Here is a 230,686-nt window from a genome sequence, read left to right as displayed (position 1 = left end):
AGGGATCAATAATGCATTTGACGCGTACATAGCATTCCACACCAAAGGATCAACGTGTGGTCCAGTGTCAATCATGATAATGTCGAATTCATCGGCAATTTTATCAATCAACTTCTCTTTCAATAAACGAACAATGTCTAACGATTGATTTTTAGACAGTGATTGCCAAGCTTCAGCGTTAAACATGGCGTCTTCAGGGAAGGCTGAGATGGTTTTTAAATTCGGGTATTGGGTGGGCAGCAACACATTTTTTTTCAAAAATGCCGTATCTATCTCGGTCCCTTCGGGAAAATTATCGAGCATAATATCAACGGCAGAATAGATATTACTGTGTTCTGCCAAACTAATTTGAGGATTCAAAAATAGACGTAAAGACCCTTGCGGATCTAAGTCAATCAAACAAATGCGATAACGTTTATCCAAATTTAGTGCTAAGCAAGCCGCTAAATGCACCGCCGTCATCGACTTACCTGTTCCGCCTTTTTGGTTTTGAACATTAATGATCCAAGGCTTATTCTCAGTATTTTTTTTACGCTGGTGAAACTTCAATACACCAGCAGCATCCATAAGCATGTGTGCTTCAGCCAATGAAATCGAGTAATGGTTAGCATTATTTTTAGTGAATTGATGACCAGCGGCTTCTAGTTTAGCAATCGCTTCATCAAGTTTACGTCGTGTTAAGCCCGAACGTGTTTCCATCAATGCTTTTGACATCGGAGGGAAGTGCTCATCGCGACGTTCTTCTAATACAATCTCTATTCGATCTGCTTGCACTTGCTGAGTTTGCTCGGCGAGCCTGTAGAGATTTTCTATCGTTTGTTCTCTTTTCATAGCCATTCTCATCATCCGTTACTGACCACAATTGTACAGCAATAAACATACAATACAATAAAAAGGTGAACATACAATTTAGGACAGAAATCACAATAAATAGATTTTATAACACCAATAGAGAAACATATGACAAAATGCTGACAGTTTTTTTGATTAATTTCTACGGATAACCCAGGCAACAAAAGCAAAACTATAAAAGTGTCACAGCGTCACTTATTTACAATGTAAACTCTGCTATCCATTATTATCCAATCAATAGCCAAAAGAAGAAGGAACGTCATCAACAAAAATATCACAAAAGAAACCATCCTAATCAGGTAATAAAACCACACATTTTTCTAACCACCCACGAGGGGAGGGATATAAACCATTAAAAATCCCTTTAAAATAATCAAGATAGACTTATCACAATAATAAAACCTCTCTTTCGTATAAAACTTGACCTAAAAATTGAAGATTAGTAATCATCGGAACGATTATCCATCATCGATAAATTACGGTTGGTGTCATTTCAATCATAACCTGAAATAGTGAAACAACGCGTCAATGTGGTCATCAGCATGATTCTACCAACCTTACAAGGCTATTTGCAGATCTATACTCTCAATATTTCGGTTTATATTCACCAAAAACCACTGAGTAAGGTTATCGAGACTCAAATCCATCTTAAATACTGTGTACGATCTTAAGAATGGAGGAGGGAGAAAATAGGAAGCATGATCATGGCTTGAATGATGATCATGCTTCCTAGGTAAAACCCCTATGATGGAAACATGATCAAGGAAGAAAATCGACGAATCACGTTTATTCGGATCCGTTAATCGCAGGATCCAAGATCGGAAAGATGATCAAGTGAAGAAAAATCACCGGAAGCATGATAAATACCAGATAATTTACGGAAGACGTCAGTTGCAATCAGGCTTTATCGATTATCTCTCTTTCACGATGACCAATAAAATCAGCAACAGAAACCGTGCAAAATCATCATAATCAACATGATCATGCTTTCGTAACACAGGAAAATAGACAAATAAACACTGACCGTTAAAATGATGGACCCAAAAGGTAAAACCGAATCGAAAATAGATACGCGCTTTAATCAAAGATCTCAAAATACCGATTTGGTGATCATGCTTCCTGTCATGTTTACGTATCAATGAGCCATCAATTTGAGAAAATAGGCTTCAACGATAAGCTGCCTGTGGATAACCTGTAGAGAAACCGTGATCATTGATCCGAAATCATAATGATCATTGATTCGTCTATCACATGATCACGCTTCAGTGATCGTTTGATCATGCTTTCTAATAACCATTGATCATCGTTGCGAATAAGTCATGATCATGCTTCTTGCTGAACTATTTTTTTATCAATTAAATACAATAAGTTAGCCGTAAAAATCCTGCCAGATCATATGATCATACTAATCAATATAGATCAGAATAATCAAAAAGATCAGTTATTTAAAAAACAGAAATTTTCCTTTATTTATGATCTTTTTTTGATTATGATCTTGGAACTATGGCGATATTACGGCTTGTGTGATACGGAAATAATCATGGCATCAGAAGAAAAATTGTTAATCAAAGCACCACGAAGCCACAAAGATGGGCATCTTTTTGTCGTCTCAGAAACCGCGGTAGACTGGATCGAACAGTATCAACATTTCAAGGGTGTCACTAAAAGTATCATTGAATTGTTAAACTTAATCTCGCTTAGAGGCTTTCGCAGCAAAGATGGTTTAGTGTCTACAACAGAATTGATCGAAGCAACGGATGGTCAGTTGACCAGAGCGGCCATTCAACAAAGGTTACGTGCCGCTGTCGCCATTGGACTATTTAAACAGATCCCAGTTCGTTTTGAAGAAGGTCTGGCAGGCAAAACCATGCTTCATCAGTTTGTTAATCCTAATCAGCTGATCTCCGTATTAGGTTCAACCAGTCTCATCACCGAATCCGTAAAACAAAGTGAAAAACGTAAACGTTCAAAGGCACTAGCACAAACACAAGTTAACCAACGTTTGTTACATGAGCATGGTCTTAATACGCCTCCAGCAATGAAAGACGAAGCTGAGCAATTTGTTGTCTCTCCAACCAACTGGGCAGGGATCATTGATCAAGCATTAGCACCACCACGCACACGCAAAAGTTATCAAAAATCGATGGTATCTATCTCAGGAACTCGTGCTGTGATTGAAACGCGATCGTCTAAAAACATCATGACGGTCGATGATCTTATGACCCTGTTTGCTCTGTTTACCTTAACAGTACAATATCACGATCATCATCAAGAAGATTATCAGCTCAATGCGAAATACGTTCCTAATAAAACTCCGTTGTATATCACAGATATTTTGTCGTTGAGAGGTAAAAAAGACAGTGGTCCAGCGCGAGACTCGATTCGTGATAGTATTGATCGTATTGAATTTACCGATTTTCAGTTACACGAATTAACCGGTCGCTGGCTGAGTGAGAACATGCCTGAAGGCTTTAAAAGTGATCGTTTTCGTTTTCTAGCACGCACGATCACCGCGTCTGAAGAAGCACCCACAGAAGGCAGCGATGGTGAAATTCGCATTAAACCCAATCTGTATATTTTGGTATGGGAGCCCTCATTTTTTGAAGAATTGATGACCAAAGACTATTTCTTCTTGTTTCCACCTGAAATTCTTAAACAACATACATTAGTCTTCCAACTCTATTCGTATTTTCGTAGCAGAATGTCACGTCGCCATACCGATACCATGATGTTGAGTGAGCTTAATCAGAAATTAGCTCGCAATATCGAATGGCGACGTTTTTCGATGGATCTGATCCGCGAGTTAAGACGATTGTCTAACGATCAAAATAAAACCGGTGATTTTACGGTTAATTTATGGGGTTACCATTTAACGATCAGTGAGCTGGTTGAACAAAGTAAAGTGGTTGATTATCAAGTTGCCATAAAATGTGATGTAGAAGAGGTACTGCGTTATTCTCGCGCCAAGACCACTAATGCAGGTAAGCGTAATATGGCGCCAACGTTACCGAACCCATTGCGAAATGAAATGGTTTCAAAACAAAGGCTCCAAGAGTTATCCGAAATTATTGATGGTGAATTTGAACCGATACAACGTAAACCGTCGACGCCTCGTGGTCGATTAGGGCGACGAGTAAAGTTACGTAAGCATCTGGTTGAGATCAACGCAGATGAAATCACCATAACCTTATCCAAATATACCTCAGCAGAGGCGCTAGAACGAAGCATAACGGCTTTAGCCGCCATGACTGGGCATGCCCCTTCATCCATTCGTGAAGAGTGTCAGGAATTGATTGATAAGCTCGATTGGCTAAAAGTAGATGATTGCGTCGTACCTTACAGCACGTTGAGTAAGGTGATCGAGCTGTATAATACTCAGCACCGCAATAAACACCTTTCAATCGAGCGATTAATCTCTGGCTTAGCGGTTCGTCGTAAAGTCTGTAAGTTAGTTTATGAAGAGCATATCGACGACACGGTGTTCCGTGCCTTAGACGAAGTGGCTATCGGCGTTTAATCCGCTGTTATTCTCTATCCAATCACGTCCCCTAAACCATCTCTCGTTACCGCTTCTGGGCGATAACGGGAAATGGTTTCGTAAAGTGAATAGAATTCACCGATGAGCACGAAGACCTTCAAACAACTGAGAACAACAGCAATCCGCCTTGATCATGCTTTCATTACTTATCAATGATTGAATTATCGATGACCGACTATTTAACGAACTGATCAATAAAATATTTTTCCGCACTAGTTGATTTAGTGAATTTTTTACCGATAATCCGCTCGATGTACTTCTATACTCAGGGTGAGCAGAAAATAATTGAGTCATTTATCGATTATGATAAATGAACCATTGCTTAAGTCACACTCTCGCTAAAATCTGCTTAACAAGGTTTTGGCCTTTTGTTACAGATAACTGGTTCCTAGCATGGTTTGTTCGGAGGTTGCAATGTCTATAAATTCAATTGACCATGATGAAATGACTAACATCGCCAATAAATGGGATGTTGAGGTTACGGAAGAAGCAGAAATGCAGCGTCCTAGTAAAACGCTGAAGTCTGCGCAGGCTCGTCGTCGTATTGAAATGCTACGCGATATTCGTGAAAGTGGTTTAACGATTGAAGAAGCCAAAGAGTTAGGTCTTCTTCACTAAATCACGAAAGATGATTGCGTTTGAAGAGTGACGAATGATCCTCTTCAAGTGGTTTTACGGTTAAAGTGCATGAAACCGTTAATAAAGCAGGGTGGCTAAGGCCGCCCTTTATTTTTGATGATTTCTTGGCTTAAAGCAGCCCAAAGCGCGATTTTGACTCTTAATTTTTACCATTCCTATGCTATATTTCGCATCACGTTTTTACTGATTGTGGGTTTACTAATGTCTTTTAACCTTGCGTTGCTGGATGCGGAGCAGAAAAACAAGATAGAGCTTGATAAACAGGCCTCTTTTTTAGTTTGGCAGATCAAGCAGGCTAAATGTGGACCGGAAGCGATCACTAAGCAGCTAGCCAAACTGAACTCTGAACAAGAGAAAGCTTGGTTTCAACAGTCAGTAGATAAGTACAAACGAGTAATGGGCGTAGCGTAGCGTTCATGATTAAACAGCCAAGATCACTCTTGATTGCTGTAACCATCGTATTTAATTGAATAAGAGAGAAGATCCCGATGGGAAGAAGTTTTGAAGTGCGCAAAGCCTCTATGGCGAAAACTCAAGGCGCAAAAATTAAAGTTTATTCCAAGTACGGTAAAGAAATTTACATGTGTGCAAAAAATGGTGGCACAGATCCAGATATGAACTTATCTCTTCGCCACCTGATCTCTAAAGCGAAAAGAGATCAAGTTCCTGGCCATGTTATTGATAAAGCGTTGGATAAAGCAACAGGCGGTGGTGGTGAAGATTATCAACCTGCCCGCTATGAAGGTTTTGGCCCAGGCGGCGCAAGCGTGATCGTTGATTGTTTAACCGATAACGGTAACCGTACTTATCAAGACGTTCGTCAATGCTTTGTGAAAACTGGAGCGAAAATTGGAACTCCAGGCGTTGTTGCACACATGTTTGATCATCAAGCGGTCTTTCAATTCAAAGGCAGTGACGAAGAGGCGATCCTTGAAGCGCTGATGATGGAAGACGCCGATGTGACGGATATTGAGTTAGACAACGATGTGATTACCGTGTTTGCACCTCATACCGAGTTTTTCAAAGTAAAAACGGCATTGGCTAATGCTTTTCCTGATTTAGTCTTAGATGTTGAAGAAATCACCTTCGTACCACAAAATCGTACCGCTGTGACGGGTGAAGATGCTGAAAAATTCCAGAAATTCCTCGATTTACTGGATGACTGTGATGATGTTCAGCAGGTTTACCATAACGCTGACGTCGAGTAATGATTAATAGCCGAGCTTGTCTCGGCTTTTTTACGTCTTTAGCATGTCAATCTTATTCAATATAGGGAAATTATCATGAAAGTCAGTTTTCTCGGTTTAGGTGTGATGGGTTATCCGATGGCTGGGCATTTAGCCAATGCGGGTTTTGAGGTGAGTGTTTTTAACCGTAATCAGCAAAAAGCCATTGCTTGGTCTCAGCGATTCTCTGGCCGCGCGGCAATGACCATCGCTGAATGTGTCGCTGATGCTGATGTCGTGCTGATGTGTGTCGGTAATGACGATGATGTCCGTAGCATTACGCTTGGCCAGCATGGCGCGCTATCAGCAATGAAGCCAAATGCTATGTTAGTCGATCACACTACGACGTCCGCTGAGCTTGCCCGAGAGCTTGCACAAGCGGCCAAAGAGCAGGGAATAAGCTTTATGGATGCTCCGGTCTCTGGTGGACAAGCTGGCGCTGAGAATGGGCAATTGACCATTATGTGTGGCGGAGAGCAAACGCTATTTGAAAAGCTACAACCTGTTTTTGCCGCTTATGGTCGTTCTGCAATACGGATGGGGGAGGTTGGTCAAGGGCAAAGTGCTAAGATGGTCAATCAAATTTGTATCGCTGGCATCTTAAATGGACTGTCTGAAGGCTTGTTATTAGCTGAAAAAGCAGGCTTGGATGTTCCAACCATGATCGCTTGTTTAAAAAATGGCGCCGCAGGCTCTTGGCAAATGGAGAATCGTGCAATCAGTATGGCTGAGAACCGCTTTGATTTTGGTTTTGCTATTGATTGGATGATCAAAGATCTGCAGTTTTGTCTGGATGAGGCTGAGCGTCATGGCTTGTCTTTACCGATGACGGAAGCAACGGCGCAACATTATCGTGATTTGTCTGCTCAGGGGCTTGGCCGGATGGATACCTCGGTTTTAATCAAAGCTCTTAGGGACTGATTTTTACCGCTAACGACTCTCAGCCATCATCGATGATGGGAGGACAACACAAAACAATCGAAAGCCCAGCATCATGCCCAAACAAAATATTCTACAAGTTTGATTTGGGCATTGATGTATTTATTGTTGGTTGATAGATCATTGGCTTCTTCTTTTGATCAGCAAAGCTATTCGCTCTAACTCATAAACTGAACTATATTTTTATGCATAGGGTTTGTTACTCTTGCGATGTTCTTGGCTCATTTTTATCGATAGAGCCGATGAAATAGCTAAGGCTAACAGGCCTTAATCGTCTAAAAATGAATAACACGCACAGTCAGTGAGGCCGAGTATGAGAGTGTTGATCATCGATGATCATGCGACCAACCGAGAATTGTGCCGTATTATGTTGAGTCATATTACGCCGCATGTTGATCTTTTTGCCGATGGTCAGGAAGTGGTCGCGGCAATGAAAAAGATGGATCCTTTACCCGACATTATTCTTCTCGATGTGATCATGCCAGTAAAAGATGGCTTTACTACCGCAAAAGAGATCCGTACGGCTTTTCCTGATCAGCATATTCCTATTTTGTTTCTCACGGCATTGGATGATCAAGACTCTTTTTCTCGCTGCCTTGCTCTCGGTGATGATTTTATTCCTAAACCAATCGAAAAAAGTGTCTTATTAGCCAAAATACAGGCGCACTATCGGATTGTCAAAATGCATCAGCAACTGATCTTGCAGCGTGATCAGTTACAAATATTCCAAGATCAAGTCCAGCATGATTACTCGGTAGCAGAGTCGATTTTCAGTAATTTGGTCGAAGAGATGAGTGCACAAATCGAACCGATTTATGGTATTCATTACATCTCTACGCCTTCAACGATTTTTAACGGTAATTTGATCTTGGTGGCTCGGCGTCGTTATGGTGGAATTTATGTGATGATCGCCGATTCTAGTGTCGATGGGTTGCCTGCTGCGATTGCTAATATTCCTGCGACTCGCGCTTTTTTTGCATTGGCGGAACGAGGTTGTGCATTAAGCGAAATGGTTGTCGAGCTTAATCAAGAATTGGCAACGTTTTTGCCCCCAAGTATTCATGTTGCGGCTCATTTATTTGAAATACACTCCAACGGTTTTGAAATCTCTTGGTGGGGGGGAGGAATGCCTGACGGTTATATATTATCGCCGAATCGTCAGTTGGTGAAACGCTTGGCATCGACACATCAGCCCTTAGGTGTTCTACCGAGTGAAATGTTTCGTTGTGATATCAAACACTTTAAACTCTCACCAGGGCAGAGTATTGTCTGCTGCACGAAAGGGGTTATTGAAACTCGTCATCAAAACGGCGAAGTGTTTGGTCGAAAACGGCTGGAAACATTATTGACACAAGCATCGACTCAATCGTTCATCAGCCTGATTGATTCGGCGGTGCACGCTTTTTCACCAGCAGGGCAAGATGAAGATCTCTCTATCCTTGCCATGTCTTTTCCGATCATTAATGCCCAAAATACTCAGCCGACGCTCGGTTCTTCTCCCAGTTTAATTCCTTGTAAAAGTGAACTCTATTTTTCCGCTTCGGTATTAAAGCAGATCATCGTCATGAATGAAGTTCGTTTATTTTTAAAAGGGATTATTCAAGTTGGCGATCATCTGGATTTTATCTGTTCAATTTTATCGGAACTGTTTACGAAGATTATTGAACAAGGCTTACTTGGTTTATCGACGGCTCTCAAAAGTCATCCTGACGGTTTTGTACTTTACCACCAACAGCGAGAGCAGTTGCTTGAGGAATTAGCTGACGATTACTGGATCCGTTTTCAGGTCGATTATCAACCTCAGCAGCAAAGGGTGTTGTTTATTCTCGAACATAATGGGCGACCGTTGACAGACGTTAATACTGAGCAAACGGAGTTGACGCATGATGATCAAGATTTACTATTTGCAACCGAGTTATGTGAATCGATTCGTTATATAAACCACGGTCAGCAAATTCAAGCCGTATATCGTTTTGATACTCGGTACGCTTTTCCAGACGTCTCTGTGGTCATTGAGGATTACGAGCATTAAACGAATGTCGAGGTTAGGTCTTTAATATGGCCTTTTTTTAACTTAAAGCCGATATCCAGTGATGGGGGCCTTAATTTGAACATCGAATTATTTAGTGATTCAGACATTTTTTATACACTGCTCTTTAACCCAAAGAGATGCAGTAAGGTTGAGTATTATGTGGAAGGATCTGATTACTCTCTCGGAAGACAAGAGTCGCGTTATTGCGCGCTTACCGAGCGATAGCAATGCAAACCCTGAATTAGCTCAAACGGGATTGAGTGAGTCTTTAGCTCGATTAGGAGCAGGGAAATTCCATTTGCTCGAAGAGGCGGTGAATCGTTTTATCAATTGTGTCAAAGAAGGTAAAAAAGAGGCTCGTGAAGGCATCATCATTGCTGAAAAAAGAAATGCGGCTGTTGAAGTCGTCTTGAGTGAGCAAGATATGCTGGCCAGTATGGTGGTCACAGGCGCTTATGGGGGGCGTGGTCTTTATGGCAGTGAGTTAGTGCATGCTTTAGCGCAAGCTTATGTAATTAAAGGCATAAATAAACAAGCTTTAAAAAAAGTCTTACTGGTGAGTAAAACCTTAAAGCCCGGAGAAACCTTTACTCAACCGATTGCTCAGGGTAAAGCGCCGATTCAAGGTCAAGACGTGCAATTTGTCCCTTTAGTGGATGATGTGACAACCCGCATTTTAGCTCCGCAAAAAACGGCCGATCCGCATAAAGTCGATATGAGAAATCTGGGAGAAACAATCACCGTCGAAGAAAACGATCCAGTGATGCGTCGTAAGCCTGCAACTCAGGGTGAGCCGGGTTTTACCGTGTTGGGGAAAGTCATTCCTGCTAAACCGGGTAACGAAGGGGTACTGGTTGCGGGTAAAGGGACACACATCTCTCCTGATGATCCTAATTTGTTGTTATCCAGTCTATCTGGAATGCCGATCATTAAGAATAAAACGGTCGATGTAGAAAGCGCCTTGTGTCTAAATAACGTCAGTGTCGCAACTGGTCACGTGAAATTTAAAGGCAGTGTGGTTATTGCCGGAGATGTTGAGCCGGGAATGATTGTCCGCGCGACGGGGTCTATTGTGATCGGCGGATTTGTTGAATCGGCAGATGTACAAGCTCAAGGTGATATCGAGATCGGTAAAGGAATTATTGGCCATACGGTTTATGATGATGAAGCGAAAACCTGTGTGGTCAAATCGGGAGGCAGTATTAAGGCCAATTATGCCCAGTTTTCTGAGTTACAAGCCGCGGAAAATATCCAGCTTTCTGTGCATAGCCTGAGCAATGATATTCGCTGTGGGGGCGATCTAACCGTTTTAGATAAAGCGGAAAAACAAGGCACACTCAGCGGCGGTAGTGCGAAAGTTGGCGGAAAAGTCGTGTGCTTTAATCTAGGAGTAGAAGGCGATGCGGCCACAACGCTTGAAGCATTTGCTCGCTATGGATGGTACCGTGACCGAATCGCTAAACATAAAGAGTATTATAAACAAGCTCAAGAGAGCACGATGGAAGTCATTCGCCGGGAATTAGAGTTTAAAAAGCGTCCTAAAGCCGAGCGTAATGAGGAAGAAGCGTCACAGATTGATCAGCATAAGGCGCAATCAAGTGAACGGATGGAAAAAGTGAAGGTGGCGGTAGACTTATTAAATGAAGAGTTTGAACAGATGTTGGAAATCAATACCATTGAAGTTAAAGGCAAGGTCTTCACTCACGTGACGATTCAATATGGTGATGAAAAAGTGGTCACAAAGCGAGTTCATGGGCCTTCGATGATTATTTTTAATCAACATGAGATTAAGTTTTCCTCCAAATTGGATCAAGAGGATATTGGAATTTAAGCCAGAGACTCTGCACGGTGAGAGTTCGACGGGCGAAATCAATCCGTTCTACTTGAGATCGTGAGGCTATCGGCGCACAATCATAGCCAAAAAAGAGGAGTAGACATGGATCTTTCAGATATTCGTCGTGAGTACACACAAGGTGGATTACGCCGTAAGGACTTATTGCTCGATCCTATCGAGCAATTCAATTTTTGGCTAGAGCAAGCGATTAATGCCGGACTCGCTGATCCGACGGCGATGACGGTTGCGACCGTAGATGAACATGGTCAACCTTTTCAACGAATTGTTTTACTAAAAAATATTGATCAGCAAGGCTTGGTTTTCTACACCAACCTAGCCAGTCGTAAAGCGCAGCATATTGAACATAATCATCGAGTCAGTTTGCACTTTCCTTGGCATCCTTTAGAGCGTCAAGTGCACATTACTGGCGTCGCGGAAAAACTGACTGCCTTTGAGAACATGAAATATTTCACCTCTCGACCTAAAGAGAGCCAGCTTGCCGCATTGGCGAGTAAGCAAAGTAGCCGCATTTCTGCTCGTGGTGTATTAGAAGGTAAGTATCTCGAACTGAAACAAAAATTTGCTAAAGGAGAAATTCCTGTGCCTAAATTTTGGGGAGGCTATCGAATCAAACCGCAAAGTATTGAGTTTTGGCAAGGTGGTGAGCATCGTCTACATGATCGTTTTCTATACAGCAAATCTGATCAGCAGTGGCAGATAGAGCGTTTAGCGCCATAAAACGGGTTAGAGATGATAAAGGGGGATAAGTGACTTATCCCCCTTTATTGTATTTAATGCTTACGCTATAGCTCGCGTAGGATGCGAAATCCGAGATAGTTGGCCGCCGTAGACGGCGAGACAAAGAGTTGATGGTAGGCTTTAGCCATTTCAGGTGAAAAACTCCATGCTCCACCTTTAGCGATACCGGGATTGTCTGATGTCCATTGCCAAACGTTACCAACCATATCGTAAAAGCCTAATGGGTTTGGTGAAAATGCCATGACGGGTGATGTACGGTTATTTGACCATGGCGTACCACTCCATCCAGTATTGGCTTGACCAGCGCCAAAATCATTCCCCCACCAGTAATCAGTTCTCCGCCCAGCGCGAGCGGCGATCTCCCACTCATCTTCACTCGGTAAGCGATAACGAAACCCAGTTTGTTGAGTTAACCAATTGGTATAAGCTCTTGCGTCGCTACGACTGATACAGACGGCAGGTGATTGAGCTGTTTGCTGAAAGCCGGGATTTTTCCAATCGCTTCCTGATACAGGAGCAACCGTTGTTCCTTGTACTGCCAGACAAATATTTTTCAGTTCAGCATCGGTTTTATAACCCGTTTGTTGAATAAATTGCTTAAATTGCCCTACGGTGACTGGCGTTGCGCTAATAGCGAAAGCATGATCAAGGCGAACTTGACGAGATGTGTTCTCCCCTAATAAGTACTCTCCTGCGAGTAGAGTGATCATTTGCGGGGCTTGCTGAGTATTTTTCAGAGTATCGGCGAACTTATCACCGGCTTTTACTTCATTGACGATTTCACGTAATACGGCACGTAAGGTGTGATCGTTACTGATATTGACTTGTTGATCAAAGGGATGGAAGCCTTCCTTTTTTATCACAACATGGTGCTGACCCGTGGGAAGCATAATTTCAACCGGAGTACTACCATAACGCACGCTATTAATCGTGACCTGATCATTATGTTGATTCGAGCGAATCATGACATTGACCCAAGCCACTTCTTTTTGTTGACTAGGGTGACTACCATCACCAGGGGCGAAGCAGTATTGGCTATCAATATTGAGTAATGTACAAGGCACATTTTCTGCTGGTCTTGCATCTAATTGCGCTTCGAGCACAGTTTTAAAGCGATTACCGTCGTAAAAGCCAGAATCAACGGTTTTATGTCTGAGTAAATGAATGTTGAGCGAAACGGAAGCCAGATGCTGTTTGATTAATGGCGCTTCGGTGGTTTCTTCTATTAGCCAAGTTTGAAATTGATTAACCGCTTTTTGCTGAGCTAAATCAGTCGTTTGCTGGCTACATTGTGCCAAGGTCATCGCCGCATTACACACATTGGTAAAGCTAACTTTTTGTTCTCCGACACGACTCAATTCTGTTCGTAATCGCTCAGCTCTTGCTCGGAGTTTATCTTGATCCAGTTGAGTGATTTTTTGTTGGATAGCGTCTTGGCTAGCTTGTAATTGAACGAGCTGATTGTGCATTTCTTGCAAGGTTTGTTCAGCAAGTAAAGTGTCTTGCTGATTCTTCTTAACTTCAGACCAAGCTGTTTGGTAAGCGTTTTGTGAACCGCTAATGTCTAATTGCGGTTCATCAATCATTTTCAAATAATCACGTTCAAGGGCTGTTTTCGCTGAATTAAACGCGGTATTGAGTTGTTTCGCTAAGGCAGTTAAACGAGCGAGTTCAGCTTGCTGAGTGTCCACCACCGTTTGCTGATGTTGAGTTGCTTTCTTCGCTTCTTGCCACTGGGTATGATGCGTAAATAATGCGTCATCAATCGCCATGACTGAGGAAGGTGTGCCTTCAGCTAACGTGGGTGCTGTCACTAAGCAAGGTAAAAGTGCTAATAACAGAACGGGTAAACCTGGTCGCATTGTTGCCTACTTCAGTTAAGTTTTTTAAAAATTATTGTCGCTATTCTAAACGAAAACGCCGTTTTGTCAGAAGTCATCTTTCAATAACTTAGGACCAAAACGGCGTTTAAACGACAGCTTTGTGAAATCAGACCAGAAAACGGGTCGATTTACAGGAATTAATCGTTTCTACTGGGGCGAAGTCTTACCCAAATAGTGTCATTTCCGTTGATTGTCACGGTTTGATTATAGGTCTCAAATCCGTCCTTCGTCACAGAAATTTGATGACGTCCTGCGGGTAAAACAACTTCCACAGGCGTACTACCGTATTGTATACCATTAATGGTGACAGAATCATGATACTGATCTGAGCGAATAGTCACATTGGCCCACTGTTTTTCATTCTTGCTATTGACAGCTTCGGTGGCGTTTTTTAAGCAATAGCGACTGGATAGGTTTAACAGCTTACAGGCGGCGACGGCTTCTGGACGAGCTTGTAGCTGAGCCTGAATATGAGTGAAATACTCGTTGTTACCTTCAAACCCGCTGCGAATCACCTGGCTTTCTTGGACGTGAATGTTGAGTTCTACACCACGAAGATTTTGCTTAGCGATGACCGATTCAGTCAAATTATCAAGCAGTTGCTCTCTAAAGGTATTCACGGCACGCTGACGAGTCAACTGCTGACCTTGATTGGCACATTCGCCCAGAGTCATACTGGTGGAACATGTGGTGCGGAAGCTGGCTTCCAAGACGCGGCTTTGACGAAGCTCGGCTTCGAGACGTTTAACTCGAGCATCCATTTTGCTCTCTTGCAAGTTCGTAAACTCAGTTTTCAAACGCGCATGACGCTGCTTCATTTGCGATAAACGCATATCACTTTCAGTTATCGCTTGCTGATTGGTAAGTTGTTCCGATTGGTTTTGTTTTACATCGGCCCAAGCCTGCTGATAACGTTGTTGGAAGGTGACTAAATCAGTGTCTGGATCTTCAAGAAGGCGATTATACTGTTTGTCCAGAGCCGATTTTGCCCGGTTTTGCCGTGCATTAAGCTCATCACTTTCACGTTTTAAACGTGCCTGTTCGTTTTTAAGTTGTTGAAGTTGAGCTCCTTCTGCTTCAAATTCCGCAGCGATAGTGTCAATTTCACTTTGTTTAATGGTTATTTTTTCATCGATAGCGGCCACAGGATCAACCTGTGTAACTTCTTCCGCGAACACCGATGCCGATACCCACAGAGGGCTTAGCGCAAGCAGTAGCGCTGGGAGGTGATATTTGATCATTAGGTCCCTGCAACAATTAACATAGCCACATTATAGTGGAGAAAGACAAACTTTTGACAGCGTTATCAATACGCTGGCTCATCGCAAAAATTCTCATCCTGAAGGCACAATTGTATACAAAATCTAGTGAGTAGGTCACTGATTTTGTATCTTTTATAAATGTACTTACTCCATTTTGAGCAGATTCTTGAAATATGCAAGCTCCGATTTCCGATCTGCTTTAACGTTTTTTAATTGGATACTCATTGACCGTAATTTATGTGCACTTGATCATTGTTCCGAAGCCTCGGATCAGGAGCTATTGCTCTCAGTGAGCGCTAATTTTGCTTGTTGTTGGCGGTATTGATAGTGAGATGAGACTTATTTCACTATCAAGCTTGGTTTCTGATAAAAATGTTATAACATGCAAAGAGGTCATCCCATGGTGCAGTGCTCATGAGTCAATATTTAGTGAATAACCCAGAAAGAGCCAAACTTTTGTCGCCTCGTCCGGCGGAATTAATTACTTTACCGGCTTATATGGATTGCCATGATCATAGTTACACACAAATTGTGATTGGCTTGAAAGGACAAGCGGATTTTGAGGTATCGGGCATCGGTAATATTGTTGGCCCTGGACAAGGATGTGTCGTAACTTCAAGTACAGGGCATGCTTTCGGCGCGACGGTAGGACAGTCGGACATTTTGGTGTTGAACTTGCCCTTACCACAAGGGGATGATCCTTTAACGTTACAGAGAATCAATGAACTAGCGCGTAGCGACATTTATTTTCAACTCGATAAGCAGATCCAAAAACTCATTCAGATGTTAGTGCTGGAGATGCATGCCAGTCCGGACGATTTATTACTGAGTCGAGCGTGCAGTGATACCGTGCTAGCCTTGTTATTGCGTCATATTTCGGCGTTTGAAGTCCATCGTAAAGAGGCTCGTTTTGATTTAGACGCGATCGATCGCTATATCGAGCAGCATTTAAGTCGTCGGATATCAGTTGCTCAATTAGCCGGCAGCGTTTATTTAGGTGAGAGTCAGTTTCACCAATTATTCAAAGAGCAATTGGGGATTACTCCACACCAATATGTCTTGAGTAAACGTGTGGATATGGCGAAACAACTCCTTGAGCAATCTCGTTTTACCTTGGGCCAAGTTGCTGAATTGGCAGGGTTTTCAAATCAAAGTGCTTTCACTCATACCTTTTCTCGTTTACAAGGTATTTCCCCTTCTCAATACAAAAAGCAGTGTAGTCGATAAATGGTTTACTGCGCTTTGCGGACTCTTTGTCCGCAAGCCTATTACCAGTGATCCTCAGCGCTGGTCTCGCTGAATTCTGTGTTGTCCATCTGATATTGTATGGTGATTGTTTTTCTTGGCATCGATGGCTGTGTTCTTGACGACATAGTGACGTTGTTTTTTTGAAAAATTATCAGTGGTTTTGCTTTTTCTTATGACCTTAATTGCTGTGATTTTGTTTTTGTTTTGTTAAAAAGACGAGATTTTCACAAAAACTCCGGAGTTTTTGACAAGTATTGTGCTTGCGCTCAAAATACACTGCTTGCCATTGACTGAAATCCGAGTCACATCCCTCGGATAGGAGATTGAGGAAAACGCATGTTTACAGCAATAGATGTGTTGAACCCCAAGTTTATTGAGCAACCGCTTAGTACGCTTTGGGCACAGATCTCGCCACTTTATATGGTGGACGAATCTCAATGGCTAATGCAATTACTGCCTTTGGCAGCGCCTAGCGATGAAGAAAAAGTGTTGATTGCGACCAAAACGACACAATTGATCGCGGCGATTCGCCAAGACAAGAAATCGGTGCAGATGATCGATGCTCTGCTTTTAGAGTACAGCTTGGACACTCAAGAGGGTATTTTATTGATGTGTCTTGCAGAAGCTCTGATGCGTATCCCTGATGCACCAACAGCGGATGCGTTTATTAAAGACCGATTATCGGTCGCCGATTGGAAATCACACCTGAAAAATTCGGATTCTGTGTTTGTCAATGCTTCGACCTGGGGATTGATGCTGACTGGTAAAGTCATTGGCTTGGGTGACAACCAAGCGCAAAGTCCGGCTCAAGCCTTAAACCGTTTGGTCAATAAACTTTCTGAGCCAGTCATTCGTAAGGCGATGCATCAAGCGATGAAAATCATGGGTCATCAGTTTGTATTGGGTCGCACGATCAGCGAAGCGCAAAAAAATGGCCGGGTAATGCGTGATAAAGGTTACACCTATTCGTTTGATATGTTGGGTGAAGCGGCGTTAACCACCAGCGATGCCAATAAATATTTAAAAGATTATTTAATGGCGATTGAGGCGGTTGGTCGTGACCAATATGGTTTGGATACCAGCCCAGCCCCATCGGTATCCATTAAGCTATCAGCCTTACATCCTCGCTATGAAGTGGCTAATCAAGCCCGTGTCATGGATGAGTTGTACCAGACTTTGCTGCAATTATTAGAACGAGCGATGGAATTGGATGTGGCGATCACCATTGATGCCGAAGAAGCGGATCGCCTAGAGCTGTCGTTACAACTATTTGAAAAATTGTATTGCAGTGAACAAATTCAAGGTTGGGGAAAGTTTGGCTTAGTCGTGCAGGCATATTCTAAGCGGGCGTTACCGACTTTAGTGTGGTTGACTGCGCTGGCTAAGCAGTACAGTTGTTGTATCCCCGTACGTCTCGTTAAGGGCGCTTATTGGGATAGCGAGATTAAATGGTCACAGCAGCGAGGCTATCAACGCTACCCCGTTTTTACCCGCAAAGAAGCGACCGATGTGTCCTATTTAGCCTGTGCTCGTTTTTTACTGAGTGATGGGGTTCGCGGACATCTTTTTCCTCAATTTGCGACTCATAACGCTCACACTGTATCGGCGATTGCGGTCATGGCAAGCCATAAAGAATTTGAGTTTCAGCGTTTACACGGGATGGGTGACGGCTTATATCATCATGCCATGAAAGCGTACCAGCAATCGGTACGTATTTACGCCCCCGTTGGTAGCCATAAGGATCTGTTGCCTTATTTAGTCCGCCGTTTATTAGAAAATGGCGCGAATAGCTCCTTTGTCCATCGTTTAGTCGATGCGCGCTGTCCGGTTGAGAGCTTAACTCAGCATCCGGTTGATGCGTTATTGGCGTTTGAGACGTTACACAACACTAACATTCCTCTGCCGCCACAGATTTTCCCTGAACGCAAAAACTCAGATGGGATCAATATTGATATTCAAAGTGAAGCGCAACCATTCGAAGATCAAGTGCATGGTTATTTGAGTCAACAATGGCAAGCAGGACCGATACTCAATGGTCAGTCACAGATCGAAAGCATGATCAAGGAACGCACTTCTCCGGTTGCAGTCACGGCTCCCTATGATCGCCGTGTTGACGTTGGGCAAGTTTATCATGCAACCCATGATCATGTTTCCGAAGCCATTGCGATTGCTCAGGCTGGATTTTCAAAATGGCAGCAGACTCCTGATCAGCAACGTGCTGAAAAACTTCTGAAATTAGCCGATTTGCTGGAATCGCATTTGGCTGAGCTTTGTGCGCTTTGTCATCAGGAAGCCGGAAAAACGATTCATGATGCAATAGATGAAGTTCGTGAAGCCGTGGATTTTTGTCGTTATTACGCAAATCAAGTCGAAGGGTTAGCTCCGTTCAGCATCAGCAGTTTTGATGGCATAACACGTCAAGTTTCACGTCAAGGACGAGGCGTATTTGTGTGTATTAGCCCGTGGAATTTCCCATTAGCGATTTTCCTTGGACAAATTACGGCAGCTTTAGTCGCTGGTAATACCGTGGTGGCTAAACCCGCCGAGCAGACCAGCTTGATCGCCGCGCGTGCCGTTGAACTGATGCTTGAAGCGGGCTTCCCTGACTATGCAATTCAATTTTTACCTGGTCGCGGCTCGGAGATAGGCCATGCGTTGACTTCACATCCTGCGATTGCTGGTGTGGTGTTTACGGGATCGACGGCTACCGCTCAGCGGATTAATCAAACATTGGCTGAGCGAGAGTCGACGCCTGTGCCCTTGATTGCTGAAACGGGAGGGCAAAATGCGATGATCGTCGATAGTACGGCTCTGCCCGAGCAAGTGGTGCGCGATGTGTTACGTTCTGCCTTTGCTTCGGCGGGTCAACGCTGCTCAGCACTGCGGGTATTGTTTGTGCAGCAAGATATCGCTGATCGCGTGATTAGCTTGATCCAAGGTGCGATGCAGGAGCTGTCGGTCGGGATGCCTTATTTGCACAGTACCGATGTCGGCCCAGTGATTGATGCGAAGGCAAAGCAAGGTTTAGAGAAACACATCGCTCACATGAGCCAGACTCAGAAAAAAATTGCGCAATTAACGTTAGCTGATGACTGTCAATATGGCGATTTCATAGCACCGACGGCGTTTGAAATCTCAGGAATTGATTGTTTAAGTGAGGAGCAGTTTGGACCTATTTTGCATATTGTTCGCTACCAAGCCAACGAGTTGGCTCAGGTGGTGCAGCAGATCAATGCTACCGGTTACGGCTTGACAATGGGTATCCATAGCCGCAATGAAACCACTTACCGTTGGATAGAGAAGCATGCGCGAGTCGGTAATTGCTATATCAATCGCGATCAGGTTGGTGCAGTGGTTGGAGTGCAGCCATTTGGTGGGCAAGGGCTATCTGGCACCGGCCCGAAAGCGGGTGGGCCGCATTATTTATATCGTTTTACCCAAGTGCAATACGGTTAATCTAACCAGCGAAGGAGTAGTTTATGGTACATCAAGTCACCCGTTTTACCGACGCCTGCTCGGCTTGGGAAAACTGGAACTTAACCGATTTTGATTTTAAATGTGAGTGCTTACTGTCATTGAAATCATCTTTAAAAGAAAGTATGCCGGGATTAGCTGATGTGGTGTCTTTTCACCTTGAGCAGGCCAGCGCATTATTGGCGAGTTCACACTCATTGATTGGTCCTACGGGCGAAACCAATGAACTGTATACCGCGGGGCGAGGGGTTGCTCTACTTATCCAAAATGACGCGAGTGTAACGGCCAAGCAAGCATTGGTGGCCCAGTTATGCTGTGCGTTGGTGGCGGGCAATAGTGTGATTATCTGCAGTGATGATCGCGAGCTGGTTGCCGCTTTAACGGCGGCTAACCAGCAGTCATCTTTACCGGTTAATTTACTGCAGTTTAGTGCCTTGGATGCGTATCAGGCATTAATCGAATCAGACATCCGCAGTGTTGGTTATGTGGGTAATGTATCGCTTGAGCACAGTCTTAATCGACAACTTGCCCAGCGTTCCGGCGCAATTATTAATCTTGTTTCAGAAACCGATCTCACCACCCTTCCCGTGGCACACGATCCGCACTTATCGCTACGTTTTATTACCGAACGTACGCGCACTATAAATATAACAGCAGTGGGTGGTAACGCGACGCTCTTAGAGCTAGGCAACGAAACCCATTAATCCTGACCCTCCTGCTCATTAAATTAATGAGCAGGAGGGAAAGCGATCTTAGTAAATAGAGGAAATATCAATGGACAATAGCTTTGCTATTACGACCACCTTCATTATCTATCTGATTTTGATGTTGGCGATCGGTGTGTTTGCTTACCAGCGAACCAAAAACTCATCAGACTACTTCCTAGGGGGCCGTTCCCTTGGGCCATGGCCTGCTGCGTTGTCAGCGGGAGCATCGGATATGAGTGGTTGGTTACTGTTAGGTTTACCCGGCTACGCTTATGCGGCAGGGATTGAAGCCTTTTGGCTTGCGGGTGGCTTACTCATCGGTACATGGGCTAACTGGTTAATTACCGCAAAGCGGTTGCGTACTTACAGTATTACCACCGATGCTCTGACTTTACCTGAGTTTTTATCGCGGCGCTTTAATGATAAATCGAAACTGATTCAAACCATCTCGGCCTTTTTCATTTTGTTATTTTTCCTTTTCTATACCAGTTCAGGTTTAGTCGCGGGTGGTAAATTATTTGAAACCGTCTTTGGGATTGATTACACCACCGCGGTGATCATTGGCACGATTTGTGTGGTGTCCTATACCTTATTTGGTGGTTTTCTGGCTGTATCTTGGACCGATTTGGTGCAAGGTTTATTGATGGCTGCCGCGTTGCTGATTGTCCCGATCACCGCAATGAATGGTGGTTTTAGTCAATTAAGTTCAGATTTGAGCGCGATTAACCCGCAATTATTGACTCTATGGGATGATATTCAAGGTAAGCCTCTTTCTAGTATTGCCATTCTCTCTCTCGTCGCGTGGGGCTTTGGCTATTTTGGTCAACCGCATATTTTGGCGCGTTTTAAGGCGGCGCGTTCGAATAAAGATCTAACTACTGCCCGTTGGATTGCGGTGCTGTGGACGGCGTTGTCAATGTTTGGAGCCATGTTAGTGGGTTTAGTTGGCCTAGTTTACGTTACGCAAAATGGCTCGATTCAGCTTGATGATGGTGAGCGGATATTTATGCTACTGGTTAACGCTGTGTTTCATCCAGTCATCGCTGGTATTCTCTTGGCGGCGATTTTAGCGGCCATCATGAGTACCGCAGATTCACAGCTGTTGGTCTCTTCGTCTGCCCTAGCGGAAGATTTTTATAAGCAAGTTTTCAAACAAGAGGCGACTTCAGAAGAGATCGTTAAAGTAGGACGTTTTTCCGTTGTGCTGATATCAATCGTCGCGTTAGTGTTGGCCATGACACCGGATAGCTCAGTGCTTGGCTTAGTCTCTTATGCCTGGGCGGGTTTTGGTGCTGCTTTTGGTCCTGCATTAGTGCTCAGTCTGTACTGGTCGCGTATGAATCGTAATGGCGTTTTAGCGGGGATCATCGTTGGTGGTGTGACAATTGTGGTTTGGAAACAGCTGACTGGCGGTTGGTTTGATGTATATGAAATCGTTCCTGGGATACTCTTTTCAACCCTAGCGATTGTGGCTGTTAGTTTGCTAACCGGTGAACCAGAAGATGCGGTTAAAGCGCAGCACAAAACCTTTCAAAAGAATTTAGTTGAATTAGAGTAATGTGGTACAGGTAAATTCTATCAAGCCTCATGTCGATCATGGGGCTTTTTTATTGTGTCTGCATGTCTCAAATCTGTCCGCTTGTGGCTTTGCAAACGAGGCGTGAAGTATTACCATAATAGGCGTCAAGTTAAAGGAGGCCTTTAGCTTGACCTTAACTCATTACATTAAAATTCTCAGGGCGGGGCGAAATTCCCCACCGGTGGTATGTCCATTAGGGCCAGCCCACGAGCGCTCGATTCGTCGAGGTCAGCAGATCTGGTGAGAAGCCAGAGCCGACGGTTATAGTCCGGATGAGAGAGAATGACAAATACGCCAATAGTGTCTAGCGAGGATTTACTCAGCTTACCATTATGGTGCCTTTCGTTTTGCCTCATAAAACTGCCCTGATTCTGGTCATTATTAGGAGTAAACCATGAATCAGTTGTCACTACTTGCCGAATTTGGCGATGCAATCACTCGAGTAGAAAACGCGTTACACGCTTTACGTGAAGGGCGTGGTGTTTTATTGCTTGATGATGAAGATCGTGAAAATGAAGGCGATATTATCTATTCTGCAGAAAAGTTGACCGACCAACAAATGGCGTTGATGATCCGCGAATGCAGCGGGATTGTTTGTCTATGTTTAACCGATGAGCAGGCCAATAAACTCGAACTGCCACCGATGGTGCCCGTCAACGACAGCAAAAACCAAACCGCGTTTACGGTATCGATAGAAGCTCGTCATGGTGTGACCACTGGAGTGTCCGCTCAAGATCGTGTGACCACGATTAAAACCGCGATTAATCCGCAAGCGAAACCCGACGATTTAGCCCGCCCAGGTCATGTCTTTCCGCTACGTGCCCGTAAAGGCGGTGTTATGACACGACGTGGTCATACTGAAGGTACGGTAGATTTAATGCAAATGGCAGGGTTATTGCCCGCTGGTGTGTTATGTGAGGTAACCAATCCGGACGGTACGATGGCTAAAACGCCAGAGATTGTTGCTTTTGGTCGCTTACACAATATGCCCGTACTGACCATCGAAGACATCGTCCAGTATCGTTTGATAGCGCAGCAAAAATTGGCGTGATCACATGCGACATCATGTCTGACTTAAATGAGGTATGAAGCAAGTAAAGCGTTCATACCGAGGTGCTGTTGAACGGTTTTTAAATCACTAATCTCGAAAGATCAACAGCACCGCATTCTTCATGTTAGAATGAACGATATTGTCGAGCGTTTTTGCTCTACGCCATTTTATTTAGAGTCTGCTATGTCATTTACACAACTTGGACTAAACGAAGCACTGATCAAATCAGTCGCTGAGCTTGGTTATCAAACTCCGACCACTATTCAAACGCAAGCGATCCCGGTTATTTTAAAAGGCCAAGATCTGATTGCTGCCGCGCAAACTGGGACCGGTAAAACAGCCGGCTTTGTGCTACCGATTTTAGATAGATTGATGCAAGGACAAACTCAGCGCAAAAAACGTATTCGCGCGCTGATTTTAGTGCCGACTCGTGAGCTTGCCATCCAAGTTGCGGATAATGTCAAACAGTATGCTCAATACACGGAGTTAACCAGTTTAGCGATGTATGGCGGTGTTGATGAGCAGGCACAAAAACAGCAACTGATTGACGGTGTGGATGTGTTGGTTGCCACCCCCGGACGACTGCTTGATATGTACGCTCAACGAGCGGTACATTTTGATGAAATTGAAGTGGTTGTGCTGGATGAAGCGGATCGCATGCTCGATATGGGCTTTATTGAAGCGATTAACAAAATCATTCAACGTTTGCCAACGGAAGCGCAATTTTTACTCTTTTCCGCGACGTTATCGAATAAGGTTCGTGAGCTGGCTAAAACTGCGGTGGGTGAAGCTCATGAGATCAGCATTGCAGCGAACCAAGCCTCGAAGTCCAACATTACCCAGTGGCTTATTACGGTCGATAAAGATCAAAAGTCAGCATTGTTGAGTCATTTAATCCATGAATATCAATGGGACCAAGCGCTGATCTTTATCGAGACCAAACACGGCGCTGCCAAATTGGCTGCGCAATTAGAAAAAAGAGGCATTGCCGCTGAAGCGTTTCATAGCGGTCGTAGCCAAGCAGTACGCGAGCAACTGTTAGCAGATTTTAAAGCCGGAAAGATCAAATATTTGATTGCGACCGGTGTCGCAGCGCGTGGTATCGATATCGATGAGTTATCTCGAGTGGTCAATTATGATCTGCCGTTTCCCGCCGATGAATATGTCCATCGTATCGGACGGACAGGTCGAGCTGAGGCACAAGGCGAAGCGATCTCTTTGGTATCGAAAGACAACTTCAAAAACTTATGCATGATAGAGAGCCGTTTAGGGCATTTGATTGAACGGCGAGAAATCGCAGGATTTGAGCCTAAACATCCAGTGCCAATATCAATTCTAAATTACGTGCCGAAGCACAAACGCACTCAATAAAAAAATGCGGCTGGTGGGTTATTTCTACCAGCCGCATTTTACTCATATCCGATCTCTGTTTTTTTAATGCCTTAGACGCAGGTCCATTGACAGATTAATCCAGAGCAATCCCATACTTAAGCAGTATCTTGTCAAAAGTACCATTAGCTTTGATTTGTGCTAACCCTCGATTAAAGGCTTCGATGTACTCGAGAGCATTGGGATTGGCTAGCCCAGAGGTAACATGAAGTGAGTTAGCGGATAAACCACTCGTGGTAAATCGATAGTTATTGGCATCCAAACCATTGTCACTCATTAAAGAGCGAGCGACTAATTCATCTTCTAAAGTGACGTCGATCCGGCCTGCTTCTAAACGGCGTAAATTAGAAATTAAATCATTGGCTTCTGAGCGATTAAATAGCGTTGAATTTAAAAAATCGTCGCCATATCCATAACCTCGAACCGTACCTACGCGTTTACCTGCGAGACTATCAAGACCGCTATATTCAAAGGCATTCGTGGGTAGGGTAATAAACTTTATTTGGTTGTAGAGATAATGATCGCTATAAGCCAGAACGCTGGTTCGCTGTTCGGTAAACCACGTTGCAGGTAGCAAATCAATATTGCCAGCTTGAACCTCTGCCAGTGCCCTTGCCCAAGGCATAATTTGAAACTCTAGTTGATAGCCTTGCGTTTCTAGAGCGGCGCTGACTAATTCAATAGAAAGTCCATGAGGAGCCTCTGAGGTAACAAACGGTGGCCATGGATCTTGCGCTGCTGTGAGAGTTTTCGCCCAGCTTGTCCAGCTCAGAAAAGTAAGTAATACGGTTAAACAAAGTGATGTGACTTTCATACGAAGACCTCATTATCCTAATAAAACACTGGTGTCGTTTGAGTAGGGAAAACGCCACTTTGTATCAAAGGTGATCACTTGAAGAGATTGAAGAAGTATTCTCTTCAAGTGATGAAGTGCGGATTGATAGTATTAACGGTAACCGGCAATGATTTCATCGAGCTTACCGCTCTCTTTGATGAGATTAATTCCGTTCTGCAGTTTTTCAACATATTGATCGTTAGTACTGTTATGGAACGCGAAATAGGTTTGCGATTCATGTAGTACGTAGACGATTTCGTACAGACTGGGATCGATATTTTGTTCACGCATAATAAATACACCGACATTATCGCCATAAGCCCACAGATCGATCCGATTAGCATCCAATTGCCTTGCGACCATTTCCGGTGATGCTGAAGGTCTTAACGCATTAGGATTGACCGCGAGATTACGCAGCAGTTGCTCACCGATATCTTCTCTCACCACACCCACGCGATAATTATTGAGATCGCTCGGTGTGGAAATTTTGATGCCTTTGGCTTTTGGTGCCCAGAGCACGACTCGACTTTCGACAATCGGCCCCGCCCATTTAAAGAGGTTGTCTCGAGCTTCAGTACGTGTCATGGAAAATAGAACTGTATTTGGCGTTTCTAACGCCGCAGCGTAACCTCTCGCCCATGGTTGAAGTTGTACGCTTTCGCGTTTGACAGGGTCATTGACGGCTTCTGAGGCTGATTCAAGCACATCAATAGCGATTCCCGTTAATCTCCCTTGTTCTTCATAATTAAAGGGCGGATAGATTTCAGTAATAAAATTTAGATCGTTTAAGCTTGATGCAAAACTGTAAGAAGATACGGCCAATAAACTGGCGGTGATAATTGACTTCATGGTGTTCCCTCTTGATGACGATTGAAGTGGTATCCCTAGAGGAGGTAATGAACGATTACCTCCTCTCACCGGAAATTAATGGGTTTTAAATTTAGCGACTTGTTGTTTGATTTCTTCTCCAATATTGATCACCTCTACTGACATACCTAAGTTGGTTTGAGCACCATCAGCCACGGCTTTGGATGCGTCAACGACGTCAAGTAATGAGCGGCTAATCGAGGCAATCGATACATTTTGACTTTTGGCAAGATCGGCCACGTGTTGATTTTTCTCTTTGATGGTTTTTGCCATCAGGTTCATTTTTTCGATAACGGAGTGAGACTCTCCAAAGCGTTCAGAGGTTTTTTCTAGAGTCAGTGCGATGTCATGTAACTCTTTTTCAACCATTGAGGTGGCTTCATTGAGGGCATTGATATTGGTTTTAATTTGCTCAGTAGAATGGCTAGTTTTCACGGCTAGGTTACGGACCTCATCGGCGACCACCGCGAATCCTCGGCCTTGTTCACCAGCTCGAGCGGCTTCGATGGCAGCGTTGAGTGCCAGTAGGTTGGTTTGTTCTGAAATGTCATTAATCACATTTAAAATGGTGTTAATTTTTTCACCTTCTTGAGAAAGGGTGGTCATTTTGCTGTTAAGCTGTAGCATTTTCTCCTGCATTTTTTTCATTTCGTGCGAGGTGGTTTCAATCGTACTGTGCATCGAGTCGGTTAACGTGCTGGATGAACTGGCGTGCTGTGCGCTGTCTAACGCTGATTCATTAACTTGTTGAATTGAATGTTGAATATCAACGGCAGCGTGTGAGATAGAATCTAACGTGTGTTGTTGTTGATTGAGTTTTACGGCATTGTCGCTCGCGATCTCTTTACTGGCGAGCGAGGATTGATGCAGGTGTTCCGTTGACTGGATGATTTTTTGAACAATGGTTTCTAAAGACTCGGTAAATCGATTGATCCCTAAGGTAATATCTTTAAATTCGTTGAGTTTGGCAGGCTCAATCCGTTGTGTGAGATCGCCATCTCCAGAAGCAAGATCCATTACCCTATCGGTAAGGTTAGCAAGAGGTTTTAATACCGTGATACGCAACAATAAAAGAGTGATTAAAGAGAGCAAAACATCCAGAATCAGTATCTCTATGACGACTTTTTGCATCAATTCAGATAATTGTTCGGCGATAGCAAAATCATTGTAATATAAAACAATCGAACCTACTTTTTTTATATCGCCAAAATCATCAATAAAGAATTCCTGCTCTTTTTTCCCCGTGTATGACTTGGGATCAATATTGGTGACCTCTGGGTATTCAGGCTGATTGAGATAAAAGATTATTGATTTGTCATTATTGTCTTTTATCTGTATCGCACTAATTGCGGGTTCATTGAGCTCTGATAATACAATCGCTCTCGCTGAGTCAAAATCGAAGTCCCAAATCGGTTTAGGTAAACTGATCGATAGGCGATGAGTGGCATGTTCAACATTTGCACTTAGGCTTTGATAGAGCTGTTTTTGGAAAACATTATATTTTATTGCGCCCATTCCCAATAGAATCAGAGTAATAGCCAATACAATTTGGCTAAAAAAGATCACTTTGATACTTTTAAACATAATTAATCCTCATCTACGCCATTACCTATTGAGTATAGTCGGCGTTCCATTTACTGCTAACGGAAGGAAAAAATTATGTTTATTTACTCGTCTAGGAAAGCGAATATGTTATTTCTTTTTGAATATCGGTTTGATTTATATTCATTTTTATGAAGGGATCGTCATGTCTAGATCGTCCCATTGTGTGCTGACAAAATCGATAAATTGCCGAACTAGAGGCGACTGATAGCTACGCGATAAATACACCGCCCACAATGCGCTGGTCGCTAAATGGTAGTCGGGTAATATCTGGATTAGAGAGCGATCTTTTAAGTAGCGATTGGCTAAATCACAAGGGAGTAGAGCAATGCCTTTACCGTGTAATGTTGCTCGACAGATTAAGCTCATATCGTTCGCTCGAATCGTACCATTGACATTGACACTGTAGGTTTGGTTATTACGAATAAATTCCCATTTATGATGCGAAAGATGGACAAAACAGTTGTGCTTAGCTAGATCACTCGGTTGTATAATTGGTTGATGTTGAGCAAGATAAGTCGGCGCAGCACAAGCAACCGTATCGACTTGAAAAAGACGTCGAGCAATTAATTGTTCGTCAGGCTGATTAGTGAATCGCAGCGCAATATCTACCCGTTCATCAACCAGTTGAGCTAAGCGATCGGAAGCAAGAATATCAATCGTTACTTGTGGATGCAGGTCAGTAAACGCTTCTACGGCATCAAGCAGGAGATAACGTGCTAAGCCAATTGGTACTGAAATACGAATTCGCCCAGACAATGATTGCGATTGCTCTAGTGCTCGCATTTCTAATTCTGCCGTCTGATTGAGGATTTTTTCACACTGTCTTAGCGCTTCTTCCCCAGATGCTGTTAGGCTCACTTTGCGTGTCGTCCGATGCAACAAACGCTGTTTTAACCAATCTTCAATTTCTTGTACATGGCGTGAGACTTGTAAGCGACTTAAGTTAAGATTTTCTGCCGCTTGAGTGAAACTGCCAATGTTGGCGACTTCTACAAAGCTGCGCATTGCGGTTAATTTATCCATGCTTCTCTCTTATTAGTATCTTATCTAGATACAATCTACATCCTTTCTTACCATTTATCACTCGCTCAGAGGCGACTACACTAGCATCTATTGATAAATTAAACATTAAGGTGTTAAAGAATGAAAGTTGCTATTGTTGGAGCTTCGGGCTGGATCGGTAATCATTTAGTACAAGAAGCGCTGTCTCGTGGGCACGATGTCGTCGCTATGGTGCGTGATCCCGCTAAAATGACCGATACGAATGTCGAAGTACGTCAGTTTGATGTACACAATCAAACCAATTTTGCTCAGTTATTTGCAGATATAGATGTCGCCATGGTGTCCATTGGCGGTCGAGCAAGTGGGGAACATAGTATTGTTGCCAAGACTGCTGAGCAGTTATTGAGTGCATTGCCTCAAGCTGGAGTAAAACGTTTACTTTGGGTTGGGGGAGCCGGCTCGTTAGAAGTTTCACCGGGCGTTTCACTGGTCTCTTTACCGGACTTTCCAAGCGAATATAAACCAGAAGCATTAGCACAAGGCGAAGCCTTGGCGATTTTTAGAAGTAGCGATAGTCCACTGAATTGGACCTTTGTTAGCCCTGCGGCTGAGATTTTCCCCGGTGATAAGCAAGGAGCTTACCGCATTGGCGGTGATCAGTTACTCGCAGATCAAGATGGCCACAGTCGGATTTCGGTCAGTGATTATGCAGTGGCAATGCTGGATATGTTAGATACCGCGTCGTTTGCACAGCAACGAGTCGGAGTTGCCTACTAACGGATCGTTATCAACGCTGATATTTATGATCGTCACTAAGTGAATGTATGCTTAGCGACGATCAGTGTTGTTTATTCACGCTCGTTATTGTTCGACGTTAATGCTATTCAAAATAAACTGGCTTTCATAAACCATTTTATAAGCATCTGAAGGTTGATGAAGCCCTTTGCTGATTGCCATGATGGTTGTTTCACTGGTGATCTGGGTGGTTGAATACAACCATTTTTGCTTATTTTCAGCCTGTGAAATTTGGTTTTTAGCAACAGAATCAACATTGATATCTTCATCCAAGAGGGTGAAGTAAGCATACCCGGCTTGACTCGCTAACTCTGCACTTTTACGCAAAATATACTTACGAGCAATGGCTCTGTCTGTGTAATCATTACCAATAAAACTGATTTGCCAAGTATCTTGAGCAAGGGCTTGTACATCGAATCCTTTACCAAAGGACCAAAAGTTTTTTTCTGTTTGATAAGGTGTTGCACAACCTGAAAGTAATAATAACCCTGCTATGATCATCACGATGTTTTTTTTCATTGATTTTTACTCTATAAACGTTATTGATAAAGGTGTAAGACCTTGGTTAAGTGAAGTTTACTTAAGATTGACATCGATGATTGTCTGGAAATGTCTGTTGATGTCTTTTTTCTTTGAAAAAGACTCCTTATCGCTCACATTAATGGTGACGATTAATGAGTGATGGATTTAGAGAATATTTGTATAATCATGATGCCTACGACAATAAAAGTGATACCAATTAATGCTGGGACATCTAAACTTTGTTTATAAATAAAAAACGACATGATAGAAACCAGTAGAATACCCATCCCTGCCCATATCGAATAAGCGATGCCAATATTCATGGTTTGTACGACTTGAGATAAACCATAAAAAGAGATGCAATACCCGATAACCACAAAGCAACTCGGCAGAAATCGAGTAAAACCATAAGAAGCTTTCATCATCGTTGTTGCCATGGTTTCTGCAAGGATAGAAACCATTAATATAATATATACTTTCTGCATAAAATTGATGCCTGTCTAAATTAATAAAAATAATGAATAGAATTTATTTTGTGGATGAATTTAAATTTAGTTTCCTCATTTTCCACAAGCTGCGTTTATACCACGGAACCGTCGTTGCGTGAACCATACGATGTAGTGCGCGAGAATAATCCATGACCAAGCCCGGAGTCCATGCCATCATTAACGCTCGTCTTCTTATTTGTGCGGCGATCCATAACTCTGGAGTACACATTAATTTTAATAGAGATAAGAAACTCTGATCTGGCCGAGCTAGAATACCTTCTAAGGCCGCTTCTAAAGCATAAGCAACCGTACTAGAGCAATTCTGATGCGTTATATTATAAATCGGATATTGACGATAACTTTCCCAAAAATTTAGCAAAGCATCGCGATTATAATGTTCAAACATAATCTTTTGATCGGATTCACACCAGTCTGCAGCTTCAGTTTGATAGTCTGATAAAAACCGTCCAGGTACATTATTATCTGGCGTTGCTCTTAATAAGCGAAAAAAGTCAGCTGCTTTGCGATCGATATCTTCCTCTGGGTATAAGCTTACATAAAGCTCAGAGGGTAACTCTAATGAGGCGTGACCGGTCGAAATAGTACCATTTTTATCAACTGCAGCAATATAACGATTAATAATTGGACGTGGTAAAGGAGGCGTACTTGCTGAACCGACAGGTGTCCAAATATGAATAGTTAAAGGCTGTTGGAGAGATTGAGTGGCTCGATGTGATACCTTCGATACGGTGTTCTGTTTGATAGAGTCGAGAGATAACTTAGGGTTGATAATCTGAAATATGGTTAATCCTTTTTCTATATAACGAGATCGAGTAGCAATCGATAAAGCACTTACGCCAGTCCCAATCATAATTAAGCCGATAAAAAAAGATAGTGTCGATTGATGATGAGTTAAAATAAAAAATGAAAACAACATTTGGAATATTCCCCATGCAAGAGTAATTTTCCATCGATAGAATCGGACGATCCAAGCAGAAGCCATAGCAAAGGATCCGGTAATAAAATAAGCGAGAACAAAAATCGCTGAGATAATTTCGTTACTGTATCCATTATTCATTAATAAAATATAGGAGAAAAATAAAAAAACAATTCCCTTACATAATAGTAAGTGGTTTTTATTTTTTATGCTGCATAGAGCAATGCTTAAGGTCATTAAGCTTTCAAATAATAAAATAAGACCAAAGGTATTTTTAGGGAATAATAGCTGTTGATTCAATCCATCAAAAAAGATAAAGGCACCAGTCATTACCCACAGAATTCCGAAAAGCCATAGGTAAAGTGAGTGTTTTTTAACAAAGTCGGAACCTAAAAGTAGTAAAGCAATCTGTAACATGTTGAGCCTATTCTTATTCTTTAACTACAGAGATGAAATGAAGATAAAAATATCTTATGAATGGAGTCTACCTAAAACCTGAACCAATGACTGTCTGCATATGTCACCTTCTGTCTTGGTGATTTTGATTAATATGAGGATTGGGTCATTTTCCGTCTTTTTGATGGTTTTTTATTGGGGGATTATTTTTAAGCTATTGTATAATAAGGATTATTTATCCATACAATCCCATACATTAGTTACCGAGTATGAAGCAATAAAACGCTGTATAATTGTGCTCTATGTCTATTTACTCTGGTGAGTGATTTATCCCACCACTGACGAAGTGTGAGTAATCAATACTATGTTGACTAATATCCAAAGCGATCTACCCGAATGGGCAGCAAAGATTTATCCAGAGAGCAAAGGCTGGGATCGTATTCGTAAGAACTGGCGTTTTCGTTTGTGGGCGTTGCTGCATCCCCAAGCTGTGCGGCGGATGTTATCACTGGTTGAGCAGCCTATTCTCGCTAAGGTGCTGAATGACAATCCACAGCTATTAGAAAGACCACTTAAACCCTACCTCTGTGTTGATTTATCGCTAATGCAAAGAGTGGAGTTCCTTGAGCAGCATTTTTTATTTGTCGCTGAGCGTTTTGGTGAGCGTTGTACGGAGATCATGTCTGATCAAGGTGTGAGCTTATTATCTATCGAAGATAAAAATGGCGAAGCCTATGATATCCGTTTAAACCGAGGAGCCAGTCGTGAGGGATCGATTGGTTTAAGCTTAGTGAATCAAGCGGGGACTACGATTTATTCGATTAGCTTTCATTTTTCTGATCACGGTAAAACGGTGTATATTGGAGCTTTGCAAGGTCCAAGTGAAAAGATTGAAAATCGTCAGCAAATCATTAAAGATTTAACGCGTACAGTTCACGGCTTACGGACGAAAGCATTAATGGTTGAGTTAGCCTTATTAGTATCTCGTCAGTTGGGTGTTGAGCGCTGTTATGCGATTTCTAATCGCGGCCATATTTACCAAGCGCTGCGTTATATTGGTTCTAAGCGTAATAAAGTCAGTTTTGATTATGATGAGCTATGGACAGAATATGAGGCAGAGAAAATCAGTCGTTATAGGTATCGCGTTGCGATGATGCCAGTACGTAAAGAGATCGAGACCTTAAACCGTAATAAACGTCGCCTGTATACCAAACGTTATCAATGGTTAGATGAGTTAGAGTTAGCTATTGGTGAGCGACTTAAGCAATTGAGCTGTTAATTATTCAAATTGTACAACAATATCCTTTCATAATGTCACGTCTATAGTAGATAAAGGGCTGCTCAGCCCTTTATTTAATCTATCCCCTTCCTATTTGAAGCTGCAGCGGTATTGGCTACGTTCGTTCACCCAATCACATAGCCTATCTATGTGCATGGGGACTCACTCACTTGTCGCCTGCCTGCAACTCCAAGTTGTTTGGGTATATGGTTTAATGAAAGGTCTCAATATAGAGATTTTCCACCTTACTTCTTGCCCATTCTGTACGACGTAAAAACTTCAAGGAAGATTTGATTGACGGATCGCTTTTAAAACAGTTTAGGCTAATTCGTTGCGCTAATCCTTGCCAGCCATAATGTTCTACCAATTGAGTCAGAATTTTTTCTAAGGTTAGGCCGTGTAAAGGATTATGCGGCTGCGCATGCGGATCGTTTGTGTGCATAAAAATAGCATAAGTGATGATTGAGCTGCCAAGTATAGCGTGCTTAGTAATAAATGTGCAGTAGGGCAGATCTTTGCATCATCAAGATGCCAATTTGTTGGTTATTTGTTAGCTTATGGTTTCTTTTTGTGGTTGCTTTCTACTTATGGCGTTTAGCATAGATTATATCGAACCATCATTGCTGACCGGCCAAATCAACTCATGAGTCAAGGAATCGATGAGCAGAGTGAACATTAAATGGCTGAATGAGCTTTAATATGCGATCAACGAATACCTTATTAGTATTGATGGTTGGTATGAGTTCGACGCTGATTGGCATCGGCTTATCTCGCTTTGCATTTACCCCTTTAATACCGATGTTATCGAGCGAGGGGTGGTTTTCGGTCGTTGAGACCAGTTACCTCGGTAGCTTGAATTTACTGGGCTATTTGATTGGAGCCTTGAGTGCTCATCGTTTAGCGCAGCAGGTCGGAGATCGCTTATTATTGACCGTTGCTGCTTTGGTGGTCAGTGTTAGTTATTTTGTCTGTTTTTTGCCTATCCACTATCTGTGGGTTGCTGGTTGGCGTGTTCTTGCTGGTGTTGCTGGTGGACATTTAATGGTCATTGGCCCAGCATTCGCTTTGCTGCATAGCCATAAAAATTATCGCAATGCGGTTATGACTATGATCTTCATGGGCATAGGTTTAGGTGTAGTACTTTCTTCTGCGATTATCCCGCTCCTACTTCGTTTTAGTCTTTCGATAATCTGGTTAGCTATCGGTAGTCTCTCTTTGTGTATTAGTGCTGTGATGATATTCGGCTTACGGCAACTGCCTGCTATATCTCACTCATCTTTATCCTCGGAACCTTCATCGTCTTTTGCCATTGGTGCTGTTTGGTTAGTGATTGCGGCTTATGCGCTTGATGCCGCAGGTTTTATTCCGCACACCATTTTTTGGGTTGATTATTTGGTTCGTGAGCGGAACTTCACGCAACCACAAGCGTTATGGTTGTGGTTTGCGTTTGGCGGTGGCTGTCTTAGCGGGCCATTGATTGCCAAATGGTTGGTATCGCAATTATCTTGGCACAGAGCGCTCTGGGTTGCTTACGCACTCAAAGCGTTCGCCATTCTTTTGCCAGTGCTGACCGCGATGCCAGTGTTACTGTTTTGTTCAGCTTTCATCGTCGGAGCATTGACACCAGGTATTGTCGCGTTAACCGCAGGCCGAATTGCTGAGTTAGTTGGCACGACACGACATCAATATTATTGGGGTAGGGCAACGGCTGGTTTTGCTTTATTACAAGCATTATCGGGTTGGGGCATGTCCTTTTATTATCAGAAAGTAGGTGAGTACGCCCCGCTATTTATCACGGCGGCACTATTGATGTTATTCGCTTTGCTCTGTATTTCGGCAAGTCCATTTTTTCGATCAAAATCGGTGAAACAGTCATGTTAACGCTTTATTTAAATGCCACTTCCCCTTATGCGCGGTTAGTGCGCATTTGTGCACTAGAAAAACAAATTCCGTTAAATTTAGCCATGGTCGATCCGTGGGGTTCACCGGATACACTTTTGCAGGTTAACCCAGCGGCAAAAGTTCCCGTGTTAATCACGGACGCAGGTGTTGCCTTGAGTGAAACCTTACTTATCCTGCAATACTTGGATATTCACTCTCCTTGTGCGCCGAGAATGGATGATGATGAGCAAGTGATGCAATGGTTAGGTCTAGGTCAAGCATTAATGGATAGCGCTTTTCAGACGGTGATCGCCAATAAATATGGTGAGCCCGATGGAGGTGAATTGGCTTTGCGTCGTCAGCATGCCATACAGAGAATGTTGACTCAGCTTGAAAGTCAATGCTTACCGTTTGCTAACAAACCATTCACCACTGCCCATTGTTCGATTGCAGTAGGATTAGCTTATCTCGATTTTCGTTTGAGTAAGCTGAATTGGCAACGCTCTTATCCACAGTTAGCAAGCTGGTACGCACAAATCACACAGCGCCACAGTTTTCAACAAACTCAATTTTCCTAGTGAGCCCACGGATTTCTGCTCGCTATCTTGAGTCATGCTCAGTACGATAACGGTTTGTTCAATATCAATGCGAAGTAGACATGACTCGTACCCGTATTCTTATTTCTGAATCAACCAATCCTTGGTTTAACTTAGCGGTTGAAGATACGATTTTCCGCTCGATGCCCGCCGATCAGCGTATCCTGTTTTTGTGGCGCAATGCCGATACTGTCGTTATTGGACGAGCGCAAAATCCATGGCGAGAGTGCCGAACTGAGCGCATGGAACACGATGGAGTGAAACTGGCGCGCCGACAGACGGGTGGTGGCGCGGTTTTTCATGATTTGGGCAATACTAATTTTACTTTTATGGCGGGCAAACCTGAGTACGATAAACAGGTGTCGACGCAGATTGTATTAGCGGGATTGCAAAAGCTGGGTATTCACGGCGTGGCCAATGGACGTAATGATTTGGTGCTGCAAGATGAAGACGGGGTGCGCAAGTTCTCTGGCTCAGCTTATCGAGAAACGCTTGATCGCGGCTTTCATCACGGCACTTTACTCTTGAGTGCGGACATGAGCCGCTTAGCGGATTACCTTAACCCTGATCCCAAAAAACTGCAGGCGAAAGGGATTACTTCGGTTAAGTCTCGTGTGATTAACCTTAATAGCGTTAAAGCGGATATTGACCACCAGCAAGTATGCGATGCGATCATCCACGCTTATTTACAGCATTACCAACAAGATGCCCAAGTTGAGTACATTTCTCCTGAACAGTTTACTGATTTGCCTGGTTTTGAAGACAAGTTTTCGAAACAAAGCAGTTGGGATTGGAACTTTGGCCAAACCCCTCCTTTTACTCATCATTTGGATGAGCGTTTTACATGGGGAGGAGTAGAAATCTTTCTCGATGTTGAGCAAGGGGTCATTCAGCAAGCGACGATTTTCAGTGATATGCTCGATCCTTACCCGATGGAGCTATTAGCCCAAAAAATGACTCATATACCCTATGATCGCTGTGCTATTGCTTTGTGCATTGAGCAATTAGCACAGCAACACTCAGAGTATGCAAAGGAGCTGAAAGAGTTGTCAGCATGGATAATGACCGCTTGTTGAGTATTGACTGAGTGAGCCATCCTCTCTTATGCCAAAACCAAACATAGCCAAGCCACACTTACTGATCGGCTTGTAGATAATAACCCATGCCGCGTTTGGTTTTGAGCAGCGGGGCGGTGAAAGGGTCGTCAATTTTTTTGCGTAATCGGCGCATGTAAACATCGACCACATTGGTTAATGGATCTTGATGCATTCCCCAAACGTTAGCCAGAATTCGCTCGCGACTAAAAATATGCCCAGGTTTATTCATCAATAATTCCAAAATTGACAGCTCTTTGGCGGTCAACTCAATGGGTTGATTGTCTCGTGTGACCTGCATTGTTGGCAAACAGAGCACTAAATCTGCGACTTGTAGTGTGGGTAATGGACTGGATTCAGAGTGACGTCGCTGTAGAGCATCTAAACGAGCCAGTAACTCTTCAAAATGGAATGGCTTAGCAAGATAATCGTCTGCGCCGGTACGCAAGCCTTTGACTCGTTCATCGACATCGCCTAGGGCAGAGAGCATTAAGATGCGGACATCAATGCTTGCCGAGCGAATTTGTTGGCAGATGGTCAGTCCATCACAATGAGGTAGCATGCGATCTAAAATCAGCAGATCAGGTTCATAGCTGATGACCGTTTCTACTGCGTATTGGCCATCATTCAGGTGTTGGATCTGATGACCTTCTGCTTTTAAGCCTCGTTCGATAAAACTTGCGATTCTAGGATCATCTTCAATTAATAAAATGCGCATCCTAAACCTCTTCCAGTGGAAAACTAAGGGTCACTTGGCTACCTTGATTAAGCTGGCTAGCGATCTTGATCTCGCCATTTAATTGTTTAGCCATGCTCTGAGCTAAGGTTAAGCCTATACCGAGTCCGTCAGGACGATATTGTTTACCATTGTTAGCGCGAAAATAGCGTTCAAAAATACGCTCAAGGTCATCGCTAGCGATTCCAATACCTTGATCGCTGAGCTGAAACAATACTTGGTTGGGTTCGAGCATTAACGTTAGTGTAAGTGGCTGTTTTTTCGGGTCATAACGTAATGCATTATCAACAATAATACGGATAATCATTAATAGTTTATCTAAGTCGGTATAGCAAATCAGAGCCTGCCAATTGGTTTGTGCTGGATGAGTCGACTCAACGATAACCTGTTGCGAGTTGGCGAGTAAGTTCGCTTGCCGCCCAACCGCTTGCCAAATGGTCTCAAGTGTCATCGCGGTGAGAGTCGGCTGAAATAATTGTTCATCTTGGCGGATCAGCATTAATAGATCATCAATTCGGTAAGATAAATGCGTCGCTGACTCGTTAATACGTTGTAAAGTTTGCCGATACTCGTCATCACTATTGTGACGACTGCGTAGGGTGATTTGCGCTTCGCCTAAAATCGCTGTCGCAGGGGTACGTAGCTCGTGGCTGACGTTGGCAAAAAACTCCTTTTGCTGATGTTTGGCTTTTTCTAGGGTTTGCAGTGCTTGAGCGAGCTCTTGGGTGCGTGCGGTCACTTCTTTTTCAATCAGCTGGCGCGAAGCCATTTCCTGTTGCTGAGCTTGCTCTAGGCTTTGTGCCATATAGTTGAAGTGGCGAGCGAGGGTTTTTAGCTCATAAGGGCCACTGATGGCGATTCGGTGATCCAGTTGACCTTGCTCTAACGCGGTAGTGCTTTTGACCAATTCAGCCAGCGGTTTTGATAAGGTCCTTAGCAGCCAGCCACCGAGTAATCCACCTAAAATCACGCCAATCACGGCGAGACTGATGATCACGCTTCTCACGTTCGATAACGCGCTCATCGCTGCACTTTCATAACGAGCAGTACGCTGTTGTTGCACACTGATCGCTTGATTGAGTAACTGGCGAAGATCGGTGTTATCTACTTGATCAAAGGATTGGCTAAGTAGCAGCCAGCGTTCATCATCATCGGTGATTTTAGCGATTTCCCATGAGCGTAGCGCCTGTTTTAAACTGGCGAAGTTGGTTTCAAATAAAGAGATGACTTTAATTTGCTGAGTGATCTCCGCAAAGTCTTGCTGAGTTAAACTCTGTTGCTGGGCTTGTTCGGTGAGCTGATTGAGCTTTTCCAGTAAATCTTCAATTTTGGCAAAGCGTAGGTCGCGTTTTAAGGTACTGCCATCTTTTATCAATAGATATTCGGCAAGCCAGATCTTCAATTGTTGTTTTTCGGTACTCAGTTGCATGAAGTTTTGCAAAATTTGGCTAGAAATTTGTCCACGCTGAATATGCTCATTAGCGACCTGATTTGACCAATAAGCCGCTCCTGCCTGAGCCAAAATCAGCGACAGTAAAAGTGCCAATACAAACGATAATTGATAGCGAAACACAGCCATTTCCTCACAGCATAGCGTCAATAACTGCAGAGTAAGCGATTTATGCACTCACGGTAAACCATGTTCATCTTAGGTTAATCTTCGCGCAGGGTTTAGGTTCATTGAAGCGCGTTACAGTAGTCACTCAAATTACCTAAACCAGTAAGGCAGAGACTATGCAACGCATCCATAAAACACTTTCTATTTCAGCACTATTATTATCCAGCGTGTTACCGTGGGCAGCTCAGGCTTCTTCGCCGGTTGTGAATAATAATATTACTCATCAAGAAGTGCTCAATGCTCAACAGGCATGGGGCGAGGCATTAATCAATATCAGCCAAACGTATGAAAAACAAGGCCATGCGGCGGCAAAAACGTTAGCCAGCCAAGTGTTGGATCAAGCTTATGGTTACCAACAAGGCGCGGTACTTTTCAAACCGACGCTCGCCAGTGGTCAGCAAACGTTTCGTACCGATGTGGCTGGAGCGTTAGCCTATTTTGTCGGTGGTAATAGTGATTATGCGCAAGACTCTGGTTTTGCTTTAAAAGGTTGGAAGGAATACCGTTTTGAGAATGCTGCGGTTTATATTAATGGTGATTTAGCCTTGACCATGGGCAATGTCATATTGGTTGATAAGCAAGGGCAAACCACGATGGTGGATAAAAGCTGGGCCTTTAAGAAAGATGAGCAAGGTCAACTTCGCATCGTCTTGCACCACTCTTCTTTACCTTATCAACCTTAAGGCTTAATACCGTTAAGCTTCGATACAGAGCCGGTGGCGATGCGACCGGCTTTTTCTATCTGAGCGATTGAATACACTATTATCGGTGTTTAGTATGACTATGATGCAGATGATGTTTGTCCTTTAACTGCTGACGAAACCGAGCGAGATGAAATTGGGAGCGAGGTTGCTGACCGCATTTTCTATGACTATGTTGATGCTGTGAATCTAGGCGCTGTTGGTGATTATCATCGACAAAGAAAGAGGCTACGCTCGCGGTTAATAAACCAAAGAGGGTGATGCCCGTTAACATGAGAAACACCGCAACGCCGCGGCCAAAAGCGGTCACTGGATACATATCGCCATAGCCTACGGTGGTAATGGTGGTCATTGCCCACCAAAGTGCATCACTATAATCTTCAATTGGACTGTCGCTGCCTCTCTCCACCAAATAGACAAACGCTGAACTTAACATCACGGTTAATAAGCTGGTTAAGCCAATAAAACTGAGGGTTTTTTGCCGTAAGACCGCTTTGGTTTGCCGCCAGGTTCTCGGTAAAATAAACAGAATACGTATAAAACGTAATGGTCTTAGGAATGGCATCGCAACAATCAAGACATCAGGCCAATTTTGCATTAAATAGCGGCCACGCTGTTGGCTGAGCAAAATTTTAATGGCTAATTCAGTGGCGAAAACGCCCCACACTAACCAAATCAATTGATTAATAAAGTGGCGTTCTTCTTGGTCTAGCTGAGCGACATCGGGTATTAAAGCCAATAGTACATAAATGAGCGATAAGATAAGCATTGGCACTTCGGTTTTGCTCTCGAAGGCGGCCAGTAATTTTGCGCGTTGTTTCAGGTTCATAATTCTAATGTCATTGTGCGTGGTTTGATAAAAGGTTGTCTGCGTTTAGATGCTATCGGTTAATTGAGTGATACGCGCGCAGAGTGCTTCGGCTAATTGGTGGCTAGCGAGGTTGCGCTCAATGATTGAGTGGGCGAGCTTTCCTTGTTGTATCACCCTGAGCCATTCATCGATCATCGCGCTAAATCCTTTGTTGGTCAGCATCGGTGTCCAATCTGGCGAAGCCAGTCGTTGCGGCTGATTATTATGCCAGTGTATGCCTTCAGAAAAAGAGTGAAACTGATAACTTTGATTAACGAACTGCGCACTGACAGATTCACTCGTAATACCACATTGTCGATTCATTGAAGCATGCAACAAAGTGGCTCCATGTTGCCATTGAATATCGATACGCGCTAACTGTTTGCCGGCCATTTGATGGGTGATGTAAGCGTCTTGCAAATCAGCTTTAGCGTAGAGATTGATGCTATCTAATGGATGGATGAAGTCATCAAACAAGAAGGTACGAATATCACCAGGTAAGGCATGGCGATTTTTCTCCCAGCGTAAGCCGAGTAAGTCGTCTCGTAAGCCTTGCTGTACTCCGACCAAATGTTGATTTAATAGAGGAAGATGGCGACGATTAAACCCGACATAAAGCGGTTGTTGGTACTGTTCAGCTAATGCGTACAATTGTTCGCAATCAGCCGCGCTGTTTGCTAATGGTTTATCGACAAATGTGGCGATGCCATGACGTAAGAAAAAAGCCGCAATCTCAGGATGAGCGGCCGTTGCCGCGTGGATCATCACGGCATCGACTTGGAATTTGAGCAGATCTTGATACTGGGTACAGGTTTTAGTGATCCGATATTGAGCGGCTAAATGCGCAAGAATGTGCTGATTTCGAGTGCAAAAGACCAGTTCAACCTCGGGACGTTGAGTTATCACGGGTAAGTAAGCTTTTTGGGCGATATCCCCCAAGCCAATAATGCCTATTTTGATCATCGTTATCTAAACTGGTTCGCTTCACAATGAGATCAAGACTAACACTTGCTCTAAAAATCGGTAAGTGTATTGCCGAGAAATTGGGAAGACGATCTTTGTCATTCCTAAGATAAATCCGAGAACGAGTCATACAATAGGCCATAATGATTTAGAACGGGCTCTCTTTATTGAGTTCATTACAAACCTCAATAATCGCTAAGGAAAGTCCAGAGCGGATCACTTGCTGTTGGCGCTGTAGTTGTAAGTGATAAAAGTCGATATCGATGTCGCCATCAGGATCAACCATCGTCACGGGTAACAACCCTCTGTTTTGGACAAGATTTAATGCTTTTATGGCGTGAATCACTTTGGGATCGGTAAAGCTGTACTCCATGGCATCACTATTCAATTGATTACGCAGTTTGATGATGGCTTCGATATCATGATAAGTGTCGTCGGTCACCACGCCTAGGCCGTATAAGAGCTTTAACCGAACAGAAAGGTTACCAAGTGGTCCAGTGTCGTCTAATAATGGTCCAACAACCGATTGCACCGCAAAATTATCCTTTCGAAAAATACGCTGCATCAGTGCATCAACCGCTTGGGTTAATATGTCAACGGTTGTGATAAAAAAGCCACGCACAGAGGGGGCGTTGTTCAGTTGTTCTAAAATATCGATTTCGTCAATTTTCTGTGCCATATACTATCTAATTTAAGGTTGAGATGGGAAGGCGGTGTCCTTCCCATCTTAGTGTCACGTTAAAGCTGATGATAAATTGCTTCAATTTTTTGTACTTCGACACTGTTTTCTTTTAAGCCTGAATAATGTGCCAGCGTTTTTGGGATCCCGCGTTCTTTGAGTGAAGCTTGCAATTCAATGGATTGCGGATCGTTAAGGTTGGTATATTTTAGGGCGGCGGCAATCCCTTTCAGTAAGGTTGTATTGTCTGTGCCGTACTCTATTGTACCGAGTAATGGTTTGATTAATCTATCATTCGGCCCTAATTTTCGTAGAGGTTGGCGTCCAACGCGATCCACTTCATCGACTAAGTAAGGATTTGCAAAACGCGATAAGATTTTTTCGATGTACGCATGATGCATTGTGCGATCAAACCCATAACGCTGGATGAGCACTTCGCCACTCTCTTGCATCGCTTGTTTTACTTCGGCGCGTATCTCTGGGTCTTCAATGGCTTGACGAATGGTATGGTGTCCTTTCAAACAGCCCAAGTAAGCAGTAATACAGTGTCCGGTATTGAGGGTAAACAGTTTCCTTTCGATAAAGGCCATCAGATTTTGGGTGGTTTCCATGCCCTTGATACAAGGAATTTCGCCTTTAAACTGCTGCTCATCGACAATCCATTCACTGAAGCTTTCAACCGTGACGTCAAGTGGATCATCGTTGGCGGCTTCGGCGGGAGGGACAATTCGATCGACGGCTGAGTCAACAAATCCAATATATTGTTCAGCTTTGGCTTGGAGATCAGAGGATAAATACTTAAACACCTCAGTTTTTAAGTGGCTAGTGCCTCGTACCATATTTTCACAAGCGATAATATTAAGAGGTTGTTGATTACCTGCCGCAAAACGCGCTTCAATCCCTTTGGCGATGGTTTTTGCAATCATATCCAATACGGCGGGGCCGACAGCCGTGGTGACTAAATCGGTGTTAATCATTCGTTCAATGAGCTCGTGGCTGGCGGAGTTAACGGCGGTTATCTTAGTAACGGTATCAATCTGACAGTCATGACCGACAATCTTAACTTTATAGTGTTGTTGATGACTAAGTTGATCCACTAAGGGTTCATTAACATCGGCGAATGTGACTTGAATGTGCGCATCGGCGAGTAGTTTTCCAATAAAACCACGGCCAATATTACCGGCACCAAAATGTACTGCATTTTTCATAATTCATTACCTACCAAATAGTGACTGACAAAGATTAGGGTGAGGTCAGCATAAATTACGGGGGATGCTGACCTCGTTTGCCTCAAGAGCAAAGGCAATTAGGCCGCTTGGGCATTGTTCAAAATTGCCAAGATCTCTTTGATGTTATTGGTCGAGGTCAGGGTGTTGATGGCCTCTGGATCATCAAGGGCATTGGTAATGGCAGTAATGACTTGAATATGGTCATCATTTTTGGCGGCGATGCCGATCACTAATTTAGCGATATCGTTTTCGTCGTCGCTAAATTGGACACCGGATGGGTACTGACAAATGACAATACCCGTTTTGATGACTCGATCTTTGGCTTCAATTGTGCCGTGAGGAACCGCGATCGATTCACCTAAGTAGGTCGAGACTAATTGTTCTCTCGCAAGCATCGCATCGACATATTCCGGGTGCACGTAGCCAAGTTCTACTAGCTTATTACCAGCAAAGCGAATGGCTTCCTCTTTATGGCTGGCGGTTAAACCCAGGTAGATATTGTCTTTCTGTAAGCTAAAGATGGAAGGTTGCTGAGGGTCAAAATACTCATCATTAGCGGCGACTAACGGTGTTTTAATGAGGCAACTGTCATTGGCTGCTTTGGGATGTGTGGCGGCCAGCAGTTGGATAACTAATTGGTTATACATGTTACTATCAAGAAAATTGGTGAGTGATAGATGTTGGGCATTCGGGGCGTGTTTACGCGCTCTGTCGGTGAGATCTTTATGGGTGATCACAATATCCACATCTTGTGGCAAGTTATTGATCGCCAGATTTGTGATGGTGACGTTTAAGCCTGCTGCTTGGGCTTTCTTACGCAATAAACTGGCCCCCATAGCGCTTGATCCCATCCCAGCATCACAGGCCACAATGATGCTTTTGACATGGTTTAGTTTGAGATCATGCTTAGCTTGCGACGGTTTAGCTTGTTCTGCTGTTGTGGATTTTAACGTGTTCATTTGCGCAGTAGCTTTGGCGAGTGAACCTTGATCGCCCTCTTCATCGGTTGAATGCTGAGCTTTCATGAGAATGGCAGCAACAATGAAGGAGACGGCCGCGGCGGCAAAAATAGAGCAGATCACACCAAGCATGGAGGCTTTATTGGTCATTAACAAAATGGCAAAAATAGAACCTGGTGAGGCAGGAGAGACAATGCCTGCATTGAATAGCGTTAAGGTAAAGATTCCAGTCATTCCTCCAGCAATCGCGGCTAAGATCAAGCGAGGATTCATCAGTATGTAAGGGAAGTAAATCTCATGAATACCCCCGAAAAAGTGAATAATCGTTGCCCCACCAGCGGTTTGACGAGCGGTTCCTTTACCAAACACCATATAGGCTAATAAGATACCTAATCCCGGTCCTGGGTTAGCCTCAATCAGGAAGAAAATGGATTGCCCTGTTTCGCTGGCTTGTTGAATGCCAAGTGGGGAGAAAATACCGTGATTAATGGCATTGTTAAGAAATAGAATTTTCGCAGGTTCGACGAAAATGGATGTTAATGGAAGTAGGTGTGCTGCGACCAAAAAGTTAACGCCAGCCGCTAAAACATCCGAGAGTACTTTGACAAAAGGGCCGATTAAATAAAAGGCGATGACGGCGCAGATCATACCGATAATACCAGCAGAGAAATTGTTCACTAACATTTCGAAGCCGCTTTTAATCTTGCCATCAACACGTTTGTCAAAGTATTTGATGGCCCAGCCGCCCATCGGTCCGACTATCATTGCGCCCATAAACATAGGAATGTCCGTACCGACGATAACCCCCATGGTGGTTATTGCTCCGACAACGGCACCTCGTTCACCACCGATTAACTTACCCCCGGTATAACCGATCAGCAGAGGCAGCAAGTAGGTGATCATCGGGCCAACTAAAGAAGCTAATGTTTCATTGGGTAACCAACCTGTAGGAATAAAAAGTGCGGTAATAAAGCCCCAAGCGATAAACGCACCAATATTGGGCATAACCATGTTTGATAAGAAACGGCCAAAATTTTGTATCTTGACCTTAGCATCTGGTGATAACATATCCGTTCCCCGTTCGATGTTCTAAAGAAGTAGTGTGATAACGGTTCGTCTAAAACCGTTGGTTGCTTAGTACCCAATCAATCTATCACACAATTTTACGTTAGAGCTGACAACGGGTTTTTTGTGATCTATCACGCTATAACTGTCTTTTAGCTGTGCTCATTACGTGATTCTCTTCACCATTTTGCTGTGTAATTAATTTACATCTTCTTTGTTTTTATTTTGTCAACTTATTTTAGTTGCGCCATGTATCAAATTGGGTGATTTCTGTTTGTCTCATATGGTGATCAATATCTCAATTAAGTAACAATGATTTATTCGTTTGAATAATTGTGTGATCTAAGTATCGTGCTGATTTTTGCCTATTATTAAAAAACTAAATAATTGACGATGTTTAAATGATTTCTGTAATTTAAGTACAGTTTGACGAAATGGTGTGAGGATGCATTATCAGAATATTCCTTCACCAATTGTTTTCTTATCTGATGTCACTGAGTGATGGAGAGGGGTAGTATCACCTGCCACCTTTGCATACAGTTACAGCGACATTCATTGGCTCTTTATCTATGCTTATGGTGGATGGATTCGTTTGATGTTGATTTGCAATCTCAAGTTGTTTCGGGATATCAGTGTCAGACAGAGAGGTAATTTATCGCTACTTATTATAAAAATAAAAAAGAGATCCATGTCAGAAGCTGCTTAACCTAGTATAGTCCAATCAAGCAAAACGTTTAGTCATTGCGGGTTACCTGCTAGAATCCAAGAATTCCACCTTAGTATTAATAGAATCAATGAAAGAAAAGGTTACCGTTTCTGTTTCATCTATCCACGGCACGCGACACTTCCATTTAGGCAAGTGGTATCGGCATGTTTTAAAAACAGTGGGTTATACTGCTTTAGCTGCGTTGCTCACCATTGGCGGAGTGATTTATTACTTGTCCAGTGAAGTGGATTTTGCCAAATTAAAGCAGCAAGAATTAGAGAATCAATCTTCTTCATTACTGGGCGAGCTATCTTCACTGCAAGAACTAAAAAATAATCTAGAACATGATTTACAAGAGCGTGAAGAAAAAATGCAGTTGGTTGCCGATCGATTAGGCGATCTCGAAAAAGTCTTAGGGGTAGAAGACAGTGGCGCGGAATTAGAATCTCGTTTAGACACGGCTGCGATAACCTCTTCGGTCAGAATGGTGATGTTAACCCAAATCCCCAGTGGTGCTCCTGTTCATGAAGCTCGAATTTCGTCAGGATACGGTAAGCGAACTCATCCTGTGACGGGCAACGTTTTATTCCACCGTGGGCAAGATTTCGCGGTCAATATTGGTACTCCTGTCTACTCGCCAGCGGATGGGGTAGTGGAAGTCACTCGGGCGAGTAATCAAGGTTCGGGAAACTTTTTACGCTTACAACATGCTTATGGTTTTTCAAGCTCTTATTCGCACTTACAAAAGTTTGCGGTGAAAAGTGGCGATTTTGTACAAAAGGGCGATCTGATTGCTTATTCGGGTAATACCGGTCTCTCTTCTGGGCCTCATCTACATTATGAAGTGCGTTTTGTTGGTCGACCATTAGATCCCAAACCTTTTGTCGATTGGGGAATTAATGATTTTGAAAGTTTATTTAGTCAAGTAAGAGGTATTCGATGGGAATCTTTAGTAAACAAAGTCGAACTCAGAGTCAGCGCGCAGCTACAACTCTCATCGCAAAAGGCTGTTCAATTAGCGGACAACTCCGGTTAGAAGACAATATTCAAATCGATGGTCTTGTCGATGGACAACTGCATGTTATTAAGACCATTGTGGTTAGTGAAAGTGGCGCGGTAAATGGTGATATTTTTGCGCAACATGTGATCATTAACGGTGCATTTGAAGGCACTTGTCACGCCGACAAAATCGAGATTTTAAGTAAAGGGGTGGTTAATGGCACTCTGTATACTGACGATTTGAGTATTGAACAAGGTGGACGTTTTAATGGCATGACTCACCCTGCTGCAGGTGAAAACGTCACTCAATTAGTCGATGCAGTTGACGCCAAGGAAACCAAAAACACGAAAATCCACAAAGAGATAAAACCCGCGACCAAAGGCTCAAGTCTGTAATCAAAAGTCTGCTGGCACTTCAAAGGTCATTTTTTGATGATGATAGGGATGATAAAAGCTTAACTTCTGAGCATGTAGACACAGTCTTTCAGCGGCTTGCCCATACAGATCATCACCAACGATAGGAAAACCCAATCCATCAGGATGAGCGCAGTGGACGCGCAACTGATGGGTTCGTCCCGTATGAGGGTATAAATTTACTCGGGTTTGGCCTTGTTCAATCGCTACCTTTTCCCACCGTGTCTGCGCCGATTTTCCCGTCTCAAAGCAGACCTTTTGTCTAGGTCTATCGTCTAGGTCCGAGGCCAGAGGCAGCGCGATGTCACCGCTATCGTGCTCAAGTTCACCGGATAATAGAGCCACATACTGCTTGTCAATTTGCCGAGTGATGAATTGCTTTTGCAGCGATTTATTCGCGCGACGCGTTAGGGCAAAGACTAATAGCCCGGATGTCGACATATCTAAGCGATGCAAGACAAACGGACCTTCACAGTTAGGAAATTGCTCTGCTAAGCGGGTGAAAGCGGAATCTTTGATGTTCACTCCCGGCACAGATAAAAACTCAGCAGGTTTGTTGATAACGACTATCGCCTCATCTTGGTAGACGATCTCAATTTTTTTTCCCTCGGCAGGATTCACTAATAAGGGATTATCCTCTAACGGCATACCTTTGAGCATGTGTGCCAAAATCGGTTGGCACTTACTTTGGCATGCAGGATAAAACTTACCGTGCTGGCGGATCTCCGATTTCGGTGAGCTACCCCACCAAAATTCCGCTAAGGCAATCGGGGTTAATTGGTGCTGAAAAGCATAATGCAGTAATTTCGGTGCCGCGCATTCCCCAGCTCCTGCTGGAGGAACGGGGTTGGCACACTCGGCAAAAATAGCATTAAGGTTTATTTTCTCTCCGTACTGATTGAGAAAAAAATAATGAGAAAAGAGCTGATGTTGTAAGCGCGCTGAACGTTGCTTACGCTCTTGTTTAAGCGTTGTGATGCTCTGATTGAGCTGGTTAAGTTCTTCATCTAAAACGGCGATTTTTTGCTGCCATTCAAGCTTCAGCTGTTTTAATTGCCATTTTTCTTGCACGCTTTGCTGGGCAAGCTGGCTGAACAGTTCTTGTTGTTCCGCTGTTGTTACTTGGTTCGATACCATCGCTCGTTGCTGTTTCCGCTGTGCTCGGCTATCGATCATTGCTTTTTGTTGCGCGCTAATCGCTTGATTCGCTTGCTCTTGGCAGGCCTGTAAAGCCTCGATGAGAGCATTGCGCTGCTCCGAGTTCATTAGCTGCTTAATTTGCTGATTTATTTCGGCGATATGGTTGGCTTCTGCGCTAAAAAATTCCGTCTGCGTAAAACGATCAAACACTGGCGGTACAAAACCGGGGAGATGATCTTGCTCGGCGAGCTGACCAGAAAACGCAGCGAGATATCCCAATTGCTGTTGAGCATTTTTCACCACTAAAACGCCAAACATTTTTCCGTGACCGTCGCTGTGTTGCTCAATGCCAAAAGGGTGGACCCAATCATTTTGTGTTGTTAGATGAGTTTGTAGCTGTTTAGCGGCAATCAGCGCTAAAGGATGTGGCTGATAACAAAACGGATAAGTGAAGCGTTCAGGTAACGGTATAGCAGTGATGTCGGTTGCGAATGGAGTAAAGCAATGGGCAGGCATAGTGAAGACAACGGTGGTTAAAAACAAGGGAGAGTTTACTGCGCTCGGCGTAAAAAGTCAGTATTTCTCCCTAAGCTTGAGCAAAACAACCTATTTACAGCATCGGCAATACAGACAGCAGCAATAATCCGCCCATGGCACCATTAAACCAACGGACATAGCGCGGATGATTCATCCACTGGCTTAGCTGCTTACCGGCCACCGTCCAGACGCTTACCGATGGTATATTGACCATCGCAAATACCAAGGCGATGACCATTAATTGTATCCAACTTGCCTGTTGGTTAAACACACTTACAGCGGTGAGCGCCATTGACCAGCCTTTCGGATTCACCCACTGAAAGAGTGCCGCAGCAGTAAAGGTCATCGGTTGATAACGCTGCGTTGTTTGTGAGGGGTTACTCAAGGCTATTTTTACGGCTAAATAGATTAAGTAGGCGGTGCAGATGATTTGCAGTCCGTATTGTAGCATTGGATAACGATGAAACAGTTCGGTGAGTCCAACACCAACCAGCAGCACCATGATACTGAATCCTAAAATAATGCCCAGCATGTGAGGAATGGTCCGTACAAATCCGACGTTGGCTCCTGAGGTCATGAGCATGATGTTATTTGGACCGGGTGAAAAAGTAGAAACAAACGCGAATGCGATGAGTGGTCCCCATTGTGTGTAATCCATGAGCGGCTCTTGTTAAGTAAATGATGAGAAAATAATAATGGTATTGTTGGGCAATATTGTGTTTATATTTGTTTTTAATGACTTCAATTAGCAATAAAAATGACTTATGGATAGATTTGACGAAAGAATATTGCAAGCGCTTCAGGCGGATGGGCGAATCTCTAATGTCGAGCTTGCCGAGCGGGTAGGGTTATCACCCTCAGCGACACTAAGGCGAGTGCAAGAGCTTGAGCGCAAGAAAGTCATTAAAGGCTATCGAGTGATCGTCGATAAAAGCCAGCTTGATATTGGGTTTGTGGCGTATGTTGCGATTGGCTTGAATAGTCATACCAAAAAGGCACAACTCAGTTTTGAAGAGCACGTACGCTTTGCTAAAGAGGTGGTGGAGTGTCATAACATTACTGGAATGAATGAGTACTTACTTCGTGTTGAGACTAAAGATCTCAGTGCTTATAAGCGCTTTCATGCGGATGTGTTAGGTGAATGCCTAACGGTAAAATCCATTAGCACTATGGTCGTCATGGATTCTCCAAAAGATGCCCGCCAGTAGTGAGCATCTTTTCATCCTATTTTTAGGGTCTGTTGACCTTTCGAACAAAATTTAATCGCGAAAGGTCAACAGATCCCAGTGTCCGAGAAACTAAAAAATACAGTGTTTTGCGTATGAGGCGGCTTGATTGGCTGTCCAATCGCCTTTTGGTTTCTCTTGCATATCCTCACACCACTCTTGACTGCCCACTTCGGTTTGTAATACGCAGTGTTTAGCAAAATCCACCGCTCCTTGGGCGCTCCATTCACCTTTAGGTTTTTCACGCATCTCTTGGCACCAAGAGCTAGTACCTACTTCGTTTTCACAAGCAGTGAGAGCCAAGGTACTGAGCACTAATAACGCTAATTTTTTCATTGTTGATCTACCGATAAAGAAAACGTAAGTCATGATACCTAAGTCGCCCTAGAACAAGCCATGCTTTCTGGTCATTTTTCTGTTTTTCCTACGGCAATTGCAGATATGACTCAGCCGATCATTGATTGGCTAATAAAAATCTCAGTGATCATTCTCACTGTTTATCCATCATCAAATATCGATAAAACGATCCAACTCACAGTCTGATTTTAATCTAGATGCAAAGCAAAAAAGTGGCGTTATTATGCTATCGAAACGTTTCGATGAGTGTTTTGTCAATAATAAACTGTCGAGATGGGTCCTAGCTTCACCTCAACGTGCACTGAAATAAAGGTCAAATAATGAAAAAAAGTCCCCTTCTAAACGCAGAGCTCTCTTATCTAGTGGCAACGTTAGGTCATACCGATGAAATTACGATTGGCGATGCTGGTTTACCGATTGACGAGTCTGTACAGCGAATCGATTTAGCTTTAACGCAGGGTATCCCGAGTTTTTTGGATACGGTGCGAGTCATCCTTAGCGAAATGCAAGTGCAAGTGGTGCTACTGGCTAACGAGTTTGCTCAAGTCAGTCCTGATTTACATAGCGCACTACTCACGGAGTTACACCGCGAGCAACAGGAAACAGGTCAACCTATTGCGATTGAGTATCTTAGTCATGATGAGTTTAAAACTCGTACGGTTGCCAGCCGCGCGGTGGTAAGAACCGGTGAGTGTACACCTTATGCCAATGTGATTTTTCAATCGGGCGTGGTGTTTTAGCGTTCGATGTTATGATTTAACGATGAGGAGGAGTGATGACTCAACCGATTTTAGCTCTCAGTCAGATTGATAAAGCTTTTCCTGGTGTGAAGGCGCTTGATCAAGCTTGTTTAAACGTCTATCCCGGTCGAGTCATGGCCTTGATGGGAGAAAATGGCGCTGGTAAATCGACCTTAATGAAAGTATTGACGGGGATCTACAGCAAAGATGCTGGCACCATAGAGTATCAAGGTCAACCAGCCAGTTTCAAAGGCCCTAGGGATTCTCAGCAAGCGGGGATCAGTATTATTCATCAGGAGTTAAACCTGATCCCGCAACTGACGATTGCAGAAAACATCTTTCTTGGCCGAGAAAAAACCAGTGCTTTCGGTCGTATCTTGTGGCAAGAGATGTACGCGGAAGCCGATCAACTGTTAGCCCGTCTTAATGTTAAACACAGTGCTAAAACCTTGCTCGGTGAGCTGAGTCTTGGTGAACAGCAGATGGTGGAAATCGCCAAGGCGCTCTCCTTTGAGTCTAAAGTGATCATCATGGATGAGCCAACCGACGCATTAACGGATACCGAAACCGCCTCATTGTTTAAAGTGATTAATGAATTGCGCGACCAAGGTTGTGGCATCGTTTATATCTCTCATCGTTTAAAAGAAATTTTTGAAATTTGCGATGATATTACCGTGTTGCGAGATGGAAAATTCATTGGTCAATGCCAAGTCAGTGAGACCGATGAAGATGGTCTGATTGAAATGATGGTTGGGCGTAAATTAGAAGAGCAGTATCCACGTATTGACGTAGAGCCAGAAAATAAAGTTTGTCTCGAAGTGATAGGTTTGACCGGATCGGGGATTCATGATGTCAGCTTTACCCTGCGTCGAGGAGAGATTTTAGGTATCTCTGGCTTGATGGGAGCGGGGCGTAGCGAATTAATGAAGGTGATTTATGGCGCGCTGCCTTCTGAGCGGGGTGTGATTAATCTTAATGGCCGTACCATTAACCCCGTTAGCCCGCAAGATGGTTTAGCCAATGGTATTGCCTACATCTCAGAAGATCGCAAAGGCGATGGTCTGGTACTCGGTTTATCAGTCAAAGAAAATATGTCGCTGTGCGCCCTCGATAAACTGACCAAGGGCATACAAATTCAGCATGGCGCAGAAGCGACGGCGGTAGAAGATTTCATTCAACTGTTCAATATAAAAACCCCTTCTCGCAACCAGATCATTGGTCATCTTTCAGGTGGGAATCAGCAAAAAGTGGCGATCGCCAAAGGCTTAATGACCAGACCGAAGGTGTTGATTTTGGATGAACCGACACGTGGCGTTGATGTCGGTGCAAAAAAAGAAATCTATCAATTAATCAATAAGTTTAAAGCGCAAGGGATGAGTATCATTTTAGTTTCATCGGAAATGCCAGAGGTACTTGGTATGAGCGATCGAATTTTAGTGATGCATGAAGGGCGGATCAGTGGCGAATTTGATGCCAAGCAAGCCAATCAAGAAAATCTTTTAGCGTGTGCCGTTGGCAAAACCTTGAACGAGGAAGCAGCATGAATAGTAAAACCCTAAGTAATCAGACGCCAGACGGTGGTAAAAAGTGGTTTAGTAAAGCATGGTTGATTGAACAAAAGTCACTGATTGCTCTGCTATTTTTAGTCGTTGTGGTGTCATTTTTAAATCCCAACTTTTTTACCGTCGACAACATACTGAATATTTTACGTCAGACATCAGTGAACGCGATCATTGCGGTTGGTATGACTTTAGTTATTTTAACCGCGGGCATTGATCTCAGTGTTGGCTCTGTGCTGGCCCTATGTGGTGCGTTTGCTGCCAGCCTGATTGCCCTTGAAGTTCCGGTTATGGTGGCGGTGCCAACGGCTTTACTTGCTGGCGCGGCGCTAGGAGGGATCAGTGGCATCATCATCGCCAAAGGTAAGGTACAAGCTTTTATTGCCACGTTAGTCACCATGACACTCCTGCGCGGCGTCACCATGGTTTATACCGATGGGCGTCCTATTTCAACCGGCTTTACCGATACCGCTGATGCGTTTGCTTGGTTTGGTACCGGTTACGCACTGGGCATTCCTGTACCCGTTTGGATGATGGTGGTGGTGTTTGCGGCGGCGTGGTACTTGCTCAATCACACACGTTTTGGTCGTTATATCTATGCCATGGGTGGTAATGAGTCGGCGGCGCGTTTATCCGGTATCAATGTTGATCGTGTCAAAATCGGTGTGTACGCCATTTGTGGTCTGTTATCGGCCTTGGCGGGCATCATTGTTACTTCTCGGCTCTCTTCTGCACAACCTACGGCAGGCATGGGCTATGAGCTGGATGCGATTGCAGCGGTTGTATTAGGCGGCACCAGCTTAATGGGCGGCAAAGGTCGGATCATGGGTACCTTAATTGGTGCACTGATCATCGGCTTTTTAAATAACGCATTGAACTTACTCGATGTGACCTCTTACTACCAGATGATAGCGAAAGCGGCGGTTATATTGCTGGCTGTGCTGGTGGACAATAAAAATAAGTAAAACGTGAACCTACCAGATGTAAGCGTGCTTTTGTCTGGTTCCCCCTACAAAAAAGGATGATTAACATGAAAAAACTTGCGACGTTAATTTCTGCTGCGTTGTTATCGGCTTCGGTATCGGTCTCAGCTTCTGCTAAAGACACGATTGCCATTGTCGTTTCAACCCTGAACAATCCATTCTTTGTCACCATGAAAGATGGTGCGGAAGCGAAAGCCAAAGACTTAGGCTATAACCTGATCGTTTTGGACTCGCAAAACGATCCGAGTAAAGAGCTGTCGAACGTAGAAGATCTCACGGTTCGAGGTGTAAAAGCGATTTTAATTAACCCAACCGACTCCGATGCTGTATCAAACGCTATCCGCCGAGCCAATCGCGCGAATATCCCCGTGGTAACCTTGGATCGTGGCGCGAGCCGTGGTGAGGTAGTCAGTCATATCGCTTCGGATAACGTAATGGGCGGAGAGATGGCTGGTCAATTTATCGTTGAAAAAGTTGGCGAAAAAGCCAAAGTCATTCAGCTCGAAGGGATCGCCGGCACCTCGGCGGCTCGTGAACGCGGACAAGGTTTTATGAATGCGGTTAAAGAGCGTGATATGGTTTTGCTTGCCAGCCAACCTGCTGACTTTGATCGCACCAAAGGATTAAACGTCATGGAAAACCTATTGGCATCAAACCCAAGCGTGCAAGCTGTTTTTGCGCAAAATGATGAAATGGCATTGGGCGCGCTGCGCGCGGTGCAAGCGTCTGGTAAAAACATTTTGATTGTTGGTTTTGATGGTACTGAGGATGGCATTGCCGCAGTAAAACGTGGTCAGTTAGGGGCAACGGTTGCTCAGCAACCCGACATGATTGGCGCTTTAGGGGTTGAAACTGCAGATAAGATCCTCAAAGGTCAGACGGTCGAGGCTTATCTTCCTGTGCCGCTGAAAATTATCAGTCAATAACTTATGTATCGTACACCTCGCTCTGAGTATAGAGCGAGGTTTTCTATCTTATAGAAGGATAATTCTTATGAACCAATTGGTGGTATTAGGTAGTGTCAATGCTGACCATGTTCTACAAGTCCCTACTTTCCCTCGTCCTGGAGAAACGCTTCATGGCCGAAATTATCAAGTCATTCCTGGCGGTAAAGGAGCAAACCAAGCGGTTGCCGCCGCGCGCTTAAAGGCGGATATCGGTTTTATTGCCTGCGTTGGTGATGATGCCTTTGGTATCGAAAGTTGTGAACGTTTTAAGCGGGATGGAATGGATATTCGTGGTGTGAAAGTACAAGCGGATTGCCCAACAGGCATTGCGATGATCCAAGTTTCCGACCGTGGAGAAAACAGCATTTGTCTTTCAGCTGAGGCTAATGACCGATTAACCGCAGAAGCCATCGAAGATGACCTACCAAGTATTCGTGCCGCCAGCTACTTGTTAATGCAACTTGAAACGCCGATTGACGGCATCATTAAAGCGGCGCAAGTCGCTAAACAAGCGAAAACAAAGGTGGTACTCAACCCAGCGCCAGCCCGTGAGTTGCCTTCTAGCTTGCTTAGTTGTGTTGATGTGATCACCCCCAATGAAACGGAAGCGCAAGTGCTCACCGGCATTACCGTCACTGATGATGCTACAGCCCAGCAAGCGGCCACAGTATTACATCAGCAAGGCATTGAAATTGTTATTATTACCCTTGGTGCAAAAGGAGTTTGGTTAAGTGAAAATGGGCGTGGACAACTTATCCCCGGTTTTCGCGTCTCGGTCACCGACACCACCGCCGCGGGTGATACTTTTAATGGTGCGTTTGTGACTGGCTTGTTAGAGAATATGTCTTTAGAATCAGCGATTAAGTTTGCTCATGCCGCAGCAGCGATTTCAGTCACCCGTTTTGGCGCACAAACGTCGATTCCGACTCGCCAAGAAGTGGATGAATTTTTAGCTCAGCATCAATAAGGGATAAGATGATATGGCAACCATGAAAGATATTGCGCGCGTTGCAGGGGTTTCGACTTCCACGGTTAGCCATGTGATCAATAAGACTCGCTATGTCAGTGATGATATTGCTGAGCGAGTCAACAAAGCCGCGAAAGATCTCAATTACGCGCCTTCGGCTTTGGCGCGTAGTTTAAAAATGAATCGTACCCGTACCATTGGCATGCTAGTGACTACCTCGACCAATCCATTTTTCGGAGAAGTCGTTAAAGGGGTTGAGCGCAGCTGCTATCAACAAGGTTATAGCCTGATCTTATGTAATACCGAAGGGGATAATCAACGTATGAAAGCGTCGATCAATACCCTATTACAAAAACGAGTCGATGGCTTAATTTTAATGTGCTCGACCTTAGAAGGCGAACGGATTGAAGTCTTTGAGCGCTATCCTGATATTCCAGTGGTGGTTATGGATTGGGGGCCAATGTTATTTGCCAGTGATAAAATCCAAGATAACTCGCTACGTGGTGGCTACATGGCGACCCAGTACTTAATTGAATGTGGTCATCAATCCATCGGCTGTATTACTGGACCACTGAGTCGTCATCAAGCGCAAATGCGCTATGAAGGTTATAAACGAGCCATGTTAGAAGCGGGCTTAACCATTAATCCTGATTGGATTATTGAGTCTGATTTTGAATGTGAAGGAGGCGCGCAGGCACTGTATCGATTGCAAAAAAAAGGGCCATTACCCAACGCAATTTTTGTTAGTAATGACATGATGGCCATGGGGGTGATTCATGCCGCCAGTGACCTTCATATCGCTATTCCAGATCAGCTTTCGATCATCGGTTATGATGATATTCATATCGCAAATTTTATGACGCCTTCCCTGACGACTATTCATCAGCCCAAATACCGTTTAGGTCAGGCAGCGATCGATACCCTATTAAATAAGCTTAAAAATCAGAGCCGCGAGCCTCAAGTGGTTCAACTAGAACCAACGCTGGTTGTCCGTCAGAGTGTGAAAGTGTTTAAGTAATACGGTAGATAGAAAAAAGCCATTAGAATATTCCCGCACGTTGGATCGTTTGTTGATTGATGACTCCTTGATAGTAGCCCTGTTCATTAATAACCGGTAAAGCCGTTATTTCATTTTGGCGCATAATAGAAAGAGCCTGATGGCATAGTGTTGAATGTATAATCACCGTTGGCCTGTTTGTCATTAATTGTTTGATATCTATGGTTAGTGAGACATTGCCATGCAGTGCTCGGCGTAAATCACCATCAGTGAATACGCCTTGGATCCTTTCTTCTTCTACCACTGCAATTAATCCTAATCCAGTCCTACACATGATCTCAATGACTTCGGTTAAGCAAGTTTGTGGTGAACAATAGGCAGTAGTATGCGTATCGGTCATCAGTTGATGGACCTGTGTTAACAGTCGTGTGCCCAGAGCACCTGCAGGATGAGAAAAAGCAAACTCTTCGGCGGTGAAATTATTTTCAGACATGACGGTTAAAGCAAGCGCATCCCCGATTAATAGGGTATTGGTAGTACTAGAGGTTGGAGCGAGGCCAAGCGGACAGGCTTCTTTTTCGACATGAATATCTAAAAGATAGTGACTATGCTTGGCTAGGTAACTATCGCGTTGTCCTGTGATGGCAATGATAGGAATACGTTTGTTAAGTAGTAAAGGTACAATCGTTTTAAATTCATTGGATTCGCCAGAGTAAGAAATCAAAATAGCTAAGTCGTGTTCAGTCACCATACCGAGATCGCCATGTAAAGCTTCTGCTGGGTGAATAAAAAATGCTGCCGATCCCGTAGAAGCGAAAGTCGCCGCAATTTTTTTTCCAATATGGCCTGATTTACCGATACCAAAAAGAACAATTTTTCCTTTGCATTGCTGTATCGCGATGCAACTGTTGGCAAATTCCTTATCCAGCCTACTTTGAAGCCGGGATCCTTGTTCTAATTCCTGTTGAATGACCTGTTTACCACATTGAATCATACGTTCGGTTATTGTCATTTTCTCTTGTCCATTTTCATTTCTCATTTCCAATGGCTTTCAAGTGAAAGTCATTGTCTCAGTATTTCTTCGTATCCAACTTATTATTTCAATCCCACCAACAAAATGAAAGTTTAAATCTTGCTTATTTTTACTGTGAAAGTTTATTTTTGTGATCGCTTTCAATTTGATGAAAGTTTTATCTTTTAGTTTGAAAGTTATGGTGGGAGTATGTCTACGTGGTAAGACACAGTCACAATTAGATGAGGATCTAAAGATGGAATGGATAATTCATGGTGCGGAATGGTTTATTGGACTGTTCCAAAAAGGGGGCGATGTTTTCGTTAGCATGGTAACAGGAATACTGCCATTGCTAATTGCGTTGCTTGTGGCAATGAACGCCTTAATTCAGTTTGTGGGACAAGAGCGTGTTGAACGTTTGGCACAGCGTAGTGCAGGAAACCCGATATCTCGTTACTTAGTGCTACCCGTTATCGGTACCTTTATTTTTTGTAATCCGATGACATTAAGTCTTGGACGATTTTTACCTGAGCGTTACAAGCCTTCTTATTATGCGGCGGCATCGTACAGTTGCCACTCTATGAATGGCCTCTTCCCACATATTAACCCAGGTGAATTGTTTGTTTATTTGGGTATAGCTAGTGGATTAACGACATTGGGGTTACCGCTTGGTCCTTTGGCTGTCAGCTATTTACTGGTTGGGATGGTCACGAATTTTTTCCGCGGATGGGTCACTGATTTCACCACCATGATGGTTGAACGGCAACAAGGTGTTCAACTTGAAAGTGAAGTTCATTTCAAATAGAGGAAGAAGATAATGAATTACATTCAAATTGAAAAAGGTAATGGTGGTTGGGGTGGTCCTTTACGTTTACCGGTTGAGCCTAATAAGAAAATTATTTACATCACGGGCGGTACACGTCCAGCCATCGTCGATAAGCTAGCGGAGCTAACAGGATGGGAAGCAGTCGATGGTTTCAAAACCACCATTAGTGATGATGAAATTGCTGTAGCGATCATCGATTGTGGTGGAACCTTACGCTGTGGCTTATACCCTAAAAAACGCATTCCCACCATCAACATTCACTCCACAGGGCAAAGCGGTCCTTTGGCTCAATACATCACTGAAGATATTTATGTCTCTGGTGTTAGAGAAAAAAATATCAACTTGTATCAAGGAGAGGATGCACAGTCTGCCACAATCTCGCATGGTCTTGATGAGCAAGATGCAAGCCAGAGTAAATTTGATACGAGTAAAAAACTGACTCAACAAAGTGATGGGCTACTGGCCAAAATTGGTATCGGTATGGGGTCTGTCATGGCGGTCTTTTTCCAAGCTGGTCGAGAAACGATTGATACCGTTTTAAAAACTATTTTACCTTTTATGGCCTTTGTTTCGATGCTTATTGGGGTAATTATGGCGTCAGGGCTTGGCGACTTCATTGCTCATTTTCTGACACCGTTGGCTCAGAATCCGCTCGGATTAATCACCTTAGCGCTGATTTGCTCCTTTCCTCTATTATCTCCCTTTTTGGGCCCGGGTGCGGTGATTGCACAAGTCATCGGTGTATTAGTGGGTACCCAAATTGGGTTAGGTCATATTCCGCCGCAATTAGCGTTACCGGCGTTATTCGCAATCAATGCACAAGCAGCCTGTGATTTTATTCCTGTCGGATTAGGTTTGGCTGAGGCAAAACCGAAAACGGTTGAAATTGGTGTGCCTTCTGTCTTGTATTCTCGTTTTCTGACCGGGGCTCCAACCGTCATGCTCGCTTGGTTTGTCTCAATGTTTATTTATCAATAAGGAGGCGAATGTATGTCTGCTCTTTATCAAGTACAAGTCGAACGAATTGGTGCTTTTGCCTATGAAGCTTTGGAAGATGACATGATGATTATCTTCAGCCAAATCGCTCCACAAGATGCTGCCGATTACTGCTTTATCCATAGTCACGATAGGTTGAAAGCACCGATTGAAGCTGGTTACACCTTAATGATTGGTCAACAACGCTATCCTATTACTTCGGTTGGTGAGGTAGTGAATCAAAATTTAGCTGAATTAGGCCATATAACGATTCGTTTCGATGCATTGGATCAAGCTGAGTATCCCGGTTGTCTTCATGTGAATGGGCAGAGGCCTACACAAATCCTTTGTGGAGAACAGATTGCCTTTTTTAGGCCATAACGTTTTGTTAATTATATGTTTTATATTCTAAGTAAGATGTCAAATAAAAAGTTGGAGTGAATCATGGATAAAGTAGCATTAGTGGTTGGTGGTGGCCAAACTTTAGGTGAGTTTCTGTCTCGAGGGCTAGCAGCGGAAGGTTATACCGTCGCTGTCGCTGATCTGAATGAGTCGAATGCGCGATCGGTAGCAGAGCAGATTTGTCAGCAATATGGCGATAATAAAGCGATAGGAATTGCGGTAGATGCGACTCATGAAGCGAGTGTTTGTCATATGGTTCAGCAAGTTGATGAGATGTTTGGGCGCGTTGATCTTCTGGTTTACAACGCAGGAACCGCAACCGCGGCCAAAATTGATCAATTTCCACTCGATGCATGGCAGCTTTCGATTAACGTGAACCTGACGGGTTATTTCTTATGTGCACGAGAAGTTTCTAAGATCATGATTAGAGAAGGGAGAGGAGGCCGCATAATTCAAATTAATTCTAAGTCTGGTAAAGTGGGTTCAAAACATAACAGTGGCTATTCTGCGGCCAAATTTGGTGGGGTTGGGCTAACGCAATCATTGGCACTGGATCTAGCAGAGCATCAGATTACGGTTCACTCTTTGATGCTGGGTAACTTATTAAAAAGCCCGATGTTTCAGTCTTTGATTCCGCAGTATGCTAAGAAACTGGGAGTGGCAGAGTCTGAAGTGGAACAAATTTATATTGATAAGGTTCCGTTAAAAGCCGGTTGTGATTATCAAGATGTTCTTAATGTTTTAAGCTTTTATGCTAGCGATCGTGCAGCATACTGTACTGGCCAGTCGATCAACATTACTGGCGGACAAGTGATGTTTTAATCCTCCCCCAGGATTTTAGTATCAGCATGCTTCTGAGGTATTTGGGCGAGCTTTGCTTGCCCTTTTTTTAAATGATGAGGGTAACCAAATGGATGAAACAACATGGTTAATCGTATTGGCTTTGTGTGCTTGGAGTGGGCAGATAGTACTGGGTTTTTTGCAAATCAGAGCATTCAATAGGATGCTGCAATCTCTAGCAAAACAAGGACAAGTCAAGATTGGTAAAACTCGCAGTCGCTGGAAACCTAGAACCATTGTGGTTTTAGTCGAAGATGAATATAAGCGTATCATCGATGCTAAAGTCATGCGGGGAGTCACGATTTTTGCAAGACCAAAATCGCTGCCTGATTTGATTGGCTTAACATCGCCGATTAAAGATGAGCAAGTCAAGCACTTAGATAAACGATTGCAAGAAGCGATAAGCGTCGCATTTTCAAAGTAATCGATAACGCTCTGGGATTGTTTCTTTCAATGTGAAAGTTTAATGTTAAACTAGTCTCAATGTAATCGTTAAGTGAATGATATGAATCTAGATAATAGAAGAGAGCAGTTACTGAATTTTTTGCGTCGCCATGGTAAAACATCCGTTAATGAGCTGGCAAAAATTTTCAAAACGTCAGGAGCAACTATTCGAAGTGATTTACGATCATTAGAAGAAGAAGCCTTAGTTATTCGTCGCTATGGTGCTGCCGAAGCTTGTCAAACGCCACTTGTTCATCATGAAGACCGCTCAATGGATGAGAAGCAAAGCGTTAATTTGGAAATGAAGTGCCAAATAGCTCAAATGGCTGCTAGCCTTGTTCATGAGGGTGAATCGATAATTTTAGATTGTGGTAGTACAACATTACAGATGGTGCCGCACTTTGATCGATTAGCCTCACTGACTCTGATGACGAACAGTATGCACATTGTAAATGCGATGGCTGATTTAGAGACAGAACATACCGTTCTCATGCCTGGTGGTACCTATCGACGTAAGTCCGCTTCTTTTCATGGTCAAGTTGCAGAGCAAGCATTTCAGCATTTTTCATTTGATAAGCTTTTTATTGGTGCTGATGGCTTTGACTTAAAACAGGGGACAACAACGTACAATGAGGCTTATCAAGTCAGTCAAGCCATGTGCGATGCTGCAAATCAAATTATTGTCGTAACAGATTCAAGTAAATTTGGTCGTCGTAGCCCTAATGTCGTGGTTCCTTTAGAAAAAATAGATATTCTCATTACCGATCATCGTATTTCAACCGAATGTGTGGAGTCACTTGAGCATAAAGGGATCCGCGTGATTTGTGTTGGAGAGTCGTCATTTATAAAAAGTTAACATCATTTTTGTTTTACTACTTTTGAAATGAAAATTCTCGTGATTAGTTTCACAGTTCCCCTTCTTCTCTCTTTTTAAAATTGTCAATTAGATGAACACTCTCTGCTGAGTTGTTGGGCGAGAGTAATGTATGGACTGGATACTGTTTGGGGCAGATTGGTTTATTGGTTTGTTTGAAAAAGGTGGGCAGATTTTCATGACAATGGTCACGGATGTCCTCCCACTGCTTGTTTGTTTATTAGTTGCAATGAACACACTTATGCGTCTCTTTGGTCAACATAGAATAGAGAGCATTGCGCAAAGAAGTGCATCTAATCCACTTTCTCGTTACTTACTGCTGCCAACCATTGGGACTTTTGTATTCTGTAATCCAATGGTGCTGAGTTTAGGCCGCTTTTTACCTGAAAAATACAAGCCCTCGTTTTACGCCTCGGCATCGTATTCATGTCATTCAATGAATGGCATGTTTCCTCATGTTAATCCCGGAGAACTTTTTATTTTTCTCGGCATTGCTGCTGGGATAACTCAACAAGGTCTTTCTTTAGGGCCGCTTGCGATTACTTATTTATTGGTCGGTTTAGTCAGTAATTTTGTGCGTGGATGGGTAACTGACTTTACTACGATGTGGGTTGCCAAACAGCAAGGGGTAGTCCTTAGCGATCAAGTGAAAATCATTAAAAATGGTAAGCCTTCATGAAGATGCTGCAGGTCAATGCTGGATCCGGTGGTTGGGGCGGTCCGTTATTTATTCCTATTCAGCCTCAGAAAAAAATCCTTTATATAACCGCTGGTACGAAACCCTCTTTTATCGACGAAATAGTCAACTTAACCGGGATGGAGAGCATTGATGGTTTTAAACAGCATATTGACGATGATCAGATCGCTTGTGTAGTGATTGATTGTGGAGGAACACTGCGTTGTGGTTTATACCCTAAAAAAGGCATTCCTACACTCAATATTCATGCGACCGGAAAAAGTGGTCCTTTGGCGGAGTATATAACTGAGGGCAATTATGTCTCTTCAGTTTCTTCTGACTGTTTTCAGCTGATTGAAGAGCAACAAGAAGAGCAAGTTGTGTTAAATACAACTCTTGAGCAAACAAATTTTGATATTAATCGTAAACTGTCTCAGCAGAGTCATGGATTATTAGCCAATATTGGTATGGGAATGGGATCCGTCATGGCCACGCTTAATCAAGCTGGCCGTGAGACTATTGAAACCGTCATAAAAACAATTCTTCCATTCATGGCCTTTGTCTCTATGTTGATCGGAGTTATTTTGGCTTCTGGTCTGGGAGATCTTGTGGCACAAGGATTAGCGCCATTGGCGGATAATCCGCTGGGACTCATTACCTTGGCATTAATTTGCTCTTTTCCTTTATTATCGCCATTTTTAGGACCAGGGGCAGTTGTTGCTCAAGTGATAGGGGTATTAATAGGAACACAAATTGGCATGGGCACTATTCCACCTCATCTGGCTTTACCTGCATTATTTGCGGTCAATGCTCAAGCGGGTTGTGATTTTATTCCAGTCGGGTTAGGGCTTGCTGAGGCAGAAGCTGAAACCGTACAAGTGGGCGTTCCGTCTGTACTGTATTCTCGTTTTTTGACCGGAGCGCCGAGCGTGTTACTGGCTTGGTTCGTTTCGTTTTCTATCTATCAGTGAGTCAGTAATGTACCAGTATATCGCGAGTATTGAACATATTGGTGAACAAGCTTTAGATGCCCTGAAAGATCATATGATGATTCTATTTGGCCTAAATGCACCGCAAGAGGTAAAGGATTATTGTTTTGTTATTCGTAACTATAGTCAGCTTAATAGCAGTATTAACTTAGACAGTACTTTATTAATAGGAGAGCATGCCTATATCGTCACTGCAGTCGGTGATGTAGCCAACCACAATTTAGCGACTCTGGGCCATGTAACGTTGAAGTTTGATGGGAGTGCTCAACCCGAGTTACCGGGCACTATTCATCTACTTGGACCGACACTGGGTAAAATACAATGTGGTGATATCATCATCTTTGGTTGATCGGATGATCGAGCTATATTCAGATTGCTTAATGGACCGATGCTATTTACGCAAGAGTCTGACTTTTTGGGTGGACAATAACTAAGCAAACTTACCAGATAAGTTTTTTAAACGAAAATCTTTAGTTGTTTAAATCTTACATTCCAACGAATGAATTTTATCAAATCGTAAAACATAAACCCGAAGTATTTTCGGGCTTATGTGGTTAAACAGAAGGTTCAGTAAGCGTTTATTGTGCGGCTTCTGCAGCTTCTCTGGCATCTTTTTCTTTGTGGAAGGCTCTTTCTCCGACAAAGGCATAGAGCAAACAAACAATAGACAAAATGCACGATGCAACAAGGATAAAGAATCCGCCATCCCAACCAAAATGGTCAACCGTATAACCTAAGATGGCGTTAGCGGCGACGGCACCACCGAGATAACCAAACAGCCCTGTCAAACCTGCTGCAGTTCCTGCGGCTTTTTTCGGCGCTAATTCAAGCGCATACAGACCAATCAGCATTACTGGGCCATAAATTAAGAAACCGATAGCGATTAATGCGAGCATATCAACGGTTGGATTACCGGCTGGGTTAAACCAGTAGACCAATACGGCTAGGGTTACTAAAACCATAAACAGAATACCTGCCGGGGCGCGGCGACCTTTAAAGACTTTATCTGAGATCCAGCCGCAGAGTAGGGTTCCGGGAATGCCCGCCCACTCATAGAGGAAATAAGCCCATGAAGATTTATTCACCGTAAAGGCTTTAGCTTCTTGCAAGTAAACTGGAGCCCAGTCTAATACACCATAACGAATGAGGTAGACGAACGCGTTAGCAATCGCAATCGCCCATAACAGTTTGTTATTAAAAACGTACTTAAAGAAAATCTCTTTCGCTGTCATCTCTTTTTCATGAGATTTATCGTAATTTTCTGGGTAGTCATTTTTATACTCTTCAATCGGTGGTAAGCCGCAAGATTGTGGAGTATCGCGCATGGTTAACCAAGTAAATAGCGCGACCAGCAAGGCAAAGAAAGCCGGAACGTAAAAAGCCGCTTTCCAGTCACCACTGAAGGCCCATAAGCCTAGGATAAAAATAGGACCAATCAGCCCGCCACCCACGTTATGGGCGACGTTCCACACCGAAACAATTTCTCCGCGCTCTTTACGTGACCACCAATGCACCATAGTTCGACCACAGGCAGGCCAGCCCATCCCTTGGAACCAACCATTTAAGAACAGTAAAATGAACATCGCGGTAATACTGCCCGTAGCCCAAGGCATAAAACCAAAACAGAACATCACTAAGGCGGATAAAACCAAGCCTGCCGTTAAAAAGTAACGAGGGTTGGAGCGGTCAGACACGTTGCCCATTAAGAACTTGGACAGTCCATAAGCGATAGAAACCGCAGCCAGTGCGACCCCCAGATCACCACGACTAAAACCTTGTTCAATCAAATAAGGCATCGCTAAGCTAAAGTTTTTACGGACTAAGTAGTAACCGGCATAGCCGACAAAAATACCGATAAAAAGCTGCCAACGCAGACGCGAATAGGCGCTATCAACTCGTTCAGAAGATAGCCGCTCAATGTGAGCATGTGGTTTAAAGATCCCAAACATAATGGCCTCGTAATGTAATTAGGTTGCTGGGGGAATAGAACATTCAAAATGGAGCGAACGAATAATGTTTTATTTTCGTTCGAAACTTTTCGAGAATTGTAGGTATGTTGCAAATTATTTCTGTGATGAATGAAGTGTTACAATTAATTTACTCATAAAAACAAATAATTAATTGGTTTTTATGAGTAATAAATAATCGAAATGATGGTCTTTTGATCTTTAGTTTTTGCTAATAAAGCTTTGTTTTTATTAGATTGGTTTAATGTGACGCCATGCCTGCTCGTTCGAGAGTTCTTTCTTTGCAACGAATCAATGACCAATTTAGTTTGATGATCTGGCGGGAGAATAAAATTTGATGTCCCTCGTAGGAAAATGAGCGTTCAAAGTATGAGCAGTATAGATTTGGAAGGCAGGTTGTATTTTGGAGCATCGATAGTGGTCTTTGACTTGGGTTATCAGTGAATCTTGCTAGCTTTAGGACGTATTGGGTTTGAAAAGACAGCCCATTTTTATGGTGATGGTTGAGTTGGTTGATCATCGTAAAACATCGCCCTAGTTCATGGGTCATTACTAACATCGTCAGTGGAAGGAGCCGAACAATGAAACATCGATTAGTCCTGAGTACTTTGTGTATCAGTTTATCTATTCCCTCATTAGCTTTTGCACATGGCTGGGTTGAGTTTCCCAGTGCGCGGCAAAATACGTGCTATTTAGATGGTGGGTTTTGGAGTAACGCTATACCTAATGCGGCTTGCCAAGCGGTTTATGATCAATCGGGAGCTTATCCTTTTGTGCAGCGTAATGAAGTGGCTGCGAATGTGGCTCGTTATCGAGATCTCGAGCAGGTGAAAGCCGTGATACCGAATGGTCAGCTTTGTTCTGCCGGTCACGCAGCTAAAGCTGGGTTAAATATTGCTTCTCCTCATTGGCAGAAAACACCGATTCAGTTAAACGAAGATAATCAACTGGATTTAGTCTTTCATGCGACTGCGCCTCATAATCCATCATACTGGGAGTTTTACTTAACGAAACCTGAGTATGACCCAAGTCTGCCTTTGACATGGGATGATTTAGAGTTAATTGATGAGGCAGGCAACACCACCGTGGGTGCTGATCGAAAATATCGATTTACGGTCAATTTCCCTGAGGGACGCAGTGGTGATGCGATTTTGTATACCCGCTGGCAGCGAGTTGATCCGGCGGGCGAAGGGTTTTATAACTGTAGTGATATCACCTTTGTGGGTGGAGAGGCCCCAACGCCGCCTACTGAACCGAGTGAACCTGAGCAACCGACAGATTTAACGGCATTAGGTTATTTTGTGCCAACAGGGTTTGGACCAGTGGAAAGCGGCGATCATGTCCGATTTCGGACCTTTAACCAACAAGGGCAAGAGCTGACGGATATTCATCTCGAGATTTCAGCCAATAACAGACACACTTGGCCTGTTGAACTGGCGGGTCAGTTTAATCAGCAGCAGGCGGGACATTGGTATATCGGTATTTGGCACCAAGAAATGAACCACTATATGTTTGATACCAGAAATATCCATACTAACCAAGTGTTTGCGCCACATGGTCAGTTTAGCTACCAATTATCATTACAAAAACAAACACCGCCACCAGTGACCCCTGATAACGCGTGGCAAGAGAGCAAAACATACACCGCTGGTGATATTGTTGTTCACCAAGGGCGTGAATGGACCGCGCAGTGGTGGACGAAAGGAGAAGAGCCGGGAACCACCGGAGAGTGGGGTGTTTGGCGCTAAGATGAGTTAACTTCTTAGTGTGACTCCTGTTAATTGTTTGAAGTAGGCAGCAATATCGCTGCCTATTTGAAGAAGAAAAATCATCAAAATACAGCCAAGTTAAGGAGCAGTAACTCCTTCACTTGATTTGATATCTCGATTAATAGTGTACTTCCACACCAAGAGTAATCGTTCTGCCTGGATCGGGCATGCTGATCACCGCTCCCGGTTGTACTTGATAACGGTCAGTGAGGTTATTAATGGCCAAAAACAGCTGTGTGTTAGGGTTTAAGGCATATTGAGAGTAGAGATCAATTTTATAATCCGCTGGGATATCGATAATCGCACTGGCACCCGTGCCCGCTAACCAATTACTTGGATTCGACTTACCGGAGTGATAAGAGACCTTGATACCAGTATCAAGGGTATTATTAAAAAATTGCGTGCCAAGATTGAGGTGTATGTTTTCTTTGGGGGGAATACGCGTTGGGGTTAATCCCCAAGCAAAGCCCATAGAATTACAGCGCTCGCTTTCTGCATATGCCGCTTGGTCTGTAGAGCAAATTTTGGTTTCACTGTATAAGGTAGCGGCAAGGTGAGCGTATAACCACGCATAGTGATATTTGGCGCTCAGCTCCCAACCAGAGAGCTGCATTTTATCGTAATTGGTAAAGGTAAAGTTGGAACGCCATTCAGACATTCCCGGCGTTTTGGGCAATACCCCACCAGAAATATAATTTTTAATGCTGTTTCTAAAATAAGACACTGATAGATGAAGATTATCTCCACTCGCGATTGTATCCGTGCTATGCCATTGCACGCCTACCTCGTTATTGAACGATTGCTCAGGTTTGAGAGGGTTGAAAGGATTGTAGCTGAATACCTCATTCGATAGTGTCGTTTCATATAAGCTCGGCATTCGATAAGTACGTGAGGATTTCAAAAATAGCTGGGTACTTGGGGTCAACTGATAAGTGAGTTCACTCAGTAAATCCACTTTTTCTTTGTAATCGAGATGTTGCTTAGTTTGATGATCGGTTGATTTGGCATTATGGACATTTAGCCCCAATTTTATTTTCAGCGGCGCATAATTAATATCAGCATTAGCAAACAGGTTTTGTGCACGGCGCTTACCATCACGAGAGGTCACGTTCTGGGTAAAACGCGTTTGTCCATCTTCTTCAGGCGATAAGCGCTCTTGCTGCTGCGCAAAACCATAAGTTAAACGCACAGGCCATTCGGTCAGTAAGCTCTCATTACTGACGCTAAAGCCGGAACGGTCATTGCTGTAGCCATGGAAATACTGCTCGGCATTAGTGCCGACGGCCCAAAGCCCGTTATATTGAGCGAGCTTCGCATCGGTGTACCACACATTGGCGTGTAGATTTAGCCAAGGATGATCAGGCTGATAGTAGTAATTGGCGGCATAAGTATTGACTTTCGCTGTGCCTAATCCCCACTGAGGCATCATCTCTTGACCATCGGGTAGCGGGTTGCCCTCGTGGTCATAATCGTATTTTTCCCAATAAGCGGCCAGTACTTCACCGGCTTTTTGTTGGTAGTAACGATAGGTGAGATCGGCATTATGCGCGGTGCGATTGTTGGTGGCTAATTTTAAGAGCCACGAATCACTTTCAAAGCTGGTGTTAACCACTTCTTGTCCTGGGCCAACCACCGGGTCTTGATAATCGTCATAGCCATTTTTACCGGAAAAATGGTTGCCTTTTGAGCGTTTACTATAGGCGAGTACGGTACTAAATAACTCATGTTGATAACCAAGGCCAATCATGGCTGAGCCGTGTTCAAATTTGTATTCAGAGTCACGGTTCGCTAATAAATAGCGGCCTTGTTGACGGTAATCGCCACTGACTTCTGGGGTACGATTATGGTTATTGGCCCGAGCTTTAAATATCACACCAAAAGAGCTGTCATCTTTAATTACATCGTTAATGGTTAGCGTGGTGGCGTTAACCACGCCGCCAACAGCGCCGCTAGCGTAAGGTGAACTATCCATGGTCGCACCTTGATGAACCGTCAAGGTGCTGAGTAAGTCAGTATCAATATAAGTTCGGTCACTGACGCCTTGGTAACCACGAGAGGTGTGAGTAGATTGCAAGCTGCCATCAATAAAAATCGGTACTCGACCTTCGCCTTGCAAGCCGCGAATGCCAATATCCAATGCGCCAGCTTCATTATGCATATTATTACTTTGTATGCTGGTGATCCCAGAAAAGATATCCGCATTGGCGATACCACGCATTTTGTCTAAATCACTGCGTAATCGTTGATGAGTAGGAATGGGTTGCCCATGTACGGTGATGGTTTCATCGGTTTCTGATGGAGCGGCGGTTTCTGCTTGAGTTGCGCTGGTCAACAGAAGAGGAATAAGAGCCAACAAAGGTTTCAACGGCATAATTTGATCCTTGTCAAAATGAGAGCAAGGATACTGATGTAATTGATAATTATTATCAATACGTTTTGCTGAAATAATTTGTGACTTGAATCACATTTTGGTGCTGGTATTTAACCATTAAGTCAACGATTGCGATTTTTGGATTTCTTCATCGACCCACACCAGCAACTGTTTGATCGCTCTTGAGAGCAATTGGTTTTGGCGCACGATATAACCCAAACTGGTGGAAGAAAAGTCGGGCAGTGGGGTAAGCGTTGTGTGTAATGTCCTTTGCGGATTGACTGAAAACGTAGGGATAATCGCGACTCCGAACCCCGCTTCTGCCCAGTCAATTTGTGCATCCACACTACCGACTTCCATAATGCGATAGTTAGGCAGGTTCAGTTTCGGCAAACTGAGATCGATTAAATCTCGAGTACGAGTATCATGACCCAGCAGAATAAGCGTCGGTTCATCTACGGTGAGAGGAGCTTGTGAATGATCGCTCACCGCTAGGCTTTGATTCGCGGCCTGCGCCTGCCACTGCGCGAGTCCATTGCCGATTGCGCACCACTGCACCTCACGTAGCTCGGTAAAACTCAGAGGTGCTTCTTCTTTTTGCGCGATCACAAATCCCAAATCGGCTTTGGCCGTTTTCACCAGCTCTGCCGCTTGTGAAGAGGTGGTATTAAATAATGACAGGTCGATCCCCGGATAGGTTTTACGAAACAGCTGAAAAGGGCCAATCAAGAGTAAGCGAGAGATGATATCGCTGGCTGCAATGGTTAAGGTGCCCTGATGAAGATGGTTAATGGCATTGAGATCGGCTTGGCAGACTTGTAATTCAAGTAAGGTTTTCTCTGCACTTTGCAATAATCGCTCACCCGCTTGAGTCAGTTGAAAAGGATTACGTTCAATCAATTTGACTCGCGTTGCTTGCTCTAACTGTTTTAAATGCAAGCTAACGTTGGGCTGTGTCATGTGTAATGCCGCGGCGGTTTTACCAAAATGTTGATATTTCGCTAAAGTGACAAAGGTATTGAGCCAGTGAATATCAAGCATGATAGATCCTTAAACGAAAGCGCATTCAGTGAGGGCGATATGGAATTCTTATCAGAGTTATAATAATAATTAATTTTTCATATTTCAATCTTAGGCATAGGATGGTGGCACTTGCTTTTAAGGAGAGTAACTCATGTCGTCGATTGTTGTTGTTGGTGCTAACTGGGGTGATGAAGGTAAAGGTCGGATTGTTGATTATCTTGCCGATCAAGCTTCAGCCAGTGTTCGTTTTCAAGGCGGAAATAACGCCGGTCACACCGTAGTTAATGAATTCGGAACCTTTAAATTACACCAATTGCCGAGTGGCGTGTTTAATCCAGATTGTTTGGCGGTACTTGGCCCAGGTATGGTGATAAGCCCTGAGTTATTGTCAAAAGAGATGGCGGAAGTTGAGCAATCAGGCGTATCGCTACGCATGGCGATTTCCGATCGTGCGACTTTGTGTTTGCCTCTCCATGCTTTAGAAGACAGTTTAGAAGAAGCACGTTTAGGCGATCGAGCCTACGGCTCTACTCGTCAAGGCATTGCTCCGGCTTATGGTGACCGAGTGATGAAAAAAGGCATCTTAGTTGGCTGGTTAAAGCAACCTGAAGTGTTACAAGAACGCATTCAATTTTGGCTAGATTGGAAATTGCCCCAACTCAAAGCCCTTTACCCAAGTTTTGAATTTACCCAAAGCGCGGCGGAAATGGCAGCATGGCTACTAGAGGTTGCTCAGCCATGGTTAGCATCGGTTTGTAATGTCACCGTACCGCTAAAAGCGATTCAAGCCCAAGGTGGAAACTTGTTGTTTGAAGCCCAGTTGGGCGCTGGCCGTGATTTGGTGTACGGCGAATACCCATGGACAACGTCTTCTCATGTGACTTCTGCTTACGCAGGTTTGGGCGGTGGTTTACCCGCATTGCGTCCAGAGCGAGTGATTGCCGTGGCGAAAGCCTTTAGCTCATCGGTTGGCACTGGCACCTTGATCACCGCGATGGAAGAGCAAGATGCGTTTCGTGAAAAAGCCAACGAGTTTGGCGCGACTACTGGCCGTCCACGTGATATGGGTTATTTTGATGCCGTAGCAACCCGTAATGGGGTTGAGCTACAAGCGGCAACCGAAGTTGCTTTGACCAAAATTGACTGCTTAACGGGCTTATCTGATCTGAAAATTTGTGTCGGCTATCAAGGTCATCACAGCGAAAACCCGATTTGGCCACAAACGGCAGCTCTGGCGCCTATTTATGAGCAAATGGAAAGCTGGCAAGAAGACATTACCGGTTGTCGCACCTTTGAAAGTCTGCCGCTTGCGGCTCAAAAATACGTGCTACGGATTGAAGAGCTATTGCAAGTGCCGGTATCGATGATTTCGGTAGGGCCTGAACGTGAGCAAATGATCTTACGTGGTTAAGAACCACTAATAAAGCTATCAGTCTCCCACAGCACTTGCTCTGCTCGGGAGACTTTTTGTATGCTGTCACCTCCAATGACCCACCGAGCCTAAGTGACATCATGTTAGAAAAAGAAAACCTACTCAAACTCGCCAGAATGCCCATGCCTTTTGGCAAATATGCTGGTAGGGTCTTGATTGATCTACCTGAAGAGTACCTACTGTGGTTCGCCAACAAAGGTTTTCCCGAAGGGGAATTAGGCCAACTGCTTCAGCTGTGTCTGGCATTAAAAATCGAAGGTTTGGATAGTGTCGTTAAGCCACTTAAGCATAAACACTAAACACTCGGACTGTTCATGAGCACACTACACGATTGCGCCCCGAAGATTTTGCACGATACAATGCTCTATCCGCATCAAAATAAGCCGTCTCTATTGGATTATCTTTAGTTATATCTAACAATGAAATCCCGATGCTTACCGTAATACTCACCTCTTGTGGAAGGCATGGAAAGGTCAGTTCACTAACCGCTAAACGCAGCTTTTCTGCATGTTCTACGGCATCTTGTAATGAAATATTCGGCAGCAGTACCATAAACTCCTCACCACCAAACCGCGCGACCGCATCACCTTCTCGAATATTTTGATTTAAGCTATGAGCAACGCAACAAAGTACTTGATCACCGATTGGGTGTCCGTATGTATCGTTAATTCTTTTAAAATAATCGATATCAATGAGTAAGATTGCAGAGACACCTTCTACCTTACGTAATCGAGTTAATTCTAACTGAATAAGCCCTGATAGGTATGCGCGATTAAACAGCCCCGTTAGGCAATCAGTACCTGCTTGATATTCAAGATGGAGTGTCTTCTCATCTACTTTGTGCCGTGCAAGCATAATAGAAGCAAAAATCACTAAAAATAGTAATAGGCTAAGAGAGCCACCCAGAAGTGCACTACTTTTTAAACTTTCATTGATGCGAGACTGAATGGATTCGGCAGATTTTTCTACCACTAACCAAGTATTCCAAGTATCCATAAAGCGTATCCAGAGTAATACCTCTGAATCATCTCTATTAGCAAAACTTAATGCTATGCCGTCTCTATTTTTATCAAGAAAGTTGAACTCTATATCCCACAGATCGCTTAAGTTAAGCTGCTCCGCTAATAACTGTCGGTTTCTTGCATAAACCAGTTGACCATCTAATCGCGCCAGATAAACGTCAAAACCTTTAAGGCGGCCATAAGTCATCAGCAGATTACTAAAATCTTCGGTATCGACTCCCACACCAGTAAGGCCTAGAAATTCGCCATTATGATCAAAAAGAGGAGCATTAACCCATATGTGCAACTTATCTTCTTCAGCGTAATACCATGTATCTATATTGATATCTCGTAAGGTTTCACGATAAAGATAATACCATCCATCTCGTGATACATTATTGGGATCAAGTTTTATGATTCGCTGATCATCTGAATAGTAAGTCTCGGAACGATCACTGACTATGCTAGCATCCGCTAAACGAAATCGTAGACTAATGTCACGTAAGAAAGTACGTAATATATCAATATCTTGTTCGCCAGCTAGAATCCAGTCACGTATAAAATTATTATGCTGTAGTTCACCACTAATTCGATGATATTCGCCAGCTGTTCTATCGACGCTTGCCGCTAATGCCATACCTATCGAAGGTAATTCATAGTGTTGGATAAAGTGTTTAACTCTACGACTATCTTGCCAAGCATAAAAACTCGTGAGTACTAGGAATGCTAGAAACACCACCAAGCTTAGCGAATGAAATAGGCGATCTTTCATTACGTAGAGTCCAGACAAATATCATTGATGATTTTCATCCTAGTATAGAAAATCTAAATATCCTATTTTGATAAAAGCAACTTGTAGGGCGGTTCAAGATAAACTCGTTTTTAAGAATGGATCAAGAGATGGAATCTATTACAATCGTGATGCTTTAAGAACTTATGGTATGTGGAGCTACCGTTCTTATCCACTAGAATCTCGCTAAGTGCACGTTGTGTAATTTGTTGTTGCCGTGCTGGTGGTGACAACAAATTACATTCAATTCAGCATGAGTTGACTTGGGGCATTTGGATAATGAGTAGGACTTGACCTTGCGTGAATCATGAAGGTAGTGAATAAAGCAATTTACAAGAGCTTGGTTTGGCTGATCGCTCTATCAAATAGTTTTTCGAGAAGCGATAAATTGCCGTGATAGCCTTGAATATTGGCTTCAAGCCAGTGGTCTTTGGATACTTCAGGCCAATCAAGTTCATACCCTGCTACAAAAACTAACTCTTCAAAGAAAAATCGCGTTGCTCTGCCATTACCTTCGCGAAAGGGATGAACGATATTAATTTCACAGAAAATATCAGCAATCAGGCGCACAAACGCAGCTCTATCGACACAGTTACGTAGCTGAGGAATTCGTGCCAATTGGCGGTTTAGCTCTCTTTCAATATAGAGACAATTACAAAAGCGCGTCGTGCCCTTGCTAATATCAACATCGCGATAGTTTCCAGCCCATGAGTAGACATCTTGAAAAAGTACCCAATGTAGGGTTCGAAAGTGTTCAACGTCGAATTGCTCTAAAGTAGAAAGGTGGCTGACGTAGTGGATATATCGGTATTCAGAAAAGGCGGTTTCCGCCTCATGCAGTTCATCACTGCCTTGAATATTCAGTTGATTTTCGAGTGTCTCCGAGTCGGGATAGCAATAATGATCCCGACTGACGCCGTACTTATCTCGCATATTGGCGCTTTAGTGCTTCTAGAGTTGAGGGTTTACCACTAGCGATTAGCCCCTCATAGGATGCGCTAACTTTGAAATTACTCAGCTTGGGCACAAATTTTCGTTCCACAGAGCGCTCTGGAATATCAATTTTGGCATGACTATTCTGCATATATTCTCTCAACCTTATGATGTCACGTTGTCAGTGTAATGGTGTGGCCAATCAGGATCAAATTCAAAAAATTTTATATCTCTCAGATTTGAAACTACGCACCGTTGCTATGCTTTGATCTCCTCTGATGGTCGAATTCATTGATGTGAATAGCGACCTAACACAGTATTGTTATAGGTAGTCATTTTTCTGATGTAGCGATAGTATTCGATCACTAGAAGAGCTGGTGCTAATTTTGAGTTTTTTGCCCTAGACCTTCATAGTAAAGGCTATTGCTTCACTACAATGACAGTAATGCCAAGTTGCTCAAGCCCCTGTAGATATTCTTTAGGAATACCTTCGTCAGTCACTATTTTATCAACTCGGGCGGTTTCAAGAATTTTATGTAGACTCACTTTGCCAAATTTAGATGAATCGGTTACAACAATCACTTCATCGGCAATATTGCACATTCTACGGTTAAGTCTTGCTTCATTCTCATTGTAGGTAGTTATGCCTTTTTCTAAATTAAATCCATCAACGCCAAGAAATAATTTATTAAAGTGATAGTGTTCTAGAATATTATCGGCTTCTATTCCATAGAAGGACATCGATTTTCTGCGAAGTTTTCCTCCCGTTAGCATGACTTCAACCCCTTCTGCAGAAAAAAGGGCGTTGGCGATATTTAATCCATTCGTCATCACTACTAGATCATGGGCATTTCTTAATGCTTCTGCAATATAGTAAGTTGTCGTACCTGAATCGAGTATTAAAGTATCCCCCTTCTCAATTAACGTTACTGCCGCTGCTGCAATTTTTTGTTTTAAGACTTTATTGAGTTGATTTTTATCTTCAACCGAGTGCTCATGAAGACGAATATCACCATCTTGAAGATATGCTCCTCCATAAGCACGTGTTGCGATACCTTGTTTTTCTAAAGCGGCTAGATCATTTCTAATCGTGACCGTTGAAACCCCAAATTTTTTCGAAAGATCAGTAACCTGAACACTTCCGTTTTTCTTCAGGAGTGCAATCGTGTGTTCACGTCTTTCGCTAGTATTCTTCACTTTTAGTTACCCTATTTTCTGATAATTACGACTTATCAATATTGTTGTTATGAGTAGGAATCAAAAGGACTATCATATTTCGTTTTGTTTCTTTTGTCTTCAGTTGCCTCTCAATACTTCATTTCTTTCGTTTTCTTTCTTTTTGTTTTTGTGAGTCACTTATCAATTGCTGTTTTCTTTTGTTTTTATTCGTTACGTTTTGATTTATGTTTAAATCATAAAATAAAAAGGAAAGGTAAGGAAAATGAACCCTCTTGTGGAAATCATTAAAAAGCACAAATCTGGAAAATCTGTTGGTATTTATTCTATCTGTTCAGCTCACCCACTGGTTATCGAAGCTGCAATTCAGTATGCCAAGAGTGACAATAGCGAATTATTGATAGAGGCAACATCAAATCAAGTAGATCAATTTGGTGGTTATACAGGCATGACGCCAAAAGATTTCAAAATAATGGTTAAACAATTAGCCACCAAAGCTGAGTTTCCTATAGAACGTATCACACTCGGTGGTGATCATTTAGGGCCAAACCGTTGGCAGCATCTAGATGCGGAAACGGCAATGAACTATGCAGAAGAGCAGATTACAGCGTATGTCGCTGCGGGATTTCAAAAAATTCATCTAGATTGCAGCATGAGTTGCTTCGGTGATGAAAAGCCATTAACTGATTTTACTGTTGCGAAGCGTGCTGCTCGCTTAGCATTAGTGGCAGAGAAAACCGCCTGTCATTTATTTGGCCAATCATCATTAGTTTATGTAATAGGAACGGAGGTTCCGGTTCCTGGCGGTGCAGTAGAGGAACTCGATTGTTTACAAGTGACTCAGCCGCAAGCCGCTATTGATACTATAGAAACGCATTATTCAGCATTCTCTGACCTTGGTTTAGGCGATATCTGGTCACGTGTTATAGGTGTTGTTGTGCAGCCAGGTGTTGAGTTTGATCATCAAGGTATTATTGATTATTGCCCAGAGAAAGCACAGGCGCTGAGTAAAGTCGTTGAACGTTATCCTCATTTGGTGTTTGAAGCTCATTCGACGGATTATCAAACCGCACAGGCTTATAAAGCATTAGTTCGCGATCACTTTGCGATTTTAAAAGTCGGTCCAGCTTTAACATTTGCTTTGCGTGAAGCGCTATTTTCCCTCTCATGTATTGAAGAAGAATTGATTCCAGCAAGGCATTGCTCTGGATTGCGGCAAGTGCTTGAAGGTGCAATGCATGCTGAACCTAAGTATTGGCAGGGGTATTACGAAGGAGACAGCGAAACCCAGCGTTTAGCTCGCAGCTTTAGTTTTTCTGATCGTATTCGCTACTATTGGCCTGATCAAAAGGTCAATGACGGCTTAGCTGTGCTATTACAAAATTTACAAGATCATCCTATTCCTCTGCCGTTAATCAGCCAATATCTCCCCCTTCAGTTTCAAGCCATCCGTGAAGGTAGGCTCACTCCTGAGCCCAAGACAATCATTCTTAATAAAATTGGTGAAGTGGTTGCGTTATACGCTGCTGCTTGCCGTGATAAATAGAAGGTTAACCTTATGTATTTAAATATTTCTCAACAACAGCTAGCGACTAAAAATGGACTAGCCACGGCTAAAGAAATTACTCAGCAACCAGATGTCTGGCAAAGAACTTTGCAAAAGTTGATATCTCAGCAAGCCATTATTCATGATTTTATGAACTCATTCTTTTCTTATCCCAATGGACGCATTGTTTTAACGGGAGCTGGGAGTTCTGCGTTTGCTGGACGAGCACTTGCCCCTTATCTATCTGGAAAATTAAAGCGTCGAATTGATGCGATAGCAACGACTGATATTGTTGCCGATCCCGATGAGTATTTCGCTGAAAATTGTCCAACCTTACTCGTTTCTTTTGCTCGCTCTGGTAATAGCCCAGAAAGCGTTGCTGCAGTTGAACTTGCCAGCCAAGTCCTTGATAACTGTTATCACTTGGTGATTACGTGTAATGATCAAGGCAATCTGTATTTACGAGCCATGGGTGATTCAAGGAGTCTAGCATTATTAATGCCACCAGAAACGAATGACTTAGGCTTTGCTATGACCAGTAGCTTAACGAGCATGATGCTCGCTTGTCTATTCACGTTATTACCTCAGCAATTTGATAGTGAACGATTTCACTCGATAGAACAGGCGTGTCGTACCATTCTTAACTCTCAATTAGAAAGCATTATTTCCTTAGCTAGTTTACATGCAAACAAAGTGATTTATTTGGGGAGTGGTAGCCTACAAGGGGTCGCACAAGAAGCTGCATTAAAGTTGCTTGAGTTAACGGCGGGTAAGCTCTCCGTCACGTTCGATTCCCCTGTTGGTTTTCGTCATGGTCCTAAGTCGGTTGTCGATGATGCTAGTCTGATTTTTATTTTTATTTCGAATGATCCTTATACCCGCCAGTATGACCGGGATCTCTTGAGGGAGTTACGAGCGGAAAATAAAGCCTTGAAAGTGGTGGCGTTAACAACGGAAGTCGATGCCATGATTGCGGAAGGCGATTATTTTCAAATTCCAGATTTTGTGGGTGCGGATGATGCGGCACTGGTTTTTCCATTTTTACTATTTGCACAGATTTATGCGTTTACTCGCTCGTTTGATCTCGAAATTGGTCCAGATAATCCTTGTCCTAGTGGTGAAGTAAATCGCGTTGTACAAGGTGTCACTATTTATCCATTTAATCGTTAGAAAGGAATAGATAATGCCAAATATCGTATTAAGTCGTATTGATGAGCGTTTGGTTCACGGTCAAGTGGGTGTGCAATGGGTTGGGTTTGTCGACGCCAATATTATTGTTGTTGCTAATGACGAAGTTGCCGAGGACAGCATCCAACAAAGTTTGATGGAAATGGTGATCGCTGAAGGGATTGCGATCCGTTTCTGGAGCATACAAAAAGTCATCGATAATATTCACAAAGCCTCTGAGCGCCAGAAAATTTTGTTGGTGGCAAAAACACCGTCTGATTTTTTAAAAATAGTCGAAGGGGGAGTTCCAATCCAAGAAATTAATATTGGTAATATGCATTATGTGGATGGAAAAAAACAAATTCATAAAACCGTTTCCGTGAATGCACAAGATATTGAAAGCTTTCAACAATTAAAAAAACATAACGTGAAATGCCGTGTGCAGGGAGTCCCTACCGAATCTGCTACGGATATTTTTGAATTACTTTAATTATAAAGGAACTGAAAGATGGAAATAGGATTCATGCAAGCGTTGATGCTGGGAATACTCGCATTTTTCGCTGGATTAGATCTCTTCAACGGTTTAACTCACTTTCATCGCCCCGTGGTATTAGGCCCTTTAGTCGGCTTGATTTTGGGTGATTTACCTACGGGGATATTAGTGGGCGGAACATTAGAGCTAGTTTGGATGGGATTAGCCCCATTAGCGGGTGCTCAGCCACCCAATGTTATTATTGGGACTATTGTTGGGACGACGTTTGCCATCAGTTCTGGCGTGCCTGCTGATGTCGCTGTTGGGGTCGCGGTACCCTTTGCGGTTGCAGTACAAATGGGGATTACTTTCTTATTCTCTGTGATGGCACCAATGATGTCTAAATGTGACCAAATGGCAGATAACGCCGACACTAAAGGCATTGAACGCGTCAACTATTTTGCGCTACTGGTATTGGGTACGTTTTATTTCTTATGGGCTTTTCTTCCAATCTATTTGGGTGCAGAACACGCCAAGGTTGCTGTTGAAGCGCTACCTAAAACCTTGATCGATGGTTTAGGGGTTGCGGGTGGCATCATGCCAGCTATTGGTTTTGCGGTCCTGATGAAAATCATGATGAAAAATGCCTACATTCCTTATTTTATTCTTGGATTCGTCGCGGCAGCTTGGCTTGAACTTCCTGTGTTAGCGATTGCCGCTGCAGCACTGGCGATGGCATTGATTGATTTTATGAAAAAAGGAACAGACACCACTGTTGTTGCGACTAAACAAGAGGAATTTGAAGATGGAATCTAATCACAATATCGATGTCAACCAAGCACCTGACGTCCCACAAGATGAATATAGTGATAAATCGATTGGTACTGAGTTAACCAAATCAGACATTAACCGAATGGCATGGCGTTCACTACTATTACAAGCCTCATTTAACTTTGAGCGTATGCAAGCCGCAGGATGGTTATATGGGCTATTACCGGCACTAGAAAAAATTCATACCAACAAAAGTGATCTATCCAAGTCAATGCGTGGGCATATGGGCTTTTTTAATACACACCCATTCTTAGTCACGTTTGTAATGGGCATTATTTTGGCGATGGAGCGTTCAAAACAGAATGTGAATAGTATCCAAAGTACTAAGATCGCGGTTGGTGCTCCCATGGGAGGAATTGGCGATGCCATGTTCTGGCTCACTTTGCTGCCGATTTGTGGCGGGATTGGTGCCGATCTCGCATTACAAGGCTCGATTCTTGGGGCGGTCGTTTTCTTCTGTTTATTTAACGTGGTTCATTTTGGCCTTCGATTTGGTTTAGCACATTACGCTTACCGAATGGGCGTAGCAGCGATACCGATGATTAAAGCCAATACCAAAAAAGTAGGTCATGCGGCCTCCATTGTTGGGATGACGGTGATTGGTGCACTGGTCGCGACGTATGTACGCCTCTCCACTACGCTAGAAATTAATGCTGGTGATGCGGTGGTTAAGTTGCAAGCGGATGTAATTGATAAGCTGATGCCTGCATTCCTTCCATTAGTGTATACCTTGTTGATGTATGCTCTGGTTAAACGTGGTTGGAGCCCAATTAAACTGATTGTGGTCACGGTTGTGATGGCGGTTGCGGGTCGTTTTATCGGTTTCTTATAACATTTTAACCGAGATAGAAGATGAACAATCAGAGGGGGGCGTGAATGCCCAAAGGGATAAACATTCCTGCCAATCTACTTAGCATTGCTATGAGCGTTGGATAATACATGACCTCGCTCATGCTTTTAGTCAGCTGGATCCCCCCTCTCCAATAGAAGAGGAAAAGAAGATGTTGAGTGTGATTATTTCTGGCCATGGCGCGTTTGCTTCAGGCATGGAAAAGGCTATGCACCAAGTGATTGGGGCACAAGAGCAATGTGTAGCGATTGACTTCCCTCCGGAATCGACGACCCAACAACTGCAAGAACAATTTCGAACCGCAATGGAGAACGTTGGTACACAAGATGGGCTGGTATTTATCACCGACTTATTGGGTGGTAGTCCCTTTCGTATCGCGTCAACCCTTGCTTTAGAACACGGTAATATAGAAGTCATTACTGGGGCTAACCTGCAATTAATTTTGGAGATGATGTTGGAGCGTGACGAACTCAATATTACCGAGTTTAGAGAACAGGCCTTGTTATGTGGCCACCGTGGAATGACATGTTTATTTGATGAGTTAGCCAAACAATCACAGACCGAAATGGCATGTGAAGGCATTTAACCAAATGCTTTTGTGATATGTCGAGGAGTGAATAAAGTGAAAATTTATGTAAAACAGATTCTTACCGAACAAGGATGGCAGCAAGATTACATTATTACTATCGAAGATGAGTGTTTTACACAAATTCGGCCTAAGCAACCCGAAGACGATGTATCCACCATGGTGCAAGCGGATGTGATGTTACCAGCATTGATAGACTCACACGTGCATGGTGGCGCTGGTGTCGATGTGATGGACGGTACGCTCGAATCATTAACGAAATTATCACAACACTTAGCCAGTCAAGGCGTCGGTGCTTTTCTCGCAACCACGGTTACCGATCAGCTACCACATATTGAACGCGCTTTGATTAATGTGGCTGAAGCCATGGTGCAAGGTGTTCCTGGGGCGACGATTTTAGGCAGTTACTTAGAGGGTCCCTATTTTACCGAGAGGCATAAAGGTGCTCATGATTCGAGTTTATTTCGTGAGCTAGACACACAGGAATTGGATCATCTGATCGCTGTGAGTCGAGATACATTAAAAGCCGTCGCGTTAGCGCCAGAAAAAAATCAGGCATGCTACGCCATTCGTCATTTGAAGCGGCGAGGAGTCAACGTGATGTTGGCGCATACCAATGCGAGTTACGCCCAAGCACAGTCGGCATTTGAGGCTGGTGCAGATGGGGTTGTCCATTGCTACAATGGGATGAGTGGTCTTCATCATCGGGAACCTGGTGTTGTGGGGGCTGGATTAAGTGACTCTCGAGCTTATATTGAGTTGATTGCGGATGGTCATCATGTTCATCCAGCGGCAATGAAAATTTGTGTCAGTTGTGCCGCAGAACGTTTAGTGCTGATCAGTGACGCTATGTGTGCGACTGGTCAACCTGATGGTGAGTATTTCTTGGGCGGTAATTTGGTCCGTATGCAAAGTGGCATTGTGACAACTCAAAAAGGGGGGTTAGCGGGGAGTACTTTAGCATTATTCCAAGGGGTGAAGAATTTATCAACCATGGTGGGTGTAGAACTAAAATACGCGATTGAATCAGCCAGTTTATTCCCGGCTCGTTTACTAGGTATCGAACATACATATGGTTCAATCGCCATCGGTAAAAAAGCCAATTTTTTATTTGTTAACCCAGCGTTTGAATTAAAAGAAACCTGGGTGAATGGGAATAAAGTATGGTGCTTTAAATAAAAAATCACAGAGTAAAAATATTAATGATTTAGATGATCATTTAAATAATCCTTAATTAACCATAAATAATATATTATTTGAGTGGCGTTTTTATACGCCATAGGAGACCTTATGTATCTAATATCTTCACATGAAATGCTAAAAGACGCTCAGAGAAACAACTATGCGGTCCCTGCATTTAATATTCATAATTTAGAAACGATACAAGTGATTGTTGAAACCGCTGCTGAAATGCGTTCCCCTGTTATTTTGGCAGGGACGCCGGGGACTTATAAACATGCCGGTGTTGATTACTTGGTTTCTATTTGTAAAGCTGCCGCTAAAAAGCATAAATTACCACTGGTATTACATCTAGATCACCATGAAAGTATTACTGATATAGAAGAAAAAATTCATGCTGGGATTCGTTCGGCCATGATTGATGCCTCTCATTCCCCTTTTGATGAGAATATTAAAACCGTTAAAGCTGTTGTTGATATGTGTCATCGTCATGGCGTCTCTGTTGAGGCAGAGCTGGGACTGCTTGGGGGGCAGGAAGACGATCTTATTGTTGATGAAGCCAATGCACAATTAACCGATCCAAGCTCAGCGAAGGAGTTTGTTTTGCGTACGGGGATAGATTCTCTTGCAGTTGCTATTGGTACGGCTCATGGTTTATATAAATCAGAGCCTAAATTGGATTTTGAAAGATTAGCGGCGATTCGTCAGTGTGTTGATATTCCTCTTGTTTTGCATGGCGCATCGGGTATTTCTGATGAAGATGTACGTCATTGTATTGCATTAGGTATTTGTAAAGTTAATGTGGCGACTGAATTGAAAATTGCTTTTTCAGATGCAATGAAAGGGTATTTGTCTAGCCATCCTGATGCGAATGATCCTCGACAATATTTAGTTCCAGGCATGCAGGCAATGAAAGAGGTGGTCATTAGTAAAATTAACGTTTGTGGCAGCGCAAATAGAATTTAACTTGATTTTATAATAATTATTTTTTGCTTTGTCTTTAGTTCAGGTCTCCCCCCTATGTTTACCAAGACTGGATAAAGCGTTTCATTGTTCGCAATGTTTACCACCTATTTTATAGGTGGTTTTTTATTTTGAATAGAAATTAAATAATGAAAATGATATTTCCTTTGCAATAAAAACTTTAAATCGGTTCAGACTTTTCAATTGGTTTCTTTTTTTATTTCGTTATATTTTTATTTGTGACTTAAATCATTCGTTTTATTTTCTTTATCTGTAATATAAAGGTTTAATCCATAAAGATAAGGTTTTAATATGAAAGGAAATGAAATGAAGCCTTTGGCTTTTCGTCTGAAAGTGATGCCAATATTATTAACAGCAGCGATATATACATCGTGGTCGGTTAATGTTTTGGCCGCACCACTCAGTAATCTTAATCTAGATAGCATCATGCAGAATGGGCAATCTGTTTTTTTGCATACCATTGATAATCAACATGTAAAAATTGATTTTATTAATAGTCACGTGTTTCGTTTACAAGCCAGCCATAACGACATTTTTACCGATGTTAAAACGGATGCAGTCAACGATCAGTGTGCTAATTTTAAATGTGATAACAGTGATTTTAATGCAGAGGCGCTGCCCAACATTGTTATTAATGATCAACAAGGTCATGTCGCGATCAATGTTTCACAACAAGGTGAATATCATCTCATTACAACCGACGCCCTTGCACTACGTGTTTACCATGCACCGTTAACTTTTGCTTTATATAAATCCGATAATATGACACCGCTATGGAGAGAATTGCAGCCGATAGACCTAGGTGCCTCGGTGGATGGTTTTGACCAAAGTGAACTCAAATTTTATAACAGCAATCTAAAAACGGTACAAACGTTATCCAGTAGTAAGGATGAACATTTCTACGGTGGAGGGCAGCAAAATGGAGAGTTTGAATTTAATGGTAAAATTCTCAAAGCGTCGTATTCTGGCGGCTGGGAAGAATTTGATCGCCCGAGTCCTGCTCCTTTTTACTTCTCAGATAAAGGATATGGCGTGTTACGTCATACTTGGCGAAATGGTGCGCATGATTTCCGCAGTATTGATCAAGCGGTATCTTCTTATAATGAAAACCGTTTTGATGCCTATTATTTTGTTGGGGAGACGCTCCACGAAATAGTTGATCACTATACAAACTTAACTGGACGTCCACATTTGATGGCTCGCTGGGCTTATTATTTAGGTGATGCTGACTGCTATCAAAATAAAAATGGTGCTTATCCTTCTGGTTGGCCTGATTCGCCAGGAAATACAAGAGATGTGGTGGATCAAGTCGCAATACCTTATAAAAATCACGACATGCCAGTGGGTTGGATTTTACCGAATGATGGTTATGGGTGTGGATATTCTGATCTGGCGGGTACGGTGATTGAGCTAGATAAGCTAGGAATTCAAACGGGGTTGTGGACACAAAAATCACTGGATCAAATTCGTCAAGAAGTCAGTGATGGCGTAAAAGTGTATAAATTGGATGTAGCTTGGACAGGCCCAGGAAAACTTTATTCATTGGCAGCGAATAATGATGCTCATATAGGATTGATGGAAAACTCAACAACGCGAGGCATGATTTGGACCGTCATGGGATGGGCAGGAACACAGCGCTACAGTGTGACTTGGACAGGCGATCAAGCGGCAAGTTGGGATTATATACGCTGGCATATTCCAACATTTATCGGTTCTGGATTATCGGGACAAGCTTATGCCTCTTCAGATGTTAATGGTATTTTTGGTTCGGGTGCCGAAACTTTTACTCGTGATCTCCAATTTAAAACGTTCACACCAGTATTAATTTCTATGTCAGGTTGGGATCGTGGGGAGCGTAAGCATGCTTGGTGGCATGATGGTGATTTTAATGGCAAATTGTATCGGGATATCAATCGGGATTATTTGATGTTGAAGTCTGCCCTTATGCCTTATATGTATCATTACGCTTATCAAGCCGATCAATCGGGATCGCCACTCGTTCGAGCCATGACTTGGGAGTTTCCTGATGACGCGCGTTTGAAAAGTGAAGAGTTTAAATATCAATACATGTACGGTGAGTCTTTATTGGTTGCTCCGGTGTACGAGCCAATGGCAAAAAACAATGGTTGGTATAAACAACTCTATTTGCCCACAGGCGAATGGATAGACTTTTGGGACGGGACTCGTACCTCTGTGCCGGATGGGGGAAAAGTGTTGGAATACTATCCCGTTACGATTGATCGAATCCCCGTGTTAGTTCGAGCTGGTGCGATTATCCCGATGTATCAAGGGGCGCGTTCTGATGCACTACAAGATCAATCACATGTGATCATGCAGGTTTTTCCGCACGGTGAAAGCCACTTTACTCTTTATGAAGATGATGGTGAAACCCGTGCCTACCGAGAGCAGAATGCTTACGCAGAAACACAGATCCATGTACAAGCTCCGCATATAGGTACTCCGGGTAATATTACTATCACGATTGAGCCAGCTGTTATACATCATGCTTATGATGGGCAAATTAATCAGCGCAGTTATCACATTCAAGTGAGTTCATTGATTGCTCCGCAGTTAGTTAAACATAATAACCTCGTGTTGAATCAACATCAGACTCAAAATGACTTTGCACAAGCGGATGAAGGATGGTTCTTTGACTCATCTGACAAAAATGGTGTAGTACATATTAAGCTTCCTAAACAGTCCGTATATGAGCAGCAGCAAGTCATGATTGATATTGATGAAGCGGCAATATGGCCAGAAACGCTACCATATCCACAGCCCAACTATCATACGGAATTTGATAAAAGCTTGCTCAAAATTGTTAAACCAATGCCAGCTGAACCAGGAACACCTTTTGTGAATGCATTAGATGGTGATGTGGCAAGCTTATACCATTCACCATGGGAGCCGACAGAACCATCCGAACAAACTCCGATGGATTTTATTGTGCAATTAGGTGGCACATTTAACGTTTCTGGTTTTACCTATTTACCCGATGAAATGGCCGGTAACGGAACTATTACTCAATATCGTCTTTATCTATCGACGACTAATGGTAACTGGGGAGAGCCCGTTGCAGAAGGAACTTGGCCACAAACAGAGGCGTTAAAAATAGCGGATTTTTCAGAAACTGAAGCGAGTTATTTACGTTTTGAAGTGGTTGCCGCGTCTGGTGGCTTTGTCAGTGCGAGAGAGTTTGACATTATTGCAACGAAAAAGCGCACGCCAACCAAAACGATCGAATTAACCGAAGATCATCTCACGATCGAAGGAGAGGTAAAAGTGGGTTCGTCGGTAACGGGTAGTGAAATGCAGATGAATGGATTGAATTTTCAGTCCGGTATTGGAATGCAAGCACCAGCAAACGTCAGTTTTAGCCTTGATGGAGCTTGGACGCGCTTAACAGCGGATGTCGGCATCGATGACAGTTGTAAAATTGAAGGCAACAAAGTTAAAGCGAGCGTTTATGCCGACGGTGTAAAAGTATGGGAATATGATCTAGAAGGTCCTGCTGTAGTGAAACCGGATTTGGATTTATACAACATCAAACACATTATATTGCGTGCTGATGATATCGATAACGACGTGACGGGGGATTGTGTCAACTGGGCTAATTTAAAATTAACCGGCCCAGAAACAGCAACCTTTAATGAGTTTGATCGGACGGCGATTCGCTTTATTGAAAAACCCAAAGCGCAATCTGGTTCTGAAATCGAAAAAGCTTTCGATGGTGATCTGAATAGTATTTATCATTCCCCATGGTTCCCTGAACACGATTCTGAAAAAGCGCCGCAACATTTTGTGATCGATTTGAGTGCTGACTTTATGGTTAGTGGGTTTAGTTATGTTGCACGACCCGGTGCAGGAAACGGAGCAATCGGTGATTATCGTCTCTCTTTGTCTGAAGATGGTCAGAACTTCATAGAAGTTTCGGTAGGAACTTTTGAGCATCGTGATGGCGTGCAAAAATTAGAATTTTCACCGTATCAAGCGAAATACCTGAAATTTGAGGCGTTATCCGGTGTGGGTGACTTCGTCTCGGCTGCTGAGTTTGATGTATTTGCTCAGAAAGTGAAGAACAAGAACCCTATCGAACCGGAGTTATCATCAAGTTCAGGGGGAAGTATGGGGCTGTTCTATTTATGGCAATTATTCCTTGTTGGTTTAGTTCGTTACTATCGCTCCAAGTTTAGTTTTTGTGACCCGAAATAGTAGTTTTTATGTTAAACCTAACCCCTACTTGCCTAAGTAGGGGATTTTCGCTTTTATTTTACTCATCAGTATAATACTGCACACCAATTTGAATTCGTGATCTATCATTGGCCACTCGCCAGCGGTTGGTATCACGCAGTGAATAGATACAGCCGCAGTACTCTTGTTGGTAAAAACGTTCTCGCTTAGCCAGTTCAACCATGCGACTCGCTCCACCTTGCTTGCGCCAGTTGAATGTCCAGTAAGTCAGGCTTGGGTAACGTGCTGCAGCGCGTTGACCACAGTCATTAATTTGCTGCATATTTTTCCAACGGGAGATCCCTAAGCAACTGGTGAAAGTGTCAAACCCATTTTCATGGGCGTACAACGCAGTGCGTTCAAAACGCATGTCAAAGCACTCAGTGCAGCGAATGCCGCGCTCGGGCTCCCATTCCATGCCTTTGACCCGTTCAAACCAGTTTGGCGCGTCATAATCTGCGTCTATAAACGGAATACCCAGTTTTTCAGCAAAACGAATGTTCTCTTCTTTACGGATCAAATACTCTTTTTCTGGATGGATATTCGGGTTATAGAAAAAGACGGTAAGTTCGATACCAGCGTTAACTATTCGCTCCATTACATCGCCAGCGCAAGGGGCGCAGCAAGAATGAAGCAGGACTTTATTGGATACATTGGGGGTTTCGAGAACGATAGTTTGTAAAGTGGACATAAGCCTAAAGACATGAGGGTGAATAAATAATGTTAACGTATTGTACCAATATGCAGCCAGTTTTCTAGCGATTAATGATAAGTCTAAAAAGTGGATGAAATCGGGATCTTTTTTGATTTTTGCTGTTTAAATATAACGATACTTTATGTTTATATTCAATTTTTAATCAAATACGAATCCAAGTAGTGATAATTGTTTTTATTTAACATTATCATGCTGTTTTTATTGGTTTTTATTTTATTCATTTATCATGCTTATGTTTGTTTTTTTATGGAAATTATAGACATATTGTGTAAAAAACTTGTGCTATGATTCGCGTCGATGAGCAGAGTGTTTTTGTGGAGTTCTATAATGAATCGTAAAACCAGCGCAGCACTCATTTCGGTGGGTTCTAATAGCACGTTAATTGTGATGAAAATGACGGTGGGGATTTTTAGTGGCTCGGTGAGTATCATTTCAGAGGCCATACACTCTGCCATGGATCTTATTGCCGCATTAATTGCGTTATTTGCCGTTAGTACCTCCGATTTACCACCAGACGACAATCATCCTTACGGACACAGTAAAATTGAGAACGTTTCAGGCGTATTAGAAGCGTTTTTGATTTTGGGTGCTGCAGCATGGATTGTCTATGAAGCGATCAGTAAGCTGTTTAATCCTCAGCCAGTCAGTGCGATAGGGCTAGGCGTAGTCGTGATGTTGATTTCTGCTCTGGTTAACTTATTGGTTTCAAGACACCTTTATCGCGTAGCGAAAGAAGAAGAATCAATCGCGCTACAAGCGGATGCTCTGCATTTAAAAGCGGACGTATTAACCTCACTCGGTGTTGCGGTGGGGCTATCGGTGATGTTAGTCGCCGGATACTTAGGTTATGACTGGTATTTTATCGATGCGGTTGTGGCCATCGCTGTTGCGGTATTTATTTCTCGCGAGGGAGTGAGTCTGTTATGCGAAGCGTTTCATCCTTTGTTAGATCATCGTATTTCTGATGAAGAGTTGGCGCTGACTCGTCAAACCATTGAAACGGCTTGTGGATCAGAGATGAGTTTCCATCAGTTACGTACTCGTTATTCAGGCCGTCGCCGTCATATTGATTTTCATCTTACTGTACCTAAATCGATGTGTGTCGATGCTGCCCACCAACAATGCGATAGAATTGAAGCGGCGATCATGGCTGTGCTGCCTAATGCTGAGGTGTTGATTCATGTAGAGCCCGATTATCGCCATTCAACGTAAGGTGTTGTGAGTCGTCAATCGGTCGGTATTTGTAATTAACGGTTGCTACCCAATAGTAAAGGCCTCAAAATGGTGGACTTTGCGCGGCGGTGCCGCGTTGTTTATTTTATTACTATTGAGAATCATATATGGGTTTTACCTCGCTCGGTCTTTCTGCACCAATCCTTAAAGCTATTGAAGAGAAAGGGTATAACACGCCTTCGCCTATCCAAATGCAGGCCATTCCTGCGGTATTAGAGGGCAAGGATGTCATGGCAGCAGCTCAGACTGGCACAGGAAAAACAGCTGGCTTTACATTGCCTATTTTGGAGCTTTTATCAAAGGGTCCAAAGGTTCGAGCCAATCAGGTTCGCGCTTTAATTCTTACCCCAACACGTGAGCTGGCTGCGCAAATTCAAGAAAGTATTCTAGTCTACGGTCGTCATCTGCCATTAAGCAGTGCCGTCGTCTTTGGTGGAGTGAAAGTTAACCCACAAATGCAGCGGATGTGTAAAGGGGCGGATATTTTAGTGGCTACCCCAGGTCGATTGATGGATCTGTATAACCAAAATGCGGTCAAGTTTGATCAACTGGAAATCTTGGTCTTGGATGAAGCGGATCGCATGTTAGACATGGGCTTTATTCGTGATATTCGTAAGATCTTGAAATTACTGCCAGAAAAGCGTCAGAACTTATTGTTTTCGGCAACATTTTCGACCGAGATTCGAGAGCTTGCTAAAGGCTTAGTTAATAATCCGGTTGAGATTTCAGTCAGCCCTGCCAATTCAACAGCAAGAACTGTTGAGCAATGTATTTATCCGGCTGACGTGAAAAAGAAACCAGCCATGTTGGTTAAATTGGTCAAAGAGGGTAATTGGCAACAAGTGTTGGTCTTTATGCGGACTAAACATGGTGCGAACCGTTTAGCGACCTATTTAAATGAGCAAGGATTAACCGCGGCGGCAATCCACGGTAATAAAAGCCAAGGCGCACGTACTCGAGCGTTAGCTGACTTTAAAGCAGGCGATATACGTATTCTGGTCGCGACCGATATTGCTGCGCGTGGCATTGATATCCCTCAATTGCCACAAGTGGTCAATTTTGAGTTGCCTAAAGTCGCTGAAGATTATGTCCATCGTATCGGCCGAACTGGCCGCGCTGGAGAAGTGGGTAAAGCGATCTCATTTGTGTGTGAATTGGAAGCACCGGAGTTATTTGCGATTGAACGTTTAATTCAAACGGTATTACCTCGAATGAGTTTGGCCGGTTTTGAGCCCACTAATGTTGTCCCTGAATCAAAGTTAGATGGTCGTCCGCTTAAACCTAAAAAGCCCAAAAAAGTGAAGAAGCCGACAGCGACTCAGCAAAATACGGGTCATCGTGGTCAAACGTCCGGTGAGGGACGCCCTGCGAACAAATCCAATCCTAATTCAGCGAAAAAGAGTCCGTCACATCGTACTCGTCGCCCATCATCAGCAGTCAAGACGCCGGTCGTTAAATCTGCTCCTCGATCTGCTTAAATCCGATTGATGAAAGTCGCGCACTGCACTTTATGGAGTGCGCGATTTAAAAAATGACGGTTATTTAGCGATTTAGCCTTTAGTGTATTAACCTTAGTGATGAGTGTTTTCACGTAAAAGGTGATAAGGATATGCAAAAATACACACAACTGGCAGTGGTGCTTGGGGCGTTTTTTTCTGGTTCTGCGTTAGCGGCGAATGCTGTCGCTGATGCGCGAGGGAATGCAATGGGTAATACTGGGGTGACCACCTCTGATTATCTATTAGCGCCGTTTTATAACCCAGCGTTAACCGCGGTTTATCGTAGCCGAGATGACTTTGGCGTGCTATTACCCGCTGTCGGTATTAATCTGCGCGATAGCGATGATAATTTATCGACGATTGATGATTTACAAGATGTGATCAAAGCGTTTGAAGCTGGTGATACTTCACAAGCAACGCAAGATCGATTGAATCGTTATTTAGATGACTTAAATAACAATAAACCTTTTGCGGTGTCGGGTGGTTTGGGGGTTGCCGTCGCCATTCCGATGAACCGAGTTTCGCTGAACTTTTTTGCTCGCGGCTACGTTGAGATCCTAGCGAAAGCGCAGATCAGTGATGATGCCGATCCGGTCAATCGCTATCAAGACTCGAGTGTTGATCTTATGGCCTTTGGTTATTCCGAATACGGGATTGCAGTGGCGAAAATGGTGCAGTATCGCGGCCATCAATGGGCTATCGGTGTAGCGCCGAAAATTCAACAACTCAAGACTTATCAACAGAGTTTAAGTGTTAAAGAATTTGATTTAGATGATTATGATCAGAGTGAAACCAGTGACAGCGCTTTTAACCTCGATTTAGGAGTCGTGTGGCTAAAAGATAACTATCGCGCAGGTGTGGCGGTAAAAGATCTGTTTAGTCAAAAAATCACGACATTTAATGGCATCAATCAATACAAATTGGATACTCAAGTTACCGTCTCGGGTGGTTATGTAACGGATGCTTTCACCGCTGCTGTGGATTTAGATCTCACCAAACAATCTCGTTTTGACGGCAAAGGGGATGATACTCAGTTTTTACGCTTTGGTATTGAAGGTAATGCATGGCGCTGGGCGCAACTACGTGCTGGCTATGAGATTGATTTAGAAAGTAATCTTGATAATGCTATTACCGCGGGTATTGGTTTTAGTCCGTTTGATGTGGTGCGTTTTGATTTAGCGGGGAACTACGCTGGTAAACATCAGATGGGGGTAGCGGCTAACCTTTCGCTGACTTTTTAATCCGCCGCTTTGAAATGTATAACCGCTTCAGGTCTACTCGACTTTTGAAGCGGTTTTTTTAATGATTATTTCAGAGCTCTATCGATCATCTGATTAATAAACTGATAATGATTTTTCACTTCATCGCTCACATGTCTTGAGAGACGCATTTTACGAATCGCGTGGAGTTGAGCTAAAGCCTCAGAGCGGGTCACAAAATCGTGCTCACTTTCATTCTCTTTATCAAGATTTGCGATGACAATCAGGCGTTGTACATAACTGACCTGCAGCATTTGACTGATGCTGTTGACTTGTCTGGCATCGACAAAAATAGCGTTAGTTAATTCACTGAGCATCTGATTCACACTGTATTGATTACCATACAATCGACTATCGCTGAGACGCATCGTGACGTTAGGATGCAATAGATGATCGAGGATCATTTGCTGCATAGCAAAGAGACGTTGGTGAGGTTTCGGATCCTCATTGATACCGTATCGAGCAAACCCGCGTCGTTGAGGCTGCATATAATTGAGTAGCGGCATCATTTCTTGTAAGACATCGGGGGCAAAGACATAGTTGGCTAAAGTACGCATTGCGCGCTGTTGGTCGGCAAGCGCAACCGGAGTAAATGGTTTGACTTGTGGATCTTGTCCAACCACCGCTCGCTCAACATAGATACCACCGATATAGCGTGAAACAACATTGGCTTGATTGAGATAGTGATTAAAGAGCACATTAGCGCTAATCAACAGTTGTTGATGGGATTGACCAGGTACGCGCGCCGTTTGCAATAATTGAGGGTAAGTGTGCTTAATCAGCTCAAAACGTTGTGTCGCATAGGTGATAGGGTCCGAGCTGTGTGCGCCAATCATTGCCCGAGGGTCGATGTGGACGCCAGGAAAACGCATGTCATCTGCATCGTTAGCAAATGCCAATTCAGGCTGATGGGAACGCTGTAAAATACGTTCTAGGCGTTGTGACTCTTGTTCAGGGTCTGTAAGTGCGGGAGAGTAACCATATTCAATCGCCCAGATATCGTAAGGCCCAGGTAAGTAACTGTAATAATCACCTTGCGGTTTACCTACGGGGGCTAAGTTAATCGGTGCGTAATCCATTACCGACCCCGACAATACCCCTTTAGTGAGCGACTTATCGTGAATTTGCTCATTATCCCATAAAGAATGAGACTTCATATTATGATTCAGCCCCAAGGTATGCCCGATTTCGTGCATCACTAAATGGCGTAATCCTTGCTGTAAACGTTCATTGTCGGCAAAGGCTTCTCCGGTCGGTAAACCATAAGTTGCTCTTGCCATCATTAAACCTTGCTGTAGAGAATGGGCGGCAGAGCAATGCACTAGTTGTCCGTTAATGATATGAGTGTGCGTTTGCTGAGTGGGAGTGACAGGCGCGAACACTTGCTCGGTTAACCAAACATTAGACAGAAAAATATGCTCTAACATAATGTTAGCGGCAATAATTTCACCGGTTAAAGGGTTCGCTAGTGAAGGACCATAACCACCAAACAGAGGTTGAGGAGAAGAGGTCCAGCGTAGCACGTTATAATTAATATCTCCCGCTTCCCACTCGGCATCATCCGGTTGCTCTTTGACGACCAGTGCATTTTTAAATCCTGCAGCTTCAAAGGCGATATTCCATCCTTCGACTCCTTGACGAATCGCTTCTCGCCATTCATGAGGTGTCGTATTTTCTATCCACCACACAATGGGTTCTACGGGTTCTGAGAGATCTTGCTCTGGGTGTTTTTTCTCCAAGTGCCAGCGATTAATCACATCACCATAAGGTGCCCAACTGCTATCGGTCATCCGATCAAACGATTGAGTAAAGTAGCCAATCCGTGCGTCATCGGCGCGCGGTTGATAGTCATTCTCAGGCAGTGCAATCAATGAATGTTGGAGACGGATTTGCGTGATCCGCGCATCGGCTTGAGCCGCCGAGCTCTCTTGTGGCTCATTGTTTAAGAATACATAGTCGATCACCACGTCGACATTACGTGGATAGACGCGCTCCGCGCTAAAACGCGAGCGATGTTCGAGCAGTTCACCCATCATGAACCCTGCTCCTGATGAACGTCTGTCGAGAGTTGGCGTCAGTTTATGCAGTGCATCACCGATGAATAATCGATCCGCGCTCAGTAGGATTTGTCCTTCTTCTTCGGCAATGATTGGTAGGGTTGCCAGTGTCGCTTGACTAATATTCGCGTTGGCTGCGCGGGAAAGAGGGTTATTGGGGTCAAATTGAAAACGAGGATTCAACGCAACGATATCAATTCTATCGAAATAACGGCGAAATTCGATGACGCGAGTTTCACGAAAGTTGCCCCGAAAATGTCCTGCTTCAACAATACCATCCAGACTTTGGGCGAGATAAATCATTGGCTGGTTGAGCTGTGATTCATTGATGGCAAATAACGTTTCACCGGTAGTTTGGTCGCGATAAAAAGTAAGGAAACCTTCTTTATGACTCATGGTTTCAACAATACTGCTGTAACTCATGGAGTCATCGGTAGTAGGCTCTTCAGCCCATAGCGGTGAGGAGCTTAATAGTGCTCCAGCGAGTAGCGCGGTGACTAAACGTTGACGAGAATGCATTATCATGCGGTAACGGTCCTTTATTATTGGAGGATATACCTTTCCTATTAGAGATGGTAGCGGTGTTTGCTGTGTGCCTTTACCCTAATCACCGAGTGATTTGCGTATAGGGAATGACTAGACTGGCTAACTACCTGCAATGCCAAGTCGATAGACGCACAGGCAACCACACACTTCAAACCTAGCTCATTGAATAGTCGCGAGTATTGAGCTTGGCTATCAGACCATTATGCAACAATAAAGTTTATTTATGGAGAATAGAAAAGAGTAAATCATGAGGTTCTCGATGCAATAGCTGGCAAAACCCAGTGGGTAATCCAGTCGATCATTGAGCGTAAAAGGGCGAAGATTAGACAAGATCTCACTTGCTCTCAAAGGGGGGAGATTAAAAAATAAATGAGAGAGATAAGATAATGAAGAAGGGCAAAGCCCTTCTTCATTAAGAGATTTACAGTGAAATAAACAAACCAGCCAAACAAGCACTCATTAGGTTAGCAAGAGTGCCAGCAATCACGGCTTTCAGGCCTAAATTGGCGACCTCTGCTCGACGCTCTGGTGCCATAACCCCAATCGAACCAAGCTGAATCGCGATCGAACCAATATTGGCAAAGCCACATAAAGCAAAGGTAATCACCACTTGGCTGTACTCAGACAGTGTTTCTTTATGTTGGATAAAATCAATAAAGGCCACAAACTCATTCATGATCACTTTTTGGCCGATATAAGAGCCTGCTTGAATCATTTCATGAGCAGGGATGCCGAGTATCCAAGCCAGTGGTGCAAACAGATAGCCAAGTAAGAGCTGTAAAGTGATGCCTTGTAAACCAAACAGTTCAGCAAAGCTCTCTAACCCAGTATTGACCATCGCGATCACGCTGACAAAAGCGATAAGCATGGTTCCGACCGCGACCGCCACCTTCATGCCATTCATTGCGCCGCTTGCGAGAGCATCAATCACATTACTTTGTTCGCTACCATCAATGTGTACATCGGTCTGATCGCACGGTTTTCCTGCTTCAGGGACGATGATTTTCGCCATGAGCAAGCTACCTGGCGCCGCCATAAAGCTAGCGGCAATCAGATATTTTAGCTCAATACCGAGTCCTGCATAGCCTCCGAGCACACTACCCGCTACAGAAGCCATACCGCCAGTCATCACCGCAAATAGCTCTGAGCGGGTTAATTTAGGCAAAAAGGGACGTACTAATAGCGGCGATTCCCCTTGTGATAAAAAGATATTGCCTGTAGCGACTAAAGACTCGGCTTTGCTGGTGCCTAAAAAGCGCTGGATCCCGCCGCCTAACCAAGCGATGACTTTTTGCATAATGCCTAAATAGTACAGCGCAGAGATAAGCGCGCTAAAAAAGATAATGATCGGCAAAACACGAATTGCAAAGATAAACCCAGTATTGGCTAAATCACCAAATAAGAAGGCGATGCCTACATCAGCAAAGCCTAACAGACTTGCAACACCTTGACTGAGCGCACCAAGGGCGGCTTGTCCCCAAGGAAAGTACAAGACCAGAGCCGCAAAACTAACTTGCAGTAATAATGCTCGTGAAACCGTTTTCCAATTAATAATCGCGCGTTTCTCAGAGAGCAGATACGCCAAAGCGAGCAAGACCAGCATGCCCAATAAGCTAAAGATAATCGTCATAATTTTTTTCGATGTCGTGAATGAATGGAAAGAGAGTGGGTGTCATGTTTATAAAAGGCGGGAACAGGCTACGGCACTGGCTAGCAGTGTAGGAGGGAAGTAATGACCTAAGCGGTCGCCGTTGTCTGTTCATAAAGCACCTTTACAAGCAAAGTTAACGAGCTGGTCCTATCCTAGGGTCGTTCACTATTCCATATGACGGCTTGTATTGGTGAGTTCGGATGCACACCGAGCGCGGAGTATAGCGGTACAAAAAGAGATTTTCATCACATTTATTCAATTAATGGATGCGCAGTTTCGATTCTTTCACCCATTAAGCTAAGTAATCGGTTGCTTTGAACATTCCCTGCCATATTTTTATTGGGTCATCATTTCATGATATTTCTATATAAAAGCGTTATCTCTGAAATAACGCCTTGCTAAGCAAAATAATCAATGAAGAGAGTAACGAATATGTAGCATGGCTATGCATTAATAATGATTAACTTTTCTTTTTCCAACGTTCGATTTGTATTCACCGTAGAGTAATTATTGAACCAATAGATTTAGATAGATGAGGGGGAATGAGTATAAATAGCTTAAATCATTGTCGTTATTTATCGAGATAATGTATTTACTTTTCAGTCTATTAAGTTAATTTTTGTCTTGTATATGGTTGGTTTTTTGTTAAAAGTGTTGATATTTTTCTTTATTTGAATTTACTATGTAAACACGACAAAGTTAATCAATGTTTAGCAATAACCACCAAGTTTTAAATAAATAGTAGCACTTCTGGATAATAATCCTTACTTGTTAGCATAACGTGTCAAAAATAATGCATTTTTAGTGATGAGTAGACAGTAAGAATTATTTGTGTGGCTATTTTGCATGGTTATGTTCTTCGCTTACGAACAAGAACATCGCCCATCACAACAAGGATTCAAGTTATGATGCTTATTCGCCCAGTGACTAGGGATGACAAACCCGCATTGCTAGCCTTAGCTAAAAAAACCGGAGTGGGATTCACTTCGTTACCTCATCATGAACAGCGTTTAGCGCAGCGAATTGAAAGAATGCTGGCGACTTGGCAAGGAGAAGCGCCGCTGCATGATCAAGGTTATCTGTTTGTCTTGGAAGAGACAGAAACTCAGCAAGTGGTTGGTGTGAGTGGTTTAGAAGTGGCGATTGGTTTAAATGAACCGTGGTACGATTTTCGGGTTGGGACTTTGGTGCATGCCTCCAAAGAGCTGGATGTTTATAACCAAATGCCGACCTTATTTTTAAGTAATGATCATACGGGATGCAGCGAGCTGTGCACACTCTTTCTCGATCCTGATTTTCGATTAGGTAAACATGGCCATTTATTATCGAAAAGCCGGCTGCTGTTTATGGCCAGTTTCCGAGAACATTTCACTGATAAATTGATTGCTGAGATGCGTGGCGTCTCTGATGATAGTGGCCATTCACCGTTCTGGGAAAGCCTCGGCCGACGATTCTTTTCGATTGATTTTAGCCAAGCGGATCATTTAACGGGGATTGGCCAAAAGGCATTCATTGCCGAATTAATGCCAAAACATCCTCTGTATGTCGATTTTTTATCGGAGCCTGCTCAGCAAGTGATTGCTAAGGTGCACCCTAACACTGAGCCTGCGCGTAAAATTCTTGAAGATGAAGGGATGCGTTATGAAGGCTACATCGATATTTTCGATGCCGGCCCGACTCTGGAAGCGTACATTGATGACTTACGCATGGTTCGTGATAGTGAGTTATGTGAGGTATTGATCAGTGACTCGCCACCACAAGGGGAGGCTACATGGTTGATTGGTAATCTTAATTATCACCATTATCGAGCGATGATCAGTAATGCGCAATACGTTGATCAGCAAATCTCGCTGACGGCTGAGCAAGCGGATCAATTACAAGTACAGCAAGGTGATAAAGTCAGAATTGCCCCATTATTTGCGCAGCCGATCGTGACCGCGAGTTGTTAATTTCCTCTTTTAAAATCAATAATAATAAGGACGTTGTGTATGTCAGCTTATGAAGTGAATTTTGATGGTCTGGTTGGGCTTACTCATAATTACGCAGGACTGTCGTTTGGTAATGTTGCGTCAACTTCAAATAAAAATGCGGCTTCTAATCCACAGCTAGCTGCGCTGCAAGGGCTCAGCAAGATGAAAGCACTTCATGATATGGGGTTTGTACAGGGTATATTACCTCCCCAAGAACGGCCTTGTATGGCGACTTTGCGTGAATTGGGCTTTAGTGGACGCGATGAGCAAATACTGGCTAAAGTTGCCAAGCAAGCTCCGCAGCTTTTAGCCAACGTAAGCTCCGCTTCATCGATGTGGGTCGCTAATGCTGCGACGGTTTCTCCTTCGGCAGATACAGCTGATAACAAAGTTCACTTTACGGTTGCTAATCTGAATAATAAATTTCATCGTTCAATTGAAGCCACGACAACCCGCCGAGCACTGCAAGCGGTATTTTCTTCTGCTGAGCATTTTGTCCACCATGCTGCGCTGCCTCAGCAAGCTCTTTTCGGTGATGAAGGGGCGGCAAATCATAATCGGTTATGTCTTGATTATACTGCGCCTGGAGTTGAGCTATTTGTGTACGGTCGTCAAGCATGGGGAGGAGCCGTTGAACCACAGCGTTTCCCTGCTCGACAAACTCGTGAAGCGAGTGAAGCAGTGGCACGGTTGCATCAATTAAACGCTGCGCAGCGAGTGTTTATCCAGCAAAATCCAGCGGTGATCGACCAAGGGGTTTTTCATAATGATGTGATTGCGGTTAGCAATGGACCGGTATTGTTCCATCATCAGCAAGCGTTTCTCGATCAAGCGCGTGCTTTTGCTGAGCTAGAGCAAAAACTGAATGCCTTAGACAGCCCATTTATCCCGATTGAAGTTCCGACCGAGTTAGTTGCGGTGCAAGATGCGGTAGACAGTTACTTGTTTAACAGCCAGCTATTAACCAAAGCCAATGGCAAAATGCTGATTGTCGTTCCTGAAGAGTCTCGTCAAAACCCGCGAGTGTGGGCGTATCTGCAGCAATTGATCACCAGCGGTGGACCGATTGATGAAGTTAAGGTGTTTGATCTGCGCGAAAGTATGTGTAACGGCGGTGGTCCGGCTTGTTTGCGTTTGCGTGTTGTTCTCAATGCATCAGAGCTTAAAGCCACTAACTCCCGATGCTTAATGGATGATCAACGTTTTGAAACGCTCAATCAATGGGTGAAAAAGCATTATCGCGATCGATTACTTGAAGCGGATTTGGCTGATCCGCAATTATTAATAGAGAATCGAACCGCACTTGATGAGCTAACTCAGATCATGGGCCTCGGGTCGTTATATCCATTTCAGCAAGCCTAATACATTGAATCCGTAGAGCAGAGGTGAGTTCTCTGTTCATCGGCAATAATATTTGGTCATCCGGATCATTTTCCGCGTTAATCTTGTCTGTGAAAATTCTCACTATTGAGAATTTTCACAATTAATCATTGCGCTTTCCAGATAAAATGGAAACAACCTCTCAAAAATGCAGCTCATCTCTAAGATACATAAACCCTTTTAGCCAATTTGCGGCGCGGTTAACAGAGACTATGGGATTCGATTGAGTAACGCTGCTGGATTCTCTAATTTGACGCTAGGCACACTCTATTTAGGCCATGGTCATGTTCTCTCGTACCCTAGCAAAACAGCTCTCGACTTGCAGTAGTCATCGTATGTTGACTGAGGTTATCTTTCCCTTTTTACGCCAGATACTTTTACCTCAGGCGATGCACATCTTCCATGCACCTTCTCATCCTTATCAGGCAAAGAGTATTTTTACAGTAGGGCAACCGCTGTCAGTGGCTCAATATCCAGAGACGTTTTGGTTGTGGGCCGCCCAATTTGATTGTGCCGATAATCTGATCCCTCTCGCTACTAATACTTGCAACTGGGATTATCAGCAGGACATCCCATCAGAAGCGTATTTATTTACCCTCGATAACCACAGCGATAAACGGACCTATTTATTGTTTGAGGGAGTCTGTGAGCAGCGAGTGAGTCAGTTATTGGCGACCGGGGGGCTTGAATGCTTACCGCTGATAGCGGCTCGTTGGCAGTGTATCCGCGCCGAAACGGACGCTGCGCAAGAGTTTAAGCTTCGTGATAGCCGTGAGGCTAAGTATCGCGATGAGTTAACGCAGCGCGAAATTTTTATTGATAACATGAAACTGGTACATCAATTAGCACTTACCTTATCAAATCCGAGCAATTTGGATGAGTTGCATCGTGCATCGGTTGAAGCGGTGCGCGATAAGCTAGGGTTTGATCGAGTGGCTTTATTTTTATTAGACATCAAAAAACGCTGTTTTAGCGGCACTTATGGGACGGATGAGCAAGGACGAACGATAAGTGAGCATCATACTCAGTTCGATTTACATCAGTTAGAGCCACGATATATCGAAGCGATCGCCGACGGAAACTCAACGTTGGTGATCATCGATGATGCGCCGTTGTATACCGCAGGTGAGGTGATCGGGCAGGGATGGAACGGCATGCTATTGCTGCGTGATGGTGAAGAAGTGTTTGGTTGGATAGCGATGGACAACTATTTTCGTCGTCAACCCATCGGTGATTATCAACGCCAGATGCTCGGTTCTTTTGCTTCGTTATTGGCGCAAATTTATATTCGTAAACGGCAGGAACAAAACATGCGCATGTTACATGCAAGCATGGTCGAATTATCGCGTTGTTTGACGGTGAGTGAAGTGTGTAAAACGGCGGTAGCCTTTGCGATTAAGCGCATGGGTATCGATCGCATGGCAGTATTTTTGACCGATGAACAGTGCGGTTATTTGCAGGGGACTTGGGGAACTGATATTCAAGGGAATATCGTCGATGAGGGTTATTTTCGTAGCTCTGCGATTGATAATGAAATCGTCCTTTTGGCCAAACAAGCACCAAATGAGGTGGTGTTCAAAGAGTCGGTGCCCATTTATCACGACAGCCAAATTGTCGGATTTGGTTGGACGGCGATGACGATGTTGACTGATAACGATAAACCATTGGCGTTTATTTCAGCTGATAACCTGATCCGCCGCTCTCCGTTAACGTCTCAGTTACGAGAAGTGATCCGCATGTTCGCCTCGAATTTAACCGAAGTCTTGATGCGTGCTAAAGCTCAGCAAGCGATCAATGAATTGAATGAAAACCTAGAGCGTGAAATCTATAACCGTACCCGAGAGCTACAAAAAGCCAATGAGAAGCTGGATTTGCTGGCCAAAATGGATCCACTGACGCGTTTAGGCAATCGGCGTATGTTAACCCATTTGTTAGAACAAACTTGTGAGCAACATGCGGCTAAGCCGGTTGATTATGGGGTTATTTTGCTCGATATTGACCACTTTGGGTTATTTAATAACTATTATGGGCATCTTGAGGGGGATATCGCGTTAATGCGGATTGGTAAAGTGCTCAGTCAGCATACTCAGTCTGCTGGAGAGCAATTTTGCCGGATCGGCGGTGAAGAGTTTGTCTTGCTACTGACTAGGCATAATGCTCAGCAAGTCGCCGCGTTAGCCGAAACGATTCGCTGTGCGGTCGAGCAAGAGAATATTCCACATCACACTAGCCCTGTTTCTTCATGTTTAACGGTCTCGATTGGTTACTCTGTTGCCCGTTTTACGCCGAGTGAAATTCAATTTGAGCGTATGTACGCTGAAGCCGATAAAGCGCTTTATCAAGCAAAGCATCAAGGACGCAATACCGTGGTTGGGGCCGAATTGACCCCAACTACGCCTGACTCGTTTGAACACCTCTCCTCTTAATATCAAAGTCGGTATTCTTAGTCTTAACGTATCTAATCCTATAATTTCGCTAAGGGGTGCTGAGTTTTGGCTGCCCGCTTTAGCGCTTCTTGCTGAAGACGTTTTATCAGCGTGTTAAGAGCTTGGTAGTCACACGTTTGGCTGTTTAGTGAAAATTTATTTTCATGCAGTGTATTCAGGGTTTGCCGTACTTGCTCTCGCTCTGCATGAGTCAATGGACTTTCATTTAACCAGCGTGAGAGTGCATGGTTAATCATCATCGCATCTTGAGTGGTTAAGGCATTCTGTAGCTGTTGCCAAGTGGAGCTAGGCTGAATGTTGGTTGTTTCTTGTTCATTCAATCGGGTATGTTTTCGATATAAACGCCAATACAATCCGAGCGTGACTAGCCAGAAAGTCGCCAATAAGGCGGCCAGATACGGCCATAATCCTGCCTCTTTAACAACTATTGTTTGAGCAGACACTGCTGTCGTATGGTGCGGATCAGAGGGCGAGATAGCATTGATTGGTTGAGTCGCCGAAACATCAAGGGATAAGCCTTTCGCTTGGCTTAATTGGGCCTGTTTAGTGTGGCTATTCCACCAATGAATATTGATATCAGGCAGTTGGATTTCACCACTTCGCCGTGGGATCAACACCTGTTTGAGTTGCATCAGTGTATTTCCGTTATCTAAAGTGGTGAATTGTGGCTTTTGCTCGTAAACGCTAATCGAATCAGGATAACTCAGAGCAAGAGTGGGCAGTTGCTCTGCAGAGACCCCAGCCACTTGCAGGGTAATATCTCGGGTTAGAGCATCTCCCACTTCGAGATGATAAACGCTATCGGTGATTGGCGCGCCTTGGCTATTTGTCCAATGATCGCTGAGCGTTAACTGTGAGGTTGGTAGCCATGCCCCTTGGTAGTCACTCGGCTGTGGTTCAACCACTAATGAATAAGTGTTGGGTTCTGTGTTGAGGGGAATAATGCGCGCCCCACCATGTAACGTATTTCCTAAAAGGTATGAGCCTTGAAAACGAGGTTCAACTAAATGATATTCCCCTGCTTGAATCGCTGTTAAGCGATACTGCTGCTCAATAATGGTCGCTTCTATCCCTGCGATCACCGTCTGATATTGTTGAGTTTCACCAATCTGACCAATAGTCATCCCATCTACGGACGGTGGTGTGATGTGGGTGTTTTGTAAGCGGCGGCGATCCGCTTTGATGGTAAGGCGAGTCGTTAAAACGGTACTTTCTGCTGGATATAGAGTATCCCGTGACAAGGTACTCTGTAGTTGAACAAGTTCATCCATCTGTGGTGCTTGTTCATCAACGCTGACTTGTATCGAGATGGGATCGGTGCGTTGGCCGTTAAGCTCAAAGCTTGGGATAGTTAAGATCCCTAAGCGATTGGCGGCTAGCGATAATGTCCATTCGCTGCGCTGGCTACGTTGATTGTTAATGATATTGACTGAAGACACGAAGCTTGGTCGGCTGGTAAAAAAGTCCTCTTCTAGATGACTAAAATCAATCGCTTCTGCGTTGGCCGGTTGATCACTGACAAGACGCAGCTGAAAGACCTCGTTTTGGACGACTTTATTTTTGCTGACCGTAGCATAAAACGATGCACTATAAGCCGAGAGACTGATGCTAGTGAGCAATATCATTAGCCAAAATGAAAAGTTGAGTCGTAACAATTTCATCACCATGGATTACCTTGATTTTGGGGAGTTGATTTCTCTTGAGCTTGTAAATACAGCTGGGCACGTAATAAGCGACTCGGATCGCGAGCACTTTCGACTTGCTCTAAACGGCGCAGTAGCGGATCGCTTTCTTGTGTGCTAGCTGGGGTTTGATCCACCGTTGGCTCATGGGGCAAATCTGGTTCTAATGTATTCGGCTCGATCGGTGTTGCTGCTGAGTCAGATGTCTTTTCATCCGCATGTAACGTATCTGTATTGGACGAAGCCGAAGGCTCTGCATTCGGACTGTTATCTTGGGGTGATTCTGATTGTGTTGACGAATGTGAGTCATCACCGTTTTGGGGCGAGTTTTTCTCTTTCTCAGAGTTCGGATTGGCTTCGTTGGTCGGTGACGAATCTGCTTGCGACGAAGCATCGTCAGCGTCAGACTCTTGTTGCTGTTGCTGTTGCTGTTGCTGTTGCTGTTGCTGTTGCTGTTGCTGTTGCTGTTGCTGCTCAAGCGCTTGCTTTACCACCGTTAAATTATGCTGCGCATCAGTATGCTGCGGATTATTGGCGAGTATATGCTGATAACGTTGTAGCGCTTCGGTCAGCTCACCAGCTTGGGCGAAAGCATTGGCTAGATTGTATTGTACTTGCTCGCTGGGATTCTTGATTTGACTAAGCACGTCAATCGCACCTTGATAATCTCCGGCTTGATAGCGCGCAACACCTTGCCATTCTGGTTGAGAAAATAACTGTGCTGCGGTTTGATAATCACCTTGTTGATAAGCCTGCAGCGCTTGCTGATTTTGATTTAGCCATGCGGAGGCGTGTGCAGGTGAAACGGTTAAGCCATTACTCAGTGTTAGTAACGCAACCCAAATATAGCCACGTCTAAATAGTAATGCGGCTGGTAAAATGAGCAATAAAATCAACCAATAGCCGTGGTTTATTGGAATGGAGAGCTGAGCGGCTTGTGTGGATAATGAAGCCTGATACTGAGATTGAGTGGCACTTAATAGACGCATGATATCTTGATCGTCCCCTCGATAAGCAACGAATAAGCCTTGTACTTCGTTAGCTAAATCTTGCATCAGTGAAAAATTGGTTTTAGCAATGACCGGTTGGCCAGATTGATCGTTGAGCAGTGTGCCATCAGGCATAGCAATGGGTGCCCCACTTTCGGTTCCGATACCGAGCAAGCTTAACTGCCATGGTTTGCCTCGGACTAAAGAAGAGATCGCCGATGCTTCATTGGCGGAAAGGTCGTCGGCGATTAATAGAATATCGCCTTGTTGAAATCCCGCTTGTTGGAGCATCTCAATCGCCAGCGCGACCCCAGCCGCCGCATTGGCTCCCGGTAATGGCATGATACTTGGCGATAAGTTCGGAACTAAGCTCGCAATCGTGGCTGTGTCGGTAGTTAAAGGGCTGACAATATAGGCATCCCCAGCGTAGGCGACCAAACCTGTGCTGCCTTCTTGCCAACCGTTGAGTAAATCGAGCACTTTGTAACGAGCTTGAGACAGTCGATTTGGCTTGATATCGGTAGCATACAGCGATCGTGACATGTCCATCACCACGACACGGCCACTCTGCTGGCTATAACTTGGCCGAGGCTGTTTTTCAAAACTAGGTCCTGCTAGAGCAATGAGGGCGATTAGCCAGCACGTACCGAGCCCACCCAAAACCAGTGATTGCCGCTGGCGAGCCACTAACCCCAATGCTTGGGCCAAATGGGGAGCAATAAGAGGTGTAGTTGTGGCGTATCGCAAAAGCCAAATAAGCACGAGGCCAACAGGTAGGATCCCGAGTAACCATAGGGGCGAAAGAAACATAAACTCAGACATGATGTCTCCTCAGCATCATCAAAATGATAGAAAGTAACAAACTTAGTGCTAACGGATAGCTGAATATTTCTTTTTGAGGTCGCCACACATGAGTCGCTTGCTGAATCGGTTCAAGTTTATCGATCGTCTGATAAATGGTCTGTAAATCCTGTTTATCACGCGCTCGGAAATACTGTCCCCCCGTCAAGTCGGCAATCTTTTGTAATGTTTCTTCATCAAGATCTTCAGCAGTATTAATACGACGCGTCATAAAAAAATCCCTGACCATCATTTCACCTGCACCGACACCCACCGTGTAAATCGTGGTGTGATACTGTTTGGCGATTTGCGCCGCTTCGATAGGGTCAAGTACGCCGGCATTGTTACTGCCATCACTGAGGAGGATCATCACCCGCTGCGGGGCATCACTTTCAATAAAGGTTTTGGTTGCGAGGCCAATACCATCGCCGATGGCAGTTTGAGTGCCAATCAGACGTAAAACGGCTTGATTAAGCTGTTGAGCGACGGTAGTTCTATCGAGAGTGAGCGGTGTTTGTAAATAGGCGTGATCCGCAAAAAAAATCAGTCCGAGACGATCGCCTTGCCGCTGAGCGATAAAGTCACTAAGTACCTGTTTGACCGCCGTGAGACGATCGATATAGTCATCGCCCATCTGCATGTCTTTTTGATTCATAGAATAAGACAAGTCGACCACCAACATCATGTCTCTATGAGGCTGAGAGTGTGTAATGGGTTCACCATACCAAACAGGGCGCGCTGCCGCTGCGACGAGGCTTATCCAAAGTGTTAGCACCAAACCTTTTATCAGCCATTGCTGTGGTTGGTGGTTATCACTGGACGGCGGAAGATAAGCGAGAGGTACTGCAGTAGTGGGTGGTTGCGGCGGTAAAAAAAAGTACACCAGCAGTGGCAGTGGCAGTAACGCCCACAGCCACCACCATACAAATTCAACGTTTGCCAAGGTTTCGTAAACTCCTCTTTGTTGGGGGCAACGCTTTATCTATCCACAAGTAGCAATCCGCAACCAAACGCTCCGGATGCTCGATGGGTTGTTTTTGATATAAGGCTTGTTGCCATAACGCGAGATTTGGCACAAAGAGTGGTTGCCCCAATTGGTTATCTAAAAAAACGTACCAGTCATGGCCCGTGAGGTGAGCAATATCTTCACGCGGGAAATAACACAGCGCGGCTTGTCTCAGCAATTCAATCGCAGAAGAGGGGGTTTGATAACCCGCAGGCATACCGAGTAAGCGTAATGCGGTTTTCTTCGGAGCGAGACGCTTACGTTTCCAGTGAATCAAAAAGGCAACCAGCAAGATAACGCTAACAGCGGCTGCCGCGCTTACCCACCATCCCCACGCTAATGGCCACCAAGAGGGCAAAGCAGGAAGATGAAGAGCATTAAGGTCGAGTAGTGATGAGGCTGCCTGCATTTAATTTAGAGTCCGGATAGTTGTGGTAACAAAGGCCGCCCACAAGAGAGTAGGCGATAGTCCATTGCCATACGTTGGCTCAATAATTTTAGTTTTAGTTTCTGAGATTCAAAGGATTTTTTGATACCGTCGCGGGTATTATTTGCTGAAAAGTTGAGCCAGAGCGTGTGTTGGTTATTTCTTACACGTTCTCTACCACGAAAAGCGGTGATCCCTTGCTCCAATGGATCGGCAATCTGTACTATTCGGACTTGATTATGGCGACTTAATCGACTCAAGAGTGGCTGCATTCCGTCATCATAGCGTACGAAATCGCTGAGCAAGATAATCTCACTGCCTTTAGGACAGAGTCGATCAAGCGTGAGTAAGCCTTCCTGCATGGAAGAATTTGACGCAGTGGTCGTCTGCTGCGCTTGTGTTTGTCTACTGATTAGTTCAGATAGAATACGTAATGCGCCATTACGCCGTGCGGTGGGTTTTAGTTCAATTAACCGGTTTCCAAGATCAATAACCGCGCCAATTCGATCTTGTTGCGCCACGGCTAACCAACTGATTAAACTTGCCATATGAGCGGCTTGCACGGATTTAAACAGTAAAGTTGAACCAAACTGCATCGAAGGGCTAAAATCGACATAAAGAATAACGGGTTTTTCTCGCTCTTCACAAAAAAGCTTAGTGTGTGGTTTACCCGTTCTTGCTGTCACTCGCCAATCAATGCTTCTGATATCATCGCCAGCCTGATACTGGCGCACTTCAGCAAAATCCATCCCACGACCAAGTTGACGGCTTTGGTGTTGACCGAGCAATGGAGCCCACAAACTTTTAGCTGGAGGGAGCCATTTTACGGCCTGTTGCTGGTAAGGCAGTAGTTCTTCAAGGCATAAGGTAACGCCATTGGCGTGCTCAGGTAATGATGATAGAGAAAGATTGGTCATCTATTTATCCTAGGCGCTGCCGACTAATGTCAGTAAGTGAGCAATAACTTGGTTAGGCGTGATGCCTTCTGCTTGTGCTTGATAAGTTAACAGTAATCGATGGCGAAGCACGGGATAGATCATCGCTTGAACATCCTCCGGGCTGACAAAGTCTCTGCCACTGAGCCAAGCATGAGCACGAGCACAACGGTCTAAGGCGATGGTTGCGCGTGGGCTAACCCCCATCTCAATCCATTGAGCTAGTGTTGGGTCATACTCACCGGGATGACGGGTGGCCATGATAAGGCGGATGATATACTGCTCGATGGCCTCAGCCATATGGATATTGAGTACGGTTTGTCTGGCAGAGAAAATATCCGATTGACTCAAGACGGGCGGAGTAATAGAACGCTGTCCCAGAGCTTCTCCACGGTTAAGACGCAAAATAGCCAATTCATGTTCAGCGTCAGGATAGCCAACTTCTAAATGCAATAAAAACCGATCCAACTGCGCCTCAGGTAAAGGATAAGTCCCTTCTTGCTCAATCGGGTTTTGTGTCGCCATCACCAGAAAAAGTGGCGGTAGTGGGTAGGTTTTACGACCTGCGGTGATCTGCTTTTCAGCCATTGCTTCTAGCATTGCCGCTTGTACCTTGGCAGGAGCACGGTTTATTTCATCAGCGAGAACCAGTGAATGAAAAATAGGCCCAGGTTGGAAGGTGAATTCTCCCGTTTCTGGGCGGAAAATATCGGTACCGGTTAAGTCTGCTGGCAGTAAATCAGGGGTAAATTGTATACGATGAAACTCGCCTTCAATGCATTCAGCCAGTGATTTTACCGCACGAGTTTTTGCTAATCCTGGGGGGCCTTCAACCAAAATATGCCCATCCGCCAGTAAAGCAATTAGCAACTGTTGGATTAATGAAGATTGACCAATCACTTGCTGGTTTAAATAGTCTTGTAGTGTTTGAAAGGTAGTTAACTGCATTGACCTTAAACTCCCGATAGAAAAATCAGCTTTTGGTCAATGTATTACCCGAAAAGTTCCCACCAATACAGCAAAAAAATGCGGCACTTGAACCGATTGGTGATGATTTCGACGCCGACATTACGACGAGAAATGGGACTAAGTTCGGTATATAAATAAATGATTGGAAGAATACTCACCAAATTGCAATCAATTTCGTGATTTTTAATGGTTTTGTGCTAAACATCTAAGTAGCAAAACTTCGATTTTATTAGTCTCAGCAGACATTGTTTGGTGAAGAGGATCCCATGCTCAAAAAATTAAGAATGACATCAAGACTGATCATTGTGTTCAGTATTCCTTTGACCATCAGTTTGTTACTGGCTGCTTGGATAGTAACCAATCAAGTCAGCTCCAGAGTGGTGGGGTTAGGAGAAACATCAGTCAGCCGTACGGCGCAAAGTAGTTCGGAAATGGTCAGCAGTTGGGTAGAAGCCCGCATGGCGGTTGTCCGCTCCTTGGCACAAACCGAGACGTTAGCTTCCGGAGATACGCAAGCCATTTTTAACTACGTTAAACACTTTGGCAAAAACATGAGTTCAGAATTTGAAGTGATGTTCTTTGTCGACTTAAAAGGGGATGCTTACCACCACAACGGCGTTGTTGCGAGTCGAGCCGATCGTGGTTACTTTCAGCAGTTAGTGGTACAAAAAACTCAGCAGTCACTGGTCAGTGACCCGCTTTATTCGGGAACTTCAGGCAATGCGATCATTGTTTTGGCTCATGTGGTAAAAAATCATCGTGGTGAAGTGATTGGTTTATTAGCCGCAACCGTAACGCTGAATACTTTGACTCAACTGGTTGATAGTGTCGCTACCAATAATGCAGAAGCGTGGCTGGTTGACTCGCGCGGTGTCTATGTGGCACATAAAACGGCAGCCAAACGCCTAAAAGATAATGCAACTCAGGACAGCAACACGGCTTACGCACAAATGAGTAGATTAATGGTTGCCGGTCAATCTGGGTTAACCGATCTGTATTTAGAAAATAAGCAACATTATATGGTGGCTTACCATCCGGTCGCGAATACCCCGGGTTGGTCGCTCGCGGTTGCTCAACCGTACGATGATATTATCTCTACGGCACGTGAATTAACCGTCACCTTGTTACTGGCGTTTGCGGTGACCTTGATTTTATTAATCGTCATCATTCTTTTGGTCGCTAAAATGATTGTCAGACCAATCAACGAAACGCGTGAGGCACTAGAGCAAATTGCCGCGGGAGATGGTGATTTAACTCAGCGTCTTAATGAAGAGCGCCACGATGAGTTTGGCGATTTGGCGCGCAGCTTTAACGCGTTTGTGGGAGGGGTGCATAGCTTGGTAAAACAAGTGGCTGAAGCTTCCATTCAGTTAGGTGCCGCGGCTGAGCAATTGGCGGTTTCAAGCCGAGAAGCGAATGATCAAGTACAGAAACAACGTCACGAAACGGATCAAGTGGCTACCGCGATGACAGAAATGGCCGCAACGGTGAACCAAGTTGCAGAAAATGCCGGTAATGCGGCTCAAGCGGCGGACCGTTCAAGTAAATTTGCTCAAGAAGGTGAAGTCGTGGTGACGAAAACCACTAACGAAGTCCTGTCCTTAGCGAAAGAGGTACAAACCGCGGTTAATGTGATAGAGAAACTACAGCAAGACGCAGATTCTATCGGCAAAGTGCTTGAGGTGATTCGTAGCATCGCTGAGCAAACGAACTTACTGGCTCTTAATGCAGCAATTGAAGCTGCTCGAGCTGGTGAACATGGCCGAGGCTTTGCGGTGGTTGCAGATGAGGTTCGAACATTGGCGACACGTACGCAAAGTTCTACCGAAGAAATTCGTGACATTATCGAGAAACTACAATCAGCGTCGAAGAATGCTTCGCAAGTCATGGATGGTGGTTATCGTAAGGCTAATGAAGTGGTCGACTGGGCCGAACAGGCTTCGGAAAAGCTGCGTGAAATTACCGCTGCGATCATTACGATCAATGACATGAACATCCAAATTGCGACGGCAACCGAGCAACAATCAATAGTGGCTGATGATGTAAACCAAACACTCAACCGAATCAGCGGTGGGGTAGAGCAATTATCCGATGGCTCAACCCATATTGCGGCGGCCAGTGATGAGTTGGCACGTTTAGCGACGGATCTACAGAATAGAGTCGGTCGCTTTAAGGTTTAAATTTTACTCTCTTTTCAATCAACATCGCCCCTAAAACTAGGGGCTTTTTTATATCTTTTCTACCTAAAAATCGAGTCATAGTCACTACCATTATTACTCTCAATGATCCTCAAAGACCAATCGACAACGGCATCAATTTTTTGAAAAAGTGTATGGTTGATTGACAGTCTCGCTGTCGCCTTACGCGATTGGAGTATCGATATTTGGTGAATAATTATCAGTTTTTAATGAATTGAAGGCTTACCATTATGGTGAGATATGCGTAAATATGAATTGGTTGCCGATTCTATTATACTCCTGACTTGATAATGTTGGTTCTACCCCCTGAAGGGATATCTATATAAGGTTGTACTATGTTTACATTCAAAAACATGACCATAAAAAGTAAGGTTGTGCTCGGTATGACGCTAGCCGTTTTAGCGTCGACGACCATTCTTGGTTTAATGGCTCAGCATCAAGCTAGGCAGACGCTAGAGCACCGTTTAGTTGATATTGAGCTCCCAACGATGCTGCATCGAATTGCGGAACAAATTGATCGAGACGTTAGTACCCTATTGCAAGCTTCTCAACAGATTGCAAACAATGTGTTTATTCAAGAAGTGATTGCGACCACCGATAGAAATGCAGAGCAAGAAGCTCAGCTTGTTCTTCAGCTCAACAATATTCGTCAGCAATACCGTTTAGATGATGCTTCAGTGGCGAATCGAGAAACGGCTTTTTATTGGAATCAAAATGGGTTTCTCCGCCAATTGAATCGTCAGCAAGATGGCTGGTTTTTTGGTTTCACGGACTCTCAACAGCCAACGATGGTCAGTATGTTTAGAGAGCCGACTGGTGAGGTAAAACTGTTTGCTAACTACCAAATTGTCAATGGGATTAGTATGTCAGGTTTGTCTAAATCAATGGATGACATGGTACGTTTATTGACCAGTTTTAAGATTGAACAAACCGGCTTTGTTTATCTAGCGAATGCTCAGGGTGAGATTCAAGTTCATCATCAAAATGATAAACATCAACGTTCATTAAGCCATATTTATGGCCCACAAGCCTCATCTCTACTTAATAAATCAACCTTTAATTTAATGACGGCTCAAGACAGTGGTGAAGAGGTATTTGTTGCCAGTCTCTATATCCCGAGTATGGGTTGGTTTGTCGTTGCTTCTGTGCCTGTTCGAGAGGTTTTTGCTGATCTGAATAGCATGGGACAACGGATGATATTATTAACCTTGATGGTGGCTGGAGGGTTCATTGTTGTGGGGATTATTTTGGCCAATAGTATCGCCAAGCCTATCCGTCAGATCGCTCAACGATTTACCGATCTCGGACAAGGCGATGGTGACCTGTCTCAACGTATTGAGATTGAGGGCACCGATGAAATTGCTCAGTTATCACAAGGATTTAATGGTTTTATCGATAAAATTCATCAATCGATGAAAGAGGTTTCTGCGACGAGTCGAGCGTTGCATCATGCCGCTGCGAATGTGTCGAACAAATCGCAGACCACGTTTGATAATAGCCAACATCAGCGTGAACAAACGGTTCAAGTGGTGACAGCCATGAATCAAATGGGTTCGACAATTAGTGAAATTGCCGCCAATGCTGCTACCGCTGCTGAAACCGCTAATGAGGCGGCAACCAGCACGCTACAAGGCAAAAAAGTGATCACTCAAGCCAAAAACACCATTGATCGTTTAGCTACTGATATCATGAATACCGGTGAAGTGGTTGGACAGTTGGCGAAGAAAACCCAAGATATAGGTAGTATTTTAGATGTGATCCGAGACATCTCTGATCAAACCAATTTATTAGCATTGAACGCAGCAATCGAAGCTGCGCGTGCAGGCGATCAAGGTCGTGGTTTTGCGGTGGTTGCCGATGAGGTTCGTAATTTAGCCAGTCGTACGGCAAGCTCGACCGAAGAAATACAAACTATGATTCATCAACTACAAGCTGATGCGAAAGCGGCGGTACAAGCAATGGAAACGGGGAGAAGCGTTTCAGCCGAGGGGGTTGAATTTACCCAATCAGCCGCTCAAGAATTAGAAATCATTTTACTGAAGATTCGAGACATTACTGATAGAAATACTCAAGTTGCTACGGCGACAGAAGAGCAATCGACGGTTGTTTACACCATTAATAGCAATGTTGAAGAAATTAATGTTGTGAATGAGAAAACGACGGTGACGGCAGAGCAACTCGCTCAAGCGAGCCAAGAGTTAAGTGACTTATCGCAGCGTCTTGATTCGATGGTGAGTAACTTTAAACTCTAACGTAGTCTAGCTACCTTGTGGTGACTTAAGTAGACTACAAGGTTTTTAATTGAAGAGGCATACTATGAAAGATATTGAACAAGAGTTAGAGAACATGACCGCTCAGCTTAGCGACCAACCTGAAACACCACTACCAAGTTTGGAAGAACAGCGTGCTTTGGTGGCTGAATTTAAGCGTTTAGAAGCGGCTGGTGAACTAACTCCAGAAATATTAGAGCAACATTTTGGGCCGTTTTTTGCTGCCAGTGATGCCCCTGTACACTAATTTTCTTGTTTTTATTCAATCACAAAGGCGCTTTACTGCCTTTGTGATTTTCTGCCTATACCGTACGACGAGCAAATGTGATTTCTCGACGGTTTTTTAATCCATCCTAAACATTTCGTTGCCTAGCGAAAGCGTGATTCTACGCCTTGGGTCTCCACCATCAATAATTCCATAAAGGGGGATGGCGCTTTGCTCCAGCAACCTATAATCATGGTCACTATAATCGAATTGTTCTAGCGAGCTGCATTCATTGATTTTTTAAGTTTTCTTTCGCTGGCTAGATAAACAGGAGTATTCAAGATGATCAGTTCTCAGCCGACGGATGTCATTTTACATGTTTTTGATTGGCCTTATGCCAAAGTCACCGAGCATGCGTCAAAGATTGCCAAAGCAGGCTATAAAGCCGTATTAGTTTCACCGCCGATGAAGTCTTACCAACAACCGAGCGGTACTCCTTGGTGGCAGCGTTATCAACCACAAGATTATCGAGTGATTGATAATCAATTGGGCAATACCAGCACGTTTCAAGCGATGGTTGCGAGTTTAGAAGCGCTGGGTTTATGGGTGTATGCTGATGTGGTATTTAATCACATGGCCAATGAATCAACCCATCGCTTGGACTTGCAATATCCAAGTGATGACGATCTTAACGACTATGCTCAGCGTGATGAGTATTACCAACAACAACGTTTGTTTGGTGACTTATCTCAACCCCTGTTTACCGAAGATGATTTTGTCGAAGCCTTTGGTATTAAAGATTGGCAAGATAAATGGCAAGTGCAAAACGGACGTATTTCAGGTGGTCCACATGATGCAGGTTTACCTACATTACGTGATAATCCTCATGTCGTTGCACAGCAGCAAGCCTATCTGTTGGCGCTAAAAGCAATGGGCGTGAAAGGGTTTCGGATTGATGCTGCCAAGCATATGACCATTGAGCATCTCAAGCGTGTATGGAGTGAAGAGATCACTCATGATGTGCATATTTTTGGCGAGATCATCACCGATGGTGGAGCGACCAAAGCGGAATATAAACTGTTTTTAGAGCCCTATTTAGAGCAAACCCGTTTGGGAGCTTATGACTTCCCCTTATTTCAGACTGTCTTTAATGCGTTACAGCCGAAAGGCAGTTTAAAAGCGTTAATTGACCCCTACTGTTTTGGTGAAGCGTTATCGAAAGAGCGCGCTATCACCTTTGCTATTACTCATGATATTCCTAATAACGATGTGTTTATGGATCTCGTGATGTCAGAAACGTTAGAGTCGCTGGCGTATAGCTATATTCTTGGTAGAGATGGCGGAGTACCGTTGATCTACACGGATTTAAACCCAAGTGGACTCTGTGCTCGCAATGGAAAACCGCGTTGGCAGAATGCTTGGTGTGATCCTAAAATTTTGGCTGGGATTGCCTTTCATAATCAAATGCATGGGCTACCCATGTTACCTATCGAAGCCAGTGATGATCTATTGGTCTTTCGCCGAGGTGAACAAGGGGTCGTGATCATCAATAAATCGGCTCGCAGCCAATCTGTTGAGCTTAAGCAATGGACGAATGGATTGTACGATCTCTACACTGGTGAGACGTTTGAAGCCCAAGGTAGTATGACGACTATTGAAACGCCAGCAATGAGCAGCCGAATGCTAGTGCTTCAGCGCTAGTGGATGAATGGTATTCTTTTGATGAAAAAAGCGCCTCTTGAATCGATAAGTTGATATCAAGAGGCAAGACGTCGTTAGCGAGATGTTTAGAGAGTTTAAGCCGTTTGAATCGTTAATATCTGTGCATTAACCAGAAGCGAGTTACCTTATTATTCTAGTAATGATGACGAAAAACGCCAATGAGCGGCTCAATAAATGTACATTTTATGGTTTTTGCTGGAGCAGTCTCTCATTTTTTCTGATCTTTCTCTCTCATTGACTCATCCATCCCCTGTGACTAATCCACTAAAAACTGATTTATAGCAAGTTATCTTATTAGCAAAGACGTACTATCAAAAGTAATCAGTAGCGTATCAAGCCACATCGTCTCCGTCTATTGGGCGAAGATGGGCTTTGATGTTGTATACGTTTTTAATTGCCTTGCCGAATAGTGAGTATTTACTATGCAGAATCTTGTTGATCGTTTTTTACGCTATGTGACTTATGATACCCAATCTAAGCCGAAAAATACGCACACGCCCAGCTCCAGTGGGCAAATGGTTTTTGCGCGGCACCTTGTTGAAGAATTACAGCAAATCGGATTGAGTGAGGCGAGTGTGGATGAATACGGCTATGTAATGGCCTGCTTGCCCTCTAATGTTCACTATACGGTTCCTGCGATCGGGTTTATCGCTCATTTAGATACGGCACCAGACGCTTCAGGTAAACACGTCAAACCGCAAATTGTCGAACATTATCAAGGGGGAGACATTGCTCTTGGTAAAGGCGATGAAATTCTCTCACCGATTCAATATCCAGAGCTGCATCAACTTCACGGTGAGCACTTAATCACTACCGATGGCCATACCTTGCTCGGCGCTGATAATAAGGCAGGCATTGCCGAAATCATTACCGCCATTGAGATGCTGATTGCCGATCCTTCCATTCCTCACGGTGATATTTACATCGCATTTACTCCCGATGAAGAAATTGGTCGTGGTTCTGATCATTTTAATCGGCAAAAGTTCGCAGCAGAGTGGGCCTACACCGTTGATGGTGGTCCTGTCGGGGAGCTGGAGTTTGAAAACTTCTATGCAGCCACCGCTCAGGTTATTTGCCACGGTGTTAATGTTCATCCTGGAACGGCGAAGAATAAGATGGTGAATTCGATGTATCTCGCCAGTGACTTCATTGCCATGATGCCGATGCAAGAGACACCAGAGCATACCGATGGCTATCAAGGTTTTTATCATCTTAAATCCGCTAAGATGAGCGTTGCATTATCACAGTTAGATTACTTAATTCGTGATTTTTCACGTCAAGGTTTTGCCGATCGTAAAGCATTTATGCAGCAACAAGTACAACGGCTTAATCAACGTTTGGCTAAAGGCCATATTGAATTAGTCATAACGGATCAGTATGCGAATATGAAAGAGCAAGTGATGGCGCACCCACATATCATTGAATTAGCCCAATCCGCGATGCTTGAGTGTGGTATCTCGCCAATCATTAAGCCTATCCGTGGTGGAACAGATGGTGCGCGTTTATCTTTTATGGGATTACCTTGCCCGAACCTTTTTACTGGCGGCTATAACTTTCATGGTATTCATGAGTTTATTACTATTGAGGGAATGGAGAAAGCGGTTCAAGTGATTGTGAAATTAGCAGAAAAAACCGCACAGCGTTACGCATAAAGGTTTGTTGTCAATCAACGCTAAGGGATCGCTTTAGCGTTTTTTTATGGTTTTTGGGTGCCTAAGCAACTTCATGTAGGCATAAGACCATCAATACGGTATAAAACACTCAATAAAAAAGATAATGGATTAGGAATTTTTACCATGCAACATCTCTACGTCGCCATTGCGTTTTTACAAGAAAATAAGTTGATATTAACGCTACTTATTATTTTCTTGATCATGGCACTAAAACGGTTAGTGCTATCGCAAATTCGTGGTGAAGTCTCTTTTTTGACCGAAGAGCAACGTAAATGGATGTCACGGACCAAAAATGGTGCTTTTGTTGCCACGATTTTAATTTTATTTTTACTCTGGAAATCAGAGATCAGTCAGTTTGCACTATCGGTAACCGCGATTGCCATTGCGATTGTGGTGGCTTCAAAAGAGATCATTCTCTGCTTCACCGGTTCAATTCAACGCGCCAGCTCTCGCTCATTTCGTATGGGGGATTGGATAGAAGTGGGCAAACTGTGTGGTGAAGTGATTGAGCACAACATGATGGCGACCGTCATTCAAGAGATTGATTTGCAGCATGGTCAATACCATTACACAGGCAAAACGGCGACGCTACCTAACAGTATGTTTTTTACTTACCCAGTGAAAAATTTAAACTTTATGAAGCGTTATGTCTTCCATAACTTCACCATTATTGTGCCCCGATTCGTCAATTTGTATCCCTTGTTACCGATCATGTATCAGCGAATGGAAACGCATTTTGCTCATTTTATTGATGTCGCTCGGCGTTATAACAATATGATTGAGAAACATGCTGGCGTTGATTTACCCAGTGCTGAGCCGCACATTGAAATTTCCAGTGCAGGGGCGGGCGAGCAAGTGGTGCACTTTATGATCTTTTGCCCAACCGATAAAGCGAACCAATTAGAGCAATTGATCCGCCGAGATTTTATGGAGGCGTATGAAAAAGCTTTTCCACCTGAGCCAGCCGTAGCGCAAGAACCCGCCCAAGAGACTGAGAGTTAACGCGTCAAGTTATTCAATACTGTGGTTTCTGTGCAGTTGTATGCCGAGTCGTTTGGCAAGACGAGTTAAGTTGGCACGATCCACATCGAGTCTTCGTGCCGCTTGAGCCCAGTTGTATTCTGCTTCCTCCAACGTTTGACAGATCAATTGACGTTGAAACGCATCGGTTGCAGTGCGTAAGCCCAATGATTCCTGATCTGACGCCCTGACAGCTTGCTCGGCACAAGCTTGTGGAGGATGAGTCGCGATTAAAGATTCATCGAGAGTTCCTATTTCCATTAAATCAATGGTCACTAAGGATTGGTTAGGCTTTAGAGCGCGAGCTTTGAGTGCGGAACGATTAATAACATGCTCTAACTCTCGAACATTGCCAGGCCATGAATAATGGATCAGGTAACTGAGCGCTGGGGCGGCGATTTTTAATTGCACGATACCGAGTTTACGCCGGGTTTGTTCCAGAAAGTACCCGACTAATAAGGCAATATCACCGGTGCGCTCACGAAGTGGGGGGACCCAAATTGGGTAAACACTTAATCGATGGTAAAGATCGGCTCGAAAACGGCCGGCTTGAACCTCTTGTTTTAAATCCCGATTCGTTGCGGCGAGAATACGAACATTGACGGTTTGTACCGTATCTTGACCGACAGGTTGAATCTCATTGTTTTGTAATACACGCAGTAATTTACTTTGCGCTAATAAAGGCAATTCGCCAATCTCATCTAAAAATAACGTTCCCTCATCGGCTAAAGCAAATTTCCCCATTCGATGACGTTCAGCGCCGGTAAAAGCGCCTTTTACATGCCCAAATAGCTCACTTTCGACTAAATTTTCAGGGATAGCCGCACAGTTCACATAGACCATAGGTTGGTGTTTGCGAGCAGATAGCTGGTGAATGGTACGCGCAACCAACTCTTTTCCGACTCCTGTTTCACCATGAATCATAATGGTGAGATCGGAGGGAGCGACAACGTGGATATCCGACATCATGATCCGTATAGCATCACTATTGCCAATGATGTCCCCTTTTTCTCGTTGCCAGACGTCTTCGTTGAGGGCTTCTAGACGCTGCTGGCTATATTTAGCCTGAGCTTCCAGTTGTGAGAGAGTCAATGCTAATTTCAATGTTGAGGCCGCGATCGCCGCTAAAGCCTCTAGACTGCGCATGGGTATGTTATTAAAAGCGTTGGGGGTGAGGCTATCGAGGGTCAGAACGCCTAATAACACATCGCCAAAGAGCAAAGGTAGACCCATACAAGCGTGAATCGGCAGATCATCGTCATGCTCCATCAGTAAACCATCAAAAGGATCGGGGAGTGGGCAGTCGGCTCCGAATCGCACTGGAGAGCTCGATTGGCAAATAATATCCAGTCTCGGGTGCTCTGAGATGATAAAACGCCGCCCCAGTGTATCTCTGGTTAAGCCTTGCATCGCTAGTGGAATAAGGGTGTCATTTTGCCGTGACATCAACACCACACAGTCACATTGAATGGTCTTGCGAATCGCATCCAATAAGCGATGAAAACGATCTTGATCGTTAATACCGCTGGCTAAGCCAATCGTCATGTCTACTACGGTGGAAACAGAAAAATCTTGCATGGTCATCGCTCCTTTTGGACATGATAGAGTCAAAATGACCAATTTAAAAGAAGTTAATTTGACATGATTTTATAGATGTCTGTGTAATTATCTTTTAATAACAATAAGTTAATTTTTGGCATTGAACCTGCAATGGGATAGTGGAAGTCAGTTTATTTTCAATTATCTTATATCAGGAGACGTCGATTTATGCTCAACAACCATACTATCGCAATCATTAAAAGTACGATTCCTTTACTAGAGTCTGCAGGACCCGCACTTACGGCTCATTTTTATCAGCGTATGTTTACTCATAACCCTGAATTAAAAGATATTTTTAATATGACCCATCAAAAAACAGGTCGTCAAAGTGTTGCTCTATTTAGTGCTGTCGCTGCTTACGCTAAAAATATCGATAACTTAGCGGCTCTCACTAGCGCTGTTGAACGTATCGCTCATAAACATACTAGCTTTAATATCCAACCGGATCATTATCAAATCGTCGGTCATCATTTGATTGAAACATTACGAGAGTTAGCACCTGAGGCTTTTACGAGCGAAGTAGAACAAGCATGGACAGAAGCCTATCTCTTCTTAGCACAAATTTTTATTGATCGAGAAGGTGAGCTCTATTTACAGCGTAAACAAGCGATCGGCGGTTGGTCTAATGCGCGCGAGTTTATTGTCGCAGACAAGCGTCCAGAATCATTATTGGTGACCAGTTTTATCCTAAAACCCAAAGATGGTTTACCAGTACTTGCTCATCAAGCAGGTCAGTATATAGGATTAGAAGTGAAACCTGCGGGGCATCGATATCAAGAAATCCGCCAATATTCGTTATCTCACGCGACAAACGGCGAGTATTACCGGATATCGGTTAAGCGTGAAGGAGCGGACAATCAAAACGCAGGGGTAGTCTCGCACTATTTGCACGATAACGTTCAAGTTGGCGACTCGGTTGCTCTATATGCGCCAGCGGGTGATTTTTACTACGTTGAGCGTCAGCGTCCAGTGGTACTTATTTCTGCTGGCGTCGGTGTTACTCCGATGCAAGCGATGTTACAGACTCTTGCCGAGCAGGATAAAAATCGGGTTCATTATTTATACGCTTGTCATGATCGACAACAACACACCTTTTTAGAAGAAACGGCGACACTCATCGCAGCCCAGCAAACCTCAGGCAAAGAATGGCAACAGCAGGTTTGGTATTTACGTGGTGAAGGCGCTAATACGCATACTGGTCAAATGGATTTATCAGCCGTCACTTTGCCAATTGATGACGGGGATTATTATCTCTGTGGTCCACTTGGTTTTATGGAAAATATAGTCAAACAGTTGATGAGTTTAGGCGTTGATGCGGAACGGATTCATTATGAAGTGTTTGGCCCTCATGCCGAGCTGAATCGTTAAGATATGAGAATATAAAATGAAAATAGCCAGCTAAGAAGCTGGCTATTAAGTATTAGGTTCGTCTATTACAGGACTTTGATGCTTTCAGCTTGAGGGCCTTTTTGACCTTGTGTGATCACAAACTCAACTTTTTGGCCTTCAGCCAAAGTGCGGAAACCTTCACTTTGGATAGCACTGAAATGAGCAAAAACGTCAGGACCGTTTTCTTGTTTAATGAAGCCGAAACCTTTAGTTTCGTTGAACCATTTAACGGTACCAGTAACAGGAGTAGACATAGTAAAAATCCTAAAAAACATTTTGTATATAGGCCGAATTCGGCACGGATAGCATGGAAAAGTAGCTTGCTATTGCGTACGACACGACGGGAGTTACAAGGAATCCAACGAAACAATGTGTATACAACGAACTTCATTTCTAGCTGTCAGTGAGTCTAGATCAATCTGTATCGTTGTCAATTGGAACTTGCGATGAATTGCAAGAGTTTTAATTATTTTTTGCTCTAGGTGTCATTTCTGTGTAATTGATCATGTACTCAGTTCACTTTTAGCTCCAGTATGGAGGAATCTTTGAGCGTTTATTACTTGTTAAAGAAAGGCTTGTTATCGCTATAGCGCGAAAATGGCTCTGTGAGCTAACCTCAAGAGTTCAATGATCAACCTTGTCTTTTATTATGCAAAGGCGTACATAATAAAGCGTTAATATGAGGTGTGGGTCGAGGTGAGTAGAACGGCCTCATTTTAGCGGCATATTTCCTCCTTTCACTAAGGTAGGCCACGATGAAAATATTAATCATTGCTGCGGTCTCTTTATTCGTCGCTATTCTCGCCTCCGCCGAGCACTTTCCTTCGTTATTACTTGGTTCTCTTACTGCTATCACGGCCGTCGCCGGGTGTTATGGTTTGGCGTTTAGTCGCGCACGATTTCCCGAACAAGGATTACTGCTGCTTTTTTGCGGTTTACTATTTAAGTTTGCGATCACCATTATTGGTGTCGTTTGGGGGATGGCGATGGGTTGGATGACTTCTCCTGCGATCTTTGCACTCTCGTATTTAATTTTCTCTATCGCGGCGACGTCATTAGGCTTTTATCTTCGCTCCCGTCAACGGGCCGCTCCTTCGCCAATGACTAAATCGTGATGTTAAGCTTACGGATAGCTTGGCTATATGACTTAACCGTATCGAGTAACGTCATCAAATGGTTTTTAAAAAGTGCCATTTATCAATAATTAAATCACGATAACCTAGTACGCTGATTCGATTTGGGTATACACTTTTAATTAATAAAAGCTAACAATAGGTGGTGGTATGTCTTACCCAGTGTTGATCTGCGATGATTCTGCATTAGCCCGAAAACAAATGGCTCGTTCTTTACCCGCTTCGTTGAATGCAGACATCACCTTTGCTGTACATGGTGTTGATGCATTGGAGCAGCTTGATAAGCACTCGTTTAAGTTAATGTTCTTAGATTTAACCATGCCAGAGTTAGATGGTTTTGAAACGCTTGAAGCGATGCGAGCGCGTGGTGATCAGACTCCCGTGGTGGTGGTCTCTGGTGATATCCAACCCAAAGCCAAAGAGCGAGTGATGGCGCTCGGTGCTCGCGCATTTATTCAAAAACCTATTGATAAAACGATCTTAAACGATGTTCTGCGTGAGCTGGTTGAGCCGCCGACGCAGCCGCGTATTGTCACGCCAGTTTCAATTGATCTGCCTATCTTACGGCGTCGTGATGTTTACATGGAAGTGGCTAACGTATCGATTGGTCAAGCGGCCGACGCGTTGGCACGGCATTTTGATGTGTTTGTTGAGTTACCTTTACCTAATATCAATATCTTAGAAGTCAGTGAACTGCATATGGCTTTGCGTGATCTGGCCGATAATGTTCAGGTTTCTGGTGTTTGTCAGGGCTTTAGTGGTGAAGGGATTGCTGGAGAGGCTTTAGTGTTACTCAGTGACTCCAGTGTCGCGGATTTAAAAAAATTAATGAAAGTCCCAGTGGACAGCGAAGAGTTGGAAGAGCTTGAATTATTAATGGACGTTTCGAATATTTTGGTCGGCTCATTTCTTAATGGGCTCGGTCAACAATCGGAAGTGCGCTTTTTTCAAAGCTCGCCCGTCTTACTTGGTCAACATATTTCGATAGACTCGGTGATTCAATCAACCGCAGGTTCATTTACCAAAACCATGACTTTTGAGGTCAGCTATAATATTGAAGGCACCTCAATTCGTTGTGATCTGCTGTTTATGTTTGTCGATGAGTCGTTGCCGTTGCTCGATAATAAACTGGCTTATCTAATGGAGGATTTTTAATGCTTTCTCTCCCTGCTGAATTTGAGCAATTCCACTGGATGGTGGACATGGTCCAGAACGTTGATATGGGATTAATCGTCTTAAATCGAGACTACGAAGTACAGGTATGGAATGGGTTTATGACCCATCACAGTGGTAAGCATGGTCATGATGTGATTGGCAAATCTATCTTTACTATTTTTCCTGAAATCCCGTCAGACTGGTTTAAATTAAAAACCAAGCCCGTTTATGATTTAGGCTGTCGCAGTTTCATCACTTGGCAGCAGCGCCCTTATCTCTTCAAGTGTCGTAATGTCCGGCCCATTACCCAACAAGCGGATTTTATGTACCAAAATATCACTCTTAACCCGATGCGTACGCCGACAGGAAAAATCAATTCTCTTTTTCTGTCTATTCAAGATGCGACCACCGAGGCGTTGGCCTCTTTACAATCTCGACAGTAAGTTAACGCGATGTGTCTTATCTAGTGTTGTAGGAAAATTATCATGCCTTTGCCCAGACTTTTTTATACCCCACAGCAAGTCAAACAAGGTGAACAGTTAGCCGCTAAGGCGCAAGGTTTAGAAATGTTTCGGTTGATGGAGCGTGCTGGCCAAGCGGTATTTACCATTGCTTTAGCTCAGTATCCGGCTTCTCATCACTGGTTAGTGTGTTGTGGCAGCGGCAATAATGGTGGCGATGGTTATATTGTTGCACGACTGGCTCAATCGGTGGGTATTCAAGTCACGGTATGGCAGTTCGGCGATCCTGAATGTTTACGTGATGATGCGCGAAAAGCTTATTATCACTGGTTAGATAGTGGCGGAGAAGTTTTTCCTTGTAGCGATACTATTCCAGATCATATCGATGTGATTATTGATGGATTACTAGGCATTGGTATTAAGGGAGCCGTTCGTCCTAAATTGCAAGCGGTGATCGAGACGATTAATGACCATTCAGCCCCTGTCGTTGCGATTGATGTGCCATCGGGGTTATGCGCTTTGACAGGATGTGCGCTTGGTTGTGCTATTTATGCGCAGCATACGGTGAGTTTTGTCGGCTTAAAACAAGGTTTAGTGACAGGCAAAGCGAGGGATTATGTTGGCCATCTGCATTTTGCAGGGTTAGGCATCGAAGAAGCTTTTAATGCGCAAAATAGCCCTACGCTGAAAGCGATCGATGTCAAGTCACCTCAACGTTACTTACAGCCCAGATCAAGGACTGCTCATAAAGGTTTGCATGGTAAGGCGCTCTTTATTGGTGGTAATAGTGGTATGGGTGGCGCCGCCATTTTAGCGGTGCAGGCATGTGTGCGAACGGGAAGTGGTCTGAACGCAGCCTTGGTTCACCCCGGAAATACCACAGCGATGTTGGTCAGTTGCCCTGAGGTGATGGTCGCCAGTTGGTCGGATCCCAGTTTGCTTGAACAACGTTTAGCATGGTGCAGCGTGGTTGCCATTGGTCCTGGTTTAGGACGAGATGAAAAAGCGCAACAGCTCATCAGAGAAGTTCAAAGCCTCAATAAGCCGAAAATAATGGATGCGGATGCGTTGTTTTTTCTTGCTCAATCCGCCTGTTTCGATCAGCAGCGAATTATCACGCCTCACCCGGCAGAGGCCGCAAGAATGCTCGCGACCGATGTTGAAACTATCGAGACCGATCGCTTTCAGGCCGCACGCGCCTTACAGCAAAAATACGGCGGCGTAGTGGTATTAAAAGGCGCTGGTACCTTAGTCTATGATGGCGAAAGCCTATATGTATGCTTGGCGGGTAATCCCGGCATGGCGAGTGGTGGAATGGGGGATGTGTTGACTGGGGTGATAGCTTCCCTACTTGCGCAAGGACTCTCTTTGTTTGATGCGGCTAAAGTAGGGGTTTTGATCCACAGTCAAGCGGCGGACCAAAACGCCCATGAGCATGGCGAAAGAGGGCTCATCGCGAGCGATCTCATTCCCCATTTACGCCGTTTAGTTAATCGTTGATCAACTCATTGCCGGATAGCTTACCTTGGCTAAATACTAGAATATTATTTAACGTGGTTTGCGCGATGTTATTTAACGCATCTTCGGTCAAGAAAGCTTGGTGTCCGGTAAAGAGTACATTGTGGCATGATGATAGACGGCGGAACACATCATCAACAATCACATCATTAGACTTGTCTTGGAAGAACAGATCTTTCTCATTGTCATACACATCTAAGCCTAATGAGCCTATACGACCACGTTTCAACGCTTCAATCGCCGCCGCAGAATCAAGCAGTTCTCCACGACTGGTGTTGATGATCATCATTTTGTCTTTCATCTGATCAAACGCTTGCTCATTGAGCAGATGATAATTTTCTTTCGACATGGGGCAGTGCAACGTGATCACATCACTATTGGCGTATAGCTCAGGCAGCTCAACGTATTTTGCCCCTAATTCAAGCGCCGCTGGATTTTGATAAGGGTCGTAGCAAAGCACCGTCATGCCAAGTCCTTTTAAAATCCGCATGGTGGCAACCCCAATTTTCCCCGTACCGATCACTCCAACGGTTTTACCATAAAAGTTAAAGCCGACTAAACCTTCTAAAGAGAAGTTGGCTTCACGAGTACGTTGGTAGGCTTTATGAAAACGACGGTTAAGGCACATCATTAAGCCCACGGTATGCTCAGCCACGGCTTCCGGTGAATAGGCAGGGACCCGCACTACCTGTAAACCTAATTGTTTCGCTGCTGCCAAATCAACTTTATCAAAACCGGCGCAGCGCATGGCAATTAAACGAGTGCCACCTTGATAAAGTGTTTGCAGCACTTCTGCATCCAATTCATCATTTACAAAAGCGCAAACAACTCGGCAATCTTTAGCCATTTGTGCGGTCTTTTGGGTTAAACGGAAATCATGAAAATGAAAGGTGAGCTGCTGAGGGTCAATAAATCGGTTGAAAGAGAGTTCATCGTAGTTTTTCGCGCTAAAAAAAGCGACATTGATCATGGTGCTGTCTCCTCAAATAAGATCAGGCGAGTCAAAATAGTACGCACTAATGAGTATCATTGTTCTCGGTATAAACCTAATCGTAATAAAAATAAACCCCATTTTTTCTCTGGGATAGAGTGGTTCAGCCAGTGTTTCAGTCACATTCATCTCAAGAAACCGTTGTCGCAACCGTTTGCAAACGAGGTCTGCCATCACACTTTTACTAAAGATCAGACATAAAACGCCGCAAGTGGGTTTTGTTGCCCAAAGCGTTAAATAAAATACATTCAGAAGAGTTAGTGTTAACTTGTTGATTTAACGTGATTAATGAACTTTGTTTGCGTGAGAGAGGGTGTCGTTAGATAAAGGATATGAAATCTTCGCTAGCGTAACACAAAAAAAAGTGAAATATCAGACTTGCCGGAAAGAAATCACGCCCTATAATGCTGAAAACCGGAGCGTCTGCCAACGCTCCGGTTTTTTTGTGTCCGAAACATACTCAGGTCTGCCAACTTGGGTATGCCGCACCCTTGCGCTAAGGCACAAACAGTGAATTAACTAAGGAAATAACCATGCGTATCGAACAAGAACTTAAGTTAGGTTTTAAAGATGTCCTGTTTCGCCCGAAACGTTCTACTCTCAAAAGTCGTTCTCAAGTTAACTTAACCCGCGATTTTACCTTCAAGCATAGTGGCCGTCAATGGTCTGGCGTGCCTGTGATTGCCGCCAACATGGACTCGGTAGGCAGTTTCGCGATGGCGAAAGCTCTCGCTGAACATGGGGTCATGACCGCGATTCATAAGCACTACACAGTGCAAGATTGGGCTGACTTTGTGCAAACAGCGAATGGTGAAACCTTAAATAAGGTGATGGTTTCTACCGGCACTTCACCGCAAGATTTCCAGAAAACTCAAGATATTATGGCATTATCGGATGATCTGCTGTTTATCTGTATTGATATTGCTAACGGCTATTCAGAGCATTTGGTCGATTACGTACAGCAAGTGCGTGCTGCCTTCCCTGATAAAGTGATTTCAGCGGGTAACGTAGTGACAGGGGATATGTGTGAAGAGCTGATTCTCGCTGGCGCGGATGTTGTTAAAGTTGGTATTGGTCCAGGTTCGGTTTGTACCACACGGGTGAAAACGGGTGTGGGTTACCCTCAGCTCTCGGCGATCATTGAGTGTGCCGATGCTGCCCATGGTTTAGGCGGTCGTATCATCGGTGACGGTGGCTGCGCTTGTCCGGGCGATGTGGCGAAAGCCTTTGGCGGCGGCGCTGATTTTGTCATGCTAGGCGGTATGTTAGCCGGTCATGAAGAAGCGGGCGGTGAGCTGGTGGTGAAAGACGGCGAAACCTTTATGAAGTTCTACGGCATGTCGTCAAAGAGCGCGATGGAGAAGCACTCTGGCGGCGTAGCAGGTTACCGCGCTGCGGAAGGTAAAACCGTATTATTGCCATACCGCGGAAGTGTGCACGGCACCATTCAAGACATCCTCGGCGGCGTGCGATCAACTTGCACTTATGTCGGCGCGGCGGAGCTTCGCGAGCTCACTAAGCGTACGACTTTTATCCGCGTGTTGGAGCAAGAGAACAATGTTTTCGGGCGTGAGTAAGTCTTGAATTGATCGGAAAAACCGAATAAAAAGAGTCGTATTTCACGGCTCTTTTTTTACTATAAATTCATTGAGTGGCGATGAAGTGGCGGCAAGGCGCTAAAAATTTTTGTGGCGACAACCCAAGTTTTTTACAAATTAGCGAGTGGGTTTCGTGTTATCGCGTCAGATAAATGGTCTGGGGCAAAATTATTAAAGGTCAACTTTCAGACTTCTTAGTGCCTATATCGGAAGAAAGTGATAAGCACACTGGGAAGGAATACATATTCTGGGGCCCATAAACAATTTGGACATAGATAAGAATTGTATTTTGTGGTTAAACTATGATAACTATAGAACTGAACCTAGTATCATTCTTAGACCTGAGTTAAAAGATCAGCTTCTTAGAAACTTTAAGATTAAAGATGTTGGTGATCTCGACGGCTCGGATGTGATAATTGTTGGTCATGTTGGAATCTCCCCCAATAATAAAGTTATTATTTCAACTGGCTTCTCGAAGTATTTGTCATTCCGTAAGATGAATATTATATAATTAAAAAACCCTCTAAGAAGAGGGTTTGCTTAAGCATATACAACTGCACTAAATGAAACTTTTGTCAGTCTTGTATATGAACTTCTTCTTGGCATTTGTAAGCCAAATAGTCCTCAGACATTTGAGGTAAAAATCCTGCTGGCCAAGTTGTTACAAACTCACAAAGCAACTTATATGGAGCAGGAGCATCCATATTAACTTTGGATACTGTTAGAACATAGTTTTTAAGGTTCGGATCTTTCATTAGAGTTCTAATGTCTGAATTAAAGTATTTAGGGCAATAGCCAACTTTAATTTGTTCTTCATCAGAAGTACTTGCAAATACAGCATTACAGTCATGTTCATTGCAGTCTTCAAAATGAAATCTCAACTCATCTCCGCTCTCTAACCGCGAGATCCTCTCAATGCTACTATCTGATAAATACCTAATACCATTGATAAAAAACTTAATTTTATAGTTTTTTTTATCCGTTAGTTGTGGCTGCGCGATGATTCGAAATTGATCTGTCTGTCGAGCTCCACCAGTAATTCCTAGTAGTTCCAACTCATCATATGACTCGGTATCCATGTCTGACCACTCCAGTACTTTCTTAAACTCTGGTCGACTCTTAGGTAGAATTCTATTTCTAAAAAACGCAAACAATTCTCTTGAAGTGTAAATCTTTGAGCGGTCTTGCATTCTAGGAAATGGTAAAAAACGTGGGTGATTTGACCCCAGAGTATAATTTAGGCGATACAGTTTTTCGGTTCTAGTCAGTTTAGCAACAGGATGCCACATCCCATCTTGAAGATCTTTCCAAATAACAAATACACTTTTCATTATAATTCAACTTGTTAGAGCTAAAGCTAGGTTTGGCTTTAGGTCGATAATTCTTTTTTTGTTACTCTCAATAATAGCAATACAAAATTGCTTTGCAGTTTCACTAATTACAGAGTGGGGTATTCGTGAAACAATACTATTTACTTGATTAAATTCAAGATTTTCCAATCGTTCGATCCACTCTATGGCTGCTTTGGGTGATAATTTAGCGAACTCAGTAAAAGCTTCAATAGTTTTCAATCGCGTACCTTTCAGATAAAAATGAGACCTGCTCTTTTTTACATATTGCTCTACAGATTGGTTTGCTTGTTGTGGGTAGAGTCTTCTCTTTCGATTGTCATCAGATTCATTTCGCCCAAGACTAGCTGCATGGTCAAAAGTTGGTGCAAGTGTCATTTTTCCTTCATGGTTGACGACTAAAGCCCAGTTTTCGTTGTGCCTATCTTGATTCGAAATGAGGCAATCAAACATCAGATACCCGATAAATACATCTAGAGCTGATTTTATCGAGATTGTATTCTCCCAAGTTCTGGGGGGCTTTACCACAACTTTTTCCATCACGAGGGCGACTCGAGAAACTTCTTGAGATTTTTGCCCAGTTTTCGGTTCCAGCTTTTGGCTTTGCTCTACTCTTTCCAATAAATGGTTACCAAAGTAGAGTTTATCTCCTTTTTCACTAAAATTGAGACTTCGTGTTCCCATTTCTCCATTATGTGACGCTAAATCGTATTGAGCATGAGGTATTCCAAGTGTTTCTGCTAACTCACAAGATATTTTTTCCGCCCAGTCTTCACCACATCTGATGACAGGATCACCATTATTATCTTCAGTATGCGTTGATTTGAATAGATATTGCTTCTTATCTGAAGGGTCTGTGTACCAGAATTTAGACTTTGTTCCCATATCTTCAAAGTCATCAAAGTTCTGATCATGAACTTCGAAAATCGGATATTCCAAAAGATAGTTTCCTTAAAATACAATTTGCAATACGTTAAATAATAATTGCTAGCGGCTCTTGGTTAACTCATATGTTAACTATAGCTAACCTGTATTTTCCTCTTAGCCGTTGATTATATCAACTCCAACTAAGTGACCTAATTCACCGTACCACTACAGTTCACTATATGCCAATGTTTTCTGGAAGCTTACGCTGCTAATTCTAAGCTGAATTAGTCATATACATGATATGACATCTCATAGTTTCCTACCTACAATGCTAAGTTGTTTGGGTATACAACCACTTAAATAATAAACGTCCGATAATTATCGGACGTTTATGTGTTGGTTTTGCAAGGTAATCAATAGCGTCTTTTAGAATTTATAGTCAGCGATGATACCGAATGTGCGTGGTCCGCCAACTTCGATCAGGTCATTCTTGTGACGTAACACATAATCCTCGTTGGTCGCATTTTTAACATAAGCACGAACGGTTAAGTTATTTATGTTGTAACCAGCATTGACGTTAAGCACCGTGTAGTCACCAGCTGAAGTACTTTCAGTGTTGGCTAAGTTAGTATAATAGTCTGAAACATAGTTAACTCTTGCGCCAAAGAATAAGCCTGAGTCAAAGTTTTGTGTAAAGCCTAAGCCTGCAGAAAGGTCAGGGGCATAGCTAAACTCTTTGCCAGTGAGATCGACGGTTGTTCCGCTAGGCCCTTGGGTGACTTCTGTTTTCAGTAAGCCAACAAAGGCAAAAACATCTAACCCAGAATCAAACCAGTACGTCGTTTCAACTTCAGCACCATAAGTTTTACCTTTAGGGATATTCGCTACGTAATTATCGAATCGGCTACCGCTGTCTCCATAGACAACGGTATGGTAATTACGGTAATCGTTGTAAAAGATATTTGCCGTTAAACCAAGCCGGTTCTCTAGGAAAGTGGAACGTGAACTGAGTTCGTAGGTCCAGACTTTTTCTGGTTTAAATACAAAGAGATTCTCTTGGCCTTCGTTGTAGCCTATACCACCTGCATTGTAGCCTTTACGAGCGGTTAAACCTAAGTTCCAAGTATCAGAGGCCTCGTAAGTTAAGCCAACTTTAGGTAGCAAGATACCGTTGTTTTCTTTTTCTTTGAAGTCGAGAGGCAACCTTGCATGGTCAAAATCACGATCAAGCTTGTCATGCTCGTAGCGAGCACCCAGTAACAGTCCCCATTGAGAGGCAATCTTGATTTTGGAATCAAAGTAAATGGAATGGGTTTGGACTTTATCAAGACGTTTTAGTGAATCTGTTTGTGTGTTTTGATCTTTAAAATAACTGCTGAGCCCGAAAATCGCATTATATTTTTCGTCTAAAGAATTATAAGCCAGTTTAGCTTCTACAGTATAATTCTCCTCGTCCACATCACCCCACCAATCCGTTGAAGGATAGGCTTTAAACTTGGTTGAGTAATCTCGCCTTGCCAGTAGGAAATCGGCTTTAAGTTCTTCATTGATGAGATAACCGACATCAAGATTAACGTTCCAGCTTTTAGTTTCTTGACGACGAGTACCGCTGGCATCGGTGTATTCCAACTTACCACCATCTTTATCGACAAGGTTTGTATATTGGCCTTCTTCATTACGGCTGGCGACCGTGAGTTTCGCGGTGAGTTTATCGGTTCCAAAAGGTTGATATAGCAGTTTACCACGGACGTTATGAGACTTTATTTCTGAAGGATCCCAAGGGTATTGATCATTGTTTGGCAATGAATAATCGATTGGCGTATTGCCCGTTGTCCCTTCAGCGGCAATACGGAAGGCAAGTTTATCTTCGACGATTGGGGCAGAGACAACACCAGCTAAGTGGTATTTGTTGTCCTCATTTTCGTAGCCAACTCGGAACTTACTTTCTGTGTAAAACGTGGGGTCTTGGGTTTTGATGACTACGGCACCACCGATACTGTTACGCCCTTGATTCGTTGATTGAGGGCCTTTGTATACTTCGACCTGCTCTGTATCCCACAGCCCAGCCTTACCGAAAGCCTCACCTGTCCAAGATTCAGATACTCCATCAACAGTGGTATTCACCCGAGGTGTGGCTCCGGTCATGAATGAGATGAATCCATCTCCAGCGCCACCTCGTCCATCAACGCCACGAATGTGTGGCATTCCTGATGGAGCGTTAAGCACGTTAGGGACTCTATCCAGTAAATCGTAGTAAGTTCGGTCTTCGCCATTATCCGCTTCTGCAGTAAAAATAGTCACCGAACTGGTATTCTGCGCCAGCGTGCCGCCCAACTTTTCACCAAGAACAACAATCGTTTCTGAGGCTCGAACATTATTCGCTTCTTGCTGTTCTTGAGCGTAAACGACCGAACTGGCGCTGCCTAGGCAAATCAGGCCAATCATCGTAGAAAGAGTACTCCTTGTATAGCGAGGGGTATTGCCACTGTTTAAGTCCATAAGCTTCATATTAAGAAATCCTTTAAAAATAGGGAAAATGTTTGATGTTGTAACCGTTTTTATGTAAAAGATTATTGCGGATGGTTATGTTAATGATAATTGTTAGTATTTGCAATTATTGGTGGTGTGAATTTATTTCGCTGGCTTGTTTTTTATGAATAAGAGAGTGGTTGATGAATAGGAATAGTCATGTTGTTTGAAGAACCCAATGCACACAGCAACCCAAATCTTCATCAGGTTTGTCGATGGCTTTCTCGCGATGGTTGCAATATTGGCGATAACAGGTGGTGGCAACAAATGGCGTTTGAAGGGATGCCGATAGTGATGAATGCTGAGGATGAATACGCTGATGTGATCTTTATTTGGCGAGAACCGAGAGGTTCAGATATCCGAGAAGTGTACATTGATATTAATGGTGTCACTGACCATCACAGTTTTACTATGGCCAAGCTTTCTCAGATAGAAGGTACGGACGTGTGGTTTTATATCGCTGCTATTAAGCACACTTGGCGCGGTGGTTATTCTTTTATTCCAGTCCCTCATCAACTATGTCAGCCAAGTTATGTTGGCAGTTATCAAGAGAAAAGGGCTCAGCACCGTGAATGGTTAAAAAAACTATTTCCGTTGAGTTGTCGTGATGAGCTTGGCAGAAATCGATTGGATCATTGCCTGTGGGGAGTGAGCAAAACACCGCTGCATATGCCTAATGCTCCGTCGCAAATATATTGGCAAATTTTTGATCAGAATGGCGGTAACCGTACCATTAAGTCGAGTTTCTCCCTCAACTGGCAGAGTAGGATACTGAATAACAGCCGCAGTGTATGGCTGTATTCCACCACACGCGATACGCAGAAAACATTGCCTGTCGTTTTTATTCTTGATGGCCGTTTTTGGTCTGAATCGCTACCGATATACGACGCATTGTCATGTGCGACTCAGCAAGGCGTATTACCAGAAGCCCTATATGTGTTGATTGATGAAGTGGATGGCCACCAGCGAAGTGAAGAACTCAGTTGTAATCCGCTGTTTTGGCAAGCACTGATACAAGAACTATTCCCTTTAATTTCGGGTTATTTCACCATTAGTCAAGACCCCGAGCAAACCGTGGTCGTCGGTCAGAGTCTCGGTGGTTTGGCTGCTATGTTCGCTGCATTGAATTGGCCTGAGCGTTTTGGATCGGTCGTGTGTCAGTCTGGATCATTTTGGTGGCCAGATTTTTCTCTGGTTAAACCGCCTAGTGACTATGTACCACCTGAGTCACCGCATCTTCTTAGTGACATGAGCCGACAGATACATCAAGGGTTGGGGCGTCACTGCTGTTTGAACATTTTTATCGAAGTAGGAAGTGGCGAAGACATCATGGTCGATCTTAGCTTAGATCTATACCACCAACTCGCTGCTCAACGACACAATCTTCAATACCGAGTCTTTGATGGCGGGCATGAACGTCTATGTTGGCGTGGTGGCATCATCGATGGACTCTCTTACCTTTTTTCATTACCGCCGAAACGGAGTTAGACATGTCTGAACAATACGTTAATCCTTTTGATAATACTGAAAATCAGTTCACCGTCTTGATTAATCATCATGGTCAATACAGTTTGTGGCCTGAATTTAAGCCTACGCCATCAGTCCCTTGAGCGTATCTTGATGAACCCTAACTGACTTTGATAATGCGAAACAGGTGTTCTACCTTTGCTCGGATGCTGGTTTTTAGGTATTCGATTTTGAGCATTGTCTTGTTCTTACGAGGATGCTTTTTCGGTGCCCCTATGATCTTACATCTGGAACTTATTCGCTTCTTCCCTAAACATTTACCTATGTAAGTTTTGTTTCAGCTCTCATTTAGGCGATTGTTCCTTGATCAGTAACGATGGGTTCTATTTTGGCTGTCTAGTCAATACGATACAGAAGGCGAATAATCTGACGGAGAAGTATTGACTAACCCAGTATGGAGACCGTTGAAATGCCTTATAAAATAACGTCACTCGACCCTTTTGGGGTTATGGTTGAAGCGCAACACTCTTCTACCCATGTTGTTGAGCTTGATATATCGAGCTTACGCCATCTGTTTGAGCGTCATCAGCTCGTGCTCTTACGGGGCTTTACGGTTTTTGAACAGGCTGAAGATTTTGCTGATTATTGTGAGCAATGGGGAGAAGTGAGCATATGGCCGTTTGGCCGAGTACTTGAGCTGATTCAAAAAGAGCAGCCCGAAGATCATATTTTCGACAGCAGTTACATGCCGATGCATTGGGATGGTATGTATCGTCCGCAAGTACCAGAATACCAGATTTTCCAATGTGTCGAAGCTCCCTTACCCGGTAATGGTGGACGGACAACGTTTTGTCATACCATGCTTGCCTTAGACAATGCTTCGGAGCAGGAGCGATCATTATGGCGGAAAGCGACGGGACACTATCAACGTAAAATGGAGTTTTATCACAGTAAAACGGTTTCTCCGATCGTGATGCCTCATCCATATAAAGGCTATGACGTCATTCGTTATAACGAACCCCATGTGGTCGACAATGGTGATTTATTGAATCCCCCAGATGTCACGTTATCGGGCATTTCAGATAGTGAAGCGATGGCGTGCCATCAAAGTTTACGCCGCGCTTTGTATGACCCACGCAACTTCTATACACATGAGTGGCAGTCAGGAGACATTGTTATTACTGATAACTTCTCTTTATTGCATGGCCGCGAGGCTTTCACATCACATACCCCACGGCATATTCGTCGTGTGCAGGTTTTAAGCAATCCGCCTTACCATAACCCTAGTTTGGAGTCGTACGAATGTCCGCAAGAGTAGTTGATATTGTTATTATTGGTGCAGGTCCGGTTGGTTTAATGAGCGCTTACTTAGCGCAGCGATGTGGATTGAGTACGGTTATCATTGATAAATCGTCAGAGCCATTACAGGTTGGTCGTGCTGATGCGCTTAATGCGAGAACGTTACAATTATTAGAAATTGTCGATCTGTTTGAGCCGCTGTATCCACTGGGTAAGCCTTGTAATACCAGTTCCGTATGGGCAGATGGGCAATTTATTTCCCGTCAATCTTCATGGTGGGAAGCGTTGGAAGGCTGCTTACATCCGCATTTTTTGATGCTTGGTCAGTCTTATCTTGAGCAGCTACTGGACGATAAACTTACTTCATTGAATGCCCCTGTATGGCGTCAAACATCGGTGAAGGATATTGTCATTCATCCAGAGAAGTGTCTGACCGAGCTAACCAATGGCGAGATCATTGAGTCGCGTTTTGTGATTGGTGCCGATGGCGCTCAGTCGTTTGTTCGCCAGAGGTTCACTATTCCCTTCCAGATAGTGCGTCCGGAAATTATTTGGGCTGTGATTGATGGAGTTATTGATAGTGACTTCCCCAAAGTCCCGGAAATTATTGTCTTTCAAGCGGAGACTTCGGATGTCGCGTGGATTCCTCGTGAAGGTGACATCGACCGTTTTTATGTCCGAATGGATACGCATGACTTTACCGTAGAGCAAGTGATCGAAAAAATTAATCGTGCCATGGCACCACATCAATTAAGGTTTAAAAAGAGAGTGTGGTTCTCTCAATTTGCGGTCAAAGAGTCCGTTGCTGAGCGTTATGACATAGAAAATCGCCTCTTTTTAGCCGGAGATGCTTGTCATGTTCATTCTGTCAATGGCGGGCAAGGTTTGAATACCGGATTAGCCGATGCGTTTAATTTGATCTGGAAACTGAACATGGTCCTAAAAGGTCATACGAATGAGTCACTGTTAACCAGCTATCAAGAGGAGCGTCAACCCGTTGCCCAGAGTGTAATTGCCAGCTCGGGTGAGTTAGTGCGCTCGACCAAATTTTCTGCAACGAATACTCATGCGCAAGATTACGTGAAAATAGTCGAGAAGCGTTCGGGCAATATTACCGGAATGGGCATTCGTTATGGTGAACAAGGATTAGTCGGTACGCGGATATTTGATTTTGTATTCAATACGCCAACGCAAAAAACTCGGCTTTATTCATTGCTGGATTATTGTCAATGGACATTATTGATCGCAAGTGATACCGATTATGAGTTGAATTTGCCAGAGTTTATTAAGGTGATTCGAATTGGCTCGCGGGCAGAATATGCTCCTTATTGGACAAGTCAAAATCCGTACACTGACCAAGCGTTATTAATACGTCCAGATGGCTACATTTATTCAATCCATAATTTGCTTGATTTGAATGCGTGGTTAGCAACCAGTATCGAGGCAATATCGAATGGTTTATTCGTGCAACCTGAGCTTTAAGCGGTGAGGACGATGATCGTCCTCACCAAAAGACAGTTGATGGTGGCGCAAATGATTTGCTTATTTCTTTGCCACTCATCGACTATCTAAACGCCAGTGATGTTACCGACGACTCATTTTATGAGGAAAAATAGTCGGGTTATTTATTCTCCATCATACTTTGAGTGATGCTATCAAATAATCAATAAAGCACCGTACACGAGGCGGAATATTTTTGCGACTTGGGTAGAGAATATTCATTGTTGTGCTGACTTGGTAAAAATCGGGAAATAACCGAATGAGCGATGGGCCGGGGATTTTATCAATTAAAAAATGAGCGATAGGGCCAACCCCTAATCCATTTTGAATCATTGCCATAACACCCAGCGGCGCATTACTGGTGTGCTTAGGTTGTAATTTTATTTGCTGCTCCTGCCCATTATGGTTAGTTAATGTAAGAATATTATTCGGTAAATTTAGCCGAGAGAGGTAAACCCAGTCGTGATCTTGTAAATCGTCTAGGCAAGTGATCGGCTTGGCGTTATTGAGATAATCTTGGCTGGCGTAAATACCTAATTCAAAAGGAGCAATCACTCGGCCTACCATCGACGATGACGTCAACTCGCCAATTCTAATCACTAAATCGAGGTTAGATTCGACCATATCTTGCAGACCATCATCTAAGCAAAGATCAAAATTGACATGTGGATACTGTTGATAAAATTCATTTAATAATGGATTGATCAGAAAGGTTCCAACGTCAATCGTCGTTCCAATACGAATTGTTCCTGATATCTCTGACGCTAAATGATTCACCGCCCCCAGCGCTTGATCGGCGATATTCAGTAAGCCACGGCTGTATTGATAAAAAGTGCTTCCCTCGGTGGTCAAACTAATTTTTCTGGTTGTTCGATGAAGTAGCCGCACATTGAGTTTTTTTTCTAATAGAGTGACTTGTTCACTGACCTTGGATTTCCCCATGCCGAGTGACTCTCCCGCTAATGTGAAGGAACCACATTCGACCACTTTATTAAATATGGCAATACGTTTTAATTCATTAAGCATTACTGTTCCCTTATTGGTAACTTTGGGTTCTATTTTTGTCATCTAGTCAAACTGCGTTGTCATCATAAATAATGACACAGTCGATTAGAGAGAATTTGAATGCTTTGGTTTCGGTTTAATAATAATTAAATTATTAACCCCCACCTTCATGGGAGCGGTTCCATTTTATGGGTTGACAATAACCTAAATTGTCATCGTTTATTCAGAATTATGAAAATAATTAAGGGCTGATTATGCTTGATGTTTACCGAGAAACAGAGATAGATAAAATTACGTTTATTTTACTTGACCAAATTATTGCGCAATGTGATGCATCGTATCAAGGGATTGCTACACTAAAACAGCAACTGCGTGATTCGATAAGAGAACAGAAAAAAATAAAATTACTATTACCTGCATTCCCATGTAAAACCAATAATTTAGATAAAGTAATCAGCCATGAGCCTGATATGGGTGAATATCTAGTGTTAAGACGCTTTTTACAGTGTCTTCGTGATATTGAAGCGGTTTATTCTCCGGGGGGCGTCTTATATATTTTTTCAGACTACCATACATTCTCAGATTATATTGCCGTTGATTTGTCTCATCATTATGCGTATTCTGATGGACTAAAAGAAATGCTTGTCAATATGCATTCTGAAGATTTAATAAAAATAATTAATTTTGAAGATTTTAAAGAGTTTGAGAATCTTTGTGATGCCGAGTATTTTTCTGGATTACGTAATATGTTTTCAGAGCCAGGCTACGCTGAAAATTTCACTGAGTTAAAACTTAGGAATAATAAAATGAATCAAACCTATCTAGGTTTGAAAAAATTCATGAATCAAGATCAAAAATATGTATTGTCAACGCTTTCTTACAAAGAGCGTCGTCTTCGTTTAGCTGAAATTGCTAAAGGAATGATGATACAAGGGAAAGCTCTAGATAACTTTCTAAAACAAAAGTTTTCCGATTCGATTCGTTTGAGTATTCATGAGCATCCAATGAATGGAAAAAAGTATTCGTTATATTTATTTGCAGAGCGACAATTTAAAACACCTTGGCATAGCACAGTACTTTTTGATGCAAGCCAAGGTAAAATCATGATTGATACTAAAGAAAATCATCTCAAGCGTACAGGCGTTATTTTACCTATTTTCTATAAGGGTAAAACATGGTGTTATTTACAATTAACTTGCGTTGATCAATCTATGAGCCACGTTGTCAGCCAAATTCGAGCAGAGTTACATCATGAAAAAGCAGGTTTACGTTTAATCAGTCCTACACCTTCTTTATCGGCGTCTGTCTTGAACATTAATGAATTGAGCCAACTGGTTAAAGAGTTTGGTTCGGTGTTATTGCATGGTTTTGCGCCTTTTCATCATCCAGATGATTTTTCGACTTGGTATCTGCAACATCGTTCTGCTGTCATTTGGGGTAATGATAGCGTTGTTGAAAAATTGTCCGGTGAGGCGCTACAGCAATCTATTGGTTGGCAATTCGCCACTTTATCCGATGCGATGGCTAATGGAACTTATCGATACGATTACGAAGATATTACTCCTCATGAATATGCTCTGTATTGCGCTTGTTCAGAAACGCCTGTCCATATGACTACGATAGATGCTGGATTAGCGCCACTAACCTTACGTGGTCAAGAACGTGAGCAACTACGAAAGAGCACGTTATATCCAATAAAGCATCACCAAGACTACGCGAAGCAGGAATTACCACCATTGATTCGTTATTGCCAAGTATCTCGGCAAGATATTTTGCGTTGGCAGGGTCACTCATGTGGTCAAAATTCAACAATACGCTTACCGCAAGTGGATGGGCGATCAAGTGGGGAGCCGATTGAACAGCGTCTTGACCATTTATGCACAGAGCCGTCTCTTTGCTTTGAAAATACTTTGGTGGCAGGGGATATTCTTTTCGTAAATAACTTAACGACACTGCAAGCGAGCTATTCGTTATCACCGAGCAATCAATGTTGGCGTATTCAATTGCAGCCACCATCGATCAACTCACCATGGCAGCCACACAATCGTATGGTACAAAAGGCCGTCAGTGAAGTAGTGTGAAGATACATTGATGTCCTGATAAAAGGCACAACAGCTAATCACGCTGGGTGCCTTTTCTGATTTGTCTTACCAGTGATATAGAGGAAGAGACAGATAGTTATCTCTTGGAGACCTATTGCCTCGAACCGATGAACGGTATTTAACTAATAGCCTGCCCAAGAGCAATAAAAAATGGCACGTTAAACAGGACATTAAAAGGAAAAGTAATGCCTAGTGCTGCGGTGATCGACATCCCCGCATTGGCTTCGGGCAGGCTTTCTTTCATTGCGGCTGGGACAGCAATATACGATGCACTGGCTCCAAGTACCGCCATCAGCGTGATCCCGCCAGCGCTAAACCCAAGTAGCATGCCGAGCCCTGTGCCCGCTAACCCGCCAATCATCGGCATCAAAATAGCAAAGCTGATTAAAAACAGACTGTTATCCCTAAGTGTTGCCAATTGCTGACCGGCGATCAAGCCCATTTTCAGAAGAAATAACGCTAAAATAGCCGAGAAAAGGTCAATAAACAGTGGCGAAAGCTTGTGAACGGTCTCTCCTCCTACATAGCCAATCACTAAACTGCCAATCATTAATAATAGGCTTGGATTGGCGAGGAGCTCTTTTTTAAGAAAGTGACGATTAATCAGCGATACGCTGCCTTTGGCGAGTATTAAACCAACGATGATCGCGGGCATTTCCAATAACACGACAAACAGAGGGAAGTAAGCTTCATACGGGATCTGCTTAGCTTCGAGCAAGGCAACCGCGACGGCATAAGTTGCAACACTGACGGAGCCATAGTGAGCGGCAATCGCACCAGCATTAATCTTGTCTAACTGACCAAAATACCGCAGTAGCGGATAAGCGATCAGGGGCAGCAACAAACCAAATGCCACCACAATCAAAGCCATCACGAGAAGACTGGCTGCGATATGCGCTTGTAAGGCAATACCGCCTTTAAGGCCTATCGCAATCATCAATATCAGACTGAGGGTTTTATACAGGTTATCTGGGAAAGGAATTTTTGCGCCCAGTAGCTGGCAGACAATACCCAGAATAAAAAAAGCAATCACCGCATCAAGCACCATGTTTAGTGCTCTCCTTGCTTGTTAAGCTGATGGTTGGCATTCTCGTTTTGCCAGAATGATTAAACGCGGTTTTAAGCCCTTGGAATGCAGTATAACTTGCTAGCAAAGCAGTACAAACAAGAAAACTAAACGCGTTATACCCGATGGATAAACCTACATAGTATAAAGTTACCAGCATCATCACTGTGGTCATTGGCAGTGCCATTGTACGAAATCTCATTACACTCTCCTGCAAATTTTTCAGCATGTTATGCTGTTTTAACGATAGATAAAAATAGATAATAACTAACTTTTATATAGGCAATACTCTATATTAAGTGAGTGACGTTTGTCGGAGGGGAACCATGGCATCGAGATTACACGCTCATATTGGCACGTTTCGCCAGCTAGAGATCTTATTAGCGGTTTATCATGGCGGAAGTATTACTGCCGCGGCAGACAGTTTATTTTTAACTCAACCTACGGTTTCTATGCAGTTAAAAAAACTTGCTGAGGCGATAGGCTTACCGCTTTATCAACAAGTTGGTAGAACACTTCGTTTTACCGATGCCGGATTAGCCACGGTAGAAACGGCGAAAAAAATTCTCCAAAACTGTGAAAAATTGGAGATGCGTTTATCTCGTTTCAAAGGCCTTGAGTCAGGGACATTAAAATTAGCTGTGGTGACAACGGCAAAGTATTTTATTCCTCATTTACTTGGCCCTTTTTGTCAGCGCTACCCGGGGATTGATATTCAGTTGACGATAGCCAACCGACAGCAAGTGATGGAGCGCTGTGAGCATGGTGCCGATGATTTTTATGTGTTTAGCCATTTACCCGAAGGGTTAGAGCTGGACGTGATTGAATTCATGGCCAATGATTTGGTGGCGATTGCTGCGGCGAGTCACCCTTTTACACAACAAGAGAGGGTGTCATTAGCCGAGTTTTGTCAGGAAGATTTTTTGATCCGCGAAGTGGGGTCGGGAACCCGCTATGCGACGGAAGCTTTTTTTAAGAAACAGCCCTATCAGCCTAATATTAAAATGACCATTGCCAGTAATGAGGCGATTATTCATTCTGTATTAGCTCGCTTAGGTGTGTCTATCTTGTCTGCTCATACCTTAGCGTTTGGTAATATATACGGTGTTAAAGTGATTAACGTCGAGTTGTTACCGATCAAAACCAGATGGTCATTCTCGTGGACTCGCCAGCGCGCCTTATCTCCGATTGCCGAGGTTTTTCTCAATTACGTGCAAGCAGAAGGGCGTGAAATCATTCAGCAAACGGTGCAATTGTCATAGCGAGTTGGTTGCTTGTCTAAAGAGTAAAGCCTGTATTGGCAATCATGATGATTAATAAGGAATATAAGTATGAAAAAGTGGTTATTACTGATCACGATTGCGATATTGGGCGTGGCATTTTTTGCACTCGATCTTAATCAGTTGCTGACCTTAGACGGTGTTCAGCGTCATTTAGCGCAGTTTGAACAATGGCGTAGTGATGCGCCTTTGCTGGTGGGGATGCTATTTTTAGCGATCTATGTGCTAGTGACTGCCTTGTCGTTACCGGGATCTGCGGTGATGACGCTCGCCGCTGGGGCGTTATTTGGTTTATGGTGGGGAACATTGATCGTTTCTTTTGCTAGCACCATCGGTGCCACCTGCGCTTTTTTAGTTGCGCGTTATTTATTGAAAGAAACCGTACAACGGCGTTTTGGTGAGCGCTTACAAGCGCTGAATCATGGCGTAGAAAAAGACGGAGCCTTTTATTTATTTACCCTACGACTGGTGCCTATTTTCCCCTTTTTTCTGATCAATATTTTAATGGGCTTAACCACGCTTCGCGCCGTAACCTTTTACTGGGTCAGTCAATTGGGAATGTTGGCCGGAACCCTTGTCTACGTTAACGCTGGCACCCAACTGGCGCAATTAGAGAGTCTTGGGGGGATTTTATCGCCAGCGATTTTATTCTCGTTCGCTTTGTTAGGGATATTCCCTTTGGTCGCGAAAAAAGTGGTCGAGAAAATCAATCAACGCCGGCGAGTCAGTGAATAGCGGTTATCGTTACCCTGAACGTGAATCGGATATTAATTTAACGACGGCTTTGGCGACTGCGTGCCGCTCTTTCTTTATGAGCGGAAGCCGCTTTAGCTTGTGATTTCAAAATCGAGTCTACGGTTAATTCCATCGGCTCTTTTGGCTGTAAGCCATGAGGGAAGGTACGTGCCCGTGGTGATATATTGAACTCTTCACTGGAAGCGCGAGGCATACGTTTAAAACGATACAGATAAAAGTTTTCTAACTTTTCTCGTGCCCAATCGGTTTTGTTTAAATATTTGACACTACTGGCTACCGAAGGGTTGGTATGAAAACAGTTAAAGCGCATCGCCGTATCTAAAATATCCCAGCCATAAAAATCCACCAGCTCTTGCAGTAAGGTTTCTAACTTAAGGCCGTGTAATGGATTGTTTTTTTGTAGTTCGATTCTTTCTTGATCAGTCATGATAACCGGCTCCTAAGGGTAAACGGTAGATAGGGTAGGTATAGCAGGATTTGGCAGATATTGGTGATGTACTTGTTCATCCTTGCAGAGGGTGCGCATTCTAGCAGAGTTGATCGTACTTCCCTATGATTATCTCTGATCCGTTAACACTATCCCCTTGCTACTTGAAGTTGCAACGATGTCAGTTCAGCTCGTTTTAATATTGATGCTGATCGAGAGTCGTTTATCTGCAACTCCAAGTCGTTTGGGTATCACATCATTTAGGAAGCGGATGAATGAGTGGTAAAATAGTGCAAACGTTCAACCAATAAATCGACAAATCCCTGCCGATCAACATCAAATAACACGGTCGCATTAGCGGGATGATTGGTGAGCTGATAACGATCAACCACGGTCATGCCTTGCGTGTATTCACCTTGAGTTTCAATACCGACCCAGCATCTTTGAGCTTTAAACAGTTCAGGGGCCAATAACCAAGCGATGGTGCATGGATCATGCAACGGTGCGCCTGCTAGCCCCCATTTGGGATCACGATGGTAAATCATAAAAAAGTCGAGCAGTTCGGCAACGACACCAGCAATCGGATTATCAATTTTCCGAATACGTTCGATATCCTCATCCATGATTTGCGCCCGATGGGTGACATCGAGGCCGCACATGGTGATCGGAATACCAGATTGAAAAACCAGCTTAGCGGCTTCTGGATCGACATAAATATTAAATTCCGCGGCCGGAGACCAGTTTCCGGTTTCAGCGCCGCCGCCCATTAGGACAATTTCTTCAATTTTCGGTATTAAATCACGATGGGTGGCCAACAGCAGCGCAATATTAGTCAGTGGTCCAGTTGGTACTAGAGTAACGGGCTGGTCGCTTTGTCTAAGGATGTTAGCCATGAGCTCAACGGCGTGTTCCGCTTGGGGAGCAAAGCTGGGGGCAGGTAAGGTTGGTCCATCCAGACCACTTTCACCATGAACATTATCGGCAATGATCAGCTCTCGCATCAGGGGCTTTAATGCCCCACCGGCAACCGGAATATCACTTCTACCCAGTAAGGTAAGAATACGTAAAGCATTATTTAAGGTTTTCTCAGGGGTTTGGTTACCGGCACTCGTGGTCACCGCTTTGATTGCTAATGATGGAGAAGCGCACGCTAGAATTAACGCAATGGCATCATCATGGCCGGGGTCGCAATCTAAAATAATCGGACGTGTCATAAATAAGGGTACTCCGTTTGTTTTTAGACTTCAGTGTATCGATTTTGCGAACAGCAAAGTGTGAGTCTGTCGCTGAAACGAAGAAACCTACTGTAAGCGGAGAAGAAAAAGTGTGAGGTATAGGGTGCTAAAAGAAGCACCCTATACGAAAGGTTTTATAGCGGAGTAGAGAAAACGCTTATTTACTCTTCATATTTAAAGCGCGTGGTTATTTGATAGTCCGAGATAGTTAAATGCGACCGACTGCAAGGGTTACCTTGGTTATCAGAACCGACCGATAACTGTTTTTCTTGGTGATCGAAAACCACTTCAACATACTGACAATCCTCTTGGCCATCACGAAGAAAAGGATTTTTAACGGTTGGTTTGACACTAAAAGAATGGGGATCTGGTGCGTCTAGCGTGAGTGGTGAGTTAACGCTCGGTCGAGCATCAGAGGCCAGATAATCGTAGCTTTCTTGATAATCAAGATAAGGATTATGAGTGGCTGGTAACTTGAAAATGAAACTGTCTTTTGCTGGCGCGTCAAGGTCTAAGGTCTGTGCCGCTTTATCGCTATTGCTTTGGCTAAATATATCCAATTCTTTTTCAGACGCTGTCACGGATAGTGAAATCAATAACAGTGTCCCTGCCAACTTTGAGATGTGATGTAGTTGCATATGAGTATCTTGTCCATCTTTTATGATCAATATCTGGGAACGGTACCATGTACATTTTTTTACAAAAGTAAATAAATTTAGGGATTGCAAAGCCAGCATTTTACTGAGTTGGATTTTTTACTGCGCAGCTTTAATTGTGATATTTATCACGTCTTTTTGATTTTCACTGTATGGGTTAAACGGTAGTTTTTAAATCTAACGTGTTAATAATTATAAGTATATTGAATTTTTTGGTTATTTTTAGCACAATCATAACTTAATTTTATGTTAATGCAAATGATAGTAATTGTTATTCGTATGAAGTAGTATTGCGCACATTGTAAATCTGTTATTGATCAATAAGGTAATCTCTCAGATGTTGACTAAAACGCTACTTTCTACCTCAATATTGCTTGCTCTTTCCCCTGCGGCGTTCGCCGAAAAAACAACTCAGTTTGATGAAGTGGTCGTCTCTGCGACACGGACGGCGCAAAGTCTTGATAATACCGCAGCCTCGGTAGCTGTGATCTCAAGTAAAGAATTAGAAGCAACTATGGTTAGAGACGTTGCGGACATTTTTGAATACACGCCGGGAGTAACGACTAGTGGTTCTTCACGCCAAGGAATGCAAACCATTAATATTCGAGGAATAGAGGGCAACCGCATTAAAATTTTGGTTGATGGTGTTACACAAAGCCAAGCTTTTGACGGTGGGCCTTACTCTTTTATTAATTCAAGTGCTGTTAGCATCGAACCAGATATGCTCAAAAGTGTTGAAATTGTTAAAGGGGCGGCATCAAGCCTACACGGAAGTGATGCTATTGGCGGCATTGTAGCTTTTGAGACCAAAGATCCACGAGATTTTTTAAAAGGGGATGCGACGACAGGTGGGCAAATTAAATTATCTTATGCCTCGGAAGATAAATCATTCAGTGAACACGTTGCTATTGCTCATCGTAGCGGTGATTTAGAAACCTTAGTGGCGTTTACTCGTCGTGATGGTCAAGAGCCAAAAAACTTTGGTGATCATAAAGAAAATTATTCAATTTCTGGGCAAGACAGCGCGAATAATGACTTATTATTGAAGCTACAATATCAACTTTCTGAAGCGCATCGAATCGAGTTTACAGGAGAAATGCTGCGTAATCAGGTTGACTCTGATATTGTTCACTCAAGTTATAAAAATTATACTGGACGAGATATTACCAAGCAGTACCGTCTTGGATTAAAACATATTTGGTTTTCTGATTTATCGCTTGCCGATACGATAACCAGTCGAGTCTCATGGCAAAGTAAGGAAGAAAACGGTTTAACTAAGCGTTTTCAGCCAGCCTCTGCCGGAAGGCCTCCTTATCAACCCGCTAACAATGATAATCATCAAACGAAAGATTATTTTTATAGCGATGACAAAATTGAATTAGAAGCTCAGTTCGATAAGCTCATTACTTTAAATAATAGTGAGCATAATATTATGTATGGTATCAATTTACTACGCAGTGATATTTCAAACATTAACAATGAATATAATTCTGATCCAGCGACACCAAATCAGGTGATTGTGTATACACCCGATGCCGAAGAGCAGAAAATTGGTTTATTTATTCAAAACGAAATTGCTTTGTTTAATGGTAATCTGATTGTAACACCTGGATTACGTTACGATTCATTCAGTACTGATCCTGGCGATAATGCTGGAAAAGGACTATCCAAGTTTAATGATTCTGCCATAACCGGGCGATTGGGTACTCTTTATCGTTTAGATCCAAACAGTGCAATTTTTGCGCAAGTGAGTCAGGGGTTGCGCTCACCTAACTTTACCGAGCTCTACTATACCTTTAGTAATCCTGCTCATGGTTACGTTAATGAACCCAATTCAAATCTTAAGTCTGAAAAAAGCCTTTCTTATGAGCTAGGCTATCGCCACAATAACGATTTTTCCGCGACAGATGTCTCACTATTTTATAGCAGCTATGATGATTTTATAGAGCAGGTAGTGACTAAGGTCGAATCGAGAATAAACTACTACTCTTATATCAATTTACGTGAAGCGACTATTAAGGGCGTCGAATTATCTAATCAGTTAAAATTAGATGAATTATTGAATGCTCCACGAGGATTGACGACTCGACTAGCAGCGAATTATACCGAAGGTAAAGATGGTGATGGACGACCTCTCAATAGTATCAATCCATGGAATGTTGTGGCAGCTTTAAATTTTGATGATCCAGATTCAACATGGGGAACGAGTTTAAAGCTTAATTATACTGCGGGAAAATCAAACCGTAATATTAATAATGATAAAGCAACTGGTGGTACAGAGAATCAAGTTGAGTTATCTAGTTCAACTATTTTTGATATTACAGCTTATTATAAACCAATCAAAGACCTGACTTTGACTGCTGGTATATTTAATGTTACAGATAAAGAGTACTACCGCTGGAATGATATTAGAGGTAAGAATATTTTAGATAATGATTATTCTCAAGCGAAGCGTAATTTTGCAATTACGGCAAAATATGAGTTTTAATTATTAAAGTAAAACGTTATTTTGCTCTACCATAGTTTTAGATTGTCTTCTGACATCTGAAACTATGGTATTGCATTGACTAATTCTGCCCAAAATATTCATCTGGCATATCTCAATCTAAACTCTTATTCATTGAAATATAAGGTTTTACTGCAATTTTCATCTCTTCTTCTCAAATAGCTATCTTTTGTAAATGATAATGCAATTGATAATTGATATTGTTTAGTCGTTGAGTAATAATCTCCCCATTAAGGCGCTTAGTTTTGATTTGGAGCACGACGTGAATTTCCCCAGATATTGTGTTGCGGCGACACTTTCACTTGCCATTCATGGAACCCTGCTATTGATGGATGATGAAGCCAAAGTTTTTGCTATGCCTGCTGGGAATCAATCGACCTCGGTATCGCTCAACTTTGTTGCTCAGCCTCAAACTGTACGTCATGAGCAGCCGGTGTCATCGCCAGCTGAAGCTAAACAGCAGAGTAAGCCGAATACGCCTAAGCCAGAGCAGAAAAAGCCTCAAGAAGCGAAAAAGGTAGTAAAGCCCGATAAGCCTTCTCCTGTGACTCAACCATTGGCGAAAAAAACAGCGCCGTCATCATCGTTAGTCAAGGAAGAATCGACCAATCAGTGGCAAGAGAATAAGGAGTCTGCTCCAGCGCCCAGTCGTAGTGGGGTAACCAATCAACCTACGCTTGTGGAAACGCCCTCATTTCTTTCGCGCCCCACACCGCCTCACTATCCAAGGCTGGCTCAAAAGCGCGGTATTGAGGGGGTGGCGTTATATGAAGTATGGCTTGATGAACATGGCCGACAAATTAAGCAAATTTTACTCTCTTCATCGGGGGCTCAATTGCTCGATCAGTCGGCGCTGAATGCGATTAAACAATGGCAATTTTCACCTTACACGGTGAATGGGCAAACCATGGCTCACCGTGTACAAATCCCTGTACGTTTTAAATTGGAAGGATAATGGAACTACTGACTCAACTTGAGCAAGAGCTTGGCCTGATGGCTTGGCCGCTATTTTTGTGCTCTCTTTTCGCGACGATGATTATCGTTGAACGTCTAATCCAAGTGTTATTTACCCTTGGGGCTAGTCGAGGCTCGATTGGTGCGGCGCTGAATCAAATTTCCCCAATGCACAGCGATCAAATTGAAGCGCTAGCCGAGGAGTTATCGACTAAGCGGTCACTGCTTTACAAAGGGGTCGCGATGCTGTTGGCTCATCACGATTTTTCTAAAGGACTGCGTGAAGATACGGCGGGTATTTGGCTTCAAGATAAGCGCCATCAGCTTCATTCCGGACTACGATTATTATCCCTCATTGGTGCGATCAGTCCATTACTGGGTTTATTAGGTACGGTACTCGGATTAATTGAAATGTTTAAAGGTGTCGCGCTGTCGTCTGGCAATATTACACCGAATGATCTTGCCGATGGATTAGGGATTGCGATGCGCACGACGGCGGCAGGTTTATTGATTGCCGTTCCTGCGATTACCGCAGCTCAATTACTTGGCGCGTGGGCAGATAGAGTCATGGCAAAACTCGAGCATACTTTAAACTATGTCAATTTATGGCTTGAAGGGGTATCGCTACAGCATGACTGCACGACTAAAAATGGGCGTTGCAGCCACGCCAATGATGTCGTTGAAAAAACAGCGGTCAATCCATCATGATCAAAACACCACCAACGACAGAATCCTCATTGATGCCAGACTTAACGCCATTATTGGATATTATCTTTATTGTTATGGTGTTTTTATTGCTGACCGCAGCGGTTAAGTTTACGTCATTAGACGTGTCTTTACCGAGTACCGATTCATCTGTGGTCAGTGAAATCAATACGCAGTCCATTACGGTGAATATTTTGGCTCAACAGCCGTATTGGGCAATTGATGGTACCAGTTATGTCGCTTGGCAGGATTTTACAGAGGCATTATTAAAGCGCAGCAAAACCAGCGAACAGCCGATTGTGATTGCAGCGGATAGAACCGCTCAAGTACAGAATTTGGTCAAATTACTGGTATTTTTACAAGAGAATGGCATTGCAGCTACGCAGCTTTTGACTGATGAAAACCAATAGGTTCTAGAGTTGTAAAACTTAACATCGCTGATGAGACAGACGAAGATCCCATCAGCGATATTGGTTTATGGCGTATTGATGTATTTTTTAAAACGCAAATTTAAGCGCCGTTTGGCTGTTGAATTGTTCAGCATCTCGATAGGTATTGTAGCCCACTGAAAGTTCAACAGAAAATGTTGGGCCAAACATAAATTGTGAAGTGAGTTTGTAATCGTTCATGACGTCACTATCTAAATACGAGATTCGATACCGTGGGGTGAGTGACCAAAAGGAACTGATGGGAATAGCGATACCAATGTCGGCTGCGGGGCCATACTCAGCAAATTTATCGGAACCAGCACCTTCGGTATGACGTTCTCTAGCAACCGTATATCTAGCGGCGCCCAATGTATAAAAAACGGATGCAGAATGAAAGTTATTGTATGCGCCGAGACCTAAGAAAGTACTTGATACGTCGGTATTGCCAGATGTCCCCATTTCATATTCAACTTTACCATAGCCATTAATATTGTCGGGAGAGTAGCTACCCGTCACATTAACACCAAACAGCGAGCGGGATCCCTTACCTGTGTAGTCGGAACCTAAAAAAGACGACAAACTATCACTTTTTTGCTCACTGAATTGCAAGCCAAGCCCTAGGTAAGAGTAGTCCCCAAAGGAGTTAGCATTTGCGCTAAAGCTAAGTGTAGCAATGATGCTAATTATTGGGATGAACGACAGTTTTTTCATAATACAGTGGCCTCTAAATTGCTAATTAGTAAAAAGAGTGCGCATTGTAATTCCCAATAAAACACTGTTCAATATTTTTTTGTGTTTTATTTGAACGATGAGGAGTGATGCTGAGTATTCATATCGAGTTAAGAGTGAATCGATGGCGTTTGAAACTGGTTGCGAAATGCTTTTGGCGTCATCGCTTTAATGGTTTTAAATTGGCGATTAAAGTTAGAGAGATTGCTAAAACCAGTTTTCTCTGCCACTAGGGCAATAGGGAGCGAAGAGCTGGCCAACAGCTCGCAGGCTTTACCAATCCGAAACTGTTTGAGATGCTCAGAAAAACTCATCGAATAGTGTTTTTCAAATAAGCGATAGGTCGAACTTTCACTCATGTGCAGTGTGCGGCATAAATCGGTTATTTTGATTGGTTCGGCAAAATGGCTTTCGATATACTGCTTAGCGAGATGAACTTTTTTATGTGCTTCACTGTCGGCGCTTAATTGCGATAATCGATAGGCTGAGGCCGATAAGCGCCGTGCATTTTGATCTTCGGCCATGATCAATAACGATTCAATGACACGTAAAGCTTGATAAGAATGGTCTAACATTTCAATGCCACTTAACTGTTGAGCAATACGTTGTGCCGTTGCACTACAGAGCTGTAAGCCATAAGCTGAACCTTCAAGTAAACGCTTGATAGGCTGAGTTCGAGGCAGAATAGTTTGAATCTTATCAACCCACTCTTGTTTAAACCATACGATGGTTGAATGTAGCGCTTGCGCTTGTTTGTGGTGTAGGCGTCCGGTGATCATATGCGGTAAGCCGGGCCCGTATAAAAGCAAGGTGTGATTATCCACAGTACCGCTGGCGTCTCCTGCAAAATAATTGCCCTGAAAGTTATTGTTCGGATTGTGATAGAGCACCAATTCATATTCCGTATGGTAGTGCCATGGACAAGAAAATTCCTCAGTATTGGCTTGGCAATGATAATGACGGATGAGCCAATCGCAGCTTGGATCCTGTAATACATTTTCAATCAAAGGGCGCATTGGATCTCTCCATTTATTTTCTTTGATCATAAACGCTTAGTCTTTTCTGTCAAATAGTGTGTTTATTTTGACGGATTAGTATTAAAAGAGGCTGGAATATCATCATTTATCTCATCGGATTTGATTACACTAGCGGCGTATTCCCTTGCAACTTACAGCAATCATGTCAATAAGCTTGGGTAGATTGTGGCCTTGTAGAGTGACTCGTTTAGAGTTACTTCCTCCCATTGGATACGATGAAATGTATAAAGATAAAACCGCCTTGCTATTTATCATGACCGCTTTAGTGACGGGATTATGTGGGGCTTTTTTCTACCCATTATCGAGCTTATTTATTGTTGAAGCACTCGGCGCATCACCGATGATGCTGAGTCTGTATATGGTGATGGCGGTAGTGAGTTCCGTGGTGGTGTCGCAGTGGTTAGCCAGACAATCGGATCGGCACTGGCAACGCAAAGTGATTTTATTGGTGGCACTTGGCTGCTATTTGATCACTGTGGTCAGTTTTACCCTCATTCGCAGTTATTGGTTAGCGATTGTTGTGGTGACCTTATTTGGTAGTGTCAGTGGGGCGTCATTTGGTCAACTGTTTGCTCTAGGGCGGGAATACGCTGATCGCCATGTGACAGATAAAACCACCTTTCTGGCCACGATGCGCGCTGGGATTGCGATAGCTTGGGTGTTTGGCCCTCCTTTGGCATTTATGCTCAAAGCCAGTTTTGGTTTTAATGCAGCATTCAGTGTTTCTGCTGTGATTGTGACGATTGCTATTGTGCTGATTGCTAAATATTTACCGAAAGGTGTTGAAAAAGCGTCAGCCTCAGATCCTGCTGCCGCGTTATCATTACCCAAGCAAGGTGCGGTAAAGCGGCTTATCGTTTTATATTGTATGACGATGGTGTTTACCTTTGCAGCGAATAATTTATACATTACCAGCATGCCGTTGTATCTTTCACAAGAGTTGCTCGTTCCTGCTCATTGGTTAGGATTACTGTTTGGGATGGCGGCGTTATGTGAAATACCAATCATGTTGCTGGCTGGGAAATTAGCGCAGCGTTTTGGTACGACTCAACTTCTGTGCGCGGGTATAATCAGCGGGATGGCGTTTTATTTGATTATGCTAACCAATACGACCTTCACCACCTTATTATTAGCGCAAATCCTTAATGGTTTTTTTATCGGTGTCTGTGCAACCTTAGGCATGGTGGTATTGCAGGATATGATGCCTGATCGTTTGGGGACGGCATCAACCCTGTTTTCCAGTATTCTTAGTATCAGTTCATTAGTGGCGAGTGTGGCATTGGGTGTCGTGGGCGAGTTGTTCAATTATTTTAGTACGCTGTATGTCTCGCTGATTGGCGCTGTGGCGGCATTAATTTTGCTGAGAGTTTTTATGGGGTTAGCCGCAAAACATGAGCAGCGCGCTAGCGTTACTTCTAACGCGCTGAACTAGCCTTAATGAAGGTAATTATTAAGGCCAAAGCTTGAATGGCAGATTAACGAGAGGCTTTTTGGTTACGTTGCTGGGCTTTACGGGCTAACTTTTCAGCCCGTTTTTGTTCGATGATCTGCGCGGTATCGCTGCCAATATGCGCTTCACCGCGCTGCTTAGCTAACTGCACCTGTTTTTCTCGCTCACGAAAGCGTGCCAGTTGCTCTTCGTTATGAGTGCCAAAACATTGTGGACAGCTAACCCCTTGTTCAAACTGTTCGCTCTGTTTGTCTTGTTCGGTGATCGGTAAGCGGCAGGCATTACAGATTTGGTAATCACTTTCTTGCAATCCATGACCAACAGCGACACGGCCATCAAAGACGTAACAATCACCTTGCCATAAGCTCTCTTGCTCTGGCACTTCCTCTAAGTATTTTAAAATGCCACCTTCGAGGTGATAAACTTCTTCAAATCCTTGCTCTTTGAGATAAGCGGTGGATTTTTCACAGCGAATGCCGCCAGTACAAAACATCGCTACTTTTTTATGTTTCTCAGGATCGAGGTTTTGTTTTACATACTCGGGAAACTCACGGAAAGTCTCGGTATGCGGATTTTGAGCATGTTTAAAGGTGCCAATTTGGATCTCGTAATCGTTACGAGTATCGACGACTAACACTTCAGGATCGGAAATCAGTGCATTCCATTCTTTCGGCTTAACATAAGTGCCGACCACATGGCGAGGATCAATGCCTTCCACCCCCATCGTCACGATTTCTTTTTTGAGTTTGACTTTGCTGCGCTGAAAAGGCTGCTCTGAAGCTAAAGATTCTTTATAAACGGTCCCTTTGAGGCAAGGCTCTGTATCCAGCCAAGTAATTAAAGCATCAATGCCTTCTCGTGATGAGGCAACCGTGCCGTTAATCCCTTCGCTAGCGAGTAATAATGTACCGCGGATATGATGCTTTTCCATTAGCTCAAGCAGTGGAGCTCGTAGTGTTTGGTAATGGTTAAGCTCGACAAACTTGTACAGAGCACAGACAACATAGTGACTCATTGGAAACCTTTTAAAAACCGTATAAAGAGTTGGCGCGTAGTATAGCGAAGCATGGCTTGTACAAACACAGATAGTTTATAGGGGTATAAACGGCGCTTTCGGATAAAAATAGCGACAATTGGATGAAGATTATACAGACTGAGACGAGCAGAATTGGCTCAATAGCCATTAATACTCATCTTGTTCAGAAATTTCGTATGTTATTGTCAGTTTATATGGGTTTCCATCACAATTTTTTTCTCTAAACTAAGCGTTATCTTAGGAAAGACAATAACTCTTTGTCTAAATCGAATCGTTAAATTTATTGAGGAAAAGACATGAAATCACTCATTACCAAGCTTGTTGAATCAAAATCTGGTTACAGTACACTGGCTTTACGTATCCCGATTGGGATTGTTTTTATGGCACACGGCGCACAAAAGTTGTTCGGCTGGTTTGGTGGTTATGGCTTAGAAGGTACCGGACAGTGGATGGCATCGATTGGTTTAGGCCCGGGTATGTTGATGGCATTTTTAGCCGGCAGTGGTGAGTTTTTTGGTGGTTTAGCCATTTTACTGGGTATTTTGACTCGTCCTGCTGCAGCGGTACTCTCTGTAACTATGTTAGTAGCTATTTTTGCGGTGCATTTTGAGCATGGTTTATTCATGTCGAATGGTGGTTACGAATTTGCATTAGCTTTATTGGCGGCCAGCGTGTCGTTAATGATGTCTGGTTCGGGTAAATTGAGTATCGATCAGATTATTTCTCAACGTCTGCGTGGCTAAGTTAGTGTATCGGCCTCAAGGCTGGTAATGAGTATCGAGATTGATAAAATGCCGACTTTGTACAAGTGCGGCATTTTTTGTTGTTTAGTTTATATCGAGGTTTTAAGTGCGACTGGGTAAGTGAAGAAAATAAGATGGATAAAATTAAATAAGAAGTGCAATAGCACGGCAACCCACAAACGACCACTGCAATAATAGATCGCACCATAAAGAGCACCAGCTAAGGTGGCAAATAGTACTAAAGTGACGCCTCCAGCTAGGTGGGCTAAGCCAAATAGACTACTCGCAATAATAATACCTAAACCAAATCCCCACTTATCCGTTATTTTTTGTTGCAAATAGCCGCGGAAGAACGCTTCTTCTGCAACGCAGGTCAACAGCGCATTATTAAGAGCAAATAACCACCACCATGTAGGGAGCGTTAACTCTGGTTTAATCGCACCGAATCCCCAGGCAAGCAATAACAAACTAAATAATGGTAGTGAAAGTAAAACCACTTGCCGCCAAGGAATGCGCTGCTGATGACCTAATAGGGTAGGATAAGCCAGCAGAAGGGCAAAGAAGATCATCGGTTTATCGAGATTAAGATAGAGATTGAAAGGGACACTATTCGGTCCCGCCAGTACCCCATCTAAGACTTTAGGGTTTTCAAATCCTGGGATAATGTGTAACAACAATAAGCCGCACCAAACGAGCAAAATACACTGTGCGACGGTTTGCCAACGCTTGGCGAGCGATGGCGTGTAATACGCGAGTATCAGCCCTAGTGAAACATACAAAAACGCGAGACTAGAGAGGCGTCCTATGAACCATGCTCCAAGCAGTGAGAGAGCGAGTAACGAGAAGGTGAGTAAAAGACGTTTTTGAAAGCCCACGATTACGGCCAGCAACAAGGGTATCCAAATCCATAAAGAGGGATGAATTAACATAAAAATATTCTTAACGTGTGGTTTATTATTGAATGTTTATAGGGTCTGTTGATCCTTTGCGATTAAAACGTTTTTAGCTGAACCCTTCGGGCTGCGTTTATGGTTCCTTTCTACGGCGTTATCGGCTTCTCAGGTAGAATAACTACATTTCTCTGCCTTGTATAAAGAAGCCACAAATTGCTGAAAAATCAGCTCAAAAGGTCAGCGGACCCTAAGTATAGAGAATGATTAGCTGTCATCATATTCTACCAGTGAGCTGAGGTTTATTCGCTAGGTTGAGGTTGTAAGGCACCATGATTATGGTGCCTATTTACACTGTAAAACTTAATTGAGTTTGACCAAAGCAAACTGTTTCTTACCACGTTGTATCACGTAATAGCGATCAAACAGGGCAAATTGACTACTGAGCTGTTCTTGCTCCACACGCTCACCATTAATACGAATCGCACCATTGGCTAACCACTCGCGGGCTTGACGTTTGGAGCTAGCTAAGTGAGTAACCAACATCAACTCAATAAGGCTATCCGTATTATCCGCCTGATAACAAGGCAGCCCATCCAGTTCCAACTGCTGCAACTCAGCTAAACTCAGTTGGTTCATCTCACCACGAAATAGCGCTTGAGTGATGCGCTGCGCGCTTAATAAGCCTTCTTCACCGTGTACAAAGCGAGTTAACTGTTCAGCTAACACTTGTTGGGCTTGTGGCTTACCCGTACTGGCTTTGTCTTGTTGCTCAATGGCTTCAATGTCAGACAGTGACAAAAAGGTGTAGTAGCGTAGGAAGCGATACACATCAGCGTCATCGGTATTGAGCCAAAATTGATAAAAGGCATAAGGTGAGGTTTTGTTACTATCGAGCCAGATAGCACCACTCTCTGTTTTACCGAATTTAGTGCCATCTGATTTAGTGATCAAAGGTAGGGTCAAGCCATGAACCACTTGATTATTAAGTCGGCGGGTAAGGTCGATTCCGCTCACAATATTACCCCATTGATCATTACCGCCAATTTGTAATCTGCATTGATATTGTTGATTTAAATGGGCGAAATCAAATGACTGTAGTAGGGAATAGCTAAATTCAGTAAACGAGATCCCTTGATCTGGACGGCTTAACCGTTGCTTGACCGATTCTCGGTTAATCATCGTATTGACGGAAAAGTGTTTACCAATATCACGGAAAAAATCAATGACATTGATTTTTGTAATCCAATCAGCGTTGTTGACACAGAGGAGTGGCTGAGTCAGGTGTGGGGTCATCACTTGATCAATTTGCTGAGCCAAATCATTGACCCATTGCTGTACGGTGGTTGATGGGTTCAATGTTCGCTCTGCGGCTTTAAAACTCGGGTCACCAATCATCCCCGTTGCGCCACCAATCAGAGCAATGGCGGTATGTCCTGCATCTTGAAAGCGCTTCAACATTAATAAAGGGACTAAGTGACCAATATGTAAGCTGCCAGCAGTGGGATCGAAGCCGCAGTAAAGCGTTTGTGGACGGTTCAAGAGCTCGCTGAGCTCGTCGATAGGAGTGCTTTGTGCCATTAAGCCTCGTTGGGCTAATTCATGTAGGAAATGTGCTGAGTTCATACTGCCTTTCATCTTTTATAGACTGGATTTGGCCAGAATACGGATAAAACTCATCAGAGACGATGTCCCTAAAGGGATAGATAGGGCAATTTTATGGATGAGGGAAAATAATCGCTCACGTAAAGCTGATAGGGCGCGTTAACTCTGCTGTCAATAGCCTTTGGTGATCAAATGGTTTAAAAATAATTGGAATAATTCACTTAATGATGAGATTTGCAATTGCTGGTAAATACGTTTGCGGTGATTTTTTACCGTCCCGTGGCTAATGCTAAGCTGTGCGGCGATTTCTTGTGAATCGAGTCCTTGAACCAATAACGTGGTGATTTGCTGCTCACGAGGAGTCAGGAAATCGGTGGCAAAATCAGCGATCGCTGCTGCTACCCAGTGGCGTAAATCATGCTCTGATTGACTGTTTTCTGCCAGAAATAATGCTTGTGTCCCCCAATGTTGGCGGCATAACGCCTGCAAAACCGTAAAACTCTGCTTTAAGCCATTAATTTGTTGCTGTGAAATAGGTTGATCGGTTTGTAGCATGCCTAAGTAGATAACAATCCAACGATTATCCTCGAGATCGACGGCAATACAAACTTCATCTTGCCAACCGGTTTTTTGATAAAAATCGACATGATAATTTTCCTGCAATGGATTGACGGGCTTAAACTCGCTACGTTGTAAAACACCAGTTTGTTGTTGCTCAACGATCGCGACGTAAAAGGGATCATATCGATACGAATGGGTTAAATAGTGCTGAAATAGCAATTGACGTTGTGAGGGTAGTGAATCATAAAGATAAATCGGATGCTTATCTTGGCGATAGCCTAGGATCACGGCGCAGTCAAAAGTGACAAAGCGCTTAAGCAGTTGGATAAACTGGGCGGTAAACTGGGGTGTTTTTAACGCGGCGATGACCTCGCCAAGCGTTTGATATTCTGGAGTCTTCATACTATAGAATCAATCTCTATTTGGCAGGGATTGGCGCATCTCATCCAGTCCACCAGCATCATAGATACGAGTAAAACCTTGTCTAATTAAGCGTTGTTTGGCGATATTAGAGCGGTTACCGGTGCGACAATAAAGCACGATAGGTTGGTCTTTGGCAAATTGGGTTAAGCCAGAGTTCATAATTTCACTTAGTGGAATGTGCTGAGCGGAGTCAAGATGCCCTTGCATAAATTCTTGTTCAGTTCGAACATCAATCAACACTGCGCCTTCAGCGATCATGGACCAAGCCATTTCAGCGCGTGGTGAAGCGCCAGCAGTTTCAGATAAGAGAACGCCAATCAATAGCGCTATTCTAGTCAAGCGTAAAACGTAACGTCGCATTGTGCTCTCCAATCAAAATGATAAATTAAGTGTTCAACCGCTCTGTTTGCCTATGCTCATGGGGAGTGACTCACTGGCCGCCTACCTGCAACGTCAAGTCGTTTGGGTATACCTATATACGATAGATGGGTTCGTTATTTCAATCATTTCGCAACAGTATGCCTATTTTGCTATTTTTATTCCATAAGGTGTGGTTACCTGTTGCGCCAAGTGGTTTGGTGATGACGATTCAGTCGTATGATGTGGCTGGATTTTGCTATGTACATAGTGATTTTGTGGCTTAGCTCTCCCCCGTGATAAAAAGGGCTAAGTTTTTTTGTCGATTAGCCGTTAAACTAGAAACACTTTTCGCTTTAGAGACAGATAAGGACATACTCATGAAAAAGTACTTTCCAACCTTAAGCTTAGCGGCTTTATTGTTGGCTGCTGCTGCCCCCGTTTATGCTCAATCTACCCCTTTTAATATGACGGCTAGCGCTGGTCCTACGCAAGTGTCTTATGGCGGGCAAAGTGCCACGGGTTATCAATGGCAAGTGCGAGGCTCCTACCGTTTGACGCCATTTAGTTCGGTTAACTTAGGCTACGGCGAAACGAACGCCGATTTAAAAGATAAAGAAGGTGATAAACACGCTTATAAAGCTTATACCGTCCCGCTAACCATGACGCTGCGTCACCCTATGCAGATAGGTGATGTGTATTTACGAGCGGGTGGTCAATACTACAATCGGACTTATAAAGACGTTGAAAGTGATGGGTTTGGTTTGACTGGAGCCGTAGGAATCAATCTGAATAATATGGACGGTTCGAATTTTTCTCTAGAAATCGGTTATAGCACCCAAGGAAGTGCAGATTCAACCTCAATTACTATCGGGGCTGGGATTGGCTTTTAAGCGTATTGATTGAGCTTGTGATTCACATACTTGCTTCCCATAGCATCATGTCTACCGAGTCGCTAACCTCGACGTCATACTCGCTATACCCAACTACTTGGCGTTGTAGGTAGGCGGCAAGTGAGTAAATCCCCATGAGCATAGAAAAACGATGTGATTGGGGGAAACGAACGTAGCCAACACCGCTGCTGCTTCAAGTAGGAAGGGTATAAACAGCGAGGACTGTCGAGTTTATCTTTTACCAATAAGCCGATTTAGTGATGATAAGTCATCACGGCGAGATATTATCAGTTCACTGTGACTGATTCTTCAGCATCAAGTTTTTTGATTATCGCATCAATCGGCATCGCTCTTGCGTAGACATACCCTTGAATTAAAAACACACCTTGTCGAGCAAGATAATCGACTTGGTTGATGGTCTCTGCGCCTTCTGCGATTAACTCAATATTGACTGCTTTTGCTGAAGCAATAATCGAGTCTAGTACGCTCTTTTTCACATCATCGGTTTCTATCGTATCAACAAACATTTTGTCTATTTTTATGCTACGAATATGCAAATGTTGTAAATAAGAAAACCCGCCATAACCTGTACCGAAGTCATCAATTTTGAACTGATACCCTTTTTCCATCAGTAGAGCGATCTCCTTGCTTGCTGCAGTTAAATCGTTGATAGGAATGCGTTCGGTCAATTCAAACTTTATACGCTCAGATTGAGGCCAATGTAGGGAACTGAAAAGAGTTGAAAGATGGCACTTTTCAACATGCTCAGCGACCAAATTAATACTGACCCAATGTGATATTGGTAAATGGTCTAAATCACGTAAGACGATCTTAATGATTTGATTGGTGATTTTAATGATTAATCCTGTACTTTCAGCGGCATGAATAAATAAATCTGGGGCGATTAATTCGTGACCTTTTTGCCAACGCAGAAGTACTTCGTAACCGACAATTTTCTTAGTTCGGCTATCGATGATGGGTTGATAATAGGGAAGAAACTCGTTATCTCGAATCCCTTTTTCAATTAAACCCTCAATTGAATTCCGGTAGTTTCGCATAATCCAATAGCCGCCCATCAGTAAACCACCAAATAAAAGGCTCAACGGCGTACCCCAGATCAATAGGTTATGTTGTACATACTGTTGTAAGGCTCGGCCTGCCCATAGAGCTTGTGTATTAGCGGCTGCAATGCCTTGTACTGATACGTTCAATGAATGAGCGTTAGCTTCGTTGAGAATGGCTTCATCGCCTCTTTGAACTAATAATACAGGATGATCTTGATTGACAAATCGCGCTTCATAATAAAAGCAGTCGGAACAAGGTTGATTAAGTTTACTCTGTGTCCAACTACTATCCAAAACCCAAATCGCGGTGTTACCTTTTTGAGAAAACTGGATCATTAGTTCACTTTCTGTACCGGCAATGTCTGGTGTTGCCGCGAGAGAAAATACCGAGGTTTCTTTATTACTATTACCTAGGTCATTGAGTGCATTCAGTTCTAATGGATACCCAAGGGTTGAGCATTGTGTTCCCTCATTGGTTGCTATCCCCATAAAACGAATATAACGACTGTAATAGTGAGGATCGCGAATCACTTGCCAGTCATGAGCGCTACAGTCAAATTGCAGTTGTTTGATCTGTTGTTGGATCATGGTTTGTAACTCGTTACTACGTAGGGTCAAATAACGTTCTATTTGAGATTTTTTTTGCGTCAATAATAAGTTGGTAGCGTAAGCGCTAATCAGTGGGAAAGTGGCAAAATAAATCAAAAGTGGCAGAAGCAACAAAGAGAAGGCGCGTTGTCTTGTGCGATTGACTGGCAAGATCTTCATCCCTAAAACGGTCGTGTGTTTACACTACTTTAGCACCCTTTGTGTTACCCTCAGGTGTTATCTGAACAGATATTACAAAAATGCTGTCTCACTAATGAGAATGTTGTCTATTTAATGAGAGCTGGTTCTTATTATGGTCAAATCGGCATCAGGTTCTTATTGATGTTGATTCACGGAAAAATTTTGAACACTAAGACAATTTTTTGTTGCTATTCTCATCACTTGCTCCATAGACGCTATCTTTATAGGAGCGTGCTTTGGCAGAGTTTGATGCCGTTTCGTCATGTACTGCAGGTTAAAAATAACAAGCCGTTTGTCTTTATTTAGGGTCATCATTAAAGGAGGTGATTATGGAAAAACACTCACCGAACACCGCGACAACGAAAGTCCGCCGCCAAGCCTGGCATAGCCAATCCGAGCAAGATATAGTCCAACAACTCAATACCGATACAGACAATGGCTTATCATCCCAAGAAATTCAAATCAGACTAGAGCGTGATGGACGAAATGTCATTACTGGTCAGGCGATGATGCCAGCATGGAAACGTTTATTATTACAATTTCATAACCCTTTGATCTACATATTATTAGTCGCAACACTCGTGACGACGATTTTGGGCGAATACGTTGATGCTGGGGTCATCTTATTGGTGGTTTTAATCAATGCGTTGATAGGTTTTATGCAAGAAAGTAAAGCCGAGCAAGCGATTAACTCACTCAAGAAGATGCTGTCTTCCAATACAACAGTGATCCGTGATGGTAAAAAACAGTCGGTGGCTACCACGGATCTTGTATGTGGCGATATTGTCGTTTTAGCCTCCGGTGATAAAGTGCCTGCGGATATTCGCCTTTATCAGTGCCGAGATTTACAAATTGATGAATCAACCTTAACGGGAGAATCGGTGGCCGTTGAAAAGCGGCTGGGCGAGCTTGAACCAGATACCGTATTAGGTGATAGGCAAAATATGGCTTTTGCGGGCACGTTAGTCACTTATGGCACCGCTCAAGGCATCATTGTCGCCACTGGCGATGACACACAGACGGGCCAAATAGCGAGTATGATTGCCGGGGCGACTCAGTTAGAAACGCCATTAACTCGGAAAATTCATGCCTTTAGCCAATTGCTGTTATGGGTAATTTTAGTATTAGCCGGAGTGACTTTTTTTATCGGCTTGGGTTACGGTTTGCCTGCTGCTGATACCTTTATGGCAGCCGTTGCTTTGGCGGTGGCAGCGATTCCGGAAGGTCTTCCTGCCGTAGTTACCATTACGCTAGCGATAGGTGTACGTCGCATGGCAAAGCGTAATGCGATTATTCGTAAGCTATCAGCGGTAGAAACACTCGGTTCGACCAATGTTATTTGCTCAGATAAGACGGGGACGTTGACCGAAAACCAAATGACGGTACAAAAGCTTTATGCGGGAGGCTCTGCTCTTGAAGTGACAGGCAGTGGTTATGCTCCGCAGGGTGAAGTTCCTGATATTTGGAAAGAGAATAATGCTTTTCAACATTTATTACGTGCAGGATTATTAAATAATGATTCACGGCTGTTGGAAAAAGAAGATCGTTGGTTGGTGGAAGGCGATCCAACCGAGGGCGCGCTCATTGCCTGCGGATTAAAAGCAGGATTAGATAATTCCTCTTGTCAGCAAACTTACCGTCGTCTCGATACCATTCCTTTTGAGTCTGACCGTCAATATATGGCGACCTTGCACCGTTTTGATGAGCAACATAATTTGATTTACCTTAAAGGGTCGGTAGAGCAAATCAGTCGTCGTTGTGGTCAGCAATTAATGGCTGATGGCAGTTTAGTCACACTCGATCATGATAAGCTCGATGAGCAAGTTACTCAATGGGCGAGTCAAGGGTTGAGGGTCTTAGCGTTTGCGTTGCAGTGGGTTGATCATCATGAACAAACGCTGCAGCGTTTTAACCAACATGAAGGCGAAGCGAATCTTATCTTTTTAGGTTTGCAAGCGATGATTGATCCTCCTCGTGCCGAAGCGATTCAAGCCGTTAACATCTGTCAAAAAGCGGGTATTCAAGTCAAGATGATTACGGGCGATCATGCGCTAACGGCAAAAGCGATCGCCTCTCAAATCGGGATTGCTAGTGCTACGCACTCTGATTTTGGGGCCGTATTAACAGGGCAGCAGTTGAGTGAATTGGACGAAGAGCAGTTGCAGCGAGCTTGTCGTGAAGTGTCCGTCTTTGCTCGGGTTGCCCCGGAGCAAAAGCTACAATTGGTTAATGCCTTACAATCTCATCAATTGGTTGTCGCGATGACAGGAGATGGTGTTAATGATGCGCCTGCTTTAAAGCAAGCGGATATTGGTATAGCCATGGGGATCAGCGGGACAGAAGTGGCGAAGGAAGCCTCGGATATGGTGCTGACCGATGATAATTTTTCATCGATTGAAGCGGCGGTAGAAGAGGGGCGTAATGTCTTTGATAACCTGACTAAGTTCATCACGTGGATCTTACCGACCAACCTAGGCCAAGGGTTAGTCATCATGGTGGCGATTGTCTTTGGATTAACGTTGCCGATTTTGCCCGTCCAAGCACTGTGGCTGAATATGACTACTGCCGTTTTTCTTGGCTTGATGCTGGCCTTTGAACCTAAAGAAGAGGGAATTATGCAACGGCAGCCTCGTGAGTTAAAAGAGCCAATATTAAACCGAGAAATTGTTGGGCGGATTATCTCGGTCAGTAGCCTATTACTCTTGGGGGCATTTGGATTGTTCCAATGGTCAGTTACGCAAGGAGCAAGCTTAGAAGAATCACGTAGTATTGCTGTTACGCTATTTGTTGTGGTGCAAAGCTTCTTTTTATTAAACTGCCGTCGTTTGAATGGTTCGATTTTTACTATGTCATGGCAGACCAATCCGTGGATTGTCGTTGGGATTGTGTCGATGATTTGCGCCCAATTGGCATTTTTATATTTGCCTTTCATGAACTTGTTATTTCAAAGTGCGCCGATTTCGGCTAGCTATTGGGCAGTGATGGTCGCCTACGGAATGGCAGTGATGATCTTAATTGAACTTGAAAAAATGCTTTGGCGACGTATGAAACGCTAAATGTTACGCTACCCAACCACCAGAGTATCGATACTGCTCTGGTGGTTGGTCTAACATCCGGGAGTCTGCTGGCTTTATGCTTGTAACTCGGTTAAAACGTGTTGTAATGATGGTCGAATATGATGGCCAAGTGCACGGATGCTATCGTTAGGTTCGACGAGATCTGGGATTTGAAACGTATGCATCTTAGCAGCGATGGCCGAGCGTACGCCATTATTGGAATCTTCAAAGGCTAAGCATTGTTGAGGATCTACCGACAGTCGTTGGGCTGCCAAAAGGTAGATTTCAGGATCGGGTTTACCATTGACAACTTCACAACCCGTAGTGAGGGAATCAAAATAGTGATCAAGTTTGGCTAAGCGTAATTTAATGGTAGCGACTTCTTTTTGCGTTGACGTGGCGACAGCAGTGGGAATATTGTGTTGCTTCAGCCATTCCAGTAACTCAATGACCCCTTCTTTGACGGGAATTGGGTGATGTTTAACGACCGCGTCGTAGCCTTTGCGCCATTCTTTGTGCAACCGTGGATAATCAAGATCGGGACCATAGCCTGCTTTTAAACCTTGCTCAATTCCAGCGGCGTTGCAGCCAATCACAGAGAGGTAGACTTCGCGCAGAAAAGGAACACCTACCGTCTGGCATGCTTGTTCAAATACTCTTAAACACACGCGTTCGGTATCAAGCAGTAGGCCATCCATATCAAAAATAGCAGCATTATAATTCATAAAAAACCTTTGGGCAGAGTGAAAGAATGATCATTATCTTTATGTGATAGTAAACGTTGATATCGCCTTACTAATTGAAGTGACGCTATGAACAAATCCAAGTCTATCTCTGTGATTTTTGGTTATATAAATCATCTAATTAGCCGAGATAGTTTATAACACTTGAGTTATGATAGATAACGATCCATTTTTCAGTATCATCGTCAGTCGCTCTAAGCTGAACAACAGCTCTGAGTTATTATTTGGCAATCTTTGGTAGGGTAAACAACATTGAAGTCAATATCAATCAAGCAGTGGATGCCTGGGTTATATCAGCTTAAGCAGTATGAAAAAGTGTGGTTGTTGGATGATGTTCGTGCCGCCTTTTCAGTGGTGGCAGTCGCACTACCTGTCGCGATTGCTTACGCTCAATTGACTGGGGTATCGGCGATTGTTGGCCTTTATTCCTGCGTACTACCGATGATGGTGTATGCGTTGTTTGGTACTTCTCGACAACTAATTGTGGGGCCTGATGCGGCGACGTGCGCGGTAGTGGCCGCTGTCGTTACACCTTTGGCCGCTGGCGATCCGACTAAACACTGGCAGTTGGTCATTACCATGACGGCGATGACCGGTTTTTGGTGCTTAATTGCGAGTCGCTTTCGTTTAGGTCTTTTTGCTGATTTCTTATCTCGCCCTATCTTACTTGGGCTACTCAATGGCGTAGCATTAACCATTATTGTTGGGCAGCTAGGTAAAGTCTTCGGCATTAACTATGAGCAGCGTTATCTATTAGAAAGAATCATTGAAGCTCCCCACCGTTTATTGGATTTACACTGGCAAACGGTGTTGATCAGCGGAATAACGTTACTCGTTTATTGGTTATCGAAACGCTTTCGACCTGCGTGGCCTGCGGCAATGTTAGCCATCGTGGTTGCGGCTATTTTGGTATGGTTCACTAAACTTGATCGTTATGGGGTAAGTGTTGTTGGGGTTATCGAAGGTGGCCTACCGATTTTTCAAGCGCCAGCATTTAATATTGGTATTACTCGAGAATTGGTTGTGCCTGCACTTAACTTAGCTGTAGTGAGTTTTGTGAGTATGATGCTGACTGCGCGCAGTTTTGCGGCGAAAAATGGTTATGATATTAATCCGGATAAAGAGTTTCGAGCGCTTGGTTTAGCAAATTTAGCGTCGGCTTTTTCACAAGGTTTTGCGATTAGTGGGGCGGACTCGCGTACGGCCGTGAACGATGCTAATGGCGGAAAATCGCAATTAGTCTCAATCATTGCTGCTGTAGTGATTGGTTTTGTGGCGATTTTTCTTTACCAACCATTGCAATATATTCCGAGTGCGGCATTAGGAGTCGTCTTGATCATTGCTTCAATGTCATTACTGGATCTCAAAGGGGTTTGGGGATTAAGAAAACGCAATCGTGATGCCTTCTATCTCTCGTCGATTACGTTGATCGCGGTGCTGGTCGTAGGGGTAATTCCTGGTATTACGCTTGCCGTCTTATTAGGATTATTCCAATTTTTACGTGTGGTGATGCGCCCGAGCGATCAGTGCTTAGGTTTGGATGAAGACGGTACAATTCGTACCATGGATGAATCCAGTAAAGCGTCTGCCATTCCTGGTCTTTTGTTGTATCGTTTTAATTCACCATTAACCTATTTTAATGCGCCGTATTTTAAAGCACGTTTATTAGAAAAGATTGATCAAAATCCAGATGAGTTGAGCTGTGTGGTGATTGATGCCGTAGCGAGTTTTACTCATTTGGATTTAAGTGTGATGGCGGTACTGGCTGAAACGCAGACTTTACTCAAGAAACGTGGTATTCGTTTAATTCTTGCCGGACGCAAGCGCAGTTTACGCCAATGGTGTGAAGCTGCGGGAGTCCCTGTTGGAGACGGTGGACTGGTGTTGCGTGCGGATATGTATTTGGCGATTAAATTGACGGGTTGTTATCAACATGCCGTTGAAGAAGGTCAAATTCCAACCGTACAGAAAGAACCTAATCCAGACGAACCACCTAAGCCTATTCCTGAGGTCGCTTAAATAATTAGGCCCGCGATTATGCGGGCCTAAATTTTTGCTTAGAAGCCTTTAATATTTTCAGCTTCTAGCTCAGTAAAGTATTTGACCGTTTTGACCTTAAGCTCTTGAGTCGCGGGAGCATCACAGACAATCACCGCTTTAGGGTGCAATTGTAACGCTGATACGGTCCACATATGATTCACACAACCCTCAACAGCGGCTTGTAAGGCGAGTGCTTTATTGTGTCCAGTAACAAGGATCATCACTTCTTCAGCATCTAATAATGTCCCCACGCCAATGGTTAAAGCGTATTTTGGTACTTGTGAAATATCACCGTCAAAGAAGCGAGAGTTAGCAATGCGAGTATCTTCAGTTAGGGTTTTTATGCGAGTACGTGAAGAGAGTGATGACGCAGGTTCGTTAAAAGCAATATGTCCGTCATTACCCACGCCACCCATAAACAGATTAATTTTACCGTAAGATTTAATTTTATCTTCGTAGCGTTTGCATTCCAGCTCATGGTCGTCAGTATTGCCGTCTAACAAATTAATATTTTGTGGCTGAATGTCGATATGGTTGAAGAAATTATTGTACATAAACGAGTGGTAGGACTCTGGGTGATCTTCAGCAATACCAATGTACTCGTCCATATTAAACGTCACGACATGTTTAAAGCTGACCTCGCCAGCTTGATACAACGCAATCAGTGCTTTGTAAGTGGCTAGCGGCGTTCCTCCGGTTGGCAGCCCAAGTACAAAAGGGCGGTCGGCCGTCGGTTTGAAAGCATTGATACGTTTTGCAATATGTGCCGCAGCCCACTTACCTACCTGTGCCGCTTGTTGTAATGGAATTAATCTCATCAGTTACCCCTAATTATATTTATTGATCCCCTGGCGACTTAAAGTTGTTATGGTATGAGGTCTGGCCCACCCATTTCTTTCAGTGCTATGGATACGGTGCTAATTACATTAATTTTCATTATAAAATAAGTTGTTGGTAACGGCTATGCTTTGGGTCAAACTTTTTTGTTTTAGGGAGATGGATTGCTTTTTATCAGCCAATGAATGCCTTTGTCATCGACTAACATGAAGCGTCTGGGTTGATTTTATTGAATGATAAAAAGAAAAAATTCACGGAGTGAATTAAGTCTTGTCACTTTATCTATCGTTCTAGCCGAAATGGTAATGTTGATATTTAGAGCGAATGAGTGGCGAGAAATCATCTCACTATCCATACTAAATAGGAGAGCACTCAAGGGAGCTACTGCAATGAAAAATGAACTTGAATCAAGCAAAATACTGCACGCTTACGAAAAAGTAATGGAACACGGGACACCGACAGAGTTTGGTAAAATTTATGAAGGCATAGAGGCCTTTTCTGATTACGATGGATACACTGTGTATCTGCGAGGCAATGGTGTTGAACTCAAAGTGGGTTTCCATAATACGTATCATTTGGATTACGACCAAGAGCATTTACGCGACAGTTTTCTGAAAAAAATTGCGCTATTGGCTAAATAGGTCTGTTTTCTCAAGCCACTTGCCGCCTACCTGCAACTCCAAGTAGTCTGGGTATATGATGCGATAATGTGGATAGAATCTGGGTTAGGTAGAGTATTGATGCCTTACTGGCTGTTATTGATAGAAAAAACAAAGCCCCGAACCAAAATAGACTAGGGGCTTTGGGAGAAAGATTCATTGGGTTAAAAAAACAATCACTAATGTAGCGTTTGAGCCATCAAGTGCAAGGCATTGACCGCCGAGCTGTGACTTAACGCCCACTACGGGGTTAATTTGATGAGCGGTCTGCTATGCCCCGTAATGATTAATCTTCTTCAACCAAGCTTGGTTCATCATCAGTATAATCATCGGACGCATCGGGTTTGTTGCGTCCATTTAGGGTATGGAAGCGTTTACGACCGCGTGATAGACGCACATACTTCATCCAAACTCGCTCGATCTTACTGCTCGCCAGTTCTGGGTTAGCTAGCACGTCAACAAAATGCTGTTCTTCAGCGTTTTCTGGGCTTAGCTCACCGGATTCAAGGCCAAGCATAGTGTCTCCGTAAAGGATCAGCAGTTCTTCTTCACCTAAAGTGAAATCACCAGACTTGGCAAAACCGCGGGGAAATTTTTTGGTATCGTAAAAACGTTTTTTACCGTGACGAAAGACTGTTTCAGACATATCAACCTCGTGTGAATACGCGGAGTACTTAAAGGTATTTTCGGCTCAATGTTCCAGTGATACGGCGTATCTCTGAGGCCATTTAGGTACACCATTACTTAGCTGTGGATTACGGCGAAAGTTAGGCGCAAACTCTGGAAAAGAAAAACAAAAATTTTTTATCGTCATAATTGTCGTTCCTTGTTAATCTTCACCAGTCATAGCAGAGGATTCAATAATGGACGTAAAAGTCTTTCGTACTTTTCTTGAACTGGCTAAAGTTCGTCATTTTGGACGGGCAGCGGAAAATCTTTATTTGACTCAAGCTGCCGTTAGCGCTCGAATCAAACAGTTAGAAAATTATTTTGACGCGCAGCTGTTTAGCCGCGATCGAAACAACATTAAATTGACGTCAGCTGGTGAACGTTTGGTCGGTTATGCAGAGGTCATGGTCGCAACGTTACAGCAAGCTAAGCTTGAGCTCTCTTTAGAGAGCGGTAAGGCGCTACAGCTCACGTTAGGCGGAACACCTAACATATGGGATGCGTACTTGCAAAACTGTCTAAGCGCGGTGACTGATGCGTTTAGTGGTTATGGGTTTAAAGCTGAGGTGATGGGGAGAGAGCAACTGAACCGTCAGTTACTTGAACGCACGCTGGATATGGCGTTTGCTTTTGATCAAATTAAAGCCGATGAGCTGCAATGCAAGAAAGTCGCCGACTTGGTGTTAGTGCTTGTTTCAACTCGACCAGATACTGCTGATAGCGTTTTTGAGAATCGTTATGTTTATGTTGACTGGGGAATGCGTTTTGCTTCCGAGCATGCCGATAGGCATCCTCGAGCACCTGCGCCATTCTTACGGACTTCGACGGCGCGTATTGCTTTAGATTTTATTTTAGAGAAAGGAGGGAGTGCTTATTTACCCGCATCGGTGGTTGCTCCCTTCATCCAATCGGGACAACTGTATCGAGTGGCTGCCGTTGCCGATTGGTATTGGCCAATTTACCTGAGCTATCGAAAAAATAGTTCATCCATCGACGCCATTGTACAGGTTGAAAAATTAGTGCAAAACATCGATCCGTTGACGGCGTACAGTTTGCAAAAAGCGGCTGAATTGAACGCGACAAAAACGGACGTTGATTAGAGGAAACAATTGAAAATTCTTGAGGGTTACTGAACGACATTGAGAGTCGAGTGTGATGGTGAAGGGTGATGGTTGAGATGAGGTAAAGTAAAAAGGGTAAGTTTTACTTACCCTTTTTACTGAATCGAACAACTTACTTGGTGTAAGACTGAGCAATATTATCGATGCGCTCGTTCGCGCGTGCTGCTTCTTCTTGTGCAGCGAGGGCTGCATCAGTTAGCGAGGCATTTTCACTTTTCAGTGCTGCAATTTGACTATTGAGTTGACTGACTTGGTTGTTTAACTGATCTAGCTTAGTCGTGGTTGCTTCGTCAGGACCTGATGCACAACCGGCTAGGAGAAGTACAGAAGACGCTGCAGCGGCAAGTAACATTTTGTTCATATTGAACTCCTTGTTGATATTTATCAAATACGCCCTATACATTATTGTTCACTTGACCCTGGCGATCCGTTCCTACTTGAGGTTAGCGTGGTGTTGGCTCCACAAGCTGGCCCATGCTAATGGGGTTTACTTATCTTGCCATCGACCTGCCACTTCATGTGCTCCGGAGAGGCATTGACCAACCGCCTAGGTGTATACCATATAGTAGCGAGTTAAAGTGTAGACACTATTTTCACTCACGACTATAGATTAAAAGTCAAAATAACCCAAAATTTTATACCTTAATCAATTGTTTGGGCTTTGCCTCAATGTTTTATGACTTTGGTATTGTTTAAAACAGAGAATATTTTATGGGATTGCTATCTATAGCGGTCACATTCAAGTTATTATGTCACTTGATACCCAGTCGTTACTTGACGCTATAATCAGAGGTTGGAAGCCGCATTCACTTTATCACAGAGCCTATATGTAGGCGGATTGAAGGAAGCGTCATTTCGTTAACTGTCGTTGCAAGTGATTTGGTATACTACGTTTGATATTTTGTTGACTGCCTACTTTTCAGGCGGCGTTATTTTTATTGGAGAATCCTTTGCAGTTTAAAGAATTAGGCCTAGACAATCGCTTATTAAAAACATTAGCACATTATGACTTTAAGCAAGCGACCGATATCCAGCGACAAGCTATTCCTGTTGCGATGGCAGGTAAAGATTTATTGGCTTCGTCCAAAACGGGTTCGGGGAAAACGTTAGCCTTCTTGCTTCCAATGCTGCATAAAGCGCTAAAAACCAAAGCGTTATCTGCACGTGACCCTCGTGGTGTTATCTTGGTCCCTACTCGTGAGTTAGCAAAACAAGTCTACAGTGAATTGCGTTCGGCATTAGCGGGATTAAGCTACACGGCAACCTTGATCACCGGAGGGGAAAACTTCAATGATCAAGTGAATGCCTTGCGTCGAGGTCCTAAGTTTATTGTTGCTACGCCGGGACGTTTAGCGGATCACCTTGAACATCGCTCTCTTTTCTTACAAGGGTTAGATACGCTGATTTTGGATGAAGCGGATCGGATGTTGGATCTCGGTTTTGCACCACAGTTACGGCATATCCACAATGCTGCTAAGCATCGTCGCCGACAAACATTGATGTTTTCTGCCACGTTGGATCACGCAGAAATGAACACCATTGCGCATGAGATGTTGAAAGAGCCTAAACGGATTGCGATTGGTTTAGGCAATGAACAGCATAAAGACATTCGCCAGCGTTTCTATTTGTGTGACCATCTGGATCATAAAGAAGCATTACTGGATCGCATCTTAAACGATGCTGAGTATCGACAAGTGATCATTTTCACAGCGACTCGCGCAGATACGGAACGTTTAACTAATAAGCTAAATGAGCAAAATTTAAAAGTTGTTGCCCTCAGTGGTAGCCTCACTCAGACTCAACGTAATACGATTATGAGTCAATTTGAACGTGCGGTATTTAAGATCTTAGTTACCACCGATATTGCTTCTCGAGGATTGGATATTGCCAACGTCACGCATGTGATTAACTTTGATATGCCGAAACATACGGAAGAGTATGTGCACCGCGTAGGTCGTACGGGGCGTGCCGGTAATCAAGGTGATGCCATTTCTTTGGTTGGTCCTAAAGATTGGGACAGCTTTAAAAGAGTGGAAGCCTTTTTACAGCAAGATATTCAATTTGAAGTGTTAGAAGGTCTGCAAGGTAAGTTTACAGGCTTACGTCCTCGTCAGCCTCTGAATAAAGCAACGGTTTCAACAGGTAAAGTGAAAAAGCAGGTTAAAAAGCTGCCCCAAAAACCAGTGAAACGCGATAAAAGTTTTTATCAGAATGTGGCGGTGGGTGATTCGGTATTTATCCCGAAAAAGAAAACAGCGCCTAAGCCTGATGACGAATAACGCTACTCACTTTATGTTGTTCAAGCAGTCAAAACTGTCTTAGTTAGTAAGAGTCAAAACAAAAAGCGCCCTCATTATTGAGTGGCGCTTTTTGTTTGATCAAGCCTTGTGAGCTTAGAATATTAAGTGTGCTACACCGACAATAACCGGTAGTGTGATAAGAGTCCGGAGAATAAAGATCACAAATAACTCAAGGATATTAACCGGAATTCGGCTACCGAGTAATAATGCACCGACTTCAGACATATAAATAAGCTGAGTGACTGACATTGCTGCGATGACAAAACGAGTCATTTCGTTATCGATTGACGCTGCCAAAATTGCAGGGATAAACATATCTGCAAAACCAACCACAATCGTTTGTGAGGCTTGTACGGCTTCTGGTACCCCTAGAAACTCTAGATAAGGAACGAAAGGTTGACCAAGAATTGCAAAGACAGAAGTATATTCAGCGATGATCAAAGCCATCGTACCTAAACCCATCACGACCGGTAAGACGCCAAATACCATATCAACCGCATTACGGATACCTTCGCCAAACACCGATTTTACGGATTTCACTTGCGCGGCTTTCTCTAATGCGAGTGACATACCCCAAGAGAAAGCACTGTGCTGTTCTGGAATAGCATCGGCATCTTTATGTGGTTTAGTCCCATCAATAAACTCATCTTTCTTCAAACTGAGTGGTGGCAGGCGAGGGATAATCACCGCGGCAACAAAACCAGCCAAGCAAATCGCACCGTAGAAAGGCAAAAAGAGGTGTTCTAATTGTACTTGCGCGAGTACCACTAAACTAAAAGTGATCGAGACAGCAGAGAAAGTGGTTCCGACGACCGCGGCTTCACGTTGAGTATAGAATTTATCTTCATACTGTTTGCTGGTCAGCAAGATGCCGACACTGCCATCACCAAGCCAAGAAGCGGTACAGTCAATGGCACTGCGTCCAGGTAGGTTAAACAAAGGGCGCATGACACGGCTGAGTAAACTTCCCATCAGTTCCAATAAACCAAAGTTTAATAGTAGTGGAAGCAGTAAACCGGCAAAAATGAACACCGAGAATAAAGTGGGTAGTAAGCCTTCTAAGACTAATCCACCCGTGTTCTCTTCCCAAATCAGTTCTGGACCGACTTTAAAAAAGGTCATGATGATGGCTGCACCGCCAATAACACGAACCGTCAGCCATACCCAGCTTGGATTGAATAAATTATTGAGGAAAGGGGAATTAACAATCACACGAGGCTTAAAGAGTTTAGTTGCCACTGAAGCGATGGACATAAAAGCGACAATGACCGTGATAATACTGACTAAGTAATCACCGAACAGGGCTTGTATCGATTTGGCTAACACGGCGACAGGGATTGTCAATCCACCATTATAGTAAACGGGTGCCATAAACAGGAACACACCAATTAATGATGGGATGAGGAACATCCACAGACTGGCAGCAGGGAGAGTTTTCTCCTGCGCTGGTAAAGTTTGAGAGTTATCTTGCATTACTTTTCCTGTTTACAACTGTTTAATTAAAGCCATTCCTTGGCATATTAATTCACTAAACATCCCTATTTAATCAATGTGCGCAGAATAACTATTTTCAACCTTGCTTGCAATACTATTCAATAAATAGGGTTAGTTATTCAATCGTTTGCGCTAATCAAAAAACAGATAGCAGCGAATTGTTTTGTTATTGTTGCATTGGTTAAATTATTGTTTAAGTGGGCAGTGTTGTTTTTGTGAGTTATAGCACTGTTTTGTAGGAGTGGAAGGGAGTTAAGAAAGCCCTTATTGTTGATCGTTTTCCATATAGTATTGAAAAACAACAAGAAATAAGGGCTGTTATGGTTGGCGTAATTTAAAGTAGAGAATTCGAGATGCGATTTAATTAACCGTAGGCTGAATATGTTTTGCTAAGCTATCTTTTAATGCGTCTGAAAACGTAGCATAAAGATTCTGCTCACCAATTAATTCCGTTATCCCTGAACGATGCAATTTTAGTGTCACGCGAGAGTTCGCTCCTGAAATCAGCACTTGGACCTGTTTTTTCTGGAAGCGTTTGATCATCGCTTCTAGCGTTTGCAACGCAGTGATGTCCATAAAAGGTACCCATTTTAAACGAATGATTAAAATGCGTGGTGTTTCTTGGATATTACTCATCACATGTTCGAAGTTTTCTGCAGCAGCGAAGAAAAATGGCCCTTCTAGAGCATACACGGCAATATCACGTGGTAATTGAGACAATCCATGCTCTGCAAGTTCTTGAGTTAAATCTGGGCTTGTACTGGCTTTAATTTCGACACTGGAGGCCATGCGTTTGACAAAATGTAAGGTCGCGATGATGACCCCAATATTGACAGCGACCACTAAATCGGCGAATACGGTCAATACAAAAGTGATCAGCAAAATAACCACATCTGCCTTTGGAGCGCGTTTTATTAATTTAATAAAATGTGGTGCTTCACTCATATTCCAAGCCACGACAAATAAAATGGCACTTAACGTTGCTAGGGGAATATTGACGGCCAGTGGCGCTAAGACTAATAGAATCACTACAAGAGTCAGAGCGTGGACGATTCCGGATAACGGGCTATTGCCGCCATTACGCACATTGGTGGCGGTACGAGCGATAGCGCCTGTTGCTGCAATACCCCCAAATAGTGGGGCGATGATATTCGCCATGCCTTGGCCCACTAACTCTTGGTTGGAGTTATGTTTGGTGCCGGTCATGCCATCGGCGACGACAGCAGAGAGTAGTGACTCAATAGCGCCAAGCATAGCGATAGCAAAAGCAGGACCAATCAGTGGTAGCATTTGACTAAACGTAATGCTTGGCATTGAGAATTCCGGCAAGCCTTGCGGAATACCACCGAAAGCAGAACCAATGGTGCGCACGTCATCAAAACCAATCGTATATTGAAATACAGTGACAACGACTAAAGCCAATAGTGGTCCAGGAACCTTACTTAACTTCGGAAGTTTTGGTCCCCAAATAACCAACGCAAGTGAAAATAGGGCGAGCAGGGTGGTCGTTACATCTAGGCTGGGCAAGGCATAAAAAAGCGCAATAAGTTTTTGATGGAAATGTTCTCCGGTAATTGCCGGTAAACCAAAAAACTCTTGCCACTGTCCAATCCAAATGATGACCCCAATACCACTGGTAAAGCCCACAATGACCGGATGAGGGATGTAGCGAATAATACTCCCCAGTTTAGCAAGACCAAGAACGAGTAATATCACACCAGCCATCATGGTCGCGATTTGTAGGCCAGTAATACCATATTGAGCGACGATGCTGGCTAAAATAACAATGAATGCGCCTGTTGGACCGGCGATTTGTACTCGCGAACCACCGAACAAAGAGACAATCAACCCAGCAATGATTGCCGTATAAATGCCCTGCTCAGGTTTGACCCCTGAGGCGATGGCGAATGCCATGGCTAAAGGTAGAGCAACCACACCAACAATCACACCGGCACTGATATTTTTTATCCACTGGTTGGGCTTGAATAAGCCAGCTTTATAAGAGTCATAAATGGCAAACATTGATCATCACCTTAGAAAAAGAAGGGAGAAATAGGGACGCGGAGGATTCTACGCTCATTTACCCTCCTGTAAAGATTGAAACGGGTAGGCTCGGTGTGAATGGTTCACGTTGTTTGGGGATAGTAGTTGAGCATGTATGCAAGCACGCTTATAATCTCTTCAGTTGTTCAAAATTGATACAAAATAGAAATGGAGTTTGTCATGATCAATAAACGTTTTTTTAAAACGAAGAATGAAGTGGAAGTTACTTTTGAACTTGAGGCCCCTCAAGATGCTGAGCGCGTAGATATTGTCGCTGATTTTTTAGATTGGCAGCCTCAAGCTATGAAAAAAACCGCAAAATCCAATGTGTATAAATTTAAAGCTCGTTTGCCTAAGGATGCAGAATTCCAATTTCGTTACCGACTTAATGAGCAGCAATGGCTCAATGATGCACAGGCGGATCATTATGTTGCCAATGAATTTGGCGAGGATAACTGTCTTATCCGTACCTATGAGCCAGCCTCTCATTAATTCATGTTTATGGCGGTTTGCTCTTAAGTCAATATACCCAATAGTTGCTTAAGCTTTTGCAGAGGATTTCATAAGATTGTTGTTACGTTAATGATAGTGTCAATGAGATGCATAACTTAGCGTAACAACGATTTTTCATCGAAAGAAAACAGTGATAAATCGAGCGTTGTTATCATCGTCTGGAGATTTCCTTTTTCTGAGTCTTGCTTTTTTTCTGTCGATTAATTCAACTTTAATCAATAACTTTTCATAAATAAGCACACTTTTACTGATTATTTACCATACAAAAGGTGACTTTTTGTCGAGAAAGTCTTACTCTTTTGTCTCTTTTAACAGTACCAACGGGTTAAATTGTGCTATCCAAGTCTCTTTTTTTGCGCTTCTCTGCTTTATCTAAACGTAAGAAAGTCTCTGTCATCGGTTTACCTCTACTCGCGTTGGCCGCTATTTCATCTTCAATCAACTCTACGACCTATTCGAAAAAGGTCGCCTTGTCTGTTCCTGAATCACATATTGTTGAGACGATTATTGCGGATGCGAGTGAAGCCAAAGTGGCTTATCCCGATTACGAATACCAAATTAAATCCGGTGATAATTTAAGCACTATTTTTAATCAGCTTGGATTCCGGTACCAAGATTTAATGAAAATCATGGAGACAGATTTAAACTATCTGGCTCTTGATACTTTACGTCCAGGGAATATTTTACGCTTTTGGAAATCTCCTGGCAGTCAAGACCTTGCCAAGATGGAACTTGAATTTAACGTTGTCAAGCGTGCGGTTTATACACGTCTCGACGATGGTAATTACGATTTCTCTGAGCTTGAAATTCCTGGGCAGTGGCGCGAATTTGCGATGATTGGCGAAATACAAGGCAGTTTTTCTCAGTCAGCAAACCAAGTCGGTTTAGGCAGTGCGGATATTGATCAGATCGTGTCACTGCTTAAAGATAAAGTAAATTTTGGTCGCGATCTTCGCGCTGGCGATCGCTTTGAAGTGGTATTATCACGTCAGTTTGTCGGTGAAAAATTAACCGGCAACCGAGAAATACAAGCGATCAAACTCTACAATCGTGGCAATGAAATTACCGCCTATCTTTATAAAGATGGCCAATACTATGATAGGGACGGGCAAAGCTTACAACGTGCTTTTCAACGCTACCCTACTACTGGTCAATGGCGAATGTCATCCGGGTTTGATCCTAATCGCCGCCACCCGGTGACCGGGCGTATCGCGCCACATAATGGGACTGATTTTGCTGCACCAACCGGAACTCCGGTTGTCGCTACTGGTGATGGTGTTGTCGTGATGACGCGTAATCATCCCTATGCGGGTAATTATATTACTATCCAGCATGGTAGTACTTACATGACCCGTTATTTGCACTTGAGTAAGATTTTAGTGCAAAAAGGACAAAAGGTGACTCGCGGCCAACGTATTGGATTATCGGGTGCAACGGGACGAGTAACAGGGCCACATATTCATTATGAATTGATTGTTAGAGGCCGACCTGTCGATCCTATGAAGGCCAATATTCAGATGGCCACTTCGGTTCCTAAGCAAGATATGGCGAACTTTATTGCACGTCGTAATGAGTTAGACCGTTTATTGGCTCAGCAAGATAGTATGCTTGCGGCAAGCAAGGCTGGGTCGGACTCTGATAGCTAACGATTAGGCCGTTCAATTCAATTGATGAACAGCCATTGGTCTAATCAATAGCTATCAATCCCCCCAAGTAGTTTCATTACAGCTTGGGGGGATTGTTTTGTAAATGACCGATCATCGCCAGTGGCTGCTGAGGCTTAGAAAAATAATAACCTTGAATTGCGTCACAACCCATCTCATATAATTTGTCCAACTCTTGCTGATTTTCTACTCCTTCGGCAATGAGGTCGACATTCAATTGTTTAGCGAGTTGAATGATTAAGCTAATGACATGCTCTGATGTTTTATTGCGTAGTAGATTACGAATGAAAGTGGCATCAATTTTGATACAGTCAATGGGATAACTGTGAATATAATTTAAACTCGAATATCCAGTGCCAAAATCATCTAATGCAATTTTAAAGCCTAGCTCTCGTAATAAATTTAAGCGTTCAGATACCTCACCTGTTTGAGTGAGTAACACGCTTTCGGTCATCTCAATAATAAATTCTGAGGGGTGGAATCCATACTGTTGAATCATTAAATTGAGATGATTTAAATAGTGAGAGGAGTGAGCGAACTCATGGGCTGAGCAGTTGATGCCTAAAGTGACTTTATAGTTAAGCTCTTTTTCTAGTACTTGTTTGGCTTGGCAAGCCAATTCGATAATTCGTTCGCCAAGTTCAATAATTAAACCAGATTGTTCGGCTACCTCGATAAACTCTAAAGGGGAAATCGAACCAAGCTGTTTATTATTCCAGCGTGCTAAGACTTCAAAATAAGACCAGTTAGGCCGATTTCGAAAAACAATCGGTTGTATTTCAATATAGATTTCTGACGTACCTGTTAATGGATTATCTAGCTGAGCGCGTAACGCACTCACTACTTGGGTTCGTCGATAATAATAGTCATTTAAGTGCGTGTCATAACAGCGAACTTGCTGAAGACGCGTTTTTTTACAATCTTTTAAGGCTAAACTAGCATTAAGAATCAATTGATCAGTGGTCATCGGCGGCAATGATTTTTTAGCAATACCGATACTCAAGCGGATTTTAATATGGTGATTGGCATCGCGATAACCTTGATTCAATGTATCGATGATCAGCTGACAAATTTTGAGCGGATCATTGGAAAAGGTAATAAAGGCAAACTCATCTCCCGAGATTCGGAAAACTTGATTCTGTTTATTCACATAATGAAAAATGACATTAGCAACAAACTTAATGACTTGATCGCCAATGTAATGGCCGTAAAGATCATTAATCGATTTGAAATTATCAATATCGAGATAAGCGAGAGTGAAAGATTGATAATTATTATCTACTAAATATTCTAGTTGGTCGGATAAATAGTTACGGTTGAAAAGGTTGGTTAGGCTGTCATGAGAAATTTCATAACTCAACTGTTGAGCGAGACTGTTAAAGCGTTGGTTCATCCATTGATGGACAAGATGATGGCGAACAATGCGAGCAACGGTACAGTGAAGTTCAATCGCCGCATCAAGGGTTATGGGTGGCTCATGAAACGTCGATAGGAGAATACCGAGTATATCCCCATTATCAGCATAAAGCGGAACACCGATATAAGTGATGACTGCGGAATGGTAGAGCGAATGATTATCGTGAAATGGGCGATGAAGTGCATCGTTATGAATGACATACTTTTGTTTACTTCTGATTAACTGCTCATAAACGGTTCCTTTGAGTGAGTAATCGCAGGCAAGCGCATGGGGCTCTTTACCCGCATAGCTCAACGTCCTACCTTTATAGAGAGATTTATCGACCTCTATTAAATAAGTCGCCCAAGAATTCAAATGGCTATGCAAGGCCTGCACTGCACGTTGATAAAGGTCTGAGCTATCTAGTAAAAGAAGCTCATTAATTGTATCAAGACTCGCTGTATTTTGAGTCAAAACGCTGGTTGCTACCATAACCTTCTCACTTTTACTGATCCCCATGCTCACTGTAAGTGGTCGCACTCGATTATGAATGAAAAAACATTCATAGCATTTGATTGCAACCTATCAACTATGGATGAGGATCGGTCATTTTTCCACCGTTTCCATCAGTAATTGCTTAGCTGTATTTTGTGATGAAAAATCAATAACGATGACATAACTCGTCGTGAGGCAGAGATCGAACAGTACCATCACCTAACCTTCGCATCTTGTAGTGACTTGGGTATAATTACCTGACTCAATTTATAGGAAATATCATGCAACAGAATCAATTTGAGGCTTTGGTTGAAAGCCTTTGCCAATGGTCAACGCTTCCTCAAGTTCTTGAGGTACTCAAACAGTCGGATGATCAAGACATTGCTGAGGCCGCCGCTTCGTTAACGGGACAATTTGCGCTGGCTGAGGTTGACGGTGAACAGCGTATCTATCACGTCACCACTGAGATTGATGAGCAAGGTCAAGAACAGGAGTTTGTCGAGCATGTGATGAATGAAGGTGAGGATGTAATTAAGTTTATTGCTTGGTTTTTTGAGTCTCAGTTTTCAGTTAAGCACAAAGAGACTTACCAGGCTGCAGGAAAAACCTATCAGCAACCGAAACGGACAGTGAAGTAATTTAACAACATTAATTTGTGATCTAAGTCTTGTTTTGGCTTTTTGTTATGCTATTATCAGCGCGTTAAGTAATTAAATTACAAAAATGGGTGAGGTAATATCATGGGTAACGATTTAGGTTCAGCCTATATTGGTCAACTTATCGCCAAGCAGATGATGCATGAAGCGTTGTACGGTAAGGTAAAACCAAAGAAGAAATCTTTCATTAAAAGCGTATGGAAAAAGCTCAGTAAGTAAGCTGGGTATAGAGAATATTAAAAAGCCCTGAGTCATCGACTCGGGGCTTTTGGCTATTTTTTCGCTAATGAAATAACGTTATTGAGTGGCTCATCTTGTGGTGAAAGCGTTTTTGGATGCTCAAGCAGCCAAGTTTGCAACGCATCGTATCCCCCGATGTATTGCCCATCTAACCAGATCTGTGGAACGGTGACTGGAGTCTTTGCCCCAATGATGGCTTTGACTTCTGGGATCATTCGATAGAGAGCAGCACTATTTTTGACGACATCAAAATACTGAAAGCGAATGCCAGCTTCCTGTAATGCGAGCTTGGCTTTTTGACAATAAGGACAAGAGGCTTTACCGTAAACAATATTGCCTTGCAAGGTATCACGTTGTACCCATTGTTCGATCACCGCTTGTATAAGAACCCCTCGGTTGAGGGCTTCACCTTGGCTAATCACTTTTCCCTCGACAATCACAATCGGAGCGTGCCAAGCACCGTATTTCAGTGGTTCCCACCAATGACTAAGCCAATCTTTGCTTTGTAAATTGATCTCGATTCCAGCCAGTTCATGGGTAAAAGTATCCTCAAGGATATCGTGAGTAAGCGTACATTCACCACAGGGAATATTGACTTTGAAAGGTCCGAATTGACCAGCCCAACGGTATAGAGTGATGTTGATTGGTGTCGCCATAAGTAACCTCGACGGTGGCTAGAGAAGTGAGCGGTTGACCGTATCTTTAAGCGGCTTAGAAATAACGTCCGTTAAGTATATAAGAATTTTTATGGGTGCAGAGAGTTTATCGTCAGAAAAATAAAACGACCAATGGGGTTGGAGCCGTTGAGAGATAACTTTTGACAAAATGAGGTCATCTTTGCGGATACGGCAGTAATAGCAATGAAAAGGGCCAAGCGGAGCTTGGCCAAAAAGGACAGTATGCAATGGAGTTTATGAAACATTAAAAATCGTAACGTAATCCAAAACGTAGAGTATCTTCACTCTGAGTCTCAACGCCATTGACGACAACATCATCAAGGTTGTTCAGTTTATAGGAGATGTAGCTACGTAAAGCAGAATTGAATTGATAGTAAGCGGCAAGTTCGAAGAAATCGGCGCTATCTGTTTTGTTTCCAGAGACTTTATCTTCACTTTTGCCGTAAACGCCTTTCAACGTCATCTGTTTGTTTAACTTATAAGCGGCGGCAAGCTCTAGAGCATTAAATTCACTATTGGCTTTATCATCATTATCACCAAAAGAGTAAGTCGCCCCTAGCGATAATGCATCAAGTTTATAGCCCACGCCGAGTAACCATTGATTTTGCTTACCTTTACCGACGCCATTGTCACCGGCTGAGTAGGCAGCACCAAGATCCAGCCCGATAGGTAAAGAATACAACCCAGAAATACCATATAAATCGGCATTATCTTTACTATTAGCGGCATAGGTTGCTTGCAGATTAAGTGCGTCAAATTGACCACGGTACGCAATCACACTGTCTGTTTTATCAGAGGCTGAGCTGATGTACTGTTGGATTCCTGAAAACTCAGTGGTATCGGTGAGGTCAGAAATTTGTACAGCAGCCATGTTTTGCTTACCGAATGAAAGATCACCGATATTGGTCGCAAAACCGACATACATGTAGCGATTTTTAAACTCTGAGGTTCCGGTATTTTGTTCCGCTTCGTAAAAAGCAAATCCTCTTAGGTCATCGGCAACTTGAGTTGAGCCTCTTACATTCAAACGAGCGCGCGTATTATCTTTCATTGTGCCATCAATTTCTGCGCCTTTATCGCCGATAAAGTCGCCACGAAATTCAACGCGACCACCAATTCTCAACTCCGTGCCATCAGCACTATAAACGGTTGCGGCTAAAGATGATCCAGAGACCAATGTGGCGAGAATGGCGGTTGTCACTGCTGCTTGTTTCATTATTATTACCCTATTTAGTAAATTGAGCTTCATGCTCTATGGTTGGTTTGAGAGTAAGGTAGAACGTTTAGATGACGATTTGATTGCTCAAATGTGACGATTAGATTTTGTTTTTATTGAAGAAAAAAGACTCGACGATGTTTTCATTTACGTTCACTGGAAGCGGGAAGTGAATCTATTTATAGCGTGTTTTTTGATGGTTATCTTTCGACGAAGGCTTGGCGATTTTTTAAGATAGGTTACACTTTGTGCTCACTCATTATTCAAGGACGAGCGATGAACGCGGTACGTTATGAACAACAATTGGTTTACCCATCAAAAATACTGTGTGTCGGGCGTAACTATGTCGAACACATCAAAGAGCTCAATAATTCGTTACCAGAGCAAATGGTGGTCTTCAATAAGCCCAACAGCAGTATTGCAAAACAATTACATGCCTATCATCAAGAAACCTTGCATTACGAATCGGAGATTTGTTTTCTTATCCGCAATGGTGAATATGCGGGTGTCGGGCTTGGGCTTGATTTAACCAAGCGTGCTTTACAATCTCAGCTCAAGCAAAAGCAGCTACCTTGGGAGCGGGCGAAAGCGTTCGATGGCTCGGCTGTCTTTAGCCGTTTTATTGATTTAACAGGGATAGATATCGCCACTTTACAGTTAGAGCTATACATTAACTGTGTGCGAGTACAATGTGGTGGCGTTGCGCAGATGATTTTTTCTCCCGCGCAGATTTTAAGCGATCTTCAATCTTATACTACCTTGCTGGATAACGATGTGGTGATGACGGGGACGCCACAAGGGGTTGGTGAGGTGCATCGCGGCGATGTTTTTCTTGGCCGTTTAAAATCTGCCGAGCAAACCTTGATCGAAGTGGAATGGTTGGCTGAATAGCTTCCTCAATAGCAATCTCACTGGGTTTAAGATAGAATCTGCGACTTTGTGCTGCTATTGAGCGATGATAATGATTGATTTGACTATTTTACCGCTGTATCTCACCGCGGTGATTGCGTTGCTGTTAATTCCCGGCCCCGATATGCTGTTAATTGCCAGTTCTAGCTTGAGCTATGGGCGTAAAGTCGGGGTGTTTGCTAGCTTAGGTAATGCGACTTCGGGCGTTATTTTAACCTTACTCGCTGCCCTTGGTGTTTCGGCGATGGTGGCAATGAGTCCAGTCGCGCTCACTATCTTGCAAGTATTAGGCGCTGGTTATTTGTTGAAAATGGGCGTTGATTGCCTGCGCACTAGCGCCAGTATTGCGCCAAGTTTATCAACAGAAGTCACCTTGAGCAGCACGTTTTACCAACGCGCCTTGGTGAGTAACTTGTTAAATCCCAAAGCGTTAGTATTTTTTGTGATGTTTTTACCCCAGTTTGTGTCGAGCAATGTGCCAGCAAGCTCTGGTGAACAGATGCTGGTGCTGGGGATTTTACTCAATATCTGTGGGTTACTGTTTAATTTACTGTTGGTGGGTTTAGTCGGTTGGGGCGGGCATGTCTTGCTCGAGAATGCCAAGTTTCGTTTATATCAGCATAAGCTGATGGGCGGGATCTTTTTCTTGCTCGCCTTATGGATGCTGAGTGACCTATTGCTTAACTTTCTGTCTATTTAAAGCCATTGCAGCGTTATCTCTTGTTATCAACCCTCGCTTTATCGTTATAAAGCGAGGGTTGAATTTATTTATACTAGGCTGTTTTGATGTTCGCTGATCAGCAGTGCCATTTGTTCTTCAGCACGTAGCTCAGCCTCAGAAAAACTCTCGTCTGCGGCAAATGTTCCAACCACTTCATAGTAGCATTTCAGTTTCGGCTCGGTTCCTGATGGGCGAACAATCACTCGCGCTCCGTCTTGTAAATGATAAATCAGTACATCACTACTTGGCCAAGTGAGTGGTTCTGTTGTGCCATCTTGATGATGACGAACGGCGAGTTTTAAATCATCGTAACTGACGACAGGCTTACCAGCAATCGTATGCGGAGGCGTCGCACGTAGACGATCGCCAATGGGTGGCGTGTCTGGTGCTAAAGCAATACTGCGTTGTGTTGTTACGTACAAGCCGTGTTGACGATATAACGCTTCTAGTTGATCCCAAATGGTTTTACCTTGGCTGTACAGCTCTGCCGCGAGTTGGGCAAAGGCGACCATAGCGGATAAGCCATCTTTATCCCAAACGCTATTACCGACGGTGTAGCCTAAGGCTTCTTCGTAAGCAAATAGGAACGGATGTTGCTCTGATTGTTTGGCCATTGCCACATTGGTTAACCATTTAAAACCGGTTAGTGTTTGGTAATAAACCGCGCCATGAGCGGCGGCAATTTTACTGAGCAGGCTAGAAGAGACGATGGTATTTCCGACCAGTGGTGCTTGGTGCGCGGTATGGCGGAGCAGGTAATCGCCGAGTAATGCACCGACCTGATCGCCCGTCAGCATTTGATAACCGCCTGTAGGTTTCGCTAAGGCAGCCGCGAAACGGTCGGCATCGGGGTCATTAGCGCAGGCGAGCTCGGCATTCACCGATTCCGCCAAGGCGATGACTCTATCCATCGCACCGGCTTCTTCAGGGTTAGGGAAGTTAACTGTCGGGAAGCTGCCGTCGGGTTCGCGCTGCTCTTTGACGCTCAGTACCTTATTAAATCCGGCATCAGCGAGCAGGGTTTCTGCCATTTCGGCACCAACGCCGTGCATGGCGGTATAAGCGATGGTCACGCTAGACGGATCAGTGTGATGCTGCAGCAATGGACTGGCGTTAATGGTTTGTCGATAGGTCTGGTAATAATCATCTTGCAGCCAAACCAATAACCCTTGTTGCTGGGCTTTATCCAATCCTAGAGTTGGAATGCTTTGTGTTGCGGCTAAATCAATTTGACTGGCAATGCCTGAGTCATGGGGAGCAATGATCTGCGCGCCATTTTCCCAGTAGACTTTAAAGCCATTATATTCTGGAGGGTTATGGCTGGCAGTAACGACCACTGCTGCTGCGGCTTGAAAATGTTTGACACCAAATGCCACTACCGGAGTAGGCGCTACTTTATAGGTAAGATACACCTTAATGCCTAAAGCGGTCAGTACCGAAGCGGTATCTTGAGCAAATTGCTGTGAATCTGGGCGGCCATCATAGCCAATCACCACGCCTCGTTGTTTGGCATTGTCGACTTGTTGGATCAGATAATGACCCAGTCCGACAGCGGTTTCTTGTATCACTAAGCGATTCATGCGGTTAGGGCCGCAGCCGACTTTACCGCGTAGGCCAGCGGTGCCAAATTCTAAGCGGGATTTAAAGCGATCTTCAATTTCATCCTGTTGTTGGTTATCAATTAAAGTTTGTAATTCTTTTCGGGTACGGAGGTCTGGATCTCTTGCTAACCAGAGCGTGACGTTATTGTTCATCGTGGTCACCTTTGATAGATAGTGTCAGTGGAGACATTGTAAGTAATATTTATTCTCATTAATGGGCGCGCAATCGCTAAACGCTTTATCTTCTTGCTATAGCAACGGATGTTCAGTCAACTCAGCAGCGTCAAGCAAAAAGGCCAGCCATCATTGGAGTCGATTTAAAAAGTATATTCAAGTCACTTGAAGATGAACATGTTTAATGGTGTAAATTTTAAATTACACATTGTTGTTTTTGTATTGAGTGGGTGATGGTTGAAAATTACTAAAAATAGTGCTTGCGATTGCTTGGTGAAGTGGTTAAGTTACTTACAGAGCATAACCGAGCAGTGATGGGAACACCTGCAGTAATCAGTAATAGGAAGAAGTAAGCGATGTATCAAACCGATGATGTCAATATAAAACGTATCAAACAATTGCTGCCTCCAGTAGCCGTATTAGAGAAATTTCCTGCCAGTGAAGCTGCTTCTTCAACCACATTTCAAGCCCGTGAAGCGATTCATAACATTTTACATGACCAAGATGATCGTTTGTTGGTAGTGATTGGCCCTTGTTCCATTCATGATCCTAAAGCGGCGATTGAATATGGCCAGCGCTTGAAAGCCTTGCGTGATGAATTGAGTGGTCATCTTGAGGTGGTGATGCGGGTATATTTTGAAAAACCGCGTACTACAGTGGGCTGGAAAGGACTGATTAACGACCCGTATCTCGATGATTCTTATGAAATTAATGATGGTCTACGCATTGGTCGTAAACTGTTACTTGATTTAACCGATATGGGAATGCCAACCGCCAGTGAGTTCTTGGATATGATCACGCCGCAATATGTCGCGGATTTGATCAGCTGGGGAGCGATTGGCGCTCGTACAACCGAGTCTCAAGTGCATCGCGAGTTGTCTTCGGGACTTTCATGTCCAGTGGGATTTAAAAATGGCACCGATGGCAATATTAAAATTGCTACTGATGCGATTCGTTCTGCCAGTGCTTCGCACCACTTTTTATCGGTGACTAAATTTGGTCATTCGGCGATTGTAGAAACGGCGGGTAATCCTGATTGTCATATTATTCTACGTGGCGGCAAAGAGCCTAATTATAGCGCTGAACATGTTGCGTCGATTAAACAAGAGCTAGAAGTCTCCGGTTTAAAACAGAAAGTGATGATTGACTTTAGTCACGCCAATAGCTCTAAGCAGTATCAGCGACAAATGGTGGTGGCAGATGACGTTTGTGCGCAGCTACGTGCTGGTGAGCACGCCATCTTTGGGGTGATGATTGAATCTCATCTAGTGGCTGGTCGTCAGGACTTAGTCGATGGTCAAGCACCGACGTATGGGCAGTCAATTACTGATGCATGTATCGGTTGGGATGATACTGAAAAAGTATTACGCCAGCTTGCGCAAGCGGTGGAAGCGCGTCGTAACCTGTAAGGGATTTCGTTTCTGGTCGATAAAAAATAGGCGCTGAATCAGCGCCTATTTTATTCAATCAACTTAACTATTTGGCCTCGATACTTCATCCAATAAATACAAAATGGATTGATAAGGGATCCCGCTGTGATGGGATAAGCCGATTTCACAAGTCCGACTATTACTAAAACCACGTTGGCAGCTGGCGGGTACTTGTTGTTTTAGCGAGTGAACGGCAGCTTGGTTGAGCTCTGGCGTGGTAAAGCCTTTGTCACCAGCAAAACCGCAGCATTGAATATGCTCAGGAACAATCACGTTTGATACGCAAGCTTGCGCGACCGCTAACATGGTATTCTCAAGCGCCATTTTACGTGAGCTACAGGTGATGTGTAGCATGACCGTTTCTTGTTTTGGAGTAATGCTTAAATGCTCTAAAACATACTGGTTGATAAAGCCTGCCGGTTCAAAAATCTGCATTGGCTGGGTAAAGTGATCCATACTGCGTTTTGCACATGGGCTGGTATCGATGAGTACTGGATAGCGGCCCTGTTCACTGGCTTGCCACAATGCTTGTTCTAATTGCTGCGCTTTTTGGGTGGCAATATCAAACATCCCCTTACTGTCATAAGGCATACCACAGCATTGAGAAGAGACATTGTTTGGGATAATAACCTCAAAGCCGGCTTTGTTGAGCAGGGATAAAGTTACTTCCGTTAGTGGCCGTGGATCGAGAGCGTCGTTGCCTTGCGCCATCGTCCGACTGGCGCAAGAGGGCAGATAAACGACTTTTTTATCGCGTCTCGGTAAATTCGCCGCGTGTTTTTCCAGTGGATAGCGATTGGCGCGAGGCAGTTCCGCTGTCCACAAGGGTGTTTTGCCTTTGCTGATTTTGCGTAAGCTTTGACTGAGCTGACTGACTCGCGCTTCTCCGCAGAGGCTTGTTGCCAGTTGATTGACTTTAAGCCCTGTTGTCACCAGTGCGGTGGTGGTGGCGAAATGATCGGCTGTCCAGCGCGCAATCGGGGTAAATTTGGCGTATTTTGCTTGGCGCAGTTGTTTAATTAAATCGCCCGTGTTGATGCCCACTGGGCAGCGCTCGGCACATAGGCCCGTGGCGGCGCAAGTATCGATACCTTGATACTGGAAAACATCCGCCAGCTCGCTTGCGGCAACCTCTTCTCCGGCTCGGCTGCGACGTTGTAATTCGCGATACAGCACGATCCGCTGGCGAGGAGATAAAGTCAGCGTCCGTGATGGACACACTGGCTCACAGAATCCACATTCAATGCAGCGATCGACCAGTGGGTCTGCAGCTGGCATGGGTTTAAGATTTTTGAGGTGCGTATGAGGATCGGTGTTGATGATGACCCCAGGATTGAGCAGCCCTTGCGGATCAAACAGACTTTTGATGCGCTGCATCAGGGCGTAGCCTTCTTTGCCCCATTCTAGCTCGACATAAGGAGCCATGTTACGCCCCGTACCATGTTCGGCTTTTAACGACCCTTGATATTTGACCGCGACCAGTTCCGCTACCGCATCCATAAATGCGCCATAGCGGTCTATTTCAGCTTGCTGTTCAAAGCCTTGAGTGAAGACAAAGTGCAAGTTGCCTTCTAGGGCGTGACCAAAGATGATCGCTTCGTGATAACCGTACTCATCGAATAGCGTTTGCAGTTCACGAACGCCAGCGGCGAGTTTTTCAACCGGAAAGGCCACATCTTCGATGATCACTGTCGTGCCGACTTCACGGACTGCGCCGACGGCAGGGAACATGCCTTTACGAATGCCCCATAGGGTAGCAACAGTCTGGCTATGGCTAGTGAACGGCACCGATTGAATGATCTGATAATCGCTGAGGCTGTCGATAATGGTTTGGCACTGACTATCGAGTTCGACTTGTTGACTGGCGTGTGATTCCACCAATAAAGCGCAGGCCTCGATGTCGAGTTCGGCAATAAAGTCTGGCATGCCAGGTTTATCGGCGACAGAACGGAGCGCACGACCATCCATGAGTTCCACCGCAGCAACTGGCGTACTGGACAAGGTGGTCACCGCTTGGCAGGCTTGTTCAATAGTGGCAAAAACCAAGAGCGCTGAGGCTTTGTAGCGATGTTCAACTACGGTGTTATAGGTAATATCAGCGATAAAGCCGAGTGTGCCTTCCGAGCCGATGAGAAGATGCTCGATGATCTCGATCGGATCGTGATAGTCAATGAGCGCATTAAGGGCATAACCGGTGGTATTTTTTAAGCGATATTTGTGACGAATTTGTTCAGTGAGCGGAGTATTGGCGCGAGTGTGCGCGGCTAACGTTTCAATGCCCGCGAGCAAGTCTGCTTTGCGGCGTTTGAAGTCAGCAATACTTTGCTCATCTCGGGTATCAAGCACGACGCCGTCAGCAAAAACGATTTTCATGCTATCAACGGTACGATAAGAGTTGTGCGCGGTACCGCAACACATGCCACTCGCATTATTAGCGGCGATGCCGCCAATTTTACAAGTATTGATTGAGGCGGGATCAGGACCAATTTTACGTTGGTAAGGGGCAAGGTATTTATTCGCGTCCGCGCCGATAACCCCCGGTTGTAGGCGAATTTTATGGCCGTCATCAAGAATTTGATGCTCACGCCAATCATCGGTTAAGGTGATTAAGACAGAATCAGACACCGCCTGACCAGATAAGCTGGTGCCAGCGGCGCGAAAAGTAAAATGAATGCCCAGCTCAGCGCAGCTTTGAATAGTAAATATCACTTCATCAAGAGACTGTAAACGTAAGACGATTTTAGGCACTAAGCGATAAAAACTGGCGTCAGTACCATACGCTAAACGCTGCGCTGGCTGAGTAATGATGCGCTCACTAGCAACGCGGGTTGCCAGTTGAGTGATCAGTTGCTGATAGTGTGAGGGTAACTCACTCATGTTGAACTCCTGTTTTCACCACGGACTAACGGTTCACCAAAGAATCACGGGAGAGATCTTGCACCCGTTTAGCACCGGTTAAGGTCATTGCAACGCGCATCTCTTTGTCAAATAAATCCAGTAAATGTTCAACACCGGCTTGACCTTGCGCCGCTAATGCGTAAATAAAAGCGCGGCCCAGTAAAGTGCAATCTGCCCCTAAGGCAAGCATTCTGACCACATCCAATCCGCTACGGATGCCAGAATCGACCAGAATTTTTAAATCGCCTTTTACCGCATCGGCAATACTGGGTAATGCCTGCGCAGTAGACAGTACGCCATCTAACTGACGTCCACCGTGGTTAGAGACCACAATGCCATCAGCGCCAAAGCGTACCGCATCTTTGGCATCTTCGACGTCTAAAATGCCTTTGATCACCATCGGGCCATCCCAGAAGTCACGGATCCATTCGAGATCTTGCCAACTGATTGACGGGTCGAAATTATTCCCCAGCCAGCCAATATAATCTTCGAGTTTAGTCGGCGTCCCGCGATAGGTCGAAATATTGCCCAGATCGTGTGGTTTACCCAATAAGCCCACATCCCATGCCCAGCGAGGATGCGTCATCGCTTGCAGAATGCGTCGGCTTGCCGCATTGGGACCGCTCATTCCAGAATGCATATCACGATAGCGCGCACCGGGAACGGGCATATCGACCGTAAACACTAAAGTCGTCACGCCTGCCGCCTTGGCGCGCTCTAAGACGTTTTTCATAAAGCCGCGATCTTTCAATACATAAAGCTGAAACCACATTGGACGAGTCAGCGTTGCGGTGACTTCTTCAATCGGACACACCGACACCGTCGATAGGGTAAAGGGAATTCCTTTATTGGCGGCAGCGTGCGCGGCTTGTACTTCACCACGACGAGCGTACATGCCGGTTAACCCTACCGGAGCTAAGGCGATAGGCATAGCCAGCGATTCGCCAAAAAGCTCAGTCTCAAGGCTTAATTCGGACATATCATTGAGCACCCGTTGGCGTAGGGCGATATCGGCTAAATCGGTAGTATTTCGACGTAGTGTGTCTTCGCGATACGATCCGCCATCAATATAATGGAAAAGAAAAGGCGGCAGTTTAGCTTGGGCGGCAGCGCGAAAATCAGTCGAGGCGGAGATGATCATGGTTTGTATCCTTATAACAACGGGATCGTGGATAACCTAATAAGTAAGGCGCGGCAGCGAGCGTTGTGTGTTGGCTACCGCGGTAAATATTAACAGCAGAATCGGTCGGTCATCAGCGTTCAGCGAGCATCAACACATCGCTGAAATTAAACCCGTACACGATCACCATGCCGATAATGGCAGTGGCGGTGAGATAATACGCCGTCGGGATGATGGTTTTACGCAAGGTGGCTCCTTCACGGCCCAGTAAACCGACCGTGGCTGAGGCTGCGACCACGTTATGAATCGCGACCATATTACCGGCAGCGGCGCCCACGGCTTGCAGTGCGACGACGACCACGGTAGAGATATTGAGTGTCTGCGCCACTTCAAATTGAAACTGGCTAAACATCATGTTTGAAACCGTGTTTGAGCCGGCAATAAAAGCGCCTAAAGCACCCACGGTGGCGCTCAGCGCAGGAAAGGCTTGCCCAACTAACCCGGCAGCGAAATTGGCGGTAGTCACAGGCATGCTGGCCAGATCAGCGCCGTTAACGCCAGAATTAATAAAAATTCGTACCATAGGAATAGTAAAGACCAACACAAAACCAGCCCCGACTAAGGTTTTACTCGATTCACCGACGGCTTTTAGTAATGGCGTCACACTGCGAGATTGTAAAAGCACCGCTAATAAGGCGACAAAGACTAAGATGCCACCGGGCAGATAAAGCGGATCAATCGATGTGCTGACTCCGGTTTCACCAAGGATGTTATTAAAGCTCAGTTGAACGCTAAGCAGCATGGCTTTGAATTCACTGCTGACCCGGCTAGCAACCAGAATGACCGCCAGTAACACATAGGGTGCCCACGCTAAGGCCAGTCCCATAGGCTTGGCTTTCATTTCATCAAGATTCATTTTTAATGATCCCAGCCATTCGCTAGGCCATTCTTTTTCAGCCGGAAATTCCCAAGTGCTTTTCGGTACTAAAAAGCCCTTTTTCGCGGCGGTGACGACAACGGCTAAACTGACTAATCCACCGATCAGTGAAGGGAATTCAGCGCCTAAAAAGACCCCCGTTAGCGCATAAGGCAGCGTAAAGGCCAAACCGGCAAACAGCGCAAAAGGTAAGATATCTAACCCTTCGGTCCAACTGCGGTTTTTACCGAAAAATCGCGTCAGCATCATTGCCATCAGCACTGGCATTAAAATACCAACAACCGCATGAGTGAGTGCAACACCGGCGGTGATTTGCTGTAAGTAGGCGTCCCAACTTGAACCATTAGCCACTAAGGTTTCGCTAATGTTGTGGGTATCTAGTCCACGGTTAACGCCAACAATGATCGGCGTACCCACCGCTCCGAATGAGACTGGCGTTGATTGAATCATCATCCCCATTAACACCGCGGCTAAGGCAGGAAAGCCAATCGCAACCAACAAAGGGGCGGCAATGGCCGCTGGTGTACCAAAACCAGAAGCGCCTTCGATGAAGGAGCCAAAACACCAAGCAATGATGATCGCTTGTACGCGACGGTCGGGGGATATATCGATAAAACCGTTACGAATAGTAGTAATGGCGCCGGTGTGCTTGAGAGTATTGAGTAGCAATATTGCGCCAAACACGATCCATAACACGGAAACGGTGATGCCGAGCCCTTGCAAAGTTGAAGCGAATACGCGAGTTATCGACATATCCCAAAAAATCAAAGCGATAGCAACCGTTAAGGCAAATGCGACCGGCATGGCTTTTTTGGCTGGCCAATTTAATCCGACCAATAGCACGGCTGCGACAACAATGGGTGAAAACGCAATCAGCGCCAGTAGGGTGTCACTCATGAAAGACTTCCTCGTCCTTTGAACTCTTCATCAATAATGATGACTTAACACGTGCAGTAGGGTACGAGTTAAGCAATGTAAGCTCGGGTTGTTTAATTTTTATAGTTGTGATGGTCTTGTTAATTGTAGGTGAATTTACTCCTTTATTTTTTGAGGATATAGGGAAATAATGAAAATAATTAGTTCTTAAAATGGTATAATCGAATGCGCGCAGATGATTTAATTCTGTTTTCTCAAGTCATTGAGCTCGGGAGCTTTAGTAAGGCTGCGGAACAAAATAATCTTACCAATTCAGTAGTTAGCAAAAGAATCGCCCGTTTAGAAGAAGAGCTGGCGGTACAGTTACTCTATCGTACCACCCGCAAATTAACCTTAACCGAAGCGGGGAAAGCCTTGTTGATCAGTGCAAGAAATGTGAAGCAAGCCACGCAAGAAGCGATGGATGCCCTGTCAGGCTTTGGTGAAAATGTCAGCGGTCACATTAAAATGTCGGTGCCGACCATCTCTGGAGACTTATTGCTCGCTGATGCGGTCGCGGAATTTTGTAATCGTTATCCTGGATTAACGGTAGATATGTCGCTGGATAATCGGTTTGTTGATTTAGTTGAAGGTGGTTTTGACTTAGTGATCCGTACGGGTTATTTGGATGACTCGAGTTTGATCGCGCGGCATATATTGGATTCGCAATGGGTTGTCTGTGCATCGCCCGCATACCTTGCCCGCCATGGTCAGCTGATCATGCCTGAGCAGCTTGTGGCTCATAATTGTTTACAATACGCCTATCAAACCACCGGAGCCAGTGATTGGGAGTTTAAAAGCCCGACAGGTAACCGGATAGTGAAAGTTTCGGGCAGCTTTTCTACCGATAATGCGACAGCATTACGTAAAGCAGCATTAGGTGGCCACGGTATTGCTTATGTGCCGCGCTGTTTGGTGTACCATGATTTTAGAGAAGGGACATTAATCGACCTATTTCCAGATCAGGTCGGCAAAAAATTGGGGATTTACGCGGTATACCCGTTTACACGTCAACCACCCAATAAAGTTCGTTTATTGATTGAACATATCCGCCAGCGTTATTTAGCGATTGCTGACTATTTTTAATCGCCCCTATTTTTAAGCTGAAAGTGTTTATTCCGTTAATCGTTAGACCCGACGGTTGGTGTTTAGTTGAGTCGTGTCGCGCTCGTCGACTGCCCTTGCTGATGTTTCAGTTGAGTAAAGTAGCGATGGACTTTTTCAATATTGGCATACTCTAACTGCCACGACGCTGCTCTTTGCGCATGGCAAAAAGCATTAATGTGTTCGAGTAAGTCGTGGCTGTTGCTGTCTAAGACACTGGCGACGGATCTGACCAATGGACTGTTTTCGATGGATAAAAATTGCAGTAACGCATAACTTTGGTTGAGTACTTGATAAGCGCCTTGCTGCTGTCCCATCGTATTAAGAATTTCAGATTGGTACACTGCGCAGTCTCGCAGTCCACTGATTAAACACACCAACTGACAAGGTTTGGTTTGAGTACTTTGTGCCGCGTAATGCAAATGTTGTGGGAGGTAGGCTAATACTTGCTCAAACAGATAATGAGCTTCAGGCCAATGCCCTTGATTGACCAATTTCTCAGCTTTTTGGTAGTAGCTCCAGCACTGATTAAGATCCATCGTGACTCCGGTGTTGGTGAGGTTGTGGGACCCTATTTAAAGACAACTTGCCATCAAATGCAACTGGTTATCATTTGCGTCTTCATCATTGGCGCTGGTGCTTATTTGCCCAATTAAGCGTGAATTAGTAGTAAGTCACTAAAAAGATTGTGCTTTTCTTCTACACTTAAGCTACAAATAAAGAAAATTAATTTAAATATAACAATCATAAAAAAATAAGGAGGGGGTATGGCGATTCAAAATTTGAGTGTTGAGCAGCTCTATCACGTTGCAACACTAGATAATTTGCCATGTAAATCGACCAAAGAGTTAGCTCCCATTGATGAGATTGTTGGTCAAGAGCGCGCGCAAAAAGCGGTTGAATTTGCGATGTCGATAAAAGAAAAGGGCTATAACATTTATGCCATTGGACGTAATGGATTGGGTAAACGAACCATGATCTTACGTTACTTAAATCGCCATCAGCCAGAAAATAATGCGCTATTTGATTGGTGTTATGTGGCTAATTTTGATGATATTCGTACACCACGAGTGCTTAAGCTTCCGTCTGGTGTTGGCCAGAAATTTCGTCAAGATATTGAAAAGTTGATGACCAAATTGGTCAATGCTATTCCGTTAGCGTTTGATAATGAACTCTACTTTAGCCGAGCGGACCGCTTAAAAAACCAACTCGCCCAAAAGCAGGAACAAGAATTAGCAGCCATTACCTTACGTGCCAAAGAGCGTGATATTAGTTTAAGTATCACTAACCAAGGTGAATATCAGTTTGTCGCCATGAATGGCGAAGAAATGCATACCGAAGAAACGTTTGATGCGCTGAGTAAAAAAGAGCAAGAGCATTTTGCGCAGACGATTGATGAGTTAGAAGTCAGCTTACGCAATATGGTCCGCCAGCTCACTGAGTGGGAGGAAGCGTACAGCGAAAAAATTAAAAAGCTCAATGATGATGTGACGCTCGATGTGATCAGTCATTTTATTAAACAGCTTAAAATCGATTATTCTAAGTACCCTGAAATCAAAAGCTACTTAACCGAATTACAAAAAGATATCGTCGAAAATGTTGAGATCTTTTTGGATGAAACGGGAGAGCAAGGGGAGCTCGCTACCGCGGCGTTGGATAAAAAGTTACCACGTCGTTATAAAGTGAATGTGCTGGTTTGTCGCGCGTCGCAAGAATTTCCGGTGGTGGTCGAAGAAAACCCTAACTATCACTCCTTGTTTGGCTATATTGAAACGGCGACCTATAAAGGAACGGTGTTTACCGATTTTTCACTGATCCGCGCTGGTAGTTTACATAAAGCCAACGGCGGCGTGCTGCTAATGGATGCGGTTAAAGTATTAGAGCAGCCCTATGTATGGGATGGCTTAAAACGTGCTCTGCGTTCACGTCAGCTCAGCTTCACCTCGCTAGAAAAAGAAGTGACTTTAACCGGAACGGTATCGCTCGATCCTGAACCGATACCACTAGATGTCAAAATCATCTTATTTGGTGATTATCGTACTTATGAATTATTAACGCATTACGATCCGGAGTTCAGCGAGCTGTTTCGAGTCACCGCTGATTTTGAAGACGAGATGAAGCGTACGCCAGAAAGTGAGCTGCATTATGCCCGTTTCATTTCAAGTATTGTCCATGATAACAATATGTTGCATTGTGATCGCAAAGCGATTGCGCGAATTATTGAACACAGTTCGCGAATGACCAGCGATCAAAACAAGCTCTCTTTACATTCCGCGCATATTGCCAATTTATTGCGTGAATCTAATTACGTCGCTCGCCAAGCCAATTCTAATATGATTCGCCAAAATCATGTGGAAGAAGCGCTGTGCAACCAACAAATGCGAGTCAATCGTCTTCAAGAAGGCGTAATGGAAACCTTCCTTAATGGCACTACGTTACTGCAGACTGAAGGCTCTGCGGTGGGGCAGATCAATGCCTTATCGGTGTTAGCGACCAGCGATCATGCCTTTGGTGCACCAAACCGAATTACGGCGACCACATCGTTTGGTGATGGCGATATTATTGATATTGAACGCAGCGTGGATTTAGGGGGCAGTATCCACTCAAAAGGAGTAATGATACTTTCTGCTTATTTAAATTCGGTGTTTGGCCGAACGGCGCGAGTACCGTTAACCACCACCATTACTTTTGAACAATCGTACGGTGGGGTGGATGGCGATAGTGCCAGCATGGCTGAGTTTTGCGCTATTGTGTCAGCATTTTCCAAGCAACCCAATCGGCAAGATATTGCGATTACTGGTTCAATGAATCAGTTTGGTGAAGCGCAGCCGATTGGCGGTGTTAATGAGAAAATTGAAGGCTTCTTCGATGTGTGTAATATTAAAGGCCGTCATTCTCAACAAGGCGTGATTATTCCTCGTTCTAATCAGCATCATTTGATGCTACGGGCGGATATTCTCAAAGCGGTGGAAAAGGGTGAATTCCATATTTGGGTGATTGACCATGTGACAGAAGCGATTGAGCTCTTTACTGGAAAACCCGCTGGTGTTGCAACAGAAGATGGCAGCTATCCCGTGGATACGATTTTTGGTTTGGCTCAGGCTAAATTAAACGCACTACGCAAATAATCATAGGCTGGTCGTCACGCTTAACCTTCTTAATGGCTCCTTCGGGAGCCATTATCGTTCCCTGAAATGCTCTGAGACGGCTGAACGACGGCTAGGTCCAGGTTCAGTGGAAATGGTGTGCTCATAGCCCGCACGTATAAAACGTTGGTGAGGCAGCGGAGGTTCAACTCGTCGCATCTGCGGTGAGTCAGTGGTTCCCGAAAGTTGATAAATCGTTTCGCCAGTGCCAGTTCGGATGGCGATGGTCTTGCCATCAAATTCAAATTGCGTGGCAATTAAACGATGATCACGAAATACGCCTTGTTCATTAAAGGTGAGAACTTCAGTTAAATGGCTTGGTGCGCCGATTTCAATCCAAGAACCGTGCACGTTCTTCGGATTAATGTAATCGCGATAACTAACGAGAATTAATAGCGTAAATCCGACAGATAATAGACTTAATATTAGCCAGAAGAGGACTTTAAATAGAAACGATTGACTATCAGGGCGGTATTTTCGGCTAGGTTTTTTTCTAATAACCACATCATTCTCTCAAAGTATTTAGGATTTATTACGTAAAGCCTTTAGGTAAGCTGAGTATAGCATATTGTCATTAAAGCTAAGCTAATGATATCTTGAGTATCTGTTAAGTGATGAGTGGAAAACGCCACTCAAACTATTTTATCTCAGAAAAGGAATACCATGATTAAGGAAAATAGCTACTTTGATGGCAATGTGAAATCTTTAGGTTTTCAGCAGCATGGCGAGTCAATGACCGTAGGTGTGATGGCTCCTGGAGAGTATACCTTTGCGACGGATGCTCCGGAGAAAATGACCGTTATCAAAGGGTCATTAACCATTAAACGCACGAGCGATCAACACTGGTTAACGTTTCATAGTGGAGAGTGTTTTGACGTTGATGGTCATTCATCGTTTGATTTACAAGTGTCGCAAGCCACTGCTTATTTGTGTGAATTTTTATAGCCGTGCGTTTTTAGGTCATAATAGGCGCTGACGTTTCCAGCAAGCCAAAAAAAGCCACACTCATTAATGGGTGTGGCAAAAACAAAAATATCCGGCAGTGGTTTTATTTTTGTTTAATAGCCGACCTTATGGTCGAATGGACAGTAAACTTACTCTTCTTTTCTACGTACAGCGGCAGCTGTCTTTGTCTCGTCATCGAGTTTGTTGATGAGGGCTGACCATAACTCTAAGTCTAAGTCGTTTGGGTATAGAGTTATCAGGCAATTAGTAGGTGGAAAATAATCCTGCATTATAATCAGCAATCGCTTGTTCAATCTCTTGGTGACTATTCATCACAAAAGGACCGTAATGAACCACCGGTTCGTTAATCGGCTCCCCCGCTAAAATCAATACACCGCTGGCTTCGTTGGCCGATAATTCAAGTGCAGCGTTGCGAGAAAGTACCGCGAGTTCGCCTTGTTTTAAGCTCTTCCCTACCACGTTCACCGCGCCTTGATACGCATAAAGCAACACGTTGTAGTGCTCAGGGATGACTAAAGCGATATCACTGGATGATTGAGCACGCCAGTCGGCAACGATAGTGGCGACGCCAGTTTGAGTTAGCGGACCTTGCAACGTTTGCCCGTTGATAGCGAGCTTTCCAGCGATGAGTCTTAGCGTACCCAGTGCATCTTCTGAATATTCAGTTATCGTTTCAGGTTGAAAATCATGATATTGAGCCGGTGCCATTTTGTTTTTCGCTGGTTGATTAATCCAAATTTGGAAACCGTGCAATTGACCTTGTTCCATGATTGGCATTTCGCTATGAATAACCCCTCGGCCCGCGGCCATCCATTGGGCACCGCCACTGCGTAATTCGCCGACATTACCCATTTGATCGCGATGTTGAAAGTGCCCTTGCAACATATAGGTTAAGGTTTCAATGCCTCGATGAGGATGAGGAGGAAACCCTCCAATGTAATCGGCACTATGATCCGATTTCAATTCATCTACCATTAGGAAAGGGGAGAATCTGCCATGGTTAAAACCAGCGACACGACGAATTTTCACTCCGTCTCCATCCGAGGTCGCTCGGGCGGGAATTAGCTGTTCGATGACTCGTAAGGTGTTCATGATCGTGCTCCATCATTAGAGGATGATCATAGCTTACTGATTGCTGGCTCAAAAAGGAGCACAGAGAGTTGAGGATGTCATTCAAAATTTTTGAATATCAATAGTCTCTTTCGGTACTTTTCCGAACGTAAGAACGAGGTTGGCGTTCATAGAGACTCAGATCAACCAATGATCTGTCTAAATGTGAGATTGATTCTTGGTTGGCAGGATTGACGAGTTTTAGGAATGGTGTGCTGCCAATAGTGCTGTGTATCTCCAGCCATCACTAATAATGAGCCATGGCTGAGTTCAAAGATTAATTTTTCTTTACTTTGAATATGGCGCAGCGCAAAGCGCCGAGTTGCGCCTAATGATAGTGAAGCGATGACGGGTTGGTGACCTAATTCCGGTTCATTATCTTGGTGCCAACCCATCGAATCTTGACCATGGCGATAGAGATTCGCCAGAACCGAATTAAATGGCTGATTTGCAACTCGTTCACATTGTGCTTTAAGAGGGAGTAATACTGCTGCCCACGCTTGTGGCGCTAAACTTAAGCCTGAATAGCGATAAGCTTTTTCACCGTACCAAGCGTGCAGGCGAGGCTGCATGATTGGTTTACCAAACATCATGATCGCTTGTTGTTGCCAGTTGAGTTCAAGCGACAGGCGTTGATAAGCGTTATCGGCTTGTTCCATGGATAAAAAATCTGGGATCCACAGTAATTGTCCATCATTGATCGTTAGCCATGATGGCGTTGGTGTAGATTCAGGGATAGAAACTGGAGTTGGCATCATTATTCTCAGTTAATCATTTTTTGATAGGTTGGATGTTTCAAGGTTGAGAGAAACCGAGAAGTAGAGGGTTATCGGATCATTGCATTTTGCACCGAATTTGCAAAATGCAAAATCACTATGAGATCGGTTGTAATGAAACGGACGCTTTTTCGCCATATTCGCCTTAAATTGCTTGATTAAGTGGTTTGAAAAAGTTGGCACGCTATGTGCTTTATAATATATGACCCTTTTAAGCCGAGGGTCACCTAGCCAACTGACGTTGTTAGTGAACCTCTTTGTTCACACAAAATATAGCCAATCGCACCTTTTTGCGGTTGGCTTTTTTTTACGTTGTTTTTCTTGTCAACGATCAACGCTGCTCGGTTTGATTGGCGCATTTATCGTAACAACTGGGTACTCTCGGGCACACCGCACCACGTGAACAAATCAATCTTGCTTGATTATCAATCCCACGCTCAATCCAATTAATATTGAGAATTTTTGCAATGGTTAGCAAATCTTTTTTAATGTGTCTCGGGATGATGGTTGAACCTCCTTGTTGAACACAAGAGGCTTTGAGTTCTTCGGCAATCGAGCGGGCATCGCCACCTTGAGCATTAATGGCGGGATTAAGATCAATGCCAGCACATAGCACACGGTTATTCCCTGCAGCATCAGACATATTCATTGATTCACAACAGTAAATACGCGGTTCATCACCGACATTTAAAATGGAAATTTGTGCTGAGCTACCGGGTAAAGGCTCAGACAAACGACGAAACACCGCCCAGTGTTGGCAAGGGTCATCAACTTTACGCATATTCCCCCAAGGTAGGGGTATGCCATTACCACGATACACCGCTTTAAGTTTGCCTTCGCCATAGGCATCAAAATAGTGCCAGTGAGGGTAGGGAGAGACGACGGTCATCCGGCGCATGGCAACCGAAGGGGATACTCCGGCTTTTTGATGTACGGAGATTTCATAGCCATTACGATCCAACAGTTGGCGAAAGGGAACTTTGGGGCATAATAGAGCGCCAGCAAAAAAGCTCGATTCAAAATCACGCCATGCTTGCAAAATATCTTGTGAGTTAAGCTCGGAGGTTTGCTGAAGATCGCTCTGCGCTTCCCAGCCATGAGTATGCCCAACCGAAAGCACACTTTTTAATCCCTCTTTACTGTGTAAAACATTATGGCCAATGTACACCGCTAAGTCGTATTTCAGGCGTGTCGGATACTGTTTTAAAATCTCATTAAGATAAATGTTTCCCGGTGGTTCAAAAAAAGAAGTGACTAACTGTTTGGCGCTGATCCCCAATTCATCGACCACATCATGCGGTGTACGTGTCACCCAACGTATGGTCAATCCTAGGCTTTTAGCGATATCGATTAAATCTTCTACGGCCAAATTAAGACGTTTTAGTCCAACCTCCTCTGCCGCACGTTCTAGATCGGGGAAGTGATTTTGTAAACTTTCTTGATGGGCCCGGATCAGCAGATGAGCAAACTGGCGGCCGGTGATCCCGGTTTGTGAGAGCATTTCGGGAATCGCAATCTGTAAAATATCATTAGAAAATAGAAAGCTAGGTTCAAGTGCCATCCCACTGATCCCACCTCGATTGCCCTTATTAGGTGTAATGTCGGCCTGTTCGGGTTCGTCGTCTAAAAACCAACGCGGATCTTTTTGAAAGACTTCAGCAATCACTTCGAGCATTTCTACGCTAGGAACTCGCTTGCCTCGTTCAATCATAGAGAGATAAGAGACGGAAGGAGCGTATTCAGGATTAACCCGTATACAGCGCGCTGATAAATCTTCCATGGTTAAGTGGTTGCGTTTACGCAAGTTTCTTACCTTGGTGCCTAAAAAATGTGACTGTCTGACTAAGCTTTTTGATATGGCCATTTTGTAAAATTCACATTGTAAAATTTTTGTTGTGAAATTGTAGTAAAAAACCCGCTAGTCTACAAACTAAGCCAGTCACAGAATTGAATGAAAATTAAACATCAGTTTGAAGTAATGGCTCTAGGACACAATAAATAGTTATCCACGAGGGAACGACAATGAATATGCTGACATTCGATAAGACTAACATTCAATCAACTCAACATCCGTTTATCGCTGAAGCTGTCTTCGCCGTGGAGACAACCAGCGCAAATCAACAACGAGAAAGACAAGCCAAAGCTAAGCAATTAATGGATCGTTTATTTCCGCTAGAAAGTGGTTCGCATCAAGAAGTCACCAGTTATGTGATCGATTACCACCATGTACTGGCGTATTTTAAAGATGGTCGTCACAGCGGTTTACAATATCCGAAACAGTTTGTCGCCTTTACCGGCAGTAAAGATCAGCCTTGTTCAATTCTCTTTCGAGAAGGGGATGGAAGCCATGTTGAACTGCTATTAGGTTGCTTACGCGGTACTGGCTGTGTGGAATTGGTTGAGATAGAAGATATTCAGTTAGAAACCTGCACCACGTTTAGACAGCAAATCAATAATCAAATGGCTAATACTGCGATTCGTCATTGGATAAGCTTGATCAAAGGGAATGCGCACGGTAAAGCGCAAGCCTGTAGCGAAGATAAGGAATATACGGCAAAAAGTGGTGAAGACTACTGTCTTAATTACGCTTTTCACTTATAAATTTGCCATTAAAATCAATAATCTGGTTGGGCGACTTGTTTTAAGTCGCTGACCATCTACCTTGATAGTGGATTGAATGGGTATTAATTAATGGCCTGCTTTTATGGACTCTCGATGGCGATTTTAGAGTGGCATTACTCGGTTACGGCCAAGATTTTTGGCCTGATAGAGCATTTTATCGGCCCGATCAACTAAAGTATCAGCGGCTTCCAAACTTTGATATTCGGCGACGCCAAAAGAGGCAGTAATATTACCAATTTGTTGACCTGATCGGCGATCGCGAACAGAAAGCTTTTCAATTGATCGACGTACCGATTCCGCGAATTGACGAGCACTACGTAAAGTCATGTTAGGCAGCAGAATAACAAATTCTTCACCACCAAAACGGTAGGCCGTCATCGCTTCGCGGCAATTACCTTGGATGCGTTTGGCAATCGCTCTTAATACTGAATCACCAAACAGGTGACCGAAATCATCGTTATAACTTTTGAAATGGTCGATATCTAACAAAATAATGCTTAGCGCTTGTTGAGCATGAAGCATGGCCAGTAGATCGTTATTAAAAGCGCGTCGATTATATAACCCACAGAGTGGATCAAAGAGCGCGTCTTTCTGTACTTCTGCCAATTGACTTCTCAGCTTAGAGATTTCATCGCAAGCGGTTTTGAGCTGATTGTTTAAAAAGCGGGTCGAATGGCGAATGTCACGTGACTCACTGACTAGCTGTCGAATAACGCCCATGACTTCCTCTAAAGAAAGATCTTCTTTCTCTACCCGTTCTAAATCGCAAAAGCTTTTATCGATAATGGCTTCAAAAGCTCGTGTATCCGTCATGGTATCAGACATTGAGCTGGCGACTTCACTGGCTAAAATTTCCATATTCGCGCGCAGTTCACTGACGGTCGTTTCTGCTTTAGAAGCGATGAAATTTTTGTATAACAGGTCGCCAGAACTGGGCGGACATAAGCCAAAATGCGCTAAAACGGAATCCATTTCTTGATTTAACTGCGGGATAGCATGATCGACATAAGTATACCAAAGCGCGTAGTTAGCAGGCGTGGCGGCAACATGATGCTTCATCATCAGAGGAACCGCTTTTTTAAGGTTGGCAGTGGATTTTTTAAAAACTTCATCAGGCATGGGGTTACCGGCACTAAGCGCTAATCAATTCTATGGGCTAAGCGTAGCGGATTTTTGCTCATTTTGCTGCAAAAATCCGCCGATCTTGCTGTTATCGTGGATTACATTGAGAGGGATGACGAGCGTTGCGATTCAAGTTTTTTCGCGCCTCTGAGCATCGCTTCAATAAGTTCAGTGGCGTTAAATTTTTCTAATGCCTCGTGTGCGCCAACTTGATGAGCGCGGTCGACACAAATTTCACTCGACAATGAGGTGTGCAAAATACAATAAGCGTGACTTAAGCGAGAATCGTTTTGTACCTCAAAAGCCAGCTCATAGCCATCAAGCCCGGGCATTTCAATATCACTAACTAAAAGGTCAATCGCATTATGCTCATCAGCTAGGCGGCGCATTAGTTCAATAGCCTCCAACCCATTTTTACAAATTTGGTAAGGAATGTTGATTCTATCTAGCGCATCGGCCAGTTGTTTACGGGCAATTGATGAGTCATCAACCAGTAAAATATTCAGTGGTTTAAGCCGCTCACGTTCAATATCGGTCAGCATCGGCACTTTGGTGGATTCGTATTGTGGGTAGATTTTTGAGAGCAGCAGTTCGACATCCAGTAGTTGAACAATACGATCTTGATAGCGAGTGATCCCGGTAACAAAGACATTATTGCCCGCTGTCACTGGTGCAGATTCAATCGATCGCCAATTACATTCGATGATCTTTTCAATGCCGCGTACCATAAAGGCAACCACAGTGCGCAGGCAGTCGGTGACAATCAAATAACACTGTTTATATTCTTGAGGAGTAATCGGTCTAAATCCAATGGCTGCGGCCATATCAATCACTGGTACCGTTAGATTACGTATCGTCACCGTTCCCACCACATGATGATGAGAATACGGGATTTGCGTCATCGGTAAATAGGGGACAATTTCCCTTACTTTTAACGTTCCAATAGCAAACAGCTGTTGCTGTGAGTTGAGGGTAAACATCAACATCCCTTGCGACTGATTTGCTTTACTGACGGTTTTGGCCATAACACACTACTCAAAAATAAACACACTACACCCTCTATAGTAACTGAAAATTGCTGCTTCGTAACGCTATTGAGCTATTTTTAGCAGTTAAAGCTTCTTGACGAGCGATGAATATCGAAAAGATGCATTAGGTTACGGCTTTGGTTAAAATAAGCAGCTTTATTATTAGATCGAGTATTTCCCTATGGCGAAAACAGCCGCTGCATTGCACATTTTAGTCAAGCACAAAGAGCAAGCTGATGAATTACTACAGCAATTAAAAAAAGGCGCTAAATTTCAAACCTTAGCCAAAAAGCATTCACTTTGCCCATCGGGTAAGCGTGGTGGTGATTTAGGCGAGTTTCGCCAAGGACAAATGGTTCCTGCCTTTGATAAAGCGTGCTTTCAGGGTGAAATTTTGACGCCGCAATTAGTGAAAACCAAGTTTGGTTGGCATGTAATAAAAGTACTTTACCGTACCTAGTGTTGTAGTGAACTGTTCTTTTCTACTGAAGCTGCCGCGCTGCGGTAGCTTCTTTCGAGCCAAGTCTATTGTTTCCATACTCATGATGACTGACTCAATCAACATCGCCGAATGGGCTTACGGTTAGCTTGCTTTTTGCGTGGCACGCCTAGTTTGCATTAGATGATTGTGTTGCTTGAGTATTTATTGTGACAAAGTTTACAGATTTTCATCTTTTTAACCAAAAAAATTCACAAATTGATTTCCATCAAAATAGTGTGGTTTTTATATGCTACTGTGCGCGCCAACAAAAAGAATAATTAGCCCAACAAAAGGAAAGTAGCATGAAAAAAACAGTCTGTGGATTAGCTGTCCTTACCGCTTTAGCTTCAACTTCAGTGCTTGCTCATCAGCAAGGGGATATTTTGGTGCGTGCGGGTATCGCTAGCGTGGTACCTAACGATAGCAGTGATAAAATTCTTGGTTCGCAAAATGAACTGTCGGTGAACAGTAATACTCAGCTGGGCTTAACGCTCGGCTATATGTTGACGGATAATTTCAGTATTGAGTTATTAGCCGCAACGCCTTTCTCGCATAAGATCTCGACCGATCTTAGCGGTTTAGGGGATATCGGTAAAACTAAGCATTTACCACCGACGGTGATGGTTCAGTACTATTTTGGTGAAGCGGGCAGCACGTGGCGTCCTTATGTTGGCGCAGGCCTTAACTACACCAATTTCTTTGATGAAAAATTTAATGATACTGGAAAAACAGCCGGGCTTAGTGATTTAAAACTGGATGATTCTTGGGGTCTAGCGGCCAATGTTGGTGTCGACTATATGCTCGATGATAACTGGTTCTTTAACGCATCAGTTTGGTACGCCAATATTGAAACCACAGCAAAATATAAAGCGGGTGTTGATGCCCAATCCACTGACGTGAAAATTAATCCTTGGGTATTTATGATCTCTGGCGGTTATAAGTTCTAAAAGATTGACTTGATAACGCTCAGCAATAATAAAGGCAGGAAACCCTGCCTTTATTGTTTTCTATATTACCGCTGTGCGCTTTGGTTGATTAGTGCAATACGGTTTCTGGAATCGCCCCATTCAATTGGTTATGAATTAAAAAATCAATGGTTTGTTTTTGCATTTGACCATGGTGAAGTGCATCAGACCCATCATCATTCTGTGGGGCAATAAAGGTTGAGTGCTTAGCTGTAGCATTATACTGAATAAATACTTTTTTATTCTCTGTTACGCTAGGACTGTTTTTATTAACCCATTCTAATCCAAGTAAGCTCGCCACTGGCTCTGTACCAGCAAATGGCAGTATGCCTGCTTCTTTGGTGACATTCGGCACCGTATTATCATTGTGAACTTGAGTCAGCAATAACGGCGTTTTGATACCTAAGGCTAGATTCGCCATTGGATCTATGCTGTCGAGCACCGATTGAGCAGCAAAACTAAACTGAGCAAACAGTGCGTTTAATTGTGCTTTTTGTGGCTCAGCCGCAAGTTCTTCAAACAGATCGTAGCACGCCGCGTCTGTTTGCCCAATGCAGTATGTGTCTGCAAACCCCTTATACTGAGCAGAAGTCAGCGCTAAGTTATGTTTGATTTGTGGTGCAAAGGCGTTTGAACCAAACAGAAGCGGCGCGATCCGACCCCCAGAGTTATGGATTGCTGCGGCGCTAAAGCGGTAGAGAGCATTCGCTTGAGGATTACCTAAATCTTGCTCACTCGCTGCCAGTGCCGACAGCCCGACAATACCACCTAATGAATGACCGAGCAGTTTAATTTGTGAGCCTGTTGCAACATTGACATCCTTAAGCGGTGAGTCAGTGAAAGTTGATTGTGACAGGGTTAGCGCAGCGCGCAGCGCCAGCACGTCCAAAATACTTTGACGCACGTTATCACGGGCCACGGGTAAGTTAGCTAAATTTAAATAGGCCAGCACATTGGTATTGGCTGAGCGCTGCTCGTCTAAACTGCGCTCTCCGTGCAGTGGCATATCAATCGTAATCACCGCTAAACCCGCTTGAGCAAGGCGAAAGGCAAACGCGTAAGCATTTTCTTTGGCTGAGGTAATGCCGTGCTGATAAATCACCACATTTTTAACTTCGCCCGTTTTTGGAGTAAAAAGTAAAAACGGCACGGTTTGCAGTGATTTAATACTTGGCAGCGGTGAATAGCGGGTGATCAAACGCTCGCTGTCTAATCGGCTGTCATCGGTTTTCGTGAGCTCAAGACCAACTAATTTCATCTGCTGTTCTTGACTGGTTGCAAGCTCGGCAAGGTCAATACCAGCGCCCATCAATTGCGCGGTAAGATTAGCCTGCTCAACAGGGTCTTTTAACGCTGCTGATATTTTCGCTAGGCTGGGGGAAGCGGCGCTAAACGCTTGTGTGTTCCAATTTGCGCCGGTTTCAAGGTAGTAAGGCAGAGTCACCGCGCCATGAGTGACGTTAACCGATTGACCGGTATCAGTGACGGACTGATCATAAGCTGCAATGAGTAGGTTCTTGGGAGCCTTGATATATTGTTCAAAAGCCTTATCTGCGTTAAGCGCTTCAGCAAAAGGCTTGGGATCTTCAAAGGTCATTTGATAAGCATCATTTTGATGGACAAATGTTTGCTGCCAAACCGCTAATGGGTTTCCTTGCCCCGCGCCGAAGGCCGTTGCGGCAGCTACAGCATTTAAAGTATCGCCCACTGATTGGGTACTAAACCAAGTGCTGTATACGATCTGTGCGGCATCAACACCGGTTGCGCTAAACAGGGCTTCCGTACCATGAGTGATTTTCTGTAATTGTGCTAATTGCCCTTGGCTATAAATTCGCTGCTTAGATTTAAGGGTCGCATAGCTACTCGAGGTGCCGATTGGCTCGCCTTGTGCGTCTTCTACTTCACTGGTGATGGCTAAAATATAGTTGCTCGCGGGGTTTAATGGCTTAGTTGGGTAAATGGCAATCTTATTGGTCGCAGCATCGCTAAAGGCGACAAAGTCAACACTAGCTTTTGGTTGTGGGCTGCCAGTCATCGAATCTGTCAGTTCAACTAGATAAACACCGTCTGTGATGGCGCCAGTAGCCAAATTGCCGCCAGTAAAATCCAGATACAGTGGCATAGTGGTTGACCAGCCATCGAGCTGATTCATGGCAACCCGTGGATTACTGGGCGAGTTGTCACCATCAGTAGGTAAGTTTAAAGTACCATCTTGCGGGTTCATCAACGCATACGATGGCAGTGGTACCGAAGGGTTCGCGCCGCTTAACTGAAATTTAATCTGTGTTTCGCGAGTTAATGCCTCGGCAATATGTGGCTCATAGCTAATGGTGGGTTCGCCAGAGCTTTGCATGTCATCGCCACATCCCGCTAACCAGAGAGCTGAGCAGAGCAGGGAAATTTTAAGTAGTTTTTTCATGGGGTTCTTAACCTATTTAGAACTGGTAATTGAGCTGGATGGCACTGATATAGGCATTGGCTTTGGTGTTGAAATTTAAGCTCTGGCCTGCGGCGTTGGTTTCGGTGAAGTTACCTTCCTTGCTTCTTACTAATGCAAAGCCCGCATCTAGGGTCATGGCATCATTCAAGGTGTAAGTAAAACCGGCTGAATACCAGTAGCGGTCACTATCTGGAATACTCAAGGTGGCTTTACCCGCTTGTTCATCAAATGCTAAACCAGCGCGCAGTGTCCAATCGCTATTAAGGCGATAGGTAGTGCCAAGGGACCAGCGGCCGTTGTCTTTATAGTCTTCTGGTTTTTGGAAGCAGACACCGTCTTTACACTCTGCTGAAGTGGCTTTGAGCTCTTTGAATGAACGCCATCCGGTGCGTTGATAGCCATAGTGAATCGCCCATTGGTCATTGAGTTGATGAAAGGCGGATATTTCCCAAATTTCCGGTAGATCAAGTTTTAAGCGGCCGACGACTTCGGGCTTGCTAGCTGCGCCAGAGTTATAGCTAGAAAAGGTACCATCATCGAAATCGAGTTTGACCTGTGAGCGGTAGGAAAACCCAAAGCGGTGATTTTCGTTCACTGAGTAAAGTGCGCCAATATTCCAGCCATAACCTAAGGTATCGCCTTCCATAGAGATCAGCTTATCACTTGGTTGACCACCTAAAGTGGGCGCTAAGCCACCTTGGTGACGATTGAGCTCTGCATGGGCATAAACAAGATTAATCCCAGCGCCCAAACTAAGATGTTGATTGACTTTGTACGCTAGGCTCGGGTTGAGGTTAACCGAAATCAACGCAGTGTCGCCTGCCATGTCACCAGCATAAATGTCGGTTGGGTAATCGGTTGCTACACCATAGGTAGTGAAAAGGCCGATTCCCCAGCTCCACTGTTCATTAATTGGGCTTAAATAATAAGCCGCTGGAACTACTTGGAGAGGAGCGATATCCGACATTTTTTGTTGATTGCTCAGATCATAAACATCAACTTCAGGATCGATGATACTCAGGGCGCCAGAAAATTGCGCACGTTCAAAACGAGTCATGGCCGCTGGATTGCGTGCTAGCACACTGGCGTTATCTGCCACCGCGCCTTCACCAGAAAAAGCTCGGCCAAGACCGGAGGCGGAATGCTCGGCAACTTGAAAGCCAGCGCTGTATACTGAGCTGCTGGCTATAACGGCAAGTGCAACCAGAGTTCGGGGAAAGGTTTTCATTCTCGTGTTCCTAAGTGTGTATTATCGCCCAAAATAAGGTGAGGTAGCGTCAATTGAGGTGAAGTGGTTGATTCACTCGTCTAAGCTAGTGTGCGGGTGAATCAACCATTTGACCGATGATTAGCCACTTCTTATTTAGTCGGCATAGTATTATTGCAGCCCTTTTTACTTGAAGTTGCAGCGGTGTAGGCTTCGATGCGTTCACCATAATCAAACGGTGTATTTATGTTCATCAGGTTTTACTTACGGGGTACCTAGCTGAAACTTCAGGCCGTTCAGATCTGTAACATCAAAAAACTAATGTTAAAAATTTGTTTTAAAAATGTCAAATGTTTGGTTTTATTAGTGTGAGGGGCGGATTATAAAAGTACATTTCATCAATGTCTTATAGAAATTTTGTGGTTGTACCAGTAGGAGATTGAGCGTTAGGCTAAGATTTTGTTTGAAATGACCAGAAAAAAGCAGTTTAAGCTGCTGTTTATTAGAGACTAAACAGCAGCTTGGTGGGTTTTAAAAACAGAGTTATTGGCCGACAAAGGCGACGACGACGCGATTATTGTCTAACGTACGTGAAAAGACGTAAGCATTGTCTTGTGGGATTGGTTGATGAACTCCTGCACCAATTGCAGGGTTATTTTGGCGAAATTGGCCTAAGGTTTGCCAGTGTTGCAGTAAGGCTGCGCGATCGTTATCCCACTGCCAGTTCATTGAAGAGCGAGTCCCTTGATGAAAATCATCCGCATAAGGACCGACTTCGCGAGCGACTTCATCACCATAGTAAACTTGGATTGCTCCTGGAGTGAGCAGTAGAACATTCGCGGCATTACGCTGCATCTCAAGTGATTTAAAGCGCCCAAAAAATAGTTCCGTGTCATGAGATGACATATAACTGACCGGATTAAAATCAGCATGTTTGGCGAGGGTTTGCGAATAGGCTTGGTACACATCCTCCATGGTGCTTAAACAAGCGGCGCCGCGGTCCATTCTTTTTTGTAAATCGAAGTTGATCAGCGCATCGAAACCATCATCAAAATACGGGCTACGATAAGCGCTATGCGCCCAAACTTCGCCCATCATCCAGAACGGTTCACCTTGTTTACCCTGTTTGGCGCGCCATTCATCAAGGCGTTGGCTAGCGGTTGATTTCAGGCGTTGCCATACTTCCCCTTCGACATGTTTAACGGTATCAATGCGATAGCCATCAATACCAAAACGTTTTACCCAATCGGTTTGCCACTCAATCAGATAATCAGTGACGGTATAATTGTCGCGTGCTTGGACTCGCGTCCCCGGATTATTGATTAGCCATTGAGGCGGCGTGACAGGCACGTCAGCTTCAGTGAGAAAATCAGGCAATCCCGCTAACGTTAAGGTAAGATCGCTTGATCCCGGCGCTGGATAACCCGGCAGCCCGGCACGTACCCAATCTTTACCCCACCATTGCTGCCAATTTGAGTTTTGATAATCAATATATTGATGAAAACTGTGCCACGTTTCGCCAGTTTTTGGCGTCCAATCGCTCCATTTTTCAGGCAGAGTGCTAGATTTGACAACGTCAATGCTATCGAACTGCAAATCCGCTAAAGTCGCGTAGCCAGTATGGTTGAGTACCGCATCGAGTAGGACTCTTATGCCTCGCTTATGGGCTTCTGCCACTAAGGTGGCGAGATCTTCATCGGTGCCGAAGTTTTCGTCGATTTTAGTGAAATCTCGCGTCCAATAACCGTGATAGGCATAAAAAGGAAAGGAGCCACTGTCTCCTCCACCAATAAAGCCATGTACTTGCTCTACGATCGGAGATAGCCAAATCGCATCCGTTCCAAGGCTTTTAATATGATCGAGCTTTTTAATTACCCCTTTGAGATCGCCGCCATGAAAGGTACCAATTTCTTGTTGGCCATCTTTTTTACGGCCATAACTGTGATCGTTACTCGGATCACCGTTATAAAAACGGTCAACCATAACAAAATAGATATTGGCATTACGGTAAGTGAAAGGCTGTGGCTCACTCTTTAGCGGAGCAAGCAGAATAAGTCCTCCACTGGTTGGGGAGGGTGTTAAAGAGACCTGCCCGTTGTTGACCGTAACGATTTGACCGCTCATCGCGTCTTTTAATTCGGTGCCTTCAGCAAAACTATCGGCTAAGGTCAAGGTAACCTCTCCACCTTGATATTGCTCACAAACGACCGAAGGTAGCGGGCGTTGAAATTCGGTTTGTTTCGCTGTGGTTGGCTGACGAACAAAGGCAAGGGTTTTATGTTGGTCATCAAAACTGAACGCATAATCACCAGTAAAGCGGATATTCAGTGGTAATTCTGTCACGGCACCACAGTTAAGCTTGATGGGAGTATTAAAACGAACGGCTTGTTCACTGTCAGCGTGACAGTCGCCCTCAATACCACTGATTTTTAGCGTGTAGTTATCCTTGGCTAATGGTATGACTAACGGCGTTGTCGCGCTGAGTGGGAAATCTCGACTATTGGTGGTAGTCGAAATGGTGATATTGGGTGAGGCCAGTACCGCTGGTGCGGCTAGCATCATTGCGTAGGTTAGCGTGTGCAGTTTCATTCTTTTTATTCCTTGAATGATGATATCCCCTGCCAATGGCAATTCACCGCTGTCGTAGCCAGAGGTAGAAAGGCGAGGAAGAGAGTAAACCGAATTTCATCCTTAACCATAAGTGGTCGGGTATCGCTTGACATCATTCTTGCTGACTACGCCCTAAAAGTTTGATGCAGTTCACTGCTTGGCCTTTGGGGGCGTAGAGTCTAAGGCGCTTGTTGCTGAGATTAAGAATCGGCATGATGTGGTTGTGAAAAGAGAGGTATGCTCTCTTTCGTTTGTACTTTTGTACTAGAGCTGGCCGAGGAAACATACGATGGGTAAATGGCTATTATGGTTTGGTTTATTTAGCCTACCTGCTCAAGCCGTACATGAAGATTTTTTGTTACCGTTTCTCAACCCCAATCACGCTCTACCGACCTTGTCTGAATGGCAAGAAAGTCACCAGTGGTTAGAGTGCGCTGAGGAGAGTGATCAGCTGCGATGGTGCAGTGATGAATTTTATTATTACTCAACATTAGTTTGGGCAAGCATCCGTTTTATGAACGAACAGCCAGTCATGTTAGTCTTACATCTGACCTATTCGGCTCATGACTGGAGTCAATTGCAATTAGCGCTGCGCCGAGATGGCTTTCAAGTTGATCGCGTCCAGATCGCTGAGGCTATTTTTTCCGTTGATGATCAACGGAACGATAAAACCAGCTCTGACGTTGATCGCCAGTTAATCTTATTTCTTAACCATCATGCTCATCGTTTTCCGAAGCGGCAGCAGTGGTCGATGTCTGGACGGCACGTTGAGTTATTGACCGATGGTAAGGATATTGAAGTGCGTTGGTTAACCGTGATCGATAATGATTAATTTTAACCGCTTGCTTATCGGAAGTGGCGTAGCAAGTTTCGTCTATAAAATTAAATAGAGAGCAAGATAAAGGAGTAAAAACAATGATTGAGAAAGTCACGATGGCTTCCCAAGGCCCAGAATTTTCTGAGCTAGTGCAAGGGTACTGGCGTCTTGGGGAATGGAACATGACGCCGCAAGCTCGTTTAACATTCATTAAGCAGCATCTTGAATTAGGTATTAGTACCGTTGATCATGCTGATATCTATGGTAATTATCAATGTGAACGTTTATTTGGTGAGGCTTTGGCTCTTGAACCAGCTTTACGTGACCAACTGCAAATCATTACTAAGTGCGACATTAAATTGTGCGGCGACAGTTATCCTTCGCAAAAAATAAATCATTATGACACCAGTTCAGCGCACCTTTATCAGTCGGTCAATCATTCATTACAACGTCTCGGTGTTAATGAAATTGATGTGTTATTGCTTCACCGACCAGATGCATTGATGAATGCCGATGAAGTAGCCGAAGTGTTCTCTGATTTACATAAAGTTGGCAAGGTCAAACATTTTGGCGTATCGAACTTTTCTCCAGCTCAATTTGACTTATTACAATCACGCTTATCTAAGCCTTTGATTACCAACCAAGTTGAGATTAATCCGCTGAATATTCAAGTTGCGCATGATGGTACTTTGGATCAATTGCAACGTTTACGGACCAGACCGATGGCGTGGTCATGTTTAGCCGGTGGTCAATTGTTTAACGGACAGAGTGAGCAAATTGCCCGAGTACGTCAGGTACTTGAAGAAATACGCGACGAGATTGGCGCACAGAGTATCGATCAAGTGGTGTATGCTTGGGTGCGTTGTTTACCCTCTAACCCAGTGGTGATCCTCGGTTCCGGCAATATCCAGCGTACACAAGCTGCGGTTGAGGCATTATCACTAACGTTAACCCGCGAACAATGGTACCGAGTTTGGGTGGCATCCAAAGGTCATAACGTTCCGTGATCTTAATTGATTAACCTTGTGTAATGACCAAAAGACCAGCCGCATCGAGCGTAAACGATGCGGCTGGTTATTATCAGCTGAGTGGATTAGTGATTAACCAATCACAATTTGTCCGAGCACATAGCCCACACAACACGCACTGATCACGCCCACTAAACCGGGAGCCATGAATGAGTGGTTAAAATACCATTTGCCGATCTTGGTGGTCCCCGTCATATCAAAGTTGACGGTAGCGATATCAGAAGGGTAGTTCGGAATAAAGAAGTAACCGTACAGCGCAGGCATTAACCCGATCAATAACGCAGGTTCGAGTCCCAGTGCTACACCGACCGGTAGCATCATCTTCGCAACGACCGCTTGTGAGTTCACCACAACCGACACAATAAATAATGCCAGTGCGAAGGTCCAAGGATAGGCGTTCACCATATCAATGATTCCTGAGCGAAATTGTGGCATCGCATATTGAAAATAGGTGTCCGACATCCAAGCAATACCAAAAATGGCAATCGCAGCCACCATCCCCGATTTGAAGACGACGCCTTCTGGTACGGTTTTCGGATTAACTTTAGCGACTAATAAAATAATACCGCCAAAACAAAGCATCATCATTTGAATCACGGTCGCCATATCAATCGCCTTATTACCCGAAATCATTCTGACTTCAGGGAACATGGCGATCAAAACAATGATCACAATCGAGAGAATAAAGAGCATGACAGAATTCTTTGCCGCGGCTGGGAGGACTTCATCTAATGATGTGGCGGTTGTGCTAAGAATTTTCTCTTTGAAGATAGGATCTTTTAGGCGTTCTTGATAGTCCTGATCTTGCTCGAGCTCTTTACCTCTACGCATGCTGTAGAGCGACATCAACACGGTTCCAAATAACGTCGCAGGTACCGATACCATCAAAATAGATAACAGCGTGATGTTGTGATTAATTGTCGATAGCTCTGCAAGATAGTAAACAACAGCGGCAGAAATGGGCGAAGCCGTAATGGCGATTTGTGAAGCAACGGAAGCGGCGGCCATCGGACGTTCGGGACGAATACCATTTTTTAATGCGACATCGCCAATGATCGGCATAATCGAGTAAACCGCATGACCCGTTCCAAGCAGAAAAGTCATGGTGTAGGTGACTAAAGGAGCAATCATGGTGACTTGCTTTGGGTTACGGCGTAACAACTTCTCGGCAACTTGCAGCATGTATTTTAAGCCACCCGCCGCTTCTAGGATCGACGCACAAGTGACCACGGCTAAAATGATCAGCATGACCGTTACCGGAGGGGAGGTCGGCGGCATTTTAAAAATAAAGACTTCCACCACCAAGCCAATGCCTGAGACAACACCAAGGCCTATCCCACCATAACGGGAACCAATGTATAACACTATTAATAGGAATAAGAATTCCAAATACAACATACTAACCTGACCTTATCATTAAAATTGGGTATCCCAATTCACTCGGATAGCGTGTCTAGAAATGCTCGGTATTTCATCTCTATCTTGCTGTTCAAGTGAGCCGGGTGAATATTCTGTGACTGAGACGATTTATTGCTCAATAAGTTGAATATCTTGGCGTAATTAACGGATTAACCAGCGTATTTTCTGATTTCATCCACAAAAAGTATGAAGTGAAGTTCACACATATTTACATTTTAAAAATGGAAGTGACTTATTGTGATCTTTGTCCCATTAAAATCCGAAAAAGTTAATCTTTTTAAGGTGTTAATGTAGCCAAAGTGTAGTTTTTAACGCTGAAAGCAAGAAAAAGCCGAGCGGAGGCTCGGCTGTTTTTAGGCAACGGAAGGTGAATCCGAATCATGCACCACGCTGGTTACAATGATTCGTCATAAATGGTTGGGATCGGCTGTCGTTTATGTTGAGTGACTTGATAGATATGAATCAAACGTTCAGCCACATAACGAGGGACGGGTTTACCTTCTAAAAAATCATCAATTTGTTGATAAGTGAGATTAAGCGCGTCTTCATCGGCTTTTTGTGGAGCTAGCTCTTCTAAATCAGCCGTAGGGACTTTATTAACTAATACTTCAGGTGCACCCAGTGTGGCGGCCAGTAAGCGCACTTGGCGCTTATTGAGGCCAAATAGCGGCGCTAAATCACAGGCACCATCACCATACTTGGTGTAAAAGCCAGTAATATTTTCCGCAGAATGGTCGGTACCCAGTACCAAGCCACCAACATAGCCAGCGATTTCATATTGAGCAATCATACGTGCCCGCGCTTTGACATTGCCTTTGACAAAATCGACTTTGGCTTGATCATTAGGCAATAAGCCAGTGTTGGCGAGTGCTTGATGCGAAGCTGCATGTAAACCATCGACGCCCGCTTTAATGTTGACCGAAACCGCATGAGTGGGTTGAATAAACGATAAAGCTAACTGAGCTTCTTGCTCATCTTTTTGTTCACCATAAGGTAGGCGAACGGCAATAAATTGGTAAGCTTGCGTTTGTTGTTCTTGATTGAGTTGATCAACGGCGAGCTGTGCAAGGCGGCCACACGTGGTTGAATCGACACCGCCACTGATCCCAAGGACTAACGATTGACAGCCAGACGTTAAAAGTTTGCGTTTAATAAATGTGACGCGTCGTTCAATTTCAAAGTGAGGATCAATGCTAGGTTGTACGCGCATTTCTTGTCGAATGATGTGTTCCATAAGATTTCCTTTCTGGCTTGCTAAACCGAGGTGGCTAAGGCTCGCATAATGAGGTGACTTAGGTATATCATACCGCAAACATGAAATTAGAAAACCGTGAATACGGGCTGAGTCTTGAATTGAGGAAACGATGCAAAAAGTGGCCGTCTTTGGTAGTGCGTTTAATCCACCGTCACTAGGGCATAAACATGTCCTTGAGTCGCTGAGCCATTTTGATCGCGTATTATTAATCCCCAGCATTAGCCATGCTTGGGGTAAAACCATGCTGGATTACACATTACGCTGTCGTTTAGTCGACGCTTTTATTAAAGACTTGGCTACCAGCCATATCGAGTTGTTGGCGATAGAGCAAGCGTTATGGCAACCGGATCAGAGCGTGACAACCTATGCTCTGTTGACGCATTTACAGAGCCAATGGCCTGATGCTGAACTGACATTTGTGATTGGTCCAGATAACTTCTTTCGTTTCCACGAGTTTTATCGAGCAGAAGAAATTGTGCAGCATTGGTCGGTGATGGTCTGCCCAGAAAAAGTGAACATTCGTAGTACCCATATTCGTCAGGCTATCGCCGCGAGGGAAGATATCCAAGACCTAACCACTCCGAGTGTTGCCGCGCTCCTTGAACAACTTCAGGTTTATCGCTAATCGTATGCAAAATGCACAAAGAGTCATCGCCAAATGATGCAGCCAGTAGTGTGGGGATGGTTGATGTTATCCAGCTCGGTAATGGACTGTTCGCCTTACGATGGCGTTGAGCAATCTTTATCAATCCGTTCGGTTATTTTTAGCCATCAAACGGTGTGTGATGAGTGGCGAGAAGCTAATTATACTGGGCTGACTTTGTCGGTGAATCGATTAGAGAACCCGGATGACTACTGGACGGGATGGCTTGCAAGTAGTGTGATCAAGGCCGATCCGATGGTCAGTTCTAATTATCTGCAAGGTTATTTTGGCGTTAGTGTCTGGATGCCTGACGAGCTTGCTGAGCAAGAAGCGGAAATGACTTTAGAGGAGTGGCTAAAAAATCACGGTGTGGCGTTCAGTTTGGCTTATGGCGATAAGAGAAACGGCTTACCTCGTTTACGTCTCGACTATCGTTGGCATGAAATGTCGCAAACCGATTGGTTTTTACAGCTTGAAATCCCTTTTTAATCCTGAAAAATTAATCACAAAGCAGCAGGGGCGTATTGATTACGCCCCTGGTTTGTTTGAGGTTGTATTCAAACAACCTCAAATCGAAAGAACATGGTCTATCAAATTGGTAGTGGCATTGACTGTGACGGATCTTGCGGCTTGTAGACTCGCTTTAAACCCAGTATCGCCAGCATGGACATCAATAACATAATAATCCCCAGAGGAAGCTGGTTAGTCGTAGGAAACAAAGAGGCGGTTAGCGTGGCTAAGCCCGCGCCTAAGTTTTGCATTCCGCCTAATATCGCACCACCAGTACCAGCATGGTAAGGCAGCGGATTGAGCGCTCCGGTTGTCGCCGCTGGGAACAAAATGCCCGCACCGAGAAAATACACCGTTGCGCCACCAATGAGTGTTAATGCGGTCGTTTGGTCAAATAGACCAGGGATAAGGACAATCATTGAGCCACAAAAAATCGCCATTAGACCGACACGCAACGCTTGTTTTTCACTGTATTTTTGCGCGACGACGCTAGATAACCAAGCACCAGCTAAGTAACCCGGAATGGGCGTGACAAACAATAAGCTAACGGTCGTCGCTGGCAGAGCTAAGACGCCACCCAATAATACGCCTGCAGCCGCTTCAAAGACCGCTAAACCAGCGAAGGTCGCGACTAAGCAGATTAAGTAACCTTGAAAGCGGTGATCCGACATCACAAACTGATAACTGCGCATCACAGGTTCTTTTCTGCGGTTCGCTTTCGGTAAGGTCTCTACTAGGCTAGTCAGCATTGTAATCAGCACTGCAATTGCAAATAGCGATAAAAACAGATAGCTAGATCGCCAGCCAAACGCTTCGGTTAAGTAGCCACCCAATACTGGCGCAATCAGTGGTGAGAAAATCAAACACATACTGATCAAGCTGTTGGCTTGATGAAGTTTACTGCCGGTAAAACAGTCACGGGTGAGTGTACGGCACATCGCGCCACCACAGCCAATACCAAGACCTTGAATAAAGCTACCAGCTAAAAACCAGTGGTACTGATGAGCGAATAATGCCATCAAAGTCCCGAAAATATAAATAATCAATCCGACAATGATGATCGGTTTTCGGCCTAAGCGGTCAGACAGTGGCCCATAAGCAAACTGTGATAGACCATAGGGAATCAAATAACACGCCATCACGGCTTGTAGCGCTGATGGAGAAACTAAAAACTCTCCAGCCATATGACCAATAGATGGGACATACATGGTTTGTGTCATTTGACCTACTGCCGCTAAAATTGCGATCAAGAAAGTCAATTTGACTAATGGAAATGTTGCCGACATTACGTTCTCCACCTAACAACATTAAAGCGTGAGGATTGATATCAAGGATGAATAAAAACAACCAGCAAACCAGTGTTTACGGCGCGTGATATTAGTCATCAGTATACGGTTAATCAATCAAAAAGTGATGAAGCTAGCACGATATAATTCTATACTTATGATTAGATAAACTAATCCGAATTGATGGTGCTAACTTAACCTATTATTGGATGATATGAATTAATGCCACGTTAATGATAAGGTTTTTTTAGGCTGGCTATTGCTTTCGGTCTTTGGAATCTCTACATTATTTAAATGAGAATCAATATCATATGTGGTGTTTATGTTAGCGTGGTTAGCAACGGTGGTTTTTTTAGTTGGGATGGGGATGAAAGTGGCGGTTTCGTCACGTTGGCTCATTAGTGTGATTGGCGTGGTCACCTTATTATCGTGGTTTGCATGGTTCGATATACGTTTGGTTTGTCTCGGGATATTTATTTCAGCCCCTTTTATTGTTCGTTTCACCCGTCAGCATACGGCGAAGTTATGTTTTTTACTGTGTGTATTGGGATCGACGCTTGCTAGCCTACTGATCACCTTATTGACTCTTCGTCCAGTATAACTGCGGTTGATTTTCTCAATCGATTGATAGAGCATTTTAATTGTCTTTTATCATCAATAATATGAATGACAGACGATGGTCAATATTGTGCTTAAAGGATTTTAGCGTTCAATCTTAACCAAATCGGACGATGGCTATTGCGAGGGAAAACAGAACTGGTTATAGTTCTCGACACTAATGCGAATGCTTATCAAAATATATCGCAGTCATTTTCGCCAGTAAGGAATCGTATGAAATCAATAATCAGTTGGGCAGCGTTGGGCTTGCTCACTTCAATGTCAGTCCACGCCGCCAATGTGACCATTGAGCATCAAATGGGTAAAACCACCTTACCGCAAAATCCTCAACGTGTGGTGGTCATTGGTGTTGGCCCATTAGACGCTGTTGATTATTTTGGAATTAATCCTGTCGCCGTCTCAAAAGTCGCCGAATTGCCGGATTATTTAGCCAAATACCGAGGAGACGATTACGCTCCTGCAGGTTCGTTATTTGAGCCTGATTTTGAGCGTATTTTTATGCAAAAACCGGATGTGATCATTACTGGTCCGCGCGCTGCACGAACGGCTTATGATGAATTGAATAAAATTGCGCCAACCGTAGTATTTGCGGTGGATGATAACCAACCGTATTGGCAGAGCACTCAAGCTCAGTGGCGCAATTTAGGTAAAATTTTTGCTATTGAAGATAAAGTTGAAGAAAAAATTGCCCAGTTAGATAAAAAGTTCGCTGAAGTTAACGCTTACAATCAACAGCATCACGCACAAGCGATGACGGTAATGAGTTCTGGTGGCAATATTACCACCTTTGGCGCTAATTCCCGCTTTGCTGCGATTTATAAAGATTTTGGATTCAGTGAAGCCGCACAGGTCAAGCAAACGGCTAACCATGGTAATTTAGTTTCTTACGAATACATTCGTCAAAACAACCCTCAAACGCTGTTTATTATCGACCGCGATAAGTTGGTCAATAAAGGACAAAGCCATACCCGTGATGAATTTGAAAATCCGTTGATTAAAGCGACCGATGCCTATAAGCAAGATCGGATGGTATTTTTAGATTTGAATGCTTGGTACTTATCGATTGCTGGTGTGACCGCGACCGAGCAGATGCTAAGTGATATGCAAGTTAGCCTTCATTAATTCTATCGGTTTTCTGTGTGAGACTGCTGTCTTGTTAATGTTTAATAATCGTCATTAGCCAGCGGTTTCACATGGTTTACATTAGTTCACTAGCAGACTTGGTTGATGCTCTGAGTCTGTTAGCGCTCTTAGATAACTATCATCAACCAATCGTTATTGAAGCTTGTGGATTAACGAAACTGGTTTTCTCTAATCATCATAAGATTGATGCTCTAGGCTTTGCTTACCTTCTTGCTAGATTTGATTTCATTTTTGTCGTTATTTGAGGTTAACTTTGAAAAAGTTATTACTCGTGCTCCTATTACTGAGTTTAGTTTCCTTGTTCGTTGGTGTGGGACAACTGTCTTTTTCTGCGTTGATGCAAGGGGATGAAGTGGCTTGGCAATTGTTGTTGACGAGCCGTATACCGCGTTTATTGGCCGTACTTTTAGCCGGTGGTGGATTGAGCATTGCTGGTCTTATCATGCAGCAAATTAGTCAAAACCGTTTTGCTGCGCCTTCAACGTCCGGCACGATCGAATGTGCGATGCTTGGCTACGTGCTGAGCTTAGTGATTTTTGGTCATGGCGAGAGCTTATTACTGATTTTCTCGACGGCGATGATCGGTACCTTGATGTTTGTGCAACTGATCCAACGTATTCAATTTAAGAATGTGGTGTTTGTTCCGCTGATTGGGATTATTTTTGGCAGTGTTGTTCAATCTGCCGCGACTTTTATCGCTTATCGTTACGACGCATTACAAAACTTATCGGGTTGGGCGGTGGCTAATTTTGCTAATTTACTGAGTGGTGACTTCGAGCTGCTGTATATTGCGATTCCGGTCGCTATGTTGAGCTATTTATATGCCGCAAGAATATCCGCTGTTGGGATGGGTAAAGATTTTGCGATTAATCTCGGTCTTAATTATCAACAAGTGCTCACTCTCGGTGTGTGTTTGGTTTCCATTATGGCGGCATCGGTAGTGATGATCGTTGGACAATTGCCCTTTTTAGGACTGATCGTCCCTAATCTAGTCAGTTATTTTTATGGCGATAACCTGCGTAAAAATATTCCACGCACTGCGCTGTTTGGCGCTTCCCTCGTTCTACTCTGCGACATTATCAGTCGTGTGCTGATTTTTCCTTATGAAATACCGATTTCGATGATCATCAGTATTATTGGCGGCATTGCGTTTATCGTGCTGATTTTGAGAGGTCCTCAGCATGCAAGATAAACATAAAACGATATTGATGATGGTACTGGCGTTATTATTTGCCGTTCTGTTTATTAGCGTTGGCCTTAACGCCGATAACTATCAGTATTTTTTGTCTCGTCGGATCCCTAAAGTGTTAGCGATTGTGGTAGCTGCTATTGCTATTGCTCAATCCTCTTTAGCTTTTCAAACCATTACTCACAATAGAATTTTGACGCCGAGTATCATGGGGTTTGACGCCTTGTACCTTTTGGTGCAAGTGTTAGTAGTGGTTTTATTTGGCAGCTTCAGCGTGATTATGCTCAATAGCTATTTAAATTTTGCGTTATCGGTTGCTGCTATGCTGGTTTTTTCGAGCTTGCTTTTCACTTTCTATTTTCGCCGTCAGCGCAATAACATTATTGTTCTTTTGTTGTTGGGGGTTATTTTAGGTCAGCTATTTTCGAACTTTTCCTCATTTTTCATTATGTTGATGGATCCAAATGACTTTGCGGCGATACAAGCCAAAATGTTTGCCAGTTTCAATAATGTTAACGTGAAATTGGTTTATGCCGTATCACCGCTATTACTTGTGGTGAGTTATTTACTGTTCCGTATGCATCGTACGCTCGATGTTTTTTGGCTCGATAATGATAATGCGATCAGCCTCGGCGTTGATGTCAAGCGCACCACGCGTGATGTGATGTTGCTGAGTGCCGTGTTGGTTTCTATTTCGACGGCTTTAGTGGGGCCGGTAATGTTTTTCGGTTTGCTGGTGACCAATTTAACTCGTGAATGGTTACGCTCTTATCAGCATCGTGTGCTGCTGATCGCCTGCTCTGCTATGTCGGTCGTCGCGCTTCTAGGCGGTCAATGGATAGTAGAAAACGTATTCTCATTCGGGACTACCTTGAGCGTGATCATTAACTTCATTGGTGGGATTTATTTCCTCTCTCTTCTCTTGCGTAATAAAGTGGTGTAGCCCGTTATGATTCAATTAGACAAACTGACCAAGTATTTCGGCTCTCAAGCTGTGGTTCATCAAGCGAGCGCGCAATTTTCGAAAGGCCAGGTGACCTCAATTATTGGTCCGAATGGGGCAGGCAAGAGCACTTTGTTATCAATGGCAAGCCGCTTAATGTCACGTGATGAAGGTAAAGTTTGGATTGAAAGCCGTGAATTGGTGGATTGGGATACCAAAAGCCTCGCCAAAAAATTGTCCGTTTTACGTCAAGCCAACAACCTGACCATGCGCTTTACTGTGCGTGAGTTGGTTGCTTTTGGACGTTTTCCACATTCTCAAGGTAAGCTCACGGTAGAGGATAACGCGATCATTGATCAAGCGATTGCCTATCTTGATATTAAAAGCATGGAGCATAAATACCTTGATGAATTGAGCGGTGGTCAACGCCAGCTGGCGTTTATCGCGATGGTCATGGCTCAAGATACCGATTGTGTTTTCTTGGATGAACCGCTGAATAACTTGGATATCAAACACTCACTGCAGATTATGGAAACGATCCGCCGTCTTGCGCATGATCTAAACAAAGCGGTCGTGGTGGTCATTCACGATATCAATTTTGCTTCCTGTTATTCCGATCGGATTATTGCTCTAAAAAAGGGAATGGTAGTCGCCAGTGGTTCGGTGGAAGAGGTGATCCAAGCTTCGGTACTAGAAGACATTTACGAAACGCCTTTTCGAGTCTTAGAGCTGGAAGGGAAACGAATGTGTCTTTATCACACTGCATAAGGTGATGGCCTTATCAAGGCCAATAAGGGCGGAGAAATATTTCTCGCTAGAAAAGAATAGATTATTTGTTACAGATCAATAAAAGAAGCGGCTTAACTGAGCAAAACAACAAAACAAAAGTTGAAAGATTCAAAAATTATTGAATAATGGGTGGCACGAAAAAAGAGAAGCGCAGGCTTCAAACTCATAGTCGAATACAGGATACTCCCCATGTCGAACTCGTATGTGTTGGTTATTAACTCTGGTAGCTCATCACTGAAATTTGCGGTTATTGATTCTAATACGGGTGATGCCGTATTGAGTGGTCTCGGTGAATGCTTTGGGCTGGATGATGCTCGAATGAGCTGGAAATGTAACGGAGAAAAAGCCAGTTGCACCATTCAAGGTGAAAATAACCACCATCAGTTAGCGGTAGAAAAACTGGTTGAGTTAGTCAAAACTTACGGTCTTATCGATGAGGTGGTGGCGATAGGACACCGCGTCGTTCATGGCGGTGAAAAGTTCACAAAAACCGTTAAGTTAGATGAGAAAATTGTACAAGAAGTCGAAGCGTTGAGTGATTTAGCTCCGCTGCATAACAAAGCTCATGCGATTGGTATGCGGGCAGCGATGCATGCTTTTCCTGAGCTGCCACAGTTTGCGGTTTTTGATACCGCCTTCCACCAAACGATGCCACCGAAGGCTTACACCGGTGGTATTGCTAAATCGCTTTATACCGAATTTGGTATTCGCCGATATGGTTTTCATGGTACCAGTCATTACTTCGTCAGCCGTGAAGCGGCCAAAATGCTCAATAAGTCCATTGAACAAAGCAGTTTTATCTCGGTGCATTTAGGTAATGGTGCATCCGTTTGTGCGATTAAAGATGGTCAAAGTGTCGATACCAGTATGGGCTTTACCCCCTTATCTGGTTTGATGATGGGCACTCGATGCGGTGATCTTGACCCTGGGATCATCGAATTCTTGTTGAAAAAAGGGTGGACGCAAGAGCAGGTATTTAACTCATTAAATAAAGCGTCTGGTTTCCTTGGTGTGTCCGGTTTAACCAGTGATGCGCGTGGTATTCTCGAAGCGATGGATCAAGGCCACGAAGGCGCGACGTTAGCCTTCCAAGTGTTTACTTACCGCGTGGCTAAATACATCGCTTCTTATCTTGCTGCCCTAGATTCTTTAGATGGAATTATTTTTACCGGTGGTATTGGTGAAAATGCCCTGCCTATCCGCCGTGAAATCTTACGCAATTTAAAAATTCTTGGTTTTGTGGAAGATGAGCAAGGTAATGAGCAGGCTCGTTTTGGTAATGCAGGGATTATTGCAAGATCAGAACCATTAGGAGCAGTAGCCCTTGTTGTGCCTACTAATGAAGAATTTGTAATTGCTCAGCAGTCGATTGAATTACTGTAATTAATAGTAAAAAAGATAGTAAAAAGCGAGCTTCGTGCTCGCTTTTTTTGATTCTGCTGTTGGATAGACCATCGCTAAGCACGCGAATGGTGACACATCTATTGCTCACTACATGACTTCCGCACTTTATTTTTGTTGCCCCAAGTTAGCGAGGTTAGCGTTAGCTTATTTATGCCCCGAAATCATCTAAAGCAAAAGCTCATACACATTCTGTTAATGTACATTTTCCCTACAAAAAGTTATCTGAATGCGGCTGTTTGAGACATTATACTTCCCTGCCTAGTCTAACCCCTCAATATTTCCACTAATCTGTTTACAAATTGAAGTGATAAATGAAAGGCGGTATTGCGTGATCATTAAAAGGTAATTGGTCGTCTAACTATCGTCATATGCCTGAGCACCAAAAGCGTGATAACATCTTCCATCATTCAAGGCAAGCAGGCATATAAGAATGAATAGCCAAGCTATTTCTAATAAGTATCAACAGATTAGACTTGCTGTATTAGCACAGACTCAAAGTGATTTTGAACAATTCGAGCCGGACTTTATTGGCCATATTGATTTAACTGAAATCAATGAAGATGCTCTTCGATCTCAAGATGAGTGGGAAATGCCAGTAAATCGCCAAATAGGATGGAATTGGCGACAAGTACGAGATCAATATCGCAGAGACCATATGGCTAGAGTAGAGCTTGCTGTATGGCATGATGAAGAACTTTGTGGCCTTATGATAGGCAAAGCGAGTGATGGGAAGTTGGTTGTTAAAATCAACTATATTCAAGGCGGTCAAGCTGAGAACCCCTTAAAAGGGTTCATTGTTCCCATTGCTTCACATTGTGCAGAGTTGTTTGCTGTTGCTATTGAAGCTGATTGGATTGGGATTCAAGATCCAATAGATGACGAAGATTTGCTAAACTACTATCGTGAATTAGGCTTTGACGAACGTGATCCATTTGATCCAAGGAACAATGCATTGTTCAAGCGTGTTGTGACAGAAGAAGACTGAGCAGCTTTCCAACTGGATTATAATCGGTTATAGTTATACCAACTAAGGGGGCTATCATGTTGACTGTAGTAACAAACAAAACAAATGATGTGAACGTAGACAAAGCTATCAAGCGTATGCAAGCTCACGCTTCTAATAGTAAGTCATCATTTGCTAAAGCTTTAAAGGTAAAGGCTCCTAAATCTGCTTATGGACGCCTTGCTGGGCCAGCCAAAGCATAAAAGAATTCAAATATTAAGCATCGCAATAGCGGTGCTTTTTTATGCGTGAAAGGCACAGAACGAACGTTTAATGTTGCCACGCCATTATCCCAATGCGTTTAGCTGACGAATTTATGTCCAAAACCCTGACATTAATAGGCATCCAACCAACGAAGAATTTGTAATTGCTCAGCAGTCGATTGAATTACTGTAATTAATAGTAAAAAAGATAGTAAAAAGCGAGCTTCGTGCTTAACTCCTATCACTTAGCGTGTTTGGAACGAACTGGGTAGCGAGTTTTACTCATACGAACGGTCCTGGATTTGGGCCGTTTTTTTCGTTCTGGAAGAATGTAACGCTTTACTCGCTCTCGCATTGCCCTCAACTTTTTAGGGATTGAGCCGGGTGAGGCTATCGCACACCACATCAGTTCATCTTGGATATCTCGAAGTGCCATCATAAAGCTTATTCGAAGAGGTGATACCTTGGCTTCTTTCGCAATGCGGCTGATTTCTAAGCGAACCAGATTGTAAGCAATCAGTATTCCCCATACCTCTTGTTCTACCCCTTCTACAGACTGGCTTCGGAGAAGACGTTCATCCTCTAGCATGTCGTGCTTTATCTCTCCATAACTGCTCTCAATCTCCCAACGTTCGAAGTAGACATCCAACAGGGATTGAAGGTCATATTGGCTATCTGTTAAAGAGGTGAGTACGCCTTTTATATGGGTAGGTTGCTCTGGTTCAGGATATAAGGCCAATCTCGCTTGCCATTTCTCTGGGAGAGTTGGGTCTTGCTTGCGCGCATGTTGTGAAACATCCATTTCGACAATTAAATCTCGTCCCTCCTTGTCTAGTTTCCTAATGACCTCATACTGTGTATTCGATTTTATTGGGGTCATCCAGTGACTAGAGCCATGTTGACGCTGCCAGTTAATCATTAGCTCGGCACTTAAATAACATCGGTCAAAAATTGTGAGGGAGTTAGGCATTGTTGATGAGATCAACTGTTTAGCGTAGCTCACTTCTCCGGTTGAACTAGGGCCAAAAGCGACATCATGGAGTAAGCGGCTGCGAAGAGAACAAAGCGCGCATAGCCGAACAATAGGGTATTCGGTGTGACGATTTTTACTGTGCTTTACGTACTGATAATGCTCTGCAAGCGCCTCGGTATCATGGGTTCTAAATTGAGTTCCATCAACTGAAAACAGTCTTAAACCAAACCATTTATCCTCACTATCTTCGGACTGAGTCCAGTGCTGAGCAGTCATAGTAAATAGCGCTTTTAGTGGCTCTGCCGTGAGACGTTTTCTGGCTTGAGGAATGGCACTTGGCGCAATGGATTCACCTAAAGAGCTGGACAGTTTTAAGTCTAACTTGTCCAAAACGTCAGTAATCGGTCTGTCGCGATATAAGCCAATACCCACTAGCAGCCACACGACCAACTCAGCAGGTAGCTTTCGTCTTCTCATGCTGGCTTTATTCGTTTCATCAAGTGCTTGATTTATCCATTCCAATGGAAGCTCTTTTTGAAAAAGCGCAAGTGAATCAGGAGAAGCGAAGTCATCAACATCAATAAGCCAGTGAGCCAACATAAAAAATACCCTCAAACATGAAATGCTTGAGGGTATTTTCAACCAACCACAGGATCGTTCAACTGATCATTTGCTTAACTGATCGGTGTTA

Annotated in this window: 197 protein-coding genes, 1 pseudogene and 1 riboswitch (1 of these 199 cut by a window edge); of the genes and pseudogenes, 112 read left to right on the top strand and 86 right to left on the bottom strand. The window is 43.8% G+C overall.

All coding sequences use genetic code 11. The features are described 5' to 3' along the window. Window positions 1-831, bottom strand: the 5' portion of a protein-coding gene (locus tag CAG58_RS07240) for a ParA family protein (protein WP_040905504.1). 387 nt of this gene lie to the left of the window's left edge; 831 of the gene's 1,218 nt are visible here — the first part of the coding sequence; the start codon lies at window positions 829-831; the stop codon falls past the left edge of the window. A gap of 1,561 nt (window positions 832-2,392) precedes the next feature. Here CAG58_RS07240 and CAG58_RS07235 point away from each other — a divergent pair. The 8 genes from CAG58_RS07235 (at window position 2,393) to pdxH (ending at window position 11,798) form a co-directional block, all read left to right on the top strand. Beyond that, entirely contained in the window at window positions 2,393-4,369 is a 1,977-nt protein-coding gene (locus CAG58_RS07235; protein ID WP_161426039.1) for a replication initiator protein RctB domain-containing protein, read from the top strand. A 435-nt stretch (window positions 4,370-4,804) separates the two neighbouring features. After that, a complete protein-coding gene (locus CAG58_RS07230) occupies window positions 4,805-5,008 on the top strand; it encodes a hypothetical protein (RefSeq protein ID WP_004396838.1) in 204 nt (67 codons plus the stop codon). Window positions 5,009-5,230: 222 nt separating this feature from the next. Next, window positions 5,231-5,440, top strand: coding sequence for a DUF3283 family protein (locus CAG58_RS07225; protein WP_004396839.1), 210 nt, complete (start codon window positions 5,231-5,233; stop codon window positions 5,438-5,440). A 77-nt stretch (window positions 5,441-5,517) separates the two neighbouring features. Continuing rightward, window positions 5,518-6,237 (top strand): YebC/PmpR family DNA-binding transcriptional regulator, encoded by a 720-nt coding sequence (locus tag CAG58_RS07220; RefSeq protein WP_040905215.1) that lies wholly within the window; start codon window positions 5,518-5,520, stop codon window positions 6,235-6,237. A gap of 75 nt (window positions 6,238-6,312) precedes the next feature. Further along, window positions 6,313-7,176 carry an NAD(P)-dependent oxidoreductase gene (locus CAG58_RS07215; protein ID WP_161426038.1) on the top strand — a complete coding sequence of 288 codons (864 nt, stop codon included), beginning with the start codon at window positions 6,313-6,315 and terminating at the stop codon, window positions 7,174-7,176. 331 nt (window positions 7,177-7,507) lie between these two features. Continuing rightward, window positions 7,508-9,226 (top strand): SpoIIE family protein phosphatase, encoded by a 1,719-nt coding sequence (locus tag CAG58_RS07210; protein WP_161426037.1) that lies wholly within the window; start codon window positions 7,508-7,510, stop codon window positions 9,224-9,226. A gap of 157 nt (window positions 9,227-9,383) precedes the next feature. Then, window positions 9,384-11,057: a DUF342 domain-containing protein gene (locus tag CAG58_RS07205; RefSeq protein ID WP_161426036.1), complete on the top strand. Its 1,674-nt coding sequence runs from the start codon at window positions 9,384-9,386 to the stop codon at window positions 11,055-11,057. A gap of 105 nt (window positions 11,058-11,162) precedes the next feature. Further along, on the top strand, window positions 11,163-11,798 hold the full coding sequence (gene pdxH / locus CAG58_RS07200) for a pyridoxamine 5'-phosphate oxidase (protein WP_004396844.1): 636 nt from the start codon (window positions 11,163-11,165) through the stop codon (window positions 11,796-11,798). Between the two features lie 65 nt (window positions 11,799-11,863). Here pdxH and CAG58_RS07195 read toward each other — a convergent pair whose 3' ends face one another. Next, window positions 11,864-13,681: an SUMF1/EgtB/PvdO family nonheme iron enzyme gene (locus tag CAG58_RS07195; RefSeq protein WP_161426035.1), complete on the bottom strand. Its 1,818-nt coding sequence runs from the start codon at window positions 13,679-13,681 to the stop codon at window positions 11,864-11,866. 158 nt (window positions 13,682-13,839) lie between these two features. Further along, window positions 13,840-14,943 (bottom strand): PEGA domain-containing protein, encoded by a 1,104-nt coding sequence (locus CAG58_RS07190; protein ID WP_154170824.1) that lies wholly within the window; start codon window positions 14,941-14,943, stop codon window positions 13,840-13,842. Window positions 14,944-15,378: 435 nt separating this feature from the next. Here CAG58_RS07190 and CAG58_RS07185 point away from each other — a divergent pair, with 435 nt between their 5' ends. From CAG58_RS07185 to CAG58_RS07160, 6 genes are all read left to right on the top strand, one after another. Beyond that, window positions 15,379-16,191, top strand: a complete 813-nt coding sequence (locus CAG58_RS07185; protein WP_115152766.1) for an AraC family transcriptional regulator — start codon at window positions 15,379-15,381, stop codon at window positions 16,189-16,191. 357 nt (window positions 16,192-16,548) lie between these two features. Beyond that, window positions 16,549-19,668, top strand: a complete 3,120-nt coding sequence (gene putA / locus CAG58_RS07180; RefSeq protein ID WP_161426034.1) for a bifunctional proline dehydrogenase/L-glutamate gamma-semialdehyde dehydrogenase PutA — start codon at window positions 16,549-16,551, stop codon at window positions 19,666-19,668. A 23-nt stretch (window positions 19,669-19,691) separates the two neighbouring features. Next, complete coding sequence (locus CAG58_RS07175; protein WP_158137169.1) at window positions 19,692-20,390, top strand: 1-pyrroline-5-carboxylate dehydrogenase; 699 nt, start codon at window positions 19,692-19,694, stop codon at window positions 20,388-20,390. Window positions 20,391-20,460: 70 nt separating this feature from the next. Then, on the top strand, window positions 20,461-21,951 hold the full coding sequence (gene putP / locus CAG58_RS07170) for a sodium/proline symporter PutP (RefSeq protein ID WP_161426033.1): 1,491 nt from the start codon (window positions 20,461-20,463) through the stop codon (window positions 21,949-21,951). 168 nt (window positions 21,952-22,119) lie between these two features. Beyond that, window positions 22,120-22,260, top strand: a riboswitch (FMN riboswitch). Window positions 22,261-22,366: 106 nt separating this feature from the next. Then, window positions 22,367-23,023: a 3,4-dihydroxy-2-butanone-4-phosphate synthase gene (ribB, locus tag CAG58_RS07165; RefSeq protein ID WP_161426032.1), complete on the top strand. Its 657-nt coding sequence runs from the start codon at window positions 22,367-22,369 to the stop codon at window positions 23,021-23,023. A 183-nt stretch (window positions 23,024-23,206) separates the two neighbouring features. Further along, on the top strand, window positions 23,207-24,394 hold the full coding sequence (locus CAG58_RS07160; RefSeq protein ID WP_161426031.1) for a DEAD/DEAH box helicase: 1,188 nt from the start codon (window positions 23,207-23,209) through the stop codon (window positions 24,392-24,394). A gap of 94 nt (window positions 24,395-24,488) precedes the next feature. Here CAG58_RS07160 and CAG58_RS07155 read toward each other — a convergent pair whose 3' ends face one another. From CAG58_RS07155 to CAG58_RS07140, 4 genes are all read right to left on the bottom strand, one after another. Then, the gene (locus CAG58_RS07155; protein ID WP_158145245.1) at window positions 24,489-25,226 is read right to left on the bottom strand and encodes a transporter substrate-binding domain-containing protein; all 738 of its coding nucleotides are present in this window, start codon (window positions 25,224-25,226) and stop codon (window positions 24,489-24,491) included. A gap of 132 nt (window positions 25,227-25,358) precedes the next feature. Continuing rightward, on the bottom strand, window positions 25,359-26,096 hold the full coding sequence (locus CAG58_RS07150; protein WP_161429653.1) for a substrate-binding periplasmic protein: 738 nt from the start codon (window positions 26,094-26,096) through the stop codon (window positions 25,359-25,361). Between the two features lie 75 nt (window positions 26,097-26,171). After that, window positions 26,172-27,698, bottom strand: a complete 1,527-nt coding sequence (locus CAG58_RS07145) for a methyl-accepting chemotaxis protein (RefSeq protein WP_161429651.1) — start codon at window positions 27,696-27,698, stop codon at window positions 26,172-26,174. A 147-nt stretch (window positions 27,699-27,845) separates the two neighbouring features. Next, window positions 27,846-28,742: a LysR family transcriptional regulator gene (locus CAG58_RS07140; protein WP_161426524.1), complete on the bottom strand. Its 897-nt coding sequence runs from the start codon at window positions 28,740-28,742 to the stop codon at window positions 27,846-27,848. A 120-nt stretch (window positions 28,743-28,862) separates the two neighbouring features. On the opposite strand from CAG58_RS07140, the gene CAG58_RS07135 reads away from it, so the two are divergent. After that, window positions 28,863-29,498: an NAD(P)-dependent oxidoreductase gene (locus CAG58_RS07135; protein WP_158145242.1), complete on the top strand. Its 636-nt coding sequence runs from the start codon at window positions 28,863-28,865 to the stop codon at window positions 29,496-29,498. A gap of 84 nt (window positions 29,499-29,582) precedes the next feature. On the opposite strand, the gene CAG58_RS07130 is transcribed toward CAG58_RS07135, so the two are convergent. The 3 genes from CAG58_RS07130 to CAG58_RS07120 form a co-directional block, all read right to left on the bottom strand. Continuing rightward, the gene (locus tag CAG58_RS07130; protein ID WP_154170833.1) at window positions 29,583-30,035 is read right to left on the bottom strand and encodes a CC0125/CC1285 family lipoprotein; all 453 of its coding nucleotides are present in this window, start codon (window positions 30,033-30,035) and stop codon (window positions 29,583-29,585) included. A gap of 152 nt (window positions 30,036-30,187) precedes the next feature. Then, window positions 30,188-30,523: a DMT family transporter gene (locus tag CAG58_RS07125; protein WP_040905217.1), complete on the bottom strand. Its 336-nt coding sequence runs from the start codon at window positions 30,521-30,523 to the stop codon at window positions 30,188-30,190. A 43-nt stretch (window positions 30,524-30,566) separates the two neighbouring features. After that, window positions 30,567-31,880, bottom strand: a complete 1,314-nt coding sequence (locus tag CAG58_RS07120; protein WP_161429650.1) for an HdeD family acid-resistance protein — start codon at window positions 31,878-31,880, stop codon at window positions 30,567-30,569. Window positions 31,881-32,223: 343 nt separating this feature from the next. Here CAG58_RS07120 and CAG58_RS07115 point away from each other — a divergent pair, with 343 nt between their 5' ends. After that, window positions 32,224-33,138: a VirK/YbjX family protein gene (locus tag CAG58_RS07115; RefSeq protein WP_161426361.1), complete on the top strand. Its 915-nt coding sequence runs from the start codon at window positions 32,224-32,226 to the stop codon at window positions 33,136-33,138. Window positions 33,139-33,349: 211 nt separating this feature from the next. Here CAG58_RS07115 and CAG58_RS07110 read toward each other — a convergent pair whose 3' ends face one another. Continuing rightward, window positions 33,350-33,580 (bottom strand): VF530 family DNA-binding protein, encoded by a 231-nt coding sequence (locus tag CAG58_RS07110; protein ID WP_083797782.1) that lies wholly within the window; start codon window positions 33,578-33,580, stop codon window positions 33,350-33,352. Between the two features lie 257 nt (window positions 33,581-33,837). Between CAG58_RS07110 and CAG58_RS07105 the strand changes: the two genes are divergently transcribed. From CAG58_RS07105 to CAG58_RS07095, 3 genes are all read left to right on the top strand, one after another. After that, on the top strand, window positions 33,838-35,019 hold the full coding sequence (locus tag CAG58_RS07105; protein WP_161426360.1) for a YbfB/YjiJ family MFS transporter: 1,182 nt from the start codon (window positions 33,838-33,840) through the stop codon (window positions 35,017-35,019). Next, entirely contained in the window at window positions 35,013-35,597 is a 585-nt protein-coding gene (locus tag CAG58_RS07100) for a glutathione S-transferase family protein (protein ID WP_161426359.1), read from the top strand. Before CAG58_RS07105 ends, CAG58_RS07100 begins: the two co-directional genes overlap by 7 nt. Before the next feature lie 80 nt (window positions 35,598-35,677). Further along, window positions 35,678-36,691, top strand: a complete 1,014-nt coding sequence (locus CAG58_RS07095; RefSeq protein WP_161426358.1) for a lipoate--protein ligase — start codon at window positions 35,678-35,680, stop codon at window positions 36,689-36,691. Window positions 36,692-36,749: 58 nt separating this feature from the next. Here CAG58_RS07095 and CAG58_RS07090 read toward each other — a convergent pair whose 3' ends face one another. Continuing rightward, window positions 36,750-37,427 carry a response regulator transcription factor gene (locus tag CAG58_RS07090; RefSeq protein WP_161426357.1) on the bottom strand — a complete coding sequence of 226 codons (678 nt, stop codon included), beginning with the start codon at window positions 37,425-37,427 and terminating at the stop codon, window positions 36,750-36,752. Window position 37,428: 1 nt separating this feature from the next. Continuing rightward, on the bottom strand, window positions 37,429-39,018 hold the full coding sequence (locus CAG58_RS07085; RefSeq protein ID WP_161426356.1) for an ATP-binding protein: 1,590 nt from the start codon (window positions 39,016-39,018) through the stop codon (window positions 37,429-37,431). 161 nt (window positions 39,019-39,179) lie between these two features. Here CAG58_RS07085 and CAG58_RS07080 point away from each other — a divergent pair, with 161 nt between their 5' ends. Beyond that, window positions 39,180-39,746 (top strand): phosphoribosyl-AMP cyclohydrolase, encoded by a 567-nt coding sequence (locus tag CAG58_RS07080; protein WP_040905221.1) that lies wholly within the window; start codon window positions 39,180-39,182, stop codon window positions 39,744-39,746. A gap of 79 nt (window positions 39,747-39,825) precedes the next feature. Here CAG58_RS07080 and CAG58_RS07075 read toward each other — a convergent pair whose 3' ends face one another. From CAG58_RS07075 to CAG58_RS07055, 5 genes are all read right to left on the bottom strand, one after another. Beyond that, window positions 39,826-40,593: a potassium channel family protein gene (locus CAG58_RS07075; protein WP_161426355.1), complete on the bottom strand. Its 768-nt coding sequence runs from the start codon at window positions 40,591-40,593 to the stop codon at window positions 39,826-39,828. Between the two features lie 45 nt (window positions 40,594-40,638). Then, window positions 40,639-41,574, bottom strand: coding sequence for a Gfo/Idh/MocA family oxidoreductase (locus CAG58_RS07070; protein ID WP_161426362.1), 936 nt, complete (start codon window positions 41,572-41,574; stop codon window positions 40,639-40,641). A gap of 151 nt (window positions 41,575-41,725) precedes the next feature. Further along, on the bottom strand, window positions 41,726-42,256 hold the full coding sequence (locus CAG58_RS07065; protein ID WP_161426354.1) for an MltR family transcriptional regulator: 531 nt from the start codon (window positions 42,254-42,256) through the stop codon (window positions 41,726-41,728). Window positions 42,257-42,315: 59 nt separating this feature from the next. Beyond that, window positions 42,316-43,464 (bottom strand): mannitol-1-phosphate 5-dehydrogenase, encoded by a 1,149-nt coding sequence (locus tag CAG58_RS07060; RefSeq protein ID WP_161426353.1) that lies wholly within the window; start codon window positions 43,462-43,464, stop codon window positions 42,316-42,318. 98 nt (window positions 43,465-43,562) lie between these two features. Beyond that, complete coding sequence (locus tag CAG58_RS07055; RefSeq protein WP_161426352.1) at window positions 43,563-45,512, bottom strand: PTS mannitol transporter subunit IICBA; 1,950 nt, start codon at window positions 45,510-45,512, stop codon at window positions 43,563-43,565. Between the two features lie 791 nt (window positions 45,513-46,303). Between CAG58_RS07055 and CAG58_RS07050 the strand changes: the two genes are divergently transcribed. Both CAG58_RS07050 and CAG58_RS07045 read left to right on the top strand, forming a co-directional pair. Then, complete coding sequence (locus CAG58_RS07050) at window positions 46,304-47,251, top strand: M23 family metallopeptidase (RefSeq protein WP_161425530.1); 948 nt, start codon at window positions 46,304-46,306, stop codon at window positions 47,249-47,251. Next, complete coding sequence (locus CAG58_RS07045) at window positions 47,155-47,610, top strand: bactofilin family protein (protein ID WP_072670865.1); 456 nt, start codon at window positions 47,155-47,157, stop codon at window positions 47,608-47,610. Before CAG58_RS07050 ends, CAG58_RS07045 begins: the two co-directional genes overlap by 97 nt. On the opposite strand, the gene CAG58_RS07040 is transcribed toward CAG58_RS07045, so the two are convergent. Both CAG58_RS07040 and CAG58_RS07035 read right to left on the bottom strand, forming a co-directional pair. Then, window positions 47,611-49,284, bottom strand: coding sequence for an RluA family pseudouridine synthase (locus CAG58_RS07040; RefSeq protein WP_161425534.1), 1,674 nt, complete (start codon window positions 49,282-49,284; stop codon window positions 47,611-47,613). It abuts the gene before it with no gap. 94 nt (window positions 49,285-49,378) lie between these two features. Further along, window positions 49,379-49,963, bottom strand: coding sequence for a LysE family translocator (locus CAG58_RS07035; protein ID WP_154170845.1), 585 nt, complete (start codon window positions 49,961-49,963; stop codon window positions 49,379-49,381). Between the two features lie 106 nt (window positions 49,964-50,069). On the opposite strand from CAG58_RS07035, the gene CAG58_RS07030 reads away from it, so the two are divergent. Then, window positions 50,070-50,513: an Lrp/AsnC family transcriptional regulator gene (locus CAG58_RS07030; RefSeq protein ID WP_040905225.1), complete on the top strand. Its 444-nt coding sequence runs from the start codon at window positions 50,070-50,072 to the stop codon at window positions 50,511-50,513. A gap of 90 nt (window positions 50,514-50,603) precedes the next feature. On the opposite strand, the gene CAG58_RS07025 is transcribed toward CAG58_RS07030, so the two are convergent. Beyond that, complete coding sequence (locus CAG58_RS07025; RefSeq protein ID WP_161425531.1) at window positions 50,604-50,867, bottom strand: DUF3012 domain-containing protein; 264 nt, start codon at window positions 50,865-50,867, stop codon at window positions 50,604-50,606. Between the two features lie 341 nt (window positions 50,868-51,208). On the opposite strand from CAG58_RS07025, the gene rbsD reads away from it, so the two are divergent. The 6 genes from rbsD to CAG58_RS06995 all read left to right on the top strand — a co-directional run bounded on the left by rbsD (window position 51,209) and on the right by CAG58_RS06995 (window position 57,102). Then, window positions 51,209-51,628 carry a D-ribose pyranase gene (rbsD, locus tag CAG58_RS07020; RefSeq protein ID WP_161425532.1) on the top strand — a complete coding sequence of 140 codons (420 nt, stop codon included), beginning with the start codon at window positions 51,209-51,211 and terminating at the stop codon, window positions 51,626-51,628. A gap of 35 nt (window positions 51,629-51,663) precedes the next feature. Next, complete coding sequence (rbsA, locus tag CAG58_RS07015) at window positions 51,664-53,172, top strand: ribose ABC transporter ATP-binding protein RbsA (protein ID WP_158137158.1); 1,509 nt, start codon at window positions 51,664-51,666, stop codon at window positions 53,170-53,172. Continuing rightward, window positions 53,169-54,152 carry a ribose ABC transporter permease gene (gene rbsC / locus CAG58_RS07010; protein WP_004396879.1) on the top strand — a complete coding sequence of 328 codons (984 nt, stop codon included), beginning with the start codon at window positions 53,169-53,171 and terminating at the stop codon, window positions 54,150-54,152. Before rbsA ends, rbsC begins: the two co-directional genes overlap by 4 nt. 65 nt (window positions 54,153-54,217) lie before the next feature. Beyond that, window positions 54,218-55,096: a ribose ABC transporter substrate-binding protein RbsB gene (gene rbsB, locus CAG58_RS07005; protein ID WP_158145230.1), complete on the top strand. Its 879-nt coding sequence runs from the start codon at window positions 54,218-54,220 to the stop codon at window positions 55,094-55,096. Window positions 55,097-55,163: 67 nt separating this feature from the next. After that, the gene (gene rbsK / locus CAG58_RS07000) at window positions 55,164-56,084 is read left to right on the top strand and encodes a ribokinase (protein ID WP_161426177.1); all 921 of its coding nucleotides are present in this window, start codon (window positions 55,164-55,166) and stop codon (window positions 56,082-56,084) included. Window positions 56,085-56,097: 13 nt separating this feature from the next. Beyond that, a complete protein-coding gene (locus tag CAG58_RS06995; protein ID WP_161426176.1) occupies window positions 56,098-57,102 on the top strand; it encodes a substrate-binding domain-containing protein in 1,005 nt (334 codons plus the stop codon). 22 nt (window positions 57,103-57,124) lie between these two features. On the opposite strand, the gene CAG58_RS06990 is transcribed toward CAG58_RS06995, so the two are convergent. Continuing rightward, window positions 57,125-58,093: a KpsF/GutQ family sugar-phosphate isomerase gene (locus tag CAG58_RS06990; protein ID WP_161426175.1), complete on the bottom strand. Its 969-nt coding sequence runs from the start codon at window positions 58,091-58,093 to the stop codon at window positions 57,125-57,127. A 256-nt stretch (window positions 58,094-58,349) separates the two neighbouring features. Here CAG58_RS06990 and srlA (CAG58_RS06985) point away from each other — a divergent pair, with 256 nt between their 5' ends. The 9 genes from srlA (CAG58_RS06985) to CAG58_RS06945 all read left to right on the top strand — a co-directional run bounded on the left by srlA (CAG58_RS06985) (window position 58,350) and on the right by CAG58_RS06945 (window position 64,468). Next, window positions 58,350-58,898 carry a PTS glucitol/sorbitol transporter subunit IIC gene (gene srlA, locus CAG58_RS06985; protein WP_072670876.1) on the top strand — a complete coding sequence of 183 codons (549 nt, stop codon included), beginning with the start codon at window positions 58,350-58,352 and terminating at the stop codon, window positions 58,896-58,898. Between the two features lie 12 nt (window positions 58,899-58,910). Next, entirely contained in the window at window positions 58,911-59,897 is a 987-nt protein-coding gene (gene srlE, locus CAG58_RS06980) for a PTS glucitol/sorbitol transporter subunit IIB (RefSeq protein ID WP_158137155.1), read from the top strand. A gap of 12 nt (window positions 59,898-59,909) precedes the next feature. Further along, window positions 59,910-60,275 (top strand): PTS glucitol/sorbitol transporter subunit IIA, encoded by a 366-nt coding sequence (locus tag CAG58_RS06975; protein ID WP_158137154.1) that lies wholly within the window; start codon window positions 59,910-59,912, stop codon window positions 60,273-60,275. A gap of 63 nt (window positions 60,276-60,338) precedes the next feature. Beyond that, a complete protein-coding gene (srlD, locus tag CAG58_RS06970) occupies window positions 60,339-61,118 on the top strand; it encodes a sorbitol-6-phosphate dehydrogenase (protein WP_161426174.1) in 780 nt (259 codons plus the stop codon). A gap of 88 nt (window positions 61,119-61,206) precedes the next feature. Continuing rightward, window positions 61,207-61,560, top strand: a complete 354-nt coding sequence (locus CAG58_RS06965) for a transcriptional regulator GutM (RefSeq protein WP_161426173.1) — start codon at window positions 61,207-61,209, stop codon at window positions 61,558-61,560. Between the two features lie 81 nt (window positions 61,561-61,641). Then, window positions 61,642-62,436, top strand: a complete 795-nt coding sequence (gene srlR, locus CAG58_RS06960) for a glucitol operon DNA-binding transcriptional repressor SrlR (protein ID WP_161429679.1) — start codon at window positions 61,642-61,644, stop codon at window positions 62,434-62,436. Between the two features lie 130 nt (window positions 62,437-62,566). After that, window positions 62,567-63,133: a PTS glucitol/sorbitol transporter subunit IIC gene (gene srlA / locus CAG58_RS06955; RefSeq protein ID WP_161426145.1), complete on the top strand. Its 567-nt coding sequence runs from the start codon at window positions 62,567-62,569 to the stop codon at window positions 63,131-63,133. After that, on the top strand, window positions 63,130-64,101 hold the full coding sequence (srlE, locus tag CAG58_RS06950; RefSeq protein WP_161426144.1) for a PTS glucitol/sorbitol transporter subunit IIB: 972 nt from the start codon (window positions 63,130-63,132) through the stop codon (window positions 64,099-64,101). The genes srlA (CAG58_RS06955) and srlE (CAG58_RS06950) overlap by 4 nt, the downstream gene beginning before the upstream one ends. Window positions 64,102-64,108: 7 nt before the next feature. Beyond that, window positions 64,109-64,468: a PTS glucitol/sorbitol transporter subunit IIA gene (locus tag CAG58_RS06945; RefSeq protein WP_158137148.1), complete on the top strand. Its 360-nt coding sequence runs from the start codon at window positions 64,109-64,111 to the stop codon at window positions 64,466-64,468. Window positions 64,469-64,697: 229 nt separating this feature from the next. Here the strand turns inward: CAG58_RS06945 and glpT are convergent, their stop codons facing one another. Further along, the gene (gene glpT, locus CAG58_RS06940; protein WP_154170853.1) at window positions 64,698-66,068 is read right to left on the bottom strand and encodes a glycerol-3-phosphate transporter; all 1,371 of its coding nucleotides are present in this window, start codon (window positions 66,066-66,068) and stop codon (window positions 64,698-64,700) included. A gap of 599 nt (window positions 66,069-66,667) precedes the next feature. Between glpT and CAG58_RS06935 the strand changes: the two genes are divergently transcribed. Then, window positions 66,668-67,834, top strand: coding sequence for a lytic polysaccharide monooxygenase (locus tag CAG58_RS06935; RefSeq protein ID WP_161426128.1), 1,167 nt, complete (start codon window positions 66,668-66,670; stop codon window positions 67,832-67,834). 139 nt (window positions 67,835-67,973) lie between these two features. On the opposite strand, the gene CAG58_RS06930 is transcribed toward CAG58_RS06935, so the two are convergent. Beyond that, complete coding sequence (locus CAG58_RS06930) at window positions 67,974-70,226, bottom strand: TonB-dependent receptor domain-containing protein (RefSeq protein WP_161426127.1); 2,253 nt, start codon at window positions 70,224-70,226, stop codon at window positions 67,974-67,976. 117 nt (window positions 70,227-70,343) lie between these two features. Beyond that, window positions 70,344-71,267 (bottom strand): LysR family transcriptional regulator, encoded by a 924-nt coding sequence (locus tag CAG58_RS06925; protein WP_161426126.1) that lies wholly within the window; start codon window positions 71,265-71,267, stop codon window positions 70,344-70,346. 133 nt (window positions 71,268-71,400) lie between these two features. Here CAG58_RS06925 and CAG58_RS06920 point away from each other — a divergent pair, with 133 nt between their 5' ends. Both CAG58_RS06920 and CAG58_RS06915 read left to right on the top strand, forming a co-directional pair. After that, window positions 71,401-72,660, top strand: coding sequence for an adenylosuccinate synthetase (locus tag CAG58_RS06920; RefSeq protein ID WP_004396887.1), 1,260 nt, complete (start codon window positions 71,401-71,403; stop codon window positions 72,658-72,660). 101 nt (window positions 72,661-72,761) lie between these two features. Continuing rightward, complete coding sequence (locus CAG58_RS06915; protein ID WP_004396888.1) at window positions 72,762-72,980, top strand: DUF3820 family protein; 219 nt, start codon at window positions 72,762-72,764, stop codon at window positions 72,978-72,980. 13 nt (window positions 72,981-72,993) lie between these two features. On the opposite strand, the gene CAG58_RS06910 is transcribed toward CAG58_RS06915, so the two are convergent. The 3 genes from CAG58_RS06910 to agaR form a co-directional block, all read right to left on the bottom strand. Next, window positions 72,994-74,454 carry a sensor domain-containing diguanylate cyclase gene (locus tag CAG58_RS06910; protein WP_154170855.1) on the bottom strand — a complete coding sequence of 487 codons (1,461 nt, stop codon included), beginning with the start codon at window positions 74,452-74,454 and terminating at the stop codon, window positions 72,994-72,996. A gap of 348 nt (window positions 74,455-74,802) precedes the next feature. Continuing rightward, window positions 74,803-75,405: a Fic/DOC family protein gene (locus tag CAG58_RS06905; RefSeq protein WP_154170857.1), complete on the bottom strand. Its 603-nt coding sequence runs from the start codon at window positions 75,403-75,405 to the stop codon at window positions 74,803-74,805. A 420-nt stretch (window positions 75,406-75,825) separates the two neighbouring features. Continuing rightward, window positions 75,826-76,602: a transcriptional repressor AgaR gene (gene agaR / locus CAG58_RS06900; protein WP_004396891.1), complete on the bottom strand. Its 777-nt coding sequence runs from the start codon at window positions 76,600-76,602 to the stop codon at window positions 75,826-75,828. 244 nt (window positions 76,603-76,846) lie between these two features. Here agaR and kbaZ point away from each other — a divergent pair, with 244 nt between their 5' ends. From kbaZ to CAG58_RS06855, 9 genes are all read left to right on the top strand, one after another. Beyond that, window positions 76,847-78,127 (top strand): tagatose-bisphosphate aldolase subunit KbaZ, encoded by a 1,281-nt coding sequence (kbaZ, locus tag CAG58_RS06895; protein ID WP_154170858.1) that lies wholly within the window; start codon window positions 76,847-76,849, stop codon window positions 78,125-78,127. Window positions 78,128-78,139: 12 nt separating this feature from the next. Then, window positions 78,140-79,297: an SIS domain-containing protein gene (locus tag CAG58_RS06890; RefSeq protein ID WP_154170859.1), complete on the top strand. Its 1,158-nt coding sequence runs from the start codon at window positions 78,140-78,142 to the stop codon at window positions 79,295-79,297. A gap of 13 nt (window positions 79,298-79,310) precedes the next feature. Next, window positions 79,311-79,784, top strand: a complete 474-nt coding sequence (gene agaV, locus CAG58_RS06885) for a PTS N-acetylgalactosamine transporter subunit IIB (protein ID WP_004396894.1) — start codon at window positions 79,311-79,313, stop codon at window positions 79,782-79,784. Window positions 79,785-79,802: 18 nt separating this feature from the next. Beyond that, window positions 79,803-80,582, top strand: coding sequence for a PTS N-acetylgalactosamine transporter subunit IIC (gene agaW, locus CAG58_RS06880; protein ID WP_040905236.1), 780 nt, complete (start codon window positions 79,803-79,805; stop codon window positions 80,580-80,582). Next, on the top strand, window positions 80,572-81,429 hold the full coding sequence (gene agaE / locus CAG58_RS06875) for a PTS N-acetylgalactosamine transporter subunit IID (RefSeq protein ID WP_161425970.1): 858 nt from the start codon (window positions 80,572-80,574) through the stop codon (window positions 81,427-81,429). The genes agaW and agaE overlap by 11 nt, the downstream gene beginning before the upstream one ends. A 169-nt stretch (window positions 81,430-81,598) precedes the next feature. Next, window positions 81,599-82,033, top strand: a complete 435-nt coding sequence (gene agaF, locus CAG58_RS06870; RefSeq protein ID WP_154170861.1) for a PTS galactosamine/N-acetylgalactosamine transporter subunit IIA — start codon at window positions 81,599-81,601, stop codon at window positions 82,031-82,033. 36 nt (window positions 82,034-82,069) lie between these two features. Continuing rightward, window positions 82,070-83,212 (top strand): N-acetylglucosamine-6-phosphate deacetylase, encoded by a 1,143-nt coding sequence (gene nagA, locus CAG58_RS06865; RefSeq protein ID WP_004396898.1) that lies wholly within the window; start codon window positions 82,070-82,072, stop codon window positions 83,210-83,212. Window positions 83,213-83,323: 111 nt separating this feature from the next. Next, on the top strand, window positions 83,324-84,178 hold the full coding sequence (locus CAG58_RS06860) for a tagatose bisphosphate family class II aldolase (RefSeq protein WP_004396899.1): 855 nt from the start codon (window positions 83,324-83,326) through the stop codon (window positions 84,176-84,178). Window positions 84,179-84,487: 309 nt separating this feature from the next. Next, the gene (locus CAG58_RS06855) at window positions 84,488-88,408 is read left to right on the top strand and encodes a discoidin domain-containing protein (protein ID WP_443084100.1); all 3,921 of its coding nucleotides are present in this window, start codon (window positions 84,488-84,490) and stop codon (window positions 88,406-88,408) included. Between the two features lie 58 nt (window positions 88,409-88,466). Here the strand turns inward: CAG58_RS06855 and CAG58_RS06850 are convergent, their stop codons facing one another. Then, entirely contained in the window at window positions 88,467-89,117 is a 651-nt protein-coding gene (locus tag CAG58_RS06850) for an epoxyqueuosine reductase QueH (protein WP_161425461.1), read from the bottom strand. Between the two features lie 351 nt (window positions 89,118-89,468). Here CAG58_RS06850 and CAG58_RS06845 point away from each other — a divergent pair, with 351 nt between their 5' ends. The 3 genes from CAG58_RS06845 to CAG58_RS06835 all read left to right on the top strand — a co-directional run bounded on the left by CAG58_RS06845 (window position 89,469) and on the right by CAG58_RS06835 (window position 93,114). Then, complete coding sequence (locus CAG58_RS06845) at window positions 89,469-90,353, top strand: cation diffusion facilitator family transporter (RefSeq protein WP_161425631.1); 885 nt, start codon at window positions 89,469-89,471, stop codon at window positions 90,351-90,353. A 128-nt stretch (window positions 90,354-90,481) separates the two neighbouring features. Then, window positions 90,482-91,852 carry a DEAD/DEAH box helicase gene (locus CAG58_RS06840; RefSeq protein ID WP_161425632.1) on the top strand — a complete coding sequence of 457 codons (1,371 nt, stop codon included), beginning with the start codon at window positions 90,482-90,484 and terminating at the stop codon, window positions 91,850-91,852. A gap of 131 nt (window positions 91,853-91,983) precedes the next feature. Next, window positions 91,984-93,114, top strand: a complete 1,131-nt coding sequence (locus CAG58_RS06835) for a conjugal transfer protein TraF (protein ID WP_158145187.1) — start codon at window positions 91,984-91,986, stop codon at window positions 93,112-93,114. Window positions 93,115-93,179: 65 nt separating this feature from the next. On the opposite strand, the gene CAG58_RS06830 is transcribed toward CAG58_RS06835, so the two are convergent. Then, window positions 93,180-95,714, bottom strand: coding sequence for a zinc-dependent metalloprotease (locus CAG58_RS06830; protein ID WP_161429830.1), 2,535 nt, complete (start codon window positions 95,712-95,714; stop codon window positions 93,180-93,182). A gap of 442 nt (window positions 95,715-96,156) precedes the next feature. Continuing rightward, window positions 96,157-97,365, bottom strand: a complete 1,209-nt coding sequence (locus CAG58_RS06825) for a NupC/NupG family nucleoside CNT transporter (protein WP_161425683.1) — start codon at window positions 97,363-97,365, stop codon at window positions 96,157-96,159. Window positions 97,366-98,291: 926 nt separating this feature from the next. Between CAG58_RS06825 and astA the strand changes: the two genes are divergently transcribed. From astA to CAG58_RS06810, 3 genes are all read left to right on the top strand, one after another. Beyond that, window positions 98,292-99,335, top strand: a complete 1,044-nt coding sequence (gene astA, locus CAG58_RS06820) for an arginine N-succinyltransferase (protein ID WP_161425682.1) — start codon at window positions 98,292-98,294, stop codon at window positions 99,333-99,335. 39 nt (window positions 99,336-99,374) lie between these two features. Then, entirely contained in the window at window positions 99,375-100,718 is a 1,344-nt protein-coding gene (gene astB, locus CAG58_RS06815) for an N-succinylarginine dihydrolase (RefSeq protein ID WP_161425681.1), read from the top strand. 302 nt (window positions 100,719-101,020) lie between these two features. Continuing rightward, complete coding sequence (locus tag CAG58_RS06810) at window positions 101,021-103,162, top strand: sensor domain-containing diguanylate cyclase (protein ID WP_161425680.1); 2,142 nt, start codon at window positions 101,021-101,023, stop codon at window positions 103,160-103,162. A gap of 38 nt (window positions 103,163-103,200) precedes the next feature. On the opposite strand, the gene CAG58_RS06805 is transcribed toward CAG58_RS06810, so the two are convergent. Genes CAG58_RS06805 through CAG58_RS06780 form a run of 6 tightly spaced genes read right to left on the bottom strand, consistent with a single transcriptional unit; the run spans window position 103,201 to window position 110,010 of the window. Next, window positions 103,201-104,844, bottom strand: coding sequence for a BatD family protein (locus CAG58_RS06805; RefSeq protein WP_161425679.1), 1,644 nt, complete (start codon window positions 104,842-104,844; stop codon window positions 103,201-103,203). Further along, window positions 104,844-106,676 carry a VWA domain-containing protein gene (locus tag CAG58_RS06800; protein ID WP_161425678.1) on the bottom strand — a complete coding sequence of 611 codons (1,833 nt, stop codon included), beginning with the start codon at window positions 106,674-106,676 and terminating at the stop codon, window positions 104,844-104,846. Before CAG58_RS06800 ends, CAG58_RS06805 begins: the two co-directional genes overlap by 1 nt. Further along, on the bottom strand, window positions 106,669-107,637 hold the full coding sequence (locus CAG58_RS06795) for a vWA domain-containing protein (protein ID WP_161425677.1): 969 nt from the start codon (window positions 107,635-107,637) through the stop codon (window positions 106,669-106,671). The genes CAG58_RS06800 and CAG58_RS06795 overlap by 8 nt, the downstream gene beginning before the upstream one ends. Next, entirely contained in the window at window positions 107,624-108,109 is a 486-nt protein-coding gene (locus CAG58_RS06790; protein ID WP_154170870.1) for a DUF4381 domain-containing protein, read from the bottom strand. Before CAG58_RS06790 ends, CAG58_RS06795 begins: the two co-directional genes overlap by 14 nt. A gap of 5 nt (window positions 108,110-108,114) precedes the next feature. After that, the gene (locus CAG58_RS06785; RefSeq protein ID WP_154170871.1) at window positions 108,115-109,044 is read right to left on the bottom strand and encodes a DUF58 domain-containing protein; all 930 of its coding nucleotides are present in this window, start codon (window positions 109,042-109,044) and stop codon (window positions 108,115-108,117) included. Between the two features lie 9 nt (window positions 109,045-109,053). After that, window positions 109,054-110,010: an AAA family ATPase gene (locus tag CAG58_RS06780; RefSeq protein ID WP_161425676.1), complete on the bottom strand. Its 957-nt coding sequence runs from the start codon at window positions 110,008-110,010 to the stop codon at window positions 109,054-109,056. Between the two features lie 287 nt (window positions 110,011-110,297). On the opposite strand from CAG58_RS06780, the gene CAG58_RS06775 reads away from it, so the two are divergent. The 6 genes from CAG58_RS06775 to CAG58_RS06750 all read left to right on the top strand — a co-directional run bounded on the left by CAG58_RS06775 (window position 110,298) and on the right by CAG58_RS06750 (window position 119,101). Then, window positions 110,298-112,211, top strand: coding sequence for a methyl-accepting chemotaxis protein (locus tag CAG58_RS06775; RefSeq protein WP_158145179.1), 1,914 nt, complete (start codon window positions 110,298-110,300; stop codon window positions 112,209-112,211). A 353-nt stretch (window positions 112,212-112,564) separates the two neighbouring features. Further along, complete coding sequence (locus tag CAG58_RS06770) at window positions 112,565-114,481, top strand: methyl-accepting chemotaxis protein (RefSeq protein WP_161425675.1); 1,917 nt, start codon at window positions 112,565-112,567, stop codon at window positions 114,479-114,481. Between the two features lie 64 nt (window positions 114,482-114,545). After that, complete coding sequence (locus tag CAG58_RS06765) at window positions 114,546-114,746, top strand: restriction endonuclease subunit S (RefSeq protein WP_154170874.1); 201 nt, start codon at window positions 114,546-114,548, stop codon at window positions 114,744-114,746. A 300-nt stretch (window positions 114,747-115,046) separates the two neighbouring features. Further along, window positions 115,047-116,405: an alpha-amylase family protein gene (locus tag CAG58_RS06760; RefSeq protein ID WP_161425674.1), complete on the top strand. Its 1,359-nt coding sequence runs from the start codon at window positions 115,047-115,049 to the stop codon at window positions 116,403-116,405. Window positions 116,406-116,848: 443 nt separating this feature from the next. Next, window positions 116,849-118,078 (top strand): peptidase T, encoded by a 1,230-nt coding sequence (pepT, locus tag CAG58_RS06755; RefSeq protein ID WP_161425673.1) that lies wholly within the window; start codon window positions 116,849-116,851, stop codon window positions 118,076-118,078. Between the two features lie 144 nt (window positions 118,079-118,222). Beyond that, entirely contained in the window at window positions 118,223-119,101 is an 879-nt protein-coding gene (locus tag CAG58_RS06750) for a mechanosensitive ion channel family protein (RefSeq protein ID WP_161429828.1), read from the top strand. Between the two features lie 9 nt (window positions 119,102-119,110). Here CAG58_RS06750 and norR read toward each other — a convergent pair whose 3' ends face one another. Next, window positions 119,111-120,697 (bottom strand): nitric oxide reductase transcriptional regulator NorR, encoded by a 1,587-nt coding sequence (gene norR, locus CAG58_RS06745; protein ID WP_161425919.1) that lies wholly within the window; start codon window positions 120,695-120,697, stop codon window positions 119,111-119,113. Window positions 120,698-120,886: 189 nt separating this feature from the next. Here norR and hmpA point away from each other — a divergent pair, with 189 nt between their 5' ends. Continuing rightward, entirely contained in the window at window positions 120,887-122,086 is a 1,200-nt protein-coding gene (hmpA, locus tag CAG58_RS06740; RefSeq protein WP_161439718.1) for an NO-inducible flavohemoprotein, read from the top strand. A gap of 65 nt (window positions 122,087-122,151) precedes the next feature. Here hmpA and CAG58_RS06735 read toward each other — a convergent pair whose 3' ends face one another. Further along, window positions 122,152-122,361 carry a cold-shock protein gene (locus tag CAG58_RS06735; RefSeq protein ID WP_004396923.1) on the bottom strand — a complete coding sequence of 70 codons (210 nt, stop codon included), beginning with the start codon at window positions 122,359-122,361 and terminating at the stop codon, window positions 122,152-122,154. Window positions 122,362-122,862: 501 nt separating this feature from the next. Between CAG58_RS06735 and CAG58_RS06730 the strand changes: the two genes are divergently transcribed. From CAG58_RS06730 to CAG58_RS06715, 4 genes are all read left to right on the top strand, one after another. Next, the gene (locus CAG58_RS06730; protein ID WP_154170879.1) at window positions 122,863-123,222 is read left to right on the top strand and encodes an NADH:ubiquinone oxidoreductase; all 360 of its coding nucleotides are present in this window, start codon (window positions 122,863-122,865) and stop codon (window positions 123,220-123,222) included. Between the two features lie 168 nt (window positions 123,223-123,390). After that, a complete protein-coding gene (locus CAG58_RS06725; protein WP_154170880.1) occupies window positions 123,391-124,395 on the top strand; it encodes a response regulator in 1,005 nt (334 codons plus the stop codon). Further along, window positions 124,395-124,838 (top strand): diguanylate cyclase, encoded by a 444-nt coding sequence (locus CAG58_RS06720; protein WP_040905259.1) that lies wholly within the window; start codon window positions 124,395-124,397, stop codon window positions 124,836-124,838. The genes CAG58_RS06725 and CAG58_RS06720 overlap by 1 nt, the downstream gene beginning before the upstream one ends. Before the next feature lie 42 nt (window positions 124,839-124,880). Continuing rightward, on the top strand, window positions 124,881-126,356 hold the full coding sequence (locus CAG58_RS06715) for an NAD(P)H-hydrate dehydratase (RefSeq protein WP_161425067.1): 1,476 nt from the start codon (window positions 124,881-124,883) through the stop codon (window positions 126,354-126,356). Here the strand turns inward: CAG58_RS06715 and CAG58_RS06710 are convergent. Next, complete coding sequence (locus CAG58_RS06710; RefSeq protein ID WP_161425066.1) at window positions 126,346-127,344, bottom strand: 2-hydroxyacid dehydrogenase; 999 nt, start codon at window positions 127,342-127,344, stop codon at window positions 126,346-126,348. The genes CAG58_RS06715 and CAG58_RS06710 overlap by 11 nt on opposite strands. Before the next feature lie 554 nt (window positions 127,345-127,898). Here CAG58_RS06710 and CAG58_RS06705 point away from each other — a divergent pair. After that, the gene (locus CAG58_RS06705; RefSeq protein ID WP_161429826.1) at window positions 127,899-128,942 is read left to right on the top strand and encodes a GMP reductase; all 1,044 of its coding nucleotides are present in this window, start codon (window positions 127,899-127,901) and stop codon (window positions 128,940-128,942) included. 596 nt (window positions 128,943-129,538) lie between these two features. Here the strand turns inward: CAG58_RS06705 and CAG58_RS06700 are convergent. The 3 genes from CAG58_RS06700 to CAG58_RS06690 all read right to left on the bottom strand — a co-directional run bounded on the left by CAG58_RS06700 (window position 129,539) and on the right by CAG58_RS06690 (window position 133,687). Beyond that, window positions 129,539-130,294, bottom strand: a complete 756-nt coding sequence (locus CAG58_RS06700) for an HIRAN domain-containing protein (protein ID WP_161439717.1) — start codon at window positions 130,292-130,294, stop codon at window positions 129,539-129,541. A gap of 6 nt (window positions 130,295-130,300) precedes the next feature. Then, window positions 130,301-131,251, bottom strand: a complete 951-nt coding sequence (locus tag CAG58_RS06695; RefSeq protein WP_161429802.1) for a HipA domain-containing protein — start codon at window positions 131,249-131,251, stop codon at window positions 130,301-130,303. Between the two features lie 354 nt (window positions 131,252-131,605). Further along, window positions 131,606-133,687, bottom strand: a complete 2,082-nt coding sequence (locus CAG58_RS06690) for a TonB-dependent receptor (protein ID WP_161426293.1) — start codon at window positions 133,685-133,687, stop codon at window positions 131,606-131,608. A 180-nt stretch (window positions 133,688-133,867) separates the two neighbouring features. Here CAG58_RS06690 and fes point away from each other — a divergent pair, with 180 nt between their 5' ends. Together fes and CAG58_RS17150 are read left to right on the top strand one after the other, a co-directional pair. Beyond that, window positions 133,868-135,196, top strand: coding sequence for an enterochelin esterase (gene fes, locus CAG58_RS06685; protein WP_161426294.1), 1,329 nt, complete (start codon window positions 133,868-133,870; stop codon window positions 135,194-135,196). Between the two features lie 2 nt (window positions 135,197-135,198). After that, the gene (locus tag CAG58_RS17150) at window positions 135,199-135,318 is read left to right on the top strand and encodes an MbtH family NRPS accessory protein (protein WP_158145169.1); all 120 of its coding nucleotides are present in this window, start codon (window positions 135,199-135,201) and stop codon (window positions 135,316-135,318) included. Here CAG58_RS17150 and CAG58_RS06675 read toward each other — a convergent pair. Continuing rightward, window positions 135,319-135,446: pseudogene (locus tag CAG58_RS06675) on the bottom strand (IS5/IS1182 family transposase); the annotation flags it as partial. A gap of 198 nt (window positions 135,447-135,644) precedes the next feature. Here CAG58_RS06675 and CAG58_RS06670 point away from each other — a divergent pair. Together CAG58_RS06670 and CAG58_RS06665 are read left to right on the top strand one after the other, a co-directional pair. Next, on the top strand, window positions 135,645-136,493 hold the full coding sequence (locus tag CAG58_RS06670) for a TauD/TfdA dioxygenase family protein (RefSeq protein WP_161439716.1): 849 nt from the start codon (window positions 135,645-135,647) through the stop codon (window positions 136,491-136,493). Continuing rightward, on the top strand, window positions 136,478-137,956 hold the full coding sequence (locus tag CAG58_RS06665) for an FAD-binding protein (RefSeq protein ID WP_161429801.1): 1,479 nt from the start codon (window positions 136,478-136,480) through the stop codon (window positions 137,954-137,956). Before CAG58_RS06670 ends, CAG58_RS06665 begins: the two co-directional genes overlap by 16 nt. Before the next feature lie 153 nt (window positions 137,957-138,109). Here the strand turns inward: CAG58_RS06665 and CAG58_RS06660 are convergent, their stop codons facing one another. Continuing rightward, window positions 138,110-139,000: a LysR family transcriptional regulator gene (locus tag CAG58_RS06660; RefSeq protein ID WP_161425117.1), complete on the bottom strand. Its 891-nt coding sequence runs from the start codon at window positions 138,998-139,000 to the stop codon at window positions 138,110-138,112. 233 nt (window positions 139,001-139,233) lie between these two features. On the opposite strand from CAG58_RS06660, the gene CAG58_RS06655 reads away from it, so the two are divergent. Beyond that, complete coding sequence (locus CAG58_RS06655; RefSeq protein WP_161439715.1) at window positions 139,234-141,060, top strand: L-tyrosine/L-tryptophan isonitrile synthase family protein; 1,827 nt, start codon at window positions 139,234-139,236, stop codon at window positions 141,058-141,060. Between the two features lie 139 nt (window positions 141,061-141,199). On the opposite strand, the gene CAG58_RS06650 is transcribed toward CAG58_RS06655, so the two are convergent. Then, window positions 141,200-142,129, bottom strand: a complete 930-nt coding sequence (locus CAG58_RS06650; protein WP_161426283.1) for a sodium-dependent bicarbonate transport family permease — start codon at window positions 142,127-142,129, stop codon at window positions 141,200-141,202. Further along, a complete protein-coding gene (locus tag CAG58_RS06645) occupies window positions 142,119-142,349 on the bottom strand; it encodes a hypothetical protein (RefSeq protein ID WP_161426282.1) in 231 nt (76 codons plus the stop codon). Before CAG58_RS06645 ends, CAG58_RS06650 begins: the two co-directional genes overlap by 11 nt. 124 nt (window positions 142,350-142,473) lie before the next feature. Between CAG58_RS06645 and CAG58_RS06640 the strand changes: the two genes are divergently transcribed. Next, the gene (locus tag CAG58_RS06640) at window positions 142,474-143,409 is read left to right on the top strand and encodes a LysR family transcriptional regulator (RefSeq protein ID WP_161426281.1); all 936 of its coding nucleotides are present in this window, start codon (window positions 142,474-142,476) and stop codon (window positions 143,407-143,409) included. A gap of 69 nt (window positions 143,410-143,478) precedes the next feature. Next, window positions 143,479-144,162 (top strand): TVP38/TMEM64 family protein, encoded by a 684-nt coding sequence (locus CAG58_RS06635; protein ID WP_161426280.1) that lies wholly within the window; start codon window positions 143,479-143,481, stop codon window positions 144,160-144,162. A gap of 37 nt (window positions 144,163-144,199) precedes the next feature. On the opposite strand, the gene CAG58_RS06630 is transcribed toward CAG58_RS06635, so the two are convergent. The 3 genes from CAG58_RS06630 to CAG58_RS06620 all read right to left on the bottom strand — a co-directional run bounded on the left by CAG58_RS06630 (window position 144,200) and on the right by CAG58_RS06620 (window position 146,483). Beyond that, window positions 144,200-144,610: a VF530 family DNA-binding protein gene (locus tag CAG58_RS06630; protein WP_004396952.1), complete on the bottom strand. Its 411-nt coding sequence runs from the start codon at window positions 144,608-144,610 to the stop codon at window positions 144,200-144,202. A gap of 260 nt (window positions 144,611-144,870) precedes the next feature. Continuing rightward, window positions 144,871-145,824: a pyrimidine-specific ribonucleoside hydrolase RihA gene (rihA, locus tag CAG58_RS06625; RefSeq protein ID WP_161426279.1), complete on the bottom strand. Its 954-nt coding sequence runs from the start codon at window positions 145,822-145,824 to the stop codon at window positions 144,871-144,873. 182 nt (window positions 145,825-146,006) lie between these two features. Further along, a complete protein-coding gene (locus CAG58_RS06620) occupies window positions 146,007-146,483 on the bottom strand; it encodes a hypothetical protein (RefSeq protein WP_161426278.1) in 477 nt (158 codons plus the stop codon). 355 nt (window positions 146,484-146,838) lie between these two features. Here CAG58_RS06620 and CAG58_RS06615 point away from each other — a divergent pair, with 355 nt between their 5' ends. The 4 genes from CAG58_RS06615 (at window position 146,839) to CAG58_RS06600 (ending at window position 151,076) form a co-directional block, all read left to right on the top strand. Beyond that, the gene (locus CAG58_RS06615; protein ID WP_161439714.1) at window positions 146,839-148,989 is read left to right on the top strand and encodes a TonB-dependent hemoglobin/transferrin/lactoferrin family receptor; all 2,151 of its coding nucleotides are present in this window, start codon (window positions 146,839-146,841) and stop codon (window positions 148,987-148,989) included. A gap of 280 nt (window positions 148,990-149,269) precedes the next feature. Beyond that, window positions 149,270-149,962, top strand: coding sequence for a TonB family protein (locus CAG58_RS06610; RefSeq protein WP_161425442.1), 693 nt, complete (start codon window positions 149,270-149,272; stop codon window positions 149,960-149,962). Next, entirely contained in the window at window positions 149,962-150,669 is a 708-nt protein-coding gene (locus tag CAG58_RS06605; RefSeq protein ID WP_158145154.1) for a MotA/TolQ/ExbB proton channel family protein, read from the top strand. The genes CAG58_RS06610 and CAG58_RS06605 overlap by 1 nt, the downstream gene beginning before the upstream one ends. Continuing rightward, a complete protein-coding gene (locus CAG58_RS06600) occupies window positions 150,666-151,076 on the top strand; it encodes an ExbD/TolR family protein (protein ID WP_161425441.1) in 411 nt (136 codons plus the stop codon). Before CAG58_RS06605 ends, CAG58_RS06600 begins: the two co-directional genes overlap by 4 nt. An 87-nt stretch (window positions 151,077-151,163) precedes the next feature. Here CAG58_RS06600 and CAG58_RS06595 read toward each other — a convergent pair whose 3' ends face one another. Beyond that, window positions 151,164-151,805 (bottom strand): hypothetical protein, encoded by a 642-nt coding sequence (locus CAG58_RS06595; RefSeq protein ID WP_158137094.1) that lies wholly within the window; start codon window positions 151,803-151,805, stop codon window positions 151,164-151,166. Window positions 151,806-151,933: 128 nt separating this feature from the next. Further along, complete coding sequence (locus CAG58_RS06590; protein WP_161425440.1) at window positions 151,934-152,839, bottom strand: helix-turn-helix domain-containing protein; 906 nt, start codon at window positions 152,837-152,839, stop codon at window positions 151,934-151,936. Between the two features lie 241 nt (window positions 152,840-153,080). Here CAG58_RS06590 and CAG58_RS06585 point away from each other — a divergent pair, with 241 nt between their 5' ends. Further along, the gene (locus CAG58_RS06585; protein ID WP_161425439.1) at window positions 153,081-154,292 is read left to right on the top strand and encodes a sugar efflux transporter; all 1,212 of its coding nucleotides are present in this window, start codon (window positions 153,081-153,083) and stop codon (window positions 154,290-154,292) included. Window positions 154,293-154,335: 43 nt separating this feature from the next. Here the strand turns inward: CAG58_RS06585 and trhO are convergent, their stop codons facing one another. Next, window positions 154,336-155,325 (bottom strand): oxygen-dependent tRNA uridine(34) hydroxylase TrhO, encoded by a 990-nt coding sequence (gene trhO / locus CAG58_RS06580; RefSeq protein ID WP_154170910.1) that lies wholly within the window; start codon window positions 155,323-155,325, stop codon window positions 154,336-154,338. Between the two features lie 317 nt (window positions 155,326-155,642). Here trhO and CAG58_RS06575 point away from each other — a divergent pair, with 317 nt between their 5' ends. Then, window positions 155,643-156,089 carry a DoxX family protein gene (locus CAG58_RS06575; RefSeq protein WP_154170911.1) on the top strand — a complete coding sequence of 149 codons (447 nt, stop codon included), beginning with the start codon at window positions 155,643-155,645 and terminating at the stop codon, window positions 156,087-156,089. Window positions 156,090-156,178: 89 nt separating this feature from the next. Here CAG58_RS06575 and CAG58_RS06570 read toward each other — a convergent pair whose 3' ends face one another. From CAG58_RS06570 to CAG58_RS06555, 4 genes are all read right to left on the bottom strand, one after another. Further along, window positions 156,179-157,018, bottom strand: a complete 840-nt coding sequence (locus tag CAG58_RS06570; protein ID WP_161425656.1) for a CPBP family intramembrane glutamic endopeptidase — start codon at window positions 157,016-157,018, stop codon at window positions 156,179-156,181. A gap of 324 nt (window positions 157,019-157,342) precedes the next feature. Beyond that, window positions 157,343-158,605, bottom strand: coding sequence for a tyrosine--tRNA ligase (tyrS, locus tag CAG58_RS06565; RefSeq protein WP_161425657.1), 1,263 nt, complete (start codon window positions 158,603-158,605; stop codon window positions 157,343-157,345). Window positions 158,606-158,755: 150 nt separating this feature from the next. Next, window positions 158,756-159,547 (bottom strand): response regulator transcription factor, encoded by a 792-nt coding sequence (locus CAG58_RS06560; protein ID WP_161425658.1) that lies wholly within the window; start codon window positions 159,545-159,547, stop codon window positions 158,756-158,758. A 9-nt stretch (window positions 159,548-159,556) separates the two neighbouring features. Then, window positions 159,557-159,928 (bottom strand): rhodanese-like domain-containing protein, encoded by a 372-nt coding sequence (locus CAG58_RS06555; protein ID WP_161425659.1) that lies wholly within the window; start codon window positions 159,926-159,928, stop codon window positions 159,557-159,559. Window positions 159,929-160,305: 377 nt separating this feature from the next. Here CAG58_RS06555 and CAG58_RS06550 point away from each other — a divergent pair, with 377 nt between their 5' ends. Next, window positions 160,306-160,818, top strand: a complete 513-nt coding sequence (locus CAG58_RS06550; RefSeq protein ID WP_050782759.1) for an outer membrane beta-barrel protein — start codon at window positions 160,306-160,308, stop codon at window positions 160,816-160,818. Between the two features lie 287 nt (window positions 160,819-161,105). Here CAG58_RS06550 and CAG58_RS06545 read toward each other — a convergent pair whose 3' ends face one another. Further along, window positions 161,106-162,641 (bottom strand): EAL domain-containing protein, encoded by a 1,536-nt coding sequence (locus tag CAG58_RS06545; protein WP_337247276.1) that lies wholly within the window; start codon window positions 162,639-162,641, stop codon window positions 161,106-161,108. Window positions 162,642-163,000: 359 nt separating this feature from the next. Here CAG58_RS06545 and CAG58_RS06540 point away from each other — a divergent pair, with 359 nt between their 5' ends. Continuing rightward, a complete protein-coding gene (locus CAG58_RS06540) occupies window positions 163,001-165,727 on the top strand; it encodes a cation-translocating P-type ATPase (protein ID WP_161425661.1) in 2,727 nt (908 codons plus the stop codon). A 74-nt stretch (window positions 165,728-165,801) separates the two neighbouring features. Here CAG58_RS06540 and CAG58_RS06535 read toward each other — a convergent pair whose 3' ends face one another. Continuing rightward, window positions 165,802-166,452 (bottom strand): HAD family hydrolase, encoded by a 651-nt coding sequence (locus CAG58_RS06535; protein ID WP_158137084.1) that lies wholly within the window; start codon window positions 166,450-166,452, stop codon window positions 165,802-165,804. Between the two features lie 297 nt (window positions 166,453-166,749). Here CAG58_RS06535 and CAG58_RS06530 point away from each other — a divergent pair, with 297 nt between their 5' ends. Further along, on the top strand, window positions 166,750-168,489 hold the full coding sequence (locus CAG58_RS06530) for a SulP family inorganic anion transporter (RefSeq protein WP_161425072.1): 1,740 nt from the start codon (window positions 166,750-166,752) through the stop codon (window positions 168,487-168,489). Between the two features lie 38 nt (window positions 168,490-168,527). Here the strand turns inward: CAG58_RS06530 and nagB are convergent, their stop codons facing one another. Further along, on the bottom strand, window positions 168,528-169,328 hold the full coding sequence (gene nagB / locus CAG58_RS06525; RefSeq protein WP_004396974.1) for a glucosamine-6-phosphate deaminase: 801 nt from the start codon (window positions 169,326-169,328) through the stop codon (window positions 168,528-168,530). Between the two features lie 408 nt (window positions 169,329-169,736). On the opposite strand from nagB, the gene CAG58_RS06520 reads away from it, so the two are divergent. Then, the gene (locus tag CAG58_RS06520; RefSeq protein ID WP_004396975.1) at window positions 169,737-169,988 is read left to right on the top strand and encodes a DUF3081 domain-containing protein; all 252 of its coding nucleotides are present in this window, start codon (window positions 169,737-169,739) and stop codon (window positions 169,986-169,988) included. A gap of 304 nt (window positions 169,989-170,292) precedes the next feature. Here the strand turns inward: CAG58_RS06520 and CAG58_RS06515 are convergent, their stop codons facing one another. Further along, on the bottom strand, window positions 170,293-170,652 hold the full coding sequence (locus CAG58_RS06515) for a DUF413 domain-containing protein (protein WP_161425921.1): 360 nt from the start codon (window positions 170,650-170,652) through the stop codon (window positions 170,293-170,295). Between the two features lie 45 nt (window positions 170,653-170,697). Next, window positions 170,698-170,820 carry a hypothetical protein gene (locus CAG58_RS17055; RefSeq protein ID WP_272924495.1) on the bottom strand — a complete coding sequence of 41 codons (123 nt, stop codon included), beginning with the start codon at window positions 170,818-170,820 and terminating at the stop codon, window positions 170,698-170,700. A 49-nt stretch (window positions 170,821-170,869) separates the two neighbouring features. On the opposite strand from CAG58_RS17055, the gene CAG58_RS06510 reads away from it, so the two are divergent. Next, window positions 170,870-171,775, top strand: coding sequence for a LysR family transcriptional regulator (locus CAG58_RS06510; protein ID WP_158137083.1), 906 nt, complete (start codon window positions 170,870-170,872; stop codon window positions 171,773-171,775). Window positions 171,776-171,908: 133 nt separating this feature from the next. On the opposite strand, the gene CAG58_RS06505 is transcribed toward CAG58_RS06510, so the two are convergent. Next, a complete protein-coding gene (locus CAG58_RS06505; RefSeq protein WP_004396978.1) occupies window positions 171,909-172,157 on the bottom strand; it encodes an Lpp/OprI family alanine-zipper lipoprotein in 249 nt (82 codons plus the stop codon). A 577-nt stretch (window positions 172,158-172,734) separates the two neighbouring features. Between CAG58_RS06505 and CAG58_RS06500 the strand changes: the two genes are divergently transcribed. Further along, window positions 172,735-174,075, top strand: coding sequence for a DEAD/DEAH box helicase (locus CAG58_RS06500; protein WP_158145144.1), 1,341 nt, complete (start codon window positions 172,735-172,737; stop codon window positions 174,073-174,075). A 114-nt stretch (window positions 174,076-174,189) separates the two neighbouring features. On the opposite strand, the gene CAG58_RS06495 is transcribed toward CAG58_RS06500, so the two are convergent. Then, complete coding sequence (locus tag CAG58_RS06495) at window positions 174,190-175,569, bottom strand: YjiH family protein (protein WP_158145143.1); 1,380 nt, start codon at window positions 175,567-175,569, stop codon at window positions 174,190-174,192. A gap of 381 nt (window positions 175,570-175,950) precedes the next feature. Further along, window positions 175,951-177,612, bottom strand: coding sequence for a SulP family inorganic anion transporter (locus CAG58_RS06490; protein ID WP_161425923.1), 1,662 nt, complete (start codon window positions 177,610-177,612; stop codon window positions 175,951-175,953). Between the two features lie 201 nt (window positions 177,613-177,813). On the opposite strand from CAG58_RS06490, the gene CAG58_RS06485 reads away from it, so the two are divergent. Further along, window positions 177,814-178,125 carry an isoamylase early set domain-containing protein gene (locus CAG58_RS06485; protein WP_158137079.1) on the top strand — a complete coding sequence of 104 codons (312 nt, stop codon included), beginning with the start codon at window positions 177,814-177,816 and terminating at the stop codon, window positions 178,123-178,125. Window positions 178,126-178,478: 353 nt separating this feature from the next. Then, window positions 178,479-179,792 (top strand): peptidoglycan DD-metalloendopeptidase family protein, encoded by a 1,314-nt coding sequence (locus CAG58_RS06480; RefSeq protein WP_337247277.1) that lies wholly within the window; start codon window positions 178,479-178,481, stop codon window positions 179,790-179,792. Between the two features lie 76 nt (window positions 179,793-179,868). Here CAG58_RS06480 and CAG58_RS06475 read toward each other — a convergent pair whose 3' ends face one another. Next, on the bottom strand, window positions 179,869-181,698 hold the full coding sequence (locus tag CAG58_RS06475) for a putative bifunctional diguanylate cyclase/phosphodiesterase (protein WP_161425924.1): 1,830 nt from the start codon (window positions 181,696-181,698) through the stop codon (window positions 179,869-179,871). Window positions 181,699-181,982: 284 nt separating this feature from the next. On the opposite strand from CAG58_RS06475, the gene CAG58_RS06470 reads away from it, so the two are divergent. Together CAG58_RS06470 and CAG58_RS17050 are read left to right on the top strand one after the other, a co-directional pair. Beyond that, entirely contained in the window at window positions 181,983-182,339 is a 357-nt protein-coding gene (locus tag CAG58_RS06470) for a hypothetical protein (protein WP_004396986.1), read from the top strand. A gap of 102 nt (window positions 182,340-182,441) precedes the next feature. Further along, a complete protein-coding gene (locus CAG58_RS17050; RefSeq protein ID WP_004396987.1) occupies window positions 182,442-182,576 on the top strand; it encodes a hypothetical protein in 135 nt (44 codons plus the stop codon). A 53-nt stretch (window positions 182,577-182,629) separates the two neighbouring features. Here the strand turns inward: CAG58_RS17050 and CAG58_RS06465 are convergent, their stop codons facing one another. Continuing rightward, on the bottom strand, window positions 182,630-183,253 hold the full coding sequence (locus tag CAG58_RS06465) for a glutaredoxin (RefSeq protein WP_004396988.1): 624 nt from the start codon (window positions 183,251-183,253) through the stop codon (window positions 182,630-182,632). 265 nt (window positions 183,254-183,518) lie between these two features. Then, window positions 183,519-184,490: a porin gene (locus tag CAG58_RS06460; protein WP_161425734.1), complete on the bottom strand. Its 972-nt coding sequence runs from the start codon at window positions 184,488-184,490 to the stop codon at window positions 183,519-183,521. A 276-nt stretch (window positions 184,491-184,766) separates the two neighbouring features. Between CAG58_RS06460 and CAG58_RS06455 the strand changes: the two genes are divergently transcribed. After that, window positions 184,767-185,381, top strand: coding sequence for a fumarylacetoacetate hydrolase family protein (locus CAG58_RS06455; RefSeq protein WP_161425733.1), 615 nt, complete (start codon window positions 184,767-184,769; stop codon window positions 185,379-185,381). 70 nt (window positions 185,382-185,451) lie between these two features. Then, entirely contained in the window at window positions 185,452-186,099 is a 648-nt protein-coding gene (locus CAG58_RS06450; protein WP_004396992.1) for a LysE family translocator, read from the top strand. A 68-nt stretch (window positions 186,100-186,167) separates the two neighbouring features. Here CAG58_RS06450 and CAG58_RS06445 read toward each other — a convergent pair whose 3' ends face one another. Next, complete coding sequence (locus CAG58_RS06445) at window positions 186,168-187,874, bottom strand: phospho-sugar mutase (protein ID WP_161425732.1); 1,707 nt, start codon at window positions 187,872-187,874, stop codon at window positions 186,168-186,170. 377 nt (window positions 187,875-188,251) lie between these two features. Here CAG58_RS06445 and aroG point away from each other — a divergent pair, with 377 nt between their 5' ends. Beyond that, window positions 188,252-189,304 (top strand): 3-deoxy-7-phosphoheptulonate synthase AroG, encoded by a 1,053-nt coding sequence (gene aroG / locus CAG58_RS06440; RefSeq protein ID WP_158137072.1) that lies wholly within the window; start codon window positions 188,252-188,254, stop codon window positions 189,302-189,304. A gap of 63 nt (window positions 189,305-189,367) precedes the next feature. Here aroG and CAG58_RS06435 read toward each other — a convergent pair whose 3' ends face one another. From CAG58_RS06435 to CAG58_RS06425, 3 genes are all read right to left on the bottom strand, one after another. After that, window positions 189,368-192,202: an FAD-binding and (Fe-S)-binding domain-containing protein gene (locus CAG58_RS06435; protein ID WP_161425915.1), complete on the bottom strand. Its 2,835-nt coding sequence runs from the start codon at window positions 192,200-192,202 to the stop codon at window positions 189,368-189,370. Between the two features lie 25 nt (window positions 192,203-192,227). Beyond that, window positions 192,228-193,364, bottom strand: coding sequence for an FMN-dependent L-lactate dehydrogenase LldD (lldD, locus tag CAG58_RS06430; RefSeq protein WP_161425916.1), 1,137 nt, complete (start codon window positions 193,362-193,364; stop codon window positions 192,228-192,230). A 112-nt stretch (window positions 193,365-193,476) separates the two neighbouring features. Further along, window positions 193,477-195,177 (bottom strand): L-lactate permease, encoded by a 1,701-nt coding sequence (locus tag CAG58_RS06425; RefSeq protein ID WP_161425917.1) that lies wholly within the window; start codon window positions 195,175-195,177, stop codon window positions 193,477-193,479. 204 nt (window positions 195,178-195,381) lie between these two features. On the opposite strand from CAG58_RS06425, the gene CAG58_RS06420 reads away from it, so the two are divergent. Next, entirely contained in the window at window positions 195,382-196,281 is a 900-nt protein-coding gene (locus CAG58_RS06420) for a LysR family transcriptional regulator (protein WP_004396998.1), read from the top strand. A gap of 62 nt (window positions 196,282-196,343) precedes the next feature. Here CAG58_RS06420 and CAG58_RS06415 read toward each other — a convergent pair whose 3' ends face one another. Then, window positions 196,344-196,838 (bottom strand): hypothetical protein, encoded by a 495-nt coding sequence (locus tag CAG58_RS06415; RefSeq protein WP_040905296.1) that lies wholly within the window; start codon window positions 196,836-196,838, stop codon window positions 196,344-196,346. 228 nt (window positions 196,839-197,066) lie between these two features. Between CAG58_RS06415 and CAG58_RS06410 the strand changes: the two genes are divergently transcribed. Then, window positions 197,067-199,427 (top strand): Lon protease family protein, encoded by a 2,361-nt coding sequence (locus CAG58_RS06410; protein ID WP_004396999.1) that lies wholly within the window; start codon window positions 197,067-197,069, stop codon window positions 199,425-199,427. 51 nt (window positions 199,428-199,478) lie between these two features. On the opposite strand, the gene CAG58_RS06405 is transcribed toward CAG58_RS06410, so the two are convergent. Further along, window positions 199,479-199,943 (bottom strand): DUF2850 domain-containing protein, encoded by a 465-nt coding sequence (locus tag CAG58_RS06405; RefSeq protein ID WP_040905543.1) that lies wholly within the window; start codon window positions 199,941-199,943, stop codon window positions 199,479-199,481. A gap of 165 nt (window positions 199,944-200,108) precedes the next feature. Between CAG58_RS06405 and ppnP the strand changes: the two genes are divergently transcribed. Further along, entirely contained in the window at window positions 200,109-200,390 is a 282-nt protein-coding gene (ppnP, locus tag CAG58_RS06400; protein WP_004397000.1) for a pyrimidine/purine nucleoside phosphorylase, read from the top strand. Between the two features lie 264 nt (window positions 200,391-200,654). Here ppnP and CAG58_RS06395 read toward each other — a convergent pair whose 3' ends face one another. From CAG58_RS06395 to CAG58_RS06385, 3 genes are all read right to left on the bottom strand, one after another. Further along, the gene (locus tag CAG58_RS06395; RefSeq protein ID WP_161425630.1) at window positions 200,655-201,503 is read right to left on the bottom strand and encodes a pirin family protein; all 849 of its coding nucleotides are present in this window, start codon (window positions 201,501-201,503) and stop codon (window positions 200,655-200,657) included. Between the two features lie 161 nt (window positions 201,504-201,664). Then, window positions 201,665-202,276 (bottom strand): alpha-ketoglutarate-dependent dioxygenase AlkB family protein, encoded by a 612-nt coding sequence (locus tag CAG58_RS06390; protein WP_161425629.1) that lies wholly within the window; start codon window positions 202,274-202,276, stop codon window positions 201,665-201,667. Window positions 202,277-202,628: 352 nt separating this feature from the next. Further along, window positions 202,629-204,161 carry a DUF3612 domain-containing protein gene (locus CAG58_RS06385; protein WP_004397004.1) on the bottom strand — a complete coding sequence of 511 codons (1,533 nt, stop codon included), beginning with the start codon at window positions 204,159-204,161 and terminating at the stop codon, window positions 202,629-202,631. A 158-nt stretch (window positions 204,162-204,319) separates the two neighbouring features. Here CAG58_RS06385 and CAG58_RS06380 point away from each other — a divergent pair, with 158 nt between their 5' ends. Beyond that, entirely contained in the window at window positions 204,320-204,898 is a 579-nt protein-coding gene (locus CAG58_RS06380; protein WP_161425628.1) for a hypothetical protein, read from the top strand. 123 nt (window positions 204,899-205,021) lie between these two features. Here the strand turns inward: CAG58_RS06380 and CAG58_RS06375 are convergent, their stop codons facing one another. Both CAG58_RS06375 and CAG58_RS06370 read right to left on the bottom strand, forming a co-directional pair. Then, a complete protein-coding gene (locus tag CAG58_RS06375) occupies window positions 205,022-206,038 on the bottom strand; it encodes a GGDEF domain-containing protein (RefSeq protein WP_004397006.1) in 1,017 nt (338 codons plus the stop codon). Between the two features lie 101 nt (window positions 206,039-206,139). Beyond that, entirely contained in the window at window positions 206,140-207,066 is a 927-nt protein-coding gene (locus CAG58_RS06370) for a chemotaxis protein (RefSeq protein WP_040905299.1), read from the bottom strand. A gap of 184 nt (window positions 207,067-207,250) precedes the next feature. On the opposite strand from CAG58_RS06370, the gene ppiC reads away from it, so the two are divergent. Together ppiC and ompW are read left to right on the top strand one after the other, a co-directional pair. Further along, a complete protein-coding gene (gene ppiC, locus CAG58_RS06365) occupies window positions 207,251-207,529 on the top strand; it encodes a peptidylprolyl isomerase PpiC (RefSeq protein WP_072671031.1) in 279 nt (92 codons plus the stop codon). Window positions 207,530-207,852: 323 nt separating this feature from the next. Further along, complete coding sequence (gene ompW, locus CAG58_RS06360) at window positions 207,853-208,497, top strand: outer membrane protein OmpW (protein ID WP_161425627.1); 645 nt, start codon at window positions 207,853-207,855, stop codon at window positions 208,495-208,497. A gap of 88 nt (window positions 208,498-208,585) precedes the next feature. On the opposite strand, the gene CAG58_RS06355 is transcribed toward ompW, so the two are convergent. From CAG58_RS06355 to CAG58_RS06345, 3 genes are all read right to left on the bottom strand, one after another. After that, window positions 208,586-210,934, bottom strand: coding sequence for a VolA/Pla-1 family phospholipase (locus CAG58_RS06355; protein ID WP_161425626.1), 2,349 nt, complete (start codon window positions 210,932-210,934; stop codon window positions 208,586-208,588). A gap of 16 nt (window positions 210,935-210,950) precedes the next feature. Continuing rightward, window positions 210,951-212,183 carry an outer membrane protein transport protein gene (locus CAG58_RS06350; protein WP_161425625.1) on the bottom strand — a complete coding sequence of 411 codons (1,233 nt, stop codon included), beginning with the start codon at window positions 212,181-212,183 and terminating at the stop codon, window positions 210,951-210,953. 522 nt (window positions 212,184-212,705) lie between these two features. Beyond that, complete coding sequence (locus tag CAG58_RS06345) at window positions 212,706-214,751, bottom strand: alpha-amylase (RefSeq protein WP_161425624.1); 2,046 nt, start codon at window positions 214,749-214,751, stop codon at window positions 212,706-212,708. 310 nt (window positions 214,752-215,061) lie between these two features. Here CAG58_RS06345 and CAG58_RS06340 point away from each other — a divergent pair, with 310 nt between their 5' ends. Then, a complete protein-coding gene (locus CAG58_RS06340) occupies window positions 215,062-215,604 on the top strand; it encodes a hypothetical protein (protein WP_158137063.1) in 543 nt (180 codons plus the stop codon). An 83-nt stretch (window positions 215,605-215,687) separates the two neighbouring features. Continuing rightward, the gene (locus CAG58_RS06335) at window positions 215,688-216,596 is read left to right on the top strand and encodes an aldo/keto reductase (protein WP_154170931.1); all 909 of its coding nucleotides are present in this window, start codon (window positions 215,688-215,690) and stop codon (window positions 216,594-216,596) included. 93 nt (window positions 216,597-216,689) lie between these two features. On the opposite strand, the gene CAG58_RS06330 is transcribed toward CAG58_RS06335, so the two are convergent. Together CAG58_RS06330 and nadE are read right to left on the bottom strand one after the other, a co-directional pair. After that, window positions 216,690-218,015 (bottom strand): anaerobic C4-dicarboxylate transporter, encoded by a 1,326-nt coding sequence (locus CAG58_RS06330; RefSeq protein WP_004397015.1) that lies wholly within the window; start codon window positions 218,013-218,015, stop codon window positions 216,690-216,692. A gap of 415 nt (window positions 218,016-218,430) precedes the next feature. Then, window positions 218,431-219,270 (bottom strand): ammonia-dependent NAD(+) synthetase, encoded by an 840-nt coding sequence (nadE, locus tag CAG58_RS06325; protein WP_154170933.1) that lies wholly within the window; start codon window positions 219,268-219,270, stop codon window positions 218,431-218,433. A 130-nt stretch (window positions 219,271-219,400) separates the two neighbouring features. Here nadE and CAG58_RS06320 point away from each other — a divergent pair, with 130 nt between their 5' ends. After that, window positions 219,401-219,916, top strand: a complete 516-nt coding sequence (locus CAG58_RS06320) for a nicotinate-nicotinamide nucleotide adenylyltransferase (RefSeq protein ID WP_154170934.1) — start codon at window positions 219,401-219,403, stop codon at window positions 219,914-219,916. 33 nt (window positions 219,917-219,949) lie between these two features. Beyond that, the gene (locus CAG58_RS06315) at window positions 219,950-220,423 is read left to right on the top strand and encodes a hypothetical protein (protein ID WP_161425162.1); all 474 of its coding nucleotides are present in this window, start codon (window positions 219,950-219,952) and stop codon (window positions 220,421-220,423) included. Between the two features lie 101 nt (window positions 220,424-220,524). Here the strand turns inward: CAG58_RS06315 and emrD are convergent, their stop codons facing one another. After that, window positions 220,525-221,730, bottom strand: coding sequence for a multidrug efflux MFS transporter EmrD (emrD, locus tag CAG58_RS06310; protein WP_161425163.1), 1,206 nt, complete (start codon window positions 221,728-221,730; stop codon window positions 220,525-220,527). A 322-nt stretch (window positions 221,731-222,052) separates the two neighbouring features. Here emrD and CAG58_RS06305 point away from each other — a divergent pair, with 322 nt between their 5' ends. The 8 genes from CAG58_RS06305 (at window position 222,053) to CAG58_RS06270 (ending at window position 229,022) form a co-directional block, all read left to right on the top strand. Next, window positions 222,053-222,331 (top strand): hypothetical protein, encoded by a 279-nt coding sequence (locus CAG58_RS06305; protein WP_161425164.1) that lies wholly within the window; start codon window positions 222,053-222,055, stop codon window positions 222,329-222,331. A gap of 230 nt (window positions 222,332-222,561) precedes the next feature. Beyond that, the gene (locus CAG58_RS06300) at window positions 222,562-223,470 is read left to right on the top strand and encodes a siderophore ABC transporter substrate-binding protein (RefSeq protein ID WP_161426641.1); all 909 of its coding nucleotides are present in this window, start codon (window positions 222,562-222,564) and stop codon (window positions 223,468-223,470) included. A gap of 274 nt (window positions 223,471-223,744) precedes the next feature. Next, window positions 223,745-224,683, top strand: coding sequence for an iron chelate uptake ABC transporter permease subunit VctD (gene vctD, locus CAG58_RS06295; RefSeq protein ID WP_158137058.1), 939 nt, complete (start codon window positions 223,745-223,747; stop codon window positions 224,681-224,683). Continuing rightward, on the top strand, window positions 224,673-225,623 hold the full coding sequence (vctG, locus tag CAG58_RS06290) for an iron chelate uptake ABC transporter permease subunit VctG (RefSeq protein ID WP_161426640.1): 951 nt from the start codon (window positions 224,673-224,675) through the stop codon (window positions 225,621-225,623). The genes vctD and vctG overlap by 11 nt, the downstream gene beginning before the upstream one ends. A 6-nt stretch (window positions 225,624-225,629) precedes the next feature. Beyond that, window positions 225,630-226,391, top strand: coding sequence for an iron chelate ABC transporter ATP-binding protein VctC (gene vctC, locus CAG58_RS06285; RefSeq protein WP_158145122.1), 762 nt, complete (start codon window positions 225,630-225,632; stop codon window positions 226,389-226,391). A gap of 210 nt (window positions 226,392-226,601) precedes the next feature. Then, complete coding sequence (locus CAG58_RS06280; RefSeq protein WP_161426639.1) at window positions 226,602-227,795, top strand: acetate/propionate family kinase; 1,194 nt, start codon at window positions 226,602-226,604, stop codon at window positions 227,793-227,795. A gap of 451 nt (window positions 227,796-228,246) precedes the next feature. Then, window positions 228,247-228,801 carry a hypothetical protein gene (locus tag CAG58_RS06275; protein WP_161426638.1) on the top strand — a complete coding sequence of 185 codons (555 nt, stop codon included), beginning with the start codon at window positions 228,247-228,249 and terminating at the stop codon, window positions 228,799-228,801. A gap of 56 nt (window positions 228,802-228,857) precedes the next feature. Continuing rightward, the gene (locus CAG58_RS06270) at window positions 228,858-229,022 is read left to right on the top strand and encodes a hypothetical protein (RefSeq protein WP_161426637.1); all 165 of its coding nucleotides are present in this window, start codon (window positions 228,858-228,860) and stop codon (window positions 229,020-229,022) included. Window positions 229,023-229,263: 241 nt separating this feature from the next. Here the strand turns inward: CAG58_RS06270 and CAG58_RS06265 are convergent, their stop codons facing one another. Further along, window positions 229,264-230,595 carry an IS4 family transposase gene (locus tag CAG58_RS06265; RefSeq protein WP_161425024.1) on the bottom strand — a complete coding sequence of 444 codons (1,332 nt, stop codon included), beginning with the start codon at window positions 230,593-230,595 and terminating at the stop codon, window positions 229,264-229,266. Between the last annotated feature and the right edge of the window lie 91 nt (window positions 230,596-230,686).

Source organism: Vibrio sp. V31_P5A7T61 (assembly GCF_009904895.1).
In the GTDB taxonomy this organism is placed as follows: Bacteria; Pseudomonadota; Gammaproteobacteria; order Enterobacterales; family Vibrionaceae; genus Vibrio; species Vibrio metschnikovii.
Note: the sequence above shows the minus strand (reverse complement) of the source record. Positions and strands in the feature narration are given on the sequence as shown.

Coding starts and splice junctions, on each gene's coding strand:
- CAG58_RS06280 (WP_161426639.1), top strand. CDS start 226,602: ATGTCGAACTCGTATGTGTTGGTTATTAACTCTGGTAGCTCATCACTG.
- CAG58_RS07025 (WP_161425531.1), bottom strand. CDS start 50,867: ATGAAAAAATTAGCGTTATTAGTGCTCAGTACCTTGGCTCTCACTGCT.
- CAG58_RS06635 (WP_161426280.1), top strand. CDS start 143,479: ATGAAAAAGTGGTTATTACTGATCACGATTGCGATATTGGGCGTGGCA.
- glpT (WP_154170853.1), bottom strand. CDS start 66,068: ATGTTTGGGATCTTTAAACCACATGCTCACATTGAGCGGCTATCTTCT.
- CAG58_RS06645 (WP_161426282.1), bottom strand. CDS start 142,349: ATGAGATTTCGTACAATGGCACTGCCAATGACCACAGTGATGATGCTG.
- CAG58_RS06445 (WP_161425732.1), bottom strand. CDS start 187,874: ATGAACAATAACGTCACGCTCTGGTTAGCAAGAGATCCAGACCTCCGT.
- CAG58_RS06530 (WP_161425072.1), top strand. CDS start 166,750: ATGCCTGGGTTATATCAGCTTAAGCAGTATGAAAAAGTGTGGTTGTTG.
- CAG58_RS06835 (WP_158145187.1), top strand. CDS start 91,984: ATGCAAAAATACACACAACTGGCAGTGGTGCTTGGGGCGTTTTTTTCT.
- CAG58_RS06540 (WP_161425661.1), top strand. CDS start 163,001: ATGGAAAAACACTCACCGAACACCGCGACAACGAAAGTCCGCCGCCAA.
- CAG58_RS07210 (WP_161426037.1), top strand. CDS start 7,508: ATGAGAGTGTTGATCATCGATGATCATGCGACCAACCGAGAATTGTGC.
- CAG58_RS06725 (WP_154170880.1), top strand. CDS start 123,391: ATGTCTTACCCAGTGTTGATCTGCGATGATTCTGCATTAGCCCGAAAA.
- CAG58_RS06380 (WP_161425628.1), top strand. CDS start 204,320: ATGAATATGCTGACATTCGATAAGACTAACATTCAATCAACTCAACAT.
- agaW (WP_040905236.1), top strand. CDS start 79,803: ATGGAAATAGGATTCATGCAAGCGTTGATGCTGGGAATACTCGCATTT.
- CAG58_RS06730 (WP_154170879.1), top strand. CDS start 122,863: ATGAAAATATTAATCATTGCTGCGGTCTCTTTATTCGTCGCTATTCTC.
- emrD (WP_161425163.1), bottom strand. CDS start 221,730: ATGTCGGCAACATTTCCATTAGTCAAATTGACTTTCTTGATCGCAATT.
- CAG58_RS07040 (WP_161425534.1), bottom strand. CDS start 49,284: ATGCCTGCCCATTGCTTTACTCCATTCGCAACCGACATCACTGCTATA.
- CAG58_RS06315 (WP_161425162.1), top strand. CDS start 219,950: ATGATGCAGCCAGTAGTGTGGGGATGGTTGATGTTATCCAGCTCGGTA.
- CAG58_RS06905 (WP_154170857.1), bottom strand. CDS start 75,405: ATGCGAGATAAGTACGGCGTCAGTCGGGATCATTATTGCTATCCCGAC.
- CAG58_RS06990 (WP_161426175.1), bottom strand. CDS start 58,093: ATGACAATAACCGAACGTATGATTCAATGTGGTAAACAGGTCATTCAA.
- srlE (WP_161426144.1), top strand. CDS start 63,130: ATGAAGATGCTGCAGGTCAATGCTGGATCCGGTGGTTGGGGCGGTCCG.
- CAG58_RS06555 (WP_161425659.1), bottom strand. CDS start 159,928: ATGCGACGTTACGTTTTACGCTTGACTAGAATAGCGCTATTGATTGGC.
- astA (WP_161425682.1), top strand. CDS start 98,292: ATGATGCTTATTCGCCCAGTGACTAGGGATGACAAACCCGCATTGCTA.
- CAG58_RS07100 (WP_161426359.1), top strand. CDS start 35,013: ATGTTAACGCTTTATTTAAATGCCACTTCCCCTTATGCGCGGTTAGTG.
- rbsA (WP_158137158.1), top strand. CDS start 51,664: ATGACTCAACCGATTTTAGCTCTCAGTCAGATTGATAAAGCTTTTCCT.
- CAG58_RS06515 (WP_161425921.1), bottom strand. CDS start 170,652: ATGTCTGAAACAGTCTTTCGTCACGGTAAAAAACGTTTTTACGATACC.
- CAG58_RS06465 (WP_004396988.1), bottom strand. CDS start 183,253: ATGGCGACACCAATCAACATCACTCTATACCGTTGGGCTGGTCAATTC.
- CAG58_RS06640 (WP_161426281.1), top strand. CDS start 142,474: ATGGCATCGAGATTACACGCTCATATTGGCACGTTTCGCCAGCTAGAG.
- CAG58_RS07230 (WP_004396838.1), top strand. CDS start 4,805: ATGTCTATAAATTCAATTGACCATGATGAAATGACTAACATCGCCAAT.
- CAG58_RS06650 (WP_161426283.1), bottom strand. CDS start 142,129: ATGGTGCTTGATGCGGTGATTGCTTTTTTTATTCTGGGTATTGTCTGC.
- CAG58_RS07145 (WP_161429651.1), bottom strand. CDS start 27,698: ATGTTTAAAAGTATCAAAGTGATCTTTTTTAGCCAAATTGTATTGGCT.
- CAG58_RS06585 (WP_161425439.1), top strand. CDS start 153,081: ATGTATAAAGATAAAACCGCCTTGCTATTTATCATGACCGCTTTAGTG.
- fes (WP_161426294.1), top strand. CDS start 133,868: ATGTTGTTTGAAGAACCCAATGCACACAGCAACCCAAATCTTCATCAG.
- CAG58_RS06385 (WP_004397004.1), bottom strand. CDS start 204,161: ATGGCCATATCAAAAAGCTTAGTCAGACAGTCACATTTTTTAGGCACC.
- tyrS (WP_161425657.1), bottom strand. CDS start 158,605: ATGAACTCAGCACATTTCCTACATGAATTAGCCCAACGAGGCTTAATG.
- putA (WP_161426034.1), top strand. CDS start 16,549: ATGTTTACAGCAATAGATGTGTTGAACCCCAAGTTTATTGAGCAACCG.
- CAG58_RS07055 (WP_161426352.1), bottom strand. CDS start 45,512: ATGTTATCACCAGATGCTAAGGTCAAGATACAAAATTTTGGCCGTTTC.
- CAG58_RS06780 (WP_161425676.1), bottom strand. CDS start 110,010: ATGCAGTTAACTACCTTTCAAACACTACAAGACTATTTAAACCAGCAA.
- CAG58_RS06550 (WP_050782759.1), top strand. CDS start 160,306: ATGAAAAAGTACTTTCCAACCTTAAGCTTAGCGGCTTTATTGTTGGCT.
- CAG58_RS07140 (WP_161426524.1), bottom strand. CDS start 28,742: ATGGATAAATTAACCGCAATGCGCAGCTTTGTAGAAGTCGCCAACATT.
- CAG58_RS06840 (WP_161425632.1), top strand. CDS start 90,482: ATGGGTTTTACCTCGCTCGGTCTTTCTGCACCAATCCTTAAAGCTATT.
- CAG58_RS06305 (WP_161425164.1), top strand. CDS start 222,053: ATGTTAGCGTGGTTAGCAACGGTGGTTTTTTTAGTTGGGATGGGGATG.
- nagB (WP_004396974.1), bottom strand. CDS start 169,328: ATGAGATTAATTCCATTACAACAAGCGGCACAGGTAGGTAAGTGGGCT.
- lldD (WP_161425916.1), bottom strand. CDS start 193,364: ATGATCATCTCCGCCTCGACTGATTTTCGCGCTGCCGCCCAAGCTAAA.
- CAG58_RS07135 (WP_158145242.1), top strand. CDS start 28,863: ATGAAAGTTGCTATTGTTGGAGCTTCGGGCTGGATCGGTAATCATTTA.
- CAG58_RS07120 (WP_161429650.1), bottom strand. CDS start 31,880: ATGTTACAGATTGCTTTACTACTTTTAGGTTCCGACTTTGTTAAAAAA.
- pepT (WP_161425673.1), top strand. CDS start 116,849: ATGCAGAATCTTGTTGATCGTTTTTTACGCTATGTGACTTATGATACC.
- CAG58_RS06370 (WP_040905299.1), bottom strand. CDS start 207,066: ATGGCCAAAACCGTCAGTAAAGCAAATCAGTCGCAAGGGATGTTGATG.
- CAG58_RS06705 (WP_161429826.1), top strand. CDS start 127,899: ATGCGTATCGAACAAGAACTTAAGTTAGGTTTTAAAGATGTCCTGTTT.
- CAG58_RS17055 (WP_272924495.1), bottom strand. CDS start 170,820: ATGACGATAAAAAATTTTTGTTTTTCTTTTCCAGAGTTTGCGCCTAAC.
- CAG58_RS06595 (WP_158137094.1), bottom strand. CDS start 151,805: ATGAAAAAACTGTCGTTCATCCCAATAATTAGCATCATTGCTACACTT.
- CAG58_RS06860 (WP_004396899.1), top strand. CDS start 83,324: ATGTATCTAATATCTTCACATGAAATGCTAAAAGACGCTCAGAGAAAC.
- CAG58_RS06395 (WP_161425630.1), bottom strand. CDS start 201,503: ATGAACACCTTACGAGTCATCGAACAGCTAATTCCCGCCCGAGCGACC.
- rihA (WP_161426279.1), bottom strand. CDS start 145,824: ATGACACGTCCGATTATTTTAGATTGCGACCCCGGCCATGATGATGCC.
- CAG58_RS06455 (WP_161425733.1), top strand. CDS start 184,767: ATGAACGCGGTACGTTATGAACAACAATTGGTTTACCCATCAAAAATA.
- agaV (WP_004396894.1), top strand. CDS start 79,311: ATGCCAAATATCGTATTAAGTCGTATTGATGAGCGTTTGGTTCACGGT.
- CAG58_RS07235 (WP_161426039.1), top strand. CDS start 2,393: ATGGCATCAGAAGAAAAATTGTTAATCAAAGCACCACGAAGCCACAAA.
- srlD (WP_161426174.1), top strand. CDS start 60,339: ATGGATAAAGTAGCATTAGTGGTTGGTGGTGGCCAAACTTTAGGTGAG.
- CAG58_RS06825 (WP_161425683.1), bottom strand. CDS start 97,365: ATGACGATTATCTTTAGCTTATTGGGCATGCTGGTCTTGCTCGCTTTG.
- CAG58_RS06630 (WP_004396952.1), bottom strand. CDS start 144,610: ATGACTGATCAAGAAAGAATCGAACTACAAAAAAACAATCCATTACAC.
- CAG58_RS06935 (WP_161426128.1), top strand. CDS start 66,668: ATGAAACATCGATTAGTCCTGAGTACTTTGTGTATCAGTTTATCTATT.
- CAG58_RS07130 (WP_154170833.1), bottom strand. CDS start 30,035: ATGAAAAAAAACATCGTGATGATCATAGCAGGGTTATTATTACTTTCA.
- CAG58_RS06750 (WP_161429828.1), top strand. CDS start 118,223: ATGCAACATCTCTACGTCGCCATTGCGTTTTTACAAGAAAATAAGTTG.
- CAG58_RS07050 (WP_161425530.1), top strand. CDS start 46,304: ATGAAAGAAAAGGTTACCGTTTCTGTTTCATCTATCCACGGCACGCGA.
- CAG58_RS06720 (WP_040905259.1), top strand. CDS start 124,395: ATGCTTTCTCTCCCTGCTGAATTTGAGCAATTCCACTGGATGGTGGAC.
- CAG58_RS07090 (WP_161426357.1), bottom strand. CDS start 37,427: ATGCGCATTTTATTAATTGAAGATGATCCTAGAATCGCAAGTTTTATC.
- rbsD (WP_161425532.1), top strand. CDS start 51,209: ATGAAAAAAAGTCCCCTTCTAAACGCAGAGCTCTCTTATCTAGTGGCA.
- CAG58_RS06965 (WP_161426173.1), top strand. CDS start 61,207: ATGGATGAAACAACATGGTTAATCGTATTGGCTTTGTGTGCTTGGAGT.
- CAG58_RS06660 (WP_161425117.1), bottom strand. CDS start 139,000: ATGCTTAATGAATTAAAACGTATTGCCATATTTAATAAAGTGGTCGAA.
- CAG58_RS06700 (WP_161439717.1), bottom strand. CDS start 130,294: ATGAAAAGTGTATTTGTTATTTGGAAAGATCTTCAAGATGGGATGTGG.
- CAG58_RS06790 (WP_154170870.1), bottom strand. CDS start 108,109: ATGCAGGCAGCCTCATCACTACTCGACCTTAATGCTCTTCATCTTCCT.
- CAG58_RS07060 (WP_161426353.1), bottom strand. CDS start 43,464: ATGAAAAATGCAGTACATTTTGGTGCCGGTAATATTGGCCGTGGTTTT.
- srlA (WP_161426145.1), top strand. CDS start 62,567: ATGGACTGGATACTGTTTGGGGCAGATTGGTTTATTGGTTTGTTTGAA.
- CAG58_RS06350 (WP_161425625.1), bottom strand. CDS start 212,183: ATGAAAACCTTTCCCCGAACTCTGGTTGCACTTGCCGTTATAGCCAGC.
- CAG58_RS06265 (WP_161425024.1), bottom strand. CDS start 230,595: ATGTTGGCTCACTGGCTTATTGATGTTGATGACTTCGCTTCTCCTGAT.
- srlE (WP_158137155.1), top strand. CDS start 58,911: ATGAATTACATTCAAATTGAAAAAGGTAATGGTGGTTGGGGTGGTCCT.
- CAG58_RS06800 (WP_161425678.1), bottom strand. CDS start 106,676: ATGTCTGAGTTTATGTTTCTTTCGCCCCTATGGTTACTCGGGATCCTA.
- CAG58_RS06510 (WP_158137083.1), top strand. CDS start 170,870: ATGGACGTAAAAGTCTTTCGTACTTTTCTTGAACTGGCTAAAGTTCGT.
- ompW (WP_161425627.1), top strand. CDS start 207,853: ATGAAAAAAACAGTCTGTGGATTAGCTGTCCTTACCGCTTTAGCTTCA.
- CAG58_RS07075 (WP_161426355.1), bottom strand. CDS start 40,593: ATGAACCTGAAACAACGCGCAAAATTACTGGCCGCCTTCGAGAGCAAA.
- astB (WP_161425681.1), top strand. CDS start 99,375: ATGTCAGCTTATGAAGTGAATTTTGATGGTCTGGTTGGGCTTACTCAT.
- CAG58_RS07195 (WP_161426035.1), bottom strand. CDS start 13,681: ATGCGACCAGGTTTACCCGTTCTGTTATTAGCACTTTTACCTTGCTTA.
- CAG58_RS06620 (WP_161426278.1), bottom strand. CDS start 146,483: ATGCAACTACATCACATCTCAAAGTTGGCAGGGACACTGTTATTGATT.
- CAG58_RS06715 (WP_161425067.1), top strand. CDS start 124,881: ATGCCTTTGCCCAGACTTTTTTATACCCCACAGCAAGTCAAACAAGGT.
- CAG58_RS06475 (WP_161425924.1), bottom strand. CDS start 181,698: ATGGTAGCAACCAGCGTTTTGACTCAAAATACAGCGAGTCTTGATACA.
- CAG58_RS06570 (WP_161425656.1), bottom strand. CDS start 157,018: ATGTTAATTCATCCCTCTTTATGGATTTGGATACCCTTGTTGCTGGCC.
- CAG58_RS07125 (WP_040905217.1), bottom strand. CDS start 30,523: ATGCAGAAAGTATATATTATATTAATGGTTTCTATCCTTGCAGAAACC.
- CAG58_RS06605 (WP_158145154.1), top strand. CDS start 149,962: ATGGAACTACTGACTCAACTTGAGCAAGAGCTTGGCCTGATGGCTTGG.
- rbsC (WP_004396879.1), top strand. CDS start 53,169: ATGAATAGTAAAACCCTAAGTAATCAGACGCCAGACGGTGGTAAAAAG.
- CAG58_RS06830 (WP_161429830.1), bottom strand. CDS start 95,714: ATGATAATGCATTCTCGTCAACGTTTAGTCACCGCGCTACTCGCTGGA.
- ppiC (WP_072671031.1), top strand. CDS start 207,251: ATGGCGAAAACAGCCGCTGCATTGCACATTTTAGTCAAGCACAAAGAG.
- CAG58_RS06520 (WP_004396975.1), top strand. CDS start 169,737: ATGAAAAATGAACTTGAATCAAGCAAAATACTGCACGCTTACGAAAAA.
- CAG58_RS06975 (WP_158137154.1), top strand. CDS start 59,910: ATGTCTGCTCTTTATCAAGTACAAGTCGAACGAATTGGTGCTTTTGCC.
- CAG58_RS06710 (WP_161425066.1), bottom strand. CDS start 127,344: ATGATCAATGTCGCTTTTTTTAGCGCGAAAAACTACGATGAACTCTCT.
- CAG58_RS06760 (WP_161425674.1), top strand. CDS start 115,047: ATGATCAGTTCTCAGCCGACGGATGTCATTTTACATGTTTTTGATTGG.
- CAG58_RS06435 (WP_161425915.1), bottom strand. CDS start 192,202: ATGAGTGAGTTACCCTCACACTATCAGCAACTGATCACTCAACTGGCA.
- CAG58_RS06375 (WP_004397006.1), bottom strand. CDS start 206,038: ATGCCTGATGAAGTTTTTAAAAAATCCACTGCCAACCTTAAAAAAGCG.
- CAG58_RS06850 (WP_161425461.1), bottom strand. CDS start 89,117: ATGTCCACTTTACAAACTATCGTTCTCGAAACCCCCAATGTATCCAAT.
- CAG58_RS06655 (WP_161439715.1), top strand. CDS start 139,234: ATGCTTGATGTTTACCGAGAAACAGAGATAGATAAAATTACGTTTATT.
- CAG58_RS06560 (WP_161425658.1), bottom strand. CDS start 159,547: ATGAAGACTCCAGAATATCAAACGCTTGGCGAGGTCATCGCCGCGTTA.
- CAG58_RS07065 (WP_161426354.1), bottom strand. CDS start 42,256: ATGGCACAGAAAATTGACGAAATCGATATTTTAGAACAACTGAACAAC.
- CAG58_RS06345 (WP_161425624.1), bottom strand. CDS start 214,751: ATGAAACTGCACACGCTAACCTACGCAATGATGCTAGCCGCACCAGCG.
- vctG (WP_161426640.1), top strand. CDS start 224,673: ATGCAAGATAAACATAAAACGATATTGATGATGGTACTGGCGTTATTA.
- CAG58_RS06925 (WP_161426126.1), bottom strand. CDS start 71,267: ATGCTTGATATTCACTGGCTCAATACCTTTGTCACTTTAGCGAAATAT.
- srlR (WP_161429679.1), top strand. CDS start 61,642: ATGAATCTAGATAATAGAAGAGAGCAGTTACTGAATTTTTTGCGTCGC.
- putP (WP_161426033.1), top strand. CDS start 20,461: ATGGACAATAGCTTTGCTATTACGACCACCTTCATTATCTATCTGATT.
- CAG58_RS06845 (WP_161425631.1), top strand. CDS start 89,469: ATGAATCGTAAAACCAGCGCAGCACTCATTTCGGTGGGTTCTAATAGC.
- CAG58_RS06415 (WP_040905296.1), bottom strand. CDS start 196,838: ATGGATCTTAATCAGTGCTGGAGCTACTACCAAAAAGCTGAGAAATTG.
- CAG58_RS07225 (WP_004396839.1), top strand. CDS start 5,231: ATGTCTTTTAACCTTGCGTTGCTGGATGCGGAGCAGAAAAACAAGATA.
- CAG58_RS07185 (WP_115152766.1), top strand. CDS start 15,379: ATGAGTCAATATTTAGTGAATAACCCAGAAAGAGCCAAACTTTTGTCG.
- rbsK (WP_161426177.1), top strand. CDS start 55,164: ATGAACCAATTGGTGGTATTAGGTAGTGTCAATGCTGACCATGTTCTA.
- CAG58_RS06340 (WP_158137063.1), top strand. CDS start 215,062: ATGGGTAAATGGCTATTATGGTTTGGTTTATTTAGCCTACCTGCTCAA.
- CAG58_RS17150 (WP_158145169.1), top strand. CDS start 135,199: ATGTCTGAACAATACGTTAATCCTTTTGATAATACTGAAAATCAGTTC.
- CAG58_RS07150 (WP_161429653.1), bottom strand. CDS start 26,096: ATGAAGTCAATTATCACCGCCAGTTTATTGGCCGTATCTTCTTACAGT.
- CAG58_RS06575 (WP_154170911.1), top strand. CDS start 155,643: ATGAAATCACTCATTACCAAGCTTGTTGAATCAAAATCTGGTTACAGT.
- CAG58_RS06910 (WP_154170855.1), bottom strand. CDS start 74,454: ATGAAAGATCGCCTATTTCATTCGCTAAGCTTGGTGGTGTTTCTAGCA.
- vctC (WP_158145122.1), top strand. CDS start 225,630: ATGATTCAATTAGACAAACTGACCAAGTATTTCGGCTCTCAAGCTGTG.
- CAG58_RS06770 (WP_161425675.1), top strand. CDS start 112,565: ATGTTTACATTCAAAAACATGACCATAAAAAGTAAGGTTGTGCTCGGT.
- CAG58_RS06320 (WP_154170934.1), top strand. CDS start 219,401: ATGCAAAAAGTGGCCGTCTTTGGTAGTGCGTTTAATCCACCGTCACTA.
- CAG58_RS06995 (WP_161426176.1), top strand. CDS start 56,098: ATGGCAACCATGAAAGATATTGCGCGCGTTGCAGGGGTTTCGACTTCC.
- CAG58_RS06460 (WP_161425734.1), bottom strand. CDS start 184,490: ATGAAACAAGCAGCAGTGACAACCGCCATTCTCGCCACATTGGTCTCT.
- CAG58_RS06690 (WP_161426293.1), bottom strand. CDS start 133,687: ATGAAGCTTATGGACTTAAACAGTGGCAATACCCCTCGCTATACAAGG.
- CAG58_RS07080 (WP_040905221.1), top strand. CDS start 39,180: ATGCAACGCATCCATAAAACACTTTCTATTTCAGCACTATTATTATCC.
- trhO (WP_154170910.1), bottom strand. CDS start 155,325: ATGAGTCACTATGTTGTCTGTGCTCTGTACAAGTTTGTCGAGCTTAAC.
- CAG58_RS06470 (WP_004396986.1), top strand. CDS start 181,983: ATGCAACAGAATCAATTTGAGGCTTTGGTTGAAAGCCTTTGCCAATGG.
- CAG58_RS07095 (WP_161426358.1), top strand. CDS start 35,678: ATGACTCGTACCCGTATTCTTATTTCTGAATCAACCAATCCTTGGTTT.
- CAG58_RS06735 (WP_004396923.1), bottom strand. CDS start 122,361: ATGTCTACTCCTGTTACTGGTACCGTTAAATGGTTCAACGAAACTAAA.
- CAG58_RS07175 (WP_158137169.1), top strand. CDS start 19,692: ATGGTACATCAAGTCACCCGTTTTACCGACGCCTGCTCGGCTTGGGAA.
- CAG58_RS07045 (WP_072670865.1), top strand. CDS start 47,155: ATGGGAATCTTTAGTAAACAAAGTCGAACTCAGAGTCAGCGCGCAGCT.
- CAG58_RS06495 (WP_158145143.1), bottom strand. CDS start 175,569: ATGCAAGATAACTCTCAAACTTTACCAGCGCAGGAGAAAACTCTCCCT.
- CAG58_RS06270 (WP_161426637.1), top strand. CDS start 228,858: ATGTTGACTGTAGTAACAAACAAAACAAATGATGTGAACGTAGACAAA.
- kbaZ (WP_154170858.1), top strand. CDS start 76,847: ATGAACCCTCTTGTGGAAATCATTAAAAAGCACAAATCTGGAAAATCT.
- CAG58_RS06450 (WP_004396992.1), top strand. CDS start 185,452: ATGATTGATTTGACTATTTTACCGCTGTATCTCACCGCGGTGATTGCG.
- CAG58_RS06535 (WP_158137084.1), bottom strand. CDS start 166,452: ATGAATTATAATGCTGCTATTTTTGATATGGATGGCCTACTGCTTGAT.
- CAG58_RS06600 (WP_161425441.1), top strand. CDS start 150,666: ATGATCAAAACACCACCAACGACAGAATCCTCATTGATGCCAGACTTA.
- CAG58_RS07160 (WP_161426031.1), top strand. CDS start 23,207: ATGTCATTTACACAACTTGGACTAAACGAAGCACTGATCAAATCAGTC.
- CAG58_RS06785 (WP_154170871.1), bottom strand. CDS start 109,044: ATGACCAATCTTTCTCTATCATCATTACCTGAGCACGCCAATGGCGTT.
- CAG58_RS06855 (WP_443084100.1), top strand. CDS start 84,488: ATGAAAGGAAATGAAATGAAGCCTTTGGCTTTTCGTCTGAAAGTGATG.
- pdxH (WP_004396844.1), top strand. CDS start 11,163: ATGGATCTTTCAGATATTCGTCGTGAGTACACACAAGGTGGATTACGC.
- CAG58_RS06670 (WP_161439716.1), top strand. CDS start 135,645: ATGCCTTATAAAATAACGTCACTCGACCCTTTTGGGGTTATGGTTGAA.
- hmpA (WP_161439718.1), top strand. CDS start 120,887: ATGCTCAACAACCATACTATCGCAATCATTAAAAGTACGATTCCTTTA.
- CAG58_RS17050 (WP_004396987.1), top strand. CDS start 182,442: ATGGGTAACGATTTAGGTTCAGCCTATATTGGTCAACTTATCGCCAAG.
- CAG58_RS06805 (WP_161425679.1), bottom strand. CDS start 104,844: ATGAAATTGTTACGACTCAACTTTTCATTTTGGCTAATGATATTGCTC.
- CAG58_RS07110 (WP_083797782.1), bottom strand. CDS start 33,580: ATGCACACAAACGATCCGCATGCGCAGCCGCATAATCCTTTACACGGC.
- CAG58_RS06335 (WP_154170931.1), top strand. CDS start 215,688: ATGATTGAGAAAGTCACGATGGCTTCCCAAGGCCCAGAATTTTCTGAG.
- CAG58_RS06420 (WP_004396998.1), top strand. CDS start 195,382: ATGCGCGCAGATGATTTAATTCTGTTTTCTCAAGTCATTGAGCTCGGG.
- CAG58_RS07205 (WP_161426036.1), top strand. CDS start 9,384: ATGTGGAAGGATCTGATTACTCTCTCGGAAGACAAGAGTCGCGTTATT.
- CAG58_RS06810 (WP_161425680.1), top strand. CDS start 101,021: ATGTTCTCTCGTACCCTAGCAAAACAGCTCTCGACTTGCAGTAGTCAT.
- CAG58_RS06915 (WP_004396888.1), top strand. CDS start 72,762: ATGTTAGAAAAAGAAAACCTACTCAAACTCGCCAGAATGCCCATGCCT.
- CAG58_RS06425 (WP_161425917.1), bottom strand. CDS start 195,177: ATGAGTGACACCCTACTGGCGCTGATTGCGTTTTCACCCATTGTTGTC.
- CAG58_RS06665 (WP_161429801.1), top strand. CDS start 136,478: ATGTCCGCAAGAGTAGTTGATATTGTTATTATTGGTGCAGGTCCGGTT.
- norR (WP_161425919.1), bottom strand. CDS start 120,697: ATGCAAGATTTTTCTGTTTCCACCGTAGTAGACATGACGATTGGCTTA.
- CAG58_RS06615 (WP_161439714.1), top strand. CDS start 146,839: ATGTTGACTAAAACGCTACTTTCTACCTCAATATTGCTTGCTCTTTCC.
- rbsB (WP_158145230.1), top strand. CDS start 54,218: ATGAAAAAACTTGCGACGTTAATTTCTGCTGCGTTGTTATCGGCTTCG.
- CAG58_RS07215 (WP_161426038.1), top strand. CDS start 6,313: ATGAAAGTCAGTTTTCTCGGTTTAGGTGTGATGGGTTATCCGATGGCT.
- CAG58_RS07190 (WP_154170824.1), bottom strand. CDS start 14,943: ATGATCAAATATCACCTCCCAGCGCTACTGCTTGCGCTAAGCCCTCTG.
- CAG58_RS07035 (WP_154170845.1), bottom strand. CDS start 49,963: ATGGATTACACACAATGGGGACCACTCATCGCATTCGCGTTTGTTTCT.
- CAG58_RS06890 (WP_154170859.1), top strand. CDS start 78,140: ATGTATTTAAATATTTCTCAACAACAGCTAGCGACTAAAAATGGACTA.
- CAG58_RS07155 (WP_158145245.1), bottom strand. CDS start 25,226: ATGAAAGTCACATCACTTTGTTTAACCGTATTACTTACTTTTCTGAGC.
- CAG58_RS07220 (WP_040905215.1), top strand. CDS start 5,518: ATGGGAAGAAGTTTTGAAGTGCGCAAAGCCTCTATGGCGAAAACTCAA.
- CAG58_RS06945 (WP_158137148.1), top strand. CDS start 64,109: ATGTACCAGTATATCGCGAGTATTGAACATATTGGTGAACAAGCTTTA.
- CAG58_RS07115 (WP_161426361.1), top strand. CDS start 32,224: ATGTTGACTAATATCCAAAGCGATCTACCCGAATGGGCAGCAAAGATT.
- agaF (WP_154170861.1), top strand. CDS start 81,599: ATGTTGAGTGTGATTATTTCTGGCCATGGCGCGTTTGCTTCAGGCATG.
- CAG58_RS06355 (WP_161425626.1), bottom strand. CDS start 210,934: ATGAAAAAACTACTTAAAATTTCCCTGCTCTGCTCAGCTCTCTGGTTA.
- nadE (WP_154170933.1), bottom strand. CDS start 219,270: ATGGAACACATCATTCGACAAGAAATGCGCGTACAACCTAGCATTGAT.
- CAG58_RS06410 (WP_004396999.1), top strand. CDS start 197,067: ATGGCGATTCAAAATTTGAGTGTTGAGCAGCTCTATCACGTTGCAACA.
- ribB (WP_161426032.1), top strand. CDS start 22,367: ATGAATCAGTTGTCACTACTTGCCGAATTTGGCGATGCAATCACTCGA.
- CAG58_RS06590 (WP_161425440.1), bottom strand. CDS start 152,839: ATGCGCCCTTTGATTGAAAATGTATTACAGGATCCAAGCTGCGATTGG.
- ppnP (WP_004397000.1), top strand. CDS start 200,109: ATGATTAAGGAAAATAGCTACTTTGATGGCAATGTGAAATCTTTAGGT.
- CAG58_RS06930 (WP_161426127.1), bottom strand. CDS start 70,226: ATGCCGTTGAAACCTTTGTTGGCTCTTATTCCTCTTCTGTTGACCAGC.
- CAG58_RS06920 (WP_004396887.1), top strand. CDS start 71,401: ATGTCGTCGATTGTTGTTGTTGGTGCTAACTGGGGTGATGAAGGTAAA.
- CAG58_RS07030 (WP_040905225.1), top strand. CDS start 50,070: ATGGATAGATTTGACGAAAGAATATTGCAAGCGCTTCAGGCGGATGGG.
- CAG58_RS06390 (WP_161425629.1), bottom strand. CDS start 202,276: ATGCCAACTCCAGTTTCTATCCCTGAATCTACACCAACGCCATCATGG.
- CAG58_RS06775 (WP_158145179.1), top strand. CDS start 110,298: ATGCTCAAAAAATTAAGAATGACATCAAGACTGATCATTGTGTTCAGT.
- CAG58_RS07105 (WP_161426360.1), top strand. CDS start 33,838: ATGCGATCAACGAATACCTTATTAGTATTGATGGTTGGTATGAGTTCG.
- srlA (WP_072670876.1), top strand. CDS start 58,350: ATGGAATGGATAATTCATGGTGCGGAATGGTTTATTGGACTGTTCCAA.
- CAG58_RS06490 (WP_161425923.1), bottom strand. CDS start 177,612: ATGTTTGCCATTTATGACTCTTATAAAGCTGGCTTATTCAAGCCCAAC.
- CAG58_RS06505 (WP_004396978.1), bottom strand. CDS start 172,157: ATGAACAAAATGTTACTTGCCGCTGCAGCGTCTTCTGTACTTCTCCTA.
- CAG58_RS06330 (WP_004397015.1), bottom strand. CDS start 218,015: ATGTTGTATTTGGAATTCTTATTCCTATTAATAGTGTTATACATTGGT.
- CAG58_RS06485 (WP_158137079.1), top strand. CDS start 177,814: ATGATCAATAAACGTTTTTTTAAAACGAAGAATGAAGTGGAAGTTACT.
- CAG58_RS06300 (WP_161426641.1), top strand. CDS start 222,562: ATGAAATCAATAATCAGTTGGGCAGCGTTGGGCTTGCTCACTTCAATG.
- agaE (WP_161425970.1), top strand. CDS start 80,572: ATGGAATCTAATCACAATATCGATGTCAACCAAGCACCTGACGTCCCA.
- CAG58_RS06275 (WP_161426638.1), top strand. CDS start 228,247: ATGAATAGCCAAGCTATTTCTAATAAGTATCAACAGATTAGACTTGCT.
- aroG (WP_158137072.1), top strand. CDS start 188,252: ATGTATCAAACCGATGATGTCAATATAAAACGTATCAAACAATTGCTG.
- CAG58_RS06765 (WP_154170874.1), top strand. CDS start 114,546: ATGAAAGATATTGAACAAGAGTTAGAGAACATGACCGCTCAGCTTAGC.